This is a genomic window from Echinimonas agarilytica, from assembly GCF_023703465.1.
GTDB classification, from domain to species: domain Bacteria; phylum Pseudomonadota; class Gammaproteobacteria; order Enterobacterales; family Neiellaceae; genus Echinimonas; species Echinimonas agarilytica.
The window spans coordinates 1-230,686 of the sequence record NZ_JAMQGP010000004.1; the positions used below are offsets into that span (position 1 = coordinate 1).

199 protein-coding genes, 1 tRNA gene and 2 pseudogenes (1 of these 202 cut by a window edge) are annotated in these 230,686 nt (G+C 45.3%); 72 read left to right on the top strand and 130 right to left on the bottom strand.

Annotation, left to right across the window (positions count from 1 at the left end):
* Positions 1-246 precede the first annotated feature (246 nt).
* The 7 genes from gmhB to pspA form a co-directional block, all read right to left on the bottom strand.
* Positions 247-801: a D-glycero-beta-D-manno-heptose 1,7-bisphosphate 7-phosphatase gene (gmhB, locus tag NAF29_RS10080; RefSeq protein WP_251261441.1), complete on the bottom strand. Its 555-nt coding sequence runs from the start codon at positions 799-801 to the stop codon at positions 247-249.
* Positions 801-2,366: a transcriptional regulator TyrR gene (gene tyrR, locus NAF29_RS10085; RefSeq protein WP_251261442.1), complete on the bottom strand. Its 1,566-nt coding sequence runs from the start codon at positions 2,364-2,366 to the stop codon at positions 801-803. Before tyrR ends, gmhB begins: the two co-directional genes overlap by 1 nt.
* 217 nt (positions 2,367-2,583) lie before the next feature.
* Positions 2,584-3,717, bottom strand: a complete 1,134-nt coding sequence (locus NAF29_RS10090) for a TIGR01620 family protein (RefSeq protein WP_251261443.1) — start codon at positions 3,715-3,717, stop codon at positions 2,584-2,586.
* Positions 3,714-5,117 (bottom strand): YcjX family GTP-binding protein, encoded by a 1,404-nt coding sequence (locus tag NAF29_RS10095; protein ID WP_251261444.1) that lies wholly within the window; start codon positions 5,115-5,117, stop codon positions 3,714-3,716. The genes NAF29_RS10090 and NAF29_RS10095 overlap by 4 nt, the downstream gene beginning before the upstream one ends.
* 15 nt (positions 5,118-5,132) lie before the next feature.
* Positions 5,133-5,525: an envelope stress response membrane protein PspC gene (gene pspC / locus NAF29_RS10100; RefSeq protein WP_251261445.1), complete on the bottom strand. Its 393-nt coding sequence runs from the start codon at positions 5,523-5,525 to the stop codon at positions 5,133-5,135.
* Positions 5,522-5,764, bottom strand: coding sequence for an envelope stress response membrane protein PspB (gene pspB, locus NAF29_RS10105; protein WP_251261446.1), 243 nt, complete (start codon positions 5,762-5,764; stop codon positions 5,522-5,524). Before pspB ends, pspC begins: the two co-directional genes overlap by 4 nt.
* A 21-nt stretch (positions 5,765-5,785) precedes the next feature.
* Entirely contained in the window at positions 5,786-6,463 is a 678-nt protein-coding gene (gene pspA, locus NAF29_RS10110) for a phage shock protein PspA (RefSeq protein ID WP_251261447.1), read from the bottom strand.
* 195 nt (positions 6,464-6,658) lie between these two features.
* Between pspA and pspF the strand changes: the two genes are divergently transcribed.
* The 9 genes and pseudogenes from pspF (at position 6,659) to NAF29_RS10150 (ending at position 22,384) form a co-directional block, all read left to right on the top strand.
* Entirely contained in the window at positions 6,659-7,693 is a 1,035-nt protein-coding gene (gene pspF / locus NAF29_RS10115) for a phage shock protein operon transcriptional activator (RefSeq protein ID WP_251261448.1), read from the top strand.
* 1,232 nt (positions 7,694-8,925) lie between these two features.
* Entirely contained in the window at positions 8,926-17,508 is an 8,583-nt protein-coding gene (locus tag NAF29_RS10120) for an RHS repeat-associated core domain-containing protein (RefSeq protein WP_251261449.1), read from the top strand.
* A complete protein-coding gene (locus NAF29_RS10125) occupies positions 17,486-17,989 on the top strand; it encodes a hypothetical protein (RefSeq protein WP_251261450.1) in 504 nt (167 codons plus the stop codon). Before NAF29_RS10120 ends, NAF29_RS10125 begins: the two co-directional genes overlap by 23 nt.
* Positions 17,990-18,236: 247 nt before the next feature.
* Positions 18,237-18,371 (top strand): annotated as a pseudogene (locus tag NAF29_RS10130) (IS3 family transposase); the annotation flags it as partial.
* 281 nt (positions 18,372-18,652) lie between these two features.
* A complete protein-coding gene (locus tag NAF29_RS10135) occupies positions 18,653-19,108 on the top strand; it encodes a hypothetical protein (protein WP_251261451.1) in 456 nt (151 codons plus the stop codon).
* 289 nt (positions 19,109-19,397) lie between these two features.
* Positions 19,398-19,730 carry an AAA family ATPase gene (locus NAF29_RS18495; protein WP_432763235.1) on the top strand — a complete coding sequence of 111 codons (333 nt, stop codon included), beginning with the start codon at positions 19,398-19,400 and terminating at the stop codon, positions 19,728-19,730.
* Between the two features lie 159 nt (positions 19,731-19,889).
* Complete coding sequence (locus NAF29_RS10140) at positions 19,890-20,510, top strand: ankyrin repeat domain-containing protein (protein WP_251261452.1); 621 nt, start codon at positions 19,890-19,892, stop codon at positions 20,508-20,510.
* Positions 20,511-20,964: 454 nt separating this feature from the next.
* Complete coding sequence (locus tag NAF29_RS10145) at positions 20,965-21,933, top strand: hypothetical protein (RefSeq protein WP_251261453.1); 969 nt, start codon at positions 20,965-20,967, stop codon at positions 21,931-21,933.
* Positions 21,917-22,384: a hypothetical protein gene (locus tag NAF29_RS10150; protein WP_251261454.1), complete on the top strand. Its 468-nt coding sequence runs from the start codon at positions 21,917-21,919 to the stop codon at positions 22,382-22,384. Before NAF29_RS10145 ends, NAF29_RS10150 begins: the two co-directional genes overlap by 17 nt.
* A gap of 108 nt (positions 22,385-22,492) precedes the next feature.
* On the opposite strand, the gene NAF29_RS10155 is transcribed toward NAF29_RS10150, so the two are convergent.
* Together NAF29_RS10155 and NAF29_RS10160 are read right to left on the bottom strand one after the other, a co-directional pair.
* A complete protein-coding gene (locus tag NAF29_RS10155; protein WP_251261455.1) occupies positions 22,493-22,759 on the bottom strand; it encodes a hypothetical protein in 267 nt (88 codons plus the stop codon).
* A 53-nt stretch (positions 22,760-22,812) separates the two neighbouring features.
* The gene (locus tag NAF29_RS10160) at positions 22,813-23,130 is read right to left on the bottom strand and encodes a hypothetical protein (protein WP_251261456.1); all 318 of its coding nucleotides are present in this window, start codon (positions 23,128-23,130) and stop codon (positions 22,813-22,815) included.
* A 247-nt stretch (positions 23,131-23,377) separates the two neighbouring features.
* Between NAF29_RS10160 and NAF29_RS10170 the strand changes: the two are divergent.
* The 11 genes and pseudogenes from NAF29_RS10170 to NAF29_RS10220 all read left to right on the top strand — a co-directional run.
* A pseudogene (locus NAF29_RS10170) lies at positions 23,378-24,352 on the top strand (S8 family serine peptidase); the annotation flags it as partial.
* A 50-nt stretch (positions 24,353-24,402) separates the two neighbouring features.
* Positions 24,403-25,599 carry an RHS repeat-associated core domain-containing protein gene (locus NAF29_RS10175; protein WP_251261457.1) on the top strand — a complete coding sequence of 399 codons (1,197 nt, stop codon included), beginning with the start codon at positions 24,403-24,405 and terminating at the stop codon, positions 25,597-25,599.
* 631 nt (positions 25,600-26,230) lie between these two features.
* A complete protein-coding gene (locus NAF29_RS10180) occupies positions 26,231-27,061 on the top strand; it encodes a hypothetical protein (RefSeq protein ID WP_251261458.1) in 831 nt (276 codons plus the stop codon).
* Complete coding sequence (locus tag NAF29_RS10185; protein WP_251261450.1) at positions 27,039-27,542, top strand: hypothetical protein; 504 nt, start codon at positions 27,039-27,041, stop codon at positions 27,540-27,542. The genes NAF29_RS10180 and NAF29_RS10185 overlap by 23 nt, the downstream gene beginning before the upstream one ends.
* Positions 27,543-27,750: 208 nt before the next feature.
* Positions 27,751-29,373: an ABC transporter substrate-binding protein gene (locus NAF29_RS10190; RefSeq protein WP_251261459.1), complete on the top strand. Its 1,623-nt coding sequence runs from the start codon at positions 27,751-27,753 to the stop codon at positions 29,371-29,373.
* A 4-nt stretch (positions 29,374-29,377) separates the two neighbouring features.
* On the top strand, positions 29,378-30,403 hold the full coding sequence (locus NAF29_RS10195) for an ABC transporter permease (protein WP_251261460.1): 1,026 nt from the start codon (positions 29,378-29,380) through the stop codon (positions 30,401-30,403).
* Positions 30,396-31,289, top strand: a complete 894-nt coding sequence (locus NAF29_RS10200; RefSeq protein WP_251261461.1) for an ABC transporter permease subunit — start codon at positions 30,396-30,398, stop codon at positions 31,287-31,289. The genes NAF29_RS10195 and NAF29_RS10200 overlap by 8 nt, the downstream gene beginning before the upstream one ends.
* Positions 31,286-32,302 carry an oligopeptide/dipeptide ABC transporter ATP-binding protein gene (locus NAF29_RS10205; RefSeq protein ID WP_251261462.1) on the top strand — a complete coding sequence of 339 codons (1,017 nt, stop codon included), beginning with the start codon at positions 31,286-31,288 and terminating at the stop codon, positions 32,300-32,302. Before NAF29_RS10200 ends, NAF29_RS10205 begins: the two co-directional genes overlap by 4 nt.
* Positions 32,268-33,056, top strand: a complete 789-nt coding sequence (locus tag NAF29_RS10210; RefSeq protein WP_251261463.1) for an ATP-binding cassette domain-containing protein — start codon at positions 32,268-32,270, stop codon at positions 33,054-33,056. Before NAF29_RS10205 ends, NAF29_RS10210 begins: the two co-directional genes overlap by 35 nt.
* Positions 33,057-33,284: 228 nt before the next feature.
* Positions 33,285-35,246, top strand: coding sequence for a sensor domain-containing diguanylate cyclase (locus NAF29_RS10215; protein ID WP_251261464.1), 1,962 nt, complete (start codon positions 33,285-33,287; stop codon positions 35,244-35,246).
* Between the two features lie 182 nt (positions 35,247-35,428).
* Positions 35,429-38,170 carry a M1 family metallopeptidase gene (locus NAF29_RS10220; RefSeq protein WP_251261465.1) on the top strand — a complete coding sequence of 914 codons (2,742 nt, stop codon included), beginning with the start codon at positions 35,429-35,431 and terminating at the stop codon, positions 38,168-38,170.
* A gap of 133 nt (positions 38,171-38,303) precedes the next feature.
* On the opposite strand, the gene NAF29_RS10225 is transcribed toward NAF29_RS10220, so the two are convergent.
* Together NAF29_RS10225 and NAF29_RS10230 are read right to left on the bottom strand one after the other, a co-directional pair.
* Positions 38,304-40,151, bottom strand: coding sequence for a DEAD/DEAH box helicase (locus tag NAF29_RS10225; protein ID WP_251261466.1), 1,848 nt, complete (start codon positions 40,149-40,151; stop codon positions 38,304-38,306).
* A 558-nt stretch (positions 40,152-40,709) separates the two neighbouring features.
* Positions 40,710-41,297 (bottom strand): thymidine kinase, encoded by a 588-nt coding sequence (locus tag NAF29_RS10230; protein WP_251261467.1) that lies wholly within the window; start codon positions 41,295-41,297, stop codon positions 40,710-40,712.
* A 198-nt stretch (positions 41,298-41,495) separates the two neighbouring features.
* On the opposite strand from NAF29_RS10230, the gene acuI reads away from it, so the two are divergent.
* Positions 41,496-42,473, top strand: a complete 978-nt coding sequence (acuI, locus tag NAF29_RS10235; RefSeq protein WP_251261468.1) for an acrylyl-CoA reductase (NADPH) — start codon at positions 41,496-41,498, stop codon at positions 42,471-42,473.
* A 51-nt stretch (positions 42,474-42,524) separates the two neighbouring features.
* On the opposite strand, the gene NAF29_RS10240 is transcribed toward acuI, so the two are convergent.
* Positions 42,525-42,818 (bottom strand): ArsR/SmtB family transcription factor, encoded by a 294-nt coding sequence (locus tag NAF29_RS10240; RefSeq protein ID WP_251261469.1) that lies wholly within the window; start codon positions 42,816-42,818, stop codon positions 42,525-42,527.
* Between the two features lie 205 nt (positions 42,819-43,023).
* Here NAF29_RS10240 and NAF29_RS10245 point away from each other — a divergent pair, with 205 nt between their 5' ends.
* Positions 43,024-43,353 carry a DMT family transporter gene (locus NAF29_RS10245; RefSeq protein WP_251261470.1) on the top strand — a complete coding sequence of 110 codons (330 nt, stop codon included), beginning with the start codon at positions 43,024-43,026 and terminating at the stop codon, positions 43,351-43,353.
* Between the two features lie 20 nt (positions 43,354-43,373).
* Here the strand turns inward: NAF29_RS10245 and NAF29_RS10250 are convergent, their stop codons facing one another.
* Together NAF29_RS10250 and NAF29_RS10255 are read right to left on the bottom strand one after the other, a co-directional pair.
* Positions 43,374-45,323, bottom strand: coding sequence for an alpha/beta hydrolase family protein (locus tag NAF29_RS10250; protein ID WP_251261471.1), 1,950 nt, complete (start codon positions 45,321-45,323; stop codon positions 43,374-43,376).
* The gene (locus NAF29_RS10255; RefSeq protein ID WP_251261472.1) at positions 45,320-45,952 is read right to left on the bottom strand and encodes a hypothetical protein; all 633 of its coding nucleotides are present in this window, start codon (positions 45,950-45,952) and stop codon (positions 45,320-45,322) included. The genes NAF29_RS10250 and NAF29_RS10255 overlap by 4 nt, the downstream gene beginning before the upstream one ends.
* Positions 45,953-46,096: 144 nt before the next feature.
* On the opposite strand from NAF29_RS10255, the gene NAF29_RS10260 reads away from it, so the two are divergent.
* Complete coding sequence (locus tag NAF29_RS10260; RefSeq protein WP_251261473.1) at positions 46,097-47,860, top strand: hypothetical protein; 1,764 nt, start codon at positions 46,097-46,099, stop codon at positions 47,858-47,860.
* Between the two features lie 53 nt (positions 47,861-47,913).
* On the opposite strand, the gene NAF29_RS10265 is transcribed toward NAF29_RS10260, so the two are convergent.
* The 6 genes from NAF29_RS10265 to NAF29_RS10290 form a co-directional block, all read right to left on the bottom strand.
* On the bottom strand, positions 47,914-48,609 hold the full coding sequence (locus NAF29_RS10265; protein WP_251261474.1) for a hypothetical protein: 696 nt from the start codon (positions 48,607-48,609) through the stop codon (positions 47,914-47,916).
* Complete coding sequence (locus NAF29_RS10270; protein WP_251261475.1) at positions 48,602-49,153, bottom strand: sigma-70 family RNA polymerase sigma factor; 552 nt, start codon at positions 49,151-49,153, stop codon at positions 48,602-48,604. Before NAF29_RS10270 ends, NAF29_RS10265 begins: the two co-directional genes overlap by 8 nt.
* Positions 49,137-50,885: a vWA domain-containing protein gene (locus NAF29_RS10275; RefSeq protein ID WP_251261476.1), complete on the bottom strand. Its 1,749-nt coding sequence runs from the start codon at positions 50,883-50,885 to the stop codon at positions 49,137-49,139. Before NAF29_RS10275 ends, NAF29_RS10270 begins: the two co-directional genes overlap by 17 nt.
* Before the next feature lie 242 nt (positions 50,886-51,127).
* On the bottom strand, positions 51,128-51,703 hold the full coding sequence (locus NAF29_RS10280; RefSeq protein ID WP_251261477.1) for a YceI family protein: 576 nt from the start codon (positions 51,701-51,703) through the stop codon (positions 51,128-51,130).
* Positions 51,704-51,769: 66 nt separating this feature from the next.
* A complete protein-coding gene (locus NAF29_RS10285; RefSeq protein WP_251261478.1) occupies positions 51,770-52,315 on the bottom strand; it encodes a cytochrome b in 546 nt (181 codons plus the stop codon).
* A gap of 149 nt (positions 52,316-52,464) precedes the next feature.
* Positions 52,465-52,845, bottom strand: a complete 381-nt coding sequence (locus NAF29_RS10290) for a YbaN family protein (protein WP_251261479.1) — start codon at positions 52,843-52,845, stop codon at positions 52,465-52,467.
* Between the two features lie 124 nt (positions 52,846-52,969).
* Between NAF29_RS10290 and NAF29_RS10295 the strand changes: the two genes are divergently transcribed.
* From NAF29_RS10295 to NAF29_RS10310, 4 genes are all read left to right on the top strand, one after another.
* Positions 52,970-53,791: a lipase family protein gene (locus NAF29_RS10295; protein WP_251261480.1), complete on the top strand. Its 822-nt coding sequence runs from the start codon at positions 52,970-52,972 to the stop codon at positions 53,789-53,791.
* An 87-nt stretch (positions 53,792-53,878) separates the two neighbouring features.
* Positions 53,879-54,247 carry a VOC family protein gene (locus NAF29_RS10300; RefSeq protein ID WP_251261481.1) on the top strand — a complete coding sequence of 123 codons (369 nt, stop codon included), beginning with the start codon at positions 53,879-53,881 and terminating at the stop codon, positions 54,245-54,247.
* Positions 54,248-54,379: 132 nt separating this feature from the next.
* Complete coding sequence (locus NAF29_RS10305) at positions 54,380-55,321, top strand: acetylxylan esterase (protein ID WP_251261482.1); 942 nt, start codon at positions 54,380-54,382, stop codon at positions 55,319-55,321.
* Between the two features lie 21 nt (positions 55,322-55,342).
* Positions 55,343-56,071 carry an esterase family protein gene (locus tag NAF29_RS10310; protein WP_251261483.1) on the top strand — a complete coding sequence of 243 codons (729 nt, stop codon included), beginning with the start codon at positions 55,343-55,345 and terminating at the stop codon, positions 56,069-56,071.
* An 18-nt stretch (positions 56,072-56,089) separates the two neighbouring features.
* Here NAF29_RS10310 and NAF29_RS10315 read toward each other — a convergent pair whose 3' ends face one another.
* Positions 56,090-56,920 (bottom strand): DUF3943 domain-containing protein, encoded by an 831-nt coding sequence (locus tag NAF29_RS10315; RefSeq protein WP_251261484.1) that lies wholly within the window; start codon positions 56,918-56,920, stop codon positions 56,090-56,092.
* A 255-nt stretch (positions 56,921-57,175) separates the two neighbouring features.
* Positions 57,176-59,068, bottom strand: coding sequence for an acetate--CoA ligase (gene acs / locus NAF29_RS10320; RefSeq protein ID WP_251261485.1), 1,893 nt, complete (start codon positions 59,066-59,068; stop codon positions 57,176-57,178).
* Between the two features lie 274 nt (positions 59,069-59,342).
* On the opposite strand from acs, the gene NAF29_RS10325 reads away from it, so the two are divergent.
* The 5 genes from NAF29_RS10325 to NAF29_RS10345 all read left to right on the top strand — a co-directional run bounded on the left by NAF29_RS10325 (position 59,343) and on the right by NAF29_RS10345 (position 67,381).
* Positions 59,343-59,609 (top strand): DUF4212 domain-containing protein, encoded by a 267-nt coding sequence (locus NAF29_RS10325; RefSeq protein WP_251261486.1) that lies wholly within the window; start codon positions 59,343-59,345, stop codon positions 59,607-59,609.
* A gap of 2 nt (positions 59,610-59,611) precedes the next feature.
* Positions 59,612-61,318, top strand: a complete 1,707-nt coding sequence (locus NAF29_RS10330; RefSeq protein WP_251261487.1) for a sodium:solute symporter family protein — start codon at positions 59,612-59,614, stop codon at positions 61,316-61,318.
* Positions 61,319-61,347: 29 nt separating this feature from the next.
* Complete coding sequence (locus tag NAF29_RS10335) at positions 61,348-63,153, top strand: DUF294 nucleotidyltransferase-like domain-containing protein (RefSeq protein WP_251261488.1); 1,806 nt, start codon at positions 61,348-61,350, stop codon at positions 63,151-63,153.
* Positions 63,153-63,860 (top strand): exonuclease domain-containing protein, encoded by a 708-nt coding sequence (locus NAF29_RS10340; protein ID WP_251261489.1) that lies wholly within the window; start codon positions 63,153-63,155, stop codon positions 63,858-63,860. Before NAF29_RS10335 ends, NAF29_RS10340 begins: the two co-directional genes overlap by 1 nt.
* A 74-nt stretch (positions 63,861-63,934) precedes the next feature.
* Positions 63,935-67,381: a hybrid sensor histidine kinase/response regulator gene (locus NAF29_RS10345; RefSeq protein ID WP_251261490.1), complete on the top strand. Its 3,447-nt coding sequence runs from the start codon at positions 63,935-63,937 to the stop codon at positions 67,379-67,381.
* 18 nt (positions 67,382-67,399) lie between these two features.
* Here the strand turns inward: NAF29_RS10345 and NAF29_RS10350 are convergent, their stop codons facing one another.
* Positions 67,400-68,053: a response regulator gene (locus tag NAF29_RS10350; RefSeq protein ID WP_251261491.1), complete on the bottom strand. Its 654-nt coding sequence runs from the start codon at positions 68,051-68,053 to the stop codon at positions 67,400-67,402.
* Positions 68,054-68,193: 140 nt separating this feature from the next.
* Here NAF29_RS10350 and NAF29_RS10355 point away from each other — a divergent pair, with 140 nt between their 5' ends.
* Positions 68,194-68,802, top strand: a complete 609-nt coding sequence (locus NAF29_RS10355) for a glutathione S-transferase family protein (protein WP_251261492.1) — start codon at positions 68,194-68,196, stop codon at positions 68,800-68,802.
* Positions 68,803-68,831: 29 nt separating this feature from the next.
* Here the strand turns inward: NAF29_RS10355 and NAF29_RS10360 are convergent, their stop codons facing one another.
* Entirely contained in the window at positions 68,832-68,972 is a 141-nt protein-coding gene (locus tag NAF29_RS10360) for a hypothetical protein (RefSeq protein WP_251261493.1), read from the bottom strand.
* A gap of 333 nt (positions 68,973-69,305) precedes the next feature.
* On the opposite strand from NAF29_RS10360, the gene NAF29_RS10365 reads away from it, so the two are divergent.
* Positions 69,306-70,064, top strand: a complete 759-nt coding sequence (locus NAF29_RS10365; protein ID WP_251261494.1) for a DUF2884 family protein — start codon at positions 69,306-69,308, stop codon at positions 70,062-70,064.
* 4 nt (positions 70,065-70,068) lie between these two features.
* Here the strand turns inward: NAF29_RS10365 and NAF29_RS10370 are convergent, their stop codons facing one another.
* Both NAF29_RS10370 and pdxH read right to left on the bottom strand, forming a co-directional pair.
* Entirely contained in the window at positions 70,069-70,599 is a 531-nt protein-coding gene (locus tag NAF29_RS10370; RefSeq protein WP_251261495.1) for a SprT family zinc-dependent metalloprotease, read from the bottom strand.
* A gap of 51 nt (positions 70,600-70,650) precedes the next feature.
* Positions 70,651-71,289 (bottom strand): pyridoxamine 5'-phosphate oxidase, encoded by a 639-nt coding sequence (gene pdxH, locus NAF29_RS10375; RefSeq protein ID WP_285817718.1) that lies wholly within the window; start codon positions 71,287-71,289, stop codon positions 70,651-70,653.
* A gap of 167 nt (positions 71,290-71,456) precedes the next feature.
* On the opposite strand from pdxH, the gene NAF29_RS10380 reads away from it, so the two are divergent.
* The 7 genes from NAF29_RS10380 (at position 71,457) to NAF29_RS10410 (ending at position 79,771) form a co-directional block, all read left to right on the top strand.
* The gene (locus NAF29_RS10380; RefSeq protein WP_251261496.1) at positions 71,457-72,122 is read left to right on the top strand and encodes an ABC transporter ATP-binding protein; all 666 of its coding nucleotides are present in this window, start codon (positions 71,457-71,459) and stop codon (positions 72,120-72,122) included.
* The gene (locus NAF29_RS10385; protein ID WP_251261497.1) at positions 72,109-74,565 is read left to right on the top strand and encodes an ABC transporter permease; all 2,457 of its coding nucleotides are present in this window, start codon (positions 72,109-72,111) and stop codon (positions 74,563-74,565) included. The genes NAF29_RS10380 and NAF29_RS10385 overlap by 14 nt, the downstream gene beginning before the upstream one ends.
* Positions 74,562-75,662 (top strand): lipocalin-like domain-containing protein, encoded by a 1,101-nt coding sequence (locus tag NAF29_RS10390; protein WP_251261498.1) that lies wholly within the window; start codon positions 74,562-74,564, stop codon positions 75,660-75,662. Before NAF29_RS10385 ends, NAF29_RS10390 begins: the two co-directional genes overlap by 4 nt.
* Before the next feature lie 136 nt (positions 75,663-75,798).
* Entirely contained in the window at positions 75,799-76,794 is a 996-nt protein-coding gene (locus NAF29_RS10395; protein WP_251261499.1) for a LacI family DNA-binding transcriptional regulator, read from the top strand.
* A gap of 128 nt (positions 76,795-76,922) precedes the next feature.
* Positions 76,923-77,843 carry a glycosyltransferase family 2 protein gene (locus NAF29_RS10400; protein ID WP_251261500.1) on the top strand — a complete coding sequence of 307 codons (921 nt, stop codon included), beginning with the start codon at positions 76,923-76,925 and terminating at the stop codon, positions 77,841-77,843.
* An 11-nt stretch (positions 77,844-77,854) separates the two neighbouring features.
* Positions 77,855-78,631, top strand: coding sequence for an MBL fold metallo-hydrolase (locus tag NAF29_RS10405; RefSeq protein WP_251261501.1), 777 nt, complete (start codon positions 77,855-77,857; stop codon positions 78,629-78,631).
* A gap of 60 nt (positions 78,632-78,691) precedes the next feature.
* Positions 78,692-79,771, top strand: a complete 1,080-nt coding sequence (locus tag NAF29_RS10410) for a hypothetical protein (RefSeq protein ID WP_251261502.1) — start codon at positions 78,692-78,694, stop codon at positions 79,769-79,771.
* An 88-nt stretch (positions 79,772-79,859) separates the two neighbouring features.
* Here NAF29_RS10410 and NAF29_RS10415 read toward each other — a convergent pair whose 3' ends face one another.
* Together NAF29_RS10415 and NAF29_RS10420 are read right to left on the bottom strand one after the other, a co-directional pair.
* Positions 79,860-80,321, bottom strand: a complete 462-nt coding sequence (locus NAF29_RS10415; protein WP_251261503.1) for an LPP20 family lipoprotein — start codon at positions 80,319-80,321, stop codon at positions 79,860-79,862.
* Positions 80,318-80,941, bottom strand: coding sequence for a FlgO family outer membrane protein (locus NAF29_RS10420; protein WP_251261504.1), 624 nt, complete (start codon positions 80,939-80,941; stop codon positions 80,318-80,320). Before NAF29_RS10420 ends, NAF29_RS10415 begins: the two co-directional genes overlap by 4 nt.
* Positions 80,942-81,104: 163 nt before the next feature.
* On the opposite strand from NAF29_RS10420, the gene NAF29_RS10425 reads away from it, so the two are divergent.
* Positions 81,105-82,307, top strand: a complete 1,203-nt coding sequence (locus NAF29_RS10425) for a flagellar assembly protein T N-terminal domain-containing protein (RefSeq protein ID WP_251261505.1) — start codon at positions 81,105-81,107, stop codon at positions 82,305-82,307.
* A gap of 61 nt (positions 82,308-82,368) precedes the next feature.
* Here NAF29_RS10425 and NAF29_RS10430 read toward each other — a convergent pair whose 3' ends face one another.
* Positions 82,369-83,034 (bottom strand): hypothetical protein, encoded by a 666-nt coding sequence (locus tag NAF29_RS10430; protein ID WP_251261506.1) that lies wholly within the window; start codon positions 83,032-83,034, stop codon positions 82,369-82,371.
* Positions 83,035-83,200: 166 nt separating this feature from the next.
* Positions 83,201-84,058 (bottom strand): glutathione-dependent disulfide-bond oxidoreductase, encoded by an 858-nt coding sequence (yghU, locus tag NAF29_RS10435; protein ID WP_251261507.1) that lies wholly within the window; start codon positions 84,056-84,058, stop codon positions 83,201-83,203.
* Positions 84,059-84,301: 243 nt separating this feature from the next.
* Between yghU and NAF29_RS10440 the strand changes: the two genes are divergently transcribed.
* A tRNA-Arg gene (locus NAF29_RS10440) sits at positions 84,302-84,377 on the top strand.
* 143 nt (positions 84,378-84,520) lie between these two features.
* Here NAF29_RS10440 and NAF29_RS10445 read toward each other — a convergent pair.
* The 9 genes from NAF29_RS10445 to NAF29_RS10485 all read right to left on the bottom strand — a co-directional run bounded on the left by NAF29_RS10445 (position 84,521) and on the right by NAF29_RS10485 (position 95,407).
* Positions 84,521-85,048, bottom strand: coding sequence for an Lcl C-terminal domain-containing protein (locus tag NAF29_RS10445; protein ID WP_251261508.1), 528 nt, complete (start codon positions 85,046-85,048; stop codon positions 84,521-84,523).
* A 26-nt stretch (positions 85,049-85,074) separates the two neighbouring features.
* The gene (locus tag NAF29_RS10450; RefSeq protein WP_251261509.1) at positions 85,075-88,413 is read right to left on the bottom strand and encodes a PKD domain-containing protein; all 3,339 of its coding nucleotides are present in this window, start codon (positions 88,411-88,413) and stop codon (positions 85,075-85,077) included.
* 399 nt (positions 88,414-88,812) lie between these two features.
* Positions 88,813-89,877 (bottom strand): FAD-binding oxidoreductase, encoded by a 1,065-nt coding sequence (locus tag NAF29_RS10455; protein WP_251261510.1) that lies wholly within the window; start codon positions 89,875-89,877, stop codon positions 88,813-88,815.
* Positions 89,861-90,271, bottom strand: coding sequence for a group I truncated hemoglobin (locus NAF29_RS10460; protein ID WP_251261511.1), 411 nt, complete (start codon positions 90,269-90,271; stop codon positions 89,861-89,863). The genes NAF29_RS10455 and NAF29_RS10460 overlap by 17 nt, the downstream gene beginning before the upstream one ends.
* A gap of 25 nt (positions 90,272-90,296) precedes the next feature.
* On the bottom strand, positions 90,297-90,623 hold the full coding sequence (locus NAF29_RS10465) for a c-type cytochrome (RefSeq protein ID WP_251261512.1): 327 nt from the start codon (positions 90,621-90,623) through the stop codon (positions 90,297-90,299).
* Positions 90,624-90,688: 65 nt separating this feature from the next.
* Positions 90,689-91,264 (bottom strand): Tll0287-like domain-containing protein, encoded by a 576-nt coding sequence (locus NAF29_RS10470; RefSeq protein ID WP_251261513.1) that lies wholly within the window; start codon positions 91,262-91,264, stop codon positions 90,689-90,691.
* A 53-nt stretch (positions 91,265-91,317) separates the two neighbouring features.
* On the bottom strand, positions 91,318-92,655 hold the full coding sequence (locus tag NAF29_RS10475; protein ID WP_251261514.1) for a cytochrome c3 family protein: 1,338 nt from the start codon (positions 92,653-92,655) through the stop codon (positions 91,318-91,320).
* Positions 92,655-94,685 carry an FAD-dependent oxidoreductase gene (locus NAF29_RS10480; protein WP_251261515.1) on the bottom strand — a complete coding sequence of 677 codons (2,031 nt, stop codon included), beginning with the start codon at positions 94,683-94,685 and terminating at the stop codon, positions 92,655-92,657. Before NAF29_RS10480 ends, NAF29_RS10475 begins: the two co-directional genes overlap by 1 nt.
* A gap of 296 nt (positions 94,686-94,981) precedes the next feature.
* Entirely contained in the window at positions 94,982-95,407 is a 426-nt protein-coding gene (locus NAF29_RS10485; RefSeq protein WP_251261516.1) for an organic hydroperoxide resistance protein, read from the bottom strand.
* Between the two features lie 265 nt (positions 95,408-95,672).
* Between NAF29_RS10485 and trhO the strand changes: the two genes are divergently transcribed.
* The gene (trhO, locus tag NAF29_RS10490) at positions 95,673-96,677 is read left to right on the top strand and encodes an oxygen-dependent tRNA uridine(34) hydroxylase TrhO (RefSeq protein WP_251261517.1); all 1,005 of its coding nucleotides are present in this window, start codon (positions 95,673-95,675) and stop codon (positions 96,675-96,677) included.
* A gap of 62 nt (positions 96,678-96,739) precedes the next feature.
* Here trhO and NAF29_RS10495 read toward each other — a convergent pair whose 3' ends face one another.
* The 5 genes from NAF29_RS10495 to NAF29_RS10515 all read right to left on the bottom strand — a co-directional run bounded on the left by NAF29_RS10495 (position 96,740) and on the right by NAF29_RS10515 (position 100,219).
* A complete protein-coding gene (locus tag NAF29_RS10495; protein WP_251261518.1) occupies positions 96,740-97,084 on the bottom strand; it encodes a HopJ type III effector protein in 345 nt (114 codons plus the stop codon).
* A gap of 442 nt (positions 97,085-97,526) precedes the next feature.
* Positions 97,527-97,718, bottom strand: coding sequence for a DUF2061 domain-containing protein (locus NAF29_RS10500; RefSeq protein WP_349665573.1), 192 nt, complete (start codon positions 97,716-97,718; stop codon positions 97,527-97,529).
* A 160-nt stretch (positions 97,719-97,878) separates the two neighbouring features.
* Entirely contained in the window at positions 97,879-98,610 is a 732-nt protein-coding gene (locus tag NAF29_RS10505; protein WP_251261519.1) for an SDR family oxidoreductase, read from the bottom strand.
* A 263-nt stretch (positions 98,611-98,873) separates the two neighbouring features.
* Positions 98,874-99,071 carry a hypothetical protein gene (locus NAF29_RS10510; protein WP_251261520.1) on the bottom strand — a complete coding sequence of 66 codons (198 nt, stop codon included), beginning with the start codon at positions 99,069-99,071 and terminating at the stop codon, positions 98,874-98,876.
* A gap of 458 nt (positions 99,072-99,529) precedes the next feature.
* On the bottom strand, positions 99,530-100,219 hold the full coding sequence (locus NAF29_RS10515; protein WP_251261521.1) for a PEP-CTERM sorting domain-containing protein: 690 nt from the start codon (positions 100,217-100,219) through the stop codon (positions 99,530-99,532).
* A gap of 614 nt (positions 100,220-100,833) precedes the next feature.
* On the opposite strand from NAF29_RS10515, the gene NAF29_RS10520 reads away from it, so the two are divergent.
* The gene (locus tag NAF29_RS10520; protein ID WP_251261522.1) at positions 100,834-102,489 is read left to right on the top strand and encodes an alkaline phosphatase family protein; all 1,656 of its coding nucleotides are present in this window, start codon (positions 100,834-100,836) and stop codon (positions 102,487-102,489) included.
* 246 nt (positions 102,490-102,735) lie between these two features.
* The gene (locus NAF29_RS10525; protein WP_251261523.1) at positions 102,736-105,075 is read left to right on the top strand and encodes an esterase-like activity of phytase family protein; all 2,340 of its coding nucleotides are present in this window, start codon (positions 102,736-102,738) and stop codon (positions 105,073-105,075) included.
* Positions 105,076-105,150: 75 nt separating this feature from the next.
* Here the strand turns inward: NAF29_RS10525 and NAF29_RS10530 are convergent, their stop codons facing one another.
* On the bottom strand, positions 105,151-105,726 hold the full coding sequence (locus NAF29_RS10530) for an MliC family protein (RefSeq protein ID WP_251261524.1): 576 nt from the start codon (positions 105,724-105,726) through the stop codon (positions 105,151-105,153).
* Positions 105,727-105,828: 102 nt separating this feature from the next.
* Here NAF29_RS10530 and NAF29_RS10535 point away from each other — a divergent pair, with 102 nt between their 5' ends.
* Positions 105,829-106,332, top strand: a complete 504-nt coding sequence (locus NAF29_RS10535) for a hypothetical protein (protein ID WP_251261525.1) — start codon at positions 105,829-105,831, stop codon at positions 106,330-106,332.
* Positions 106,333-106,389: 57 nt separating this feature from the next.
* Here the strand turns inward: NAF29_RS10535 and NAF29_RS10540 are convergent, their stop codons facing one another.
* Positions 106,390-107,043, bottom strand: coding sequence for an OmpA family protein (locus tag NAF29_RS10540; protein WP_251261526.1), 654 nt, complete (start codon positions 107,041-107,043; stop codon positions 106,390-106,392).
* A 217-nt stretch (positions 107,044-107,260) separates the two neighbouring features.
* Here NAF29_RS10540 and NAF29_RS10545 point away from each other — a divergent pair, with 217 nt between their 5' ends.
* From NAF29_RS10545 to NAF29_RS10560, 4 genes are all read left to right on the top strand, one after another.
* Positions 107,261-107,542, top strand: a complete 282-nt coding sequence (locus NAF29_RS10545) for a hypothetical protein (protein ID WP_251261527.1) — start codon at positions 107,261-107,263, stop codon at positions 107,540-107,542.
* 319 nt (positions 107,543-107,861) lie between these two features.
* Positions 107,862-108,191, top strand: coding sequence for a hypothetical protein (locus tag NAF29_RS10550; protein ID WP_251261528.1), 330 nt, complete (start codon positions 107,862-107,864; stop codon positions 108,189-108,191).
* 123 nt (positions 108,192-108,314) lie between these two features.
* Positions 108,315-109,874 carry an efflux RND transporter periplasmic adaptor subunit gene (locus NAF29_RS10555; protein WP_251261529.1) on the top strand — a complete coding sequence of 520 codons (1,560 nt, stop codon included), beginning with the start codon at positions 108,315-108,317 and terminating at the stop codon, positions 109,872-109,874.
* Positions 109,871-112,990 (top strand): efflux RND transporter permease subunit, encoded by a 3,120-nt coding sequence (locus NAF29_RS10560; RefSeq protein ID WP_251261530.1) that lies wholly within the window; start codon positions 109,871-109,873, stop codon positions 112,988-112,990. Before NAF29_RS10555 ends, NAF29_RS10560 begins: the two co-directional genes overlap by 4 nt.
* Before the next feature lie 47 nt (positions 112,991-113,037).
* Here the strand turns inward: NAF29_RS10560 and NAF29_RS10565 are convergent, their stop codons facing one another.
* The 4 genes from NAF29_RS10565 to purL all read right to left on the bottom strand — a co-directional run bounded on the left by NAF29_RS10565 (position 113,038) and on the right by purL (position 118,756).
* Complete coding sequence (locus tag NAF29_RS10565; protein ID WP_251261743.1) at positions 113,038-113,394, bottom strand: bactofilin family protein; 357 nt, start codon at positions 113,392-113,394, stop codon at positions 113,038-113,040.
* Entirely contained in the window at positions 113,322-114,287 is a 966-nt protein-coding gene (locus tag NAF29_RS18410) for a M23 family metallopeptidase (protein ID WP_251261531.1), read from the bottom strand. The genes NAF29_RS10565 and NAF29_RS18410 overlap by 73 nt, the downstream gene beginning before the upstream one ends.
* A gap of 186 nt (positions 114,288-114,473) precedes the next feature.
* A complete protein-coding gene (locus NAF29_RS10575; RefSeq protein ID WP_251261532.1) occupies positions 114,474-114,728 on the bottom strand; it encodes a putative hemolysin in 255 nt (84 codons plus the stop codon).
* Positions 114,729-114,862: 134 nt separating this feature from the next.
* Positions 114,863-118,756, bottom strand: a complete 3,894-nt coding sequence (gene purL, locus NAF29_RS10580; RefSeq protein WP_251261533.1) for a phosphoribosylformylglycinamidine synthase — start codon at positions 118,754-118,756, stop codon at positions 114,863-114,865.
* A gap of 180 nt (positions 118,757-118,936) precedes the next feature.
* Here purL and mltF point away from each other — a divergent pair, with 180 nt between their 5' ends.
* Positions 118,937-120,472 (top strand): membrane-bound lytic murein transglycosylase MltF, encoded by a 1,536-nt coding sequence (gene mltF, locus NAF29_RS10585; protein ID WP_251261534.1) that lies wholly within the window; start codon positions 118,937-118,939, stop codon positions 120,470-120,472.
* A gap of 181 nt (positions 120,473-120,653) precedes the next feature.
* On the opposite strand, the gene tadA is transcribed toward mltF, so the two are convergent.
* Positions 120,654-121,163 carry a tRNA adenosine(34) deaminase TadA gene (gene tadA, locus NAF29_RS10590; protein WP_251261535.1) on the bottom strand — a complete coding sequence of 170 codons (510 nt, stop codon included), beginning with the start codon at positions 121,161-121,163 and terminating at the stop codon, positions 120,654-120,656.
* A 201-nt stretch (positions 121,164-121,364) separates the two neighbouring features.
* On the opposite strand from tadA, the gene NAF29_RS10595 reads away from it, so the two are divergent.
* Positions 121,365-121,595, top strand: a complete 231-nt coding sequence (locus NAF29_RS10595; RefSeq protein WP_251261536.1) for a hypothetical protein — start codon at positions 121,365-121,367, stop codon at positions 121,593-121,595.
* 113 nt (positions 121,596-121,708) lie between these two features.
* Here NAF29_RS10595 and rfbD read toward each other — a convergent pair whose 3' ends face one another.
* From rfbD to guaB, 17 genes are all read right to left on the bottom strand, one after another.
* Positions 121,709-122,608, bottom strand: coding sequence for a dTDP-4-dehydrorhamnose reductase (rfbD, locus tag NAF29_RS10600; RefSeq protein WP_251261537.1), 900 nt, complete (start codon positions 122,606-122,608; stop codon positions 121,709-121,711).
* Positions 122,609-122,628: 20 nt separating this feature from the next.
* Entirely contained in the window at positions 122,629-123,174 is a 546-nt protein-coding gene (gene rfbC / locus NAF29_RS10605) for a dTDP-4-dehydrorhamnose 3,5-epimerase (protein ID WP_251261538.1), read from the bottom strand.
* 142 nt (positions 123,175-123,316) lie between these two features.
* Positions 123,317-124,420 (bottom strand): dTDP-glucose 4,6-dehydratase, encoded by a 1,104-nt coding sequence (rfbB, locus tag NAF29_RS10610; protein ID WP_251261539.1) that lies wholly within the window; start codon positions 124,418-124,420, stop codon positions 123,317-123,319.
* A gap of 80 nt (positions 124,421-124,500) precedes the next feature.
* Positions 124,501-125,379, bottom strand: coding sequence for a glucose-1-phosphate thymidylyltransferase RfbA (rfbA, locus tag NAF29_RS10615; RefSeq protein WP_251261540.1), 879 nt, complete (start codon positions 125,377-125,379; stop codon positions 124,501-124,503).
* A 44-nt stretch (positions 125,380-125,423) separates the two neighbouring features.
* Positions 125,424-126,080, bottom strand: a complete 657-nt coding sequence (locus NAF29_RS10620) for an LbetaH domain-containing protein (RefSeq protein WP_251261541.1) — start codon at positions 126,078-126,080, stop codon at positions 125,424-125,426.
* A gap of 15 nt (positions 126,081-126,095) precedes the next feature.
* Positions 126,096-126,890 carry a glycosyltransferase family protein gene (locus tag NAF29_RS10625; RefSeq protein WP_251261542.1) on the bottom strand — a complete coding sequence of 265 codons (795 nt, stop codon included), beginning with the start codon at positions 126,888-126,890 and terminating at the stop codon, positions 126,096-126,098.
* 5 nt (positions 126,891-126,895) lie between these two features.
* The gene (locus NAF29_RS10630; protein ID WP_251261543.1) at positions 126,896-128,080 is read right to left on the bottom strand and encodes a glycosyltransferase; all 1,185 of its coding nucleotides are present in this window, start codon (positions 128,078-128,080) and stop codon (positions 126,896-126,898) included.
* Positions 128,077-128,949, bottom strand: a complete 873-nt coding sequence (locus NAF29_RS10635; protein ID WP_251261544.1) for a sulfotransferase — start codon at positions 128,947-128,949, stop codon at positions 128,077-128,079. The genes NAF29_RS10630 and NAF29_RS10635 overlap by 4 nt, the downstream gene beginning before the upstream one ends.
* 1,298 nt (positions 128,950-130,247) lie before the next feature.
* Positions 130,248-132,245: a glycosyltransferase family protein gene (locus NAF29_RS10640; protein WP_251261545.1), complete on the bottom strand. Its 1,998-nt coding sequence runs from the start codon at positions 132,243-132,245 to the stop codon at positions 130,248-130,250.
* Positions 132,242-134,212 carry an acyltransferase family protein gene (locus NAF29_RS10645; protein WP_251261546.1) on the bottom strand — a complete coding sequence of 657 codons (1,971 nt, stop codon included), beginning with the start codon at positions 134,210-134,212 and terminating at the stop codon, positions 132,242-132,244. Before NAF29_RS10645 ends, NAF29_RS10640 begins: the two co-directional genes overlap by 4 nt.
* Positions 134,213-134,247: 35 nt before the next feature.
* Positions 134,248-135,165, bottom strand: coding sequence for a glycosyltransferase (locus NAF29_RS10650; RefSeq protein ID WP_251261547.1), 918 nt, complete (start codon positions 135,163-135,165; stop codon positions 134,248-134,250).
* The gene (locus NAF29_RS10655; RefSeq protein WP_251261548.1) at positions 135,162-136,676 is read right to left on the bottom strand and encodes an O-antigen translocase; all 1,515 of its coding nucleotides are present in this window, start codon (positions 136,674-136,676) and stop codon (positions 135,162-135,164) included. The genes NAF29_RS10650 and NAF29_RS10655 overlap by 4 nt, the downstream gene beginning before the upstream one ends.
* A gap of 23 nt (positions 136,677-136,699) precedes the next feature.
* A complete protein-coding gene (locus NAF29_RS10660) occupies positions 136,700-137,800 on the bottom strand; it encodes a DegT/DnrJ/EryC1/StrS family aminotransferase (RefSeq protein ID WP_251261549.1) in 1,101 nt (366 codons plus the stop codon).
* Positions 137,797-139,011, bottom strand: a complete 1,215-nt coding sequence (locus tag NAF29_RS10665; protein WP_251261550.1) for a formyltransferase family protein — start codon at positions 139,009-139,011, stop codon at positions 137,797-137,799. The genes NAF29_RS10660 and NAF29_RS10665 overlap by 4 nt, the downstream gene beginning before the upstream one ends.
* A complete protein-coding gene (locus tag NAF29_RS10670) occupies positions 139,004-139,405 on the bottom strand; it encodes a sugar 3,4-ketoisomerase (protein ID WP_251261551.1) in 402 nt (133 codons plus the stop codon). Before NAF29_RS10670 ends, NAF29_RS10665 begins: the two co-directional genes overlap by 8 nt.
* A gap of 201 nt (positions 139,406-139,606) precedes the next feature.
* The gene (gene guaA, locus NAF29_RS10675; RefSeq protein ID WP_251261552.1) at positions 139,607-141,184 is read right to left on the bottom strand and encodes a glutamine-hydrolyzing GMP synthase; all 1,578 of its coding nucleotides are present in this window, start codon (positions 141,182-141,184) and stop codon (positions 139,607-139,609) included.
* 79 nt (positions 141,185-141,263) lie between these two features.
* Positions 141,264-142,727, bottom strand: coding sequence for an IMP dehydrogenase (guaB, locus tag NAF29_RS10680; RefSeq protein WP_251261553.1), 1,464 nt, complete (start codon positions 142,725-142,727; stop codon positions 141,264-141,266).
* A 276-nt stretch (positions 142,728-143,003) separates the two neighbouring features.
* Between guaB and NAF29_RS10685 the strand changes: the two genes are divergently transcribed.
* Positions 143,004-144,530 (top strand): sulfatase family protein, encoded by a 1,527-nt coding sequence (locus NAF29_RS10685; RefSeq protein ID WP_251261554.1) that lies wholly within the window; start codon positions 143,004-143,006, stop codon positions 144,528-144,530.
* A gap of 135 nt (positions 144,531-144,665) precedes the next feature.
* Positions 144,666-146,006: an exodeoxyribonuclease VII large subunit gene (gene xseA, locus NAF29_RS10690; RefSeq protein WP_251261555.1), complete on the top strand. Its 1,341-nt coding sequence runs from the start codon at positions 144,666-144,668 to the stop codon at positions 146,004-146,006.
* Between the two features lie 86 nt (positions 146,007-146,092).
* Here the strand turns inward: xseA and NAF29_RS10695 are convergent, their stop codons facing one another.
* From NAF29_RS10695 to trmJ, 21 genes are all read right to left on the bottom strand, one after another.
* On the bottom strand, positions 146,093-146,347 hold the full coding sequence (locus NAF29_RS10695; protein ID WP_251261556.1) for a zinc ribbon domain-containing protein: 255 nt from the start codon (positions 146,345-146,347) through the stop codon (positions 146,093-146,095).
* Positions 146,348-146,379: 32 nt separating this feature from the next.
* Positions 146,380-147,915: a ribosome biogenesis GTPase Der gene (der, locus tag NAF29_RS10700; RefSeq protein ID WP_251261557.1), complete on the bottom strand. Its 1,536-nt coding sequence runs from the start codon at positions 147,913-147,915 to the stop codon at positions 146,380-146,382.
* A gap of 75 nt (positions 147,916-147,990) precedes the next feature.
* Complete coding sequence (gene bamB / locus NAF29_RS10705; protein WP_251261558.1) at positions 147,991-149,187, bottom strand: outer membrane protein assembly factor BamB; 1,197 nt, start codon at positions 149,185-149,187, stop codon at positions 147,991-147,993.
* A gap of 20 nt (positions 149,188-149,207) precedes the next feature.
* Entirely contained in the window at positions 149,208-149,837 is a 630-nt protein-coding gene (locus NAF29_RS10710; RefSeq protein WP_251261559.1) for a YfgM family protein, read from the bottom strand.
* Positions 149,838-149,849: 12 nt separating this feature from the next.
* A complete protein-coding gene (hisS, locus tag NAF29_RS10715; protein WP_251261560.1) occupies positions 149,850-151,127 on the bottom strand; it encodes a histidine--tRNA ligase in 1,278 nt (425 codons plus the stop codon).
* A 105-nt stretch (positions 151,128-151,232) separates the two neighbouring features.
* Complete coding sequence (gene ispG / locus NAF29_RS10720; protein WP_285817723.1) at positions 151,233-152,348, bottom strand: flavodoxin-dependent (E)-4-hydroxy-3-methylbut-2-enyl-diphosphate synthase; 1,116 nt, start codon at positions 152,346-152,348, stop codon at positions 151,233-151,235.
* Positions 152,349-152,352: 4 nt separating this feature from the next.
* A complete protein-coding gene (locus NAF29_RS10725; protein ID WP_251261561.1) occupies positions 152,353-153,348 on the bottom strand; it encodes a RodZ domain-containing protein in 996 nt (331 codons plus the stop codon).
* The gene (gene pilW, locus NAF29_RS10730; protein ID WP_251261562.1) at positions 153,335-154,138 is read right to left on the bottom strand and encodes a type IV pilus biogenesis/stability protein PilW; all 804 of its coding nucleotides are present in this window, start codon (positions 154,136-154,138) and stop codon (positions 153,335-153,337) included. Before pilW ends, NAF29_RS10725 begins: the two co-directional genes overlap by 14 nt.
* Before the next feature lie 23 nt (positions 154,139-154,161).
* Positions 154,162-155,280, bottom strand: a complete 1,119-nt coding sequence (rlmN, locus tag NAF29_RS10735; protein WP_349665571.1) for a dual-specificity RNA methyltransferase RlmN — start codon at positions 155,278-155,280, stop codon at positions 154,162-154,164.
* A gap of 209 nt (positions 155,281-155,489) precedes the next feature.
* Complete coding sequence (locus NAF29_RS10740; RefSeq protein ID WP_251261563.1) at positions 155,490-156,263, bottom strand: PEP-CTERM sorting domain-containing protein; 774 nt, start codon at positions 156,261-156,263, stop codon at positions 155,490-155,492.
* Positions 156,264-156,548: 285 nt separating this feature from the next.
* Positions 156,549-156,980 (bottom strand): nucleoside-diphosphate kinase, encoded by a 432-nt coding sequence (gene ndk, locus NAF29_RS10745; protein ID WP_251261564.1) that lies wholly within the window; start codon positions 156,978-156,980, stop codon positions 156,549-156,551.
* Positions 156,981-157,176: 196 nt separating this feature from the next.
* Positions 157,177-157,377: a Fe-S cluster assembly protein IscX gene (iscX, locus tag NAF29_RS10750; protein ID WP_251261565.1), complete on the bottom strand. Its 201-nt coding sequence runs from the start codon at positions 157,375-157,377 to the stop codon at positions 157,177-157,179.
* A 10-nt stretch (positions 157,378-157,387) separates the two neighbouring features.
* Complete coding sequence (gene fdx, locus NAF29_RS10755) at positions 157,388-157,726, bottom strand: ISC system 2Fe-2S type ferredoxin (RefSeq protein WP_251261566.1); 339 nt, start codon at positions 157,724-157,726, stop codon at positions 157,388-157,390.
* Between the two features lies 1 nt (position 157,727).
* Complete coding sequence (gene hscA, locus NAF29_RS10760; protein ID WP_251261567.1) at positions 157,728-159,596, bottom strand: Fe-S protein assembly chaperone HscA; 1,869 nt, start codon at positions 159,594-159,596, stop codon at positions 157,728-157,730.
* Positions 159,597-159,626: 30 nt separating this feature from the next.
* Complete coding sequence (gene hscB / locus NAF29_RS10765; protein ID WP_251261568.1) at positions 159,627-160,154, bottom strand: co-chaperone HscB; 528 nt, start codon at positions 160,152-160,154, stop codon at positions 159,627-159,629.
* Positions 160,155-160,169: 15 nt separating this feature from the next.
* The gene (gene iscA, locus NAF29_RS10770; RefSeq protein ID WP_251261569.1) at positions 160,170-160,493 is read right to left on the bottom strand and encodes an iron-sulfur cluster assembly protein IscA; all 324 of its coding nucleotides are present in this window, start codon (positions 160,491-160,493) and stop codon (positions 160,170-160,172) included.
* A gap of 21 nt (positions 160,494-160,514) precedes the next feature.
* Positions 160,515-160,898: a Fe-S cluster assembly scaffold IscU gene (gene iscU, locus NAF29_RS10775; RefSeq protein ID WP_251261570.1), complete on the bottom strand. Its 384-nt coding sequence runs from the start codon at positions 160,896-160,898 to the stop codon at positions 160,515-160,517.
* 29 nt (positions 160,899-160,927) lie between these two features.
* The gene (locus NAF29_RS10780; protein ID WP_251261571.1) at positions 160,928-162,142 is read right to left on the bottom strand and encodes an IscS subfamily cysteine desulfurase; all 1,215 of its coding nucleotides are present in this window, start codon (positions 162,140-162,142) and stop codon (positions 160,928-160,930) included.
* Positions 162,143-162,185: 43 nt separating this feature from the next.
* On the bottom strand, positions 162,186-162,665 hold the full coding sequence (gene iscR, locus NAF29_RS10785; RefSeq protein ID WP_251261572.1) for a Fe-S cluster assembly transcriptional regulator IscR: 480 nt from the start codon (positions 162,663-162,665) through the stop codon (positions 162,186-162,188).
* Between the two features lie 86 nt (positions 162,666-162,751).
* Positions 162,752-163,561 carry a serine O-acetyltransferase gene (gene cysE / locus NAF29_RS10790; RefSeq protein ID WP_251261573.1) on the bottom strand — a complete coding sequence of 270 codons (810 nt, stop codon included), beginning with the start codon at positions 163,559-163,561 and terminating at the stop codon, positions 162,752-162,754.
* 14 nt (positions 163,562-163,575) lie between these two features.
* Entirely contained in the window at positions 163,576-164,337 is a 762-nt protein-coding gene (trmJ, locus tag NAF29_RS10795; protein WP_251261746.1) for a tRNA (cytosine(32)/uridine(32)-2'-O)-methyltransferase TrmJ, read from the bottom strand.
* A 151-nt stretch (positions 164,338-164,488) separates the two neighbouring features.
* Here trmJ and suhB point away from each other — a divergent pair, with 151 nt between their 5' ends.
* Entirely contained in the window at positions 164,489-165,292 is an 804-nt protein-coding gene (gene suhB / locus NAF29_RS10800; protein ID WP_251261574.1) for an inositol-1-monophosphatase, read from the top strand.
* Between the two features lie 73 nt (positions 165,293-165,365).
* On the opposite strand, the gene NAF29_RS10805 is transcribed toward suhB, so the two are convergent.
* The 8 genes from NAF29_RS10805 to NAF29_RS10840 form a co-directional block, all read right to left on the bottom strand.
* Positions 165,366-166,724, bottom strand: a complete 1,359-nt coding sequence (locus NAF29_RS10805) for a hypothetical protein (protein WP_251261575.1) — start codon at positions 166,722-166,724, stop codon at positions 165,366-165,368.
* Positions 166,725-166,749: 25 nt separating this feature from the next.
* Positions 166,750-167,208: an SET domain-containing protein gene (locus NAF29_RS10810; protein WP_251261576.1), complete on the bottom strand. Its 459-nt coding sequence runs from the start codon at positions 167,206-167,208 to the stop codon at positions 166,750-166,752.
* 174 nt (positions 167,209-167,382) lie between these two features.
* Complete coding sequence (gene secF, locus NAF29_RS10815; protein ID WP_251261747.1) at positions 167,383-168,330, bottom strand: protein translocase subunit SecF; 948 nt, start codon at positions 168,328-168,330, stop codon at positions 167,383-167,385.
* 10 nt (positions 168,331-168,340) lie between these two features.
* Complete coding sequence (gene secD / locus NAF29_RS10820) at positions 168,341-170,191, bottom strand: protein translocase subunit SecD (RefSeq protein WP_251261577.1); 1,851 nt, start codon at positions 170,189-170,191, stop codon at positions 168,341-168,343.
* A gap of 21 nt (positions 170,192-170,212) precedes the next feature.
* On the bottom strand, positions 170,213-170,548 hold the full coding sequence (gene yajC / locus NAF29_RS10825; RefSeq protein ID WP_251261578.1) for a preprotein translocase subunit YajC: 336 nt from the start codon (positions 170,546-170,548) through the stop codon (positions 170,213-170,215).
* A gap of 15 nt (positions 170,549-170,563) precedes the next feature.
* Positions 170,564-171,709, bottom strand: coding sequence for a tRNA guanosine(34) transglycosylase Tgt (gene tgt / locus NAF29_RS10830; protein ID WP_251261579.1), 1,146 nt, complete (start codon positions 171,707-171,709; stop codon positions 170,564-170,566).
* A gap of 35 nt (positions 171,710-171,744) precedes the next feature.
* A complete protein-coding gene (gene queA / locus NAF29_RS10835; protein WP_251261580.1) occupies positions 171,745-172,791 on the bottom strand; it encodes a tRNA preQ1(34) S-adenosylmethionine ribosyltransferase-isomerase QueA in 1,047 nt (348 codons plus the stop codon).
* Positions 172,792-172,869: 78 nt separating this feature from the next.
* On the bottom strand, positions 172,870-174,456 hold the full coding sequence (locus NAF29_RS10840) for a S1 family serine peptidase (RefSeq protein ID WP_251261581.1): 1,587 nt from the start codon (positions 174,454-174,456) through the stop codon (positions 172,870-172,872).
* A gap of 254 nt (positions 174,457-174,710) precedes the next feature.
* Between NAF29_RS10840 and NAF29_RS10845 the strand changes: the two genes are divergently transcribed.
* Positions 174,711-175,139 carry a CBS domain-containing protein gene (locus tag NAF29_RS10845; RefSeq protein ID WP_251261582.1) on the top strand — a complete coding sequence of 143 codons (429 nt, stop codon included), beginning with the start codon at positions 174,711-174,713 and terminating at the stop codon, positions 175,137-175,139.
* A 503-nt stretch (positions 175,140-175,642) separates the two neighbouring features.
* Positions 175,643-176,245, top strand: coding sequence for an ACP phosphodiesterase (locus tag NAF29_RS10850; RefSeq protein ID WP_251261583.1), 603 nt, complete (start codon positions 175,643-175,645; stop codon positions 176,243-176,245).
* Positions 176,246-176,316: 71 nt separating this feature from the next.
* Here NAF29_RS10850 and aceA read toward each other — a convergent pair whose 3' ends face one another.
* Positions 176,317-177,630 (bottom strand): isocitrate lyase, encoded by a 1,314-nt coding sequence (gene aceA / locus NAF29_RS10855; protein ID WP_251261584.1) that lies wholly within the window; start codon positions 177,628-177,630, stop codon positions 176,317-176,319.
* Between the two features lie 77 nt (positions 177,631-177,707).
* On the bottom strand, positions 177,708-179,306 hold the full coding sequence (gene aceB / locus NAF29_RS10860) for a malate synthase A (RefSeq protein ID WP_251261585.1): 1,599 nt from the start codon (positions 179,304-179,306) through the stop codon (positions 177,708-177,710).
* Positions 179,307-179,900: 594 nt separating this feature from the next.
* Here aceB and ppk2 point away from each other — a divergent pair.
* Entirely contained in the window at positions 179,901-180,704 is an 804-nt protein-coding gene (ppk2, locus tag NAF29_RS10865) for a polyphosphate kinase 2 (RefSeq protein WP_251261586.1), read from the top strand.
* Between the two features lie 53 nt (positions 180,705-180,757).
* Here ppk2 and phoU read toward each other — a convergent pair whose 3' ends face one another.
* From phoU to NAF29_RS10885, 4 genes are read right to left on the bottom strand one after another with little or no spacing between them, the layout of a single operon-like run.
* A complete protein-coding gene (gene phoU / locus NAF29_RS10870) occupies positions 180,758-181,471 on the bottom strand; it encodes a phosphate signaling complex protein PhoU (RefSeq protein ID WP_251261587.1) in 714 nt (237 codons plus the stop codon).
* Positions 181,472-181,504: 33 nt separating this feature from the next.
* On the bottom strand, positions 181,505-182,323 hold the full coding sequence (gene pstB / locus NAF29_RS10875) for a phosphate ABC transporter ATP-binding protein PstB (RefSeq protein WP_251261588.1): 819 nt from the start codon (positions 182,321-182,323) through the stop codon (positions 181,505-181,507).
* A gap of 28 nt (positions 182,324-182,351) precedes the next feature.
* Entirely contained in the window at positions 182,352-184,001 is a 1,650-nt protein-coding gene (pstA, locus tag NAF29_RS10880) for a phosphate ABC transporter permease PstA (protein ID WP_251261589.1), read from the bottom strand.
* Between the two features lie 24 nt (positions 184,002-184,025).
* On the bottom strand, positions 184,026-186,269 hold the full coding sequence (locus tag NAF29_RS10885; RefSeq protein ID WP_251261590.1) for an ABC transporter permease subunit: 2,244 nt from the start codon (positions 186,267-186,269) through the stop codon (positions 184,026-184,028).
* A gap of 160 nt (positions 186,270-186,429) precedes the next feature.
* On the opposite strand from NAF29_RS10885, the gene NAF29_RS10890 reads away from it, so the two are divergent.
* The 3 genes from NAF29_RS10890 (at position 186,430) to NAF29_RS10900 (ending at position 190,582) form a co-directional block, all read left to right on the top strand.
* Complete coding sequence (locus NAF29_RS10890; RefSeq protein WP_251261591.1) at positions 186,430-186,927, top strand: glycine cleavage system transcriptional repressor; 498 nt, start codon at positions 186,430-186,432, stop codon at positions 186,925-186,927.
* A gap of 75 nt (positions 186,928-187,002) precedes the next feature.
* Positions 187,003-189,096: a polyphosphate kinase 1 gene (gene ppk1 / locus NAF29_RS10895; RefSeq protein WP_251261592.1), complete on the top strand. Its 2,094-nt coding sequence runs from the start codon at positions 187,003-187,005 to the stop codon at positions 189,094-189,096.
* Positions 189,074-190,582, top strand: coding sequence for a Ppx/GppA phosphatase family protein (locus tag NAF29_RS10900; RefSeq protein WP_251261593.1), 1,509 nt, complete (start codon positions 189,074-189,076; stop codon positions 190,580-190,582). The genes ppk1 and NAF29_RS10900 overlap by 23 nt, the downstream gene beginning before the upstream one ends.
* A gap of 9 nt (positions 190,583-190,591) precedes the next feature.
* Here the strand turns inward: NAF29_RS10900 and NAF29_RS10905 are convergent, their stop codons facing one another.
* The 9 genes from NAF29_RS10905 to NAF29_RS10945 all read right to left on the bottom strand — a co-directional run bounded on the left by NAF29_RS10905 (position 190,592) and on the right by NAF29_RS10945 (position 201,089).
* Positions 190,592-191,047 (bottom strand): hypothetical protein, encoded by a 456-nt coding sequence (locus tag NAF29_RS10905; protein WP_251261594.1) that lies wholly within the window; start codon positions 191,045-191,047, stop codon positions 190,592-190,594.
* A 79-nt stretch (positions 191,048-191,126) separates the two neighbouring features.
* On the bottom strand, positions 191,127-194,117 hold the full coding sequence (locus NAF29_RS10910; protein ID WP_251261595.1) for a DUF1194 domain-containing protein: 2,991 nt from the start codon (positions 194,115-194,117) through the stop codon (positions 191,127-191,129).
* 112 nt (positions 194,118-194,229) lie between these two features.
* Entirely contained in the window at positions 194,230-194,586 is a 357-nt protein-coding gene (locus tag NAF29_RS10915; protein ID WP_251261596.1) for a hypothetical protein, read from the bottom strand.
* A 59-nt stretch (positions 194,587-194,645) separates the two neighbouring features.
* Entirely contained in the window at positions 194,646-195,254 is a 609-nt protein-coding gene (locus NAF29_RS10920) for a cohesin domain-containing protein (RefSeq protein WP_251261597.1), read from the bottom strand.
* Between the two features lie 374 nt (positions 195,255-195,628).
* On the bottom strand, positions 195,629-196,597 hold the full coding sequence (locus tag NAF29_RS10925; RefSeq protein WP_251261598.1) for a PstS family phosphate ABC transporter substrate-binding protein: 969 nt from the start codon (positions 196,595-196,597) through the stop codon (positions 195,629-195,631).
* Between the two features lie 127 nt (positions 196,598-196,724).
* On the bottom strand, positions 196,725-198,026 hold the full coding sequence (phoR, locus tag NAF29_RS10930) for a phosphate regulon sensor histidine kinase PhoR (RefSeq protein ID WP_251261599.1): 1,302 nt from the start codon (positions 198,024-198,026) through the stop codon (positions 196,725-196,727).
* A 26-nt stretch (positions 198,027-198,052) separates the two neighbouring features.
* Positions 198,053-198,742: a phosphate regulon transcriptional regulator PhoB gene (gene phoB, locus NAF29_RS10935; RefSeq protein WP_251261600.1), complete on the bottom strand. Its 690-nt coding sequence runs from the start codon at positions 198,740-198,742 to the stop codon at positions 198,053-198,055.
* A 221-nt stretch (positions 198,743-198,963) separates the two neighbouring features.
* Positions 198,964-199,938: a porin gene (locus NAF29_RS10940; RefSeq protein ID WP_251261601.1), complete on the bottom strand. Its 975-nt coding sequence runs from the start codon at positions 199,936-199,938 to the stop codon at positions 198,964-198,966.
* Positions 199,939-200,111: 173 nt separating this feature from the next.
* Positions 200,112-201,089, bottom strand: a complete 978-nt coding sequence (locus NAF29_RS10945) for a porin (RefSeq protein WP_251261602.1) — start codon at positions 201,087-201,089, stop codon at positions 200,112-200,114.
* 297 nt (positions 201,090-201,386) lie between these two features.
* Here NAF29_RS10945 and NAF29_RS18415 point away from each other — a divergent pair, with 297 nt between their 5' ends.
* Complete coding sequence (locus NAF29_RS18415; RefSeq protein WP_251261603.1) at positions 201,387-203,051, top strand: sensor histidine kinase; 1,665 nt, start codon at positions 201,387-201,389, stop codon at positions 203,049-203,051.
* Here NAF29_RS18415 and NAF29_RS10955 read toward each other — a convergent pair.
* The 3 genes from NAF29_RS10955 to NAF29_RS10965 form a co-directional block, all read right to left on the bottom strand.
* Positions 203,040-204,215: an ABC transporter permease subunit gene (locus NAF29_RS10955; RefSeq protein WP_251261604.1), complete on the bottom strand. Its 1,176-nt coding sequence runs from the start codon at positions 204,213-204,215 to the stop codon at positions 203,040-203,042. The genes NAF29_RS18415 and NAF29_RS10955 overlap by 12 nt on opposite strands.
* Positions 204,215-204,988 carry an ABC transporter ATP-binding protein gene (locus NAF29_RS10960; RefSeq protein WP_251261605.1) on the bottom strand — a complete coding sequence of 258 codons (774 nt, stop codon included), beginning with the start codon at positions 204,986-204,988 and terminating at the stop codon, positions 204,215-204,217. Before NAF29_RS10960 ends, NAF29_RS10955 begins: the two co-directional genes overlap by 1 nt.
* A gap of 200 nt (positions 204,989-205,188) precedes the next feature.
* Complete coding sequence (locus NAF29_RS10965) at positions 205,189-207,240, bottom strand: methyl-accepting chemotaxis protein (RefSeq protein WP_251261606.1); 2,052 nt, start codon at positions 207,238-207,240, stop codon at positions 205,189-205,191.
* Between the two features lie 246 nt (positions 207,241-207,486).
* Between NAF29_RS10965 and NAF29_RS10970 the strand changes: the two genes are divergently transcribed.
* The gene (locus tag NAF29_RS10970; protein WP_251261607.1) at positions 207,487-208,128 is read left to right on the top strand and encodes an MBL fold metallo-hydrolase; all 642 of its coding nucleotides are present in this window, start codon (positions 207,487-207,489) and stop codon (positions 208,126-208,128) included.
* 153 nt (positions 208,129-208,281) lie between these two features.
* Positions 208,282-209,199 (top strand): recombination-associated protein RdgC, encoded by a 918-nt coding sequence (gene rdgC, locus NAF29_RS10975; RefSeq protein ID WP_251261608.1) that lies wholly within the window; start codon positions 208,282-208,284, stop codon positions 209,197-209,199.
* A 73-nt stretch (positions 209,200-209,272) separates the two neighbouring features.
* Here rdgC and NAF29_RS10980 read toward each other — a convergent pair whose 3' ends face one another.
* Entirely contained in the window at positions 209,273-210,115 is an 843-nt protein-coding gene (locus tag NAF29_RS10980) for an HDOD domain-containing protein (RefSeq protein WP_251261609.1), read from the bottom strand.
* A 246-nt stretch (positions 210,116-210,361) separates the two neighbouring features.
* Here NAF29_RS10980 and trhP point away from each other — a divergent pair, with 246 nt between their 5' ends.
* Complete coding sequence (trhP, locus tag NAF29_RS10985; protein ID WP_251261610.1) at positions 210,362-211,738, top strand: prephenate-dependent tRNA uridine(34) hydroxylase TrhP; 1,377 nt, start codon at positions 210,362-210,364, stop codon at positions 211,736-211,738.
* A 346-nt stretch (positions 211,739-212,084) separates the two neighbouring features.
* Here the strand turns inward: trhP and NAF29_RS10990 are convergent, their stop codons facing one another.
* From NAF29_RS10990 to NAF29_RS11030, 9 genes are all read right to left on the bottom strand, one after another.
* Positions 212,085-212,789 (bottom strand): helix-turn-helix transcriptional regulator, encoded by a 705-nt coding sequence (locus NAF29_RS10990; protein ID WP_251261611.1) that lies wholly within the window; start codon positions 212,787-212,789, stop codon positions 212,085-212,087.
* 13 nt (positions 212,790-212,802) lie between these two features.
* On the bottom strand, positions 212,803-213,120 hold the full coding sequence (locus NAF29_RS10995) for a hypothetical protein (RefSeq protein ID WP_251261612.1): 318 nt from the start codon (positions 213,118-213,120) through the stop codon (positions 212,803-212,805).
* Between the two features lie 12 nt (positions 213,121-213,132).
* Positions 213,133-213,579 (bottom strand): VOC family protein, encoded by a 447-nt coding sequence (locus tag NAF29_RS11000; protein WP_251261613.1) that lies wholly within the window; start codon positions 213,577-213,579, stop codon positions 213,133-213,135.
* A 219-nt stretch (positions 213,580-213,798) separates the two neighbouring features.
* Entirely contained in the window at positions 213,799-214,239 is a 441-nt protein-coding gene (locus NAF29_RS11005) for a DUF2141 domain-containing protein (RefSeq protein WP_251261614.1), read from the bottom strand.
* 248 nt (positions 214,240-214,487) lie between these two features.
* Positions 214,488-215,129: a bifunctional 4-hydroxy-2-oxoglutarate aldolase/2-dehydro-3-deoxy-phosphogluconate aldolase gene (locus NAF29_RS11010; RefSeq protein ID WP_251261615.1), complete on the bottom strand. Its 642-nt coding sequence runs from the start codon at positions 215,127-215,129 to the stop codon at positions 214,488-214,490.
* 11 nt (positions 215,130-215,140) lie between these two features.
* Positions 215,141-216,145: a sugar kinase gene (locus tag NAF29_RS11015; RefSeq protein ID WP_251261616.1), complete on the bottom strand. Its 1,005-nt coding sequence runs from the start codon at positions 216,143-216,145 to the stop codon at positions 215,141-215,143.
* Positions 216,142-217,449, bottom strand: coding sequence for an MFS transporter (locus NAF29_RS11020; protein WP_251261617.1), 1,308 nt, complete (start codon positions 217,447-217,449; stop codon positions 216,142-216,144). The genes NAF29_RS11015 and NAF29_RS11020 overlap by 4 nt, the downstream gene beginning before the upstream one ends.
* Positions 217,450-217,462: 13 nt before the next feature.
* Positions 217,463-218,617 (bottom strand): mandelate racemase/muconate lactonizing enzyme family protein, encoded by a 1,155-nt coding sequence (locus tag NAF29_RS11025; RefSeq protein WP_251261618.1) that lies wholly within the window; start codon positions 218,615-218,617, stop codon positions 217,463-217,465.
* Positions 218,618-218,635: 18 nt separating this feature from the next.
* On the bottom strand, positions 218,636-219,298 hold the full coding sequence (locus NAF29_RS11030) for a GntR family transcriptional regulator (RefSeq protein WP_251261619.1): 663 nt from the start codon (positions 219,296-219,298) through the stop codon (positions 218,636-218,638).
* A gap of 276 nt (positions 219,299-219,574) precedes the next feature.
* Here NAF29_RS11030 and NAF29_RS11035 point away from each other — a divergent pair, with 276 nt between their 5' ends.
* Positions 219,575-220,120 carry a DUF7010 family protein gene (locus NAF29_RS11035; protein WP_251261620.1) on the top strand — a complete coding sequence of 182 codons (546 nt, stop codon included), beginning with the start codon at positions 219,575-219,577 and terminating at the stop codon, positions 220,118-220,120.
* 45 nt (positions 220,121-220,165) lie between these two features.
* On the opposite strand, the gene NAF29_RS11040 is transcribed toward NAF29_RS11035, so the two are convergent.
* Complete coding sequence (locus NAF29_RS11040) at positions 220,166-220,537, bottom strand: hypothetical protein (RefSeq protein ID WP_251261621.1); 372 nt, start codon at positions 220,535-220,537, stop codon at positions 220,166-220,168.
* A gap of 227 nt (positions 220,538-220,764) precedes the next feature.
* On the opposite strand from NAF29_RS11040, the gene NAF29_RS11045 reads away from it, so the two are divergent.
* The 5 genes from NAF29_RS11045 (at position 220,765) to NAF29_RS11065 (ending at position 226,662) form a co-directional block, all read left to right on the top strand.
* On the top strand, positions 220,765-221,070 hold the full coding sequence (locus tag NAF29_RS11045; RefSeq protein WP_251261622.1) for a lipoprotein: 306 nt from the start codon (positions 220,765-220,767) through the stop codon (positions 221,068-221,070).
* 643 nt (positions 221,071-221,713) lie between these two features.
* Positions 221,714-223,702 carry a BCCT family transporter gene (locus tag NAF29_RS11050; RefSeq protein WP_251261623.1) on the top strand — a complete coding sequence of 663 codons (1,989 nt, stop codon included), beginning with the start codon at positions 221,714-221,716 and terminating at the stop codon, positions 223,700-223,702.
* Between the two features lie 240 nt (positions 223,703-223,942).
* The gene (locus tag NAF29_RS11055) at positions 223,943-224,992 is read left to right on the top strand and encodes a purine-nucleoside phosphorylase (protein ID WP_251261624.1); all 1,050 of its coding nucleotides are present in this window, start codon (positions 223,943-223,945) and stop codon (positions 224,990-224,992) included.
* The gene (locus tag NAF29_RS11060; protein WP_251261625.1) at positions 224,989-226,089 is read left to right on the top strand and encodes a nucleoside hydrolase; all 1,101 of its coding nucleotides are present in this window, start codon (positions 224,989-224,991) and stop codon (positions 226,087-226,089) included. The genes NAF29_RS11055 and NAF29_RS11060 overlap by 4 nt, the downstream gene beginning before the upstream one ends.
* Before the next feature lie 177 nt (positions 226,090-226,266).
* The gene (locus NAF29_RS11065) at positions 226,267-226,662 is read left to right on the top strand and encodes a hypothetical protein (RefSeq protein WP_251261626.1); all 396 of its coding nucleotides are present in this window, start codon (positions 226,267-226,269) and stop codon (positions 226,660-226,662) included.
* 62 nt (positions 226,663-226,724) lie between these two features.
* On the opposite strand, the gene NAF29_RS11070 is transcribed toward NAF29_RS11065, so the two are convergent.
* The 4 genes from NAF29_RS11070 to NAF29_RS11085 all read right to left on the bottom strand — a co-directional run.
* The gene (locus tag NAF29_RS11070) at positions 226,725-227,453 is read right to left on the bottom strand and encodes a hypothetical protein (protein WP_251261627.1); all 729 of its coding nucleotides are present in this window, start codon (positions 227,451-227,453) and stop codon (positions 226,725-226,727) included.
* 245 nt (positions 227,454-227,698) lie between these two features.
* Entirely contained in the window at positions 227,699-229,075 is a 1,377-nt protein-coding gene (locus NAF29_RS11075) for an 8-oxoguanine deaminase (RefSeq protein WP_251261628.1), read from the bottom strand.
* Positions 229,072-229,776: a TetR/AcrR family transcriptional regulator gene (locus NAF29_RS11080; RefSeq protein ID WP_251261629.1), complete on the bottom strand. Its 705-nt coding sequence runs from the start codon at positions 229,774-229,776 to the stop codon at positions 229,072-229,074. The genes NAF29_RS11075 and NAF29_RS11080 overlap by 4 nt, the downstream gene beginning before the upstream one ends.
* A gap of 18 nt (positions 229,777-229,794) precedes the next feature.
* Positions 229,795-230,686, bottom strand: the 3' portion of a protein-coding gene (locus NAF29_RS11085; protein WP_251261630.1) for a BMP family ABC transporter substrate-binding protein. Its footprint extends 179 nt past the window's final position; only the last 892 of its 1,071 coding nucleotides appear in the window; the start codon falls outside the window, past its right edge; its stop codon occupies positions 229,795-229,797.

The window sequence follows — 230,686 nt, forward strand, 5'->3', positions numbered from 1 at the left end:
AGATTGTCTTGCTAAATTGTTAAAGAGCGTCGCTTCGGCGTTGCCGTTGCGGGAGGCGTATAATACGCTTCCGGTGGTTAGTGTCAAGCGATTCAATGAATCTTTTTTGCTAACCGATTTTCTTCACCGCTTCGGACTGAAGCCTTAACTTCTAGCGTTGCCGCCTTGCCCGTTGCTGTGGGGGCGCATTATAGGGAATCTTCTGACACGGTCAAGGGCTTTTTTATGACAAATGTCAGAAAGTTTTCAATCGTTCAATATGTAGCCACAAACGTCGCTAAAATCCGCTGCGACGTAGTCTGCTAATTCGGTTCCATCGGAAGTGAGCTCTTTACCGGTCGAAACGAGTACATTACGCTTAAGGCCCGCATTCATGCCCGCTTTCAAGTCTGATGTTCGATCACCCACTATATAGCTACGGTCAAGGTCGATGGCATGAGCAGATGCTGCATCGAGTAACATTTTAGGCTTTGGTTTGCGGCAATCACAATCAATGGCTAACTGCGGGTTTTGCCCACTCGGGTGGTGTGGACAGTGGTAAACCGCTGTAATATACACTTTAGCGGTCAAAAAACACTCAACCATGTAAGCATTGAGTGTTTGGAACTGTTGTTCAGTGTAATAACCACGCGCAATGCCCGATTGGTTGGTCACCACGACTAATTTAAAGCCTGCGCTCTGAAGCTTTAAACACCCTTCAAGCACCCCCGGAAGAAATTCAAAGTCGTCAATGGTATGCACATAACCGGTGTCTTGGTTAATCACGCCATCTCGATCTAAGAACACTGCAGGTGTCCGCATTAGGTAATGCTCTTCTTATTAATGCCATATTCACGGAGCTTGTTCGCAATGGCGGTATGAGAGACGCCCAATTTACGCGCAAGTTGTCGGGTACTTGGATAAGCCGGATAGAGTCGACGCAACAAATTACTTTCAAAGCGCTTGACTGACTCTTCCAAAGAGCCTTCAAATACCTCGTCGTAATAACCAAAATTACTTGAATATGAAGGTAACTGCAGATCCTCAGCTGACAATTCATTGCCCTCGAGCAACGAAATAGCACGATATAATGCATTTTCCAACTGGCGTACATTACCCGGCCACGGATATTGCATCATGTAATCTCGACACGATTTGCTTACTAATGCTGATGGACGACTGGTTTGAGCACAAAAGCGCTCAATGAAGCGCTCCGCCAAAGGCAAAATATCTGATTTACGCTCTCGCAAGGGTGGCACCACTAAACACAACACATTTAGCCGATAGTAAAGATCTTCGCGGAACTCCGATTTCTGAACCATGTCGGGCAAATCTTTTTGCGTTGCACAAATAACGCGTACGTCCACATTAATCTCTTCTTCTTCACCTACACGCCTAAATGAACCATCTTGCAGAAAACGCAGTAACTTGGCTTGTAATGAAGACGACATCTCGCCAATTTCATCGAGAAACACCGTGCCGCCATTTGCGATTTCAAGCACTCCACGTTGCGCTTCACCTGCGCCTTCAAATGCATTTTCGCCATGGCCAAACATTTCACTTTCTGCCACATTATCCGGCAAAGATGCACAATTTAGCGCGACAAACGGGCCATCCCCTCTGAAGCTAAATTCGTGACATGCTCTGGCAAGTAGTTCTTTACCAGTGCCAGTTTCACCTTGAATTAAAAGTGGAGCATCGAGCTGAGCCATTTTGCGAGACTGAGCCAACACCTGCTTCATTTGCTGACTATTGCCATAAATACGCTCGAAGCCATCACTGCTTTGTTTTTGGTAAGCGTTAACTTGCTCTCCTAAGCGATCTGTCGATTTTAGCAATAGCACTGCGCCAGCAAGAACATTGCCGGGTGACGATGACACGTCTGCGTCAACAAGAATCGGTAAGATGTCGGCTAGGTAGCTGCGCTGGCCCACGGAAACTTTGGTGGCTTGCGGCTCAATTTCTTCATCATCTAGCCATCGCTGAAATGAAAAACCATGCACAAATTGATTAATACTTTGGCCGCGTAATTTGTCTTCATCACCGCGCAATGCTAGTTGAGCGGCTTCATTGAGCCGAACTATACGCCCGCGCATATCAAGTGAAAACACAGGATCAGGAAGCGTACGTAAGATCGTGTTGAGTTCATGGCTGCCTCGCTCTGAGGGCGTGTAAGGCACAGTACGAACATCTTCCACACCGTCGATTCTGCGGATTTCAGGAAGAAGCACCTGCAATTCTGAAAACTCGAGTTCAGGAAAGTTTAAAAAGATATTACGACTTGGATCGGTTTCAATGCCGCGCAGGTTGGTTCCGTGTTTTACCATAATGGTAAGAATTTCTTTCGCAATTCCCATGCGATCTTTGCAAACGACTTCAAGCCTCATAACGACGTAATACCCTTCTGTAATCTATTATTGCCAGAACAAACGGCACTGTAAAACATTTGATACGAAGGCGTGAAAATAGCGACAAAAGGCAGGTTTGTAAAGCTCTGTTTCCAGAGCCAGTACAAAAACATAAAATGGCGAACTGGACTCAGTGTTTATTTAAGCTAATGAAGCAAAAATAAACAACATAACTATTTGAATTAAAATATTTATTTTATTTCTTAGTCAAATTAGTCTTAAACAGTTCGATAACAGTAATACGAAGTTGAGTTGCAATATCCGACATCTTGGGTTGCTGTGAGGCATCGCTGTAAATGCCTGGCCGACACAGCTGCATGCTTTTCAAGCCTAAGCGCGCACTCAACAAGCCAGCACCAAAACCTTGAGCGGCTCTGGCTGATACTTTACCCATCAGATCAGCACCGATACTTTGCATTCCTAAGTCAATTGTCATTTCAGAAACGCCCGCATAGACCAGGTTATACATGACCAAACGTAATAACCTTATGCGCGCAAGAATCCCCAATTCCATACCGTAGCAAGATGCAACTTCTTCAATCATACGAATGTTACGCCAGGCAATGAGCAACATATCAAGCGCTGCCAATGGACTCAATGCAACAAGCGCCGCAGCTTGCGACGACCACTTGGTGACAACTTCTTTGGCTTTTTTGTCGCATTCCACGAGCACTACATCTTGATATAGGCGTAAAACCTCAGCGTCAGTATGCGTGTCATCAATCATACTTTGCCAAAGCAAAGTCGCTTCTTTAACTTGTGGCTGAATTGAACCAGGCAAAATAGATTTGCAATACAATACGATATCATCACATTCCTCGCCTTCAGCGATTTTGCGTGATGTGAGTTGTTGTTTTTCAGTCCGATGCAAAATAGAAAGCTTACGGCTTTCCTGCAGAACTAAAGTCACAATACCGCCCACCACGAGCAAAAATAACAGTCCGTAGAGAGCCGATACGAGTGACTGCTCCTGCCATGCTTGATTCGCAAGTGTCAGACCTTCAATGGTGATTAACAATAACGCAATGGCAGCGGTCAACTTCAGCCACCAACGATGTTTGGCTGGCGGCCTTAATATTTCAGACACCTCTTTTTCTGATGATTCAGACCATTCATCGGTCGCCGCTGATAATTCCACTTCATCCCAGTCATCGGCATCATGCAGCTCTTGATGATGCAAAATTTGAGGTTCTTCATCATCAAAACAAAGCTCTTCCGCAACCGGTTGTTCTTCAGTAACTTCCGGCTTAACTGAATCTTTCGGTTCTAGAAAATCGGGCTCTTCGCCAAACAAAGCCTGTTGTTGATGATGGTCACCGACTTGTTTCATTTCAGTGTATCTCCGAATAAAAACTGCATCGCTTTATCCATGCCTATATGAGGAAGCGCTTCGTATTCGCTGGATCTAGGTTGAGGAGCGAATTCCAAAAATTTAAAACCATGTTGCTGAAAGTATTCAGAATTCGGCAACTTCGCAGGCACTTGCCCGGGAAAAACAGTAATAGATTTGCCGTCGATTAATCGCTGGCCTTTGATTGCTGGAGTCCTTTTCCCTTGATGATTCACATGACCAAAGCGCGTTGTGCGAATTGAAGCCAATGCCTGCGATTGCATTGTCACTTCATGTGATTCTACAAACAGTTGAGCGCCCTTTACTAATTCACCGAGCAAGTTAGTAAGATTTGAGAACTGTTCAACCGTCACATGATCCGCTTTGGTAGCGGCCACTAAAACCCGTTCAATTTTAGGCTTAATGAGCTTGCTTAACCAGCTTTGCTGGCCGTAACGAAAGCTCTCAATCACTTGCGCCAATGCTTGTTGCATCTCGCGAAAGTGTAGTTCGCCCTCATTCAGTGGCGACAAACAATCCACCAAAATCACTTGCTGATCGAAACGACTGAAATGGTCACGATAGAAGCCACCCACCACATTTTTCACATAATAGTTGTACCGAGATTCAAGCAATTGCCAAAGTCGCTTAGCTTCTGGTTCGTCGAGCAACATTTGTTGGGGCAAAGGAAAAAATGCTAACGCGGGAGTACCTTCTAAATCCCCCGGCATTAACATGCGCCCCGGTTGTAGCAAGCTTAATCCAAGATCATTTTTGTAGTGTTTCAGCAACCGAGCATAATCATGAGAAAGCTCATGAATAATTTCATCATCAAGCTCTCGACCACTGAGTTCTAATACGGCCTGACACCATTGTGTGCTACGAGCTTTGCGGGGCTCTCGTTCTAACAAGTGCCACTGTTGCTCACTCCACTGTTGAAAATCGAGCTTCATCATCGGCAAATCTAATAACCATTCGCCGGGGTAATCCACAATATCTAACAACAATCGATTGGAGTCTTTGCCAAACAAACTATCTTTGGATTTTCGATAGTTCACTTGTAAGCGAATTTCGCTGATGCTGCGTGTAGCTTCAGGCCAAGCAGGCGGCTGTTGAGATAGTTTTTTTAAGCCCGACAGGTATCGAAATGCCGCAATATTGAAGTGGGGCTGTTCAACTTGTTTCACAGATAATAATCGACGTTCACGAACCACGTCGAATAGTGGCAAATGTTCAGCATCATTGCCCTGTGTGAGTTGATTAATGAGGGAGGTAATAAATGCCGTTTTACCGCTACGGCTCAAGCCTGTAACGGCAAGTGTTAGATGCCGCTGCTGAGCTCGTTCGATAAAGGTCTGCGCTGACTGAAGAGACTGCTTAGCAGTACCTTTAATTCCCATTGATGTTGATTCCGATTACAACTTATTAATTTCACGTTTCAGGCTAAATGCACTCGACGTGACCTGACCTTCTAATCGACGAAGGCGAACTTCCAATTCGGCGAATCTGTCCTTTATGTCATACAAAGCTTGTCGGGGCAATTCCCCACTTTGCCAAACCTTTGATTTTACGGAAATATGAGGGCTAGGTTTAGGTTCCTCACTGGCAGGCTTTTTATCGAGTAAAAACCAGCCGATTATGTATATGAGTAAGGGTAAGCCAAACACACCGGTAAGAATAATAGCCGACGCTGTCACAACCCGAACCAACCACACCTCAAAACCAAAGAAATCAGCTAAACCTGCACAAACGCCTGCAAATTTGCCATTGTCGCTATCGCGGTAAAGTTTACGTTTGGTCTCACTCATGAGCGCTTCCTCCAATCAGGCGCCTCTGCATCTAAAATCGCTTCAAGCGTTTCGATGCGATCTGCCATTTGTTCAGATTGAGTCGCCAACATCCTTATTTGGCGAAACTCGTCTTCGGTCAATCCCTGAGACACTTGGCGTTTCGCGCGGTAATGCATAATCAGCCATATTGGTGCAACCAATATCAAGAAGATACAGATTGGAGCAATAATAATGCCCGCTAGAGATTCGTAGTCCATCAATCACTCCGCCTTTATCAATTATTCAGTATCTACTGACTTGGGTTTAACTCGCGCCTTAAGCGCTTCGAGCTCGCTATTAATACGCTCTTCTGATTCAAGTTCAGCAAACTCGTCTGCTAGTGTTTTAGTTTCAGTTAAGTCATATGCGTCAACTTTTGATTCTAAATCATCAATTCGACGTTCATATGATTCGAAACGGTTGAGCGTGTCAGACACTTTACTGCTGTCGAGCTGTTGTTTCACTTGTAAACGCGAGGTTGCCGTTTGCGAACGAATAATCATTGCATGCTGGCGAGCCTTGGCATCTTTGAGCTTAGTTTGAAGCTGCTCAAGTTCTTCTTTCAGTTTAGCAAGGTTATCATCAACAACTTCAAGTTCTGAGCCTAAACGATCTGAAGACTCGCTAATTTTTTGTTTTTCATTCAATGCTGCTCGAGCCAAATCTTCTCGGTCTTTTGATAGCGCCAAAGCCGCCTTCTCTTCCCAATCAGACGCGTCTTGTTGTAAACGAGTCACGCGGCGCTCAAGCTCTTTCTTATCGGCAAGCGTACGTGCAGCTGAAGAACGAACTTCTACCAGTGTATCCTCCATCTCTTGAATAATCAGACGAAGCATTTTCTCTGGATCTTCGGCTTTCTCGAGCAGGGAATTGAGATTAGAATTCACAATATCTGCGAAGCGCGAAAAAATACCCATACTATTCTCCTAACATTGGCTTTTAATAATTACTGTTTTCTTGCTTAAACACTATTCAGGAATTAGGCCAACTTTAAAAAACAACTTAAGCCAATGTAAAATATAGGAATTATTATTTTGTGTAAATAGTGTTAATTTCATCAATAGTGAAATAGACTACTATTTAGTAATTCCTACCACATAGCGTGTTCGATAATGCAACCTCAAGCAGATAACCTGATTGGTGAGTCCAATTCATTCGTAAGCGTCCTAGAGCATGTTTCTCAAATTGCTCCGCTGAATAAACCGATTCTGATTATCGGAGAACGTGGCACAGGTAAAGAGCTGATAGCCGAGCGATTGCACTTCTTATCTTCACGTTGGGACCAAGAATACGTCAAGCTCAATTGTGCAGCGCTGAATGAAAGTCTGCTTGAAAGTGAGTTGTTCGGCCATGAGGCAGGTTCGTTTACCGGTTCAGGCAAACGCCGAGCCGGACGCTTTGAAACCGCCGACAAAGGCACACTATTTCTGGATGAGCTCGCCAATACCTCAGGTTTAATCCAAGAAAAGCTATTAAGAGTGATTGAATACGGCGAATTTGAGCGTGTAGGTGGAAGTCAATCCGTTAAAGTCGATGTGCGACTGGTCGCTGCAACCAATGAAGATTTACCCACTCTGGCGGAGCGCAACGAATTTAGAGCCGACTTACTCGACAGGCTCGCGTTCGATGTGATCACCCTTCCTCCGCTCCGAGCCCGAAAAGACGACATTATGTTGCTGGCCGACTCGTTTGCCGTAAAAATGGCCCGCCAATTAGGTCATCCTGTGTTTTCTGGTTTCAGCCAACACGCCTACGAAACATTGATGGATTATGCATGGCCGGGCAATGTGCGGGAGCTGAAGAATGCGGTAGAGCGGAGTATTTACCGCCAGAATGAGCCCGACTTTCCAATCCAGCAAATCATCTTAGACCCTTTTGATTCGCCATGGCGTCCAGATCAAATCACCCGAACACAAGATCGCCAAGGCACAGCCACCGAGTCATCGCTGATCAACACAGGGCCCAGCTACCCATACAGCCTCAAACAGCACCTGCAAGATTATGAAACAGAGTTGCTGAACACGGCCTTGGAACAGCATCAGTTTAATCAAAAGAAAACGGCAGAATCTTTGTCCCTCACTTATCATCAGCTACGGGGAATAATGAAAAAATACAATCTACTAGATGGTACCTCCGCCAGTGAATAGCCCATACGAGGCTTTCGCCTTACGATGGCGGTAGCCGGCATAGCAGAGTCTTACAATGCCGAATGTATGGTTTGCAAAGCACTTCATTGAGGCATAAAACACATAAGCCCCCTTCACAGCTTTTCAACTAAGTCTCTATCTCAAATCTCGCAACACACTAAAAACACGCTGCAAATATGGATAAACATGCCATTCATTCAAATTGATTAAATATTCATCACATTTATTGTTGATGACTTTTGCAAAACAGAAAACGTTTTCATACAAATAATGTAGACACTAAAAGTTTGCAAAGGGACTCGCAAATGACTCGTAAAAAGGGATTTTTTACGTGTATTACTGTGGCTGTTTTATTTCTTAGCGCTCTGAAAGCCTTCGCAGGAACAACAGTATCACCAGTAGTATCAATTTCACCATCAACATCAACGACAGGTCATTTTACAATTTCCTGGAACCCAGGAAAAATCAACGCTCAAACTCCGACCAAAATATGGCTGTTTGAAAGGGTTGGCTCCCAAAGCTCGGAAATGTCGATTACGGGTTCCTCTGCAACTAGAACCAAAACAACTCAGGGCACATGGCACTATAAAATCAAAGCTTGCACGATTTCATATAGCTACGATCGGATTGCAGGACGGGTCATCGAATCTTTAGGTCCATGCCACTACAGTAGCGAGAAAGCCGCAACATACAACTTGCCGACTCCGACTCAACCAAACTCAGTAACACTAGGCGATAGCGAAGGTGCCTACGACACCGATGGACGCATAGATTTAAGTTGGAATACCGTCAGTTACGCCAGTAAGTATGACGTGTTGTATGGAAAAAAGGGTTCGACGAAATCTAAATTAACGCTCACAACAACAGCACGAAGCTTTACCGGCTTGAGTGACAGTACTTGGGAATTTCAAGTTCGTGCATGCAATAAATTCAATGAATGCGGCGCGTATTCAACGCTTAAAAGTAAACCTGTGATGCGCCCAGCAGGGGTTCCACCGTCATTGAAAAGCAGCGAAAGTCCTTCTTATGATGGCACTTATTCGCTGTCGTGGAATTCTTCTAGCAATCGCGTTACTCGCTACGAATGGCGAGAAAAGTTAAGTACACAATCCTCTTGGCCTTCCTTCACGAGCAACGCAACAAATCGCTCTGTGTCTCGAAGTAAATCCAACGGAATTTGGCAATACCAAGTAAGAGCTTGTAATGAGTCGGGGTGCAGTAGTGTTAGCTCCTTGGCCGTCACGGTTAATAAAAACATAGCACCAACGATTAGCCTCTCTGCATCCTCATCTGCAACGGGCGAATTCTCAATTCACTGGACAGGCGGAAAGTGGAAAGGCAACGCGCCGATTGAGGTGTCAATTCAAGAATACCTCGGAGCAGCACTAAACCGCACGCTCCCCTCATCGAAAGCACCTCATGCAATCACAGTCACCCAACAAGGCTCCTACAAATATCGAATAAAAGCATGTCACAAGGTCACGTCTTACGACCGAACCTCTGGTAAAACCTACGAAACCATTGGGGACTGCCAATATTCAAGCTACGGCTCAATCACATATGATCTCCCTGTTCCAGCTAAGGTAAGCAGCCTAACACTAGGCGATAGCGAAGGTGCCTACGACACCGATGGACGCATAGATTTAAGTTGGAATACCGTCAGTTACGCCAGTAAGTATGACGTGTTGTATGGAAAGAAAGGTTCGACGAAATCTAAATTGACGCTCACAACAACAGCACGAAGCTTTACCGGCTTGAGTGACAGTACTTGGGAATTTCAAGTTCGTGCATGCAATAAATTCAATGAATGCGGCGCGTATTCAGCAATAGCTTCCAAACAAGTGCTTCGATTTCCTTCCACTCCTCCCGCATTAACGCTAGATAAAACAAGTTCTTATAATGGATCGTTCAAGCTAACTTGGGGACAATCTTCAAATTCAGTTTCTCATTATGAATGGCGAGAAAAATTAAGCACGCAGACAAGTTGGCCATCATTTACCAGCAACAGTACAAGTCGAACTTTAACTAGAAATAAAGCTAATGGTACTTGGCAATATCAGGTTCGGGCATGTAATACGGTTGGATGTAGTACGGTGGCGTCGACTTCTATAGAGGTGGACAAGGATATCATCCCAACATTGTCAATTGCGTTAACGACTACATCAAGGGGTTCATTTAGTGCAAGCTGGACCGGTGGGAAATGGCAGTCTAGAACACCAACAACAATAGAAATTCAAGAATATGAAGGGGCAGCCCATAAGAGAAGCATTAACGCCTCAACATCACCTAAATCTATTTCACTAAACAACCAAGGTACCTTTAAATATAGAGTAAAAGCGTGCTTTAGCCGGAGTAGTGATGCGCAACCCATTGGTACTGACGATCATTGTACCTATTCAAATTTTGATTCTATTACATACGATCGGCCTGCCCCAGCAAGTGCCCCTTCGGTTTCACTCGATGGTGTTGAAGGGAATTACGATACAAATGGCAACTTGAAACTCAGCTGGACAGCAATTTCATCGGCGACTCACTACCAAATCCGGTCAGGTAAAAAGGGCACCATCAAAACAACCGTTTCCAATAATGCTTTATCCAAAACCTTCTCTGGGCTACTTGATGGTACGTGGGAGTTTGAGGTGAACGCTTGTAATGAATTCAATGAGTGCTCCAATTGGTCAGACATTCAATCTCAAATTATTCGTTTAGCACCTGGTGCAGTTAAAGACTTAACCGTTGATGTAGCCACTTCCTACGATGGAAATTTCATACTCTCATGGGAGCCTCCAGAAGATACCGTAACTGAGTATCAGATCAGAGAAAGTGACGATGGTGGTCAAACATGGCAAGAGTTCAAATCTGTCGGATCCAATCGAGTGATAAGCTACTACAAAGACCTTGATGCAACCTATGTTGTTCAGGTTAGAGCTTGCAACATAACAAGCTGCGGAGATGAGCGCACTATTTCGACGAAGGTTATTCTTGATACTTCCCCAACATTAGCAATAACACCTCAAGAAACAACAGATGGTAAATACTCAGTGAGCTGGGAGCCTGGACGGATTGGCGGAAAAGCCCCCTACTACGTGACTTTGTATGAGCAAGGCTCTCTTGGACAAAAGAAATATAGCGCTCCAAGCCAACCTCTGAATTTGGAAATGGTGGACCAGGGCATCGTAGAATATGAGCTAGAGTCTTGCGCTCAGGTTACTGAGACGAGCTTTGACCGAATCACAGGAGAGCCTTTTGAAACTTACGGTAAAGGTAAATGTTTAAAGTCTGAAGTTAAATTAGTACGTTATGTGTCAAATTTAGATGCCCCTTCGCCAGAAGTGCCCAAACATCCTATGGATGAAGTAGACCCTAATGCGCCCACATTCCACGGTTCGTTATCGGGTCAGTTCAGAGTCAATGAAGCGGGTCATGTGAACTATTCTGTACCAATTGACATTCCAACGGGTATTGCCGGAATTAAACCCGAAGTTAGTTTGTTATACAGCTCCAATAATGGATTAGGTGTGGCCGGCATAGGCTGGTCTTTAGCAGGCCAATCATCAATCAGTCGCTGTAAGACAGTTCCCGAGATTGGGCCAGATCAAGGTAGCTTCTTACCCGTTCGTCTCGATGGAACCGACGCGTTGTGTCTGGATGGTTCACGTTTAATAGAGGTCGATCGCTACGGTGACGAAGTAGAGTTTAGACCCGAATTAAGTCCCAAAGTTAAGGTCATTTCCTCTGGTGAAAACTATCAAGAATTCACAGTTTTTCGTGAGGATGGTTCAACGAGTTACTACGGAAGCTCTCAGGTGTCGACCCTATCTACTATCGATGGTATTCCAGTGAGTTGGTTGATGGATACTACAAAAGACAATATGGGGAACACAATCAACTATATCTATGAAGCTCACAAGGACGATGCTGATGTTGAAGAAGTATTACTCCATAAAATTGAGTATTCAGGAAATACGATTGAATTTATATACGAGAAATCTCCTCATATCAGCCCTATTAAGTATTCTTATGGTAAAAAGTTCCAGCGACACCATCGTCTCTCAGAGATACTCGTTATAAATCATTTAGATGAGCCATTATCAAGTTATTTTTTAGAGTTTGACACATATAGTCAGAATAGAACGAGTGATGTCATAAAATCGATCAGACATTGCAGTGGCTCTCTTAAAGAGCAATGTAAATCACCTTTAATATTCGAAACACCACTAGAGCCTGCATACTTGTTTTCTGACAACCAACGCCTTCAAACCAATGTGGATCGAATTTACAATTTTATTGGTTTAGATATAAATAATGATCATCAGCAAGAGATCATATATCTGGCCAACGCAGACAGTGATTATGTGGGTCTGTGGCTACACGATAATAGCGTCAACCATGGTATGTCAGTTGACGGCAGCTCACACTCATTTAAAGGAGTTCTTAAAGTTGACAATCAAATTTCAGAACACGCAGATATTAAAACACTCCCTTTTACAAGAGCAGATCAGTCCGGAGATGACCTTATATTCAGTTATCAAACTGATGGTCACTATCAAATCCACTATATAGATTTATCCAATGAAAAATTTGAACCCATAGATCTAAACAGCTATTTGGATTGGAATCCAAAAGACATTTATCCATTTGATGTTAATGCAGACGGTTTAGTTGACTTGATGATATCTTCCAATTCAGGAGATACATATCAACTAATCAACCAAGGGTTGCAAAAGTCCGAAATAAAACTAGGACTAAACTCATTTAGTTCTCCAGAATTATTATCAGGAAAAATGCTTATCCCTGATCAATATTCGGCTGCAGATTTCAATGGCGATGGAATAATGGACCGATTGGCCTATCAAGTTGACTGCAACTCTGATTATTCATCTAGTCTTGATCCTAGTGGAGGGGATGGCTATGGATATGTCGTTTCGGTAAACAGTAAACCTGAATTTGGGCATATTAACTTAGGAAAACTATCTTACTCTTCTTTTTCTGAAGAATTATTTGTTCTTCATCGTTATTCAGGCACGTCAGATCGAGATTTTTGTAAAGAAGATTTTAAATTAGAAGATTTCCAAAATGACTTCATGTATGCAGATGTCAATGGCGATGGGTTATCCGATATAATAAAAAACCTTCGTTCTGGAACGCCCCAAATTTGGTTTTCTACAGGAGTTGGATTTACCACACCTCAACACCATAGTTTGGAAGAGGATTATCTAATAAATTATGCTGAACAATTACTAGATGTTAATAGTGATGGAGTTTTAGATTTTGTCTACATTCACTCTAATCGAGACAACTTGTCGAATTATGATATAGATACATCAAGTCATAATTATATTGCATTCAGAAAAATGGAAGGAGACACGCTCAGCGAATATCAACTTTTAGATGATGAAAACATTATTAGTGATACAGTCCCAATGAGCCGTTTCATGGATTTAAATGGTGACGGTGCTATCGATAGAGTTGCCGCGAAAAACAACTCCTTTGTGATTGAGTACGGCACTAGCAGACCAGAAGAGCGTCAGAGGATGATCACTGCCATTGAAGATGGTTTTGGGAACAGAACAGAAATTGAGTATTCCAATCTCAACGATAGTAATTGGTCTGGTTACAAAACAGACAACCTAGGCCATAAGCTTAATTATCACCGCGAATTCCCCGTGTTTGATATCAACGGCCCTATGCCAGTTGTTTCAAAAGTTACCTCTGACGCTCCGAGTACAAATAACCCTGATAGTTCGCTGTCGGTTCGATATCAATACGAAAACTTGCGCATGCAATCGGGCGGACGAGGAGCTCTTGGTTTTGAAAAGCTCACGACCATTGATGAATCAACAGGCGTAAGAACGACAACCACCTACGCTCAAGAATTTCCGTTCATTGGCATGCCCATTTCTACCGAAAAGCACTATTTGGGAGATTTATTACAGCGATCTAACAACGAGCTAAATTCACTCGAATTAGATGAAAAAGGTGTGATTCAGTTTCCATACATCGAAATCAGCGAAGAATTTAATTATCGATTTGATCAAAACGACGGTGAATTAGGAGCATTAAACGCTTCAACTCAAGTCGTTAACTCAATGAGTTACATGTTAGCTTCATCTGGAACCGTCAGTTATCCCCTTCTGGAAGAAAGTACAAGCAACACAACCAACATGATTACAGGAGAAATCAATATAATTAAAACCCAAAATGAATACCAGTTTGAACAACCAACACGTTGGTGGATCAATAGACTCAGTCGAACAGAAGTAGTCCACGACAATGGAATTGAAATGGTTACTCGAACAACTGAATTTGAATATGACCACGCACATGGCATGTTGGATCGAGAAATAGTTGCGCCTGGAGATGAAACTCATCAGCTGACTCGTTTTTATAGCTACGATGCCCTAGGCAACAAGGTCGCAACCATATCTTGTTCTTATGATATTGAATCGTGCACCGTTGATGGCAATTTACCACCGCACAATGCCACTGCTGCAGTGTTACGTAAATCCATCGTGACCTTTGATGCAGAGGGACGCTATCCCATTTCTGTCTCAAACGGTCAATTTAACACTCAAACGATTTTGGAGCGAAATAAGTGGGGGCAGCCGACTAAAATCCGCTCAATGGATGGTCTAATCACCCAACAATATTACACTTCTTTTGGAGTTCCATTTTTCACAGAAACACCTAGCCTAGGTCAATTTACCTTAAGTTATATAGAGCTATGCAATGAGAGTTGCCCTACTGGTGCAGTAACTTATAGATCGGAACAAAAAGCAGGCGGAAGTGAAGTTGTAGCGTACTTTGATCAACTAGGTCGAAAGATCGCAGAAAGTAAACAGGGCCCTTTTGATAAGCAATGGATGTTGATTGAATACGATAGTAAAGGGCGTATTTTACGCGAATCGACTCCGCACTTTTCCGGAGATCCAGTGTATTGGACGACTTATGATTATGAGCCCACCTTTGGTGAAGCTTATCGGGTCACATCCCCTGCATCTATTGCTACAGGTGATCAACTAATTGTTGAAACGTCAAGACGAGGAGAAGACGTATTCTCGACTAGCAAATCAAATAACTCTGAACAGACCACCCGACGCAACTATAACTTAGCCGGCAAAGTACTCGAGGTTGAAGACTCAGTTGGGAGCATAACTGAATTTACCTACGATGCAGTTGGCAACCTTGTTCAAGTGGAGAATGATGACGGTGGAATTATTAAGACCGTCTTTAGTCCATATGGCATGAAGCAATCAATGAGCGATCCAGATAAAGGCGAATGGTCATATCAACATAATGCGCTGGGTGACCTAGTAACGCAAACCAGCCCCGCAAATGAGGTAACTACAATACATAGAGACAGCTTGGGGCGCACCATTAAGCGAATCGTCAACCGAAACAGTAGTTTGTTAGAACAATCGGTTTGGAACTACAGTGACGATAAGCCCCACCGGCTTGATTTCGAAACCAATGGAAGTGCCACAAAAAAATTCACTTACGATGCTCTAGGCAGACTAAACAACATCTTTTACTCAATCGATGACCAATTCTTTTCTGAAACCATGACCTACGATCAGTATGGTCGATTATTTCAAACCTTCGATGCCAGCGGAGACTTTCATGGCATCCAAAACGTTTACCAACATGGTCATCTTATCGCTCAAAAGGAAGCCCGAGATACAGATGGTATCGTCTATTTTCAGGTGCTCGATACCGATGCATGGGGCAACGTGACTAAATCTCGCCAAGGAAATGGTCTGGTCACTCACCATAGTTTTGATCCAGCCACAGGCCGTTTAACCGGCTCTCAAGTTGGCTCAGGAAATGTGTTGTCAACTCTGTATGGTTTTGATGCGCGTGGAAATTTAAAGAGCAGAGAAGAACTAGGAACAAGCTATGGGTTAAATGTTACCGAAGATGTCGTTGAGAACTTTCACTACGACTCCCTGAATAGGTTAAAAGACGTCTTTCGCAACGGCTTACCAACTCAACAAATAACATACATGGCAAATGGTAATATTTTAACTAAGTCAGACGTAGAGCAAGACGCACAATATCAATATGGTACAAAAGCAAGTTCTTGCGCTCGAGCAGCAGGTCTGCATGCGGTGACTGAGATTGGTACTCAAAACTTCTGTTACGATGTCAAAGGAAACCAAACTCACGCATACATGGATGGCAACTTAACTAGAGAAGTGACATATAGCCATTTTGACAAAGCGAAGGTAATCACTTCACATCAAGGTGAACAGACGGGCACGACTCAATTTTGGTACGATGCCAATCGAAAGCGATATAAGCGACACGACAAACTAGATGCAGGATCTAGCCGCACCACCTACTATGTGGGTAACGTAGAAGTCATCATCATAGCCGATGAAGATATGGTTGAGTATAAACGCTATTTAGGCGGTCAAGCTATTCACACTATTCGTAGCAACGGCTCTAGAGATACCGTATATCTTCACAAAGATCACCTAGGGTCTATCAGCGCGATGACCAACTCAATTGGCCAAGTAAAACAACGCATGAGTTTTGATGCTTTTGGCCAACGTAGAACTCCTTTGAGCGGGTCTCCAGTGCAGCAATATTATGACGAGCTTAGCCTAGAGAACGTATTAAATATAACCACTCGAGGCTTTACCGGCCATGAACAAGTTGATCATGCCAACATTATCCATATGAATGGTCGGATCTACGATCCAACATTGGGCAGGTTCTTGCAGGCTGATCCGTTTATTCAGGCACCGAAGAATTCGCAGAATTTTAATCGTTATTCTTATGTGTTGAATAATCCGCTGAGCTATACCGATCCGAGTGGTTTTTTCTTCGATAAGCTTTTCAAAAAAATCAACCGCGCTCTTGGCGATTTTGCTCCGTTTGTTTCTATTGCAATTGGAATTATCGCTGGACCTTGGGCTGCTCAAGCTTGGCACAATGCTGCGTTGGTCGGGTTTGCTGCTGGTGGTGTAGCTACTGGTAGTTTGAGAGGTGCACTGGTTGGTGCATTTAGTGCGGCAGCGTTTTACGGGATAGGTCAACATTTCGAAGGGATAAAAGCAGACAATGTAGCTGGTAAAGTGGCAAATACTCTCGAAAATGGCTTAACCTCGGCTCAGTTCGCTGGAAAAATTGCCGCACATGCTGCGGTTGGAGGAATAGCGTCTGATCTCAATGGAGGGAAGTTTGGCCACGGATTTTGGGCTGCAGGAGTAACTCAAGCATTGGGTTCTCATATTGATGGTGTTGATAGTGGCTCTAGCTTTAGCGTTGCAAGAGTTGTGGTAGCGGCTGTGGTAGGCGGGACTGTATCGAAGTTGACAGGTGGTAAGTTTGCAAATGGGGCTGTTACAGGGGCTTTCGCACGTGCGTTCAACGACGAACTTCACAAAGAGTTGCCTGAAGACATGTCAAGTGCGGATCGCGAAGTAATTGCAGAGGAGCTGTTTGACGATGCAGGCAATAGAGCACGGCAACTGCAAACCTGGATTAAAAGCGGGGATTGGGAGAGTGTTAAAGACGCTTACCCATCGCTAGCAAACGAAAGAGGTATTTCATTGGAAATCGGAGCAAGAAGTTACGTTGATGAATTTCGGCGTATTCAAGCACTAAATGTCGATTTAGTTGTGTCAAAAAATACATATAGACATGCTGAAAATATAGTTGCACATGGAGCATCTGCAGCAATCAATCCAAACAAATTGAGCATAATTCAATCAATAGCAACATTTTTTGCTCCCACTCCCCCGCCTGCAATGCGGCATACATTTGTATATGGAAGAGAAACAGTCGATGTTAGATTTACTAAAAGGTAGTTTGGTTTCAATCACGATGCTTGCTTGTACATCATGTAGTGCTAGCAGTACTGAATGCGCTAATGTGCTCTCTTTTTTGCAACAAAACAGTGATGTTCCTCATGAGCTAGTACGAGTCAAGCGTAAGGAGTTGCTCAGTGGATTTTACGAGAGGTTTGGCTCACCATTAGAGCTTGTAAAAAATTTTGATAGCCCTGATTTTCAGTTGGTTATAGATGATATGGAACAGCAATATTTGTATTTACTGCTGGCCGAATCTATTGACTATGGCTTTTTTAATGCAGCATTGGCGATCATGAATAAGGTTGACAATTTGTTAGAACCTCCTTTGGGAGTCAATTCGGTTTTTTTTAGCATTACCATATCAAAAAATGAAGAGGCTCTTATGCTGATTGAAAGTAACTATGGCGATAATTATAAGGAATACTTAGATAAATCTTATTGGCATATAAATAACTGTAAAGGACAGCTTGCTAAGTAGTTAGTCGATGAGCTAACTAATAAATATATTTCGTTGCTTAGTTTGTAGTGGTCAACTTAAATTGGCCACTACAAGGGTATCAATAAGGCTCTAGGGAAGTTTGCTCCGTTCGTTGCCGCTGCTCTGATGTTTATTCCGGGTGTTGGGCAATGGGCTGCGGCCAGTATGTGTGTAGTGGTACACTGAATTTGGCCACCTGATTAGAGGTGATATGCTCACCTCGTAAGCAAAACAGGTGAACCATGGCGAACCCATCATGGATCGGAAAACAATGCGCCAAGCGGTATTTGAATACATTGAAGTTGATTACAACAAAACGAGAAGGCATAGTGCGAATGGCTATCTCAGCCCAGAAGCATTTGAACTAAAGAGCATTGCTTAGTGCCGTGTCTAGTTTTAGTACTAGGGATCATAACGGTGACCTAACTCCGAATGAGTCAGAGCGACTTTACTCGCTTGAATACAAAACCGTGGCCAATTTAAGTTGACCACTACAATATGACTACAATAGTGAAATAAAGCATATTGGCCCTGAAATACCAACGGGAATAAAGAGTTGGAGGTTTACAGGGCAATCAACGGGCTTTTCACCTATTGATATACGAGGGTGTATAATCTCATGTGAGGGGTACGGAGCTGGAGTATTCGGAAATGGTGAATAGAGTGAAAGTTAGAAATCAATCAATTATATTTTTGCTTGTAGTTTTTATAACTTTCGGCTTGGTTAAAGGAGTAAACTTAGTCACGTTGGAATACATGAACTCGAATAGTGAATATAAAAAAACTCATGAATCCAAGTTCGAAAAAGGCTATTTAACAGAAAAAGAATCTGGAGAATTAAAAGGCCTTGAACAAGCCTATATCAACGACTCAAAGGCTAGAGCAGAACGACAAAATATATTTTACGGAACATTGCTTGTTGGAATGAGTATTTTTTTATTACTTAGTTTTTTTTTAAGTAAAGTTCTTCTAATAAAAGGAAGCACGTTAATAGTTACATCAACTGTTTTGGTTACAGCTTTTTTTGCAAGTAGCCTGTGGCAAAGCCTCTTTTGGGGAATGTTTTTTTATGCTGGAGTTTGGCTAGGTCAACGTGGGAAAAAACTAGATCCATCTTGAGTTGCCCGAAGGTTTGGCTTCTTTGGGAGCAAAGAAACGAAAGCCTTTGGGAACAAAATGAGTCAGAGCAGTTTAAAATTGATTTTAAACTGCCAACTTGATTAGTTATTCGAATATTTGACTTAAAGTTTTATTATTAAATTAAATGCCCCTTTTCAGGGGCGTTTTTGTGTATACGCAAACTGTAGTGGACATTTTAAATAACCAACTATAAGTATTTTTAATGGTTTCATGTATTTTAGTTGTTAGTATGTAATTAAAATAAAAGTCTCTTAAGGAAAAGAAATCTGTGTCAGTTATTCGTCAAGTTTACATTCGAAATTTTAGAGGTATAGAGTCACTTTTTTGGAACCCACATCCAGGTTTAAATTGTTTAATTGGGCCTGGTGATTCTGGTAAGTCAACCATACTTGATGCAATTGATTTGTGTTTGGGCGCTAGGCGTAATTTTTCATTTACTGATGCAGACTCTGGAGTAACAGCTATTATAATAATCGGTAATGGCTGGGCTCTGAGCAACTCTAACGCATTTGGAGCAATAACCAGTGCAGGTGCTTTTTACAAACATGTCATGGCGTGTGGAAGTAACCCAGACATAATTAGGCAGTGCTCAGGACAATGAAAATTCTAATTGTTGGACTAATTTGTTTTTTTGTATGCTGGCCTTGTACCGTTTTAGGCCAGCTTCTTGCTGTGGCTCAAGTTGGGCAGGTAATTGAGTGGAACGGCTTCCCTGTTTTAATTATGAAAGATGAGAGTGAGCACGTTTCAGAGCTCTCGGATGACAAACCCCTCAAACCTTAGCGGCTTTAAAGTGCTGGTTTTGGTTTCTCCGTATACTGGATGCAGAGTAACACCTATTGATAAAGGCTTTGTTGATCCTTGTTCTGGAGAATTTTTTAACGATTTTGGGCATACTCCTCAAACCGATAAGTTTTTACCATCACTTAACCACCGGGTTAAAGGGGCTGAGTTAGAAATTATACTCTCGGACTTAAAACTAGAACTTGTAGAAAATTGTGAACAAATTAAAGATTGGCAAGGAATAAAGGACATTGCATATCGTTCCAACGAGAACGAGTTGATATATGTTTTGTCCTGTGGAGATATAATATGGGGAATAAGTAGCGAAGTTGGCTTTACAATTACCCATCTGCTGTCGGGAATGGGGAGTTTAGATTTAATAAGTAAATCCGGCTCAAAAAATGTTGATTTAAATACTTTAAGCCACAATGGCGAAACACCACTTTCCATAGCTGTAAAAATGAAAAAAAAAGTCTCTATTGATTATCTTATTGAGCACGGAGCTGTTACGTCTGAAATATGTAATTCAGATTTTTGCTCCCCTAGCTTTGAAGAATTGATTGATCAGTTCTATCCAGAGTATGAAATAGAAGATTAATAGCTATAAAAATAATCAATCCATCCAGAAAATATAAATAGATTTGGGGCTTAGTTAACTATCTTATGTATACCTTCCTTTATCAAGAATCGCTTAGTTAACCAGTGAGAAGCATTAATAGAGATAGTAAGATAATTCTTTTTTCAGTAACTCCCGACTGGAAGATGAGAAACCAAAGAGGTTAAAAAATTGGTCGTATTGATTTGCCCTGGTTCTTCACCAGAACTGCGGAAATCCATTTCAGCAGATCTGGCTGCGGGGTTTCTATTGAGCGGAACAGCCTTGCTAAGGGAGCGGAATTTGCAACTATATATTCCGTTTTTATATGGGGGAGTCAATTTTGGCAGTCTGGCTAGAGGCTCGGAGGGTGGTATGTCTCGATGTCTTTGGCTCTGTCGAACTCTGAGTCCAAACCAAATGACTCTGACCCCTTTGATGTGTACTGAATAATCCGTTGAGCTATACCGATCCGAGTGGGTATTTTTTTGATAAATTGTTTAAGGGTATCAATAAGGCTCTAGGGAAGTTTGCTCCGTTCGTTGCCGCTGCTCTGATGTTTATTCCGGGTGTTGGGCAATGGGCTGCGGCCAGTATGTGGAACGCTGCTGCTGTTGGCTTTGTGTCAGGCGGTATTGCTACTGGAAGTCTCAAAGGCGCCTTAATAGGAGCGTTTACTGGTGCTGCTTTCCACCAAATTGGAAGCCACTTTAATAACTTGCATGGCGATAATCTAAGAGCCGCTATAGGAGGTTCTTCGGATAAGTTGTACAACTTTGGTGGCAACTTACTGACATCAGGACAGGTTGCCGGACAAATAGCCAGTCACGCCGTTGTTGGCGGTGTCATATCTACTTTGAGTGGCGGTAAGTTTGCTAACGGAGCATTCAGTGCCGCATTTGCCGCAGCACTCAGAGCTAATTGGGGAGGTAATAAATTAAGTGATGGTCAGGCTAAAGGTGAATTAACAGAACAAGAAACTGTAGCTCTTGATAAAGACTTGGTTGATTTAAATAAAAAAATTCGATCACTGAAGTCATTTGCCAATAAAGCAGATGCTCTAAAGTGGGCGCATAAAAATATTCATTCATTATCAGTTAATCATGATGTGGAAATTGGCGTCAACATATTTGATGATATAGGGAATGTGAGACTAGGAAATGCAGTTACAGACTATTATCGTCATGAAATAAGTGCTGCTACGTTGTTAACTTCATCAATTAAAGGATGGGAGAAAGGATGGGTTGCAAGTTGGCATTCTCATGCTGCTGGAGAAAGTGGTGGTTTTAGTTATCCTGATCATGAACTTTACAGTTCATGGTCACAAAGTAATCCAAATCTGACTTTCCATATGTCTAGAATCAACTTAAATGGTAGTAATCAGTTAGATACCTATATAGGGGAATACTATGTTCAACGTTTCTAATTGCTATTTATCAATATGCATGGCTATTTTAGTCTCAGGTTCGGTGAAAGCTGAATCGTTAAAAAATGTTTTAGCGCCAGTTATCGCTATTGAAGAGAAAGAGTTGCATGATAATGATAAAAAAGTAGTTATTTTAGAGGGCTATTTATTCAAAGATAGAGAGGTTTATTTATTTCCAGACTCAGACGCTTTAAACAAGTTTTCGTCTTCTAAACGCGTAACATTAAAAATTGCACTTTTATCTGAAATTTCGGAATTTCACGGGTGTTTTGTAAGTGTTCTCGGAAAGTTAAAGGTGGTAACAGGGAAGGAAGTGCGTTACATCTTAGAAAATGTAGAATCCATAAAAAGAACTGGGCTATTTTATGACATGGCTAAGAGTAGTGATTCGGCAATTCCTCCAAAATGCTATTTACGAGCAATTACGGAAGTGATGCGGAATAATAATTAAGCCAAGCCAACGAAAGCCAGCGGAAGCTGGTTTTCTTTTATCTGGCGTTTAGCGCTTCGTGCTTCGCTTCCTTTGGGTTGGTGCCAAAGCTGGCAGTCGCTGCTATATCTATACAGAGTCCAATTGATTAAAAAATGTTTCGCCATCAACAAGGTCATTTTCGTCTAGATTTTGAAAACGCTTTTTGACAAGCGCAAGCTTTTCAATCTCATCGACATCGCAATCGAGATGATCTTCGCATCGAAAGATTATTTTCTTACGAATAGCATTTGGCCTTTCTGGTGATGGCGTAATTATTTCAGTTCTAATATCGACATGCTTTTTATGACAGGCCGAGCACTCAGCATTTTGAAAATCAATTTTGCGTTTCGGCATTTTTTCTCCAGCTTAGTTGTGGTTGATTGATGAAAATCGGCTTGGTGCCAAAGCTAATGGGCTAAAAGAGGCGATGAACTGTTTAGCACCCTAATTTGCACTGGCGAAAAGCCGTGGCGAAGGAGTTCAAAATCATCCAAGTCGATGATGGCCCGTTTGCCGTTTCCCTTAAGGGCATAATAAGAGTTGCTGGCGGTTATTACTTGCTGAGCCTTAACATCCATCGACACCACTCGTGATGTTGTCACGTAGTCCCCTTCATAAAAGCGAAAGGTTTGGTCATATTGAACCGTACCGTACAAAACTTCACCGACCAACTGCTCACCATCCATAACAGCAACAATGTACCAATTTTCTACGGTGGTGTTCATAAGCCGACCCTCGCTTTTTGCTTGATGACTTATGGTAGAAAAATATGGATTAAAAACATAGCAAATGCGTGGATCTAATCTTGAGTTTTTCTTCAGCGTGTTCCGTTCCCAAAGAAAATTTGTTTGCTGAATTAATTTAAAAAAAACAACTGCGTTTTTTCAGCCGAAATCGTGCGCTGGGTTAACTGGATTAGAACGCTATCTAATCTGAACTGGTGCAGCGTTAGAACCGGAGTATGCACCAGATGTTGTTGCGGAGGGTGGAAACCGAATATTGTCGCCTGACAAAAATTATTTATCAGAAGCAGACTCAGTTTCTTTGCTCACTACCTCAGGTCGTACGTCGGGTCAAATATTCACAGCTACAAGAGACTCAAGTGCTGCAACGGCGTTGGTTTCAAATTACGCAGCTCAGTTGATGTCCAAATATCCTACATTCTGGCCTGAGACGATAAGAGGCCTATTGGTTCATTCAGCGCGATGGACTGACAAAATGTATGAGCGCTACGGACTTTTAACTAAAGATCACAAGCAAAAAACGGCAAAGGAAGTCATGCTAAGAACAGTCGGCTTTGGTGTGCCTGATGTGCAACGAGCTGAATATAGCCTTACCAACCAAGCAACTATTGTTGCTGAGAATTTTATTCAACCATTTGCAGCAGCTTCAAGTAAATCTTCCGATCCAAAGCTCGGTCGAATGCAGTTGTATCAATTACCCTGGCCAGTGGAAGCATTGAAGGAGCTCCCGCCGGATTCTAATGTAAGGTTAAACGTTACTCTTTCATATTTCATTGAGCCTAGTCCTAGTCGAAGGGGTTTTAAGCAAAGATATAGCTACCAGTCGCATGCTTTGCGGTTTGAAGTAATAAGGCCAGGTCAAACGCTCGAAAATTTTCAGGCAAAAATTAATAAGTTGATGGAATATGACAACTACGATGGTCCTGAAGGTGATAATTCAGGGTGGGAATATGGGAGTGCTTTGCGCAAACGAGGAAGCCTTCATTCTGACTTTTGGATAGGATCACCGCAAGACCTAGCAGATATGCATACTATTGCTATATGTCCTGTAGGAGGTTGGTGGAAGTATAAGACCGCGGAAGATCGTTGGCAAAACGATGTGCGTTATAGCTTAATAATATCTGTCGAAGCGCCGGATATAGAAGTAGACCTATACTCGGAAATAGAGACAATGATTGAAAATACAATAGAAATTGAGACCTAGAAAATCCCGCTCTTTTAACCATGAGAGTTCAGTAGATCCATTGTATCCATATGAACGGTCGGATCTACGATCCAACTATTGGACGCTTCTTGCAGGCTGATCCGTTTATTCAGGCACCGAAGAATAGCCAAAGCTTTAACCGCTATTCCTATGTGCTGAATAACCCTCTGAGCTATACCGATCCTACTGGGTACTTCTTTAGTGGATTGAAAAATTTCGTTAAGAAATACTGGAAACCTATCGTGGCTGCTGTTGCAGCGGTTGTGACCTATGGTGCAGCATCGGGATGGGCAGCGGGCTGGGGGCTAACTACCTCGGTGCAGATCGGTACGGTTTCCATGCATGGTATCGCTGTTTATGGCACCAGTTTGTCACTTGGGGGATATATGGCCGCTGGGGCAATATCTGGAGCTATCGCTGGAGCCATATCCTCAGGTACTTTAAAGGGAACTTTAAGAGGGGCATTTTCTGGAGCGGTGTTCGGAGGATTAGGTTATGGACAGCATGTAGGAGGTTGGAGTAACCCTACGCAATATGCTGCACATGCGATGGCAGGAGGAGTGTTGAATGATTTACAGGGCGGTAAGTTCGGTCATGGTTTCATCACTGCTGGAATAATGAAAGCCGCAGGAAAATTCAATACGCAAGGAACAATATCGCGTACGATTGTTCAAGCGATTGCAGGGGGAACTGTATCTTCAATTACTGGTGGTAAGTTTAAAAACGGCGCACTTACATCTGCAATGCAATATGTTGCTAATGAGGCATCATCCCGTTTTCAACACCCCGACTCTAAATTGGCACAAATACTCGGGGATATGTCCGATGAGCTTAAAAGTACATGGAATTCGCTAAAGAATGCTTTGTCGATAGGAACTCCAGAGGCCGCAGTGGCAGGTTCCGGAGCTGTGTCTGGACATGTGTTGATTGCTGGCGGGAGCTATGAAAAAGGAATAGCTACTGATCTATCGGGCAAAGTTTGTAGTGTCGATACTATTTGTGGCAGGCTCGGCCCTGGCTATGGTAGTAGTGTCTCTATCGTTCCCGCTTTCAGTGGCGGCTCGAATTTGGTGGAGGGTAGTTCTTGGCAATTTGGTTACTATGTGGATGGCCCCGGAGCAAAATATAGTTTCTTATCAGACTTTCAATCTATAGCTGTAGGAAAGCCCATAATTGATGTTTACGATACGTCCGTTGGCGCAGGTGGGCAGGCTTGTTATGTCACGGTATCAAATTGTAGTGAGTAGACTAAATGAAGTTTAGGTTAAGCCGGTTATTGGCTGTGATTCTATTAGTAATTGCACTTTCGGCAACTAGTATAACGGAGTCACATGCTTCGGAGCTAATCTGGGGCTGCGTAGGGCTACTGTTTGTGGTTTGGATATACATACAGTTGTTCGAGAAAAAGCAGTAGTAAAAACCAAATGAACAAACCAATGGGGCAAGAGGACTTTCATTGAGAGATCTCTCAACCCCTTTCAGCGGTTTTGGCTTAACCATTTCCGTTTCGCGGAACAGCGTTGCTGGACAGGCGGAATTTGCAATTGCATATTCCGTTTTTATATGGGGGAGTCAATTTTGGCAGTCTGGCTAGAGGCTCGGAGGGTGGTATGTCTCGATGTCTTTGGCTCTGTCGAACACTGAGTCCAAACCAAATGACTCTGACCCCTTTGATGTGTACTGAATAATCCGCTGAGCTATACCGATCCGAGTGGTTTTTTCTTCGATAAGCTTTTCAAAAAAATCAACCGCGCTCTTGGCGATTTTGCTCCGTTTGTTTCTATTGCAATTGGAATTATCGCTGGACCTTGGGCTGCTCAAGCTTGGCACAATGCTGCGTTGGTCGGGTTTGCTGCTGGTGGTGTAGCTACTGGTAGTTTGAGAGGTGCACTGGTTGGTGCATTTAGTGCGGCAGCGTTTTACGGGATAGGTCAACATTTCGAAGGGATAAAAGCAGACAATGTAGCTGGTAAAGTGGCAAATACTCTCGAAAATGGCTTAACCTCGGCTCAGTTCGCTGGAAAAATTGCCGCACATGCTGCGGTTGGAGGAATAGCGTCTGATCTCAATGGAGGGAAGTTTGGCCACGGATTTTGGGCTGCAGGAGTAACTCAAGCATTGGGTTCTCATATTGATGGTGTTGATAGTGGCTCTAGCTTTAGCGTTGCAAGAGTTGTGGTAGCGGCTGTGGTAGGCGGGACTGTATCGAAACTGACAGGAGGTAAGTTTGCAAATGGGGCTGTTACAGGGGCTTTCGCACGTGCGTTCAACGACGAACTTCACAAAGAGTTGCCTGAAGACATGTCAAGTGCGGATCGCGAAGTAATTGCAGAGGAGCTGTTTGACGATGCAGGCAATAGAGCACGGCAACTGCAAACCTGGATTAAAAGCGGGGATTGGGAGAGTGTTAAAGACGCTTACCCATCGCTAGCAAACGAAAGAGGTATTTCATTGGAAATCGGAGCAAGAAGTTACGTTGATGAATTTCGGCGTATTCAAGCACTAAATGTCGATTTAGTTGTGTCAAAAAATACATATAGACATGCTGAAAATATAGTTGCACATGGAGCATCTGCAGCAATCAATCCAAACAAATTGAGCATAATTCAATCAATAGCAACATTTTTTGCTCCCACTCCCCCGCCTGCAATGCGGCATACATTTGTATATGGAAGAGAAACAGTCGATGTTAGATTTACTAAAAGGTAGTTTGGTTTCAATCACGATGCTTGCTTGTACATCATGTAGTGCTAGCAGTACTGAATGCGCTAATGTGCTCTCTTTTTTGCAACAAAACAGTGATGTTCCTCATGAGCTAGTACGAGTCAAGCGTAAGGAGTTGCTCAGTGGATTTTACGAGAGGTTTGGCTCACCATTAGAGCTTGTAAAAAATTTTGATAGCCCTGATTTTCAGTTGGTTATAGATGATATGGAACAGCAATATTTGTATTTACTGCTGGCCGAATCTATTGACTATGGCTTTTTTAATGCAGCATTGGCGATCATGAATAAGGTTGACAATTTGTTAGAACCTCCTTTGGGAGTCAATTCGGTTTTTTTTAGCATTACCATATCAAAAAATGAAGAGGCTCTTATGCTGATTGAAAGTAACTATGGCGATAATTATAAGGAATACTTAGATAAATCTTATTGGCATATAAATAACTGTAAAGGACAGCTTGCTAAGTAGTTAGTCGATGAGCTAACTAATAAATATATTTCGTTGCTTAGTTTGTAGTGGTCAACTTAAATTGGCCACTACAAGTGGTATCAATAAGGCTCTAGGGAAGTTTGTGCAAGAGAAAACCACGTTTGTAGACAACGGCTTTGCCTTTAGCCGAATACCAAAACATACGGTATAATGAAAAAATACAACTTGTTAGATGGTGCTTCCGCTAGTGAATAGTCCATTCAAGGCTATCGCCTTACGATGTATTGGGATCGGTACAGCAATAGCTCTGTTGGGCTGCCACCCCGCCGACGATGGCCATAGTCGAGATGGGTTGCTGTATTGTTCGCAAGGCACGCCTTCGAGTTTCAACCCACAACTGAATACCTCTGCCACCGTTGTCGAAGCCACTAGCTTTCAGCTTTATGATCGCTTGGTTGATATTAGCGATGACGGGCACCAGCTTTTACCGGGCTTAGCGGAACGTTGGGACACCAATGATGAAGCAACAGTTTATACCTTTTATCTGCGCCGCAATGTTCGCTTTCATCATACGGATTACTTTTCTCCATCACGTATGTTCAATGCCGATGATGTGCTGTTCAGCTTTAACCGAATCGTTGATAAAACACACCCTTACCACTACGTAGGTGGCGGCGAGTATTCGTTTTTTACCAGCGTAGGCTTACCGTTGATGGTGAAGTCTATTTCGGCATTGGATGAGCATACCGTTCAATTTGAATTGTTTGCGCCAGACAGTACTTTCATCACCAATTTAGCCACTAATTTCTCTGTTTTACTTTCGGCTGAATACGGCGAAATGCTGTCAACACAAGGCCAACGCCACCTAATAGATAAACACCCCATAGGAACCGGCCCATATCGTTTTTATCGTTATAAAGACGAGCAGTACATAAAGTACAAACGCCACAACGATTATTGGAAAGGCCGCCCTGCACTAACCAATGTGGTGTACGACATCACACCCAACGGCACTATGCGTTTGGCAAAATTACTAACGGGTGAATGTGACGTAATGGCGCTTCCGTTGGCCAGTGACTTAAGCCTGCTGCGCTCAAAACCATCATTGGAGCTACAATATCAGAGCGGCTTCAACTTAGGATACTGGGCGTTCAACACCGAACGCGAGCCATTTAATAATCCTAGAGTACGTCGAGCCTTATCCATGGCTGTGGATCGGGCGCCCATTATGGAAGCTGTATACTATGGCACAGCGTCTCCTGCCGACAGTCTCCTCCCACCGGCCTCTTGGGCCTACCACAGTAGTATTGATCGTGCTGATTTCAATCGCACAGAGGCCCGTAAACTGTTAACAGAAGCCGGTTACCCAAATGGTTTCAGCATGGACATTTGGGTCATGCCGGTGCAACGCGCATACAACCCAAATGCGAAGAAAATGGCATTGTTGATGCAGGAAAATCTGCGTGCAATCGGTGTGAAGGTGAACATGGTGACCTATGATTGGGGAGTGTTTAGAACCAAGCTAAGCCAAGGTTTACATGACAGTGTGCTCATTGGCTGGACTGCTGACAACGCCGATCCGGATAATTTTTTCAGACCTTTACTTAGCTGCCAAGCCAAATTTGCAGGCACCAATCGCGCCATGTGGTGCGACAAATACTTCGATCGACTGATTGATAACGCGCGCCAATCCATCGACCTACAAACCCGAAAAGACCTTTATATGCAGGCTCAATTTTACTTAAACGAGCAAATGCCATTAGTGCCCATCGCACACGGCATGCGAATGCAAGCAGTTCGCAAACACATTCATGGGCTGGAAGTGGAAGCTTTTGGTGGAATCAACTTTTCTACAGTAACAGTCGAGTAAGACCATGTGGCGCTATTTCGTTCGTAAGCTCAACCTGCTGGTTATCACTGTTCTGTTGCTGACTTTGCTTTCATTTTGGCTGCTCCATCTAATACCTGGCGGGCCCATGCAAGCGTTAGATCCGCAAGGCACACTCAATCTTCTTGAGCAGCAGAAACTGCGTGATTTATATGGGCTAGACCAAGGTTTTTGGGCTCAGTACTGGCACTATCTCAACAACATCTTAGATGGCAATTGGGGCGTATCTCGGGTTGATCAAACCCCCATATCAGAAAAGATGGTGTCAACGTTCTTGGCAACACTCCAATTAACGCTGGCAGCGATGATCATTGCCATTGTGGTAGGTGTCCCCCTTGGTATTTTAAGTGCGGTTAAATATGGCTCCTTTTTAGACAGATCCATTATCGGCATCAACCTTATTGGTCAGTCAGTGCCCATTTTTTGGTGGGCAATGATGCTCATTCTGATTTTTGCCTTAGGCTTGCAATGGTTCCCTATCTCTGGACGAATTGGTCTACTGTTCGATGTGCCAGAGCATACGCATATTATTCTGTTAGATATTTTCTTATCTGATATTCCTGCTCGAGACGAAGCGCTGATGAGTGCGCTTCGGCACCTGACCTTGCCTACTATTGCCGTCGCTGTAATGCCAACGACCTTGATGGCGCAATTTACTCGCGCCAGCTTGCTAGATATTTTTGACCAAAACTACATTCAAGCCGCCCGAGCAAAAGGTTTGAGCTCGTGGCACGTGCTCGTCCGCCATGCACTGCCGAATTTTTTTAGTAGTTTTGTGCGTCAATTGGGCGCGCTTGCAAACCCTTTGCTCACCGGAACCATGATAGTCGAGGTTATTTTTTCATGGCCCGGTAGTGGTCGCTGGCTCATTCACAGTTTGCTGGCGCGCGATGTTCCTTCCATTCAGGCCTGCATGCTCATGATTTCTGTATCGGTTATTTGCATTTCCATTTTTACCGATCTGATTGCCGCTTGGAGCAACCCCAAAGAAAGGAATCAACCGCATGGATAAGAGCAACATTTACCAAGAAGACGCGGTTCCTTCAATTTTAAAACAAGTGGTGAAAAGCTATACCGACCGCGGTATCTACATGGTGGCATTTTGGTTCTTGTTTTTCATGAGTTTGATTACTTTATTCGGGCCGATCTTAGCACCATACGATCCTCACTTTCAGCAAACTGATCTGCTGCTGACGCCTCCTTCATGGGCCGATGCTGGACGAGTTGACTACTTTTTTGGAACCGATGACCTCGGTCGAGATTTACTTTCACGTGTTATGGCAGGCTCTCGCTATACCATTGGGGGCGCGTTACTTACCGTTCTGATTTCAGGCGTAATTGGTGTTGCAATTGGCGCGATTGCAGCCATGTTGCGAGGTATACGTTCAAGTATTCTGCACCACTTGCTCGATACTATTTTGGCCATTCCATCATTGCTATTGGCTATTTTGGTTATTGCTGTACTGGGCCGAGGCTGGGATACGATCTTATTAGCCGTAACGATAGGGCTTATTCCACAGTTTATCCGGGTGAGTCACCAAGCATCCTTGCAAGTGCTCGGGCAAGAGTATGTCCGAATGGCACGCTTAGACGGTTATTCAGGCGTTCAATTATTCCAGAAAATCGTATTGCCAAATATGGCTGAAGCACTCATCACTCGCTTTACTGCGGCACTGTCTAGTGCAATTTTAGACATTGCCGCACTGGGCTTTCTCAGTTTGGGCGCACAGTCACCCGCGCCCGAATGGGGTACCATGATGGCAAACGGTATCGAGCTGTTAACCCGTGCGCCTTGGGTGATAGCTCTTCCTGGAGCCGCCATTTTTCTCACAGTGTTGTCGATCAACGTCGCTGGCGAAGGCCTAAAAAATAGCTTTAAGCAATTGAGAGTCTCATGAATCTACTCGACATTCGTAACCTCACCATCGAACTCGATACACCTAAAGGTCGGATTAAAGCCGTCGACCGTTTTAGTATTGTAATGCAAGACGCTGAAATTCGAGGACTGGTTGGTGAATCGGGCTCGGGTAAATCATTGGTGGGCCGAGCCATTATGGGCTTGCTCCCCGATAAATGGCATGTTAAAGCCGATCGCTTCTTTTTTGGCGGCGAAGACTTACAGCAAATGAGCGCCGAAGAACGCCGCTTATTTATGGGCCAAGAAGGCGCAATGATCTTCCAGCAACCGTCAACTTACCTTGATCCCTCCGCCAAAATTGGCGAGCAGTTGCTTGAAGCCCTGCCCTTACAGCCGAGTTTTGGTTTCGCTTTTTGGAAGCGCCACACCGCCCGACATGAAAAGATCGCAGGCATTCTACATAAAGCAGGGATCCGCGATCACAAGCGTGTAATGAACGCATACGCTCATGAACTGTCTGAAGGCCTCTGCCAGAAAATCATGATTGCAATGGCCATTGCCAACGAACCAAGGCTGCTCATTGCTGATGAACCAACATCGACCATGGAAGCCATTACAAAGATTCAAATTTACAAACTGCTCGCAAAAATGAATCAGCTACGAAAAATATCCGTACTACATATTTCAAATGAATTAGAAACCGCTGCAAACTGGACAGATCGCGTGACGGTCATGTATTGCGGGCAAGTGGTGGAAGCAGGCCCAACTCAACAGATCATCAAACAACCTTTTCATCCGTACACCTATGCACTGGCGTCGATGATTAAGAAAGATCCCGAAATGGGTATGCTCAACGTGCTGCCCGGAACGATGCCCACACTGCAACATTTACCCACCGGCTGCCGTTTAGGGCCTCGCTGTCCGAGAGCACATAAAGCATGCATTGAAACGCCTCGCACGCGCTATGTGCGCCATCGCAATTATCGCTGCCATACACCTTTAAATCTGGAGGAGAAACATGCAAACGCCGCTGCTTCAGGTCAAACACATTAGTAAAACTTACAAGCTCAATAAAGGTTGGTTTAAACGAGAATCCGTTGAAGCGGTCAAAGGTGTTTCATTTGAATTAAACCGTGCCCATACCGTTGCCGTCGTCGGTGAAGCGGGTTCAGGAAAGTCGACCCTCGCTCATTTGTTGGCAGGTGAGCTTGAACTGACGTCTGGTGAGATTTTGTTGCACGGACAAAATCTTGCAACAACTGAACGTCAGCAACGTTGCATGGACATTCGGCTCATTCCGCAGAAGCCATCTCAGTCTCTAAATCCACGCCAACGAGTCGGTGATCAAGTCATTGCTCCGCTGACCATGTATCGAACGTTAAGCCAAGAATTGCGACAACAAAAGCTTATCTCTACTCTGCGTGATGTTGGCTTACTGACCGAACATGCAGAGTATTACCCAAATATGCTGTCGAGCAGTCAACGCTTGCGTGTTGCATTAGCTAGAGCACTCATTGTTGATCCTGAAGTATTGGTGTTTGACCAAACATTGTCCGCCATGGACGTAACCATGCGCGCTCAGTTAGTGAATTTACTAAGCTCTTTGCAGCAGTCGCGCGGTATGGCTTACATCATTATTGGTCACCAGTTGTCGATGATTCGTCATTTGGCCAGTGAAGTGCTGGTAATGCAGCATGGAGAAGTGATTGAGCGCACCACAGTTGCGACACTATTTTCAGAACCTCAAACTGACTACACGCAACGTCTCATGCACGCGTACAAGGAGCTCACTCAAGGCTCGTCTTAAAGCGAGCCGCTGTTCACATGCAATCCCACTCTACAATCGTTTCCCTCCGATCACTTTTTCTACTCTCAAAACTTATTCCAAATCAATAAAAAACAGCTTAAACCGTTCGAACGAATCTGCTTGGGAACTTTTGGTGGCTTCATAACCCTAATTACTTAACCAAATAGTCAGCAATTAAAGTTTTGACTCTAAAAATACCTGATAATTTTAAGACGTGGGACACATTAAATGTTTAAGGCAGCAAATGCTTCATTACTTGGCCGGCACCAGTCACTTCAGCCTTACATTGCGCCTTTGATCGCTATATCTTTAATCACAGTGTTTGGAATTATTGGAATGTCGGTGTGGACACAACGAAACAACATCTACAACCATGAAAAAAGTGTATTAATTGAAAACTCCCTTCAAGCCCTCCACTTAATCGGGAATACAACCCAATCAAAACTTCACAAAGTCGAACAAACCACAAGAATGCTCGCCGACAATCATGATGTGATTCGATTTGGTCTCTCAGGCCAGCAGAGCGTGAAACACATCATTGAAAATCAATGGATGCTGATTGCAAATGACTCACATATCTATGAAAAAATAAGATTTATTGATACCAATGGATACGAAAGGATAAACGTTGAATATCAACAAGAGACAGAAACATCGTATGTAAACAATGATCACCAATACCGTGGTAATAGTGAATTCATGCGTCATATTTCTCATCTACACAATAGCGATAACATGAGTTTCTTTTGCTTTAAAGAAGGGGGGGAAGTCTCAGATGATATTCACAGCCTAGCAGGCAGAGTTACGACTCCTGTTCTCGATGCTAGCAACGTGATTGGTTATATCGTTGTTAACTTCAAGATGTCGAGCTTAGTTCAAATGATGAAAGAGCAGGAACGTATTAGTGGATTTAGCATCGATTTTCTGACACAAAAAGGCGGAACATTATCAGAGTTTTCGCCCCCCTCCCCCATTGAACACCATCTTCCAATATCCAACCTTTTGCTGTCGAACTTTGATTACCGCAATGTATTCAACACCTTGCTGAGTACTCAATACAGCCGAGAGATACAAGGCAATATCGACAATTTTAGAGGGGGTGTACTGACATATCGGTGGCTTGATATAGAGCCCCAAAAAGCATTTAAACTTGCTCATCAACCTCACACGCTATTGGTCAGTCATATCCCTAAAGAAGTCATCGACTTACACGCGCGTAGCGCGTTTATTTCAAACTTAAAAACTATCGTCATTCGGGCAATGATCGGCATTGTTTTGGCGATGATCATTACTTATTTGCTTAAAAGAGTGATCGCCCGCGAAAACGCATTACGCCTGATGTTTAAAGCGGTAGAAGGCATGTCTGCTGTATTAGTAACTGACAGCTCGGGTGAAATCATTCGCGTCAACAAAGCGTTTACTGAAGTCATGGGCTACGAAGCCAATGACGTGATTGGTAAAAATCCCAAAATGTTTAGTTCAGGCACTCAAAACAAAGATTTTTACCGCCACATGTGGAAATCACTGAATCGACAACAGCGCTGGACCGGCGAAATCGTGAACCGTAAAAAGAATGGAGAGCATGTTCATATCATCCAAAATATTACGGTTCTTGAAGGGATCAGAGAAAATGGAGACAAGTTCTTTATCTCAAATTTTGTCGACGTCACTCAACAGAAAAAACTGCAAGAAAAGCTAGTGGAGCAATCTCAAACAGATGCCCTTACTGGCGCCTATAATCGCCGCCATTTCGACTATGAGCTTAAACGTTTGCAACAAATTGCTCAGCGTTATCTCGAACAATCATTTTGCCTTGCGATTATCGACTTAGATCATTTCAAATCAATCAACGATATACTCGGCCACAGTGCGGGCGACGAAGTGCTCAAAAAGTTCGTGGCGTGTGCTCACGAACAAACCCGAGATACTGACCAAGTCTTTCGAATTGGAGGCGAAGAATTTGCCTTGCTCATGCCACTCACATGCCAATTGCAAGCCGTGAGAGTGGTTGAACGTATTCGGCAGTCGATGAAACTAGACAACATCACCTTTAGCGCCGGCATTGCTGAATACTCAAAAGAAACCTTTGAACACGACTTACTCAACAGTGCAGACCAAGCCATGTACACCGCTAAAAATAACGGGCGAGACCGAATCTGTATCGCACCCAGCGAACCCATATTTACCTAGTATGATGCCCCTTCGATACAGCAGTTAAAGCGCTGTTACTTTTGAGTGACAGCCGATAGAAATATGACACAGCCAAATAAGTGACAAGTGAACGTCCTTTCACTATCGTTACTACATTGATGATGCCGCTCGGCAAATACGTACGCACGACAGACAAATGCGGTACAAGGACACTTCCGACAATGCTTAAAAAATACCTTCCCATCATTGGGCTTATTATCGTTTTTATTGCCATGGTCATTGGCTTCAAATCAAATGACGAAAACGTGATTGCTGACTCAACCGAGATCGTAGAAGTCACCCCGACAGACGAAAGCCACGAGACCCCTTTAGGCCAATTAAGCGACATTGCTCAACCCAAGCATTATCGTATCGAACTCACTCTCATTCCTGAATCTGAGGGTTTCAGTGGCGTCACCGAAATAGACCTCACTCTCAAACCCGATACCAAAGTTTTTTACATACACGGTAAAGGGTTAAATGTCACAAATGCAGTGCTACTACAGAACGACAAAGTATTCAGCGCCATTTACGAGCAAGTCCACAGCAGCGGTGTAGTTAGCATCACCTTGCCTAAAAAGGTTTCAGGCGATGCCACTTTAAAAATTACTTATGACGCTCAATACAGCAAATCATTAGATTCTATTTACAAGGTGAACGAGTCGGGTCAAAGTTATATCTTTAGCCAAATGGAAGCGATTTCCGCTCGGATGGCCATTCCATCTTTCGATGAACCTTTATTTAAAGTGCCATTTGATATCTCAGTCATCACTGAAGCCAAAAATACCGTCATCTCAACAACTCCAGAAGTCAGCTTAAACACGCTTGATGACGGTACAGTGAAACACACTTTTGCCACCACTAAACCTTTACCTATTTACCTCATTGCCTTTGCTGTAGGCGAATTTGACGTGCTGGAATGGTCGCCCATTCCAGCGAACGAACTACGCGATTTCCCGATCCCCTTACGCGGCATTGCCGCCAAAGGAAAAGGCGACCAACTGCAATTTGCGCTGGAAAATACCCGCCCTATCTTAGAAGCACTTGAAGAATATTTTGGTATTGCCTACCCATACGAGAAGCTCGACATTATCGCAGCGCCCGATTTTGCATTTGGCGCAATGGAAAATGTCGGTGCAATTGTCTATCGCGAAACGCTGTTACTGCTCGATGAAAATGCCCCACTTTGGCAACTTCGAGCATACGGTGCAGTGCATGGGCATGAGTTAGGCCACCAATGGTTTGGTAATTTAGTCACACCTAAATGGTGGGATGACATATGGCTCAATGAAGCCTTTGCCACATGGGTATCGTATAAAGCAGCTCATGTATGGCGTCCAGATTTGGAGTTTGACCGCAACATGACCAAAGCAGCACACGGTGCTATGGCTATTGATGCACGTTCATCTGCCCGCCAAATTCGCAACCCAATCACAACTAACGACGACATCATGAATGCGTTTGACGGCATCACCTACCGCAAAGGTGGTGGTGTGCTTCAAATGTTTGAAAGCTACGTGGGCGAAGACAACTTCCGCAAAGGTGTGCAACTCCACATGAAGCGCCACGCTCATAGTACCGCTGACATTCATGATTTTCTGAAATCGCTGGCTGACGGCTCAGGCCATCCTGAAATGATTCCAGCGTTCGAGAGCTTTTTATATCAATCGGGCGTGCCGTTGGTCGATATTCAACAGAGCTGCAGCAACGATGAGGGGCAACTGACACTCACACAGCAACGCTATGTCCCTCTGGGTGTGCAAGCCGCAGACGCACAGCAATGGCAAATCCCGTTTTGTTACGCCTCTGATAAAGACTCAACATGTGAATTGCTGACGGGCCCAGATGAAACCCTCACGCAAAGCACATGTCCACAGTGGATGATGCCCAACCGCAATGCGGCAGGATACTACCGTTGGAACCTAACTGATGAAGGGTGGAATAAACTTCAATCTCAAATCAACACTCTGAATGCTGCCGAACTGTTCAGCTTGGCCGACAACTTATATGCGTCATTCAAAGCCGGGAAAGTATCCGCGCAAACGTTACTAACGACTTACGAGAAGCTTGTGCTCACTCCATATTGGGACGTTGCATCACTTCCTGCTCAACATATGCGTTCGCTTCGCAGAACGGTATTGAATGATGAAGCCACTTCCGACTATAAAGCACGTATTGAAAGCTTGTATGGGCCTTTGTTTGACCAACTTGGCTTTGACGCCAGCACCGATGCAGACATGCAAAGCCCAAATAGTACTGCTTTGTTGCGAGCAGCGGTGATCAAGGCGTTAGCACTGGATGCCAAAAATCCTGAGATCCGTCAGGCACTCAAACTGAAATTAACGGCTTATTTAGGCGACTTAAGTTCAACACAAGCGTTTACTTTGAATAAAACAGCGATGAGCGCAGACATTGTAGGCACAGCCCTACTCGTTGCCGTGGAAGATGGCGATCATGCTTTTATCATGGCACTTAAAGATCGCGCTATCGAATCCACCGATGCCGTATTCAGAGGTGATGCGCTCTATGCGATTAGCAACATCCCGTCATTAGAGCTAGGCGATGCCATTATTGATGAACTGCTATTGTCAGAGCAGGTTCGATCGAACGAAGCGCAAGCATTAGTCAATTCGTTTATGGCCAATCCAGTATTGCAAGACGCCACGTGGAGCTGGCTACAAAGTAATTTAGATGATTTTTTACGCCGTTATTCATCATTTAGTATTGCTCGTGTGGTGAGCAGTACTAACACATTTTGCGATGCAAACATGCGCAATGACATGGTTGCCTTCTTCACTAAGAATGAAGCAAAAATTTCAGGCGCGCCTCGCATGGTGAAAGAAACCGAAGAAGTTATTAATCAATGTATTGCGCTGCGAGAAGCTAAATCCGACGAATTCAAGCAAGCACTAAAAGCTCAATAGCAATTGTTCATAGTAGAAGCCGCTTGCTGAAAGCGGCCTCTATTACCGCAACAACTTCACTGACGTAGGCCTTTCCTACGCATAAAAAAAGCCGCTAAAGCGGCTTTTTTTAAACATATCAACAGAGGAATGATTAATCTGCAGAACGTGGTTTACGCGGTGGACGATTGCCAGAAGGCTTGCCACTGCGGTTACCGCGATCAGAACGTCCATCACGTTGGCCTCGATGTCCTCGACCACCATCACGATCGCGATTAAAACGTGGCTTCTTGTCGCCCGATGAAGACGGTGCTGCGGAGCCATCGTCTAAACGAATGTTCAAGGCTTTACCCAAAATACGAACTTTCTTCAGGTGGCCCATTACTTCGTCTGGCATCCCCTTAGGCAGATCAACACATGAGCTGTCATCGTTGATATCAATGGCACCAATAAAGCGGCTTTCAATGCCCGCTTCATTCGCAATTGCGCCCACAATGTGCTTTGGTGAAACGCCATCATCATAGCCCACACTAATGCGGTATGTGACTTTGTCATCATCATTGTCACGACGAACACGAGGTTTACGCTCACGGCGTTGTTCACCACGATCTCCGCGCTCACCACGGTCACGACGGCCACGAGATTCATCACGCTCATTGTAAGTACGAGCTGGACGATCTTTTAAGAACAATGGCGAGTCGCCTTGAACCATCTTCACCATTGCGGCTGCAATTTCTAGAGCTGGAACATTCTTATCATTTTGGAATTGCTCAATGATCTCTTGGTATTTCGCCAATTCCGTTTCATCGATCGCCAATGCTTCAGTAATACGGTCTTTGAAACGAGATACACGAATATCATTCACTGCATCGGTCGTTGGCAATTGCATCAATTCAATTTGCTGGCGAGTTGCGCGCTCAATCGACTTCAACATGCGACGCTCACGTGGTGCAGCAAACAAGATTGCATCACCGGTACGACCTGCACGACCTGTACGACCAATACGGTGAACGTAAGCTTCAGTATCGTAAGGAATGTCGTAGTTAAGAACATGGCTGATACGCTCAACGTCCAAACCTCGAGCAGCAACATCGGTCGCAATCAAGATATCAATTTCACCTGATTTCAAACCTTCAACGGTACGAACGCGTGACTGCTGAGGCATGTCACCGTTGAGTGCGGCGGCGGCATAGCCACGAGCACGTAATTTTTCAGCCAACTCTTCTGTTGAGTTTTTAGTGCGGGCAAAAATAATCATGCCATCGAATGGTTCTGACTCGAGGATACGCGTTAATGCGTCGAGTTTGTGTAAACCACTGACCATCCAAACGCGCTGGCGAATGTTCGCTGCAGTCTGAGTTTTAACTTTGATCGTGACTTCTTTCGGGTCATTCAAGTAACGTGTTGCAATACGCTTAATTTCTTTAGGCATTGTTGCTGAGAATAAAGCGGTCTGATGCTCTTCAGGCAATTGCTCTAGAATCCACTCAACATCATCAATGAAGCCCATACGCAACATTTCGTCGGCTTCATCTAATACCAACGTTTTTAAATCAGATAAATCTAAAGTGCCACGACGCATGTGATCCATCACGCGTCCTGGTGTACCTACAACGACTTCAACACCACGCTTTAATGAGCGGATTTGAGCCGTGTAGTTTTGGCCACCATAAATAGGCAATACGTGGAAGCCTTTACGATGCGAGGCATATTTTTGAACGGCTTCGGCAACCTGAATCGCCAGTTCACGAGTTGGGGCAAGCACCAACGCTTGTGGTTTGCGAGTCCCTACTTCAAGGTTTGCAACTAAAGGGAGTGCAAACGCAGCTGTTTTACCGGTACCGGTCTGGGCTTGGCCCAATACGTCGTGTCCGTTTAACAGGTGCGGAATTGTTTCTGCCTGAATCGGAGAAGGTGTTTCGTAACCTACTTCTTTGAGTGCATTAAGAAGGTGTTCTGGTAAACCCAGATCAGTAAAGGTCACATTTTTTTGGTCGGTCATTGAGACGCCCTAATATGTATAAATCAGAAAAACACTACCAATCGCGATCAACAAACACAGCGATGCGCCGAATCCTAGACACTAATTATGATCGACTTCGCGATAAACGAAGCAATTTTAGCGTCTAGAAAAACTAGCATTTAGCCAAACGTTTTGGGCAATCAGACGTGTTAGATGCGAAACTTTGAGATGCTTATTCCTGTAACACCAAGAAATAAAAGGGTTATTTCTTTGGAGCTACTCCCCCAAGCTAAAGTCCGTGCAGTGCTCTGACTGATTACATATTTATGCAACTGGTATGAGATGGGGCAATTATCCTTCTGCCCAACGGAAACCACTCGATTTGAGCGGCTGCTGTGGAAGGCTTCACCACTGATGATCGAATTGATATCGGTTTCAGCGGCGCAGTATAACGGTAAAGTGTGATCAAAGACACCCTTAAACACATTAAGTTAATAATTATTATCAAAACTTGTGGTAAAGGCATTGCAAATTCAGTAAAACGCGGGCCCCAAAAAAAAGCCGCGTCCCGCTTTAGCATGCCTAAAAATCGTACTCCTACGATTCGTTTACCCAAACCAATTCTCGAAAGTGTTTTCGGCACATGGATTCATACTTATCATTGCCGCCCACCTGAACTTGCTCGCCAGAGCGAACCACTTGCCCTGCTTCGTCCCGTCGCACCACAAAGTTAGCTTTGCGGCCACAACTACACACTGTTTTAAGCTCAGTTAACTTATCTGCCCAAGCTAATAAATGGTGGCTACCTTCAAAAGTTTCACCTCTAAAATCAGTTCTCAGCCCATATGCCAAGACCGGTACATCGAGCTCATCCACAACTTGCATTAGCTGCTGTACTTGCAACTTGGTCAAAAACTGCGCTTCGTCTACAAATAAACAGTGAATTGGCCCCTGACTCAACAATTCAACGCAGTGATCCCACAAATTGGTCGCGGCATTGAACAAGTGCGCATCAGACGTGAGACCTATGCGAGAAGCAACCTTTCCCACGCCAAATCGATCATCCAATTCAGCGGTAAAGATCTCGGCTCTCATGCCACGTTCGCGATAGTTATATGCCGACTGGAGCAATGATGTCGACTTCCCTGCGTTCATTGTTGAATAGTAGAAATATAATTGAGCCACGTGAGATGCAACCTTTGTTTAGTGAATTTGCCCCATGAGCGGACAGTATCATCTTTGTTCCTGCTGATATTTACAAACCCTTGGGCCAATCATTTCGAATTAGTACGTGTAAATTTGACACATCTCAAAGGGCTCCGATGCGCAGCCTCCACAAAGTCAGCTAGAATTAACACCACCTTCGACAAATGAGAATATGGCATGTTTAACGCCCTTGTTATTGAGCAAAAGGATGACAATCAAGTTGTTTCTATTCAAGAACTTGATGAATCTAACCTTCCAGCAGAAGACGTTGTAGTAAACGTTGGTTACTCTTCTCTAAATTACAAAGACGGACTCGCCATCACTGGCGCAGGCAGGATCGTTCGCCAATTTCCAATGATTCCAGGTATTGATCTGTGTGGTGAAGTAAGTGAATCAAAAGACTCGCGCTATCAAGTCGGTGATAACGTTATTTTGACAGGCTGGGGTGTAGGTGAAGGTCACTGGGGTGGAATGGCTCAAAAAGCCAGTTTAAAAGCCGATTGGCTGGTGCCGCTGCCAGCTACATTGTCACCTGAAAAAGCCATGACTATTGGCACCGCAGGATTAACGGCAATGCTATGTGTTCAAGCACTTGAGAATTATGGTATTACTCCCGACAACGGAGAAATATTGGTCACCGGTGCAAGTGGTGGCGTTGGCTCCACTGCAATCGTTCTTTTAGCTGCGCTAGGCTACGAGGTTGCTGCCGTAACCGGACGACCGTCTAACGAAGATTATCTAAAATCATTGGGCGCCAAACGCATTGTCCTAAGAAGCGAATTTGAAGACAAAGCGAAGCCACTGGAAAAACAATTTTGGGCGGGTGCCGTCGATACTGTAGGCAGTAACCTTCTTGCTAAGGTGATTGCTCAAACCCATTACAATGGCGCAGTGGCGGCCTGTGGGTTAGCAGGAGGGTTTGACCTTCCTTCTACGGTCATGCCTTTTATTCTTCGAAATGTTGCATTGTTAGGCGTCGACTCTGTGATGTGCCCTTACGAAAAAAGAGTGCAAGCTTGGCAAAGACTGTCTGAATTATTACCTGGTTCATATTTTGAGCAGGCGAGTACAACTGTGGGCTTAAAGGATGTACCTGAACTTGCAGACGCCATCATCAAAGGCAAAGTCACCGGCAGAACGCTCATTAAGCTTTAAATAGAGCATCCATTCAAATGGGGCGCTATCAACCGGTAGACGCCCCCGTATTTATACTTGTTCGCCGCTTAATTGAAGTAAAAAGTGGGCCAGCTTGTGCAAACTTTCGCGCTGAACCTCGCAACAAAGCAAACGCCCCTGTTTGTTTTGAACCAGCAACCCTGCTGTCACCAACCCTGAAATATGGTGCGATAGCGTAGAGTGTGGAATTTCTAAGCGCTGTTGTAGCTCACCCACCGACACATCTGCTCGCTCTGATTTACACAGGTACGTGACGATATCTAGCCGAACAGGGTGCCCTAATTCTTTAAATGTCTTTGCCGCAGAATAGGTATTGGTCGCCATCGATTCGACTCATGCAGGTGAATGGAGAATTGCCAACTGAGAGTACAGCATTCTGCCAGCTTCTGAAACCAAGCCTCTGCTGCGGTAATAGCGCGCAATACCGTTTTTAAAAAGAGCGACTAAGCTAACAGCTACATACTTGCAATGAGCAACGCAACGCTTGCTGATGTTCAAGTGAACCACATAACCGTTGATAAGGATATTTATGAGTTATGCCCTACTTGCTAGTGCCATACTAATTGAAGTCATCGCCACTGTAATGCTTAAAGCCTCAAATGGTTGGCAGAATATTTGGCTTGGAAGCGCTTCAGTGGCTTTCTTTTCCCTGTCAGGTGTGTTGCTGGGGTTCGTACTTAAAGACATGAGCGTGGGGCTTGCCTACACCATTTGGTCCGGTGTAGGCGTTGCACTGATTTGTGGCCTATCCGCCCTTCTTTGGCATCAAAAACTCGACATTTATGCCACTTCAGGTATTGCAATGATCGTCATCGGTACCGTCTTAATCACTGCAAAATCTAAAGTACTGTTACCCTAGCCATGACGCCTATTGCGCCTCTATTTCATCATGTTTTTATCAAGAAATAAGCGCGTTTTCTCAAACACTGCGATCTGCTGATCAATCTCCTCAAGTTGATGATCCGCCCCTTCTTCAATATGCCATTCAAAGGGACGATTGTGCTTCTCCAACATCAAGCGCATTCGCCAAGCATGTTCAACATCTACCGTACTGTCTTCATCGCCATGAACGATCAGCAACGGCACTTGCAACTTGTCAGCAAGGTAAACAGGCGATCGCTGTTTCAAGTCGTAAAAATCTTTGTGGCTGTCGCCTACATGCGTTTTAAGCCAGTCATTTTGCTGTTGAGTGCGACCAGTTTGGTTAATGTGCAAATTAATATCGCTGACACCTGCAATACTTACCGCGCAATTGAATAATGTTGGATATTCAAGTGCCAACATCATTGCAGCATATCCGCCATAACTCATACCCATCACACAAACTTGACTGCTCAAGATGTCCTCGCGCTCAATCACCTTTCGCGTGACTTGCTCAATATCGGTCAGCATCAATTTACCCCACTGCAAAGTGCCAGCGTCTTGGAGTTCATCGGAGTATCCGCTTGAGCCTCTAAAATTCACCCGTAACACGGCATAGCCTTGAGCACTCAGAAACTGCGTAATGGGATCGAATGTTGCCCTATCAAACACTCCAATAGGCCCGCCATGAGGCAGCACGACCAGCGCAGACGTCTTGTTTTTAGTGGGTAAAGTAAGAAGATATGGAATATTGAGGCCTTCTACCAACAACTCAGATTCAATGACCTTGGCTTTCAATTTTTTATCTAGGTGTGGAAACCAGCTACCGATCTGACGTGTATTGTTGCCCGTTTTATTCACCACATAAAAACGTCCGGGTTGCTCATGGGACGATTGGTATTTGAGTGTTAATTCATTGGCTCCTTTGGATATCACTGAATCTATCTGGCCTAACGCACTGCGTTTTCCATTCTTTGTTGCGTTGAGGTATTCCACTCTTGGCATCCCGTTTTCCAATACCAAAATTCCAAACAGTTTCTGATCATCAGGGTTGACCAATAAATCTAGAATTTCAAATGAATCAATTTGATGAAGCAGTTCTTGCTCTCCGCTTTCAAAATCAACCCGATAAACAGAGCGTTTGCTATGTTCGGAAAAATCAAGGCAATAGAATCGAGTAGGGGAATCTGCATTAGCCACAGGTAAAATTCGAGGAGTGTCTTCATCAAATTCGTTCAGTTTCCACTGCGTAAGCTCCGTGGCAGTTCCTTCATCATCAATCGTGCTCAATGCGATGACATCTCTTTCAGTAAAATGCAGAACCGCTGACGGATACCCCTCAGTGTTGCTAAACCAACGGGTTGCAAAACCTTTGACCGAAGCTACTTCGTTGGCACGTTTAAACTGTCCACCATCTCGTTTAGTTAACTTCGATGTTTTTTTGCCCAAGACATTAAGCTGACTCGGCTGGATTTTATAAACTTTGGAAACGTGGCCGCTTTTACCATATAAAAACTGATCGGTTTGATGGGCCTGTGGTGCCACTAACTGCCCCGCAGTCTTAACCCGATACACAATTATTTCCTGGGAGGCTTTCGCAGGAACCTTCACCACCAACATGTAACGCGCCACTTTCGTGTTCAATAGGTTTTGAACGCCTTTTTTCAGCACCACAAATTGCACCGCAACGTGCTGATCATCAAGCCACGAAAAACCCTGTAGCGACGCTTCATTATCAGTCAGTTCCGCCACATCTAATAAGTCATGTTGCGCCCCCGAATGACTATCAATCATCACCAATTTATGTGCGCCATTGTAATTGCGAATGGCTGCAATCAATTTACCGTTCGGGCTCATTTGAGCCATGACCATGTCGGGTTCCGCAAAGAAATCACTGGCTTTCATGTGTGCCGAGTCAACACTGAACACCGCTAACATTGCGAACCAAAACAGGATATATGGTTTCATGATTCGGGGTTTCCTGTGCTCACTAATTCAGTATAAAAGTCATCGTTCACCACGGCTCCAGAACGCAATGGATAGACTTTAAGTTGTTCTTCAAGCTCATCCTCAATAGCCGACAAATCTGTTGCCAAACGATTTAAATATTGAATGTCGATAAAATCCCGTCCACGCTCTTTTTGAATACTCAAAAAGCCTGCATAGTTGATGCGTTGAGGGGCCACATTGAAACGCCAATTTCGCGCATATTCAGTATTGATGAAGTACGGTAAATTAAAAAATGGAGCTTTGACCGTCACAATTTGATATTCACCCGCGGCAAGCGCCACTAAATAAATCCCTTTTGCTCTATCTGTCATATCCAGTGCGATGGTTTTGCCGAGAGTTGCTGGAGGATTTTCATTTCCTGTCATAAGAGTTTTCGGTGTACGCAAACGAATCAGTTCGAGTGATGGAGCGGCTCCTGCAACGTCAATCGAAAACACTGCATACCCAGAGTTGTCAGCTAAAACAGAGGATTGTTCTGGGGCGATCAGTTCAATGGATGCCAGCTCTTTGGCCAACCCAATACAGGGCCAACACATCAGCAGCCCAAAAATCCCGAAAAAACGTAAAAAAATTTTGAAAAGTTCCAATGTAAATTCCTTTTATTCCCACAAATAACTTTGCTTCCTTGCCAACTTCAAAAAATATCAAATTTTATTAAATAAATCAGGTTACAAACGACAATATGCTTATAATGCCAAAGCGATCATTACCGTTAAAAGGAATTAACAACCATGCTAAATATAAGCATTGCCCCGCGTTATTTGTGCACTCTTATTTTGACCTGCGTCATCCTCAGTGGTTGCGCAACGACAAGTGATGTAAACCTGCTCGAAACCCTATCTCCTGCGACTGTATTGAAACAAGATGAAGGCGTGGTAATTGTTCGTGTTATGCATGCCAAACACCGACAATTAGAGTTCAATCAGGTCACTATCGTTCCTGAGAATCTAAATGCATCCGAAACGATCAAGCCGGAGCGATTACAAGCTATCGAGAACGTAGCAACCACCGGCACAGTATTCATGTCACCGGTAAAATCTGGACGGTATGCATTGAACAGCGTCAGAGCTTTTTATATTTTTGGCGAGCGTTGGTATAGCCATTTTGCTTCGACTGATGCCCAAATGGGCACGTTTGAAGTCAAGCCAGGAGAAGTCGTCGATCTCGGGACCATTATTTATTACCCGAAACCTCAAGACGATATGTACGTTGAAACATTATTCCATATTCCTGCCAATAACCCCGGCGAGATCTTAACTCGTCACGCTCCCTATTATTCCTTTGATCAATCTCAAGTGCGTGGCTGGCTTGAAGATGAGCAAGAAGAAGACCGAGAAACTTTATACGCATCAGTTGCTCAAAACCCGATTAGCTTCGCTAACACTTATCAAGCACCCGATGAAACCATCTATTTTCTAGCTAAATTTGGCGTTTTGGTGATTCGAGATGCCAATGGCGATTGGGATATTGATGCGGTGGATACGAATCAAGATCTGATCTCAGTTGCCGTCAATAGCCGAGGAGATATGGCAGTAGGAGGCCATGAAGGTACGCTTTTTTGGAAACCTGAAGGGCAAGATTGGCAAGACCGCTCACAGCCCAAGGATAGTATTGTTCGTCACTTAAAATTCACTGACGATGACACCTTATTTATGGCGACATTAAAAGACAACCGATTGACTATTAGCAGCACTCAAACCGACAATTTTGAGTGGCAGCAACGCAATAGTTTTGACTTTAATTCTGGCTGGGCAAACTACCAACCTCTGAAAGAGTCCGCTAAAAAAAGCAAACGAACATCGAAACGTACGGTTGATGAACTGTCAATTTTGACCATTGATGACAAGCATTTCATCACCGTATACGCCATGCACGATCCAGATTTTTTTGGAAATACAATCAAAAGTGAAATTTATCAATTCGATCCTGAATCTTGGGTAGTATACGAAATTGAAGATGAACCTGAATTTTCAGCTGTGGTACCTGCTGGCTTAGGGGAATTGGCCATGGAGCGCGAGGGCTTCTGGTCTCTCGGTGACTCCCAACTTTACAAATACAATAGTCAAACGCAGACGAAGACTGAAATCAACAACCACTTCTACGTGTGCAATAAAAACCAGTACACGCTGGAGCAGCAATGCCCTCTTGCGAGTAAATCATCTCCATCAAAGAAAAAACCTGTAAAACGCTCATTTACATTTGCCAGTACGCCTATCTTTCTGAACGAGACAGACGGTTACGCCGTTGTTGGAGTGCCAGAGTATGACAAAGAAAAAGGCGAACGTGTTCAGAAAATAAAGTTTGCTGAAACCAAAGATGCCGGCGCATCTTGGATGCCATCGACACACTCATTACCTGAGCCATACTGTCATAAATTAGTGGGGTATGTGAAAACACATTTGCTGCTTTCGTGCAGCGGCTCTACGGGAGATTTCTACGAATCATTTGATGCAGGAGCAAGCTGGGAGCACGTCCGCCAACAAGAAAATTTCTGAGCAGCCTACGCGTTCCATTCACATAAAAAGCGGCTTCTGCCGCTTTTTAACTATCAATTGCATTTCAACATCGTTGCGCTTGGAATCACCCGCCACTCAAGCGTCTCACTGTCATCATTGACCAAGTACCAACGTTCTGAGCGCTGTACCACTTTCCACGTTCGTCGTTGCCAGCTTAGCAGTGGTGCTGAGTCTAGCTCTGAGCGCACAAAATCTTGCGGAGCTTGGTTGGCATCAAGTGTTTCAACCTTACCCAATTCCGACATCAAACAATATTGCTGCTTGAGGGTACTTTTCTGAGCGGCAATAGCACTGCCCTGCGTATTCGGTTGGCGAGCAAGAGACTTCATTTTCGACTGAGCCACAGCATGGATTTCTTCTCGGCGAGCCAGCGCGTCGGCCTGCATTTCTGCGCGCTCAGTCTCAACAATTCGAGCCTCTGAACGCAGCTGTTCCGGCGCTGCTGGTTGATCTTCAAACGGAGTCGAAGCTAAAGGCGCATGTTCCGATTGCTGAAGTTCCAGCAGCCCCGGTTGCCAAAGCCACCAGCCCAAAACAGCCACCCCCACAACTGACGCAGCCCGAGCCCACATGGAAAAAGACGCCCAATCAGACGTTTTTTTCACACGCTCATGCGCCGTGTTGCGAATCCGTTGCTCTACCAGTTTGTTGGGTTCCAATTGATTCAATGCGTCTTGGTAGGCCGAATCAATTTGGTCATCTGTCACCGGCGTTTTTGGTTCAGTCATGATGCCGCTCCCAACAGATCCGCAACTGCTGATAACTTGCACGGATCCGACTCTTAATGGTTTCAAATGAAACGTGTAGCTGCTGACTAATTTCGTCTACTGCCAGTCCCGCTTGCTTGAGACGAAACACATCCTGCTGTTTCTTCGGTAACTTGCCAACACACATTAAGATAATTGACTCCGTCGCTTGCTGGAGTTGAATTTGTTCTGGATTGGGCGCACCCGAAGACTGTGAATTAATTTCTGAGTCATCATCATGGTGTTGCTCATGCGGAATTTGTTTACGCCAATAATCGGAAATTCGACGCCGACAAATGGTATAAATAAAACTCCGGAAACTGCCGCTGGGATGATACCCCGATGCTTGCGCAATAATCGCCTCCCAACATTCCTGAAACACTTCATTTGCAGGGGCTTCAGCAAGCTGCTGCCGGATAAAGCCAAACAGCGGCTTACGATAACGTTGATACAAAATGTCAAACGCGGCGGTATCGCCACGCTTGCCATAATCCATCATTAGTTGATCATCATTGCGAAAGCTCATAGGTACTTTTTGCCTTTGATTTCATCCGTGCTGGGCGAACTTGCTTTGCTATCGGAGGCTCTGAATGGGGCTGCCTCGCCACAGCGCTTTTCTGCTCAGCAAGGACCTGTCCTAACCGAGCCAGCTTTACAAACTCTGCACGATAACCAAATGGGTCTTGCCCTCTGCTTTGATTCGCCCAGTCAATAATCTCAGCATACCCGAGTTGCGCTAAATAATCGCTTCCACGAAGCTTTTGCCCAAATGCAGCGACCGACAACGCAAACCTGTCGTCCTGTGATACCGCATCAAATTCAACAAATTGGTCTTTGTCGATTGGCGCGATGATCTTATTTGATGCCTGACCTTGGCTGCTTTTATACCGAACTCGAACCTCTGCCAATGTTTGGTGATTGTTGTATTGAGTCGCATCATGGGCTTGAAAGACCAAAGGGTCCACTAAACCTTGTGACCCCACAGGGGTTATTTCATATAGAGCGGTGACCGTGTGACCTGCGCCAATATCACCGGCATCTTTCTGATCATTATTGAAATCTTCGCGATTCAGTTGGCGGTTTTCGTAGCCAATTAAACGATATTCAGAGACCAAGGCAGGATTAAACTCGACTTGAAATTTCACATCGTGAGCCACGGTATGCAGGCTACTGCCAATTTGATCCACTAACAGTTTTTGTGCTTCATGTAAGGTATCGATATAGCCCGCGAGACCATTCCCATGATCTGCAAGTTGCTCCATTAAATGATCATTGTAATTCCCTCTGCCAAACCCATAAGTCGAGAATTGCACACCACTTTGGCGCTTGAGTTTAATTCGATCTTTGAGCTGCTCAACATCGCGAATACCAACATTTAAATCACCATCGGACATGAGTAAAACATGGTTAATGCCATCATCGATGAAACCGTGTGCTGCTTGCTGATACGCCAGCTCAATGCCAGCTTCTCCATGGGTCGAACCGCCAGCTCGCAAATTTGAAATCGCCCGTTGAATATCCGCTTTTTGACTCACAGGGGTACTTTTTAGGGCAATTTGAGTGCCACTGGCATAAGTCACTATCGACACGCGGTCGGTACCTCTGAGTTGGTCGAGCATCAACATCAGCGACTGTTGCAGTAACGGCAACTTATCTTTTGATTGCATGGATCCCGACACATCAATCAAGAAGACTAGGTTTGCGTCCGGTCTTTGCGCGGTATCTTGTTGATAAGTACTGACACCTATTCGAATGATCTGGTTTTGTTGATTCCAAGGCGAAGTGGTCAACAAGGTATCCACTGCAATTGGATGCTGTTCCGATGATGGATTCGCGTAGTCATAGTGAAAGTAATTCACCATTTCTTCAATTCGAACCGCATCTTTGGGCGGCACAGCGCCATTATTGATAAAGCGTCGTATGTTGGCGTAACTTGCAGTATCTACATCTGAGCTAAAAGTTGATACCGGCTGCTCCGACACCAAAATCACATCATGACTCTCTAGATCTTGATAATTTTCAGTGCTCACCGCTTGCTGAGGAGATGGCGGTGGAGCCATATAGCTGATAGCCGCCAATTTTTGAGAAGCTTGTGCACTCATCACCAGAGTTTGTTGCTCTGCAGCTCGAGTCATATCCGCATGCCTCGCTTTGCGCGGCTGCGAGGCGGATTCGCCAGCGTTGTTATGGGCGGCCTGATTCTGTGAGCATGCAGTTACGGTAACCAATACGGCTAAACATAAGGCGGTCTTTTTCATGATAAATATTCCGTGTTAGAAAGATGACATAGAAGTAATCGTGACACGGACAAAAACGAGGCATTATTTTTTATAAAAATTTTTAGACACAAATTACCTATTAATTATTAGGCACTTAAAGGTGTAACTTTTGAATTCGAGCCATCCTCTGTGTCCAGATACAACAAAGCCACCCGAAGGTGGCTCTTAAAACCGTTCCAAAACATCATTGCCCCACTTGGAGTTCTTCACACAATGTTGAGTTACTTACGGATGCCTTCAACGTCTAATATCATTTCTACCGAACCAGACGCTGGACCTAGCACATCAGGGATGCCAAAGTCGGTTAATTTTAACGTTGTTGTGCCGGTAAAGCCTGCACGGTAACCACCCCACGGATCTTTTCCTTCACCTATTTTACTCACATCAATATCAATTGAACGCGTCACTCCGTGCAACGTAAGGTCGCCTGTGAGCGTGGCTTTACCATCGCCTTTGTCATTAAATTTAGTGCTCACAAATGTAGCCGATGGGTACTTGCCGGTATCGAGGAAATCAGTGCCGCGAAGATGTTTATCACGTTCTGCATGATTTGAATCCAGCGAAGTCACATCAATATTCACTTTGATCTTGGAGTCGTTAGGTTTTGCTGAGTCATAGGTAAATTCACCGTCAAAATCATTGAACCGGCCGTACAGCCAGCTATAACCAAGATGCTGAATCTTGAATTGAATAAACGCATGCGCGCCTTTTTTATCAATCACGTATTCGGCAGCATTGGCAGTCAAGCTTGTTACCAGGCTAGCAGCCATGACCATTCCAGTTAAGATTCGTTTCATCTTTATATCCTTACAAGTTATATGAGTCTTTATTGGTTTAAGTAAAAGAGTTTCTAAGCGGCACTATCAACGGAACCACATTCGCTTCAAAGTGCCATCTTTTTCTATAAAGTGATGCTTTAACGCAGCCAGTACGTGCACAACAACGAGTGCAATAAGGCTCCACGCTAAATACAAATGTATTTGCCCTGCTACATCAGCTTGATTTGGAATTGAAGTCACCGAGGCTGGCACCTCAAACCAACCAAACACGTCAATCGAGCGCCCATCCGCGGTACTAATGAGGTAGCCCGACAACATGATTGATAGCATCAAAGCATATAAAGCAAGGTGCCCCAAATAGCTCGCTTTTCGCACCGCTTCGCTGTGACGACTTAACGGTGGTGGTGTATGGGAAATCACCCGCCATATCAGCCGAACGATCGTCGCAATGAACAACAACACACCAATGCCCTTGTGCAAATCTGGCCCTTGTCGATACCAAGGGTCGTAATAGCCTAATTCAACCATATACAGCCCCAAGCCAAATAGACCAAACACGACCATGGCAGACAACCAATGCAGCGTCACGGCCATGGCGTTGTAGGTTTCGGGTGTGCGTTTCAAGTTCATCTGATTTTCATTCTCGTCATTGATGATTCAAGCATAAAACTAAATAGCTAAATAAAAAGCGCAATAATTTGCATTAACTCATCTAAAAATCAGATGAATGGCCGCTTTAAAGTGGCTTATGCATGCCTAGCTCTAATCGAATGAGGAAACTATACGCCAATCCGAGCGTAACGCTGACGCGCTCGCCAAAGGAAAACGCTAACACAAGACGCAATACCCATGAGTAAAGCGGCAACCCACCACAACGGCACCCAATATGCGCTCAGCGCAATGGTTGGCCACAACACCAGCATAGCCCTATTAAAGGTTTTAGGGCTAACCGCACGGTGCTGCTGGTAGTCACGTAACGACTGCCCAAAGACGGGATGGTGCATCAGCCAATGATGCAAGCGCGGAGAGGCCTTCGCACTTAAAGTAGCGGCTGCAAGAATAAAAGGTGTGGTTGGCAACAGCGGTAAAAAAGCCCCTAAAATACCAAGGCCAATACATATTAATGCCAACGCATGCATTAAATACTGTTTTATCGTCATTGCCATATCTCAGCATTTTGCCGCAAAACCGTCAATTGTTAACGTCGCAACTCACCCTACCATTGGCGCTCGAAAATGAGCTAAAATCAATTGTAAACAGGTATTAATACGATAAGGATAGCGTGTGAGCCTCTCAGTTTCCCCACAGATTACCACTCTGAACCAAGGCAATGCATATTGGATGGCTCGCCTGAGCGCCCTGTCATACCTCAAAGTGGCACCTCACAATCAAATGCCAGATGAGGTTGAAATTCTCACCAAACTCCAAGCCGAAGATCCTTTATTTATTTCCGTCAAAGGATGGAATAAGAATTCAGCTCAGGCGATTGTGGTAGAACATCGAGATTACATTGCCATGGTGTTTAGAGGCACAAATGAAACTTTAGACTGGCTCGATAATCTCAATGCGTTTGCCATTCCGCAATTGTTTGGCAAGTTTCATCGTGGTTTCTGGCAATCGTTAGAAGATGTATGGCAACCCATGTTAGAGCGCTACAATACCCTGTTCCACGCAGCCAAACGGCCTATTTATTTCACGGGTCACAGTTTAGGGGGCGCAATGGCAATGGCTGCCGCGGCCAAGTTCGTGCATGCCGACCGACCATTCAATAACCTTTATACCTTTGGCCAGCCCCGCACAATGACACGCTCAACCGCCCGAATTTTCAATGACGAATGCCGCTCAAGAAGCTTTCGTTTCCACAACAATAACGACATCGTCACGCGCGTCCCCACCCGCTCTATGGGCTACAGCCACGCAGGAAGCTATCTTTACATCGATCAAGACCTAAAGTTGCATCGAGATCCTAGCAACTGGTTAAAGTTTTTAGATTGGGTAGAAGGCGCTTTAGAAGCCATTCATGAGTCGGGTATTGATGCCGTAACAGACCACCATATCGACCATTACATTCACGCACTAAAACGGTGGGAATTTGTGACGTCTTAAGACTCAGAAATCACTCAAGTCGTTGCTTTAATCAATTCAACGCAAACATCTGAACACACATAATGCCAATCACTAGGGAGCATTCGTATGGAACTCGACCACATTAATATCAGCGCTCCTGCAGCGCTGCTCAAGGTCACCAAAGATTTCTATTGTGAAATACTGCAATTGAACGTCGGCCTACGTCCGAATTTATCACTCCCAGGGTATTGGCTTTATTCAGGTGATTTAGCGTTAGTTCATATGTTCGAGAGCGACCGCCACAGTGTTGCCGAACAATTAAATTGTCTTGATCATGTCGCATTTAAAATGACTAATGTTGATGCGCTGATCAAACGCTTGCAAGACCACAACGTGGAATACATTGAGAAGCGCCGAGAAACGCCCAAACAAACCCAGATATTTTTCCACGATCCAGCAGGAATTCGGCTTGAAGCCATTTTTTATGGCGAATAACTTTGCTGATTTGCATAAAAATTTAAGCAATACCCATATCAAACTATCAACAAAATACATATAACATTACACTCACTAGAAACGTCCCTTATACCCATTGGCCCATAACTTAAATGGAATCTGTTTGCTTTCATGAAAGACTTTGACCCGAGCTACGGCTATTCCAAAGAGCAATTACTGTGTGTGCCCGCCCCACAGGAGCCCGATGGATTTTTGGAGTTTTGGCAACGCCGATACGAAGCTGTTTTGGGAAAACCACTCCATGAAAAAGTTCGGAATACAGGTGAAGTGCGAGATGGCTTTCAGATTCATGAATTCAGTTTTATCTCGACCAATGACATCACCATTAAAGGTTGGCTACTGGTTCCTGACGGTCGCGAGATCAAGCGCGGCTTTATCGTCGGTCACGGCTATGGCGGATGCGACGGGCCGGATACCACCTTGCCATTCCCTGATGCCGCCATGCTATTTCTGTGTTTCAGAGGTTTAGGCCGCAGCGGTCACGACAAAATTTCATCCCAGTCGTTTTGGCATGTGCTGCATAACATTCAAGACTACCAACGGTACGTAATTGGCGGATGTGTGGAAGATTTCTGGCTATCGATTAGCTTAATGCTCAAGTTGTTTCCTGAATTGAGTGGGCATTTAGGCTTAATGGGAATTAGTTTTTCAGGAGGCCTTGCTGCCTTGGCTTTAGCCGTTGAACAGCGAATTCAGAGTGGCCATGTGAACGTGCCTACGTTCGGCAATTATCAGGTTCGATTGCAGCTTCCAACCAAAGGCAGTGGCTTTAGTGTGCAACGTTTTCATAAGCGTCATCCTGAAGTCACAAATAAGACACTGGCATTTCATGATGCTGCAATCGCAGCGAAATATATCCGTGTTCCAATGCACTTCGCTTGTGCAAAAAGCGACCCAATTGTGGCACCTCCGGGTCAGTTTGCTATTTATAATGCAACAGTTTCAAGTAAGCAACTATACTGGTTAAGCCACGGGCATGCTGAATATCCGGAGCAAGAGCAGGAACACCAGCAACTTTTGGCACAGTTAATGCAATTTTTCAAACACCTATAGCATTTGAGCACACGGAATCACATGAAGCGCGAATATCATAAATGGTGGAGCAACCGTTTACATCGTGAGATGGAACTTCTTGTGTTTGGTCACAGTGGCGACCGTATGTTGGTGTTTCCTACACGTAATGCTCGCTTTTACGAATACGAAAACATGCGCATGATCGAAGCGCTTCAACCAAAGATAGAAGCCGGTCGCTTGCAAGTGTTTTGTGTTGATAGTATTGATTGCGAATCATTGTACGCCAACTGGGCTCACCCATCCCATCGTATTGGCCGCCATCTTGCATATGAAGAATATATTCTTAACGAAGTGTTTCCATTAATGGACTGCCTTAACCCCGGAGCAAAGACAATTTCTCACGGGTGTAGCCTTGGCGCTTATCATGCGGCAAACATGGTGTTTAAGCATCCGCACTTGTTTCAAAGGCTCATTGCATTTTCTGGACGTTACGACTTAACTGAAGGCGTGGAATGGTTTGCAGACTTGTTTGGAGGCTTTTACGACGACAATATTTACTTCAACACGCCCTTGCACTTTTTACCCAACTTAGAATGTGAAAACCGGTTGCGATCACTCAGAGAAACCGATATGACCTTTGTAATTGGGGAACAAGATCCGTTTCGAGCCAACAACGAAAGGCTCAGCCAAATTCTTTGGCAAAAAAACGTACCGCACGACTTAAAGTATTGGGAAGATAGAGCTCATCGCGGATATTACTGGCGCCGGATGGCCCCAGTATTTATCTAGCCAGTGGAGTGGTTTCAATTAGATTTGCATCACAAATGTAAGTTGAACACCGAAGAACTGGTCATCTTCAACAGGTGGCATAGAAGCATCACCAAAGCGGCTGTCCTGATGGAATTGCATGTATCCGGTATGAATAATGTCGTCTTTCATTAAACGATTGATAGACTCGCCAATCGAATCCACCGGATCAAGTAAAAACAAAGACACACTGCCCCACGTTTCTGAACCTAACGCAACCCCCCCATTGGCAATAATCTCTTTTTCGGTTTGATAAGCCCACTCACCATACAATGCACCACCCAAAGGCGTGACAATCAAATCTTGAATTGACGGTATTTCAGCAAACGCTTCTAAGCCATATTCCCAGTAAAAGGTCGACATCAGAAATGCGTAATAAGTTGATTCCATTGGTGAGTAACCAGATTTACGTGAGACCTGATAGTACACGCCACCAAAGTAAGGATGACCGATGTAGTTAATATACCAATCATCTTCGTCCCAAACAGGCCCATGTGAGACGTTATCCCACCAGCGTTTCACCAACGTGTTGTCGCCGTCTTTTTCCCAGTTGGTGACACTTTCCGGCATTGCCCAAAGCACACCAGCAACACCGAACCCCAATCCAAATATCAATTTGGTTTGCGACCAGCGTCGCTCTTCGTTGGTTTCCATACCATCGAATTTTTGCGGTGGCATGGTTTGATTTGCACCTTCTAAATAAAGCCCAGACATTGAAGAAGCTGAACCAGAACACATCACAGAATGTGCAGGACAACCTTTGGAATCAGGGGTTAATGCAGAAACATTCAAACTGAGTAGACAGATTGAAAGGAAGGTCAAAAATTTCATGGCACGCCAAAACTAGTGATTTGAACCGCCAGTTTAACCGAAACTTAACGAATTTTTAAACCAAAACATCAGCCACAGCCCCTCACCTTGATGTGGCTTGTTGAGAAAGCATTATGCCGCACATTAATATTTAACAGGAGGACTGGAGGTGGGATCACCCAGTCAATATTTGGCGTTTAAGGGGGATTAGTTGGACGAGATGAGTAGGCCCTAATGAGCGTGCCTATCTCGGCACACTCATTAGGTATTCTTAAGTTACTCTTCGAGCGTGCTCAAATCACCTTCGTCTTGGCCCAATGCGCGAGCTTTCAATACACGGCGCATAATTTTGCCGCTTCGAGTTTTAGGCAAGGTATCAACAAAGGTCACGTCCTCAGGCTGTGCAATTTTGCCCAATTCTTTGCCAACATGTTCTTTTAGCTCTTGTTCCAAAGCTTTGTCGCCCACTAATCCGTCGCGAAGAATCGCGTACGTGTGAATGGCATTCCCTTTCACTTCATGCGGAAGACCAATGGCAGCGGCTTCTGAAACCGCAGAGTGGCTCACCAACGCACTTTCAATTTCAGCGGTGCCTAAACGGTAGCCGGACACTTTCAGCACTTCATCCATACGGCCGATCACCCATACATAACCGTCTTCATCGATTTTGGCTGAATCACCTGCTTTGTAGTAGTTTTTATCGCCGTAGTCACCCCAGTACAAGCTGGCGTAGCGCTCATCGTCGCCATAAATAGTTCTCGCCATGCCGGGCCAAGGGTTCTTAATAACGAGCTTGCCTTCTTCATTTACAGGCACGTCATTGCCTTCATCGTCCACGACTGCCACTTCGTTCCCAAAGAATGGTTTAGTGCACGAACCAGGTTTCAGCGGTGTGATAGGCAGAGGAGCGATCATCACCCCACCCGTTTCAGTTTGCCACCAAGTATCAATAATCGGGCATTTATTGTCGCCGATCACTTCGTAATACCATTTCCAAGCTTCTGGATTAATCGGCTCACCGACTGACCCCAATACTCGCAAGCTGGATAAATCATGGCGCTTCGGCCAACGATCACCAAAGCGCATCAACCCGCGAATCGCGGTCGGTGAGGTATAGAAAATATTCACCCCATATTTTTCCACCATTTGCCATAAACGGTTTGGATACGGGTAGTTTGGTGCTCCCTCGTACATCACAATCGTTGCGCCGTTGATCAGTGGTGCGTAAACCAAATAACTGTGGCCTGTGATCCAACCCGGATCGGCAGCACACCACCAGCGGTCTTGATCTTTCACATCAAACAACATGCGATGCGTTGTGGAGGTGTAAACGCCGTACCCAGCATGCGTATGGAGCATACCTTTAGGCTTACCCGTAGTGCCCGATGTATAGAGAATAAAGAGCGGATCTTCTGCGTCTAATACTTCGGTGTCGCACTTATTGCTCGCAATCGGAAGGGCTTGTAAATCGTGGTACCAAAAATCTCGTTCCGACTCCATTTCTACATCTAAGCCGTTGTTGCGCACTGTAATACACACTTCAATCGTAGGGCTACGCTTCATGGCCTCATTAGCAATGGATTTTAAATCAATCGGCTTACCTCGACGGAAACCACCGTCAGCGGTTACCAATACACGGCTATGGGCGTCTTCAATTCGAGCGGCCAATGCTTCATAGGAAAAGCCGCCGTAAACCACACTATGAATGGCGCCAATTTTGGCACAAGCCAACATAGCAAACACCAGCTCAGGTACCTGCGGCATGTAAATCGTAACAATCTCACCGCGCTTCACACCCATACTTTTAAGCGTATTGGCAAACTTGCTCACTTCGCGGTTTAAAGCATGGTAAGAAAATGAACGCACCTGACCCGCTTCACTTTCCCAGATAATGGCGAGCTTGTTCCGTGTAGCGCTGTCTAAGTGGCGATCAATTGCGTTGTGAACAATATTAAACTCAGCGCCGCTGAACCATTTGTAAAATGGTTTGTTGCTGTCATCTAATACTTGGTCCCACTTTTTATACCAGCTCAAGTTATCGGCTTGATCGGCCCAAAATTCTTCACGATTCTCAACCGAGTATTGATACAACTTTTCATACTCAGGAACATTAGCATTGGCTATTACATCTTCACTTGGATGGAAGATTTCATCTTGCTTGTCGACCATTCGTGCTCTCCAGTCGTTTTTATAAGTATTGGGATTTGTCGCTTGTCCGTTTAAATCGGACTATTCATTGCGTTGGGGCAAAAACTAGACGCCATTGTGACGCACTACCATAGGACTTTGGTCTAACCAGCCAGAAAATGTGACGTTGAGTAAGAGCTTGGTCTCAAAATGATTTTTCATAGACTAAAGTCGCCTATCCAAAACGTGTTTGAATTTCTAGTTTTCAAAGCACACCACACACAATGGTTACCCAACAAAAACACGGAGAGAAACCATGGCATTTGAAAACAAAAAGGCGGCGCAAGCATATTGGAGAGCGAATCTCCGCATTATGCTGGCGTTGTTATTGGTTTGGTTCACGGCCTCGTTCGGTTTAGGAATACTGCTTGCAGAACCACTCAATGAATTTCACCTAAGCGGTATTAAGCTTGGTTTCTGGTTTGCACAGCAAGGCTCTATTTATATCTTTGTTGCACTTATTTTTGTGTATGTCTGGTTGATGAACCGGCTTGACCGAAAATTTGGCGTGAGGGAGGAATAATCATGGACGTAAGAACGCTCACTTTTCTACTCGTCGGACTTTCATTTGCACTTTACATCGGTATCGCAATTTGGGCGAGAGCTGGGTCAACCAAAGAGTTTTATGTGGCAGGCGGTGGTGTTCATCCAGTTGCAAACGGCATGGCCACTGCGGCCGACTGGATGAGTGCCGCATCGTTCATCTCCATGGCAGGGTTAATCTCTTTTATGGGCTACGATGGCGGTGTGTATCTCATGGGCTGGACCGGTGGATACGTATTGCTGGCACTATGCTTAGCGCCCTACTTGCGCAAATTTGGCAAATTTACGGTGCCCGACTTTGTAGGGGATCGTTACTACTCACAAGCGGCTCGCACGGTTGCAGTATTCTGCGCCATCTTTGTTTCATTCACTTATGTTGCCGGCCAAATGCGTGGGGTAGGAGTTGTGTTTAGCCGATTCTTGGAAGTGGATATTGAATGGGGCGTGGTGATCGGCATGGCCGTGGTGTTTTTCTACGCTGTTCTGGGCGGAATGAAAGGCATTACCTACACGCAAGTGGCTCAATTCTGCGTGCTTATTTTTGCCTATTTAGTGCCCGCAATTTTCATTTCAATCATGATGACAGGCGCCGTGTTACCGCAGGTAGGGCTGGGCAGCGAGCTCGTGTCTGAACCCGGTATTCATTTGATGGACAAGCTTGATGGTCTTTCCACGGAGTTGGGTTTCTCGGCCTATACAGACGGATCTAAATCCACCATTGATGTGTTCTTTATTACCGCAGCGCTGATGGTTGGAACCGCAGGATTACCTCATGTTATTGTGCGCTTTTTTACCGTTCCTAAAGTGCGAGATGCGCGTATTTCAGCAGGTTGGGCTCTCGCATTTATCGCAATTCTATACACCACAGCTCCGGCCCTTGCAGCGTTTGCTCGCGTCAACATGATCGACACCATCAATGGCAACAACATGCAAGGCACCCAATACGAAAAAGCTCCCACTTGGATAAAAAATTGGGAAGAGACAGGTCTCATCGCTTGGGACGACAAAAACCATGATGGACGCATGTTTTATTCCGGTGATGAACGCAATGAAATGCACATCGACCGCGATATCATCGTTCTGGCGAATCCAGAAATTGCCGAGCTTCCCAACTGGGTAATTGCTCTGGTCGCTGCCGGAGGTGTCGCAGCTGCGCTATCAACGGCTGCGGGATTGCTATTGGTGATTTCCACCGCCATCTCGCATGATTTGTTGAAGCGCAATTTTATGCCTAATATTTCAGATAAGCAGGAGCTAAGAGCGGCTCGAATTGCAGCAGCGGCGGCAATTCTTGTTGCCGGATATTTCGGTATTAACCCGCCCGGATTTGTGGCTCAAGTGGTGGCTTTTGCGTTTGGTCTCGCCGCAAGCTCCTTCTTTCCGGCAATTATTCTTGGGATTTTCTCGAAGACCATGAATAAAGAAGGAGCAATTGCAGGGATGTTGTCCGGAATCACGTTCACTTCGATTTACATCATTTACTTTAAGTTCATTAATCCTGCGGCAAATATTCCTGAAAACTGGTGGTTTAGTATTTCACCTGAAGGGATTGGCACGTTGGGCATGTTATTGAATTTTGCTGTGTCGCTCAGCGTCAGTAAATTCACCCAGCCTGTGCCGCAAGACGTACAAGACATGGTGGAATCAATTCGCTTTCCAAAAGGCGCGGGCGAAGCACAAGACCACTAACCTAAACGATTAAAAAGGACGTTTTAGTTTTGGATCCAGCTCAGTACCCCGATATTTTGGCGTACCTTCAAGTGACAGCACCGTTTTCGGAGTTACCCAAAGCGGTGCAGCTTTCACTCTGTCCTCACATAAAAATACGATATGTTGGCCAATCTCAGCCCACTGATCTGCTTGAACAACCTGAAATTCACTGGCTTCGTTCAGGTTTTGTCGAACTTTATAACGTCCAAAACGAGCGGCAAGAAACCGTTGATACTGGGGGCAGCTTCGGTCAAGTGTTTAACGGTGAGCAAACGCTTCATATCAGAGTTTTGCAAGATGCTTTGGTATATTCATTGGCTGAAGATTTGTTGCACCAGCTAGCCAACGAACATCCGCCGTTGCATCACTTTATTTCCAATGCACACAACCGCTATTTGTCGCTGCCACCGCAACAGTCAAACTTACCCACACTGCAATCAAACATTGATCAGCTCATTCAGCGCGACTTAATCGCTATTAAGCCAGAGGCCAGTATTCAATTGGCGGCCAAACGCATGACCTTAGAGCGCGTGTCGGCGCTAGCGATTGTCAAAGACGGTCGACTTTTTGGCGTACTCACCGACCGCGATTTGCGAAGCCGAGTGTTGGCAGAAGGTATCGACCCCGAGCAGCCGGTTTCTCAAGTGATGACCACCCCAGTGCATACCATCGACAAACATGCGCTTGCACTCGATGCCCTGATGGAAATGTCCGAGCGCCAAATACATCACCTTCCGGTGACGCAGGATGAGGTTGTGATTGGCATGATCACAAGCACCGATCTGCTCGCTTTGGTTCACAGCAATCCTATTCATTTGGTGAGTGAAATATCTCGTCAGAATAGCCCCAAAGCTGTGGAGCAAACCTGTCAAAAGCTTGCCTCTGTAGTTGAATCCATGACTCAGCAGGGTCTGCGCGGTGATAAGGTCAGCCAGTTTATTTCAATGGTTGCAGACGCGGCATGCAGAAGGCTTTTAACGCTTGCAGAAGCAAAGTTAGGGGCTCCTCCGCAATCGTATGCTTGGCTTAGTTTTGGCTCACAGGCGCGCCGAGATATGAGCATAGCAAGTGATCAAGACAACGGCTTATTATTGGCCGAACCCATCACGCCCGAGCAGCGCAGTTACTTTACCCAGCTTGCAGATGGCGTGTGCCAAAGTTTGCATCGATGCGGCTTTGTGCAGTGTCCAGGTCAAATTATGGGCAATAACCCCAAATACCAATTATCGCGTTTACAGTGGCTCGACCAATTCGAGCGCTGGCAACGCAATGGCGACCCTGAGGCCACCCTCAATGCCAGTATATTTTTCGATTATCGCGCTGTTTACGATCCCTATGGGCTCGCCCAACAATTACAGCAACAACTGCAAGTCGGCTGTCGCAATAATCAGTTGTTTTTATCGCTACTGGCTCGCAATGCAAATCATGCGGCCACGCCGTTTGGAACTTTTGGCCGTTTCTTTGCCGAACGCATAGGCAGTGGCTCCAAAGGCATCTGTTTAAAACAGCGGGCTTATGCCCCTTTGATCGACATCATGCGAGTATACGGATTAGCCAGCGCTTCGGCCAAAGCCGACTTTAGAAGTCGTGCAGAAGCCGCATATCAGCAACAACTGTTAAGCAAGGTCGATTACAAAAACCTCATCGAATGCTGGCAGTTCTTACTATCATTAAAACTAGAGTTGGGTGCGACAACCACAGTTAAACCCTCTCAATTGAGTGAATTGCAGCGGCACCAATTAAAAGAATGTTTCGGCATGATTAATCAAGCACAAAAAGCGCTCATTTTAAAGTTTGCAGGTGGTCGCCCCTAATGATAGAGCAGCTCTGGCGTCAATGGCGGCTCAGTCGCATGATTGCGGCCATTGAACCTCATCTGTTGAACAGCACGCAGATCAATGATTATGTGGCGGGCATACAACGCATCACGCAACTTTTGAACACAAGAACCATTGGAAATGCAGACCTTCTGGCCTTAGATCTAGAGCTCACAGGATTGAACCCTGCAACACATGCCATTGTATCGTTGGGGTATGTATCAATCACGCAATTGGCGATTAACCTCCAATCGGCGCATCAACAAATTGTCAAAATAGACGGTTCCGTGGGTGATAGTGCAGTGATCCATCACCTCACCGATCATGATTTAAAGGCCGCAAAAACGCTCGAACAAGCGATGAATGAATTGATTGTTGAAATGACTGGCAAAGTACTCGTTTGCCATCACGCTCCGTTAGATATCGCATTTCTCAAACGCGCATTTATACGATGCTATGGCACACCGCTTCCGCTGCTGGTGATTGATACCCAATTTATTGAGCGCCAAACACAACAACGCACCAATCCAGCCATTCCATTGCATCGGCTACGATTACATCATTGCCGAGAGAACTATAATTTACCGCCTGTTTCTGGCCACCAAGCCCTAGCTGATGCCATTGGTTGCGCCGAACTCCTGTTGGCCCAACAAGCATCAAAAACGAATGACACGCGGCTCAGCGATATCACCCGTCTGACTTGACCTACCGACGCGACAATGCCATCGTCCAAGATGATTCAAAGATTCGATTTTTATCAGTGCTATAGGAAGACCTCATGCTAAATCAGTGGCAACTTATTGCGATTAGCCTTGGCTACATTTGCCTTTTGTTTGCCCTTGCATGGTTTGGTGACTTAAAACGCTTTCAGCTCAGCGATAAAGTGCGCCCTTGGGTCTACTCGCTCTCGCTTGGCGTCTACTGCTCATCGTGGAGCTTTTTGGGAACGACGGCTCAGTCGTCAAACTCTAGTTTTTCGCACCTTCCCATTTATTTGGGCCCGATTGCTTTGTTCTTGTTTGCCTGGCCACTGATTCAAAGAATGATGCGGGTGAGTCACAGCTTACAATTGACGTCCATTGCCGATTTAATTGCCGCTCGATTTGGCAAGTCTCAAGGCTTAGCGCTGAGCGTAACGCTGGTTGCACTCATTGGCACCATGCCCTATTTAGCCCTACAAATTAAAGCCATTGTGTACAGCATCAGGCTGATGAGCCCGAGTTCGTTCAGCGATGCTGAATTAGGCTTTCTTGTGACCGCAGTACTGGCCTCATTTACCGTTTGGTTTGGCATTCGCACTGTGGATATGACTGAGCGCCATCCCGGCATTATGCTGGCCATTGCTTTTGAGTCTGTGATTAAAGTCATCGCCTTTTTGTTGGTAGGATTAGTGATCAGCTTTGTGGTATTTTCGAGTCCTGTCGATCTATGGCAGCAAGCTCAAGCGGCTGGCGTTTCAAAGCAACAACTCGGCTGGCCTGACTTGACGACTCTGCTCGGTTCCACCGTAGTCGTGAGTGCTGCATTCTTATGTTTACCTCGGCAATTTCACGTCATGATCGTTGAAAGTCGGGGCCCAGAGGAAGCCAAAACATCACGTTGGATCTTCCCAGCCTATTTAATGGTATTTGCCCTATTTGCCGCCCCACTCGGAGTTGCTGGATTTTTACTGTTGGGTGATTCCGTTGCCGCCGATGCGTATGTACTGATGTTGCCCCAGCATCATGGTTTTGGTTGGTTATCGATACTGGCCTTTCTAGGCGCTCTATCCGCGGCAAGCTCTATGGTGATTGTGTCGAGTATTGCACTATCGACCATGGTCAGTAATGAAATCATCCTTCCTTTGATGTTCAAACGTGGATTTGAACAACGAGCCCGGACTTTTGAAGACTTTAACCTGCGAGTTTTATTCATTCGGCGAGCACTCATCGTACTGGTAATTTTACTCGGGTTTGCTGCATTTCTATTGGCTCCACCCGACACTCTCAGTAGCTTGGGAGAAATTGCATTTGCCGCGATTGCCCAGCTCACTCCCGGACTGTTAGCCGCATTTTACTGGCGCAAAGCCAACCGAATTGGCGTTGCCTTGGGGCTCCTATTGGGCAGTACCAACTGGCTCGTCTGGGTGGTTTTCCCTCACTTTGGGGTGATTGATGATCCAGATTGGTTGCATCAATTTGGTATGTCGGCACTCACCACTGGCACCTTGCTTAGCTTGCTCACCAATGTCTTCGGCCTTTGGTTTGGAAGCAGCTGGGCACGACCTTCTGTGGTCGAGCGAATTCAAGCGGGGCAATTTTTAGAAAAGCACGACTCCAATCAACAGCTTCCTCGTAAAATTAAGCAAGCCAGTGTATCAGAGCTGACGGTATTGGCCGCTCGTTTTGTTGGCGAAAGTCGCGCTGAAGCTGCGTTTAAGCATTTTGAACGCAGTATGCGCAATCACGATATCAAAGCGCACTCCATGCAGTTCCAGCAAATGCTCAACACCCACTGCGAACGGTTACTAGGCAGCGTGATGGGCGCCAGCTCCGCTAAATTACTGTTGTCTTCTGCATTGGAAGGCCGCGACATTGCCTTAGATGAAATTGCTCAATTGGTTGAACAAACCTCAACCGAACGCTTGGCGTTTAGTCAGAACTTACTGCAAGGCGCGATTGAAAACGCAGGTGAAGGTATTTCAGTGGTCGATACCGAGCTGCGCCTTGTGGCTTGGAATCAACGCTACATCGATTTATTTGAGTACCCCAAAGCACTTGTGGGTATAGGCAAACCCATTGCCGATATGATTCGTTTCAACGCCAAACGCGGTCTGTGTGGTGAAGGCAATGTCGAACAATTAGTTCGAGCACGCCTTATGCATTTAAGACGCGGAACACCGCACACATCTGAGCGAACGTTTCCGGGTGGCCGAGTGATTTTAAGTCGAGGAAACCCTATGCCCGGCGGCGGCTTCGTCATGACCTATTCAGACGTCACATCCTACCGTGAAGCGCAACAAGCGTTAGAACAAACCAATGAAGAATTGGAAATACGAGTCAATGAGCGCACCCAAGAATTACAACAAGTGAACGATGCTTTAGAGCAAGCTAACTATAACAAAAGTCATTATTTACGCACCTGCAGCCACGACCTCATGCAGCCTTTAGAAGCCGCGCGTTTATTTAGCTCTGCGTTGGGGCAAGACAGACGCCTTGATCGAGAACAACGGGCGTTGCTGGGAAATTTAAACACCTCATTGTCAACCGCCAGCGAGCTGCTCAACGATATGGGTGACGTCGCACGTATCGAATCAGGCCGAATTACAGCGGCTCCGGTAACATTGGCAGTGCAGGATGTTTTTACTGAATTAGCCAATGAATTTAGCGCGCTTGCTTCAGAATACAATGTGGAATTTCACGTACAAAAGAACAAACTCTGGATTGAAACGGATGCCCGAATGCTGCGCCGTGTGTTGCAAAACTTATTGGCGAATGCATTCCGTTATGCCAGCGGTCATAAAGTTGTTTTGGGGTGTCGTCGCCATGCTAAAACCATCGATATTCAAGTGATTGATTCAGGTCCGGGTATCGACAAAACTCAGCAAAACAGCGTGTTCCAAGCCTTTACTCGGCTCGACCAAAACAGCACCACAGGTTCTCATGGGTTGGGCTTAGGGTTAAACATTGCACAAGGTTTCTGCCGTATTTTAGGTCACGAGTTGTCGCTCAAATCCAAGCTGGGTTCAGGCTGTGCTTTTACCGTAACCGCAACCCGAGCGTTTGCCTGTAGCATGCTGCCAACCAACACCTACATGCCACAAAGGCAAGCCTTTCAGCTCGTTGCAGGGCGCACGGTGTTGTGTGTGGATAATGATTTGTCAGTACTGCACGGCATGACCGCTTTGTTGAGCAGTTGGAATGCCAATGTTATTGAGGCGCAAAGTATTCAAGAAGCTTTAGATAAGGTGAATGCATCAGATGAGCCCGTATCTATTATGCTGGTTGATCATCAACTCGATCACGGCGAAACCGGGCTAGAGCTGATGGATGCCGTTCGCGAATTGGCACAGATCGATATTCCCGGCGTTTTAATCACCGCTGACCGAAAAGAAGGACTACAAGAGTACGCTGAACACCGAGGCTACGGATTCATGAGGAAGATGGTGAAGCCTGCCCGCTTGCGTGCCATGATTCAGCGTTTTTTAGACCTGCCCGATCATAATGACATCAAAGGGCATGAATAGGCTCAACACATGTTCAGCTTACTGGGGATGAAACTGAGAAAGGTCAAGCTGGCTAATTGCAATGACGGCCTGTGTTCTATTGCGCACATTGAGCTTTTTAAAAATGGCCGTGGCATGAGCTTTGACCGTGGCTTCAGACACATTAAGATCACTGGCAATTTGCTTATTCAGCATGCCTTCAGCAAACATCATTAATATGCGATGTTGCTGCGGGGTTAAACTGGCCATTTGCGACACAATATCGTCATCAACCGCTTGACTCAAAATCGCGTCGTTGGGCACCCAAATTTGTCCTTGCAAGATAGCGATCAGGGCCTGCTGCAACACCTCTGGCGCACTCGATTTAGGCACAAATCCAGCCGCTCCTGCATGCATTGCACGGCGAATGTTGTCTTCTTCTTCATGAGCCGACACCACCACCACAGGCAAGTCAGGAAAGTGAGACCGCACATGCACCAATGTAGAAAAGCCATGCGCGCCTGGAATCTGTAAATCCAACACTAATAAGTCTGCATCTGCATGCTGTTCTAGCAACTTTTCTAAAGCCCCTACAGTGTCCGCTTCCAACCAGTCAACATCCGTTAACTCTGGGGTTGTCTTCAACGTCAGCATTAAAGCCTGACGAAACAATGGGTGATCATCGGCAATAATGATTTGGTCAGCCAAGCGCATTTGGATCCGTCCTGATAGTTCCAGTGAGTGAGCTAGTATTTCAGAAGTTTGAGGTTACACTCAAGCTGTTAAAGACGTTATTGAAGATTTAATCACCCAACATTTTAATGTTTTAGGGTCACGATCATGGAGAGAATTTGATGATTACACTTTACGGTTCGCCACGAAGTCGTTCGTTACGGGTGAGTTGGTGCTTAGAAGAGCTCGGGCTTGAGTGGGTATATAAACGGGTTGATTTGAGTAAAGGAGAGCATCGAAGTGAAGGCTACTTAGCCATGAACCCCAATGGCAAGGTCCCCATGCTCACCGATGACGACCTTGTGCTTTCTGAGTCTTTTGCAATCTGTATGTATTTAGCCGAAACCTATGGCAATGGAAAGCTGTTGCCTACATCCGTAGCCGACAAAGGCCGCCATCATCAGTGGTTATCGTTAATCACATGCGAACTCGAGCAACCTCTTTGGACCATGGGCAAACACAAGTTTGCACTGCCCGAACCACAACGGGTTGAGCCAATGTTAGAGGTTGCTGAATGGGAGTTTGAGAAAATTTGCAATGAATTAGAACCGAGAATGCCAGACACCGACAGTTTATTCGACGAGTTTACGGTAGCCGATATATTACTCACACAAACGCTCAATTGGGCGGTGAAGTTTGGCCAACCATTGCCACCAAAACTGGCCGCTTATCGCAAGCGAAATAGTCAACGGCCAGCATTGAGTTTAGCCTTGGACAAAGAACTCGCTTAACGCAAATTTCATTGGGGTTGAGAGAAGGCTTAACCCCACCCACCCAAACTTCGAACCGCCGTTCCGCCGGCAGTTCCGATGATACTACCAGCCGCAATGCAGGCAAAAAGGGTGACCATGGTGACCCAACCTTTCAGGCTACGAACTCCGTCTTCAGTACAAGTAAACATAATGCTCTCCTGTGAGAATTCAACGTGGCGTGGTGACGTGCAGGGAATGAAGGTATTTTACTGAGCCAAGCTGAACCCAATATGAACAGCCATGAAACACATGAAGAGTGGGCAATCCGTTTGATGTAAATTGCCACTGTTAAGTGAAATTCACTAACGTCTCTTATATATTCCGGCTAAGTGTGGGGCTAAGACTTTATTTGAAAAATTCAAATTAATGATATTTAACGATTTAATTTTATTGGAACACGACTTGCTTGATACTTACTAAAACACGACTCGCCAATAAGTATTCTCGGATACAATCAATTGAACTAACAACAAGGAACTCAAATGCGCCAGACTTTAATCACAGCACTCACTCTGTTCGTATCTACATCCTCTCTGGCATTTGAATGCGTGGTAAATCTCGATATGGACGTCGCCATGACTCCTCAACAAATCGAGCTTCGCAATGACGAATCAGTCCATGTCATCATTCAACCGAGCCAGCTCATCATTGATGAGCGTGAAATCGATTTGAACGCTGCCTCAACCCAGCTCCTTAGCAAATATGACCAACAATTACGCCAGCTCGTGCCCACCGCCATTGGCATTGCTGAAGACGGCCTTGAAATTGGGCTGTCGGCAGCAGATACCGTCATGCAAGGGTTTGGGAGTTCAGCGCAGCAGCAAGACGAATTTAATGCGCTGACACGCACCCTAAGAGACAACCTCACCCAACAGTTTTCTCATGATGGAAATCGCTATTACCTTGGCGCAATTTCAGAAGGCGAGCTCGGTGAAGAGCTCTCTACAAGCATTGAGAACGTGGTTGAAAAAGCGCTAATGATTGGCTTGAGTTCGACTTTTCATCAAATTGGCGATTTGTTTGACTCAGACAAAGGCGATTTTGACCAACAGATGTCAGATTTTGGCCAACGAATGGAAGCCATGGCAGACCAAATAGACCAACAAGTGTCGCCCCAAAAAGAACAACTCATTCAGCGCGCAGAATCTTTGTGCCACCAAGCACTTGAACTGAAAACGACTCAAGACTTATTAATTAAAGAAGTGCCTCAGCTCAGTTCCTATCAGCTCATTAGCCTTTAGAATATTAAGCGGCTCTGGCCAATGCCTCGCCACATTTTCGACAGCGATAGGTCGCGCCACGTTCAATTTTGTTGTGACGTCGAATAGTTAACGAATGGCGCTGGCAACCGCATTCATATGCAAATGTTTGGCCCTGCACGTCGGTCACATCTAAACGGTGTGTTCGTGCAGGTTTCACACCAAATACTTCAGCCATCATATGCTGCCACTGAGCGCCATGCGGCGGCACTCGGCCGTAATATTGATGCACCAACAAGTGGGCTAATTCATGCGGCATAATGTCGCTGACGAAACAGTCGGGTTGAGCTTCGAGTAGCACCGGATTCAGTCGCATTTCTTGAGTGTTCAAACGAGCACTGCCAGCACACGTTCCGCGTTGATTGAAATGCAATTCGGGCGTCGTAAATTCGTGTGCAAACTGACGCGAGGCGCGCTCGATGAGTTGCTGCATTTTCGCTTCAAGTGGCACACGCCAATGCGATTCGGCAAGCTCGCGGCAGCGATCAAAGTTCATAGCTTGAGGAGATTTGGCCATATCTTAACGCGTTTGTTTCACACCCTTCTCCAATGTTAATAGCCCCATGGACTAAGGCGCAAGGCGGTCGATAGTCCAATCATCGCCATCACGTTGATACAAGAAACGGTCATGCAAGCGACGGTCTCCCCCTTGCCAAAACTCGATGCTGTCCGGCACGATCCGATACCCCCCCCAAAACGTTGGCAAAGGCACCTCGCCTTCAGAAAATTTTTGCTTGAGCTCCAAATATTTAGCTTCGAGCACTTGGCGAGCAGTCAGCCGAGCGCTTTGCTTCGACGCCCACGCTGCAATCTGAGACTCTTTCGGGCGCGATAAGAAATAGCGTAACACTTCAGCATGCGACAACTTTTCAGCACGGCCAGTGATATGTACTTGTCGTTCTAACATGTGCCACGGAAACAGCGCACTAACCTGGCTATTTTGTTCTATGTGCAGCGCCTTTCGGCTGCCCAAATTGGTAAAAAACACAAAGCCGCTGGGGTCGGATTGTTTCAGCAATACAATGCGCTGAAATGGCTGCCCTTGTTGGTTTACGGTACCCAATGCCATCGCGGTGGGATCGGTCAGTTTTGCATCCACGGCTTGCTGTAACCACTGCTCGAATAACTCAAACGGGATGTCCGGTAAGTTTTCGCGGCGCAAACCACCTTGAATGTATTCTCGACGAACGTCCGACAAATCCAGCATATTGGCCTTCTCCCATTAAGCATTTGAGGGTCTCGCGGCAGATTGTCAGCTTCCCGACCTATGAATGCAAGTGCATCTCTGTATTATTGATGCAGCACCAAATCTGCGCCTCTCTCGTATTAGTTTATATAATTTACGCATCTCCTCGAATAACGGACTGGATGTTTATGCTCGAATTGTCAGAAATTAGCCATTGGTTTGATGATCAAACAGAAGCCAATGCGGTCGTGAGTCATATCTCATTATCACTTCGCGCAGGTAAAAGTTTGTCTTTGATGGGGAGTAGTGGCAGCGGCAAGAGCACGTTGTTGCAAATTGCAGCAGGCCTAGAGCCTCCTAAACAAGGCAGCGTTGTACTAGCCGGAAAGCCTATTTATCAACTCAATGATTCAGCATTAAGTCAGCTTCGCCGAAATCAGTTGGGGTTTGTCTTTCAGCAATTTAATTTAATTCCTGGGCTAAGTGTTGCCGACAACATTCTGTTTCAGGTTCGCTTAAACAAGCAGGCACATGATGCCGCTTGGTTACAACACTTATTAAACGCGCTTGAGCTGACAGAGCTACAGCATCGCCAACCTCAGCAACTCTCTGGAGGTCAGCAACAACGGGTGGCAATAGCTCGAGCATTAGCTCATCGCCCTGCCATTTTATTTGCCGACGAGCCCACTGGTAACTTAAATGATTCGCTTAGTCACGGTGTGATGCAATTGCTCAGCGACCTTGTCAGCGAAGCCAATACCAGTCTCTTGATGGTCACACATAGTCACGAAATGGCCAAATACACAGACCAAGTGCTGCACTTGCATGAAGGACATCTGCATGCCTCTGCTTAGGGCACTTCTTAGCCACTACCGTCATCATCCACTGCAAGGCGTATTTTTGCTGGTTGGCATTATCATCGCCAATGTGCTGTTGGTGGCAACTCAACTCATCAACGCGCAAGCGCAAGCCAGCTACGCCCAGGGTGAGTCATTGCTGAATCAGCAAGCTGTAGGTTATTTGGTGGCAGCTAATGGCGATGAGTCGTTTGACCAAACTGACTACATTGCATTGCGCCGCCAAGGTTTTGATCAACTGGTGCCAACACTGGAACATCGCATGGTGAGCCAAGATCACGGGCTCATCGAAATGATGGGAGTGGACTGGCTGGCCTTGGCTGGCACCTCCGAACAAGGTTCGATCGATGGCACAACCGATGTAGACTTATCTCAGCTATGGCTGCCACCTTATGGCGTTGTATTTGGTGACATGCGCATGCAGCAGCTTGGCCTGAACAATGGACAATCGCTGCTTCTGGAAAATCAACGGCAGCTTCCGCCAGCCTATGCACAGTCTCAAGACATGGGGCATCGCGGTTTAATGGAACTTATGGCGCTTCAAGCCATTAGTGGTCGAACACAGCAAATTTCGTCGGTATGGGTCATGCCGCAATCGACAGAATCGTTCAATGCACTGCTACAAGCACTTCCTGATTCCTTGCAATACACACCCGCTCCAGAGCCCCTTCAACAAGCGCAGTTAGCCGACAGTTTGCATTTGAATTTGGCCGCTATGGGGCTATTAAGCTTTGTCGTCGGAATATTCTTGGCCTTCAATGCCATTTTGTTTAGCTACACAGACCGAGGCCCGTTATTTCGCCGCCTTCGAATATGTGGCGTAAGCCGCCATCAGCTCAGAATCGCTCTCATCATTGAACTTGGAGTGTTTGTGTTATTGGGCACAGCCATTGGCTACCTGGCAGGCGCTTGGATTGCCTCTAAGTTGCTGCCGGGGCTGGGCCAAACATTGGCGCAACTCTACAATGTGTATATTCAATATCCCAACCGAATGCTTGCGGGAATGCCCTTAGCGCCCTTATTGATGACAATGATTGCAGCACTTGTTTCGGCAGCAATCCCCATGCACCAGATGCTTCAGCAACGCATTTTAAACCGCTATCAAAATGCCGATGCGCAACGCCAAACACAACTTAGAGACAAAGCGTTGCTGGCCATATCCGTGTGTTTAGCGTTAGTCGCGTGGCTGTTGGCCAATCTTGCAACCGAACTTTGGCACGCTCTGGCATGCCTTGCGTGCGTATTGCTGTCGGGTGCATTTGCCTTACCAGCAGTATTGCGAGCACTGCTTCAACTCCTGCAAAAAGGGCTGCCAAGTCACTGGCCGCTGAGCCAATGGCTGATTGCAGACTGCAAATGGTTACTGGGGCCAGCAGCGGTAGCACTAATGGCGATGACCTTAGCTTTGGTGGCCAATTCAGGGCTCAACACCATGATCACGAGTTTTAGAGCGGCAACATTCGACTGGCTCGATCAGCGCCTCGTCGCACCGGTTTATTTTAATGTTGCCGATGCCAAAACCAACATCCAGCAGTGGATAGATACCCATCATCTCAACTTGATTTTGGTTGAACGTCATTCAATGACTCACAGCCAACATACCGATCTTGAAATTGCCTCGCTGCCTCCAACGCCAGAGTATCGTCAAAGCATTGAATTGATGTTGTCTTTGCCCAATGCCAAACAACTGTTTGCTGATCAACAAGGTATTTTTATCAGTGAGCGCCACATGCGTTTAGATCATGCCGAAGTGGGCCAAACCGTCACGGTCTGCCCTGCGTTGCCACCCTTGCCAATTTTGGGTGCATACCGTGATTACGGAAACCCTAAAAGTCAGTGGTTATTGGATGAGGGACTATTTTTAAACTGTTGGCCTCAGCACCAAGCCAAAGGCACCGCCATGTACAGCACAACGTCATTGGATTGGCCATCGACCATCGCTCAGCTCAAACAGGAGTTGGCACTGGGCGATCAAGATATGATCGATCAACAACAGCTTAAACAAATGGCCATGTCGGTCTTTGATAAAACCTTTGAAGTCACACAAGCATTGAACGTGCTGACTCTTTTAGTCGCTGGCATTGGTATCTTTTGTGCCATGAGTGCCATTCATCATCATCGCATTCGGCAACAAGCATTATTGGCCTGTTTAGGCGTCAGTTTACAGCAGCGATTATGGCTGCAGCTAGGCCAGTGGACATTATTTGCCATGTTGAGCATGGCCATCGTGTGGCCCTTTGGCACCCTGCTCGCCTATGTGCTAGCTAGCGTCGTGACACCCACTGCTTTTGGCTGGAGCTTTGCAACTCAGCTGTATTGGCAGCATTACCCACAACTGGCCTTGCTGGCCGCAGCATGTTTACTGTTTGCCACTTTTATTCCCACATTAAGGCTCAGGCGCGTTGCGACTGCCACACTGCTCAAAGAGGTGGATGAATGATGCGTACATTATTCGCACTGCCACTTGCCATAAGCCTTTTAGCGGCACTACTGAGCACTGGCTGCACTGAACCGAAACCGGATGAAAACACCGGCTATCAAGTGATGCTGTCGAGCAATAGTCCGCATTATTCCTATGCGGACGGCTCTGAAACGCTTCGATTTCCAGCTGATCATGGCAATCACCCAGATTATCGGTTGGAGTGGTGGTATGTCACAGGCAATCTTTCAGATGCAAAAGGAAACTGGTATGGCGTGCAATGGACTCTGTTTCGCTACGGTTTAGATGCACCTGAACATTTAGGCGACACACGCCAAATGTTGATGGCTCATGCTGCAATTAGCTGGCAAGGCGGGCATCATCCGATGCAAAAATATTCACGCGCAGGCACTGGTCAAGCCGGTATTGTAAGCCAACCTGACGCGCCGTTTTCTGCATGGATTGATCAATGGCAACTCAGCAGCCAACACCAAACATGGCTACCTTTAGTCATGCAAGCTGGCGATGAAACGGCCAGCATGAACTTAGTATTAGAGAGTGATCAACCCTTGGTTTTGCAGGGCGATAAGGGTTTCAGCGTCAAAAACGAACAAGGATCCGGATCTTACTATTACAGTCATCCTTACTTGAATGTGGCTGGCGATCTGATGATTAAAGGCGAAATCATTAAAGTAACCGGCCAAGCTTGGTTAGACCGCGAATGGTCCAGCCAGTTTTTACTTCCTCAACAAGCCGGTTGGGACTGGCTCGCATTACATTTAGACAATGGCGAGAAAGTCATGGTCTATCATTTAAGAAGCCACGAGGGAGATCATCGGCGCTTTTTATCTTGGTTCGGTAAGAACGGAGAAACGGTGTTAAAAACAGATCAATTTGAGCTTTCACAAAGCCATTATTCATCAGTACAAGGACGACAAATTCCGCAACAATGGCACGTTAAACACACCCAAACTGGACTCGATTTACACATTAAAACGCGTCAAAAAGAGCAATGGATGGATCTTGATTCAGCCTATTGGGAAGGGCCTGTTCAGTTTACCGGCAGCCATGCAGGACAAGGCTATTTGGAAATGACAGGATATGACACATCGCAATAACACTTTTCCTAAAAAAGTATATGCTGAAGCAAGCACTTACATTATGTAACTTGCCAGCAAGACGCTGGCACTGAATAATGGCCATGCACCAATACTAATAATTACAACAAATCAATCACACAAGAGCATTCAACATATGGCAACCATTAAAGATGTTGCTAAGTTAGCCGGAGTCTCTAAAGCAACAGTCTCTCGGGTAATTAACGGCAATGAGCGAGTGTCCCAAACAGCTCGCGACAAAGTACACCAAGCAATGGAAGAGATGGACTATAAGCCCAGCGCCCTTGCCCAAGCACTTGCAACCAACAAATCTCGCACCATCGGGATGGTGGTGAGTGATTTATCGGGCCCTTTCTTTGGCCCTATCATGAAAAGTGCTGAACGCGTCATTCGCGAAGCCGGTTATCAATTAGTGGTGACCAATGGACAAGGCCAAGCCGAATTAGAACGCGAAGCCATTGAATTCATGCTCAACCGCCCCGTTGACGCCATGATTTTAACGGTCTTTGGTTTCCCTGAAGAGGAAATTGTAAAACTGCACCAAGGTGGCACCCCAGTGGTATTGCTCAATCGCCATATCGAAGGCTTTGAGGACAACTGTATTTACCTTGATAACAAGCACGGTGGCTACCTCGCTACTCGCAGAATGTTAGAGCTTGGGCATCAACGAGTGGCATTTTTGGCGGGCCACTTTACCCACAACGACAGCCTTGAACGCTTAGCTGGCTATCAAAAAGCACTGGCTGAATTTGGCATTCCATTCCGCCAAGAATTGGTGTTTGACGATGACTACAACGAAGACGGTGGTCGTCGAATGTGCCAAAAGCTCATTAATCTTGAGCGCGAGTTTACCGCCATATTTTGTGGCAATGACTTAATTGCAATTGGCGCTCGAGGCGTGTTGGAAGAACGTGATCGTTTATCGCAAACTTGCATGGTAGGTTTTGACGATGTGCTGTTTGCTCGTTACCTCAACCCATCGTTGAGCAGTGTATTTTTTCCGGTGGAAGAAATGGGAGAACGCGCAGGCCACATGGCACTTGCAATGGCGCAGTCAAAGGCTTCGCAGATTGGTCACTTACTGCAACCGAAGTTAATGGAACGTGATTCACTCTTCAAATTAAAAGATTAATTGTCATCGTCACTAAACCGTAAGGTTTAGTGACTAATCTGACTGGACGACTCTCGCTGAGAGCCCTCAGCGATGTTCTCACAATGTGTCTAATGCAAAGCACATGAACCAAAGGAACACGTCCAGCAATGACATTAGCCAGCAACCTCATTTCGATTATTACCCCCGCATACCAAGCGCAAGAATTTATTGCGCGCGCAGTGTCCAGCGTTATCTCACAAACCTACACTCAGTGGGAAATGTTGATTATTAGTGATGACCTGCAAGACTACCAAGCAATTTTGGCTCAACAAGGCATTGAAGATCCTCGACTTCGTTTTTTTAGCACAGGTCAAGTTGCAGCCGGCGTGAACACCTCACGTTCCATCGCGTTGTCACAAGCAGACGGGGAGTGGATCACAACGCTCGACGCCGATGATAGCTTCATGCCCAAACGCTTGAAAAAATTGTTACCTATTGCCCAAAAATACAACATGGCAGGTGACAACGTCAGCGTGGTGAATCATTCCAATGGCGAACTCATTCGCACGTTATTCCCCGAGCAAGCAAGTCACTCATTACTATGGCTCGATGCCGAACAATATTGCCAAACCAATATCCCCATGACGTTTTTGTTCCATCGCTCTTTAGTTACACTCCCTTGGCAATCGGATGTGGAACTGGGTGAAGATACACTCTTCAATTTGCGTTTAATGCAAGAAGTTGGCGTGCTGGTACCAATTACTTCCAAATGTCTTCATCGCTACTATGTTCACAATCGCAGTCTCTGCCACAGTCCCGACTCAGCCATTCGTGCAGAACGCGGATATACTCATTCACTCAAGCGTTTGCAATCCGATGGCATGGGGTTCAATACGCCCGATTATCAGCGCATCGTATTGAAGATGTTGTCAGAAAAACAGGCCTTCAACCGCTTTTATTTACAGCAATTGGAGCAAGGGTTCAAAGGGAGCTTTCAGGAGTTCGCTTATCAACACAGTATCGAATCGATATTGCTACGCCCTGATTTGGAGCAGGCGGAAACTCAACCTCAAATGGCTAACAGTTAGAGGGCTTGAACATGTCTAAATTAAGATTTTTAGGTGTTGGTGCGGGGCAATGCCAAACTTTAGGCTGTTCATCCGCTGTATTTGAGCATGCGCACACGCGATTATTGATTGATTGCGGCCATGGCAGTCTTCAACGATATTTGGAGCGCTACACCACTCTTCCTCAATTTATTTACATTACCCATTTGCACTACGATCATATTGCCGACTTACAAGCGCTGTTTTACCAAGCAAGGTTTAATTCAGAGCCGAATAATCGTCCTCAACTATTTATTGCTGCTGCACTTGTGCCTAAACTCGTGCACATGTTCGATCAAGAGAGTGCGGCATTGGCCGAGGGAAACTGCAATATGTGGCAGTGGATACAACTCATTCCCGTCACTCAAGGGTTTTGGCTCAATCAGCATTATTTTAAAATTTATCCCACGCGTCATCATGCTCCAAACAGTTGTTTTTCATTGCACTTGCCGGGTGTATTTTTCTACAGCGCCGATACACGTCCGGTACCAGAAATCATTCATCATGCTCTTAGCGGCAGTGAAACCATTTTTCATGACTGCCGACTCTGCGCTAACCCATCCCACACTGGCTTAGACGATCTGCCACGCGAATATGTACCTGAGGCCATTGAGCGGCTTGTTCTATACCATTATTTATCAGAACAAGAAGGCCGTGATATGCAAGCCAAGGGCTACCAAATCGCAACCCCAAATCAATTATTTGACTTATCGCCTCTGGCCATTGCAAGTACTCAGACAGTGACACCAATCAATAAAATTACATTGTAAAAACAGCTCATTAAATTATGCTGACATACAGTCATGTATTTAAAAGTTGATCAACATCCGATGCCCCATTCCCTTATCAAAGTAGCCGTTACGGCCATCAGCATACTGTTAACCGCGTGCAGCCAAATTGGCGCCAACCGTCTCGAAAGCGACAATGTAAGCTACATTGGCGCATTGTCCGATGCCCAAAAAAAGCAAATGCTGGCGAATATTATTCGAATCCGATATTTGGACATGCCGGTATTTTTAGATGTCAGCTCTGTGCTCACTCAATATAGTTTTGGCGGTTCGGCCAGTACCGGCTATTTAAGCGACAACGGCTTTACTGGAAGCTCTGTGAATGCGGGGGTCAGCGGCTCCTACTCAGAACGCCCCACCATTACTTTCTTGCCTCTGTCTGGCCATGATTTTGCCATCCGCATGATGCGCCCTATTCCGGTTGAGTTCGTGTTTGCCATTGCCCAAGGCGGCTGGCCTGTAGAGGTGTTAATGGGGGCCAGTTTACAACGCATGAACAACGTAGAAAATATGTCGTTTGGTGTGATTCCAAGTCCTGGTAGTGTTGATTTGAGCAAACAATACGATCGCGATTTGCAAGCGCATCTTAACTTTCAAAAAATGCTAAACCTGATGCTGGTGTTGAGTGATAAAGACGCGATTGAAGTTCAACGATCAGGCCCAAATGAACAGCTCTACCTTGTATTTGAGCCCAACCCAGACGACAGCATCAAGCAACAAATGAGAGATCTCAAACAGCAATTAAGTTTAGATTTAGCCACTAATAAATTTGCCATTACCGACAAAATTGCGCATCGCAGTGATAAAGAAATCACCGTCAAAACACGTGGACTACTGCCGATCATGTCAGTCATGAGCCGAGGCACCGTCATTCCAGACGCCCACCAAGACTCAGTGGTCGATACAAAAATTGATCCCAACCAACTCCCCATGACCATAAAAAGCTCAAAAGAGTATCCAGAAGACTCATTCATTGCCGTTGAATATCGAGATCATTGGTTTTACATCGAGCACGACGATATAACCTCAAAGCGGTACTTTGGCTTAATGATGTACTTGTATAACATTCAAGCCCCTGCCAAAGCGCAACAAGCACCGTTGTTGACTTTGCCCACGGGCTAATGTCATACGGCTTCAAAAATGGGATAACAAAAAAGGCTGTTTGCATCAATAAACAGCCTTTTTATTTGTCTAGATCACCACGTTAGCGCTAATAGTAATGCACATCTTTCACGCGGCGCGGCTTGTTTACCGTAATATAAAGCTGATGGACAGTTTTCATATCTAGTGTCATTTCAGTGGCATAATTGTCGCCCACTGGATAACTTCGAACAACCTGAGCCCCACGGATCACACCGTCAACTTTCGCTTTCATCGCGTCATTTCCTAACACCATGTCAGCTACGGTTGATTGGCTCGTTAAGCGCTGACCATAGACTTGTTCGGCAAGTTCTCGGTACGCTTCAAGTTTGGAGGCTTTCATCGCACGCAAAACTTTCTCGTTATGATCTTTGCCCGATTGCGCATTGACCGGCGCATAACCGACGGCACTCAACGTGGGGTAAGAATCCGGCTCAACGTACTCGTACTCAATTTCTTTGTCGTAAATTAGGCTACATCCACTCAAGGCGATTAGAGAAGCCCAAAGCATCAAGTTCACTAACTGTTTCATTGTGCATCCTCCGAGCTTTCATCAACCGACGATCGCACCAACTGGCCATGCTGCAATTTCAGTTTCTGGTGCGATGTTTTACGCGGAGGCTCCTGAGCATACGCTACGCTCGGCACGACGCCTTGCGCTGTAGCCACCACGATACGAGATTTGGCAGCAAACAACTTGGCATTGACCAGCAATCCTTCGGGCTGCTGAGAATAAGTGCCCGTTAAAATGTAATCAATTTCAAGCTTGTCTGTGAGGTCACGATAATCACGACTCAGCGCAAAATCGCCCTCGGGAGTGACTTTAATATAGCCAGGAGACTTGTATTCTATCACCCGTAAACCATTCGCTTGCAGGTGATGAACAAAACTTTCGGCCATTTGGTTACCGAGCAAATTGGTAGTTTGCAGCGTTGTTAAATCAACAAATGATGTCACCGCAATCGGAGTTTCATTGGTCACATAATGCTTGGTGATGAACAGTTGCCGCGCCATATCTTCCACAACACTCGTCATGGGTGTTGTTTGTGCAACCGCATTAAACGCAGGCTCTTTGGGCACTGGCGCCTTAGCTGCGCATCCAGCCAGAGCCGCAAACAGACAGCTAACCATAAAGATTCGAATGGTCGTCATTGTCTTGGGTTCCCCTTTTTAGTGGCAGTTATTTGCCACATGGTTCAATCTGACCAGAGGTTTGCAATAACTATGCCTGTTATAGCGCCAGAAACTCGACATAAAAAGTAGGTGTGGTTTTTGCTTACATTAAAGGCGTGTCAATTTCTGAGTAGAATTCATCATGTTTAGAGCACTCGCATCATTATTAAAGCTTTGCCTGATAGGAGTAGCCGCTGTATGCAGCTTCTCGGCTCAGGCCCAGTGGTATGAAGCCAGTGGCTCCGCGTATGTGATTGATGGCAACATAGAGCGCGCCCGTCAAGAAGCCACCGAAGACGCCATTCGCGCTGCATCCATGTTTGCAGGCGTGTCAGTCGCAAGCCTACAATCAGTCAATAACGGTGTACTCACAGAAGACAATTACTCATTTGAAAGTAACAGCGAAATTGCTCAGGTTCATATCGTGTCCGAAATTCATAGCGGTGATCAAATCACCATTCACGTTCGAGCCGATATTTTTGCAGAGCCCGTCTGTGCCAGCAGCGGCCTAAATCACACTTTGGCTATTGCTAGATTTCCAATCGCGCATCGTCAACAAGCACAGCATGGCAGTATTTTTGAACTTGGAGGGGCCACCAGTAAAGTGCTGCACGGCATGTTCCAAGAGAATAGCCAAAGCGTTCAAAGTCATTTATGGCTCGATGAAGTAGTGGCCTACCAGCCCGGCAAACTCGAACCCATGCCCGAAGTCGATGAGTTAGCACGGACGCTTGCTCGTCGCACCAACAGTCAATATGTATTAATAGGCCACGTACGTGACATTAGCGTCACGCAAGAAGAGTCGGTGAATATTACGTTTTGGACCTATAAAGCCAAACCAAGAACCCTCGCACTAGAGCTTGATTTAATTGATGGCATCAGTGGTGAGCGCGTTGAGCGGCTCCGCTACATCGATTCTGTGGAATGGGATTTTCCGCCCGAGCAAAAGGTTGATCCTTATTCAGCCGATTTCTGGACCAGTTCCTACGGTAAAGCCTGGTTACGCATGCTTCAAGACGTGCAAACAGACATTGAAAACGCATTGGCGTGCCAGCCGAGTATCGCCAACATTGTGCATCGCCAAAAACAAGGTGTGATCGTGAATATGGGCAGTCAAGACGGTATTCTACAAGGGCAAACGGCTAGTGTTAGTCGGCTCGGTACCTTTTTAGATACTTTTGGACGCGTGAAAAATACGCTACAAACATCCGACATCATCCTTCAAGTTCATGCGGTAGAAGCGCGCCAAGCCTTCTTAAAACCTAAGCGTCAATCCGATCTAGCCAATATTCAAAATAACGACGTTGTCATGTTCAAAACCACCCGTAAAAGTGACTTTGACTGATTAAGTAAGACATAAAAAAAGCGCCGACAAGGCGCTTTTTTTATGACATGACACGCAATACTTATGCACGTTTTTGCTTCGCCAAGAAATATAAAATTGCCACAATAAACAAATACGGCACGGCCAGCTCCATCGCTTCTTCAGCCATACTGGCGATTTTGTCTGTTTCTTTTGAAAGCTCAGCAATGCCCCACCCCGAAAGCTTGCGCGCTAAGCCGTCTAGCGACTTGGATACAACTAAGAACCCACCGGCAAAGCCAATACTCCACACCAGTGGCGACCACTGAAAACGAAACACTTCCGCGATAAATTTACGACCATGACGACGCACAATCGTGATGATAGCCGACAGCACCACCAATAAAATAATGGCTGCAATGACCTTACCCCACCAACTGACATCTGGGTGAGCAAAAAACTTGCTTTTCAACACGCCAAAATTGGTAAAGCGCTTGTCAAAATCTAGTTCACGCGCTGCAAAGCTCAGAAACATCACCGCAAAATACCAATATTTTGTAAGGTACTCTTTACCGCCTTTAAAAAACATGACAGCAACGGCAATCAAATAACCCAGAGCCGATAACGATTCAACCGGCCCCCCTTCTTTCATAAAAGAGTCACGTGTTTCTGGAGTCACAGAGATAGATAAAATAAAGACGAAAAGCGCCAGCACAACTAAACCAATAATGGTTAGATAGTAAGGGCGATTAAAATTATGAGTCGACATTTTTTTAACAACCGATCAGTATAAAAGACAAAGATGACAAATATATAGCGAGCAGAGCTTAGTGATTTGAGCGAGAATTGTCCACTTAGATTGCGGCATCACTGCCGCTGGAAAAACGCTCAACCACTCTCTTCAATCCAATTAAACAAGTCACAAACAGGTTTTATTAAGGAGCCTTACTCAACACCTTATCAAGATCTTCAGCGCTGTGACGCTCTTCAATTTGCTCCCATTCTTCACCCCATGAGCGATTGACAATTCGGCCTCGAATCACAGCTTCACGTTGCGCAATAGTGTTCGCCCAACGAACCAAATGGGTATAACTGGCTACATCTAAAAACTCAGCAGCATCATATAAGTTGCCCAACACCAAATTACCATACCAAGGCCAAGTGGCCATATCCGCAATACTGTATGTATCACCTGCGATATAAGCATGTTTTGCCAGTTGCTTGTCCAGCACATCCAACTGGCGTTTGGTTTCCATGCTGAAACGATTGATCGGATATTCGAGTTTTTCCGGAGCATAGGCATAAAAGTGACCAAAACCTCCACCAAGGTAGGGAGCAGAGCCTTGTAGCCAAAATAACCACGTCATCACCTCAGTTCGGCTACGCACATCTGTAGGTAAGAAATGACCAAATTTATCAGCCAGATAGAGCAAAATAGAAGCCGACTCAAAGATATTGATCGGCTCATCAGCTGATCGATCAACCATGGCTGGAATTTTAGAGTTAGGGTTTACGTCAACAAAGCCAGATGAAAACTGATCGCCATCGCCAATCTTAATCATATACGCATCATACTCAGCACCCGACTCGCCCAATGCCAATAGCTCTTCGAGCATAATCGTTACTTTTTGACCATTCGGTGTGCCCATTGAGTACAACTGCAAAGGATTCTGACCCACAGGTAAAGATTGCTCATGGCGAGCTCCAGAATCTGGACGATTGATACTAGCCCATTGGCCGCCGCTTTCACTGTCCATGGTCCAAACTTGAGGCGGTATATATTCGTTAGTCATAGTCATTCCGAAATAAGGGAGTAGATGATATATGAGACATTATTATGGGTTTAAATTTCACGACTGGGGATTTTTGCATCAAATTTCAGTGAAATATTAAAAGAAACTGCCAAAGCTATGCCAGCAACGCATTTAAACAGCCCCTAGCTAAGCGCAACTCAATGTCATGATATGACTCATAGTTTCACGTGTTTCTCACTACACGCCTTTAAAGATTTGAGATACAATCGCCACCTATCGAAAGTCCCCATAGTTCAACTGGATAGAACAGTTGCCTCCTAAGCGATCGATCCAGGTTCGAGTCCTGGTGGGGACGCCAAGCAAGTATTCAAGAAATAAAAAAGGTCAGAGCCCTTTTAAATAAAAGTTGAGCTCCACCGTCACCGTGCAGCTAAGACTATTCATTCTGCAACGTGATTGTTGAAGGTTTTTGTTCAAACGCCGTTACCAAGTGTACTGCTCTCAGTTACCACCTCGCACTAGCTTTACTTCATGCGCTGATTCTTTATCCATTAAATCAATGCGACTGTATCCTGAATCAAGATTAATCAGCCATGCTTGATTGGCATAAACCACATGGGGAGTTGATGACCAGTAATTATGAAATAATAAAAAGCCATCGTCGGGAAATATAGTTACATTAATTGCAGGCCGCCAACAGCTTAATTCTACAATAGTTTGTAGTTCTTTGATGTTAGGTAAGCGCCAATCTGTATAAGCTCCTAAAGTATGATCCATTCCACTTCTTGTCGCTTGACGCCAGTTTTTAGTGCTGGCAGTTCCAGAGCAGATCTGTAGGCCATTATCCCAGGCTTGGCCTAAAGCACAGCGATCCCACATCAAACCTGTTTGTAAGTCTGTAACGGTTCCTTCCGTGACTATTTGAAAACGGTCATTTGGAGTTGTTTCCTTTGCATTTGGGTTACAAGTCGCAGCTTGTAATATAGGTATGTATAGGTAAACGATAGCCAGAACTATAATAGGTTTCATGTTGATCATAGGCTCCTCATTCGTCATTAGGGAAAATCTGCTACGAGTCGAATCGGGTAAGCCGATGCCTTAAAATCTACAGGCCCGAGTGTATTGGACAGATCAAATGTCAACGTCCATGCCCAATCATTGTGGAAGCTCGCGGGTGTAGCAGTCCAATGCCAAGTGCCTTGTGTATTTGGAAAGTAATTAACGTCTATTGCAGGGTTTGATTGGCTAAGATCTTGAATGCCCAATAATTCGATGTATGCTGGCATTCGCCATGTTGTGAGTCCACACAGTTGTTCGGCGTTGATTGCTGCCTGGTACTCTTGCGTATTGCAATGAGTTAGATCTGCGCAGACGCCTCCAGTTTCAGAACCTACACCGCCACCATTGGTATCTGCATCAGTGTTATACCAAGTATATGAGTGAGTACTATCTTGAAGGCCTCCATCATTGGTTTTCACCTCCCACACTAGCTGAGTAACTGCATCATAAACACAGTCCCAAGATGTAGCGTTGGCATCCAAAGGCGAGCCGTTGGCATCTAATTTAACAAAGCTAAAACCGCGAGCTCCGTCAGTCGAGTCTGAAAAATTAATATCTCGCCCAAAGTGACCATCTTGATCTTCTGGTATTGGATCACTTTCTACATCGGTACTGTCAGCACAATCAAGGTTATTTTGATGATTACCTGAACGTGCAGCGCCATAGGCATAATCACCGCATAAAGCAAAGCCCGTATCGTTCATTGGAGCAAACGCAGAATCATCGGGAGATAAGATGAAATTGACGCTTGCACTGTCAGATTTTCCGCCCTCATCAGTCACAGAAACTTGGAATTGCACTGCAATCGATGTAGTCACTGTAGGCGCAATAAAGCTAGGCTGAGCCGAGCTGTCATCTGTTAATGTAATCGCTGTACCTGTGCTATCTGTTTGAACCCAATCAAAACTGAGACTGATAGATTCGTCATCTATCGATTCGGTTGCATCAAGCTGGGCACTACGACCACTTTTTACTTGCAGTGGCGCTTTTGCGCTAGCAATTGGGGCATTGTTATTGACGATTGTTACGGTAATTTGTGCTTGAGCTGTTCCGCCTTCATTATCAGTCACATCAACAGTAAAAACTATATCCTCGGGTGAAGTCACGTCTGGCGCTGTGAAACTGGCTGAGGCTGTCGTTGCGCCGCTCAGCAACACGGTTGTGCCCGCCGTTTGCGTCCATTGATAAGCTGCAATACTGCCATCGTCATCCGAGGCACTGGCATTTAACGTCACCGATGTTGCTTCATCCACGGTTTGATGGTTGCCCGCAGACACGGTGGGCAACGCATTCACCGGCTCAACAAGCACCGAGACGGGCGCACTCGTCGTGGCATTCTCATTGTCAGTCACCGTCACCTCAAAGCGAAGCGTTTCGGCGCTGGTCAAAGTCGGCGCTGTGAAACTGGCTGAGGCTGTCGTTGCGCCGCTCAGCAACACGGTTGTGCCCGCCGTTTGCGTCCATTGATAAGCTGCAATACTGCCATCATCATCCGAGGCACTGGCATTTAACGTCACCGATGTTGCTTCATCCACGGTTTGATGGTTGCCCGCAGACACGGTGGGCAACGCGTTCACCGGCTCAACAAGCACCGAGACGGGCGCACTCGTCGTGGCATTCTCATTGTCAGTCACCATCACCTCAAAGCGAAGCGTTTCGGCGCTGGTCAAAGTCGGCGCTGTGAAACTGGCTGAGGCTGTCGTTGCGCCGCTCAGCAACACGGTTGTGCCCGCCGTTTGCGTCCATTGATAAGCTGCAATACTGCCATCGTCATCCGAGGCACTGGCATTTAACGTCACCGATGTTGCTTCATCCACGGTTTGATGGTTGCCCGCAGACACGGTGGGAGAAACGTTAGGAGGCTTGATAGCGATGGGCAATACTGTGAGAGAAATATTTGCATTGGCCGTTAGACCTACATCATCTTCAACTTGAACCTCAAAGAAGAGTCTTTCTTCCTGTATAAGCTCAGGCGAAATAAAGGTTAATTCATCATTTTGGGTGATGTCAAAAGATACAACTGGCCCCTGGGTTTGCTGCCATGATAAGCGCAAGTCTGACTGCTCAGGATCCAGAGCTAATGCGGTCAAAACAACCGTGCTACCTGCCTCAGCTTGTTTAGGCCCAGATAAGCTAACACTCGGACTTTGGTTTGAATTCTGAAACCAACTAGAAATGTTGTTTTGAGATGAATGATTATTGGGCTGCTCAACATATGTCAGAACTTGCTCAATCCAAACATCAAGTAGACTGCCATTATCACCAAAAAAGGAACGCAATGCTGCCACATCAATATCTGGACGAACCTGAATAAATGGATCTGGCTCTAACGGGCCAAGCACTGCTTCCAAGTTTTCTCGATATTGGCTCAGCTCGGTTATGTTTAAAATACCTTTGTCATTTGCATATTGTGCAATTAGCGTTGTGACAGGGGTTAAGTTACAAGAAGAACGTTGTTCAAACCGGCAAATGGCCTTCAATTGCCCTTCAAAGTTTTGGTTGTTCAACACTCCACCATTCGCAATGACTTCTATATCTTTTTGATCATTGCGAAGTAAAACTTCAAACCTGCCAGCGTCATCAGATAGCCCTAAAGAAAATAACTCCTCATTGTTCCAATTTTTGTAGAAGAGTGATGCCGAAGCGATTGGCTCATCAATAACCCTTCCCGAAAGCACTGGAAAGCCATTGACTTGAACGTTTTGATGAATCATTGAGCCATGTGAGTCGATTGCTTCAACAACAAAATTGAAGCGTGTCTCAACATCAAGCTTTGGAATTTGAACAGTGATCGAATCAGGCGTTTTTTCTAACACCTCCAACTTTTGTGCGCCATTTTCAAGTTCCTGTCGCCAAGTTATCTCAACATGTTCGCCATCGGGATCGTAAGCTTCTGCGCTCAGAGTGAGTTGTCGGTATTCACCCGTTTCTATTTGCTGTTTGGTTGACAATACTGGTACGGAATTTTCATTAATAATAAGGACTTCGACATTCGCCTGAGTTTTTTTTCCTAGCGAGTTTCTTACCTCCACACTAAACAAAGACATTCGATCTTCAGAGACGAGTGGAGCGATTGCGACAATAGATTGTTGATTGGAATCTTGTATCGCAAACTCTGGGCCGGTTAGCTGTTCCCAGTGAAACTCGAGATAAGAACTTGAAGCGGGTTTAACTGTCAGCTCGACAGGTTGCCCCTCAACTACTTGCAAGAAAGGCTCAACAGAAATTTCTGGAGAGGAGTCAGACGGGTCACACCCGACTAAAAACAAGAGCAGGCCAAGGCCAGAATTGACTCGAAAATTGATGTAAAAGAAACTTTGATTAAGACAGCTCATTAGATCACCAACTACTACATTCGCTTTGATGTCGAAGGATTATGGCAATCCGTTTGCTTCGGTTACTTCTCAATTAAGTATGTACAACAAATGAGTTTTTGCAAATTAAGTAGCGGCCCAGCAGCTTTAATATGGCTTAGCACGGTTTTCGAGCTGAATAGACAAAACAACCCAACATATTGATATAAAAATGATTACCCTCAACTTATCTATCTCAACCCTGCGCCTACCGCGATCGTCTAATTGTGCATTACTTCAAAACAATGGATAAAGGGGGGCGACAACGCCAAGAGCAATGCTCACGCCAATTCCCGAACGCTTCACCGATGTCACGTGGCAATAGACCACATTGAGAAACGGACAGAGGATTCGTCTTTAAATCTTGCTCTGCCCTAATTTTTAATGGCCGGAGGGAAGAAATGTATCGGCTGAGATTTCGGACATGGCAGCTCCCGCGAGAAAACATTGCTTTTTCATTTTGCGAACGAAGCTATCTGCACCACAGAGGAATACGCGGTAGCCTTTGCAGTCCGGCAATAGATTTTTGCTGTACTGGTAGATGTCACCTTCGTTGAGCTGGTAACGGTCGATCTCACTAAAAGCCGAATCTGCGTGCGTTGTATTCAGCCATTCGTATGCGCCTTGTTGTACCACATAATGCACATGCAGCTGCGGGTATTGGGTGACAAGCGCTTTCAATTCATCCATTAAATACAACTGTTTGGCATCTTTCGCGCCAACGAACAAATGAATGGGCGCAAGATGCTCATGATTCATAAGAGCATCTCTAACGATGCCATAAAGCGGCGCAAGACCTGTGCCCATGCCCGCGAGCAATAGCGGCTGTTCAGGCGAGTCGGCTGTGTAAAAACAAGCTCCGATTGGCCCTTCTACAGATAACGGCACACCGATCTGCATTTCATCATAAGCCCATTGGCTAAACTTTCCGCCTTCAATTCGCTTAATGTGAAGCTCAATAAAGTCATCAATTTGAGGCGTGCTCGCCAATGAGTAGCTGCGGCTTACCGCGCCATTTTTGAACACATTAACGAATTGTCCGCTTTTATAGGGCAATTGAGCATTGAGCCGAACACGGACAACTTGCTCATTCATCTTGGATATTTCAACCACTTCCGCCACTGTTTGCGGCAGCGCCTGAGCCGCACTCTCGATGGTCATAGATTCAGATGGAATGCAGCTGCAACTCAAAAATTGATTGAGTTCTTTTTGCGCTGCATTAAGCCCAACCTGTGCGGCAGATGGAATTGAGCCTTCGCTGCACGTCATCAAACATGACTGGCAAGCTCCGGCGCGGCACCCATGTCGCACTGAATGCCCAGCATCAAGCAAGGCATCCAGTACCAATTGATTTTCCTCCAGAGGTATGGATTGACCATCAAAGGAAAGTATTTTGGCTTTGGGCGGCTTGGGTTTGCGCTTAAACAGTTTACTTATTGAGAACATCGTCTTTAACGCTTACTGCAATCGTCACCACACTATCAATATCTTCTTGGCCCACACCCAGCTCTTGCAAAGTTCCAACAAGACTTTCTGCTACTGCAGTAAAGTGTTCTTCCGTGAGATTCATGTGCTTGTGAGCTTCGCGCATGTCTTTGCCTGAATAGTTATTCGGGCCACCAAAAGCCATGGTTAAAAATGCTTTTTGTTTCACGTGCTGTGCTTGCATGTCAATCGTATCGAAGAAGTGACTAATGCGGTCATCGGCTAACACTTTGCGATAGAAAATATCAACAGCAGCGTCAATCGCAGCAGCGCCACCAAGCTTATCGAATACGGTCATCGCTTTTTCTTCTACGGTGGCCGCTTGCGGTTCTTTTTTCTTAAATAATCCAAACATAACTTGCTCCTAATGAATTCTATTTTTACTGGACCTGCGACACCATGTATTCCACAGCCGCGGTTATTTCTTCTTTAGTGAGAGCGTCATTGCCGCCTTTCGCGGGCATCAGGCCATAGCCGTTACTGGCATGTTCAACCAATACTGGAATACCCTGCCCCAGCCGGGGCCCCCACATCTTTTTATTGCCAATAATGGGAGCGCCATTAATGCCTTGTGCATGACACACTTTGCATGTCCCTTTGACGATTAACTCGCCTTGCGACGGCTCTGGCGGCTCTTCTGAACACGCACAAAGCCACAGTGTAAATGCGCTCACAATGATCGATTTAGTCAATAGTCTAAGCTTCATAATGAACCTCAACTGACCGCTGAGCCTTGATGCTCAGCGGCTTTGTTACAGGGGGAGTGCATTCGTTACATCGGAACGCGGATCACAACACCCCCCATCACTTCACCCACTTTAAAATCGGTGCGAGGTGAGTCTTTGTGTTCGTTGTGGCAGATTGTGCATGCATCTGATACCGCAACATCGGGGTAAACAGCCGTGAAATACGTCACGTCACCGAGTTGCTCGGTACCGTAGAAGTTTTCGCCAGGATTCGCTGCAATGTACTCAAGTCCTTCTTTTTCCACTGGGCTCTTCGGTGCATTTTGACTGTTGATTGGCCAGATAGATTGTAGAGAGTAAGTGAAGTCATCTGTCATTTCAGAGACGGCTTCGGCACCAGCACGGAACATTTGTGCAGGCAATAATGCGCCATTGTCGTACTCTTTCCAGTGCTCATCAGGCTTAATAGCACCGGCACCAGCTGGACCTAAGCGCTTGATAATAAGCTTGGTGTAGTTGGTACGGTCAGCTTTCATGACTGCAAACAACGAATCGGTATAGATCTTAGGTTCGATACCTGCGGCTTTTTCTTCTCCACAGCCAACCAGCGTTGCCGCTGCAGCTGCTGCCAATGCGGATACTGCAATTACTTTTTTCATCATCTCTCTGCCCTTTGAAGTTACATTTTTTTGAGTTTTATCCATTGGAGCAACTGCTATTTTTTTTGTCGTTTCAGTGCCCAATCGATGGATTCAATGTGCCGGCCAGGCTTACCAGAAAAGTTATTTCTGATTAAATTTGGATCCGCGAGTGCATCAATGGAAAACTCCAACGAGTGACATTGCATGCACACCGGACGAATCATTTTTTCATTTGGTCTTAAGTAGTAATTTTGATTATGTTCAACATGAGTAATCACTTCGCCGCGTTGCTTTTTAGATACTCGAGGCAAGTGACATGTGGCGCACGTGACCGCCTGCTCTACTGGCAGTTCAGCCTGCGCGCTTTGAAGCCACAATTCGCCATGAGGAGACTGCTTAAATGCGGTTGAATGGTCGTCTTGGTGGCACGTTAAACAAGCATCAACCGATGCAAATTGGGTGTCATATTCATGGGGTTTATGGCAACTGTTGCAACCTTGCTCAACATGCGCATTTAGCGGATCGAAGGTTAAGTCAGATGACGATTGACTCGCCGACATTGGCGAAAGCTCTGCCGCCACTTTATTCGACAAGCGCATACCGTGCTTGCCTGAACTCCAGCCATCAAATTCTTGTTCGTGGCAAGACGCACATGATTCAATGCCAGGTTTTTCAATCCATTCAGACTCCTCATTCCCAGCATGGCAACCGGTGCAACTAATGCCCGCATTGGCGTGTGCGGTGCCTTGCCAATGTTCAACCACATCTGGGTGCTCGGCCATTTTCACCGCTTCTTGCTGAGGTTTAATCGCAACATCTCGGTTGGCTTTCAAAGAGGCATGGTTTCGTAATGCAACCTGAGGTAAATCAGTCAACCACGATTTATTGGCATTGTCGGTCAGGAAGCTTTCAAACAAGGCGCGGTTATCATGGAAGTTATGACAACCGGCACTGGCGCAGCTATCAAACGCTAAGTCTTTATGGCTTTCACGTTCATCACCCACTTCTTTATGGCAATGCCAACAATAATCATCAGGCAGTGTTACGCCCATCTCGCGTGTTTGTTCGGCTTGGTGTTCGGTGTGACAGCTGACGCAATAGCGCGCATCGATAATTTCGAGGCGATAAGCTTCACGCGGATCGATAAATTTCTTTTTCGGATGAGAGTCGTGCGCATCTTCAAGCTCTTCGGCATGGCAATTTACGCACGCATCTTGAAGTACTTCTTCACCACCAAAGGCATCGGTATGGCAACTGTCGCAAGCAAGTTCAATTTGAAAGTGACCGTGGCTTGCTTGCCCAATGAGCAAGTCAGATTTATCTTCACTCGCTAAAAGCACGTAGCCGTAATACCCGCCTATCGCAACGGTGAGCAAAATCCACAAAGGCCAAATTAATTTCTTAAACGTCATCAGAAGTAATACACCGTTAAAATATGAATGCTCAACAAAATTGGCAGAGGCCACGCCACCAGCGTATGGATCCACGACCAAAACTTACGCATTGAAATAGCTTTTGCGGGTGAAAACTTATGACTATTCGCGACCACGATTCCGGCAAGCGCTCCGCAACCTAAAACAGCGAGAAAATCCACCATTAACCAACGATTTAAATTGTCTCCAAGATGAAACCCCGTGTGCACCAACAACATGCCTGCGCACGTTGCTCCTAAGACGCCATGCAACAAACGCCAATAGCTAAACTGCCCCATTTGGGTCCACCCCATGCGCTTGCGAAGCGACATCAGTAGCCCAATGACTGACAAACCAAGCAATGTAAATCCAGTGACTTGCTTCCAAAATTTGTCGTTCCAAATGTCTTCAAACCAAGGTTGCTGCTGAACTGAATCTGAAACGGATAAGCCCGGAATGAATAGCATCAAACTGGCAAACATAACGGCCAAGACACTCATCAATGCCATGGGCAACCAGCCCTTTTCTTTTTGAGGCTCTGCATGGCTGCCTGTGAGTTGGGCTAATAAAGGTTTGCACGAACCACATACGGTGCCCGCATTGGTCGTCAGTTGAAGGCTTTCCACCGATGTTGCACCTTGCTCCACAGCCGCCACTAATTCGCCCTGACTGATATTGTTGCACTGGCATACAATTGCGCTTTGAGGCCATGCTTGAACATTATCGGTATCGCTTTCAGACCAAAGTTTGCCGCCTAAGCGGAACCACATTAATTGCATGAATGAAAACGAACGCTGCTGCTTAAATGCCTCTTGAATACGTCGAGCTTCGGGCCATTCGCCCAATCCCACAGCTCCAATTAAGCGGCCTTTGTAAATCACTAATTTGCGATAAATACCATTTGATTTATTGTGATAAGTGACAACACTCTGATAGGGCCGCGATGGCAAATCTGCGACTTCTCCCATGCTGCAAACTTGCTCGCCTACCACTTTCAATCGGCTCACTTCCAAAGAGCCTTGATAACGGGCTTGTCCGCCAGTGATCACATCAGCAGCAATTGCAGCCTGTTCAAACCCGGGGCTGACGAGACCATAGGTGAAGCCGTTATGTTCACAACACTCACCAATGGCATAGATGTCTTTGCGTGAGGTTTGCAGCTGATCGTCCACAACAATGGCGCGTGCCACTCGAATATTGGCTTGCAGCCCTAAATCAACATTGGGAGAGATTCCTGTGCACAATAAAACCGTGTCACACTCGAGAGTGTCGCCATTTCTCATGACAACACCGGTCACTCGATTGTCGCGGCCTTCAATAACACGCACGCCAGACTCGGTGACCACCTCAATGCCGAGCGCTTCGACTTTATCTCGGAGTAGTTTTGCCGATGGCTCATCGAGCTGTCGATTCATCAGACGAGAGGCTTGCTGAATAAGAGTGACTTTAGTATTGAATTTGAGCATTCCTCGGGCTGCTTCAAGCCCAAGTAAGCCACCGCCCACCACAACCACATGGCGCGCTCTTGAGATTCGTGCCGAGAGTGACTCGGTATCTTTTAAATTTCGAAAGGTGTAAACGCCCTGCTGCTTAACGCCAGGAATGTTCGGTACATGCGGCCTAGAGCCGGTTGCAATCACAAGCTGGTCGTACTCATACCCCTGACCTAAATTATCAGTGATTCGTTTTTCACTGGGCGCAACGTGGGTAATTGTGGCGGTGAGAATACGAAATTTCTTGTACGTTTCTTCATCTGGCAGAGCTGTTTGAATATCATGATATGTCGCATCGCCTGCTAAAAGAGCAGAGAGCAACACTCGGTTGTAAGGCGCGTAAGGCTCATTTCCGAATAAAGTGACCTGCGCGTTAGGTTCTCTTTTCAATAATTCATGTGCAAAACGCACACCTGCGGGGCCACTTCCAATCACCAAAACGCGTCGACTTTTAGCCGCTTCAATCGGGTCATAGATCCCAACTGAATTTGCTGAATCGTCATTGCACACGTTTGAAGGTAAAACGACCTCTGACATGAACCTACTCGCTGACTACTTGATCACAATGAGTGAGTAAATGCAGCGATTATGCCAATTCTGGTAAAAATCGCCGTAAGCAAGAAGGCATAAGGCTTACGCCCTAAATAGCAGATTCTTAGGTTGCGCCCTATAAATGCATAAAAAATACAACAATTGGGCATTTGACCTATTTTTGGGCAAAGAGATCTTTAATATTTTGTTAAATGCTTTATTAAATACCAAGTTAACACTTCTCTGTAGCGCATAAAAAAACCCCAACAAATTGGGGCTTTCAATAACGATGGATTAAATGCCTATGACTGAAGTACTAATTCGACATTCACATTGCCACGTGTTGCATTTGAATAAGGGCACACCTCGTGAGCTTTAGCAATCAGGGCTTGGGCTTCTGCGTTGTCCATTCCTGGCAGTGAAATGTTCAGCACGACATCAATCCCAAATCCAACTTTTTCAGTGAGTGCACCAATGCCCACCACACCGGTAATGTTTAACCCTGTCGGCAGTACGATATTTTCTTGGCCTGCCACAAATTGCATTGCACCAATAAAGCAAGCTGAATAACCCGCAGCAAACATTTGCTCGGGATTCGTGCCTTCTCCGCCTGCGCCACCTAGCTCTTTTGGCGTTGATAGCTTTACGTTGAGTTTATTGTCTGAAGACGTTGCCGTGCCTTCACGGCCGCCAGTTGCAGTAGCCTGACCTGTGTAAATGATTTCCATACTTAATTTCCTTTTGGGTTAAACGTCTCAAGATAAACGTCACTCGTGACAAGAGCGAAAAACAATATCGCACCGCTGGTCATTGCACAAACCCTAATCACTGCACTCTCCCTAAGCCTAAAGGAGGTACCTGAGTGTCTCGAATGTCGATTTGGGTCATCGTCACGTACGAAAAATAGGAATGATTTTGATTTCAACTTCGCTATAATCGTCGGCCAATTTTTGCTCCGGATTTACGATTCGGGCGGCAACAAGAGTAGTCAATATGTCTAAGATAGTCGTATGCGCCATGTATAAATTTGTGCGCTTGGAAAATTTCGAAGAGTTACGTCAGCCATTGCAGCAGGTGATGGAAGACAATGGTGTTCGCGGTACTTTGTTAATTGCACTGGAAGGGGTCAATGGCACTGTAGCTGGCACGCGAGAAGGCATTGATGCCCTACTCGCTTGGTTTGAGCTCGATGGCCGACTTGCCGGGATTTCTTTCAAAGAAAGCTTTGATGATGAAATGCCATTCTATCGCACCAAAGTGAAGCTCAAAAAAGAGATTGTCACCATGGGTGTGGAAGGCATTGACCCCCGCAAAGTTGTGGGCACCTACGTCAAACCCAAAGACTGGAATGAATTGATTTCAGATCCCGATGTGGTTGTGGTTGATACGCGTAATGATTACGAAGTTCAAATTGGCACTTTTGAGGGAGCCATCAACCCAAATACGGAAACGTTCCGAGAATTCCCAAAATACGTTGCCGATAACCTCGATCCTAAAAAGCACAAAAAAGTCGCTATGTTCTGTACTGGCGGCATCCGCTGCGAAAAATCAACAGCCTATATGAAAGAGCAAGGCTTTGATGAGGTGTATCACCTCGAAGGCGGTATTTTAAAGTATTTAGAAGAAGTGCCAGAAGAACACACCAAGTGGCAGGGTGAATGCTTTGTGTTTGATAATCGCGTTGCTGTTGATCATCAATTAAAGAAAGGAAACTACGACCAATGCCACGCCTGTCGTTTGCCGATTACCGAGCAAGAAAAACTTTCTGAAAAATATATTAAAGGCGTATCGTGCCCTCATTGCTACGACAAGATGAGCGATGAACAGCGTAGCCGTTTCTTGGAACGAGAGCGTCAAGTTCAACTCGCTAAACAGCGCGGTGAAGACCATATCGGCAAAGATGCAACCGAACTTTTGAAGCAGAAGCAAACTGAGAAAAAACAACGCAAAGAGGCCGCCCGTCAAGCTTCTCTCAGACAAAACAAATCGAAGTCTTAAAGCCTATTCACACAAAAAAGGCAATGCTGCATGCATTGCCTTTTCATCTAAATGATTCAAAGCTATCGAGCGCTTAATGCCTCTCCCAAAAATTCAATCCCTTCCCAACCTTGAGCGATAAAATTCCGAATGTTTTGATGATCTGTACCGTCAGGTGTATCGCGGACCGATCGGTAATGTTCGCCAAACAGTGCCAGCGTTTGATCCGCAGTCAGTTGAAACATCTCAGCAAATGCAAATAGCTTGCATGAACCGGAGTTTTCACCCGCTTTGTTATCGGCATTACCATTTTTGAACGCTGTTGGCGTAAACGTATAGTTGCCGTCAATCACAGCCAAGGTCGTGGCAAAATCAATGGAATCTGGAGACTCAGATGTAGAGTGAATAAGAGCATCGATTGAAATCATAGTATTCCCCTAAAGAACGACGTTAGATAATGCCGCTTAACACAGCAAAGTCAAAACTCTTTAATCACGAGTGTTAACTCGATCTTGATCCGTTTATTGATTGATATTGGACAGTTAATAGCATGTAAAAAAAGCGTTGATTACAAGCAATGAGGGGATGAAAAAGTGTTGGTGTAGGAACAACAAATTTTTTGTAATCAACGCACCACTGTTTGGTGTGAGTCAAACTGCCAAAAATGTCGAAGGACGCTGCTCATTGGTACAGCGCCTTCTGAAGAACCATTCCCGATCATCTCAATCGTTCTAGCTCTTAAGACGAATACTAACCGAGAGTTGGCGATATAAAACTGAATTTACCTAGATTTACGTTTGTGTATAAACAGCTACAACTAACCTTGCATATGCTCACAAATTTAACGTAATCGATCACACAACCTGTCAATTAAGGCAGAACCATACTGGGCTCTTTTCTTGGAATTCCTTCCCAAATTCGCTCATGAATCACATATGCCACAGTGTTGACCGCAGGCTCGACCAAAGCGATGAGACCACCAATTAATAGACTCCCAGTGAGTAACCAAGCAATGGTAAATGCGACACTGAAGTGAGTGATCGCAAAAGTTAGGGTTTTAATGCCAGTTCTCATATTATGTCTCCTTAAAGACTCTTAACTCACGACTTAATGATAACAATTCTCATTATCATGTAAAGTATTTTTATTAAGAAACTTATAAAAAGTAAACTGACGCTTCGATCACCTAACCGACAAAGCCCACCGGAACGTGCATTAAGGGCTAAACCACTTGCTTAGTAGGCGCTAAAACAATTTCACGTAGACACACATGCTGCGGCTGCTGATACACAAACAACATCGTGTTAGCAATGTCTTCGGGTACCAGTATGCCACCGATTTCTTGGGCCCAATTGTCTTGGCCGTCGGCAAATTCACGCTTTTCAGTTAATGACAGCAAGTTGGTCTCAATCGCGCCCGGCGCAATCGTTGTCACACGCACGTTGCTCAATGCTAATTCCTGCCGAAGCCCTTCACTAATGCCATGCACTGCATGCTTAGTACCGCAGTAAACGGTTTGGTTTTCAATTAATTTGATGCCACCTAAAGAGCCCATATTTATAATGGTGCCCTTGCCTTTTTCCTTCATTTTAGTCACGACCGACGCAACACCGTTCATCAAGCCAAGAACATTTACGTTGAACATTCGTTGCCATTGAATTGCATCTTGCTCGTCGACCTTATCCATATACATAATGCCTGCGTTGTTAATTAAGCAATCAACTGTACCAAACTGTGCTTCAGCATCATCAACAGCTTGTTTGAATGCAGCTAGATCAGTGATATCCAAAGCGCGACACATGGCATTCGGCAAATCCAATTCGCTTACCACGTCAATGTTTAAGTCCACCAGCAATAGCGAGTATCCTTGCGCTGAAAAGGTTCGAGTCACTTGCAAACCAACACCCGAATTTGCTCCGGTGATGACTACTAGTGGCTTATCATGTGAAGCCATGAGAGTTTCCTTAAGCCCTAGCTAACAAACGGGGCATGCTAAATTACTTCGACAAAATTAAACTGTTACCGATAACAATACCATGAAACAAAACAAACAGAAGAAGCAAGTGAAGAAAATTTGGAATGGGCTAAATCATACTTCATGGTTTTAGTGTGAAAGCTGTGAGGCAAGATACAAAGAGGATAATAGAGAGAACGAAGTCAAAGCCCCTAGGTTTTAATTAGAGGCTAAGTGCTAGTGGGAACAAGACTCGCGAGAGCTCATGCAGCTTTGCGGTTAAAGCGACGCCGTAATTTGTTTTGCAGCTCTGTGTACGTGCCCAAGCTCATGTTCTTTTCACGCTCGCTCACTGAACGCTTCATGTCGTATTGAAAGTTGTGTTTGATGCGAGGTACTTTAGGCGGTTCGAGAAAAACTTTAATTTGAGTTTTAAGCCATTGAGATATCTTTTTCAACATGATGAATACCCTCTTACAACATTGGTTAATGTGCTCTAAAAAGCGCGTTTTGGCTGTCTCTTAAGACGGTATTAGTTTACCTAAATTTAACTGAACCAGAGCTGAACGAGAATGGGTAAGAATCACTTTTCGAGCCGAAAAATAGAACCAACAAGGTCATGATTTTATTTGTAAAAATAACATCACACGAAAACGCGAATAGACATGCACTTTCAGCGCATAAATGTTGCCTTTATGTGCTCCCCTTCATGCAAAGAGTCAGGGGCAACAGACTGATTTAGAGCGCTATTAATGCCACCCAAATTCCCCCTGATTGAATACATAGTTTAACAACTGCATGATTAGGCATTCATGTCTATCAATACGCCCACAAAGCTCGCTCAATGAGCTTTGAGCATCATCAACATTCAGGCACAAAAAAGCCGCCCTAAAGGCGGCTTTTTAAAATTTTGGTAAGCTTATGCTTTGCGACGGCGCGCCATAGCAGCACAACCCAACAAGCCTAAACCGAACAATGCAACTGCGGCAGGTTCAGGAATAGTCGCTCCGTGGAAGTCACCTGAACCCGTTGCAATCAAGTTGCCTTGGCTGTCATACAAAGGTGAACCGAATGAGCCGTTGAATGCAATGTCAGATCCGTCAATGCCTACGTTAGTATCAAAGTTATCTGCTGCAATACCGCCAACTACGTCCAAGTATCCCGTGCCTGTTAAGCTGGTGATGCTGCCACTGAAACCATTGACGTTACCAATAAATGAGTAGTCACCAAAACCTTGGTCTACGTCATGACCTTCAAGCGCTAACCATAAGTCCTTATCAGTAGAACCGGCTTGTTGAACATAAATATCAATTGTTCCGCCAGTGTAGATGTATGTATCAGAGAAGATGCCATCAATTGGTGGAGCTGCAAGGGTGTATCCGCCCATGACAAACGTCAGTTCACAGCTAGCACAGGTAAATGGCCCAGTAGCCGTGTTCAAAGAACCCGTTACAGTAAATTCGCCTGTTACAGGGTTCAATTTTTGTTCAATGGCACCTGTCACGGTAGTGAAAGGACCCGGCGTGTATTCAACACCACCAATCATGTCTGCTTGCGCGGTCAAACTTGTTGCGACCAAAGCCAAAGCTGCTATGCATTTCTTAAACATCTAACTATTACTCCATGGCTCGTTTGATGAACCAAATATATGTTAACTACTAAGTCGGTGATTTCCGTTTAATTTTTACAACAACGGATTCGTCTGACCCAGCTAATGCAAACCACAGGCCAAAAACCCTAATCGCTTGATTATAAACAATAAAATAAAAATCAGAGCCTGCATTTAGAATTTTAGAAGCTGAAAACTCAAAAGCTGTAAAATATAGCCACAATGAACTGTTCGCAAATTAATCACCTAGAGTATTTGCTCACACTCTAAGACGACTGTTTAGTTAACCTTAAGAATTGAATAAATCGCCACACCTCCTATGAATACTAGCTTTGCAGAGAAGTTTATTTTTTTACACTGTATAAACTGATTCATTACCAACCACTGTAAAGAATAATGACATGCCATTTTTTTGACATGTGTCAAACTTTACTACCGGTCATGATGAGTCCAATTGCTGGCTCATTTTTACAGGCAGCTCCGAGTGAAAATGAAACTTCATTTGACCTTCAAGCCTTCTATAGCGACACTCTCGTAACACGTTGTTTACTCTTACAACATAACTTCATCGAGACTCATTCATAGTGAATGCCTAAACCGAGAGCTAACGAGTAATGAATAACTTTTCAACGACCCTCATTGCATGCAGTCTGACCCTATTCTTAGGCGCTTGTAGCGCAACAGCCCCTGCATCATTAGATGCATCTCCGCAGGGACAACTCGCAAATCAATGGTTCGCCGATGGCGAAGCTTCCATTGCACTAGGCACGCAAAAAACCATCAACAACAAAAAGGGAGCCGCTAAAAACGTCATTCTCTTTGTTGGTGACGGCATGGGCATTTCAACCATTACTGCAGCGCGAATTTTAGCCGGCCAACAACAAGGTCAAACCGGTGAAGAGTATCAATTAAGTTTTGAGCAACTGCCGTTTTCAGGTTTGGTGAAAACCTACAACACCAACCAACAAACCCCAGATTCAGCGGGCACCATGACGGCCATGATGTCGGGTGTTAAAACCAAAGCTGGATTCATCGGCGTGAGCCAAGCTTCGCGCAGAGCCGACTGCCAAGACTACCTCAACAATGGCGAAGCACTCTTCAGCGCGTTAGAGCTAGCCGAGCTAGCTGGAAAATCAACGGGGATTGTAAGCACTGCAAGACTCACTCATGCAACGCCTGCAGCAACATACGCAAAGTCTGTAGAGCGCGACTGGGAAAGCGATGGAGATTTGAAGAACGGCGAAGCACAGCTTGGTTGTAAAGATATTGCCAGCCAGCTCATTGATTTTAAACCCAACTTAGAACAACGCATTAACGACGGCAACCCCCTTCCTATCGTTTCAGGTATTGATGTGGCCTTTGGTGGAGGACGCCGAGCATTTTTTGGTGACGACCCAGCGTCGATAGCCGGTTTTTCTGAAAAAGCGGGTGAAGGTCGCCGGAAAGACGGCCGTAACTTAATTGAAGAATGGCAACAACAAGGCGGCCAATACGTGATGGATCAAGCCGGTTTCGATGCCCTCTCAATCAACAACGATGCGCCTGTCTTAGGCTTATTTAATGCATCGCATATGCGTTATTCAGCCAATCGACTTGAAGACAAGTCAGGCGAGCCCACGTTAACTGAAATGACCGACACTGCGATTGATTTATTACAACGCAATAATGAGGGGTTTTTCCTCATGGTTGAGGCCGGGCGGATTGACCACGGGCATCACGCAGGCAACGCCTACAATGCCCTGACCGATGCCGTTGAACTATCATCTGCGGTTCAAAAAGCGCTGGAAAAAACCAACCCCGAAGAAACCTTAATTATTGTCACCGCTGACCACAGTCATGTATTTACTATGGCGGGCTATCCCACTCGCGGTAACCCAATTCTTGGAAAAGTAGTCGGTAACGACGATCACGGAGAACCTAAGTCAGAGCCCACGAAGGCCGATGATGGAATGCCCTACACCACGCTTGGTTATGCAACAGGCCGTGGGCATGCGTCGCTGGAAAATAACACCAACGCCGATGTGCGCTATGGCAAGCCCATCGATGCCGGACGCCATGACATTTCAGACATCGACACCACACACAGTGGCTACCACCAAGAAGCGCTGGTTCCACTTGGCTCAGAAACCCACGGCGGCGAAGATGTGGCTGTATACGCTTCTGGCCCTGGATCGCACCTTGTGAGCGGAACAATTGAACAAAATGTGATCTTTCACGTTATGAACCACGCTGCTGACCTTACCGGAAAAGCATCGAAAAACATTCAATAATCCAATGACAGCAGGCGCTCAATCATTCAGTTGAGCGCCTCATCACATACACCAACAAAACTCCGCTCACTATCTCCTAAATACTTCTTTCCAAACTTCATTTTAGCCATTCGAAAACTAAACCACTCCTTCAACCTGTCATCTTTAAGTCAAAAAACTGAAATCTAAATGTTTATAAAATGTAACAAGAAGTGTTTACAAAGTAGGCCTCATATTAAGAATTAATGATCTTCAAGGGACTTACAGATGACTTTCCAAAAGAATGCGTTGGCTATGACTATCGCAATGTCGCTCACTATCGGCCTCACCGCTTGTAACAGCGATAATGACAACGATAGTTCAAATGCAGAAGCACAAAACTTCAATCGCATTGCAACCTTTCCTGTCTGCCTTCAACTCGACGACAACTGTCATGTTGATGACGAAACTGCGGCAGAAATCGTTGCAGCAAGCGTCGACGGCAATACGCTCATTTATTCAAATAGCCCGAACGAATCATTAGGTTTTGTCGACATTTCTGATCCTTCATCACCAATGCCGATCGCCGAATTAGCGCTCGGTGGTGAGCCAACATCTGTTACTGTTCTCAACGACTACGCTCTTGTAGCCATCAACACTTCTGAAGACTATGTTAACGTCAGCGGTGCATTAATTGTGGTTGATATTGCCACTCGTAGCGAAGTGGCCCGCATGGACCTAGGCGGCCAGCCTGACTCAATTGCAGCAAGCCCAAGCGGTGATTATGTTGCGGTTGTGATTGAAAACGAACGTGACGAAGATTTTGAACCTACCGACGGCGCACCTGTTCAATTGCCAGCAGGCGGGTTCATTATCATTGATACAGCATTGTCAGACCCAGCAGACTGGACTCGTCGCAATGTTGATATGACAGGCCTAGCCACTTTATTCCCTTCTGATCCAGAGCCTGAATATGTCGACATCAATGACGACGATATGGCCGTGATCACTTTGCAAGAAAACAATCATATTGTGGTGGTAGATTTAGCTTCTGGCGAAGTGATGAACCACTTCTCTGCCGGCACAGTAGACCTTGTGAACATCGATACTGAAGAAGAAGATGCAGCACTGATTTCTCTGACATCTTCAGCGTCTGATGTGCCACGTGAGCCCGACGGCGTCACTTGGATTTCTAATGACCATTTTGTCACAGCCGATGAAGGCGATTTATATGGCGGTAGCCGTGGCTTCACCATCTTCGATAAAGATGGCACGGTTGTGTACTCTTCAGGGAACACGCTCGATCACTTAGCGGTTAAGCTCGGCCATTACCCCGATGCGCGTTCAGGCAATAAAGGGAACGAACCTGAGAATGCTGAATATGCCATGTTCGGTGATGACGAGTATTTGTTTGTAAACTCTGAGCGCTCAAGCTTGATTTTCGTGTACGACGTTGAAAACCCTGAAATGCCAGAGCTCAAGCAAATTTTGCCGACAGCGGCAGGCCCAGAGGGCGTTTTGGCCATTCCTTCACGTGATCTTTTGATTGCAGCAAGTGAAGTAGACGAGCGCGGTGATAAATTACGTTCTGCTTTGAATATTTATCAACTCAGCGAACAAGCCGCGTCATACCCTACTCTTCAGTCTGCTGATGTAGACGGTTTGCCCATCGCATGGAGTGCATTGTCTGGACTTGCGGCACACCCAACTGATGCCAACATTCTCTACACAGTGAATGACAGCTACTATCAGCAAAACCGCATTTTCACTATTGATGTGTCGCAAACACCGGCAACAATTACCGCATCAATGAAAATTACCGATAGCGACAACGTCCTAGCCAGCATCGCGGCCACTGCCGTTGATGCCGCTTTGGATGACGATGACGCTGCACGCATTGAAACATTCGATTCAGCAGATTTAGCAGCACTCATCAATTCAGACAAAACCATTAACATTGACCCTGAAGGCATCGCAGTTGCCTCTGATGGCGGTTTCTGGGTTGCGTCTGAAGGTGCAGGCACAATCGGTGATGAAGATCGCCCATTGAACAGCTTAAACTTCATCTTCAAAGTAAGCCCAACCGGAGCAATCCAAGACGTCGTGACATTAGGTGCAGAGCTTAACGCGATGCAGGTTCGATTTGGACTCGAAGGCATTACCGAGCACAACGGCAAATTGTACGCCGCTGTTCAACGCGCTTGGGGCGACAACGATCACCCTGTTATTTTCATTTATGACATCGAAAGCAAAGAGTCGAGCCACGTATTCTATCCACTGGATGATGCGGAATCTCAAAATGGCGGCTGGGTTGGACTGAGCGACATCACAGCGATGGGCGACGATCAATTCTTGGTATTGGAACGTGACAACCAAGGCGGTCCAGACGCTGCTATCAAGCGTATTTACTCCATTGACCTAAGTGATGTAGAAGCGGGTGACACCATTAACAAAACACTTGAAGTTGATTTAATGGACACGCTTGCTGCGACAGGTGCAATGACCTTTGAGAAAATTGAAGGTTTGGCTGTGACCGCAAGCGGCGAGATGTATATCTTGAATGACAACGATGGCGTGAAAGATAACAGTGGTGAGACTCAGTTGTTGAAAGTGAGCACTGCAAACTAAGCCACTTTTACAGTGCGCCTCTGAGCGCACTGTTACTCTTTTAAAAACGCTGCTCAATAGCAGCGTTTTTTATTCTCAACGACTTACCACACAATCAACCGGCGGTTGATCAAAATGAGTAATAACCGCAGCATCACCCTTGCCTCTGAAGTCTATGTTTTGTCCCGTGTAATGCATTCCACTGGCCACCGGTTGTGAGTAAAGCCACAACTCCATATCATCTTGACTCAGAACCAACGACGCAGGTTCAGTGCCATAAAAAGCCACATTGACCATCTGTTGTTGCTCGCCACAACGATACCTAACCTCTTGAAGAGGCGAGATAAGCTGATATTGAAGCTGCAACTCAGTCATACGAAGCGCATACTGCTGTGCAATGCATTCATTCATAGACTCTGATTTCCAACAATCATTTCGGCCTTTAATAAAACCGCGCTGCATCGCCTTTAAATGTGCTTCATCGGTGGTTTTATCGACCGCTTGTTGATACACCAGCGCCAATTGCTGGTCTAGTTCAGATAAGGTCTCGCTCGCACAAATGGCATGTTCAACCTGTCCTTGTGCCTGCTCACAATCAAACGCAGGTTGCGCTATTGCCCATGTTGAAACACTCAAAGCGAGGAGTGGTAACTTTGTTCTAAAATTTTGCATAAGTATTTACAGCTTTCGTTCGTACGATTTGCAAGTCATTTGAATCAAGAATAGCATTCAAATTTACTCACACGCCATGCGCTAATTCAAAAGGAAGGTGAAATGAAATACGGCTTGATTGCTGCTGGAATGATATGGCTTAGTGGCTGCGTTACACATCATGAAACGCATACCTTGCTGACCACAGAGAGTTCATCTGAATTGTCTTTAACCACAGGGACTTCTGCCTACTTTGAAACATTGCTAGAAACAGGCAAACAAGCACTGCTTCAAGGCGACTTTGCAATGGCCGAGCGTTCGCTGTCTCAAGCAGACGCGATGAAATTACATGAACAACCCAATTATCAAGCCAAGCCTGCCCTTGCTGAAGCCCTGTGCCAACAAGGCAAGTTCAACAAGGGTCTGAGCGTATTAGCTGAATTTGATTGCATGGCTAAAGTTGAATTGGGCCATTTGCAATGCCCTATTGAGATCCCACAATCGCTTACTCCTTGCCTCAGCTTGGCATGCTTTGGAGCGGGCTCGTCACTCTCGCCAGAAGGAACTCGAGCCCTGCAAACGATGGTCAACGACATACCTCGAATAAAAGCGCTGTGCCAGCCCTAATACTTGTTCGAGCAGGAGCCGCCAACGGCTCCATATTCAAGCACACGTGCTCAATCCTTAGGGCTCTAGATAACGAATTTCAACTCGACGGTTTGCACTTTGTCCCACGCGTGAATCATTCGCAGCCACCGGTTGCTCCATGCCATAACCTTTAGCAACAACAAGACTCGCACTTACGCCTCTTGAAATTAAATACGCTCGAACCGCGTCTGCACGACGCTGCGACAAGCTCATATTGAACTCCGGTGTTCCTGTATTCGATGTATGTCCAGCCACTTCTACGCTTCGCTGTTCTTGCAATAGTTTGCTGGCCATCGCATCGAGAATGACCGAAGACTCCAGTGTAAGTTGGTCCGAACCGTCGGCAAAGTTAACGCCCGGCAACGCGGTGATATGGCTGTAGCTATCTTTGACCGCTTGCGACAGTGCAAGGCAGTGTTCGTCATATTCTTGGCGATACTGAACTGCAGCATGAGCGGCCTTCATGCCGTGTTCGTATTCCCCAAACGACACATCGGATGGTTTTTTCGCAAGCACGGCTTTGGCCTTGCGCAAATTTTGTTCAACGCCATCTAAAAGCTCAATGCAACGGCCTTCGCTGCCCATTTCCGCTTTCGTGACCAAGGCCTCCATTTCTGTTAAATCGGCCTTAAAAGCACACCCTGAGATCGCAAAAATTACCAAAGGTACTAATCCAAGTTTCTCGTTCATTCGTTCGTGTCCTATGATTGCTGTTGAACTCATTTCAAGGATAGACACACGTTGACTGTTTTGTATTCTAAATGTTGCTTTGTCGCCGCACATATCGCGTCGTTCTCCGCCAAAACAATGATCCCATCAGCAGTTCATCACAACGTCACTTTAGTGTCATCTCGCTGTCACACGCCCTCTTCATAGTGTCGCCGTCGATTAAGGAAGTTGTTGTTCTATGAAAATTGTAATCTCTGTAGCAGACTTGCCATTCATTCGTTTTATTAAGCGAAATCAACTATTTACCGCTTGCTTGCGCCGCATCACTGAGCATCCAGATTTGGCCCGTCTCGAACACGGCGGCATGGCTGAATTAAAAGTTGAATGCGATGTGAGTGAAACTGAGTATCAACGTGTCTCTGCCATGACCGAATGGTGGGAAAAAGCTGAATACCAAGGTATTTCAACTCGATTACTCAATCGAATGTTTGCTTTGCGCACGCCTACTCCAGCGGTGTAAATATCACTTAGGCTCACGTCGGTGGGCCTTTCATATGTGCTTATTTCGTAGGCTATCCACCGCCTTTTCACAAAAGTATTTGACCTACCCCCTACCCAAGGGTCTACCATAGACGGGTACGACTGAGTCAGACCATGCTTTGCCCAAGCATGATGTAGAACGGTCTAAATTCAACTTAAAAGATGAACCTACAATTCATATGTCACTGGTCCGGTTACAAAAATACAGAATAAGCACAGCCGTGTTGCTGCTGGTGTGGTTTGTATTTTGTATCAGTGTACTTTGTTCCAACATTATTCCGTCATCCCATAGCTCTCGCATGAATCATGCAGAGCCGACGAGTGAAGTCACCTCCCACCAGCACCATCATGCGGAGCACTCAGACCATCAGTCCCAAGCGCAAAGTGATGACGCAACCAAACAACACGCATGTTGTGGCCCTAATGATAGCGGCCATGACATGTCAAAAATACTCAGCAGCCAATTTCAACTTGCAAGCCTATTCGCAGCATTAGCATTCAGCGCCATCATGATGGTATTGCCAGTCATTAAGCGTCTATTCTGCGCCATGTGGTTTTACTGCGATACCGAGCCGCCAAAATCGGGTTACCCGCCGCTGTTTATGACAACACAGCGCCTACTTCATTAATCACCCCATCCAATAAAGGCTGCATGTTGCAACATGCCGGTCACGCACCACTATCGATTGCTCGTTGAGCACAGAGCACGTTTTCATCGTATTTAGTGAATATTATTATATTGGATTTTTATCATGACACGAACAGCATTGGTCATTGTTTCAATTACCATTGGCGCAGCTATTGGGGCTAGCGGCTTTGCCCTCTTCAATGCATCGCCCCTCTATTCAGGAACGGCCGCCTCCTCAGAGCCCGCTATCCAAACTCCTTTGTACTGGGTCGCCCCAATGGATCCAGCCTATCGCCGAGATGAACCCGGAAAGTCCCCCATGGGGATGGATCTCATCCCCGTTTATGAAGACGCATCGAGCACAGACGACAGCCCTGGCACTATTACCGTGTCTCCAGAAGTCATCAACAACATGGGAGTTAGAACAGCGCAAGTCGCCTTTAAGTCACTTAAGACCCAAATTGATACCGTGGGCTATGTAGGGTTCAATGAAGACGCATTGGTGCACGTTCACCCCCGCGTTGAAGGCTGGCTTGAAACTCTCAATATTAAAGTGGAAGGCGAGCGCGTCCAAAAAGGCGATCCGCTGTTCTCTCTGTATTCGCCAGAGCTAGTCAATGCACAAAATGAACTGCTGCAAACACTTGAACAAGACGATAAAAAACTAGTGCAGTCTGCCATTGAGCGTCTGCGCGCGCTGCAAGTGCCTGAGCCGCAAATTCAAGCCCTCATAAAAACCCGAGAAGTGCAGCAAACCATTACCATTTTGGCGCCTAAAAGTGGTGTTGTGGAAATGCTTGAAGTGTCCGAAGGCTTCTTTGTTCAGCCGGGCAACACCATTATTTCCATTGGCCCATTTGACCAAGTTTGGGTCACTGCCGAGGTATTCGAGCGCCAAGCATCACGCGTTAAAAAGGGCGATGAAGTCAGCATGACGCTGGAGCACCTCCCGGGCCAAACGTGGAAAGGTCATGTGGATTATATTTATCCGGTGTTAGATGCGGTCAATCGAACAATGCGTGTTCGTATGCGATTTGATAATCACCAAGAACAGCTCAAGCCCAATATGTTTGCTCAGATCCGCATTCATGCCAACACATCCGAAAAAGCGCTGATAGTGCCACGCCAAGCGGTCATTAGAAGTGGCTCTGACGATCGGGTTGTACTGGCGTTAGGTCACGGAAAATTCAAATCGATAGCCGTTGTATTGGGGCGAAGCTCTCACGATGAAATTGAGGTTTTAAAGGGGCTAAACGCGGGTGATGAGATTGTGGTTTCCGCTCAGTTTTTGCTCGATTCAGAATCAAGCATTACCTCAGACTTTGTAAGAATGTCAGATCCGGGCACCTCAGAGCCTACACAGGTTTGGACCGAAGGAACCATCACCCACACCAATCCTCACAAACGCAGCATAACCGTGGAACATAAAGCCATTGAGAAGTGGCAGTGGCCTCCCATGGAGATGGATTTCCTCGTAGATAAAGATGTTGATTTTGAAGATCTCACAACGGGCACCGTCATGCACTTTGAAATAACCCGGCATCAGGGAGAGGTTGTCATTTCAACAACCCACATCATGTCGAAACCCGCTGAAGTCCAAGCCCCCAAAGCTCAAGAGCATGAAAACCATCACGGCATGGATCATAGCCAACATCAAATGATGAACCACGGAGAAGACCAATGATTGCGGCAGTCATTCGGTGGTCGATTCACAATCGCTTCTTAGTATTACTCATTACAGCTATGTTAGTGGGCGGCGGGCTATGGTCGGTCAAGCAAACGCCTATTGATGCCTTACCAGACCTATCAGACGTTCAGGTCATCATCAAAACTTCCTACCCAGGGCAAGCGCCGCAAGTGGTTGAACAGCAAGTTACTTACCCGCTTACCACGGCCATGTTGTCGGTTCCGGGAGCCCAAACGGTTCGCGGTTTTTCGTTCTTTGGCGATTCATATGTGTACGTCATTTTCAAAGACAATACCGACTTATACTGGGCTCGAAGTCGCGTGTTGGAATACTTAAGCCAAGTAAGCCCCAACTTGCCCGCTTCGGCTAAGCCTCAACTAGGGCCTGACGCAACCGGTGTTGGCTGGGTTTATATCTATTCGTTAGTCGACAAAACTGGCACGCATGACTTAGCCCAGCTGCGCTCGATTCAAGATTGGTTTCTGGCATATGAACTTCAAGCCGTTGAAGGCGTTTCGGAAGTTGCTACCGTCGGTGGCATGGTGAAGCAATATCAAGTGCAAGTGGACCCACACAAACTGCGCGCCTTTGGTATTCCGTTACATCTGATTCAAACCGCCATAGAACGAGGCAATCAAGAGGTTGGCGCGTCTGTGATTGAAATGGCCGAAGCGGAATACATGATTCGCGCAACGGGCTACATCAATAGTGTTGACGACCTTAAGCTCATTCCACTGGGTGTGAACAACAAGGGGACGCCGCTGCTATTGCAGGACGTGGCTGAAATTACGCTAGGGCCACAAATGCGACGCGGCTTGGCCGATCTCAATGGTGAAGGTGAAGTTGTAGGTGGCATTATTGTGATGCGATTCGGCGAGAACGCACAACAAACCATTGACCGCGTGAAACAACGTTTAGACACACTCAAATCCAGCTTGCCCGAAGGTGTGGAAGTTGTGCCCGTATACGACCGCTCAAACCTCATTGAAAGCGCCGTTGACAACCTTTGGCACAAACTGATTGAAGAGTTTGTTGTGGTAGCACTGGTGTGCCTCGCTTTTTTATTCCATGTGCGCTCCTCTCTGGTGGCCATTATTACCATTCCAATCGGTATTCTTGCTGCCTTCATTGTCATGCACCTTCAAGGAGTGAATGCCAACATCATGTCATTAGGCGGCATTGCAATTGCCATTGGCGCAATGGTGGACGGTGCCATCGTGATGGTTGAAAACATGCACAAACACTTGGAAAAATCAGGTGGAGCCAACAGTGATCGTTGGAAAATAGTGCAACAGGCGGCCACTGAAGTTGGGCCTTCATTGTTTTTTTCGCTGCTAATCATCACAGTGAGCTTTTTACCTGTGTTCACTCTCGAAGCGCAAGAAGGCCGTATGTTCTCGCCATTAGCGCTTACCAAAACGTACGCCATGGCCGCTTCGGCAGCGCTCGCCATTACCTTGGTGCCGGTACTCATGGGCTACTTCATTCGTGGACGCATCATAAGCGAACACAAAAACCCGATTAATCGACTGCTCATGGCACTGTATAGGCCCCTACTAAATCTTGTGCTTCAATTTCCAAAATCCACCATCATCGCAGCACTATTTGTTACCGCAGTTGGCTTTTGGCCTGTTCATAAAATTGGTACAGAATTCATTCCTCCTCTAGATGAAGGCGACTTGATGTACATGCCTACCACCTATGCGGGCGTTTCCATTGGCAAAGCTCGAGAGATCATGCAGCAAACCGATAAGTTGATTCGAACGGTGCCTGAGGTTGTCACCGTATTTGGTAAAGTTGGGCGAGCAGAAACCGCAACCGATCCTGCGCCACTGACCATGATTGAAACCTTTATTCAGTTAAAACCTAAATCACAATGGCGGGAAGGCGTGACGACTGAGTCGCTCAAGCAAGAATTTGATCAGTTGGTGAAATTCCCCGGCTTAACCAACGCTTGGGTCATGCCCATCATGACCCGCATTGATATGTTAGCGACTGGCATCAAAACACCGGTCGGTATCAAAGTGGCTGGGCCTGACTTATCTGAAATACAAGCCATTGGACAGCAGCTCGAACTGATCCTCAAAGATATTCCCGGAACCACATCAGCGTACTCAGAACGGGTCGCTTCGGGGCGTTATATTAATATCGATATCAATCGCGCTAAGGCTGCTCGATACGGTCTCAACATTGCCGATGTGCAACAAGTCCTCAGCACCGCTGTAGGGGGCGTAAATCTGACCCAAACCGTAGAAGGGCTTGAGCGTTATCCGGTCAATATGCGCTACCCTCAAGATTATCGAGACTCGCCTGAACAACTAAAAGTGCTGCCTTTGTTCACGCCAAGCGGGCAAAGTATTGCGCTTGGCGATGTTGCAGAAATCTCCATTGATGAAGGACCTGCAACCATCAAAAGTGAAAATGCGCGGCTTAATGGCTGGACTTTTATTGATATCAACAACATGGATGTAGGGCGTTATGTTGAACATGCACAACGCATGGTTTCAGATCAAATAACTCTGCCACCCGGTTATTCCATCACTTGGTCTGGGCAATACGAATATATGCTGCGAGCTCAAGAAAAGCTCAGCTATATCATTCCTCTCACATTGGCCATTATCGTCATTTTGCTTTATCTCACTCATCGCCGAATCAGTGATGTTGTGATCATCATGGGCACGTTACCATTGGCCTTGATTGGCGGAATTTGGCTCATTTATCTATTCAATTTCAATTTTTCGGTGGCGGTGGGCGTAGGCTTTATTGCACTTGCAGGCGTGGCGGTTGAAACCAGTGTGCTGATGTTGCTGTATTTGCGCAATGCCCATAAAGAGTGGCTCGAACAATGCAGAAAAACCACGCAGCAACCCAGCTTAGACGGGCTCCGCAATGCAATTGTTCAAGGTGCGGTATTGAGATTACGCCCCAAAGTCATGACCGCAGCGACCATTATCATTGGCCTGTTGCCCATCATGTATGGCAGCGGTACCGGCTCAGAAATCATGCAGCGAATCGCCGCACCCATGGTTGGGGGCATGATCAGCTCAATATTGCTGACCTTATTACTCATCCCAGCGGTGTATTACCTTCACTGCAAGCGTTCGATCACATAGGTGGGTTGCATATAACATGGTTCCACAGGAAGTGGGCCATGATTGGATTAACTGGCCACTTCTTCTGGTGCTGGATGTAATTCGGTGACATCAAATGGGCTTTCTGCGCCTAAATCTGAGCAATTCCCGTTAAAATGGCCGCCCTTGGCGATGATCATTTCTCGAGCATAAACATTGCCTGCCGCCGTGCCACTTTTAGTAATTTCAAAACTACCGCTATGGCAGTCACCATCAAATTCACCGCTCACAATCATTCGGCCAGCTTTCACTTCACCGCTGGCTTTGCCCTTTTTACCTATGGTAATCGTACCAAGGCAACTCACTTGGCCTTTTACTTCGCCTTCGACATGAAGGTTACAGCTGAGTTCAAGGGTGCCATCGACACAAGTCCCTGCTGCGATAATTGTGGCGCCGGCTGTTGGCTTAGCAGACGAATTTCCTGCTGAAAAGACTCCCATGGGATGGTCCTTACTGTTGCTGTAATTTGATCAAAATTAGTTAAATTGAGTTTCATGAAGGGCTTTGGGTCGAGCACCTGATCTAAAAAAGCAACCTCGTAGTGCAAGTGCGACGCGGTACTGTCACCACTGTTCCCACAATAGCCAATCAACTCGCCTTTGCGAACATACTGGCCAAACTTCACCAATACCTCGTCTAAATGCGCATACCGCGTGTTGAAGCCCATTTGGTGCCGAATAGACACCATGTTGCCATAGCCACGGTCGTAGTTTGAACGCGCCTGCTCAATATAGCCATCGGCAGTTGCATAAATAGGTGTGCCTTTGTCGGCACGCAGGTCGACCCCTTTGTGGTGGTGACGACGCTTGGATATAGGATGAGTGCGGTACCCGTACTTGGAGCTCATACGGCGATACTGCATTGGTTCGCCGTTGGGTATTTTGCTCAAAAGCATTTGTTTTTCAGACAAAGTCGATGTGAGGTTAAGCAGTCGCTCATCGTAACCGGCTGGATACTCACCTTGCTCAGTGCCAGCGAGCACTTCGAGCTGATCGAGGCGGTTGTCTAGCGCGCGCAATTGTTGCTCACGCACATCTAATGTTGAGAATAAGTTTTGTTGGGCGTGTTGCAGTTGAGACACCGAAATCTGAGATGCGTTTTGAGAATCTTCGGCAACCGATAATTTTTGCTGCGTTTCAACCAGCATGAATCTCGCCCATGCTAGGCTGGCAAATACAGCTGCAATTGCCAATAGCCCCAACCACACAATACTGCGATGGAAGCTGTAGTGTCGGCTAGATTTGTAGCTTGAAACGGTTAATGAGAGTCTATTTTTCACGTCGATTTTGCTGTTGCAGTCACACCACAACGCTTCACAGTCCATGTTAACAATGCAGTAACATGCCTGTTTTACTAACAAAATTCAACGACATAAATGTAATTTATGGCTTATAAAAATCACCGAACTAGCCTGTAAGCTAGACCATACCTAGACTTAACGATAGAGCGATGGCACAGCTTTAATTTAAGTTTCTGGGTGATGCGCCCGAAATAAGTCCCATGCGTCCACCGGTTTTCCGTCGGCAAGTTTACACATTGCGACGTCGCCATCTTCACTTTTCTCGGTGACATTTTCGCCCCCTAAGCTGGCGCAATACTCTGATGCTGGATTAGCCATTCCTACTGCGGTTTTAGACGCATTTGATTCAGACGTTGATTGACCACAGCCAACTATTGCGACCACCGCAATAGCCACTGATAACATGAGTTTTTTATTCATATGGCAAACACATTTGTAGCGAACGTAGCACTAAAGAATGGTCTGCAATTAATATTTTTCAAATAATTATTGAATTAAAAAGCAAAAACGGAGCACTAGGCTCCGCTTTAAATCGTATTGATGTATTGGCTGATTTAGCCCACAAAAACGCGAGCGTTTCTAAACATGCGCATCCAAGGGCTGTCTTCAGACCAATCATCCGGTGCCCATGAGTGGCTCACAGCACGGAATACACGCTCTGGGTGCGGCATCATGATCGTCACGCGTCCATCGAGTGTCGTCAGCCCAGTCATGCCGTCTGGCGAACCGTTCGGGTTCAGCGGATATTGCTCAGTAGCGTCACCTGAGTGATCTACATATTGCATTGCTACAGTACCGGAAGCACGAAGCGCATTTAGCGCATCATCACTGCTAAACTCAGTGCGACCTTCGCCATGAGACACCGCAATTGGCATACGCGAACCTTCCATGCCCGCCAATAAAATCGATGGGCTCTGAGCAATTTTCACGGTACTGAAACGCGCTTCAAAACGCTCAGAATAGTTAGTCACAAAGCGGGGCCAGTGGTCGGCACCAGGAATCAACTCTTTCAAGTTTGAAATCATCTGGCAACCATTACACACACCCAACGTGAACGTGTCATTGCGATGGAAGAATGCGGTAAAAGCTTCACGCGCTTGAGCATTGAACAAAATAGATTTTGCCCAACCTTCACCCGCACCTAACACATCACCATACGAGAACCCGCCACAAGCAACGAGGCCTTTAAATTCAGCAAAATCAACTTCGCCAGCCAATACATCGCTCATATGCACGTCAATTGCCATGAAACCTGCACGGTTAAATGCAGCCGCCATTTCCACATGAGAGTTAACACCTTGCTCACGCAAGATAGCCACTTTAGGCGCATTACCTTTGGCAATATAAGGGGCCGCAACGTCTTCATTTAAGTCGTAGGTTAAATCAACTTGAATGCCCGGATCAGCGGCGTTGCCTTTGGCTTCAAATTCTTGTTTTGCGCACTCAGGATTGTCGCGCAACGCCTGCATAGCTTGCGTTGTTTCAGCCCACGCTAAACGGAAGTGCGTGCGAGTATTGCTGAGTATAGACTCGCCATTGCGAGAAAACTCAAGGGTATCGGTCTTATTCAAGGTACCAATCACGTATGCATCATCAGCAAAGCCATTGGCCGCTAAAATATCGAGCACCGCTTGACGTTCTGAGCGCTGCACCTGAACCACGGCGCCAAGTTCTTCATTGAACAGTAGCGAAAGGTCATCGCCTTCGAACGCAGAAAGATCAATATCGACACCGGTATGGCCCGCAAATGCCATTTCAGCAACGGTGGTAAATAAACCACCGTCAGAACGGTCATGGTAAGCCAGTAGCTTCTGCTCGCTCACTAATGCTTGAATGGCATTGAAGAACTGCAACAACGATTGGTTGTCATCTAAGTCAGGAGCCACGTCGCCCAGCTGCTTGTAAACTTGCGCTAAACAAGACGCGCCCATGCGCTGCTTGCCACGGCCCAAGTCAATTAAAATAAGGTCGGTGTCGCCCTTGTCAGTGCGAAGCTGTGGCGTGAGAGATTTACGCACATCGCTCACACGGCCAAATGCAGTGATCACCAAAGACAAAGGAGACGTCACGGCCTTGGTTTCACCATTGTCTTCCCATTGGGTTTTCATCGACATAGAGTCTTTACCCACAGGAATGGTCAAGCCGATTTCAGCACAAAGCTCTTCGCCCACCGCTTTCACAGCTTCGTACAAACCGGCGTCTTCGCCTGGGTGGCCCGCTGCAGACATCCAGTTTGCAGACAGTTTAATGCGCTTAATATCGCCAATTTCGTTCGCAGCAATATTGGTAATGGCTTCAGCGACGGCCAAACGAGAAGACGCTGCAAAATCTAACAAAGCCACGGGAGTGCGCTCACCCAACGACATTGCTTCACCTGCGTAGGTATCAAAGCTTGCCGTGGTCACTGAACAGTTGGCCACAGGCACCTGCCAAGGACCCACCATTTGGTCTTGAGCAACCATACCGGTGACTGAGCGGTCACCAATGGTCACTAGGAATGTTTTTTCTGCAATCGTCGGTAAGCGCAATAAGCGTTCCGCCGCATCGGCAGGCGTCACACCTTCAAGTTGCAACGCATCACCTGTGACTTTTTGAGTGCTCACATCGCGGTGCATTTTAGGCGTTTTACCCAGCAACACATCCAATGGCAGGTCAATTGGATCGTTGTCAAAGTGACTGTCGTGCAACTTAAGAGACTGTTCTGCGGTGGCATCACCAATCACTGCAAACGGAGCGCGCTCGCGTTTACAAATGGCTTCAAACACATCAATTTGATCAGGGTTAATGGCTAATACATAGCGCTCTTGAGACTCGTTGCACCAAATCTCAAGCGGTGTCATACCCGGCTCGTCATTCGGTACGTTACGCAAATGGAATGAACCACCGCAACCACCGTCATGAACCAGCTCTGGGAATGCGTTCGATAATCCACCCGCGCCCACATCATGAATGAACGCAATCGGGTTTTTATCGCCGAGCTGCCAGCAGCGGTCGATGGCTTCTTGGCAACGGCGCTCCATTTCTGGGTTGTCACGCTGAACCGACGCAAAATCTAAATTTTCGCTTGATTGGCCAGACGCCATTGACGATGCTGCGCCACCACCCAAACCAATATTCATGGCTGGGCCGCCTAATACAACCAGTTTAGAACCCGCTTCAAATGGCGTTTTAATCACGTGCTCATCACGGATATTGCCAAGGCCACCGGCCAACATAATTGGCTTGTGGTATCCACGTACTTCTACGCCGTTGTGGCTTTTTACTTCTTCTTCATAAGTTCGGAAGTAACCCAATAATGCCGGGCGACCAAATTCGTTGTTAAATGCTGCCCCACCGAGCGGGCCATCCATCATGATATCGAAGGCATTCACAATACGACTTGGCTTACCAAAGTCAGTTTCCCAAGGTTGCTCGAACCCAGGAATACGCAAGTTAGAAACGGAAAAGCCCACCAAACCGGCTTTAGGTTTTGCACCTTTACCTGTTGCGCCTTCATCACGAATCTCACCACCAGAGCCTGTTGCCGCGCCGGGCCAAGGAGAAATGGCAGTGGGATGGTTATGCGTTTCAACCTTCATCAAGATTTGAATATCTTCTTGATGGTATGTGTATTCACGCGTTTCAGGGTCAGCAAAAAATCGCCCTGCTGGCGTGCCGGTCATAACAGCGGCGTTGTCTGAATACGCTGACAACACGTAATCCGGAGTTTGTTCGTATGTATTCTTAATCATTTTGAACAATGACTTGGGCTGCTCGATGCCATCAATTGTCCAATCTGCATTAAAGATTTTATGACGACAGTGCTCTGAGTTCGCTTGTGCAAACATGTAGAGCTCGATGTCGTTAGGGTTACGATTCAAACGAGTGAAGTTCTCAACCAAATAATCGATTTCATCATCAGCAAGTGCCAGACCTAAATCGACGTTGGCTTTATCCAACGCATCACGCCCGCCGCTTAACACATCGACCGATGAGTGAGGCTTTGGTGTGTGGTGTTGGAACAATTCATTGGCTTGCTCCATGTCACCAAACACAGATTCCATCATACGGTCATGCAATAATGATTTGAGGACAGTGAGCTGGTCGGCAGTTAACTCGCTTGCATTACTGACATAATAAGCCGTACCACGTTCGATACGCACAATGGCTGAAAGGCCACAATTATGAGCAATATCGGTTGCTTTCGTCGACCACGGAGAGATGGTACCAGGACGTGGCGTGACTAACAGAAGCTGGCCCTCTGGTTCATGCTCTGAAATTGTTGGACCATAGGTCAGAATGCTTGCTAAATTTGCTTGTTGCTCTTCGCTTAATTGGCCATTAAGCTCAACAAAATGCGTATATTCTGCGTAGATGTCAGTGACAGGCAGATTGTTTTTAGCACAAGCTGCAAGTAGTTTCTGAACACGAAAGTCAGATAAGGCTGGTGCGCCGCGTAGAATTTCCATAGAAGGTATTAGGCCCAATCGCTAGTGGTACGTCGGAATTCGAGGTGCGCATTATAAGCAAATCTGACGCTGAATGCAGCTATCGGTTGCAGGTTTCAGAAAGACTCTTTTGTGATGTCTTTGAATGACCACAAATTTTTTTGCAGCTTACTGAAAATTAACAAAATTTCATGGGAAGGTATGCAGTTTAAACAGTTTTTATTTGGGTTGTTGGCACTGAGCTTCACTGCTCTTATCAGCTGTAATCCTGTTCCGCAGGATAGCCAAAGCCAACTTGAAAAGGTCCAACAGCGCGGTACCTTGCGGGTTGGAACACTTTTTGGTGCCACCACATACAGCGAAAATGAAAACGGTCAATTTGGCATCGAATACGATCTATCCAAACGATTTGCTGATTACCTAGGGGTGGATTTAGTGATGGTGCCCGTCCATCACATTCGCCAACTGCGGCGCAAACTGGAACTCGACGAAGTCGATGTTGCCGCTGCCGCCCTGACGATTACAGCCGAACGCAAAAAGTCACTGCGCTTTGCGCCTATTTATTACAAAGTGTCGCAGAAGTTAGTGTTTAAAAAAGGCACGGCATGGCCACGTAGTTTTAACCAGTTAAATGGTGATTTAGTGGTAGTGGCCGACAGCTCTCACGCCGATCGGTTGCGAGAAGTACAACATGAATATCCAGATATTGTCTGGCACGAAAGCGACACTGACAATAGTGAATCCTTACTTCTTAAGGTTTTGTCGGGCGACATTGATTACACCGTAGTTGATTCAACCCTGCTCGACTCCATGCGCCGTTTTTATCCCGAGCTTTCAATCGCATTTTCTTTAACCAAAGAAGATGACATTGCCTGGGCGTTTTCTCATTCTGACGACGACAGCCTTTACGCCATGGCGATCGAATATTTCAGTGTGTTGCGCAATGGCAATGCCATGGCCAATATCGAACACAAGTATTTTAGCCACATCGACAACTTTGACTATGTGGATACCCGTGCTTTTATTCGCTCCACCAAACGCACGTTGCCAAAGTACCGAAAATACTTTGAAAAATACGGCGATGTGATCGACTGGCATTTATTAGCCGCCATTAGCTACCAAGAATCGCATTGGAAACCCACGGCCAAGTCTTACACGGGTGTGCGCGGCATGATGATGCTCACCAAAGCCACCGCTTCTGCAATGAATGTGGATGATCGGATTAACCCCGAACAAAGCATTTCGGGTGGCGCACGTTATCTTGAAAAAATGCTGTCGCGCATTCCAGATAAAGTGCCACAAAACGAGCGAATATGGTTTGCGCTGGCCGCTTACAATGTGGGCTATGGCCACTTGGCCGATGCCATGGACATTACAGAAATACGCGGCGGTAACCGTTATTCATGGCTTGATGTTCAAGAGAGCTTGCCGCTACTGCGCAAACGGCAATGGTATAAACAAACCAAATTCGGATACGCTAGAGGCGAAGAGCCGGTGCGCTATGTGAGTAACATTCGCAGGTATTACGAAACACTGTTATGGTTAGAGCGTGAAGCAAAGCGTCAGCAGCAGCTTTCAGAGCAAAATGCACGTTTTTCGAATATCTCTGAATTAATGCAAAACAATGTTGAACCGGAAGAAAAAACTGAGGTCAACATAAGTGAAGCGCCACAGAATGATAGCGCTTTAGAAACCGCTCCAGAACAAAATGGAGTATTAAAGCCCAATGAAGGGTGAACCGTCATAATAGTGTCATGAAGACCACGTTTAATGGCAGAGTAGAAACCATGAGGACAACGACAATGCGTCGATCTCGACCACGCAGCCAAAACCTGCGACGTTACTTGCAAGTGAAGCGTGCTAAACGCAGTATCTTTGCAAGACAACGTAAACAACACGCGATGTTCATGAGCGACGCTTAAGACTCGCTCACTGAACCTTCGCTTTTAGCAGCAAGTTTCAAAGCCTTACTTGCCTGCCTTTTCTTTCTAAAAAACAGTCTAAGTTGCTCCGCGCATTCTTGCTCGGAGACCCCACTTAGCACTTCCATTTGATGATTCAGCTGTTCCGCTTGGACCAGCTGAAAAACTGTGCCCGCAGCCCCGGTTCTTGGATCGGGTGCACCAAACACCAACCGCCCTACTCTTGCATGCACCATCGCCCCCGCACACATTGGGCAGGGCTCAAGGGTAACGTACATGGTGGTATCCACTAACCGATAATTTTCGAGGGCCTGCCCGGCATTACGAATCGCCATGATCTCGGCATGCGCCGTTGGGTCGTGGTTACAAATACTTTGATTGAAACCTTCAGCAATGAGATCGCCTTCAGCACTGACCAGAACAGCCCCCACAGGCACTTCTCCAAGCGCCTCGGCTTTTTCAGCCAACGCTCGCGCATATTGCATCCACTCTACATCAGACTTCATCAGTGCCACCTCGATCATTCAGCGGTGAATTTCACCACAGTTTAGGCAAAAACACTAAGTGACTTTTACCTCCCATCATTAACATATTGAAATACTTAATTAATAAATTATGGCTCGGCCTTTGCTATCTTTAACTACAAACAATATTCGTTGCACCAGCGGCAAGACAATTACAAATCGTCACATCGACAAGGAACCACTATGTCAGTCAATACCATCTTATTTTTAGGAATGATCTTCGCATTCGTACTCGCACAACAGTACCTAGAGACTCGACACAAGAAAGAATCCAGCAAGCACAAGAAAGACAACGACAAACTGAGAGAAGAGCTCGACAACGCCATCACGCGCATCGAGACCTTAGAAAGAATCGTAACCGACGACGGCTACGACCTGAAAAAAGAAATTGAAGGACTGAAGAGAAGAGCTTGAGTGGTGTGTTGTTAACCCTGAGATTGATTCACCAATAAACTGGACCTTCAATCGCGCAATTTGATTAGGCGCGAATAAATGGCTGCAGCCATTTTTAATTAACGCAAACGTGATCAGGCCAAGTTGTCTTTAAGTTCATCCATCATCGCCGATAACTGCTTACGCCAATGCACAGTATGCAAATCAGCAGCTTTTTCTGCCGATGATTTATCGATCACCGAAAACGCAGGGCGCTTTGCAGGAGTAGGATAAGCGGAAGTGGGAATAGGACGAACTGGAATCGATTGTTTTAGCATCCCTTTTTCAATACCTAACTCTTGAATCGCAATCGCAAAGTCGTACCAAGAGGCAACGCCTGCATCAGTCCAATGAAATATATGAGATTCCAAATCCGAAAACTCCGAAGAGGTAGCGGTTTTGCGAGCGATATTCCATAGCCACTGCGCTAAACCTCTAGCCCATGTGGGAGAGCCTAGTTGATCATAAATAACGCCTAACTCTGGCTTTTCAGCCATTAACCGGAGCATAGTCTTTACGAAATTATTGCCATTGGCAGAGTAAACCCAAGCGGTACGAACAATGACACTTGTTTCAGGGAGGATCTGTTGAACAGCAATATCACCGGCTAACTTAGAGGCGCCATAAACATTAATCGGGTTTGGGGCTGCATCGGTCTGATAAGGCACACAAGATGAGCCATCAAACACAAAATCGGTTGAAACATGAAGCAAAAAAGCTGAAGCTTGTTTACAAGCCTCTGCCAGGTAGCGAGCTCCAGCTTCATTCACCGCATAAGCCGTATTTGTATCAGCTTCTGCCTTGTCGACAGCAGTATAGGCAGCGGCATTAATCACCACATCGGGCTTAAACTCGTTAACAGCGGAAACTACGGCCGTTTGATTGGTAATGTCTAAGGTTTCAATACCCAATGAAAGCAATTCAACGCCTTTCGGCTTTGTCTGTTCTAGCTCCCAAGCCAATTGTCCGCCTTTACCTGTAATTAAAACCTTCATAAATGTCCCTTTGTCGCACACTAAAACCCAGGAGCCTCGGAGAAGCTAACCCCATTCTCATCCTTACCCGACAAAAGTGGCGTTTTACCATCAACTAATGGCCACTCAACACCTAACTCCGGATCATCCCATTTAACTGAGACTTCAGAGCTTGGAGCATAGTAATCGGTACATTTATATACGAATTCAGCTGATTCCGACATCACGTAAAAACCATGAGCAAACCCCTCTGGCACCCACAATTGGCGTTTATTATGAGCCGAAAGTTCTACTCCCACCCATTGACCGAAGGTTGGAGAATCTTTACGCATATCCACAGCAACATCGAACACTGCTCCAAAAACCACGCGCACTAACTTCCCTTGGGGTTGTTCTAGTTGGTAGTGAAGGCCACGCAAAATACCCTGAGCTGATTTGGAATGGTTGTCTTGTACAAAAGGCTTGGCACCGGTGCGCTGAGCAAAATCATCGGCACGAAAGGTTTCCATAAAAAAGCCGCGTTCATCACCGAACACGGCAGGCTCCAGAATCAACACATCTGGAATATTAGTTTCAATAAATTTCATAAATCCAATCTTGTATTTATCTTACCGCTCAGATTGTGAACTGCAAAAAGTCCGTAGTGCCATTATTGAAGAATGACTCTTACTTAGTGTCGATTAGTCATCTCATATCTTTTACTAGTCTATCCTATCCGCTGTTAAACTCTTAATTATACTGTTTCTCAACCCAGTCTCGGTAAGAACCATCCATAACGGCCTGCCACCAAGCTTCATTATCCAGATACCAGCGCACTGTTTTACGAATACCGGTTTCAAAAGATTCAACAGGAGAATAACCAAGCTCGGCAGTGGTTTTTGCTGCATCAATTGCATAGCGCCTGTCGTGACCGGGTCTGTCTTTTACATAGGTAATTAACTTTTCAGTTTGCCCTGCTATTGCCTTTTTCGCTTCTGGGTACTTAGCTGCCAACGCTGAATCAACGGTAAACTCCTGCTCCAAAAGTTCGCAAATCAGCTTCACAATATCGATGTTGGCCCATTCGTTATGGCCACCAATGTTATAATTTTCACCCACCTTCCCTGCATTCAACACCAACTCAATACCACGAGCATGATCTTCCACATAGAGCCAGTCGCGAATTTGCTGGCCGTCTCCATAAATAGGTAACTGCTTATCATGCAGGATGTTTGTAATAACGAGTGGGATCAACTTTTCAGGGAAATGGTATGGACCGTAATTATTAGAGCAGTTAGAAGTAGTGACATTCAAACCATAGGTATGATGATAGGCACGTACTAAATGATCTGAAGCCGCTTTAGAAGCCGAGTAAGGAGAGTTAGGCGCATAAGCGGTCTCTTCAGTAAAAGCGGGCTCATCGGCTGTTAGAGTGCCATACACTTCATCAGTTGAAACATGATGGAACTTGTGCCCTTCTTTCACCGTTTCACCATCTAACCAGACCGTTTTAGCTGCTTTTAATAATGCATAAGTGCCAAGTATATTGGTTTCAATAAAAGCATCAGGCCCGGTAATAGAACGATCAACATGAGATTCCGCAGCAAAGTGCACCAAAGTATCAATATCGTGTTCAACCAGCAGCTGCTCCACAGCCTTTGTATTACAAATATCACCTTGCACAAATACAAGGTTTGCATTGTTCAAAACAGGTTCAAGGTTCGCTTTATTCCCTGCATAGGTTAGCGCATCTAATACCACCACTTTATCGTTAGGGTATTGCTCTAACCAATAATGCACAAAATTAGCGCCAATGAACCCGGCACCACCTGTTACCAACAAACTCTTACTCATAACGAATCCAACAATTTAATCAATAGAGCCATGGGGCTTTATCTAATAGGGTTCTACAGTTTTAACGGGCTAACTCTTTATTAAAAGACACGCCGCTCAAGTAATGAGAGCAGATACTCGCCATAGCCACTCTTGCGCAAAGGTTCGGCAATCTCTCTCAGCTTGACCTCGCTGATCCAACCGTTACGAAAGGCAACCTCTTCAGGGCAGTTCACTTTTAACCCCTGACGCTTATCAACCGTGGCAATAAACTGAGCCGCCGCTAACAAATCGTCATGGGTTCCGGTATCTAACCATGCGGTCCCCCGCCCCATCACTTCAACATTTAACTCATCAAGCTCAAGGTAACGCTCAATCAAGTCAGTTATTTCAAGTTCGCCACGAGCGGACGGCTTCACCTCTTTAGCAAACTGCACAACGCGTTTATCAAAAAAGTAGATACCAGGCACGGCATAGTTAGACTTAGGAACAGAGGGCTTTTCTTCAATAGAAACTGCCTTACCAGACGCATCAAATTCAACAACTCCATACGCCTTAGGGTTAGCAACATGATAACCAAAAACCGTTCCACCTTCGGGCTGAGCAGCCGCTCGTTTTAAAGAAGCGGGCAAATCATGTCCGTAGAATAAGTTGTCACCCAGCACCAGAGCAGCAGCAGAGCCATCTAAAAACTCTTCGGCCAGAATAAAAGCCTGCGCAAGCCCGTCGGGTGAAGGTTGAACACAATAAGATAAAGAGACACCAAACTGCTGCCCATCTCCAAGCAGTTCTTCAAACCTATGAATTTCAGTAGGCGTTGAAATAACAAGAATCTCGCGTATCCCAGCTTGCATTAGTGTGGCAAGAGGGTAGTAGATCATTGGCTTATCATAAACCGGCATCAGCTGTTTACTAACAACCTTAGTTAGCGGGTAGAGACGTGTTCCGCTCCCTCCAGCTAGTATAATTCCTTTTGTCATTTATTCCTCAGAAACATGTAATACATAAACAATTCCCACCAATACTAAACTTGCCACTCAACATCGCGACGAACGATGTTTGCGGGATTACCTACAACTAAACAATTGGTCTCTTGAAACTTCTTACTAACGACCGAGCTTGAGCCAACAATGGTCATGTACGGCAGTTCGGTCCCCTTTAACAACACAGTATTACAGCCAATCCAACAATTATCTCCGATAGTGATAGGCTTTGGACAATTAGTTTGCCTAGAATCACCTACTGTATAAATTTTATGGAAGTCCGTATCCATGATCAATACGTCCCAGGATATTAATACGTTACTTCCGATTGAGACCGACTTTGACGAAACAATTGAACTTTCAGCAGTAATGTTCAAGTTATCACCAACAATTAGCTTTCCATCTATTGATAACTTTGAGCCATGACCGAATTTAGCAGAACCTAAAAATACAACATCACCTGTAACATTCCATATGGTTCTAGACACCTTTTTGTCGAAGATACTACAGTCACCAAACCCCAACGTTATTCGCTTTGTGAAGTCAGAGGGCAATGAAACTGAACCCTTCACGGTTTTCAACCAAACACGGTGAGATAAAATCACTGGGAATTTTATAGCTGTAGCAAAAGAAAAATAGTAGAAATTAAAAAATAACGACTTTGGAAGTCCTAATAAAACGTAATAGATTTTCTTCATACTAACACCCTGTATTCACGATTTTTTTCGGCGAAAACGCTTAACCGATAGAAATGTTATTGCACTTGTTAAATGCCACCAAAAATGTCGAGAAAGTATTTTTTTATTTGCATGAGCAGCCAAGTGCAGAGCTTTATAACCAGGAAAGAATGTAACGGGGATATTGAAATCCCTCCGAGCTCTGTAGCAAATATCAACGTCTTCACAGTACATAAAGTAGCGCGTATCGAACCCTCTCAGAAGCTCATAAATTTCGACGCTAAATAGCAAAAATGAGCCAGCGGCCCAATCAACATGGGTTACGTCATCTATTTTATCTTTATCGTAAATAGTTCTATTTCTAAAACCTAAAAATGAACTCATAAAATCAAACAACGAGGGGAATCTTCGAATGGAATTATCATAATGTGTAAAACTTTGATCTCGAAATAGGTTCACAGTTGATATTCCAGAGCCCCGTGTTACCACATCACTTATAAATAATCGAAGCTCACTACTGTCAACCTTAACATCTGGATTGAGAATCAAGAACAAATCTTGATTACGCATACCAAGAGTACGAGCGTGGGCGAAAGCTAGATTATTGTTGTGGCCGAAGCCAAGAGGCTTGTGATTATACAGGTAATCAACGTTATTATCTTTGGACCAATCACACAGCCGTTTTTCCCGTATGTTGTCTATTACAATAACCACAAACTGAGGTTTCGACAAATGCTCTAAGCAGCACATCTCTTCAATAATTTTTCCATGTCCATGAGATACAACTGCAACATATACCACTTCCGAAAAGGTATTTTTTTTAACTGACATAGAATTCAACGCTCAAGTTCTGTGTATATAGCATAGACTTCGTTAGATACCTCATGCCAATCGAACTTATCTAGTTTAATTTGGGTTTTTTTATAGTTAGCAGTCATCATCGAGTCTACCAGTTCTGATAGTGGCTCCAGATTATCAAAGTCATCGTCAAGTAACACGCCCAAGTTAGGCTCAGAACTAAACAGCTTCGCGAAATCGCTGACCCCTTTATTAGTGATTACTTTAATTCCTGAGGCTACATACTCTCCAAATTTAACAGGGCAGCTTACTGACGTTAAAAGGCCGGGTTCTCTCAAACAAAATCCGATGTGACATTTTTGATAAACTGCGGGCATATCTTCAAATGCGACCTGTTCAATAGAATAGGAAGAAATTGGCAACCCAACCTTTCGAGCAATAGCATCAAACTTGTCAGTGTCCTTGGTACAAATATAAAGGTGAATATTAGATGAATATTTAAGATACAAGTACTTAAACAATTCCAGCGTTTGATGAGGTAAATGCCATCCCAAGCAGGAGCCACTGTATATGAAATTCACACAGCGATCATCAACGGCCTTTCCTTCGGGATTATATAAATTTAAATTTGTAGGGTTGCTTATATTAAACACATCAGATACATTCTTACCAAACTCACTAACCACATAATTAGTAAAATTATCGGAGACAGTGAAAACTTTGGATGCTTTATCAACCAACATTCTTTCTGCTTTTTTAAGAAGCCAAAACTTAAACGAGCTAGTATGAATTTTTCCGACGCTTACTGTTTCTTCTGGCAATATACCACGCATGTCAAATATATATGGCTTACGACGAAAAAAGCTTAAAACAAGTGCGATACAGGCCGCCCCATAACTCCTAGCATGGATCACATCATAATCCTTTCTTTTCAGCAACTTAAACATTGTAGGCACTATATCGAGCACGAAAGTGAAAACCGACTGGCTGTCGCGAAGCCCCTTTTTGAACTCGAGAGTATCTGTAAAATGGCCAATTTTATTTTCCGTGGAAATCCGATTCTTAATGTAAATACTACTGTCTTGCTCCCCCTCTTTCAGAGTAGAAGTAAGAATATACTTCACACCAAACCGATCATGTAGAGTTTTAAGATTCTCGACTACTTGCGCCTGCAATATGCCTGTCGAAAATACATTTTCGTAAGTGAGGTATAAAACTTTCATAGACCGCCCATTGGATAATTAAATTTTTTCAAATCAGATTTCAACATGTTAGATAAGCGGATATTGCTAGCTGCATAAGAATCGTGAATTCTCTTGAGTTGATTGTCAGTATATTCAACATGTGCTGGCTGTCCAATTTTTCTAATAAAATTCTTTAAAAAGAGAAGCAAGCTTCCCGGAAGAAGTGAGTTAATATTGACGAACCGGCCTAAAGAGCTTTCGTAGATTTTCTTAACAAACAAATAGAGGGTTGATTTGGGGTGATTCGTATGTTTACCCGACACCAAAGAAAGTACCTCGTCTTTGTCCAAACCAATAGTTTCCGAAATCTCTGCGTAGAATACATTAGGATCGAACTTCAACAATTCGAAAGGAATGACTTTCACTGACTGGACTCCAAAAACCTCCTGATACTTATACACTATCTCATCATAATTAAGAGCACCTGACTTATACAATATCGAATCACTGAAGTTAGCAATAAATTCGGAAAACGACACACTAGAATGCTCAAAACCAGCATTAAACCAAGACTTAACAAAATCTAGCTGATTGCGGATTACAATTATTATTTTAGCATCAGGATAAAGCTTGCCTAGATCAGTAGCGACAGAAAACAGGCTAGTCGCCACTTTTGGGTGCGTGTAGTCTTCATTTGAAATTAAAAGAGTATCCTTCTCTTGTGATAACAAATTAGTATTTAAAACACCTTCGTCATTTTCAAATATAAAATCATTTAAAGCATCGAATTGCGTAGATTCAACTTCCTTACCCCAATATTCTATTCCTTGCAGCCGACTAAACAGATACCGCTGAAGAGTTGTAGTTCCAGTTTTCGGAAATCCAACATGCACAATAACATTTCTCATTTACAAACCCAATCTTTTAAAGTTACAACTCTTCTCACAACAAAACTTAGAAACAAGTAAAGACGCCAGCGTCGAATATATTATAAACGTCGGAGTGGGATCGCTGACAAATAAATAACCAAAAAGAAAAAACACTAAACTAAGTAAGCAGTTTTTCTGAGAAAACGAACGTTGAGATGACAATATATTCCTAATTGCATTGACAAAAACAAACACAGTGAACATTAAGCCAAAAACCCCAAAAACCAAACCAATTTGAATTATAATATTCTTAGGAGAATATATAGAATTAAAAGCATTAGGTAAACCCAGCATATAATCCAACTCCGAGTTACTCCCCCAGAATATGGCCAAGGCGGATTCAATGTATTCTTTATAATATAGCGGGTAGGATTTGCCGAAGCCAAGAGGATACGAAAGAATCATTTCAAGGCCCGCCACACCTAAAACCAAGCGACTTAGTGCACTGGAACCTGACTCATAGTTGGCAAACGTCATAGAGAAAGCATAATTGAAATAGTTAGAGTTAATAACCAGAAATAAGCATGGGAGAAGTACAAGGCCGATTTTGAAGAAAGAGCCCAACCTTTTCAAGGTACTCTTGTTTGATGCAAGCACTAAAAAAAGTGAACTAAGAACAAATGATAGGGGAATTAGGAATATAGATGATTTAGATTTCACTTCAAATAGAAGATATGCAAATACACAGCACATAAAAAATGACGAATAGGAGCCAAGTTTACTTCTAGACACAAAAATTGAAATGACGCAAAAGTAGAACAGAATCGCAATTCGAAAAGAGGATACAGACGGTTCCTTGTCCAATAAAGGCAAGCGCCCAAAAAACTCTTTAGATTCTACGACGTTATAAAACCCAGAATAAGGCAAAATGGATGAAACAGTCAACAGCCCTATTAATAATGTAATCGAGTGGCAACTCAAAACCAAGCTCAAAAAAACATTGACATTTAGATTTCTGAATATGAATGTTAAAGAAACAAATAAAATTAAGTATGAAAAAAAATAGTAGAGAACTATTAAAATGGTTGAAACAGAAAACGTATTACCAAAAGAAATGGTAGAGCAAAGAAAACCTACGACAGTCAAAATAGCTCCGTAAGCAAATAGAGTTATTATGCTGGCGATTTTTTTCCCTATTCGCATATCTAAAACATTGGAATGATACATCACGAACAAAGTAAATATCACTAGGCACAGTATATGCGTATACCTGCCTGGCACAGCCAAATTAGTAAACTGGATGCTAAATAAAATCAGCGCATACAAGTAGGTAACTTTTAACATTGTAAAATCAAACTTTCCAATGTTAAATGTCGAGAAGTGCGATATCCATTTCTGAAATCATGAAGAATGTAAGCCTCCCCCTCAAGGGTAATAACTCGTTTACTAAACATATAACCCAAGTGTTCAGTAGCCGAAGTCTTGTATTTACCATACCCATCGAGATTATAGATGCCAATCAAAAAGTCCATATCGGCAATGGATTGAAAAAATGCCTTAAAGGGAATATGCGACGTGTTATAGTTAACAAAATCATCTAGACCTACCGCGTGAATTTTCGAACGGAACTGTTCCCACTCTTTTCCACTACACTTCCCTATCAAATTAATCTCCACCTTATCAGAAATTAACTTATCTTTATCGAGATTTAAAATAAATTCGTAGTTTCGCTTTTTTTGTGAAAATGCGCCCAAAACCCCAAATTTAACACTATTACTTTTAGGTGAACGGCTTCGAGATACTATATTTTCTTTCTGGGCCAGAAATTTAGTATTGACAGACCTAGAACTAAGCCAACCTCTCATACGTTCACTTAAAACGAATATATTACCTGCTTTGCACAAGAATAGTCTTCCGAGAAGAATTCGGTATAAATACTTTTTAAATTTAACTGGCTTACCTATATCCGAAAAAGCATCTGCATTGTGCATCGTAAATGAAATTTCACGGCCCATCATTAGAGCAGTTAAAGCAAAAATGGCTGCTTTAGGAGTTTCAAGTGTATTGAAGTAAAATATATTATCTCTCGCAAATATAACCTGATACAAGCAAACCAAATACGATAGCTTTGACACACTAACATTTTCTCTAAAAGGAAAGTCTGACTGTATATTTTTTTCTGTTGTGTAGACCACTGTATCTTTATCACTGACAAAGTCAGAGTATTGATTAATTATTTCCAAGTGGTAATTGTTAACCTCAATAACAACCACTCTATTGGAGTTAATTGAAAAAGATGTCGAGTCTAATGTTTTACCGAAGTTACCTAACAAACCGTCTTTTAACGCCTTAATCAGAATAAAAAATCTTAACAACTTTTGAGAATCATACAGTACTATACCGCCGAGCAAAGACATTAATTTAACAACCCTTTTGCTCAAGCCGGCAAAAAATTTATCTGGGAAGTGTTTTTTAAGAATCAGAAGGTAATTTCGCGTATCATAATAATACCGAATAATGAAGCGATCCAATTCATTCCTAGTACTTTTCCGACCCAAGAAGGATTTAACTGTATTGTTATTGCTGGCACCCCCTTTTTTGTGCCGAACGACCACTGATGAGAGGCAAGCCAGCTTGTATCCTTTTTTGATCGCAACCAAACACCAATCAACTTCTTCCCCCCACATAAAGAATCGCTCATCCATTAGCCCGATATTTTCAATTACTCTAGAATGCAATAGCATTGAAGCCCCGTAGATATACCCTTCCACACTTTGTATATCTGAGGTTGCGGGGGCTGTATTGTGAGCCCCAAAGCTACTCCACGAAAGACGGTCGGTGCCACCCATAGATTGAATTGCATGAGGCTCGGCCAAGTCGACAACCTTAGTTCCGAGCAATGTAGTACTCCAATTAATTTGAGATTCAAAAATACGCCTTACACAGCCTTTCTCTATAACGGTGTCGTTGTTCAAAATCCATACAATGTGGTCTTCACCACTATTCGATATTTTCCTAAGGGCTATATTATTAGCAGCAGAAAATCCAAGATTTTCCTTTGCCTTAACTAGACTAAATAATTTCAGCCTTGATGGATTATTCTCAAAATTATTTTGCTTGGAAAAATAAACTGAATCAGGTATGCCTTGAGCATTAAACTCAGTTACCCCCCATTTTTTGATTGCTTCATAGGGAACCCAGTCAGGACTATTATCAACTACGATGACTTTTACATCATCGCTAAAACCAGAATCACCATATATACTTTTGACACAATTAATTGTGTCTTTGTAGTTTTTATAATTTATAACCACTACGACTATAGATTCTTTCATTCCTGCGACCATATTTTATCAAAAGTTGGCGAGATTATTTCTGCACCCAGTGAGTTTAAATGGTTATCGTCCAAGTAAATAGGGACACCATCTAATTCAGTAATGAAACCCTTGTCCGAAACCAAATATCTTAGAGGGTCTAGGATGTTAATGTCACAAGATTGCTGAACACCTTGGATAACAGACCAAGTAAATGAATTTCTTTGCTGATAATTAGTTTCACTTAAATACAAATCAGGTTTATTTCCGAACATACTTTTTCTAAGAACGTAATTATGAGCGTCTACCCCTATCTCTGGTATTGCTTTAACCCAGAAAACTGGCCTACGCTTTGAAAGCTCACACAAGTCGAGAGTTAAATTGCGACGAAAAGCATCCTTATAGCTGTCATTAAATTCCTTAAATCCGTTTATAAATGCATAAGGACGTTCAACTTCTGAGGCTTCATTAAACCCCAGTGGGTATAGATTTATACGAGAAATTATCACAACCGGTACATTATCATAAGCTCTAGACAACAGGTTATAAACACTATCCGTAAATTCTTGGCAGCGACTTCTATTTTTTGCTCGGCTTTCAAATTCTCTGAAGGGAATACAGCCATACGCGCTCGCATTCATGATATGCTCTGCGTCCTTTCCTTTCATTTTACTAAGCGAAATTGCAACGCTTGGTAATATCGATTCAACGTGACTATCGCCTATCAATATAACTTCTACATCAGAAACTTCGAGTGTAATTGATGTACAAGTTTCTACATAACTGTCATACCTTACATCACAGGTATTGGCTATTGCATTCTTCAACGAACTTGGGTAATCATTATAAGACTTATCCTGATATTCAAATATAGAGAGTCCAATTTCAGAGAGTCGTTGTGGTAACCCTTTCGCCGTGTACACAAAAAATGAAAAAGCTAAACAACCCAGAAATAAAGCTGGTAAAGCCCAGAACCTAACATCGCTGACTTTGGCGTGCCTCATTTCATTGAATGGGGTTTCTACTAACCTGAAGCTAATCCAGCCCAGAATAACTGACAAAAGTATGCCTGGATAGATGAACCAATCACCAAGTTCAAAATGTTTATTGAGTACTACTACGGGCCAGTGCCACAAATATATTGAATAGGACCAGGTGCCTAATAACTGCATGCACCTTGCGTTAATCAAGCTTGTATTTAAAGGGGATGAAACTAAAATCAACAAAGTTCCACATACAGGAAAGATCGTACCAAATCCGGGCCATGCATTCTCATTGGAAAATGCAAACATTGAGCTTATGACAATTGCCATACCCACTATCGCATAATTCCTACTAAGAGCCACATGCCATCCCCTTAAGTACAACCAGGCCACCCCTCCAGCCATTAGTTCCCAAGCCCTTGTCGGGAGATAGAAGTAGGACAAATCTGGCCATCTATCGCCCGAATATATAGAAAAAGACATCAACACGAACGTTGCACACGCGAACATAACCTTGAAGTACTGCTTAGAACTCCATTTATCCAAGAACATCAGCACTAGGGGGTAAATAATATAAAACTGCCATTCAACCGACAACGACCAGGTGTGCAATAGCCAGTTCTCACCTGAATTTGTTGCGAAATACCCCGCTTGTTTGGCAAAAAACACATTCGAAATAAAAGTTAGGCTCGTGATAGAATTGTGAGCTAAATTGATAAGCTCTGCAGGAGTGAAAAAAAACCATCCTAACAATAACGTACCCATGCACGTGAAGCACAAAGCAGGAACTAAACGAAAAAATCTTGCTTTATAAAACCCAATGACGCTAAATTTTAAACTATCCCTCTGCTCGATTATTATTCCTGTCATTAAATAGCCAGATATAACAAAAAAAACATCTACTCCAACAAAGCCACTAGGTACCCAATCATTATTAAAATGATAGAATACGACTGACATCACTGATAGAGCACGCAGAAAATTGATGTCTTTACGAAATTTCAATATAATTCAACCCTTTAAAATGTTATCGAAAAACATCATCTATAAAATAATTTAAGCTTCTTAAAAGCCGAATACAAAAACTGCTCCAAGTATCTTAGTATATTATAAAGGCTCTTCTTTTCAGATATATCAAGGCACTTACTATAAAATATTCGTCTTTTTTGAAATACTGTTAAATTATTAGATTCTAGCAATCTTTTATATAGCTTGACAAAATCTGACTTTAACATAGGGTTGAGGCTACTGCCCACAGGAGCGCTCACACCTGAATCACTATATTTTATTGAAACAAAGTCACAGAATTTTATATTTATGTTATTTTCCAGTGCTTTAAGAAAAAACGGATAATCCTCCAGCAACCTGTAATTTTCATCGAAACCTCCGAGCTCATCGTATATTTTCTTCGTAAAGCAAACACTAGCCCCCGATATAATATTCCCTTTAGTAGCAATATATTTGTATAGATTAAGTTCATTTTTTTCTTTAAAAAGGGGTTTAAAATTATCTGAAGGCTCTATTCGCATTTCTTTTGTCAATGACTTATCGCAAACGGAGCGCTTTGTAGTAATTATTTGGCTAGCACCAGTTTCAAACTCTCTTGTCACTTTAGATAAAACAGAGTTGTCATAAAAAGCATCATCAGCACTTAATATTACTATAATATCCGATTCTGTACGATTTATTGCTCTATTGAACGATGCAACAGTCCCTATATTACTTTCATTGATATTAATAGCCGTTCTTACGCGACTTCCCTGACTCCATTTCTCTACTGTGGACTGTACGAATTTATAATTAAAATCATGCGTCCCATCATCTGTAATGGAGAATTCAACTTCTCCGACCGTCTCTAGATTTTGTTTAAACACAGACGCAATGCAGTTCTCTAACAAATCCCAATTATTATATGTAAGAGTTACAATAGCTAAAGATGGCTTTTTCGACTCACTCATAACCTATTCCCAAAGACTCCAAAAGCAATCTCTTTAAGCTGATGATATTTCGTTAATAGAAGTTTAATTTTCGAAGAGTTCACATTTAGAGTTCCCAACTTCTCTAGCGAATAACATATAAATATCAATGAAACCGCAGATCCGACAAGCAAAGAAAGCAGTGAAGAATAAAAACCTGTAAAAATTATTAAAATCGAGGCTAACAGTAGCCAAATAGATAGAACTTTATTCTCTCGACTAAAACCAAACCCCCACAAACCTATTACAATTCTATAAATCAAAAGAAAGTAAATAAAATAACTCACTGCAAAAGCGTAGCCTGTACTATTAACCCCCCAGAACTCGAAACCTAAATATACCAATGACACATAGAGAACATTCCATATTACTTCTGTCGCCAAGAACAGTACACTCTTAGCCTTAGCCAAGATTACAAAAGCTAAAGCCCAGCTGATTAACTTGAATACATCTCCTAGTATTTGCCACCTTAGAATCTCTGATGCAGAACGAAATTCAGATGAGTACAAAAGTTCAATAATGTATTCAGAAAAAGTTAACATTATAATGAAAACCGGTGCGGCAAACATTATAGCTATTTGAGTTTGATCATTTATTAATGAAGTAACTTTGTTTTTATTCTGGATTACTTCTGTCAACCTCGGAAAGTAATCAGTTCCCATAGACGCAAGAATAAAACCAACGTAAGTTATAGATATTGCCCAAGATGCTTGAAATATTCCGACAGATTCTGCTCCGTAGTTTTCCATTATCAGGTATCTCACCAAAAACTGGTTCCCGGTAGTTATCACTCCCGAAAGCATAAATACTACACCTAATGACAGCATTAACTTGAAGCGACTGAAAAAATCAGTAAAAGATGCTCTATTGTCACTATTAAAGCTTAATTTTGGTGTATATTTATACGCAATTAGGCATGTAATAATCGGTACAAAAATCACAAATATGGGAATGCTTTGTTTACCATAAAGCCAGATAGTTAGACAGCCCAACACCGCGGAAATAATCGAAGAGTACACTTTGACTTTAGCCAACTGCGGTATTAGCCTAAGGCCTTGCAGCTGGGCCGTTTGAGATGCTCCAATTAATGCAAAAAAGACTCCTATGCTAATTAATTTAACATCAAATGAACTAACGCTACCGTTAAACACATAGCCTGCAATCTGATGAGAAAATATAAGACCTATAGATAACCCTAACAAGCCTAATACAAGATGCACAGAAAACAGCGTAAACCTGACTGTATAAAATAACTTTCCGTCATTCAAATCAGCTGCCAGTTGCCTTGCCCCAGACGTACGTAAGCCAAGCCCCAACGCTGTAGACCATGCCACCATGATCGATGTCAATAATCCCGCAACGCCGACACCTACAGGCCCAAATAATAGTGCTAAAAATTTTATCTTCAGCAAACCAGCTACTATTGACAGAAAAGATGCTCCACCTATCAAAGATGTCGCTCGAAGTATTTCCTTCTGGTTAGCATTACTCACAAACTAAGTCTCCAAGTACTCACTCAATAGAAGCTATTACATGCATCGATTACCTTGGAAACCTCAACATCAGTTAAAATAGGACTAATAGGCAAGCTCAATACTGTTGAATGGAGACTTTCTGCAACAGGTAACTGTTTTTGCTGAAATTCGGGATATGCAGGTTGTTGATGAGGTGGGACTGGATAATGAATTAAAGTTTCAATGCCACTATCGGCTAAATGCTGTTGAAATCTATCACGCTCGTTTACATTGACAACAAATAAATGCCAAACGTGTGATTTTTCATCAAAAACTTGGGGTAAGTTTACAAGCTGATTATTTATTTCTTTTAAATAACGAAAGGCCACTTGCCGCCTTTCACTAATTTCCTGATCTAAAAATTTCAGCTTCACCCTCAACATTGCGGCCTGAATTTCATCTAATCTACTGTTAGCTCCTTTATAAACATTGACATATTTTTCCTTAGAACCATAATTTCTTAAAATTCGCACTGTTTCCATTAAGTTTACATCATTTGTCGTAACAGCTCCCCCATCTCCAAGCGCACCTAAGTTTTTACCTGGATAGAAACTAAAGCCCGCCGCATCACCTAGCCCCCCAACTTTTATCCCAAAATACTCAGCGCCATGGGCCTGAGCACAGTCCTCTATGAGCTTTAGACCAAATTTTTCACTCAATGATGCTATTTCTTTAATCTCTGTAACTTGACCATACAAGTGAACTACTAAAATCCCTCTAGTCTTGTCACTAATAGCTTTCTCAATATTTTCTGCGCTAATATTAAATGTGGCAGGATTTGGTTCCACAAGAACAGGTTTCAGGCCACTCCTAGAAATTGCCAAGATAGATGCTATGTACGTATTAGATGGCACTATGATTTCATCACCATACTTAAAGATTCCCATCTCTATATATGCTTGAAATATTAGGACTAAAGCATCTAAACCATTCGCAACACCCGCGCAAAATTTCGTATCACAATAATTTGAAAATTCTTTTTCAAAGCTTTCGACCTCTCTTCCCAAAATGTACCATCCGGAATCAATAACCCTAGAACATGCACTCTTAAGTTCAGCTTGATATCTTGTGTTAACTGCAGTCAAATCGAGAAATTTGATCATTTATCTTTACTCTTAGTTAAAAAGACTCTTGCCAAAATATCATTTGAACCATCCATATAGTCATGGATAGTTTTACCGGAGTAATCCGCAATATCGGCTTTAGCTCCTTCAGAAATCAAATAAACCATTAGATCGAAATCACCTTGTTCGACACAATAATTTTTTGCGTACATTAATACAGTCGTGCCATTCACATTTTGGTCATTTACATTTGCACCAATATCGACGAGATATGACACAGTTTCTAACTGGCCATTATAAGCCGCAACTATTATTGCCCCCCATCCTTTTTCATTTTTTTCGAACAGTAAAGAAGGGTTCAACTCAAGTATCCTTATCACTGAAGGAAGGTTACCTGACGCAGCCTCCTTGAGCAGTAAGTCTAGCTCATCGACTATCAACATTACGTCATAGTCCACAGTAGACACTTTGAGAAAACTTTCAGCCTCCTCCAAAACTACTCCTGGCCGGCATTCACTTTTAGAGTTCAGGATCTTACAAAACGATATACTCTTTCCTTTAAATTTTAACAGTTGATAACACCTAAAAGAAAAAGCCCTAACATTATTATAAACTTGCCACGCTGTCCTATTTAAATCTAATGATAATTTACTATAGTCAATGCTCGACTTTGAAAAATACGTGCTACCTTCATAATTTTGACGTTCTGCTACATAACTATTATTTATCAAACTTTCTAAATTATTTTTTACTAGTTCGACCCCTACATCTACGTAATTCAGATATAATAAACGGGCGTTCATGATGTTATTTATACATATCTTTCTTTGATCTATTATATCTCCGGTATCAATCCCCGAATCAATACTATGCAGAGAGACTCCACTATAAGACTGACCATGCAAAAGAGGCAGAGCAGACGTATACATTCCTTTATACATAGGAAGATAAGAGAAATGAATATTAAACAATCCTACACAGGAGAATTTTTCAGGAGCAATAATTTTGTCAAATTCCAAGGAAAGAAATATAGAATTTGAAAGCAAAAAACTCTCATCGAGAGTTATCATTTCCACCTTATTATCTTTACAAAATTTTTTTAAGGAACGCTGCCAGCTATGTTTACCATCATCCGATTGAGCTGGTATTACTTTGATATTTAATTTGGCGTATTCAACCAACAAATACTCAATAACTTGAACTGGCAGTTCATTTTTTCCAGCAATAATTATAGTGCTGACCTTACTCATCTGAAATTAACCCCAAGAACTTGTCATAATCCCTAATATAATCATTCTCATCATAATACGCATCGGCCAATACAAGTAGAACGCAATCCTCCGAAAAGTCAGTCATTTCCCTCCAAATAAAAGAATCAATCATAAGCCCTTGAGCAGGGTTATCAAGTAGCACATCAACTTTCTCTTTACCATCATCTAGTAAAAACCTGCAAGATCCTTTCACTGCAATTGCAAGTTGCTTCAATTCCTTGTGAGCATGAAACCCTCTAGTTACAGATTCCTTTGTATTAAAAACATAATACACTCGTTTTATTTGAAAAGGGATATTCAAAGACTGTTCTAATGATACCAGCGCGCCCCTTTCGTCACCATGACTTTGAAGCTGAATTAGATTAACATTCATCTCTTACGACCAATTTAGTTCTACAAATTGACAAAAAATTAGTAGCCTATTTTAAATGAGCACTAGAAATAGCTCTCGCTAAAAATTTGTGACTACTATACACCTCGTTTAAATCTCATATAGCGGCTGAGATTCAACTATTTTATTAGCAACAAACTACTTTTCCGAAAAACATATTATTTCAATAATAAAAAATTGCAATTACTCCCACTCAATCGTGGCGGGTGGTTTGCCTGAAATATCATAAACTACGCGTGAGATTCCGTCGATTTCGTTGATGATTCGGTTCGATACTTTCCCTAGGAAATCGTAAGGTAAGTGCGCCCAAATGGCAGTCATGAAGTCGATGGTTTCAACCGCACGTAAAGATACCACCCAGTCATATTTGCGTCCGTCGCCCATCACGCCCACTGAGCGTACGGGTAGGAATACAGTGAACGCTTGACTGACCTTGTGGTAAAGCTCTGCGGCATGGAGCTCTTCAATGAAGATCGCATCGGCGCGGCGCAGTAAGTCACAGTATTCCTTTTTCACTTCACCTAACACACGCACGCCTAAGCCTGGCCCTGGGAATGGATGGCGGTAGAGCATGTTGTATGGCAGGCCTAATTCTAGGCCAATCTTGCGTACTTCGTCTTTGAACAACTCACGCAGCGGCTCGACTAAGCCCATTTCCATATCATCGGGCAAGCCACCTACATTGTGGTGAGATTTAATGACATGCGCTTTACCTGTTTTAGATGCAGCGGATTCAATCACATCTGGATAGATAGTGCCTTGCGCCAGCCATTTCACGTCTTTTACTTTTTTGGCCTCTTCATCAAACACATCGATAAAGACATGACCAATAATCTTACGCTTGGCTTCGGGGTCGGCTTCGCCCGCTAAGGCGTCTAAGAAACGATCTTCGGCTTTCACATGAACAATGTTCAGGCCAAAATGGTCTCCAAACATTTCCATGACTTGCTCACCTTCGTTGAGGCGTAATAGGCCGTTATCAACGAATACGCACGTTAAACGGTCGCCAATGGCGCGGTGTAAGAGCATGGCTACAACAGAGCTATCGACTCCACCGGACAACCCCAGAATGACGTTGTTGTCGCCCACTTGCTCGCGGATTTTTACAATTGCATTTTCAATGATAGACGCTGATGTCCATAACTTGTCACATTGGCAAATATTCAACACAAAGTGCTCTAAAATCCGCATGCCTTGACGTGTATGTGTCACTTCTGGATGAAATTGCACACCGTAGAAATTGCGCGCTTCATCGGCCATGGCCGCAAAGGGGCAAGACGGCGTTTGAGCAACCGTGGTAAAACCTTCTGGAATCGATGCAACTTTGTCGCCGTGACTCATCCAAACGTCAAGTAAGGCATTGCCGTTATCATTTACTTGATCTTCAATGGCATCGAGCAATGCGCTTTTAGCCACTAATTCAACCTGTGCGTAACCGAATTCTCGATGCTCAGAGCCTTGCACTGAACCACCGAGTTGATGCGCCATGGTTTGCATGCCGTAACAAATACCAAACACGGGAACACCGGCGTTAAATACATATTCAGGCGCACGTGGCGAACCATTCTCGGTAACGCTTTCTGGACCACCGGAAAGAATAATGCCCTGCGGATTAAATTCGCGAATGTCTTCTTCGGTGACATCCCACGCCCAAAGTTCACAATAAACGCCTAATTCACGAATACGTCGTGCGATTAATTGGGTGTACTGGGAGCCAAAATCTAAAATTAGGATTTTATGGTCGTGGATGTCTCTGCTCATAGTGCGAAAATTCTCTTAGTATTTTAAAAACAAAAACGAGGACGAACCCGTCGTCCCCGTGACTTGTTAATGCGTTGGATTAACCTAAACGGTAATTCGGTGCTTCTTTGGTAATGGTCACATCGTGAACATGTGATTCGCCCATGCCTGCACTCGAAATTTTCACAAATTCCGCTTTGGTTCGAAGCGCGTCAATGGTGCCACAACCGGTCAAGCCCATGCATGAGCGTAAGCCGCCCATTTGCTGATGAATAATACCTGTTAGTGTGCCTTTGTAAGGAATACGCCCTTCAATGCCTTCTGGAACTAATTTGTCAGCCGCGTTATCGGTCTGGAAGTAGCGGTCAGATGAACCTTTAGACATTGCGCCTAATGAACCCATGCCACGATAGCTTTTGAACGCTCGGCCTTGATAGAGCTCAATTTCACCGGGTGCTTCATCCGTACCAGCAAACATAGAGCCCACCATCACACAGGCAGCGCCCGCAGCAATAGCTTTAGCAATATCACCGGAGAAACGAATACCACCGTCGGCAATCACTGGAATACCGCGCCCTTCCAATGCTGCAACAGCATCAGATACCGCGGTAATTTGGGGTACACCCACACCTGTGACGATACGAGTGGTACAAATTGAGCCTGGGCCGATGCCCACTTTTACGGCGTCACAGCCTGCGTCGGCTAGCGCAATTGCGCCTTTACCTGTTGCAACGTTACCGCCAATAATTTGAACATGCGGGAATGCATCTTTGGTGGCGCGAATACGGTCTAATACGCCTTGCGAATGGCCGTGGCTTGAGTCTACCAGCAACACATCAACACCCGCTTCAACCAATGCAGCAACACGTTCTTCGTTGCCCTCACCGGCACCAACGGCGGCTCCTACAAGTAAGCGCCCTGATTCATCTTTACATGCGTTTGGCTTACGTTCGGCTTTTTTAAAGTCTTTTACGGTGATCATGCCGCGCAACTTAAAGTCTTCGCTGACTACCAAAATTTTCTCGATGCGGTGTTCGTGCATGAGATGCTGCACGTCTTCACGCTTGGTGCTTTCTAGCACGGTCACGAGCTTTTCTTTGGGTGTCATGATGTCTTGAACGGTTTTGTTTAAATCGCGCTCAAAACGAACATCACGGCTAGTTACAATACCCACAAGGTCATTGCCAGCGTTGACAACAGGAAAGCCTGAAAAGCCATGTTCTTGTTGCAAAGCAATAAGCTCACCCAGTGGCAAATGAGGGCCAACGGTGACAGGAGAATCAACCATACCACTTTCGTATTTTTTAACTTTACGAACTTGGTCTGCCTGCGTTTCAATAGGCATGTTTTTGTGAATAAATCCGATTCCGCCTTCCTGGGCTAATGCGATCGCTAAACGCGCTTCGGTTACCGTATCCATGGCAGCAGAAAGCATTGGAATATTTAATTCAATGGTCTTAGTAAGACGGGTACGAAGGCACGCTGTATTAGGCAGCACTTCGGAGTGGGCTGGGACTAGCAGGACGTCGTCAAACGTCAATGCATCTTTAGCAATTCTTAGCATGGCGCAACTCTTAAACCTAAACAAATGACGGTAAATTGGTTGCGGCCGTATTCTACCGACAAGCCCCGTCTTAAACAAATAAAATTTGACTCATATCACTTCAAATTTCACGAATCTGCGTTAACGCCTGTCAACCTTGCGTCACACATAGTCCAAGATAGTCGATGTCTCCTAAAATATGGCCATTTCTGTCATAAGCTTCATTTTAAACTCAAGACTGATTCTCAGTGTAGCTGCCGAGTGCGGCTCGCCCGACAATTCGTGGAGTTTTTTAACATGCGACAACGAGCAATAATGACCGCGCTAGCCATGACGGCTAGTCTTGCTTTCACTCAGGGCTGTAGTTCCATCGCAGGCAGCGCGAACACCAGTGAGCAAGTGTCAAAGTCCAAACCCAACGTGCTTTGGATTTACATGGAAGATATCGATCCGGTTTTTTCTCCATACAATGACAAATTTAATTCTGCCGATGACACACCAACCATCCAAATGTTAGCCGACCAAGGTGTTACATTTAGTTCAGCCTTTAGCCCAGCCCCTGTGTGTTCTCCTGCACGTTCTGCGGTGATCACAGGCACTATGCCCACCACATTGGGCGTTCATAACCACCACTCATCGCGCACCATTGAAGATGCTATTTTTCTGCCTGATCACGTCAAAACAATCCCTGAGTTAATGCAAACAGCCGGTTACGCCACGTTCAATCACGGTAAGGACGACTACAACTTTATCTACAATCGCGATGAACTGTACGAAGACGACTTGATGATTGATTTTTGGTATACCTTTGCCGGCCAAGGCGACTGGTTGAGCATTGCCAAACAAGACAAGCCATTCTTTGGCCAAATCCAAACCACGGGTGGAAAGTGGTCCATCGATAGCCTTTATCCAAAAATTAAAAATCAAGTTAAAACCATCGACCGAGACAGCATCGATATTCCGCCCTATTACCCTGATATTCCCTCAATTCGTGAAAAAATGGCGCGCCAATATGATGCAGCGCGCTACACAGATCATGAAGTGAAGGAAATTTTGGCGCAGCTCAAAGACAATGGGCTACTGAACAATACCTATGTATTTTTCTTCTCCGACCATGGTTTCAATACCGAACGCCACAAACAATTTGTATATGACGGCGGCATTCATGTGCCATTGATCGTGGCGTATTTTGGCGAAGACGGCGAACTGACTCAAGGTTCTACCCGTGACGATTTAGTGAACCTTATTGACTTGGGCCCTACCACATTGGCATTGGCCGGTTTACCAACGCCAAACTATATGGAAGGGAAAGACGTGTTCGCCAATGATTTCAGCCGCGACCAAGTCATTGCCACGCGTGACCGTTGTGATTTTACCATCGACCGCATTCGTGCCGTTCGTACCGAGCAGTTCAAGTACATTAAAAACTACTTCCCTGAACGTTCGATGATGCAAGATTCCTATCGCGATCGTCGCCAAACATTTAAAGACATTAAACGTCTTTATGCCGAAGGCAAACTCAACTCAGCACAGTCTGTTTTGCCCGCTCCAACCAAGGCACCTGAAGAGTTGTATGATGTGGTGAAAGACCCTTATGAGATCAACAACCTCGCGTCTGATCCTGCTTATGCGGCCACCCTCGCCGATATGCAAACACGTTTATCTACGTGGCAAGCGCAAACAGGAGATAAAGGCTCTGAACCACAAAACCCTGAGTCGTTACGTTTTATGATCGACCGCTGGGGTGAGCGCTGTGTGAACCCTGAATATGATTTCGTGCGCAAGCATCGTCGTCATAACCAACCTCAAAAATCGCTCAAATAGACCGCAGCAAATCACCATAGGGACCTTCGGGTCCCTTTTTTATGCCCTGCTTTGTGAGAAGTGATGGAAACAGTTGGAATTTTTGTAGGTTGAGGCACAATAAAGCTGTTTATTGCAATTCATTGAAGCTGCCTCATGATCAATTCAGACTCAATCTATAGTGTTTCCCAGCTCAACCGCCGTGTGAACTCAATTCTCAGTCACGATCTAGGCGCGGTTTGGATTGAAGCAGAAATAGGCCAACTCACCAAAGCCGCTTCAGGGCACTGGTACCTCACCTTAAAAGATCCAAGCGCCCAAGTTCGCTGCGCCATGTTTAAAGGCCGCAACCGTATGATGTCTTGGAGCCCTAAGGTAGGCGATGCAGTATTGGTTAAAGCTCAGGTTGGCTTGTATGAACCTCGCGGCGAGTACCAGCTGGTGATCGACGCCATGCAGCCCGCAGGTCTGGGTAAACTGCAACAAGCATTCGAGCAACTTAAACGTGAGTTGGCAGCACGCGGTTGGTTTGCTCATGACACCAAACAACCTTTGCCTGAACGGATTGAAACCGTTGGATTAGTGACTTCATCCACTGGCGCTGCAATTCATGACATCATCAGTGTGATGGAACGACGCGATCCGAATGTCTCTCTGGTCATTTACCCAACGCCTGTGCAAGGCGATGCCGCTAGTGAGCAAATCGCCACTCAAATACGCATGGCGAATCAGCGTCGCGAAGTGGACGTCATTATCGTGGGGCGCGGTGGTGGCTCGCTGGAAGATCTTTGGTGTTTTAATACAGAAATAGTTGCGCAGAGTATTATGAACAGCGAAATTCCTGTGATTAGTGCTGTTGGCCATGAGGTGGATGTGAGTATTTCTGATTGGGTTGCTGACGTGCGTGCGCCCACGCCATCTGCCGCCGCAGAGCTGGTCACACAGGAAGCATCGCAGCGCTTGCAACGACTCGCTCATATCACCCAAAAGATGACACATTGCTGGCAACATCAACGTCAATCGCAATGGCTTAAGTTAGAGCGATTACAGCAGCAATTAATGCAGCACCATCCATCAAGACGCTTACAACAGCAAATGCAGTTGGCCGATGAAATGACACACCGTTTGCATGGTTCGCTGAACCAGTATTTGTCGCGCTCGCAGCGCCATTTTCATCAATTGCAACAACGACTCTCGCAACAAAGTCCGGCCTTGAGAGTCGCTCATGAGCAAGCGAGCGCACATGAACTCAGCGCCCGATTAGTGAGCGGCATGCAACAACTGTTGGCTGACAAACAAAATCAGCACGGTTTAGGCGTTGCTAAGCTGGATATTGTCAGTCCGTTAGCCACATTAAGCCGCGGCTACAGTATTACGCGCACACCAAAAGATGACGTCATTCGTTCTGTGGCGCATATTGAGCAAGGGCAACCCTTGGTAACACTGGTTGAGGATGGGGAAGTGCATTCAACGGTCACGTCCGTCAAAGCTAAATAATAGTGTTGGTCTGCGTTTATTCAAACGCCCAATAAAAAGCCATATCCTAGGATATGGCTTTGATGAGCTCTAATCGTTAACTAACATCAGTGAGTTGCACCCGCAATTTGGTGGCCCAATTCTAGATAACGATACTTCACTACTGACTTTGATTTTAATTCATTGCAATGATTACAAAAGTAATCCACTGCTCCGCATGCTTTTAAAAGGCTAAGCGGATCACCGCAAGTATTACACACGGCTTGTGCTTCGTAGCTTGAACTGCATTCTTCACAACGATGCTCTTGTGCATCACTTACTAGATAGCCCTGACACTTAGGGCACTTTGGTCGTAGAGTCATAGTTCACCTCGAGTAGTGGCTTATTATTAAAATTATTTTCTACTCTTGATATAACTCATTAAACGTTTACGTTTCCTGACTTGGCTCAATGTTAGGCTGTTTTTCCGATCTTTAAATGGGTTATCACCCTCTTTAAAATCTAAGCGTATTGGGCTACCCATAATCTTTAAAGAACGACGGAAATAATTCGTCAAATAGCGTTTGTAAGAGCCCGGCAACGAATTGACCATAGTTCCGTGCACCACCAATAATGGTGGGTTGTAACCGCCCGCATGCGCGTAGCGCAGTTTACTTCGGCGTCCGCGTACCATAGGTGGGTTATGATCTTCAGTTGCGCCTCGCAAAATACGCGTGAGTTTAGATGTGGATACGCGCGTTGTTGCCGACACATATGCTTCTTTCACCGACTCGAACAAATGACCTACGCCCGAACCATGCAAAGCTGAAATAAAGTGAACACGCGCAAAGTCAACAAAGCCAAGGCGTCGGTCGAGCTCATCTTTAATGCGCTGACGCTCATCATTCGACAAGCCATCCCATTTGTTGACCACAACCACTAAAGAGCGGCCGGCATTGAGTACAAAGCCCAACAAGCTTAGATCTTGGTCACTGACCCCCAAGTGAGCATCAAGCACCAACAACACAACGTTGGAATCTTCGATGGCCTGCAACGTTTTAATTACTGAGAATTTCTCAATCGACTCATTCACTTTACTACGGCGGCGAATACCAGCGGTATCAATCAAAATATAATCTTGGTCGTCACGTTCCATCGGGATATACACCGAGTCTCGCGTTGTGCCAGGCATGTCGTACACCACCACCCGATCTTCACCCAAAATACGGTTAGTGAGCGTTGACTTTCCTACGTTGGGGCGGCCAACAATGGCGAGTTTAATTGGCACATCATCAAACGGCACTTTGTCGTCGTCATCCAATTCACCGGCTTCAATCGCTTCGAGCGTTTGTTCGTCGAATTCATCAATGTCATCAAACTCGCTCACATCACCAAAATCATGAGATTCATCGGCGAGGCTATCCGCCAGCTGATCTAAATCTGGCTCACTGTCGAGCGTTTCCGCTAAGCTTTCGATGGTCTGTTCAAGCAATTGGTTAATGCCGCGCCCTTGGGCTGCGGCAACACCGTGCATATTCTTCATGCCAAGCTTGTAAAAGTCAGCCATAACTTGCTGCTCGTCTACGCCATCAACCTTATTCACCAACAGTACAGTTTGCTTTTCTTGGCGACGTAAGCTTCCTGCAATCTCTTGATCTGTTGCCGTTAGGCCGTCACGAGCGTCAACCATGAAGAACACCAAATCAGCTTCCACAACGGCTTGCATCGACTGTTCAACCATCAGCGCATCAATGCCTTCTTCGTCGCCATAGATACCGGCAGTATCAATGACGATGAATTCAGATTCGCCAAAACGTGCGTGACCATATTGGCGGTCACGAGTGAGCCCCGGAAAATCTGCAACTAAGGCATCACGCGTGCGAGTGAGGCGGTTAAATAACGTTGATTTACCAACATTTGGACGCCCAACTAGCGCAATAACAGGAACCATTAAAATCTTACTCCAACGAAAACCCCGACCTTAGGCCGGGGCTTTACAAAAACTTGAGACATTCATTATTCAGCTTTAGGGCGTTTCAATTGCGTAAACATCTCCATCACGCGATTGCACATAAATAACGCCTTCGTCTACCACAGCTTCAGAATACAAACCGTCTGAGTCTACTTCCATACGTGACACGAACTCGCCCGTACTATCATCTAACCAATGCAGATAACCTTCCATATCACCCACTACAACATACCCTTTAACAACAGAGGGGGTTGTGATCTGGCGATTTTCAAGGTTTAAGTTAACCCAGGATTCTGAACCGTCGTTGCGATTAATTGAGTACACATAGCTGCTACTGTTACTCAAATAAATGTCGAAACCGTCAATGGCCATACCTTGATACGACGAGTATGGACGTTTCCATTTTTCGCGGCCCGTACGCAGTTCAACAGACACTAAGTCACCATTATAGGCTACTGCGTAAGCTGCATCACCTGAGATGATCACATCGGCGTCTACATCCACCATGCGTTCCAAGTCATTGGTACCGCTCGGCTGAGTCACCTGCTCTTCCCAAATTTGGAATCCACGGTCTAAGAACAGTGCATTGAGCTTGCCATCCGGAGTGCCCATGAATACACCACCTTGGGAGATGGCAGGAGTTCCAGAGCCGCGCAGCGTCAATGGCTGCACCGCGTTTTCAAAAACCCATTTCTCTTCACCAGTTTCAGCGTCGAGCCCGTAAACTTTGCCCGAAAGCGTGTTTACCACAACCATGCCGTCTGACACGGCAGGTGGCGCGAGAACTTCGCCTCCCACCACAGCCTTCCAGCGCTGTTCGCCGGTATCAGCGTTTAAGCTATAAACGAATCCGCGCTCTGTGCCAATAAACAGCTGTTGATAAGCTACCGTGATTGCGCCTGAGACCATTGCAGAATGGCGTCCGCCAAACCAACGTTCGTCATCGGGTTCACCCAAATGAGTTTCCCAAACGGCTTTCCCGTTGTCTTTCTTCAGCGCTTTAACAACACCATCACGGCTTGCTGCAAAGACTTTGTCGTAAGCAACCGCAGGACGTAAACGAGAGGCATGATCGCCAACCCCGCTTCCTACTGACGTTGACCAAAGCTCTTTGGCTTCAAATTGTTTTTCAAATTCAACCAATTCAGCAACGATGATTTGTTCTTCATCATCATCTTCAAACAATGAGCAGCCGGCCAATGCCAAACTTCCCAAACCTGCAATCAATAGCGGACGAAACCAAGCTTTCACGCTGATACTCCTTAGCAGCTTTATTCGGTGACAGGCAGAATCACTGCTTCAGTCGGTTCTGCTAAATCATCCAAACGAATTTGAATGTCAGCCGCATTGCTCAACGACGGACTCATTAAGGCTTCTTGATAAGCCGTGCGTGCCGCAGCCGTATCGCCTTTAAGCACTAGCGCATCGCCTAGCAAGGCTTTCACTTCGCCCGAGACTGTTTCAGGCCACTGGCTTTGTAAATCGGTAATGGCAGCGTCAAGCTGACCGCGCTCGATGTTCACACGCGCCAAGCGAATGCGTGCAACCGTTTTAATGGATTCAGAGACCGTTGCGCTTTTCACAACGGCATCCAACATGCCTGCGGCCTTGTCGTATTCACCCGCTTCGATCTCAGTCTTCGCCAGTTTTAATTCTGCAATCACAGCATATGAGCTGTCTTTGTATTCGCTGACAAACGTTTCAAGCTGAGCGGTGTCGCCCGCTTGAGCAAATGCAGCGGCGGCTTCTGCTGCATCTTGTACTTGCGTGTCTTGGTAATAGCGAAATCCGTAGATACCGCCTAAGCCAATCACGACACCCGCCAGAATTTGGCCGCCGTAGGTACGCCAGAAGCTCTTAATCGCTTCTACTTGTTGTTCTTCGGTTTGGTAAAGTTCCACAACCTGCTCCAATTATTCCATGATCGCAGCTAAACGTTCAGCAAGGTCAGTTACTTGAACTGTTTCTTGCTGCGCATCGCTACGTAAATGTTTCAAACTAACTTCACCGTTGGCAAGTTCCTGTTCGCCTACGATTAAAGCAATACTCGCTCCGAATTTATCGGCGCGCTTAAATTGTTTCTTGAAATTACCGCCCCCTAAATGATGCATCACTCGAAGAGTTGGCATCTGAGCGCGTAAATTCTCTGCGATCTGCAGACTGGCAGACAAGCAGCTGTCGTTGCCGGCCATGCAGTATACATCTACTGCAGCAGGGAGGTGATCAAGCTTTCCGAGAGTGTCTAACAGAAGAATTAATCGTTCAATCCCCATGGCAAAGCCAACTGCGGGTGTCGACTTACCGCCCAGTTGTTCAACCAAGCCATCATATCGACCACCAGCACAAACGGTACCTTGAGCACCCAGTGCATCGGTGACCCATTCAAACACGGTTTTATTGTAATAATCCAGCCCTCGCACCAGACGATTGTTCAATTCGTAACGAATGCCCAAATCATCTAACAATTCACACAGCCTTTGCATGTGTTGCTTGCTGTCTTCGTCGAGGTAGTCTTCAAGCTGAGGCGCATCAACTAGCACGGCTTGCGTGGTTGGGCTTTTGCTATCGAGCACGCGCAACGGATTAGAATGCAAACGTCGTTTGCTGTCTTCATCCAATTCAGCTTCGTGCTGCAATAAAAATTCGACGAGCTTGTCTTTGTACTCTGCACGAGCTTCATTTGAACCCAATGAATTCAATTGCAAAGTGACTTGGTCAGACATACCAAAGTGCTGCCATAACCGCGCAGTCATTAAAATCACTTCGGCATCGGCGTCAGCACCTGACAAGCCATACACTTCGACACCAAACTGATGGAATTGACGATAGCGGCCTTTTTGCGGGCGTTCATGGCGAAACATAGGACCGATATACCAAAGGCGTTGCTCTTGGTTATAAAGTAATCCACCTTGGTTGCCTGCCCGCACGACACAGGCGGTGCCTTCTGGGCGAAGAGTGAGGTTGTCACCATTGCGGTCAGCAAAGGTATACATTTCTTTTTCAACGATGTCGGTCACTTCGCCAATTGAGCGTTTAAACAGCTCAGTGCTTTCGAGGATAGGCGTTCTGATTTCAGAATATCCATATCCAGCCACAACTTGTCGAAGGTTATTTTCTACAAATTGCCATGCCGGAGACTGATCAGGAAGACAGTCGTTCATACCACGGACGGCTTGAATTTGTTTAGCCACAGTTTTGCATTACCTGAGAAAAATGAATTTAAGAGCCGGCATTATAAGGAAGGATGACGACAACACAAAGAGGATTACCCGAAAGCAATCCTCTTGTAACGGTGATTATTTGACGTCTGTGACATCAATACGTTGTTCTTCGTCGATTCGGTTTAATTTTGCACGAATACGCGATTCCAACTGATCGACAAGGTGGTCATTGTCAAAACGTTCTTTTTGGCGTTCACCATCTTCATAAAAGCCACTGCGCTTGTGACCACCGGCAAGACCGATGTCAGACACCATCGCTTCGCCTGGGCCGTTCACAACACAACCAATGACCGATACATCCATTGGCGTCACAACATCTTCAAGACGTTGTTCTAATTCGTTGACGGTGCCGATGACATCAAACTCTTGGCGAGAACACGACGGACACGCAATAAAGTTAATGCCTCGCGAGCGAATACGAAGTGATTTTAAAATATCAAAACCAACTTTAACTTCTTCCACAGGTGGCGCAGCAAGCGACACTCGCAATGTATCGCCAATGCCTTCGGACAGTAACATGCCCAGTCCAATTGCAGATTTCACAGAACCCGCGCGAGCACCACCGGCTTCGGTGATCCCTAAATGCAACGGTTGATCAATTCGTTTGGCCAGTAAGCGATAAGCGCCCACCGCTAAAAATACATCAGAGGCTTTTACACTGACTTTGAATTGGTCGTAATTAAGCTTGTCGAGGTAATCGACATGACGCATGGCCGATTCAACCAAGGCTTCAGCCGTTGGTTCACCATACTTTTCTTGAATATCTTTTTCTAACGAGCCGCCATTTACACCAATTCGAATGGGGATATTGCGTTCGCGAGCAGCATCAACAACAGATCGCACGCGGTCTTCGCGGCCAATGTTGCCGGGGTTAATCCGCAAACAATCCACTCCGTACTCAGCTACTTTAAGAGCAATTCGGTAGTCGAAGTGAATGTCAGCCACCAAAGGAACGTCCACTTGCTGTTTAATCAGCTTAAACGCTTCGGCTGCATCCATTGTGGGTACAGATACGCGAACAATATCAGCGCCTGCATTTTGAATGTCGCGAATTTGCGCCACGGTGGCATCAACATCGGTGGTCAATGTATTGGTCATGGATTGCACTGCAATTGGAGCTCCGTCCCCAATGGGCACGTTTCCAACCATTATTCGAGTCGAGGCGCGGCGCTTAATTGGATTCTCAATCATGATTCTACTCTGTTTCAGGAATCGTAAGACGCAATGGTCGACCAGCGTCTTCTACAACAAACGAATATGGTTTGCCTTGATATTCTACCGTGACTGCGTCTGGAGCGCCAAAAATTGCATTAAATGGTGGCACACCAGCAAATTCTATATCGCGAGCGGGAGTCTTTACGCCTTCGGCGACAACACGCCCGTTGGCATCTTCGACTTTAATCCAGCAATCTTTGGCAAATGCTAAACGAATAATAACATTGCCCTGTTGCGTATCGTTAGGTTGACTATTAGCTTGAGCTGTCTGATTTTCTGCCGGCGCTGAAAGCTCACCGACTTCACTCTCATTGGCTTCAATGATTTCTGCTTCAGCTTGTGCCGGTGGCGCAAATTGTTCTGCTTGAGAACTTTCAGCCTCAGACTCATCCGTGACCGGTTCAAGTTCAGCAGCAGGCATCTGCTCTAACGCTGTTTGGCTAACAGGTTCAATTTCAGGCTCAGGCTGTGCCAAAGTCGAATTCTTAGGCTGAGATGGCTGATTCAACGCTTCAGATACTTCTGTGGCTTGAGGCATGGTTTGCAGGCGCAGCGCTTGATCTTGATTTTTTTGCCACCACCAAAGCACCACAAACCCGATTAAGACTAAGACGATGAGGTAGGTCAACCACATCACTCGGCTGTCAGAGCGTTCATTGCTTGTACGGCGACTAAAGCTTTGCATATTGGACGATGCGCTCTTGGCATCGCCGTACTCTTCGAAGGCCGTCATGATCTCGGATTCAGGCAACCCCACATCACGGGCATAAGCACGTAAATAGCCGCGCACAAAAGTCGCTGACGGCAGGCTTTGATAATCATCAGCATCTATGGCTTCAATCACAGCGGGACGCAGATTTAAACGTTCTGCAATTTCCGTTGCTGTTTTACCAGCCGCTTCTCGAGCGGCGGCTAATCGTGTACCTGGGCCTGATTTCACTTCAGGTTCAGCCTGTACAGTTTCATCCTTCATCATGCTTTACCTTGTGTGCTGCCGATTCATGTTCGGCAAGCAACGCTTCATAAGCGTTTGGATATCGAGATTTGAGCAGAAGCTCATAACGTTTTTGTTCATCAATGTCATGCTTAGCCACCGCCAGTTTGTATCCAACCACGGCACTATCAACATCAATCGAGTTATTCTTTAAATACTGCTTAAAGTAAAAATCAGCCGATTCTAATTCTTTAAGTTGCAGGTTGGCGTCTGCCATTCCCATTAACGAACGTGGCCGAGCCGCGTTATAGCTCAAGGCTTTTGAAAAGTACTTTTTTGCCTGCGCCACATCAGTATTGCTCAGCAAACATAAGCCTGCATTTTCATAGGCATCTGCCACTCGAATGTAGCTAGGCTCTTTCACGGCGGCTAAAAACATGCCGACCGCCTCATCAATTCGATTATTCTGACACAAGAACACACCATAGTTATTCATGGTGGAGCCGTCATGAGGGCCGTATTGAAGTGCGTCTTTATAGGCGGCTTCTGCGAGTTCAGGTTCACTCACGCGCTGGTAATAGTAAGCAAGTGCATAATGCACTTCACCTAAATAAGGCGCATATTCGCGGGCACGTTCCAAATTATATTTGGCCTGCGCCGTATTGCCATTTTGCAAGTAGCGCAATCCCAACGCCACGCGATTGCGCGCAGCATCATCGGGTTGAGTTTGATTTTCAACCACAGGTTTGTTGCTGCCTGCAACGCGCGTTTCTGTCACACATGCTGTAAGCAGCGACAAACTGAGCAGAAGAATAGAAAGAGTGAGCTTCAAAATAGCGTCTAATATACGGTTAATTAAACCATTTTGACCGAAATGTCGTCGCCTTGCATCCGTTTTTTTAGAGTTCGCTTGGTACGGTCGACAACATCGCCTGCAAGCTGTCCACAGGCCGCATCAATATCGTCACCCCGCGTTTTGCGAACAATCACGGTAAGCCCATAGTCCATCAGTACTTTTGAGAACCGATCGATACGTGAGTTACTCGAGCGCCCATACGGTGCGCCGGGGAATGGGTTCCACGGAATCAAGTTAATCTTGCACGGCGTATTCTTCATCACCTGGGCTAGCTCATGAGCTTGATCTGTGCTGTCGTTGACATGGTCGAGCATCACGTATTCAACCGTGACCTTGCCCTGATTTGCATTGGACTGACTGACATAATTGCGAACTGACGCGAGGAACGTTTCGATGTTGTACTTTTTATTAACAGGCACAATTTCATCTCTGAGAGCGTCGTTTGGCGCGTGCAATGAAATTGCTAACGCAACATCGATTTCACCCGCCAGCTTATCTAATGCTGGAACAACGCCGGATGTACTTAAGGTCACACGACGCTTAGATAAGCCGTAACCAAAGTCTTCCATCATCAGTTCCATTGCTGGCACTACATTTTTGACGTTCAATAATGGCTCGCCCATGCCCATCATGACCACATTGGTGATAGGACGCTCACCGGCGATGGCTGCCGGGCCAATGACTTTTGCCGCGCGCCACACTTGGCCGATAATCTCAGACACCGATAAATTGCGGTTAAAGCCCTGCTGAGCCGTTGAGCAAAAGGTACACTCTAGCGCACAGCCTACTTGCGACGACACGCACAAGGTCGCGCGCCCTTCCTCTGGAATATACACAGTTTCAACTTCTTGGCCACCACTCACCGTCAAAGACCATTTGATGGTGCCATCAGAACTGCGCTGCTCAGTTGCAATTTCAGGCGCTTTAATCTCACAACGCGCCGCGAGTTTCTCTCTGAGCGCCTTGTTGATGTTCGTCATCAGCGAAAAGTCATCATAGCCATAATGGTAAATCCACTTCATGACTTGGTCAGCGCGAAATGGTTTCTCACCGATTTCTGCAAAAAATTCTCGCATCGCATTGCGATCAAGATTTAATAAATTGATTTTCTCTGACACGTTGATGACCTCTATACGCTACACCGCCCCGAAAATCGGGGGCGCAGGATTGTACAAATTATAACACTGCATTGCCAGTTAATTGCGGATTAGCAGACAGTTTGAGGAGGGATTGGCACTTAAATCGACGTTTGAACGCCTGAAACAACAAAGCCCACCGATTATCGATGGGCTTTATAAATAAACAGTCATTTTTTCTTTGTTTTTGATTAAGCTCTTTTGCGACGCCAAATTAGACCCGCAAGCACTAAACCGAATAATACACTGGTACTTGGCTCGGGTACTTCGGTAAAACGAACATTATCGATACCGGCTGAACCACCGAATTGAATTTGCACGCGGTAAACATTGCCATACTGAGTCAAATCAATTGGACTAATACGGTTGACAGAATTGTCACCATATTGAGCATTATTAATGCCGTCATTGACGAAAGATCCAAATCCAATTTTGGCAACTTCGACACCGTTTTCATCGTAAAATGCTGCAAGGTAACCGCTGTCTTGTCCATATTCTTGAGGACCTTCGACGTCGAGCAAATCAAACCCGAAATCACTAATGGCCGTATCAAATTCAAAATCAATCGAACCGGCAGGGCGATCACCTTCATCATCAGGCTTAGTACATACACCCGTATCACAGCCTTCGTTATTTTCTTGAACAATTAAGACGCGTCCAAGGTAGAGAGAATCGACGTCATCGATGTTCGAATTGCCCCAGTTTGGGCCTTCGAGGTCTGGATCGTAACTGTTGTTTTTACCTTCCGAAGGGTTAATACCAGGAACAGTATCGTAAACAACCGCATAATCTCTGACTAATGGATTAATGTTGTTGGCTGTGATTGTCACACCACGGTATTGCTCATGAATCACGGTGCCATGGCTGTAATCGTTAAAATCTATCAACCCCGCAATAGAAGGAGCAGACATGAAAAGTAGCGCAACGCTGGCGGCTTTAACGAGATTAGAAAACTTCAACAACATAAATAATTCCATCAATTTAATACTTTTCAAGCATACATAACAAAGCAAAAACCAAGCCAAAATTAAAATTTATTTATTTTCAAACACTTAAAATGAATTCAAATCAAAACCAATCATGTCATGTAAATTTTTCTGACAAATACTCATACAAACTCGCAATCATTCAATGTTTAAATTTGAATCCATTAACGTCATGTTTTAATTAAAATTAATAACTCAGCGCTACGCAACTCATAAAAAAGCCGTGCAATGCACGGCTTTATAGAAATGACCAAAGTATTGTTTTTATCGAGTTCGAGCGCAAATTTCATCGTCAGAGAAGAAATATGCAATTTCACGCGCAGCAGATTCAACCGCATCTGAACCGTGAACAGCATTTTCGCTCACTTCAGTTGCATAATCCGCACGTAATGTACCGCGAGCAGCATCAGCTGGATTTGTAGCGCCCATAATTTCACGGTTTGCTAACACTGCATTTTCGCCTTCAAGTGCTTGAACCATCACTGGGCCAGACGTCATGAAAGCGACCAAATCGGCAAAGAACGGACGCTCTTTGTGCTCTGCGTAAAAACCTTCCGCTTGCTCTTGAGACATGTGAATCATTTTAGAAGCAATGATAGTCAAGCCAGCAGACTCAAAACGATTGTAAATTGCGCCAATAAGGTTCTTGGCAACAGCATCGGGTTTGATGATTGAAAAAGTGCGTTGAATAGCCATGCGACAGCTCTCCCTAGTCTTATAAATTATAGTTGTACGCGTGAATGCGTATCGAATCAGGCGCGAATTATACCCATCTTCAGCGAAAAATCGACATACCGCGGCAAACTATCTTGTCGCATTTTCGTTACAATACCGATACAAATAAAAAAGCCATTGATAGACATAAAAAAACGACCCTAAGGTCGTTCAATGTTTAATCCGCTTCGTCAATCCAGTTTTGCTGGATGGCTTCGAGAATTCGTTCGCCGCATCGGTCGGTATCATCGTCAAATTCATCTAACTCAACAACCCACTGCATCAGGTCGGTAAAACGAACCGATGTAGGGTCAACATCCGGATGAGCATCAATCAACGCCAATGCGATTTCAAGTGAGTCCGTCCATTTTAATGACATCTGTACGTCCTTAGTGTTGTTCTGAAACCATGTTCAATGTGTACTTAGGGATCTCGACCACTAAATCTTCATCGGCCACAACAGCTTGACAGCCCAAACGTGAATCAGGTTCAAGCCCCCATGCTTTATCCAGCATGTCGTCTTCTAGTTCATCACTTTCTTCTAATGAATCGAAACCTTCGCGCACAACAACATGGCACGTTGTACATGCACATGACTTTTCACACGCATGCTCAATGTCGATTCGGTTACGAAGAGCTACATCAAGAATAGTGTCTCCCTCTTTAGCTTCAAGTACGGCTCCGTCTGGGCACAATTCTTCGTGCGGAAGAAATACAACCTTTGGCATGTTAAACCTCATCTACCTTATGTCCGGCTAACGCTTGTCGAATCGACTGATCCATACGTCGTGCGGCAAAATCTTCTGATAAGTGATTCACAGCGTCAATCGCTTTTTCAATCAACTTGGGTGAATCCCCTTGAGCTGCAAACGCAAGTTCTGACATTGCTCCTTGCAGTCGTTCTAATTCATCGGCGCTGAGTAACTGCTCACCATCTGCAACAATTGCAGCTTCGAGCGCTTCAATGACTCGCGCAGATTCTACACGTTGCTCGGCTAGCATGCGCGCAGCAATATCGTCTTGGGCATGTGTGATGGAAGATGAAATCATATGCGTGATTTCAGACTCACTCAATCCGTACGAGGGTTTCACATCAATTGATGCGCTAACACCTGTTGATTTTTCCATGGCCGACACACTCAGCAAGCCGTCGGCATCCACTTGGAAAGTCACGCGAATGTGAGCAGCTCCTGCTGCAAGTGCAGGCATGTCGGTAAGATTAAAGCGGGCCAGTGAACGACAGTCGTCCACTAATTCACGTTCGCCTTGGAGCACGTGGATCATCATGGCCGTTTGGCCATCTTTAAACGTGGTAAATTCTTGTGCTTTGGCAACAGGAATAGTGCTGTTGCGCGGGATTACTTTCTCAACCAACCCACCCATTGTTTCTAACCCGAGAGACAATGGAATGACATCAAGCAACAACATTTCGTCGCCCGATTTATTGCCCACCAACACATCTGCCTGAATGGCCGCGCCCAGCGCGACTACTTTGTCAGGATCGATTGAGGTCAGTGGTTTTTTACCAAAAAAAGCTTCTACATCATCACGTACTTTCGGCACGCGAGTTGAGCCGCCCACCATAACCACTTGCATGATGTCATCAATTGAGATGTCAGCATCACGCAGAGCACGTTTACTCGCGCGAATGGTTTTGCGCACTAAGCCATCAATTAATTCATTAAATTGTGCTCGACTCACTTCAATCGCAATGGTTTTACCGGCAATTGAAAACTCAACAACAGTCGTTGCCGAATCGCTTAAACGTTCTTTGGCATATTTTGCAACGTTGGTTAGCTGGCGCAATTCAGAGCCAGTTAATGTTGATTCTGCTATTCCGGCAGTATTGAGCAATGCTAAAGCCAATAACTGATCGAAGTCATCACCACCGAGGGCTGAATCACCTCCGGTTGCAAGCACCTCAAACACGCCTTTTTGCAAGCGCAGGATAGACACATCAAATGTGCCCCCGCCTAAATCGAATACTGCGATCGTGCCTTCGTCTCCGGAGTCGAGTCCGTATGCAACGGCAGCTGCAGTCGGTTCATTGAGTAAGCGCAAGACATTCAAGCCTGCTAACTCTGCGGCATCTTTGGTAGCTTGGCGTTGGGCGTCATCAAAATACGCAGGAACCGTGATCACGGCTCCCATCAGATCACCGCTCAGCGATGTTTCAGCGCAGTTTTTTAAGGTCGATAATATCTGTGAAGACACTTCAATTGCATTGACCCGCCCTTGTGGCGTATCAAATGCAACCAAGCCATTTTCAGTCGCTTCAAATTTGTATGGGAATGTTTGCTGGCGCGCCTGAACGTCTGCCAAAGAACGGCCCATAAAGCGTTTTACCGACACGATAGTATCGGCCGGATAGGATTCTGCCAGCGCTTCGGCTGCGCGGCCCACCACAATATTGTCTTTTTGATAGCTGACAACGGATGGAACGATAGACTCACCCTGCGCGTTGACCAGCGTCTCTGGCATACCGCTACGAACGGTTGCAACTAGCGAGTGAGTTGTTCCAAGATCAATGCCTACAGCAAGCTTGGATTCGTGAGGTGCTGCGCTCTGTCCGGGCTCAGCAATCTGCAACAATGCCATGTTGGATAACCTGATTATGGGGTTAGTCTGTCAGTCGTCTAGGGCTTCTTCAGCCTGAGCAATTTCATTGCTGAGCTTCACCATAAAGGCGAGCTTACGAACTTGATTAGTCCAATGCTCTGGCGAACGTTGATGTTCCCCCGCATCGAACGCGACAGCGATTTGGTTCATTTGTATTTTTCGAGCGGCAGTTATGGTATCAGAAAAATCTTCTAGACCATCTAGGTCTTTCGCATGGCGTAAATCTTCGAGCGTCTCTCGCCATTCCATTTGCTGCATCAAAAACTCGGTATCGCGCATGGTCGTTTGCTCACCGCGCAATTCAACACCAATTAACTGCAACATGTACTGAGCTCGGGGCAACTCGGCCTTAAGCGTTTGGAATGCATCGTTAATTTGCGCTGATTTTTGAACTGCGATACGTTGAGCTTGCTCACCTTCACCTGCAAATCGGTCGGGGTGAGCATTTTTTTGAAGTTCACGATAGGTATGATTCAGAGCTGCCATGTCGATCGTAAAAGCGACTGGCAACCCGAATAGTTCAAAATGATTTTGCATGGGCGTGTGATTTGCTTATACGGTGAAGCTTTCGCCACACCCGCATTCGTCCTTCACGTTGGGATTTCTGAATTGAAAACCTTCGTTCAGGCCTTCTTTTACAAAATCGAGCTCAGTGCCGTCTAAATACACAGCACTTTTACCATCGATAATAACTTTCAAATCATGGCTCTCAAACACTTGATCGCCATCTTGCAGTTCATCAACAAATTCGAGCACATACGCTAAGCCACTACAGCCAGTGGTACGAACACCAAGGCGCAAGCCGATGCCCTTACCACGGTTTACCATGAACGTACGAACCCGTTCAGCGGCCGCGTCTGTCATTGTTACTGCCATGCTGATACCTCGCGTCGGCGATTAAGCCGGGTTCTTACTTTTGTAATCGTCAATTGCTGCTTTAATTGCATCTTCGGCCAGAATCGAACAGTGAATCTTCACTGGTGGCAATGCTAATTCTTCAGCAATCGCTGTATTTTTAATAGAAGCAGCTTCGTCTAAAGTTTTCCCTTTAACCCACTCTGTCACCAAAGAGGATGAAGCAATCGCGCTGCCGCAACCATAAGTTTTAAATTTAGCATCTTCAATCACGCCATCGCTGTCGATTTTGAGTTGAAGCTTCATTACGTCACCACACGCTGGTGCACCCACCATGCCGGTTGCCACTTGTGGATCTGCTTTGTCAAATGAACCCACGTTACGTGGATTTTCATAATGGTCGATGACTTTTTCGCTGTACGCCATGTCTAACTCCTGAATTTAATCTATCTGACTTAGTGGTGGACCCACTCGACTTTTTCGAGGTCTACACCGTCATTGAACATTTCCCACAGGGGAGACATTTCACGTAGTTTTCCGATGGCTGATTGAATCAACTCCACCGCATAATCTACTTCTTCTTCTGTTGTAAAACGTCCGATACTGAAGCGAATTGAGCTGTGTGCTAATTCATCATTCAGACCGAGAGCTCGCAGCACGTAAGACGGTTCTAAGCTTGCAGATGTACACGCTGAACCCGACGACACTGCTAAATCTTTCAATGCCATAATGAGTGATTCGCCTTCAACGAATGCGAAACTGACATTAAGGTTATGTGGAACACGCTGCTCTAGATCACCATTGATGTAAACTTCGTCCATCGATTGAATGCCAGCCCACAAACGATCACGCAATGCTGCGATGCGAACGTTTTCTTGTTCCATTTCTTCTTTGGCGATGCGGAAGGCTTCACCCATGCCCACAATTTGGTGAGTTGGGAGAGTCCCTGAGCGCATGCCGCGTTCATGCCCACCACCGTGCATTTGAGCTTCTAAACGAACGCGAGGTTTACGTCGAACGAATAGTGCGCCCATGCCTTTAGGGCCATAACATTTGTGTGCAGAAAAACTCATCATATCGACTTTCTGCTCTGCTACATCAATGGGCACTTTACCGGCACTTTGCGCGGCGTCGACGTGGAACATGATTTTGCGTTCACGACATAATTCGCCAATGGCGGTGATGTCTTGAATGACGCCAATTTCATTGTTCACATGCATGATGCTAACAACTACAGTGTCTTCACGCATCGCATCTTGTAATTTAACAAGGTCAATTAAACCGTTGGCTTCTGGGTCGAGGTAAGTCACTTCATACCCTTCACGCTCTAGCTGACGAAAAGCATCCAAAACCGCTTTGTGCTCAGTTTTGCATGTAATGAGGTGCTTACCTTTCTTTTGATAGAAGTGAGCGGCACCTTTAATCGCCAAGTTATTCGATTCTGTCGCACCCGATGTGAATACAATTTCACGTGGGTCTGCGTTCACTAAGTCTGCAATTTGGTTTCGGGCGATATCTACCGCTTCTTCTGCCTGCCAGCCAAACTTGTGCGAGCGCGACGCAGGGTTGCCAAAAATGCCATCAGTCGTGAGACAGTTCATCATTTTTTCAGCAACGCGCGGGTCAACCGGTGTTGTTGCTGAATAATCCAAATAAATCGGAAGCTTCATTTAATACTCCGTACAAACATTCGTCTAAGCTGGCAAATCAGTCTCAACCCAACATCTGAAGGGGAATGCTGATTTTACTATTTTTTAATTTTTCGTCCTGACGTCCTGCGACATCACGAATATCTGCTTCCTGCATCAATTCTCCGAGCGAAATACCGCCTAAAAAGGCTTCAATTCGCTCGCTCAAACCTAACCACAAGTTGTGAGTTAAACACCGCGTGCCACTTTGGCAGTCGCCTTTACCTTGGCAACGCATCGCGTCGATAGATTCATCCACCGCGCTAATCACCATTCCAACAGAAATGTCTTGTGGTGCTTTGCCAAGGCGGTAACCACCACCGGGACCACGAACACTGCTCACTAAACCGCCTTTACGGAGTCTTGAAAACAATTGTTCTAAGTACGACAGGGAAATTTCCTGACGCTCAGAAATATCAGCTAACGGCACTGGGCCTTGCTCTGAATGCAAAGCCACATCAAGCATTGCCGTCACTGCGTAGCGACCTTTCGATGTTAAGCGCATAGTCTTTTTCCTGCCTGTAGAATGCGCAAATGATCACATTCCTGACTAATTTAGTCAAGTAAATACCTAAGTATTTTACTCAGGTATTAAATGCTTGGATCAAACGCTTCTTGTGTCTTTTTTCGCTGCTCTGCTGCCAGAGCCTCGGCATCGGAAAAATTAGACACGTCAAGTTCAGGCATTTCCTTGCACACATCTCCGCCCATTTCATTGATGGCACCGCACATATCACTGACCCTGGCATCCATTAAATGGATATGATCGACGAGCTGCCCAATGGCCTGCGCCACTGGGTCGGGATTGTCGGGCGATACGGCATAGGAATTAAATCCGTACTTCTTCGCGAGTGCGTCGCGGTGCGTGCGCTGCTCATCATTGGTTTCTTGAGCTTTTACAATACGCCCAGGAATCCCCACAACAGTTGCACCTTCGGGCACTTCTTTTACCACCACCGCATTTGAACCAATGCGTGCATTGGTGCGGACCGTAAACGGCCCAAGCACTTTAGCACCCGCGCCTATCACCACGCCATTTTCTAATGTGGGGTGACGTTTACCGGAGTCCCAGCTTGTTCCACCAAGGGTAACCCCATGATAGAGCGTTACATCATCGCCAATCTCAGCCGTTTCACCAATCACGATGCCCATACCATGGTCGATAAAGAAACGACGACCAATCACTGCGCCGGGATGGATTTCAATACCTGTCATCCAGCGTGAAAAGGCTGATACGATTCTGCCCAGCCATTTTAGGTCTCGTTTCCAAAAGGCATGAGCTAATCGATGACACCACAACGCATGCAAACCTGGGTAACAGGTTAAAACTTCCCATGTGTTTCGAGCGGCGGGGTCGCGTCCAAATACACACTTAATGTCTTCTCTCATGCGTTTAAACATTATGTTTATGCTCCCTACTTTTGAGGTTCGTCATCCGGCGCAGCATCTTGCTTTGCACCTTGTTCCTGCGATGAGCGCTGTACAGAGGTCAATATACCTCGAAGAATATTCAATTCTGTGGTTTCGGGCCTTGCGCGATTAAACAATCGGCGAAGTTTAGTCATCACCACACCTGGGTGTTGCGGGATAATGAACCCTGTTTCCCTAAGTGTCGTTTCAAGGTGCTGATAAAACAATTCTAATTGATCGCTTAGTGGGTATTCCGTTTCAGCTTCAGGATGCTTTTCGAGATTTAGCCATGCCACTCGAGTTTCATAACATAAGGTTTGCACCGCTGCGGCTAAATTCAATGAGCTGTATTCAGGATTGGCCGGTATACAAACGTGGAAGTGGCACATTTGTAGCTCTTCGTTGCTCAAACCATGCGCTTCTCGCCCGAACACCAAGGCCACTGGATACTTGGGTGCTTCTTGCATGATCTTTTCACCACACTCACGTGGCTCTAGCATTGGCCAGCTGTGCGTGCGACTGCGGGCACTGGTTCCCACCACTAGGCCGCAATCAGATATGGCTTGTTCCAAGGTATCGCAAATTACTACATTCTTGAGTACGTCGGCGGCACCTGCGGCCAACGCGATCGACTTACCGTCAATCTCTACTTGCGGGTCAACAAGGTATAAGTGCTTCAACCCCATCGTTTTCATCGCACGAGCGGCGGAACCAATGTTCCCTGAATGGGTTGTACCAACAAGAATAATTCGAACTTGATCTAACATGTATAGAAGCGACATTTGAAATTTTGGGCGAAGAAGTTTAACACGCCTGCTTTGGCTTTTATAGACAAGAACACTGGATTATCTAAGGAATCCTGCTATACTCCGCCCCCGAAAAAACCTGTTCTTTTTACAATTTGAGTGGTAGCGGCAAATGCATCCAATGCTGAATATCGCCGTGCGTGCAGCACGAGCGGCAGGATCTGTGATCCTTAAAGGTTACGAACAATTAGACCGAATTGAAACTGAGATTAAAGGCACGAATGACTTCGTGACCAATATCGACAGGGACGCGGAACAAGCCATTATCCAAACCATCAAGAAAGCTTACCCTGACCACAACGTGGTTGCAGAGGAAAGTGGCATTACTGATGGTGCCGATAAAGATTTCCAATGGATCATCGACCCACTCGACGGCACGACAAACTTTGTTCGTGGCGTACCTCACTTCGCCGTATCAATTGCCTTAAAATTCAAAGGTAAACTAGACCAAGCTGTTGTTTATGACCCTATTCGTGATGAGCTTTTCACTGCAAGTCGCGGTGCTGGTGCTCAGTTAAACGGATATCGCATTCGCGTATCAAAAGCACAAGACTTAAAAGGTACTTTACTTGGCACTGGATTCCCATTCAAAGCCAAACATCACTTTCCAGCATATCAAGCTATGTTTGCCGAATTATTTGAAGATGCAGCCGATATTCGTCGTGCAGGCTCTGCCGCGTTAGACATGGCCTATGTTGCAGCAGGTCGACTGGACGGTTTTTGGGAAATTGGTTTAAAGCCTTGGGATACAGCAGCAGGTGAATTACTTGTTCGTGAAGCTGGCGGTATTATCTGTGACTTTGCAGGCGGCCATAACCACTCGGTCAGCGGCAACACGGTTGCAGCGAGCCCCCGCGTCACACAACGCATTCTTAAAGCGATCAAACCTCACCTCGGTGAAGGTCTGGCGCGATAAGAGCGCAATTGCTTTCACAAAAAAGCAGGCCTAGAGCCTGCTTTTTTTTCACCTAATAAACCTTGCTTATGCGCTAATCTCGTTTGATATAAGCAAAGACGACCAAAGCAATAAGGCTGACAAATAGTGCCATGGGCAGCCACGTATTGATATGAAGTACGATTTCAGTCCCTGAGTTTTGCTGCATCCCCGTTTTAGCCACAAACTGTTGAAGTTTCGACAACCCCAAATAGTCACTCCAAATGCTCACTAAGCCCAATATTTGAATGCACGAAATCACGAACAGAATATGGTTTTGACGCTGACTCGCCCGCTCCGCTTTGCGAATATATGCGCGCTCTAGGTAGTCTTTGAAAAAAGACACGTATGACTGAGCATTATTCAGACTACTTTCGATATTCCATTTGCTTTCAATCTTGCTATAAACATCGTCATTGTCTGATTCAATCGCCAGTTTAAAATTCTCATTGTGCATCTTGAGCAATTCAATCTTATTGATGTATTCATCAATGACATGTCGTTTACTGTCGATCCGTGCGCGGCTATTTAATGCCATTACATGGTTGTTCAATAAGTCCATGATTTCGCTGTAATAGCGCACATAAAACCACACAAACTGAATATGGAACTGGATGGGCGCAAAGCGTAAATAGTGACGATTGTCGTTAGAGATAATAGTGTGAAAGCGACCATGGAATGCATAGACCACATCTGCAGTATCACGAACGGTGGTTCGATTGCCGATAATACGTTCAGCCCCGGCATTACAGGTTAAAAACAGCTCTTTAACGATTTCATTACTGGCATCAGCGTCTACGAAAACAGTGATGTTGCCCGTATTGTTGGTAATTTTAGCAACTTTTAGTTCACGCCCCTTACGTTCAGCTTGCGCCAAGTCTTCCACAACATTTAACGCTTGCTCTGCAACCCTCTGCCCCCACTGACTTAACACTGAATCATCGTCTTCTTTGACTATCAAGCGTCGAATCGTATTGTACAAATCGTCGTGTTTCACTTGCTCACAGTCTGCTCGGAGCAACGCCTCCAATTCGGAATAAGGCACATCGAAACTCAGTTCATACACAATCACAAAATTGAAAAAGCGCGGGTCAAACATCAGGTCATATACGGTTTTCTCAGGTTGCAAATAACCGGATATATCAATTTGCCCACCAACGAAGAATCGTTGCTCTGACAAATCGTCCACTAGCAGTTTTGCCGATACACGCCCCATATCGGAGGCATAGAGACTCCTGAAGTTCACAAATTTACTGTGATGTTGGCGAAATCGCCTTAGCCATTCAACACGAAAGGAATTGCCGTCACACATGTCGTACATGCGCTTCGTATGGGCTTTACGCGTGATTAGATGCTCATACTGCTCGACGCTCACCTCAATAGGCTGAACGCACATGACTCTAAATTGGGGCATAAACTACAACCAATATCGTGGATAATTAAAGAAACTGTTTTGCTGGATTCGTTAAGTAATCGTCAGACAATTGCTCTTTACGATAATCAATCGTCAACTCCTCACCAACAGCAATATCACGCAATGCAACAACACGAATGGGGTCATAGCGAAGTTCGGTATTCGGCGTTCGAGAATGATTGATATAGCTATATTTGGTACGGAAATTTCTCGCCAACAGCGTTTGCGGATCCAAGTAATTGCATTCCATGAACATGTACTTGCGATACTCTCCGATCACGGGGCCAATTTGAGCTTCAATGGCTTGATAGTGTTCAATCGAAATGACTTGTCCATCAAGCTCACACAATACCGTCTGAGCTGAAATAACTGCAGTGGCATGCAAACCAAAACCATGCAATGAACTAGGAGTAATTTCAGTGTTGGCAATGGTGTCTAACGTCGCGGCTTTAACGAAGTCCAAGTCTTGAGTTTTATCCTTCATTGAGAGTTCTCTGGGGTGTCACGAATCACTGATGTATACCATACCTGATACGCAGCTCAAACGTCTTCCATCAAACTCCCGCTAAACAGTGCTCAAATATCCGCTATCGTCGTCAGATTGGGCGCATAAAAAAAGCAGCCGAAGCTGCTTTTTGACGGTGTTATCAAGAATGCTCTAGAGCATTGTCTCTTGATCAGCACCTTCTTTTTCAATAACTTCAGGAATCAGAGATTCTCGAGTTAAGCCCAGCTTCAATGCCGCAGTCGTCGCAATATAGATGGACGAGTAACTTCCCACTAACACCCCTACAATCAGAGAATCAGAGAAAGTTGCGAGCATTTCACCACCGGCAAAGTTCAGTGCAAACAGAACAACCAAAGTCGTAAATGACGTAATGATGGTTCTGCTCAACGTTTGCGTGAGTGATGAGTTGGTGATTTGAAGTTCCGTGTGTTTACGGATCTTTCTGAAGTTCTCTCGGATTCGATCGAATACCACAATGGTGTCATTCAACGAATAACCAATGACCGATAACACACCAGCAACTGTGGTTAAGTTGAATTCAACTTGAGACAACGCATAAAAACCAAAAATCAATGAAACATCGTGGAACAGGGCCACAACAGCGCCTGCTGCTAATCGCCATTCAAAGCGCAACGCAACATATATCAAAATACTGATGAGTGCGATCACCATTGCAAGCAGAGCCGATTCCATCAACTCTTTACCCACCACCGGACCTACAAACTCGGTGCGTTTAATGATCACTTGATCATCAAGCTTCGCTTTCAACGCAGAGCTAATTTGATCGTTAAGCTTTTCAGCTGATGCGCCATCAAATGGCGGCAATCGTACGAGCATGTCGCGGCTAGAGCCATAGTTTTGAACCGTCGCAGACTCGAAACCTTCCGCCGAGACCACGTCCCGGATTTCACTGGCATCAATGGTGCGAGAAAACTCAAGTTCAACCAGCGTTCCCCCGGTGAAATCGAGGCCCATGTTCAGGCCACGAGTCCCGACTAATACAAAGGACGCAATGACCAATACGACTGATATCCAGCCCATTGGCCCGCGAAAACGCATGAAGTCGATATCTTTGTCTGTTTTTAAGATTTGAAACATCATGAGTCCCTTAAATTGGTAGTTTGTCGAGGCGACGATTGCCCCAAACAGAGTTAACAATCACACGCGTACCAATCACAGCGGTAAACATGGATGTTGCCAAACCAATTGCCAAGGTTAAGGCGAAGCCTTTCACTGGCCCGCTTCCGAATGAGAACAGAATGACAGCGGTAATAAAGGTGGTGATGTTTGCATCCGCAATGGATGACAATGCGTTACCGTAGCCTAAATTAATCGATTGCTGAACCGAGCGTTTCGCTCTTAGCTCTTCTCGAATCCTCTCAAAGATAAGAACGTTGGCATCAACCGCAGTACCAATAGTCAGAACGATACCTGCAATTCCGGGAAGCGACAAGGTGGCCCCAGGGATCATCGACATCACACCCACAATCAGCACAAGGTTCATCACCAAGGCAAGGTTTGCAACAATACCAAAACCACGGTAGTAGAACAGCATGAAGGCAATGGTTGCGAACAAGCCGTACATAATAGACGCCATACCGCGCTCGATGTTTTCAGCACCCATGCTTGGCCCAACCGTTCGCTCTTCAACGATCTGAATCGGCGCAATCAAAGCACCCGCACGCAATACCAATGCAAGGTTATGTGCTTCTGCTTGAGAACCAATGCCGGTAATACGGAAGCTACGCCCCAAACGCGCTTGAATAGTGGCAACGTTCACCACTTCTTCATGCTTGGCAAGAATGGTTTTGCCGTCTGCATCTTTCTTATCTGTTGGCTTGTATTCAATAAATACAGTTGCCATTGGCTCGCCGATCGCATCCTTGGTCGATGCGGCCATTTTGTTGCCGCCTTTACCATCCAGTGAAATATTCACCTGAGGACGAGAGTATTCGTCGAAGCCCGATTGTGCACCAACAATATGGTCACCGGTTAAGATTACTCGGTTTTTCAACAATACCGGACGACCATCGCGGTCATAGAATAATCGGCTACCCGGCACTGCTCGACCCGCTTCTGCGGCTCGAACATCGCCTCGCGTGTCTTGCATACGGAATTCAAGCGTTGCGGTTGCGCCAAGAATCTCTTTCGCTCGTGCTGTGTCTTGCACACCCGGTAGCTCGACAACGATGCGGTCTGCACCTTGGCGTTGAACTAATGGTTCTGCAACCCCTAATTCATTGACACGATTTCGGATAATGGTGATGTTTTGCTGAACAGCATAGTCACGCGCTTCTTTGAGCTTCGCTTCGCTCATTGTCACGACTGTGTCGGTATCGTTGCTGGCATCAGTAAACACTAATCCAGGATAGCGACGTTGCAACTTACGCGTACCTTCATCGCGGCCATCTTCATCGCGAAAACGAATCTCTACACCTTCGCCTGCACGCTGGCGGATAGCGCTATAACGCACACCATCCTCACGTAAGTCACTGCGAAAATCCTGAACCATTTGTTCTTCGGTTTTAGCAATCGCAGCTTTCATGTCCACTTCCATCAAGAAGTGCACACCACCGCGTAAGTCCAAACCGAGCTTCATGGGTCCAGCACCTACACTGGCGAGCCAGTCGGGTGTTGCTGGAGCAAGATTTAATGCCACAACATAACGATCACCAAGCGCTTCGGAAATGAGTTCGCGTACCGGCAGTTGCTGGTCCACATTCAATAAACGAAGTTCGATTTGATTGTCTTGTAGCGACAGAGCTTTGTAATCAATACTCTGAGCGTCCAAGGTACGTTTAACCTTGTCCAGCGTACCTGCTTCTACGGTCGCACCGCGAGCTGCAGAGATTTGTACGGCTGGATCTTCACCATATAAGTTTGGTGACGCATACAACGCACAAACGGCGACCACGAAGATCACCATCAGCGTTTTCCAAATTGGGTTTTTATTCAGCACAATCGGCTCCTGCCGAGTTGGTTATAGAGACTTCATCGTCCCTTTAGGCAACAACGCAGAAATAGCACCTTTCTGAACTGTAACTTCGAGGTTTTCAGCTAAAGCAACAATCACAAAATCTTTCTCGTCTGTGACTTTAACAATTTTACCTACCAGTCCACCGTTGGTGAGAACTTCTTCACCTTTCTTCAACGAGCTGACCAACGTTTTATGATCTTTCACTCGTTTTGCTTGAGGGCGATAAACCATGAAATAGAAAATCACGGCGAACATAGCGAGCATGAAAATCAATTCCATACCACCACCTTGAGCAGCTGCTCCGTCTTGTGCCCATGCATTGGCGATAAAAAGACTCATGAATACTTCCTTACTTTAGTTACTTGTTGAATTAGGTTCAGCTTCCAGCGACGGTACTTCACGTCCCCGGCGAGCATAAAAGTCTGCGACAAAGTCGTCTAATTTACCCTGCTCAATGGCATCACGTAAACCTTGCATCACACGCTGATAAAATCTCAGGTTATGAATGGTGTTCAAGCGTGAGCCTAAGATCTCATTGCACTTGTCCAAATGATGTAGGTACGAAGTGCTGTAATTCTTACAGGTATAGCAATCACATTCTGGGTCTAAAGGCCCCAAATTATCTTTGTGTTTGGCATTGCGGATTTTTACCACACCATCAGACACAAACAAATGGCCATTTCGGGCATTTCGGGTCGGCATCACGCAATCAAACATATCAACGCCACGTCGAACACCTTCTACCAAGTCTTCTGGCTTTCCTACTCCCATCAGATATCGGGGCTTGTCCTCAGGAATCAAGGGGGTGGTGTGATTCAATATGCGAATCATGTCTTCTTTGGGTTCCCCCACAGACAATCCACCAATAGCATAACCATCAAATCCAATGTCGGTCAGCCCTGCAAGCGACACTTCACGCAAGGGTTCGTGCATACCGCCTTGAATAATACCAAATAGTGCATTGGGGTTTTCGAGCTTGTCGAACTGATCTCGGCTACGCTTGGCCCAACGCAATGACATTTCCATCGACGTTTTAGCTTCATCGAATGTTGCGGGGTATGGCGTACACTCGTCAAAAATCATCACAATGTCTGAACCCAGAGACGTTTGAACGTCCATCGACCCTTCTGGAGTTAAGAAAATCTTGTCACCGTTGACGGGCGAACGAAAGGCAACGCCCTCTTCTGTGATCTTACGAATATCGCCCAAGCTAAATACTTGGAACCCACCTGAGTCGGTTAAGATTGGGCCTTGCCAATTCATAAAGTCATGCAAGTCACCATGCTTCTCTATGATATCGACGCCCGGACGAAGCCAGAGGTGAAAGGTGTTACCCAGCAAAATTTGAGCCCCGGTCTCGGTGACTTCCTCTGGCGTCATACCTTTTACAGTGCCGTACGTGCCAACCGGCATGAACGCTGGCGTTTCTACAACACCTCGGTCAAACGTTAGCCGGCCTCGGCGCGCTTTGCCGTCGGTGTTTATTAGTTCGTATTTCATAAAACCTCGCTAATCGGAAATACAGTCCAATGCGGTTATTGAGTTTGACGGGTAATGAACATGGCATCCCCGTAACTAAAAAATCGATATTGTTCTGCAACAGCCTGTTGATAGGCCTGCATGGTGTGATCATAGCCTGCAAAAGCGCTGACTAACATGATCAAAGTCGACTGAGGCAAGTGAAAGTTCGTCACCATTGCATCAATCAATTGAAATGTATAACCCGGATAAATAAAGATGCTGGTGTCTTGGCAGAACGGCTGAAGGGCTCCGCCCTCAGTCATGCTGGCCTGCGCCGCTGATTCAAGTGAACGCACAGAGGTTGTACCGACCGCAATCACTCGGCCGCCATTGGCTTTGGTTTGCGTGATTAATTCAACGGTCGATTCAGGCACATCGGCCCATTCGGAATGCATCACATGCTCTTCTATGCTTTCTACTCGGACGGGTTGAAATGTACCAGCGCCCACATGTAAAGTCACAAAACCAACGTTTGCGCCCTTGGCTTTAATTGCCTCGATCAGTTCATCGGTAAAATGCAAACCTGCGGTTGGGGCAGCTACCGCACCGGGCTTGTCGTTATAAACCGTTTGGTAGCGTTCGCGGTCGCTTTCTTCGTCCGGACGGTCAATGTAAGGCGGCAGCGGCATGTGACCAATCTCATGGAGTACATCGAGCCATGTCAGATGATCCGCCAATTGCAGTTCAAATAATGCATCTTGGCGACCCACCACTTGCGCTGAAACCTTATCTTCTAGAATAATTTCCGAACCAGGCTTGGGTGATTTACTACTTCTAACATGGGCTAACGCAAGCTGCGGAGAGACAATACGCTCCACCAGCACTTCGAGCTTGCCGCCAGAAGCCTTACGCCCAAACGCGCGTGCGGGGATCACACGCGTGTCATTGAAAATCAATAAGTCGCCGGGAGCAATTAAGCCCACCAAATCGGTGAATTTTTTGTGTTGAAGTTGGCCACTGTTGCCATCGAGCGTGAGCAATCGACTTGCAGAACGATCAGGTTGTGGATACCGAGCGATCAATTCGTCTGGTAACTCAAATGAAAAGTCGGCAACCTTCATCAATAACTCCGATTCAGCGATATATTAAGGCCGGCTAGTCTAGAGCCGGCCTGCGCTCGAATCAAGTCAGGAGAGTAATTAGTGGGCGCGACGGCACCAGCCTAATCCGTAAAGCATCAGCAATAGTCCAAAACTAAACGCTCCGCCGCCACCGGAAGACGAACTGGATGACGGCTCTGGCGTGGGTTCGATAGGCTCATCAGATTCAAAAATAATGCTTGAAATAGTTGCTGTGCCGGCATCGTCACCCACTTGATACGTGACCTGAAGCACTTCGTCTTTGGCCAGTGTTGTGCTGACTCGTTCACCAGAGCTGCTTAACCCAAGTGATTGGCTACTTTCTGCATTCAAAGCCCCCACAGTCAACAATTGCTGCGAGTCTCCACTTAGGTTCACAACAAAAGATAATGTTCCGGCTTGAACAGCCTGAAATAGTAATTCGGTTTGGTTATCAACAGATCCGGTTAAGTTCGCCTGCAACGTGCCATTGCTTTGCTTAAAACCAAAGCGGCCATAGGTAAACACATCAATACCATCAGGTACTATTTCATCATCAAAGTTTTTCAACTCAGCGATATGAGCGGTCAGTCGAACGGCTATATCGCCTGTGGATGTTGAGACCATCAACACTCCATCGTCTAAATTGCTATCGGTAGCTAATAAGTGAACACTCACACTGCACTCATCACCTTGAGCTAAGATGGCGCTACTGCAATCATTGTTCGAAATGCTGTAGCCGTCACCTTGGAGTGACACATCAGATATGGTGCTGACCGAGCTGCCATTATTTAAAATGATGATAGGTTGGCTAGACTCGGCACCTTCAGGCAACACACCAAAGAATTGAGGCGACAATGCAGTGACACCGGCAATGGAGCTGTTAATCCAAGTGCGAAAGCTTGCGATACGGCTGAATACTGAAGCAAAATCAGCTTGGCAATTGACGCCCCAACTTACAATCCCATGCGCAACGCCTTGGTCATCGAAAATTGGGCCGCCACTGTCACCAAAACAAGTACCAGTGCCAGTGCCTCCCGCGCAAATCATGGTGTCAGTAACCGAAAGCCCCACGCTTCTAAAGTCGCTCATACAGGTTCGAGGTGACACGTAATCAATAGTTGCACCTTGCAACTGAGATTCGGCGGTGCCGTTATCATCAATCTCACCCCATCCCACAATGGTCATCAGCGCTCCCGATTGCAGCTGATCAGTCAGAGCATTATCGCTGAGCTGAGCAAAATCGGTATTTGACGCACTAGCCTGCAAGCGAATCAATGCCACGTCGCTGTCTTGTGTGTCGGCATTGTAATCGGGGTGGATCATAAATTGACTAATACGAAGTACATTGGAGCGGCTTACTTGGTCTAGATCGTCTATTCCAATGATAATGCCCAACTCATCAGCGCGAAAACCTTCCCCATAAACACAATGGGCCGCCGTTAAGATCCACTGCGGGGCAATATGTAAACCTCCGCAGAGGTGTTGAGGTTGATTTATAAAGCGTCCGTTTCTTCCTATATAAGAGAGTGATGCCATCCACGGTGTCGTTGCGCCATCAAACGCCCCTCCGCCAATGATCTCTTGCGCAGATGCAGCTGCTTTGCAAGTCGTGAATACGGCTGTTATCAAAACAATCGTAATACTGAGGGACTTTAAAATATTCATATAACACTCATGGATCTAGTTTTGAGTACTTCGTCATAGGTAGAACGAATAATCGGGGTTTTTATTGCAACAAATCAAATTTGTTACAAATGCTCAGGCTTAATCTGAATACATGATAACGGACACATGTGACAGATGGTGAGAGGTTTCCCGCAACCCTGAGACCTCGCAACAAGACCTGAAATTTATCTCAACATGTTTCTTTTAATACGATCGATACACGATTCGTTCAACTTAAGACTGGGAGAAGGCCTATGGCAACTCAAATACAAGAGATCATGAACACCACGCTGTTCACACTCAAAGCCAATTCAAGCCTCGCAGAAGCCAAGCATTTAATGGCTGAACATCCGATTCGCCACATTCCTATCGTGAGCGACGCTCACCATTTGCTAGGGCTGGTCAGCCATCGTGACGTACTTGCCACCGGCGGCATGCACAATACGGAGCACGATTTGATCACTTTAGATCAAATTATGGTGACTAATCCATATACGATCAGTCCAAAAACAGGGATCAAACAAGGTGCACGTTTACTCAAACGTCAGCGATATGGTTGCCTTCCTGTGATTGAACACAACAAATTAGTGGGATTGGTGACAGCGAGTGATTTTGTTGAAGTCGCAATTAATTTGATCGAAATGATTGAAGATGTGGAACCTGTAGAGCTCGATGACGAGTAATTATGTAATTTAATTACACAATTTCACTTGATAGACGCAATTAACCCGACACAAATCACACTTAACGAGTGTTAGAACAGACTAAATCGTAATTTAATATCAAATTACCGTTGACATGTGATACAGGTCACACTATTATTCACTCCATCGAAACATCTTATGGAGCGAAAGCACATGCAACCTTTAGTTAAAATTTTCAGTAAAGTGCTCGCCAGCGACCAAATATCGGCAGCTGGAGAGTCTACCACCTCTTTAGCACCTGCTACGAAACGCTATCACTTTTCGTACAGCCAGAAGTAATCTTAAAACCGTGAAACGGCAGTTCACGGTTTTGAGTTCCCCCCTAGTGATTTTGTGAATCACAAATGTTATTGAAGCTTTTTCTTTTTACCAACGCTTAATGCGTTGGTTTTTTTTGTCTAAAATTCGTCCCTCATAAAATACCTTCAATATTCATAATGAACATGGGTCTTGTATACTGAGTGTAATCAATACGGGGTGTTATGAATTTTCTAGCGCATTTTCACATTGCCGATCAAACACGCACCAGTTTTACCGGAGCGCTGTTGGGCGACTTCGTGCGTGGTTCCGAGTTTTCAAGCATCGATGCGTCCATCGTTGAAGGCATTCGTATTCATCGAAAAGTTGACCAACTTAGCGCCAATTTGCCGAATCTTGTCAGCATTAGAGTCGATTACCAACAAGGGCAGCGACGGTACTTAGGCATCGTTACCGATATGCTGATGGACCATATTATTGCCGCTCGATGGCCTCAATTCGACCCACGTTCACTCAATGAATTCAGCCAAATGGCTTACAAAAATTTATTAACTGGGTTTGAACAATGGCCAAAATATGGCCAAGTGAGGGCCCGAATGATTCAATATGACTGGCTGTGCCAATACCAAAGTGAAGAGCGAATACTCAAGGCGCTTGAGCAAATTAGCCAACGCCTAAAACGACCGGTAAACCTCAGAGCTATTGGTGAGTCAGTATTGCGACATCACTCCAATGAACTTCATCGGGCTTGCTTCGATGACTATCGCGTGCTCATTCAAACCTTAGTGCATGGTCATTCTCTTCAGGCACAAAAAAGGGCAACATAAAGTTGCCCAAAAGTGCACGAGGCTGAACTACCGAAGCGGCAAATGCCGCCCCGAACAGAACACGGTTCTAATTATGAAAATTGAGCTTCTTCTGTAGAGCCTGTTAGGGCTGTAACAGACGATTTTCCGCCTTGAATAATATTAGTCATTTTGTCGAAATAGCCCGTTCCCACTTCTTGCTGATGCGCGACAAAGGTATATCCCTTCGAAGCTGCGGCAAATTCGCGTTCTTGCACCATCTCAACATAGTGTTTCATGCCTTCACCTTGAGCATACGCATGAGCCAGTTCAAACATGTTGAACCACATATTATGAATACCTGCCAAAGTAATGAACTGATATTTGTAACCCATATCCGCTAACGCTTGCTGGAATTTGGCAATGGTTGCGTCATCCAAGTTCTTACGCCAGTTAAATGAGGGAGAACAGTTATAAGCCAACAGTTGATCGGGATACTTGGCCTTAATTGCGTCAGCAAATTTCTTTGCTTCTTCTAAACATGGCGTGGCGGTTTCACACCAAATCAGATCCGCATAAGGGGCGTAAGCTAAACCACGAGAAATAGCTTGATCAATCCCCGCGTTCACACGGTAGAACCCTTCAGCAGTGCGCTCACCTGTGATGAAAGGAGAATCGTATGGGTCACAATCAGACGTCAATAAATCAGCGGCATTTGCATCCGTCCGTGCAATGACTAAGGTCGAAGTGCCCGCTACATCGGCCGCTAAACGAGCAGAAATAAGCTTTTGTACCGCTTCTTGCGTCGGAACCAATACTTTACCGCCCATGTGCCCACACTTTTTCACCGAAGCCAGTTGGTCTTCAAAGTGAACACCCGCAGCTCCCGCTTCAATCATGCCACGCATCAATTCATAGGCATTCAATACGCCACCAAAGCCGGCTTCGGCATCGGCAACAATAGGTAAGAAGTAATCAGTGCCATTGTCGTCATCGGGGCTCACACCATTTGACCATTGAATTTGATCCGCTCGACTGAACGAATTGTTGATACGATCAACCACAGCAGGTACCGAGTTTGCTGGATATAACGACTGATCAGGATACATCGTTGACGACAAGTTATTATCGGCTGCTACCTGCCAGCCCGACAAATAAATCGCTTCAATGCCAGCTTTTGCTTGCTGAACCGCCTGTCCGCCTGTCAGAGCACCTAAACAGTTCACATACCCTTTTTTTGAAGAACCATTGACCAGCGACCAAAGCTTGTCGGCACCGCGCTGAGCTAAATCATTTCTCGGCACGAATGAGCCTTGCATATTGACCACGTCCTCGGCGCTGTAGGTGCGTGTAACGCCTTCCCAGCGCGGGTTAGTGTTCCAATCTTGTTCAATTGCGGCTATTTGTTGTTCACGGGTCAGAGACATAAAATCCTCACTTATTATTGGAGTTGTTATTAGCACCTCTGCGGGCACTTATTCGTGGGTATAGAGGTTTCAATGCTTTAATCGAGCAATTGATAACCGGGCAAAGTCAAAAATTCTTCTAGTTCATCTTGAGATGTAATTCGTTCGAGTAGGTCCGCAGCGGCGGCAAACCTACCGTTGCAAAACCGTTGCTCTCCAATTTCAGAACGAACCACCAATAATTCTTCGGCCAACATGTCTTGAAACAGTTCGAAAGTCACCAAACGTCCGTTGGACAAGGTTTTTCCGTGACGAATCCACTGCCATATTGAAGTGCGAGATATTTCTGCGGTGGCGGCATCTTCCATCAAACCGTAAATTGGCACACAACCATTGCCGCAAAGCCATGCTTCGATGTACTGCAATGCCACGCGAATATTGCTTCTCATGCCTTCTTCAGTGCGCTCGCCTGAACACGGTGCGAGCAACATATCTGCAGTTACAACTTCATGATCATGTCGCTTCACGTTCAGTTGATGGGTGTTGTTATGTTCAAATGCGTCCGTGAATATCTGCATCGCCGTATCAGCAAGCCCTGGATGTGCGACCCACGTGCCATCGTGTCCATTGGATGCCTCAAGTTGCTTGTCAGCCCTGACTTTACCAAGCACCCATTCGTTTCTGAGTGGGTCTCGACTTGGAATAAAAGCTGACATACCTCCCATAGCCATGGCACCGCGCTTGTGACAGGTTTGCACCAGCAAACGTGAGTACGCACTGAGAAATGGTTGATCCATGGTCACGCCTTGGCGGTCGGGCAGTACTCGATCAGGATGATTTTGTAACGTTTTGATGTAACTAAAGATATAATCCCATCGCCCACAATTGAGGGCCACGATGTGATCTTTGAGTTCAAATAAAATTTCGTCCATTTCAAACACAGCCGGCAACGTTTCGATCAATACCGTGGCTTTAATGGTGCCCACCGGTAAACCGTAGCGGCGCTCCGTGTATTTAAAAACATCATTCCATAACCGCGCTTCTTGATAGCTTTGAAGCTTCGGCAAGTAAAAATATGGCCCCGAACCATTGGAAATTAGCGTTTTAAAGTTGTGAATAAAATACAAGGCGAAATCAAAAAAACTGCCGCTAATCTCTCGACCATTCAACCGCACATGCTTTTCAGGCAAATGCAACCCGCGTACTCGGCAAATCAGTAACGCTGGGGCTGGGTTTAGTGAATAATGCTTTTGACCATCAGGACTGGTGTATTCAATCGTACCGAGATTGGCGTCTCGTAAATTGATTTGACCATCGAGTAACTGATCCCAAGTGGGTGACAACGCGTCCTCAAAGTCAGCCATGAATACTTTGACGTTGGCATTCAAAGCATTAATGACCATCTTGCGATCTGTCGGGCCCGTTATTTCAACTCGACGATCAAGTAAATCCGTTGGAATGCCTTTGATCGTCCAATCGCTTTGTCTTACATGCAGAGTCTCGGGCAAAAAATCAGGTCGTTCACCTGCATTCATTCGAGACTGGCGCTCAGCGCGGTCCTCTAAGAGCTGCAATCGGCTTGTACCAAATAACTGTTCTAAGTCTGCAACAAATAACATCGCTTCATTGCTCAGAATTTCTTGCTGGGCTTGAGTCACTTCAGCTCGAATGTCTAGTGCGTGGCGATGTATGTTCATAAAAACCTCAATTTCATTTGTTTCTAAATAACTACAATTACATTTAACAAATAGCACGACCAGAACATTTAACCATTGTGCTTTAGTCGTAGTTTGCTTGTTCGGAACATTGTTCTAAAAACACAAAAAACCCTTTATATAAACACTGCATTGTCATTAACAATGTTTCAAATGGTTGTTTTGAGCAATTACTCTATCTGCTTTCGGTTATAATTCGGCACCATTAAACTTGCAATACAAATTATAAAAAGAATTTTAATTACGTAATTTAATTACATTTATTCAAATTAATTTCGAATGACTTCAAACATAAACACCAATCCAACTGACTGTTCATACGTTTAAAAGAGGGGTGAAAAGATTGAAAGTGCGGGGATAAGCGGTCACACGCAGTACACCGCTGAACGAGTTTTAAACAAATTTAGCGACAAAACGGACTAATCTTAAAAACGAGAAGAATCGTGAAAGGGTAAAAAGCACCCACTAGTTTCGACTCTAAAACTATATAGATGCTAAATAAGTTGCCCAAATGCCGATTTTTTTACATGCTAATAACACGGTTATGGATCACGTTTACGAGATGAAAGAGGGATTATGTCAATCGACCACAAGCAAGACACCAAACCCAAACTCAAAAAGAAAGAATATGAAAATGAGTTAGAGAAACTTCAGGTAGAGCTGATCCACCTCCAAGAGTGGGTCAAAAACGAAGGGCTAAAGGTCGCTGTAATTTTTGAAGGTCGCGATGCCTCGGGCAAAGGCGGCACCATCAAACGGATTACCGAAAAGCTCAATCCTCGTGTCTGTAAAGTGGTTGCATTGGGGGTTCCAACCGAGCGAGAAAAATCTCAATGGTACTTCCAACGTTACGTACCCCACTTACCCGCCGCTGGTGAAATCGTTTTGTTTGACCGTTCTTGGTATAACCGTGCAGGCGTTGAGCGTGTGATGGGGTTTTGCTCAGATGATGAATACGAAGAGTTTATGCGCTCTTGCCCTGAGTTTGAACGCATGCTTATTCGGTCTGGCATTATACTGGTGAAGTATTGGTTTTCTGTAAGCGATGAAGAGCAAGAAAAACGCTTTAAAGAGCGGATCACCAACCCAATGAAGCGTTGGAAATTCTCGCCAATGGATCTTCAATCACGCGAACGCTGGGCCGAATATTCGCAAGCCAAAGACACCATGTTCAAGTACACAGATACCAAACAGTCTCCTTGGTATGTGGTCGAATCCGATGATAAGCGGCGCTTGCGCCTCAACTGTATTAGCCACTTTATTCAACAGGTACCCTATCAACCTATCGCGCAAGAGTCGATCTCACTGCCCGAGATCGATAAAACAGGGTATGTTCGCTCCCCCAGAACCGAACAAACCTTTGTGCCTGACAAGTATTAATAGGCAAAAAAAAGCCCTGCGTTTGCAGGGCTTTATCGCAGACTATCGTTATTTTAGTCTTGCTTGAGTAGGCGCTTAATCTCTTCAGGTGAAGTATGACGCACATCGGTGCCCTTCACAAAGTAGATAATATATTCCGCAATATTCTTACAATGATCACCCACTCGACCAAGCGAGCGGCTGGCAAGTTGTACTTCCAACATGAATGGAATTGAGCGGGAGTCACCCATCATGTAGGTCAGCAGCTGGCGCACTAAACCTTCGTGCAGAGAATCTACTTTCTTACTGCGGCTATGAACTCGATAGGCTGCATCAGCATCCATACGTGCGAACGCGTCTAGCACATCTCGCAACATGCGAATGATTTGTTCACCTAAGGCTTCTAGATTCACTTGAACAACATCAGGTAAGCTACGGTCAGCATGCAATACGGTTTGAGCTGCGTGCTCAGCCATATCACCAATACGTTCTAAATCGGTAATGGTTTTAATGATGGCCATCATCAAACGCAAGTCACCTGCCGTAGGTTGGCGCTTTGCGATGATACGCACACACTCTTGGTCGATATTAACTTCGAGCTCGTTAACTTTACGGTCATTTTCAATGACTTCACGGGCGAGGTCTTTATCCCCTGTGTTGCTGGCTAACAGTGCATTTTCTAGTTGTTGCTCAACTAATCCACCCATGGCCAGTACTTGGCTACGGACGTTTTCTAGTTCAACGTTAAATTGACCAGAAATATGTTTATTTAGATTACCTGTTTCCACGTAATACTCCTTAATTCAGCTCTAGTGCAACAATTAACCGTAACGACCCGTAATGTAGTCTTCGGTCTTTTTCTTCGTAGGCGTTGTGAACAATGTGTTGGTATCTGAATACTCAACCATCTCACCCATGTACATAAATGCCGTTTGATCTGACACTCGCGCTGCCTGTTGCATATTGTGCGTTACAATCACAACCGTATACTGCGACTTAAGATCATTGATAAGTTCTTCAATGGTCAAGGTTGAAATTGGATCCAATGCCGAAGTTGGCTCATCCAACAACAATACTTTAGGCTCAATCGCAATGGCACGCGCAATCACGAGACGCTGTTGCTGACCACCCGATAAACCAAATGCGTTGTCATTTAGACGATCTTTAACTTCTTCCCATAAAGCTGCGCCGCGTAGCGAGCGTTCTACAGCTTCATCTAGTTGACGGCGATCTTTAATCCCTTGTAAACGTAGTCCGTAAACCACATTTTCGTAGATACTTTTAGGAAATGGATTGGGACGTTGGAACACCATTCCAATTTCACGACGTAAAGCAGCAACATCCACCTTGCGGTCATAGATATTTTGGCCGTTGAGTAAAATCTCACCATCGATATTACAAATATCAACCAAGTCATTCATGCGGTTCACACAACGTAACAGCGTTGATTTACCGCAACCCGACGGGCCAATAAAGGCTGTCACCTGGTTTTTAGGAATCTTCATGCTGACGTTATAAAGCGCCTGCTTGTTACCGTAATAAAGGTTCAGGTTTTTTATTTCCAATGCAGTTTCTGCATCAGATAAGTTATGTAAGTCTCTCTGCTCGGCTACTGAGCCTGTTGGAGTCACAGTGATCACTAGGAATTTCCTCTAATCAAATACGCTGTTAGTGCTCAAGCGAGCGGAATTTTTCACGTAGGTGGTTACGAATGCCGATGGCCGTGATGTTCAAACCGACAATCACCGTTACCAACAAGAATGATGTTGCATAAACCAACGGACGCGCGGCTTCAACGTTAGGACTTTGGAAGCCAACATCATAAATGTGGAAGCCTAAATGCATAAATTTACGGTCTAAGTGAACAAATGGGAAGTTCCCGTCCACTGGGAGTGTGGGTGCCATTTTCACAACGCCAACCAACATCAGTGGTGCCACTTCACCCGCAGCTCGTGCTACGGCCAGAATCAAACCGGTCATAATTGCCGGCGATGCCATCGGCAAAATAATACGCCACAAAGTTTCTGCTTTCGTTGCGCCTAGCGCCAAGCTACCTTGTCGCACCGACGAAGGAATGCGTGACAAGCCTTCTTCGGTTGAAACAATCACAACTGGCAAGGTTAAGATTGCCAGCGTCAACGCTGACCAAATCATGCCCGGCGTACCAAACGTTGGTGATGGCAATGCTTCGGCATAGAACAGCTCATCAATGCTGCCACCAAGAACATACACAAAGAAACCTAAACCAAATACACCGTAAACAATAGACGGTACACCGGCGAGGTTAATCACCGCTGTACGAATAATTTTAGTCAGTGCATTTTTGCCCGCATACTCATGCAAGTAAATTGCCGCAACCACACCAAATGGCGTCACAATGACGGCCATCAACATGACCATAAATACGGTGCCGAAAATTGCTGGGAACACCCCACCTTCGGTATTGGCTTCACGAGGCTCATTGGTGATGAACTTACCTACTTGTACAAACCAATGTCCAAGTTTTGAGAAGAAGCCCATGTCATTTGGATAGTTCGCATCCAACACATACTTCATATTCAAGGTAACTAGCTCACCGCGCATATCGCGCACCACTATGGCGTCGCGCTCCATTTCTGCACGCAGAGCAAATAGTTCTTTTTCATAACCTAAATATTCGTCGCGGTAGCTATCGCGCTGAGCTTGATAGTCGGCAATACGGGCGTCATCCAGCTTGCCCTTGAGTTCGTCACCACGTTCTTTCAAACGAATGCGCTCTAGCTCATGGTTAATACCACCGATGTCGCCGTACTGAACATCTCTCATTTGAGCGGCTAGCTCTTTATTGCGATCGATGCTTTGCTGAAGCGCCTCTCGCAGATCAACTGTCACAGGTTGACCGTCTTGCAGCACCTGGGCAATTTCACCGTAGAAGTTACCGCCCTTCACTCGTTCAATCACAGCAAGGTTTTGCGGCTGTACTTGAGATTCAATGTCGGTTTCTAAGATCCAACGGAAGTCCAACTCAACAAACTCACGGTTACCGGTTTTGACCAAGTAACGCGTGACCATGTCGCCAGCTTCACCGGACATCACTCGACCCGATTCTCGCAACTGTGAAACCGGCACCAATTCGCGGTCATGAATCTCGCCCACAACAGTGGCGACCTGACCGTTCATATCTTTCACTTCAAACTCATGAATGGTTGATGGCCAGAAAAACACCAAACCACGCCATGCAATCAACAACAGTAATCCAAGTACAGCGACCAAGCTGAGGCTCACAGCCCCTGCCGTCATCCAAACCCAAGGATTACCTGATTTAAACCAGCTATTCATTTTATTATACCTTTAGGGATTCGATTACATGTTGCTGTATTTGTCACGCAAACGCTGGCGCACAAATTCAGAAATGGTGTTGAATACAAATGTCAGAATAAACAATACAAATGCTGACAAGAACAGAACTCGATAGTGCGAACTACCTACTTCAGACTCAGGCATTTCCACCGCGATATTGGCTGACAAAGTTCTCATCCCTTGGAAAATACTCCAATCGATCAATGGCGTATTACCCGTAGCCATCAATACAATCATGGTTTCTCCCACCGCTCGGCCAAGGCCCATCATCACGGCTGAGAAAATACCAGGGCTGGCAGTTAGAATCACAACGCGTGTAAGCGTCTGCCAAGGTGTGGCCCCCAGTGCCAACGAGCCATTTGAAAGGTGACGTGGCACACTGAATACCGCATCTTCTGCAATTGAGAAGATGGTTGGAATCACAGCAAATCCCATTGCAATGCCGACAACCAAAGAGTTTCGTTGGTCATAACTAATGCCCAACTCATTGGTAAGGAACACACGCGCATTACCGCCCATCAACGATTCTTCCAGCATTGGACTCATTTCAAAGCTCAACCAACCCAAGAAAATCACCACTGGGATTAATACGATGGCGTCCCAACCTTCTGGAATTTGTTGCTTGATTGAGCGTGGTAGCTTGTGCACAGCAAAAGCCGTGAGCAAGAACCCTGTTGGCACAACGAGCAACAGCATCATCACACCCGGCAGGTTGTCTTCCACCAATGGAGCAAGCCAGAGCCCCGCCAAGAATCCAAGGATTACCGTTGGCAGTGCTTCCATAATTTCGACGGTGGGCTTCACGTAAGTGCGCATTTCCGGCGCCATGAAGTATGCCGTATAAATTGCCCCCGCTAATGCGATAGGCACCGCAAATAACATGGCGTAAAACGCAGCCTTGATAGTACCAAATGCAATGGGCACCAACGATGTTTTCGACTCAAAGTCATCACTTGCGGAAGTAGACTGCCAAATGTATTGAGGCTCTTGGTACCCTTCGTACCACACCTTTTGCCACAATGCGCTCCATGTCACTTCAGGGTGCGGATTGTAAATGTCTAAGAAGTAAATTTTGCCTTCTTCTTCCATTAGTGCAGCATCAGCGCGCGGTGAAAACACAACGCGGTCAATAGTTTCATCGGCCAACTTTTCGCTAGTTAAGCGCGTATTACCGGTCGCATGGTAAATAGATAATTCACCACTGTCGGTTCCGGCCATAAAGCCACGACGGAAAAACTCCGGAGCCATAACCGTGACATCTGAACCAGCATCAAATTCGCGAATACGCTGAAATTCACGACCGTTGTCCGTTGCCACCTGAAACCATTGACTAATCACACCGCCTTTTTCTGCAACCAGAATAGAAGAGGCACCTGATAAGAGCGTCATGTATGTCAGCTCCGACTGACCGAAGTCCAACGCCTGAATACGTTCAATTCCCGCGCTTGGGTTACTCACGTCATACACGTCAATAACACTGTCGCTACGAACCATGAGAATGCGTTGGTCAGGTGTGAGCACTAATTGGTCGACATTGCCCGTAGCACCTTCAATGGTATAGAACTCAGGAGACCAAACCACTTCTTCACTTAAGAAGTCTTCTTCACCCACGAGTTGAGTCAATACCAAACGATTGTCTTCAGTTAATCCCACGACGGTTGCCAGAGTACTTTCACGCTCGAATACAATTTCTTTCAGCGCTTTGCCTTGCGGGTCAATGGTGATCAAATCAGATCCAAATGGATATCCGACATAAGGCGTCAGCTGACGCTTATCATTAGGGAATGAGACAGAAAAGTCTGGGCGAATTACCAACCCTTCTCCTGAATCATTCGTCAGCAAATAAGCATGTTTTGACGGTGTAGTCGCGGCTAAGTTGATCGTACCGGTGGTATCCATGACCGTTTCTTCAAGCACAACAGAGCCAGCAGCTGGGCCGCCTTCAAGCTCTCGTGCGGCAAAGAACACAACCGAACCGGTGTCTGTGACGCGAAAACCAATCTCATTTTGCTCTTCAATTCCAAGGGTGAGCGTTTTGCCCTGCCCAGGAATCGTAAAAGAATCATGGCTTTCAAGGCTCACCGGACGAAACACCGGAAAAACCACGTAAAGTAAATAAAAGAAAATTAGCAGTAGTGCGACAAGAACCATAATTCCGCCAGCTGTAACGCTGTATCGGGCTAGGTTATCTTTCATTAAACGCACGCGACTGCCCGCTAAAGACTGTGCAGCGGAGTCGGCCATCATGAACCTCAAGATTTATAAAGCTGGGGGGATTATATTTCTATTTGATGACAGTTTTGTTACAGCCAATAAAACGGTCAAAAGCTAAGTAAATATTTCTATTTATTCAGTGATTTGCATTAAACTATATTTGCGCCGCGCATTCTACACTCTGGAGATCATCATGAAAAGTATCGTTATCACCCTGATTGGAACAGACCGTTCAGGGATCGTAGACGAAGTGTCTCAGTGCTTGATGGCACATCACGGCAATTGGCAAGCTTCAAGCATGAGCCTCATGGCCGGACAATTCGCAGGAATTGTAGAAGCTCGCATTCCTGAAGAGCAACTATCAGCCGTTCGTCAATCGCTAGGCCAACTCGAAGGCCTCACAGTACAAGTGGTTGATGGACACGCGATTGAAGCGACAGAAGCACTGTCGATCGATTTTCAAGTCACAGCCAACGATCGCCCCGGTATTATCCAACAAGTCTCGAGCTGTTTAGCCGCGAACAAGGTGAACGTGCTCGAACTCGACACTCGCTGTGAAAGCGCAGCACACTTTGGCGGAGACTTGTTCATTGCAGAAGTGCATGCACAATTGCCAGCGGGACTCACAGAAGATGACTTAAAAACGGCACTGGAAGCACTGTCTGACGATTTGATTATTGATACTGAGTAAATCAGTCATTGTAAGCAAAGCGTAAGAATTTGTGCGTATGATGGTTCGCCTCTTGATCATAGGATGGAAGTATTAATGAAGTCTCAGCGGCCAAAGCTACATGTGGAAAAGGAATTAAGTTGGTTATCGTTTAACGAGCGAGTGTTACAAGAAGCCGCTGATAAATCAGTCCCGATTGTGGAACGCGTTCGCTTCTTGGGTATTTTTTCCAATAACCTCGATGAGTTTTTTCGAGTTCGGGTTGCTAACGTTAGACGTAGAATTCTGATTGAGAAAGAAAAGTCAAAACGAGAAAAGACCAAAGAATTACTTTCAGCGATTCAAAACAAAGTGTTGAAGCTGCAAAAAGATTTTGACGACATTTATATGGAAATCATTATCGGCTTGGCCCGCCACAACATATTCCTGATTAATGACACTCAACTTTCAGAATCACATGGCCGCTGGTTACGCAAGTACTTTCGAGACAATATCCTGCCGCATATTGCTCCAATTATTGTCACTAACAGCATCGATTTAGCCCAAGTCCTTAAAGACGATTTGACCTACCTCGTCATTGCGCTGAAATCTCAAGATAAGGTGGAATACGCACTCATCGAGGTGCCATCCGATCGCGTCTCTCGCTTTGTGAATTTGCCGCATGAAAAAGGCCGTAAGAAGAAAAGCATGATCTTGCTCGACAATATCATTCGATATTGTTTGGACGATATTTTCCAAGGCTTTTTCGAATATGATTCAGCGACTGCCTACTCAATGAAAATGACGCGAGATGCCGATTTTGATTTAAGCGAAGACGTTGATTTATCCATTCTTGAACAAATGTCTGACGGTCTAAAACAACGCCTTACCGGCAAGCCAGTAAGGTTCGTACATGACCGAGAAATGCCAGATTCTATGATTGAGTTTATCAAGTATAAGCTTGGTATTGTGTCATACGACTCTGTGATCCCAGGTGGTCGCTACCATAACTTTAAAGATTTCATTGGTTTTCCAAACGTTGGGCGTGCTTACTTGGAAAACAAAAAACTTCGAGCGTTAGATTGCGCCGATTTTGATCGTCATACACACAGTTTTGAAGCCATTTCAGCCAAAGATATTTTACTCTATTACCCTTACCATAAATTCCGTTATTTCACCGACTTCCTACGCCAAGCCGCCTTCGATCCGGCCGTGAAGACTATCAAAATCAGTATTTATCGAGTGGCCACTAAAAGTCAGGTTATTAAATCACTGATCGATGCAGCAGAAAACGGTAAACAAGTCACCGTCATTGTTGAGCTACGAGCACGGTTTGACGAGGAAGCAAACATTGATTGGGCTCGAGAGCTGACGGAATCAGGAGTCAAAGTGGACTTTGGTGTTCCCAGCCTTAAATGCCACACCAAATTGTGCCAGGTGGCGCGACTTGAAGGAAATGAACTGGCATATTACAGTCATGTTGGAACCGGTAATTTCCATGAAAAAACCGCTCGAATTTATACCGACTTTTCGTTATTCACCAAAAACCCCGAAATCAACGAGGAAGTCATTAACGCCTTCGATTTCATTCAAAACGCTTACAAACGTTACCGTTTTAAGCATTTGATCATTAGCCCTAATGATACGCGCCGCCGTATTTACAAGCTCATCGATCAAGAAATCGAGTTTGCCAATCAGAACAAAAAATCAGAAATATTCATTAAAGTAAATAACTTAGTCGACACGGGGCTGGTGAACAAACTCTACGCTGCGAGCAATGCTGGAGTGAAGATCCGTATGATTATTCGCGGCATGTGTTCTTTGGTGCCGGGCGTGCCAGGGCATAGCCAAAATATTCAAGCCATCAGTATTGTCGACCGCTTTCTTGAACACCCGCGCGTATTTGCATTTCATGCCGGAGGGCGACGCGATGTGTTTATTTCGTCGGCAGATTGGATGACTCGAAACATCGATCACCGGGTCGAAGTCGGCTGCCCAATTTATGATGAAACCCACAAAAAAACAATTCTGGGCATCATGGAATTACAATGGAGTGACCGCGCTAAGGCCAGAGTTATCGACAAAGAGCAAACAAATCCTTATAACCCTAGAGGGAATAGGAAAAAAATTCGCTCGCAAATCGTCATTCATGACTATTTGAAAAGTATTGAAGAGAAGTCTAAAAATCGTGGAAAACAATCCGACTCATGAGCAATCTCCTCTCAAAGAGGAAGTGATTGCAGCGCTCGACTTAGGTTCCAATAGCTTTCACATGGTGATTGCTCGCATTGTTGAAGGCAACCTACAAATCCTGTCGCGCCACAAAGAAAAAGTCCGTTTAGCGGCGGGCTTAGAAGATGACCTCAGACTGAATCAAGAAGCCTTTGAACGCGGGCTCGCCTCACTTGCTCGGTTTAACGAGCGCTTACAACCTTTTGAGGGGACCAGCGTTCGCATTGTTGCCACCCATACTCTTCGGCGCGCAATCAATGCAAAAGATTTTCTAGAACAAGCCGAAAAAGTGCTATCACACTCAGTGGAAGTCATTTCGGGCTACGAAGAAGCTCGTCTCATATTTCAGGCAGTGGCACACAATGAGGTCACCAAACACAATACGTTGGTGATTGATATTGGTGGCGGAAGCACCGAGCTTGCTATTGGCAGCCAGTTTGTTGAGCACGCTCTGGCAAGCCGTTCAATGGGGTGTGTGAGCTTCACCCAAAAATATTTTGCCAAAGGCATTACCAAACAAGCTTTCAAAAAAGCCGTGATTGCTGCGAAGCAAGAGTTAGAGCCCATCACCAAAGGCTTTAAAAAAGTAGGCTGGAAACAAGTTCGGGCTACATCCGGCACCGCTTCAGCACTCGCTGAATGCGCCAAAGAGTTTGGTTATGACGCTATCTCAAAAGGCAGCCTGCAAGACTTACAAAAACGTCTGATCGAGAATGATGGGCGGCTCGAGTTAGCCGGCATCTCGCCCGATCGAATGCAGGTCATTGCCGGCGGTCTTGCTGTGATGCTTGCCATCGTGAATACCTTTGAGATCGCCGCCATTGACTATTCCCCAGCCGCCCTGCGCGAAGGGGTTTTGTATGAAATGCATGGTGGGCTAGAGCACGACAATGTTCGTGTTCGTTCGCGCGATAGCCTTCAAAAACGCTATAACGTCGACTTACATCAAGCCAAATCTGTCAACGATGCGGCCAACTGGCTCTGGCACCAACTGGCTGATGATTGGCAATTATCAGCAGCTTCGCTCAAGCTTTTAGGTTTCGCTGCACAACTTCATGAAGTCGGGTTCGATATCAACTCGTCGGCAATTCAACGTCATTCTGCTTATATTATTGAACACACAAATATGGCCGGTTTTAACCGGGATGAGCAATTGGTACTGGCTAATTTGGTTCGCTTTCATCGTAAACGATTACAACTGAACAACATTTTGCCCATTGAGAAGTTAATGAAAGACAAGACATTGATCCGTCTTATTCGAATTCTTAGGGTCGCTGTGTTGTTAAATATTGGTCGCCATGGTTATGAATTGCCCATAAGTGCAAAAGCGGAAGGCAAAGTTATGACACTCGTATTCGATGCCGACACCTTGGAACAACAACAGTTATTAGCCGCCGACCTGGAGCGCGAAAGTAGCTTGATTAGTGCAGCTGGTTTTGAGCTAAAAATTGTGGCCGAAACCTAATATGACGCGTTAATGGTGTCGTTGTGAGTAGGATTGCACAACGGCACTTAAGCCCCCTTCCCCCCACATCAATTCAAATGATGTATCGTGCATTAATGCACGAGATTCAGCGCATCCAAGCAGAGAAACCTCGTTCAAAAGTGGTTGCTGGCCTAAATTTGCTACGCAAATGACATAGCGCCCTGGATCTAAAGCGATGTCAAATACCCCCTGATTCACAATGGCTATCCCTTGATATTTAGATTGCTCAGCACTGTCATTTAGATGAGCTTCAGCCATAAATACAACATAGCCAGTGTCATATGGAAGGTTTGGTATTTGCGGTGTATCACTCAAGTAATGCACTGTTCCACTCGCACGAATACCGCCAAGGTGAGCATGATTGATGAGCGCGATACTTGCAAAAGTCATATTCATGCAAACCATGCAGCTTAGCCATATGGCAAACACCCCAGTCCGTTTCATGCTCTCTCTCTTTTGATATTGATAACAAAAGGGGCCGATGGCCCCTTATTCATTTCAGTCATTCAATCAAAGATTGAACTTATTCAAGTGCGCAACCAGGGCGAGTACACTCCAATACAGCCAAGCGCATATCGATGATGTTGATGTTGCCATCATCATTCATGTCACATTTGCTACCACATGCACTACCTGTTGTTGCCTTATTGCGATCCGAACTAATGAGAATCAAATCGTTGCGGTCAACATCACCATCGTTGTCGGCATCACCTTTGATTTGAGCTTGGACGAGACTCACGTCAATCATCACAGAGTCCGTCGTTTGGAGTCCACCTTGATCTGTACAAGTCATGGTAATTGTATGCTGGCCTTCGCTTAAACGACGAATGCCCAGCTCGGTGCCAGTGCCCAACTCCGTCACTATGTTAGCGCCATTGCCGATATTACCGTTGATGCTGCTCGACCACTGAACCGTTGCAACTTCGCCGTCTTCTGCATCATAGGTATATGCGTCCAACAATATGGGTTGAACTCCTACAAAAGCAGCATTGTTCATAGGCTGATTAATGGTACATTCCGGCGCACTGTTAGGCGTTACAAAGGGGCCGTCCGATTCATCGCTAGCAACATGGAACCCATCTGATGCTTGAACACGAATAAGGCCTTGGTCAGTTTTGCCTAGGTCATTCAAATCAACGTCGAGCATGGTGTCTGTATAATCAGATACCAAGGTTTCCCAGGTAACGCCATTGTCATCACTAAATTGAACTGTGTAGGACAATGAATCGCCGTCGAGATCCGATGCTGACCAAACTAAAGTCACCATTGGAGGATTCAAGATTTCACCACCATTTGGAAACACGACTTCGACATCAGGCTTGTTAGCCGAAGCTGGCAACATGCCGATCTCATTACCCGAAGCTTGATTAATGACCGAGTACTGGGCAGTGCGATCATTGAACAATACCGGAATCATCATTAAGCCCTTCTCTTCACTGGGCCCATTTTGTGGTGATCCTGCAACCGCATCAGAGTGCATCATCGATGGCGAAAACGATATACGTTCAAGCTCATTACCAAGGTCATCAGATGCAACCAGCCAATATTCATCGCCCGGCATGGTCGGGGGAATAACCGTGTCGTCTACGCTAAACGAAGCAGGCGCTTTGAACTCAATAGAGTCGCCACCCACATTGATAATACCGCGTAGCAAACGCCAATCCTTCAACAACGACAGATCAGCAGGCGGAACATAAGGTACAAAATTCAGTACATCAAATGTGCTGTTGATGTAATTGCTGATATTGCCGTAGTTAAACTTAGACGGCCAGCGATAGCCTGGGCAGTAGCTCATCATTGCGAAGGTTTTGCTCGGGTCTACCACTAAGTTGCGTTGGCTATCCCAACCAAAAATTAGTTTGTCATCGCCTAAGTTCATCGGACCAATGGTGGAACGTTGCGTCCCTGAAACGGTATGAACATACGGAAAATCAGGTGCATGGCTGTCGCCAAATGATCCACAAGGACCTTTCTTATAACCCATTAGAGTCCCTACTTGAGAGGCACTCACTGCATGATGAATTCCCATCGTATGAGCAATCTCATGCCCATGACGATTTCTCCCGTAGCTATTGCCATCTACCATAACACCTGCAGAGACAGAGCCCGGAATCGCGTTTGCTTGACCACCGGTCGCGCCAGCTCCCGACAGCAAGGTGCCACCTTGATTCACTGCACCGTAATACAAGCGCTCACAACCAATAGGAAACCCTTTCCAACAAAAATCGAGAAAACGCATAGACTCTAAACTGGCCAATACATCAGCCACTTGAGGCTTACCATTGCCCATGTCTAATGTTGTGTGTGTACGGTCAATACTCGACACAGGGAAGGTTGCAAGTAGTCGTTGCTGTAATTCGTTCAAGTCGGAATTTGATGTTTCGACCGTGCTTCCACCATCGGTATATTTGATTTTAACCAGCTTCACTTCTAGCTCAGATGCCGGTGAAAAATTGGCGATGGTGCTACAATCATTCGGCGCAGGTGCAGCAACATCCTCACAGGTTAATGTGCCGCCGACACCTTCGAGTTCTAGTTCAACATTGCCAGTTAACCAACTATCAGGCAGTTGGAAATTAAGGCTGTCACTCAATACGTCCCGGCGATCGAGCGCGTTAGGTTTAGCTGTAATCGCTCCTCCTGCGTTCACCGCAGTCAGCGGAGAGCCCGCCAATGGAATACCATTACGAGACCCCTTTAAGCGAGCCGTGGCTTTTACCGGATCGTTGCCGTCGGTTGGTTCGATATAGGTTCGAACCAGTGTTTTTTTACCTTCAATTAGTCCCACTGAGTTTTCTAAATCTTGGATCACCTGCGTCACTTCTAGCCCCACAATGGTTAGAGGTTCGCCCAAACACAATGAACCGACGAAACTAGCAAATTCAGTAAAATTTTGAATGACAAATACACCGCCGCCGCCAAATACATGGGGACCGAAATCTGCCTGAGCATCTGCCGCATCAAAATATGGTAAATCCTCAATCGCGATAACGCTGAAGCGGTCTAGCTCAAATGGTGCAGATTTAGCAGCCGCTAAAGTGCTAGCCACAGTGGGTCCGGTGTTTCGGCTCCCATCCGTTGACAAGCAGTACGACTGAAAGTCATCTCTTATGGCTCCGCGAGTCAGTAAGTGTGCTGTACTTGTCTCAATTCCTCGACCAGGGCCGGTGCCAGAACGATACTGACGCATTGCATTTACAGCGTTAATCGCAGTTTGCGCAGCTTGCTCCGAATCGATGGCTTGCAATGCAAATTCAACACGAGCCGAAACGGAAAACTGCACTACGGCAACTTTGACGCTGCCATCGCGAGGAACAACCAGTGGATCTTGAAGTGCAGCTACAATGCCGCTGCGCTGTATATTCCAATCTGACGAACTAATACTGCCGGAGCCATCCACAACAAAGACTAAGTCTGTTGCGGCTTTGGCCGAAAAAGCCAATGAAACACTTAATACGATAAACGATGCCCATACTGTAATGAGCTTATGAATCACTTTGTTTGTCCATAACATGAGTCAATTCTCCTGTGGAGTATTGTAAAATTGCCAAACGAACACGCTACCGCTGCACCTCCAATGGCGCGGCATGATCTAAGGCATGTGTGAATAAACTGCTGAGCGACGACTAGTCCGTTCGTTCGCTCATGGCTGTGCCTGAATGATCGATATAGGAGGCTTGCCAAACAAGAACTGGCGGTTCTTGTCCTTCGGCCCATTGCACAGAGAAAGGTTGGGAGCCTGTTTGCCCGGGTGACAAATCACCAAAATACAGCTGGTCAAGCGGTTCATCAGTGGGGCTGAGCGTGACATCAGATATGGCTTGAGTACTGATGTTTTCAGCATGAAGAATAAAGCTCACTTCGCCTTCTCTTTTATCGGTCACTTCATAGGTAATAGAGACGGAGCTTGCAATACTGGAGGTTGATAAGACAGCACATCCTACCGCTGCCAATGCAGATAAAGTAGATTTAACAATATTCATGAGAGCATTTCCTTGCGCGTATGAATTCTTAAAGAGTCGCTTTTGACTTCCTAAAGCGCTTATGACTTGATTGATTTACGACAGGCCAGTAGGCCTAAACACATCAGCAGCATAACGCTGGGTTCTGGAATACTAGAACTACTTGGGTTCGTGGCTTTGATGATACTAACGTTTGCGCCCGTTGCTCCTGTCACACTCAAAGCTCCGCCTCCAGCCAAACTGAGCAATGTGGGTGGCACAACGTCAAAGACTGCATCTCCTGTGGCAATAGCCTCAAAGTCTGCTTCAAACAATTCAAAACTTGCAGGTTGCAGAGCACTCAAGTCGGCAAATGACTCAAATGATACTTCGAACGCATTCAATACACTGAGATTTGGCGAGTGTGACGACAAGCTTCCAAAGAGTCCCGCATCGAGCCCGTTGCCAAACCGAATATCTGAGAATTGAAGCAGTGAATTGTCAAACCCTAAATTAATGTCAAAGGCACCTAGCGAAGGAGCGCCGGGTGAATTTAAACCCTCGATCTGAACACTAATTGAAACAACATCCCCAACATTGATATCGGTGTCAGATGGTGTGGCTGAAAGTAATAAAGCATGGCTTTGAGGCATACCAACAAATACCAACACGCATATTGCAGCACAATACGTACGTAATTTTTTAAACATGTTTTAGTCCTTTAAATAGTCAGCTCGCAGATTAACTTCAACAACATCCTGTCGCTGACATGAGCATCACTAGCATGACTTCACTAGCCGTTCACTGACCTCCTAAATACTGCGCCTCCACTCCATTTAGTCACATCTCATTTGTTTCATTTGAAAACCAACAACCACGATATACGATGAGATAACGCCAGCTGGTCAAAAAAGCAGCAATCTATGGACCAAGCTTTGTAAAGTTTTGAGAGTGGGCATGTTTAACAAAGGGTTTACATAACAATTTTATGGTTTCTATTGGTTAATGTAAAAAAAACTGACACTTTAAACACAAAAAAACCGGCCAGAGGCCGGTTCTTCGTCGTTAACTTAAGGGGTAAGGCTTAGTTCAAACCCAATTTTTTCAAGTCAGCAGACGTTACTTTTGCTGGTACAGGGATGTAACCGTCTTTCTCAACAATCTTTTGACCTTGTGAAGACAACATGTATTTCACGAATTCAGCTTCAAGTGGAGACAAGTCACGGTTAGGGTGTTTGTTCACGTAAACGTACAAGTAACGAGACAAAGGATAAGCTCCTGTTAACGCGTTAGCCATTGTTGCTTCAACGTAAGTTTTGCCATCCTTTGACAAAGGAACAGCTTTCACACCCGATGTGAGATAGCCAATACCTGAATAACCAATTGCGTTTAAAGAAGCAGAGATAGACTGAACAACAGAAGCAGAACCAGGCTGCTCATTTACAGAAGATTTAAAGTCGCCTTTACACAATGCCTTGCTCTTGAAATAACCGTATGTACCCGAGACCGAGTTGCGTCCATACAACTGCAAATCACGGCTAGTCCAGTCACCAGGAAGGCCTAATTGACCCCAGTTGTTTGTATCTTGAGCTTCACCACACTTACGCGTGCTTGAGAAAATCGCATCAACTTGCTTAATTGTTAAACCTTCGATTGGGTTGTCTTTGTTTACAAAAACAGCCAAGGCATCGATAGCAACCCGAATAGGAGTTGGCTTGTAGCCATATTTTTTCTCGAATGCTTCAACTTCACCCGACTTCATTTTACGGCTCATAGGACCGAAGTTAGAAGTGCCTTCTGTTAAGGCTGGCGGAGCTGTAGAAGAACCAGCGGCAGCGACTTGCACTGTCACGCTTGGGTAGAATTCATTGCTGAACTCTTGAGTCCAGAACGCCATCATGTTGGCTAAAGTATCTGAACCTGTAGAAGAAATTTTACCTGAAATGCCACTAACAGCTTCGTATTTTGGCAAATCTTTATCGACTGCAAATACATTTGCTGTGAATACAGCTGCGGTTACGCCCAGCGCTGCAGCAACTTGTTTCAATTTCATGGTGACTCCGTCAAAAAAATAAGTATTACAAAGTTAAATAAATCGACGACAGTATTGCTGCGTTAAATGACAGTTAGATTAACTAAATATTACAGTTTTATGACTATATAATGGACCGTGCTAGAAGTTACTTTTTAACGACCAGTTCAGCTGGAATAACGAAGCTGAATGTTGATCCAACCGTTAAGCTCGATTGGATCTTGAGCTTCGAGCTGTGATGGCTCAATGCATGTTTCACAATCGCAAGCCCTAAACCTGAGCCTCCAGTTTTTCGAGAACGAGCCCGATCAACACGATAGAAGCGCTCGGTTAAGCGCTGAATATGCTCAGCCCCAATTCCGTCCCCGTTATCACTGACCAAGAAGCAAGCATTACCGTTTTGTGAATACCAGCGAATGTCAATTTCGCCTTCAGGTTGAGTGTAATGCACAGCATTAAAAATCAAATTCGAAAATGCGGAACGCATTTCCATCAAATCACCTTTTATGTTGAGGCCAGACTCAACTTCAAGTGTAATTTGCATAGCTTTTTCTGCGCCTAAAGCTTTCGCTTCCTCAGAAATGATATTCAGTAATGAAGGGACATCAATCTCATGGTCTAAGTCAGAACGCTCGGCTGCCTCAATACGCGATAGCGTAATCAGTTGTGATACTAATGAATCCATTCTGCGAGTTTGTTCGAGCATCATGCCATGCGCTTTCTGCCACATTTCGGGCGGCAAAGCTTGAGGGTCTTCAAGCATTTCAATGTACCCCTGCACCACTGTCAATGGCGTACGGAGTTCATGACTCACGTTGGCAATAAAGTCACGACGCATTTGTTCCATGCGGTTCCATTGTGTGACATCGCGCACCATCAATAAAATTTGCTCGTTGTCGTATTGCATCATCCGAAATTCAACCATACGCATGGCTTCACCCGGCGCTGGAAGCACCATGACTTCTGAACGTTCAGCATTGCTGACATAGCGAACAAAGTCGGGGTGACGAATAAGGTTATCAATGCGTTGGCCGGCATCTTCAGGCCAACGAAGACCTAACAAACGTTGAGCTAACTGATTTGACCAAACGATAGTGCGATCGGCGCTAATCACAACAGCGCCATCAGGCAATGCCTCGGCGCCTTGTCGGAATCGCTTTAGGAGTTTTGCGAGATCTTTTCGGCGACGACGATTACGTTGCTGCAGTCGATATAAACCGTCATAAATAACTCCCCAAGAGCCTGCACCATCGGGGGGCGAGAAACGCTTGTCGCGCCAGAGGTAACTCGATAAGCGGCGCATGTGCTGATAATGCCAAAACAACAGCCCCGCAGCACCGACACCTATCATTTCAAGTGGAGCGTTAAATAACCAGCCAATCAACCCTAACAACAATAATACTGCGAATAGCGCAACAAACGTGGGCCAACCTATCGAACGCTCTCTCATGCACAACCTAACTAACTTGGATTAAATCAGACGCGAGCAGAAAAACGATACCCTGCACCACGAACTGTCTGAATCATTTTGTCGTGACCATCTTGCTCAATCGCTTTACGTAAACGGCGAATATGAACATCAACGGTGCGGTCTTCAACATAAATGTTGGTTCCCCATACTTGATCCAGTAACTGTTCACGGCTGTAAACACGCTCCGGATGAGTCATGAAGAAGTGCAGCAGTTTAAACTCTGTGGGGCCCATGTCTAGTGCATCTTGTCCACAAGTGACTCGATGACTCACTGGATCCAATCGTAATCCATGGACTTCGACCTGATCATCCAAGCCAGTTGGGTTCACGCGACGAATCACAGCTTTAATACGAGCCATAAGTTCACGCGGTGAAAAAGGCTTTGTAATATAGTCATCTGCACCGGCTTCTAAGCCACGTATTTTATCTTCTTCTTCACCACGAGCGGTCAGCATGATGACAGGGATTTGGCGGGTAAACTCGTCTTTTTTCATTTTCTTGGCGAGTTGAACACCGCTACCACCAGGTAGCATCCAATCGAGCAAGACTAAATCAGGATAAGGTTCAACCATGAGTTGCATCGCCTCATCATAATCTTCGGCTTCAATTGGTTGATAACCATTTTGATCCAATACGAACACCAACATCTCTCTAATCGGTGCTTCATCTTCCACTACAAGAATTCGTCTAGCCATAATCCGTCACTCTACCTTATCTGTATATGGGACAAGGGTTTGCATTGTATCCCCAAAATTCGAGGCTCATTATCCGAGTCAAACGTGTCACTTTTATGACATTTGTTACAGATATTAGCAAACAAAATGACGACATCACGAAACTAGCATGGCATTTCAATGAAGCATACGTGACACATTTAAGACAAAGGCTTTTCTAAATAGCATGTAAGACATTGATTTTAAAACAAATGAATTAAACCAACTCCGTGATAGTTTTCATCATATTCTTTTCGGTCAAGATCAAACGCCGAGCTAAAAATATAAGCCGATGTTGCTTTATTAAAATGATAATCAGCCCCAACTGAGAGCACATCACCTTCTGATTGTTTATTGCCAAGCGCCATATCAGCGTTTTGATATTGCGTTTTGAGGACCCATTGGTTCATTTTGTATGCGGCATTAAGCAAGTATCCGTTACCATCTTTGTCGTCTGAATCAGACGCTTTATCAGATTCAGAACGTTGCACCATGGCGCCAAGCTGAATGTTCTCGTACTGCCCATAAACCGTGGCTCGATAACTGGTGATCCCTAACATTTCACTGTTGTAGGCCGCAGAAGCAAACCATTCACCATTCTTCCATTTGCTACCACCGTAAGACACCGCTAACGAATAGGCGGTTTTACTCGCACCGTCATCTGCAGCATTACCTTGCTTGGCGTTACCTTCTAATACGTAAGTCGCACTGAGTTGCGCATCTCCCCACTTTGGCGACTTGTAGTGCACACTCTCATCTACGCGATCGTCACTGGCAAAGAACCCCGCTAAGTCACCGTTAATGTCACCAAACCGGTCGACCTTTCCTTGAGAAGATTTGAAAGCGCTGTCTTTTCGTCCTAAAAGAACTTCTCCAATAGGCCCTTGCAGCCCCAAATATTGATTTCGACCTTTGAGTGCATCATCACTGTCATCATCAATATTTACCTGCCATTCCAGCAAATACACAGCGGTCCAATCTGCATTAATGGCTTGCTTACCTTTGATTCCAAAACGTGAGTAGTGACTTTCAAGCTCTGTGGTGCTGTCGTCATTTTCATCATTGATTTGCACCGCCAGATTCAGCTTGCCATACACAGTCAATTGTTCACTATCAATTGCCAGAGTCGGAGTAGCTAGTAAAACAAACGGAAGTGCGAACAGGGAGGAATACTTCATAAGAGAATCTCGGTATTAAATTGATATAATTTGTAACGGTGAGTTTAACAAGATGAAAATTCGAACGCTTGACCCTTGTCAATGGGACTTATCATTCAAGATGAAGCAAATGCCAAAACGCAAAAAGGAGCCTTTCGGCTCCTTTTAACAATTTAAATTGGATGGTGTTGGGTTTAGAACTTGTGTTCAATACCTAAACCAAAGTAGTTTTGGTCGTCTTCTGCTACTTCGTCACGCGTTGTGTAGAATGCATAAACTTTAGTTGGCTTAGCCAGCTTGTAGTCAACACCTACGCTGATTGCGCTTGGATCTTCATCACCCGCTTCAACCGTTTGGTATTGCGCTTTGAATGTCCATGCATCCATTTTGTAAGCCACACTTCCCATGTAACCGAGATTGCTATCGCCGCCGTCGGACAACTCTTCACTTTGAACAATCGCGCCTAATACGAAGTCACCCACCTTGCCTTGCACGGTACCACGAATAATGTCGTACAAACCGCTTGCGTTTACTTTGCTTTTGCCAAATACGTCTTTGTCGTATGCAACCGCTGCGTAAATTGGTGATTTTTTGAGGCCTGAGTCACCGTAAGAAACCGCAGTAGAGAAACCGTTTTTCTCTTCACCGCTGTTATCGTTCTGACCTTTAGCACCTTCAAGTGCCCAAGTGGCGCCAAACTGGAAACCGTTATATTTAGGAGACTTGTAGGTCACCGTTTGATTAATACGATTCTCACCAGCAAATAAAGTTTTGATATCGCCATCTAAATCGTTAAATAAGTCTACTTTGCCTTGTGACTGCTTCAACAACGAGTCATTACGACCCATCAATACTTGACCAAAGTCACCTTCTAAGCCAACCCACTGATTCCGTGAACTGAACGTGTCGTCCGAGCTCTCGTCATCAATGTTCACTTGGAATTCCATGGTGTAGATAACTTTTAAAGATTCATTCAGTTCGAGGCCGCCTTTCACGCCAATGCGTGATGCGTTCGATTTCAATTCGCTGGTGCTACCGTCGCCATCATCTGAAGACTGAGCAGAAAGGTTTACTTTCCCGTAAAGAGTTACCGGGTCTACCGCCAATGCAGGAATAGAAAAACACGCAGCAGCAGCCAAAGCCAAAGCCAAAGAAGACTTAACTAAATTCATCGCACAATACTCACTCTAAAATCGTCAAAAAATAAAAATTTGGAAGCAGAAGTTCAAAGCAAACCTCAAAACTTGGCGTGAATACTGTCAGAACTTTGTGACATTTTTATTTCAACAGTGAATAGAATCACAAATTGTAATGATATTGTGCGGCCGCTTAGCGAACTAAACTACCCTTAACTGGTTGTTTTAAATTGTTTTAGCCTTTATATGAATCGTCGCAACAGCCTTGTCAGTGTTTTGCTTACACGGATCATCGGAATTTTTCTGATAGTCAGCGTCGTATTGAGCGTTTCTGTGGCCATTTTTCAGTACTATCAAAACCGAGCGGATGTGCTTGGCCGCATCATGAGAGCCCAATCTTTTGCCTCGCCTATTATTGAAGAGCTTGCCCAAAATGGTAACGTGGAAATGCTCGAAGACCTGCTTATAAGGTTATCTCAAGCCGATGACATTAGTTACATGGCAATTGTGTTAGATTCTCAGCAAGTGATTGCCTCTGCGCATATTTCAAACACTAACCTACCACCGCTCCCAAATCGAATTGACGGTCCCTATTACATCAAAAATAATCACGGTCATTTCGGTTTTGTATTTCCTCTTCAGCAGTTTAAGGGGTATGAATCATCTCAAGTTAAATGGGTTATATTTTCCGATAACAACGTGCTGTTGGCTCAAACTCAAATTACTTGGCTCGTCATTTTTTTGTCTTCCTTGGTCACCGCATTGTCGGTTGCCGTTATTAGTAAAAGCGTATTAAACAATTCATTAAAGAAACCGTTGCTCGACCTCAATCGCCAGCTCAATTTGATTGACTTTAATACCCCTGAGCACCGACAACTAAAATGGCACCCTCACTTTCGGCAAGAATTGAAAGCTTGGGTTGATAACGTCAATGTATTGCTCAACCGGCTTTCGGTAGAGCAACAGGACTTGTCGATTGCTAAGTCGAAGATGGCAAAGTTAAATAAAGAGTTAAACCGAAGTAATCACCAACTTCTTGATGAAGTAAATCGAAAAACAGCCCATTTACAAAAAGCCTTAACAGAGCTCGAAGAGCAAAAAATAGAACTTGAAGCAAATCACGATGCGTTGCTGAGCGAAATAGGTCAACGAGAAGAAACAGAAAATATCTTAAAGTTGCAGCGTTGTGCGTTGCAGAAAACCGTGGCAGATTTAGAAGCAACCCAAAATCAATTAGTCGAGTCTGCTAAATTTGCCTCTTTGGGCGAGTTGGTTGCCGGTGTTGCTCATGAAATCAATACACCTGTAGGTGTGACCGTCACGGCATTGAGCTTTCTCACAGAACGGTTAGATACCTTAAACACTGAATTTAGAGATGGCACATTAACTCAGGGCGGCATGGAGCAAATATTGACCGATTGCAGCCAATCATGTGATCTCATGACCTCGAACCTACACCGCGCAGCCAAATTAATATCGAGCTTCAAACAAGTAGCCGTTGATCAAAGCAGTGAATCGGTTCGACAAGTTCAGTTGTCCAGTTACATCAAAGACGTGGTCACCTCATTACAACCCGAGCTTAAACGAGGTCAACATACGGTCAATATCTCATGTGCGGGTGACTTATATCTGACAACTCGCACCGGAGCACTATCTCAGGTCATTACCAATTTGGTAATGAATAGCGTGATCCACGGTTTTGAGGAGAAGGCCAAGGGCGTGATTGAAATATCAATTCAACAAGAACAAGGGCAAATAGAAATCACCTACAGTGATAATGGAAAAGGCATGAATGACGATAGTTTAAAGCGGCTATTCGACCCTTTTTTCACTACTCGTCGTGGCAAAGGCGGCAGCGGGCTAGGTGCTCACTTGGTCTATAACCTAGTGACTCACTCCATGAAAGGGGCCATCATTGCCAACAGCCAAGAAGGGATGGGGTTAACCTACACCATTCAGTTACCCCAGCTTAGCGTGGATCAAAAATCAGCGGAATAGTACAGATTCTCGCCGGCACCAGCGCACTGTCATCGAAATAAGTGCCCATGCTACGATCGCGGCGTTGAGCAAGATAACGATGAGATACCCCCAATCCAGAGTACCTTTTGCCAGTTCTTTGATAGCCAGCACAACATTCGATAGCGGCACCAAGGCCCAAAACCAATCGAGTTCAATACCAGGAATGGATGCCACCAGCAAAGGCAGGAACACCACGGTGAATGTAAGCCCCATGTAATTTTGTGCTTCTTTGAAACTACGCGCATAAAACGAAATGGCGGTCATCATTGCACCAAAAATAAAAGACACAGGCACAATCAGCAACAACATCATGAACAAGTCAGTCACACGAAATGACGCAATGGCTTTTTGGATAAACTCAACATCAAGCACATACACAGCCACAGAAGCCCAAGATCCTAAACTCAGCAATGTAAGCGCTCCGGCCACAAAAGCACTAGTAGACACTACCATGACTTTGGCTGTGACCATTTTTTCAGTACTCATAGGAGCCATTAATAGCGTTTCAAGTGTGCCGCGTTCCTTCTCTCCGGCACCCACGTCTATGGCTGGATACATCGCCCCAACCAGCGCGATATAAAGCATCATGTATGGCAGCATACCACCAATGCCTGCGCCAACCGTTTCGCGTTCATCAGCGATGGAGATGTCATTTAAGGCAATGGGTTTTAGCCATTCTTGTCGTTGCGCTTCACTTAAGCCTTGTAGCTCTAACTGTTGATTGTGCCACTGCGACACTAATTCTCGTTGCACCCGCTTTACAATGTTTTGTGCTCTAGAAAAAGCTTTAGCGGCATTATGGTGCAACGTCCATGAGGCGTGAGGTAATTCACCGGATATTTCTAATACAAAATCAACGCGCTGCGCCTCAAGTGCTTGTCGAGCAGTCATTCCCGGCGGTAAGGAGACAGCAGCAATATCTGTCTGACGATTAAATGCAGCCACAATGTCGTAAGTACTTTTGTCGCCCACTAATGCGTAATTTAATGTTTTCTGATGTTCTTTCACGGCAACGGCGGCAGCGACTCCCCCAGCAAGCGCCATAATCATTGGCATAAACACAATGGGCGTGAGCACCATCGTCATCATCACGCGGCGATCACGGGTCAATTCTAATAATTCTTTAAGATATAAATACCACATTACAACGCCCCTCCCGATTGCAAGCAGTCGCGTAATGCAGCGTTCAAAGACGTCGCCTGGTAGTCTGTTTTAAAGCGCTCTACATCACCGAAATATAGGCGTTTCCCCTTGTCGATAACCAAGATACGGTCACACAGCAATTCCACTTCATCCATATGATGGGTCGCAAAAAGAATTGTTTTTCCATCACTTTTTAAGGCCTCAACACATTGCAGCACGCGCTCTGTCGCAACAATATCCAGACCTGTTGTAGGTTCATCAAACACCACTAACTTGGGATCATGGACTAATGCGCGGGCAATCGCTGCTCGTTGACGCATCCCTGTTGAAAGCTCACTGACTTTACGGTCTAAAAATTCGGTTAAATCAAGTTGCTGAGCCAGACTATCAATGCGTTGGGCAATATTTTGAGCATTAAGACCATACATTCGGCCAAAGAATTGAAGATTTTCGATAACGCTTAGGCGGTCGTATAAACCTTTACTACCACTCAAAAAACCAAGTTGGCGACGATAGGCTAAAGGGTCGGCTCCGATACTTTGATTGTTATACTCAATCGAGCCATCAGACTCAGACAAGATGCCAGTAAGTAACCGCAGAGTCGTAGTTTTACCGGCGCCATTTGCCCCAAGCAAACCAATGACTTCACCCGTTTCTGCTTCAAAACTAAGAGACTCAAGCGCCCAAAATTGCTTACCGCGCCTGCGCGCATCTTGATGTTTGGCTTTGCCAGACACTTTAAAAAATTTTTGCAGTCCTTGCACTTTCAGCATGGCGTGAATCCAGTTTATTGCGTTATGTGGGCTTAAGTTTATCTTGATTGCTCACAATTGCAGTAGCTAAAAATTCAAGCGGCAATAGTTATGTTTATTTGGGTAGGCAATGAAGCGCGACTCTCAATTTAAAGCCAAGATAATGGCTGCACCTTTCGGAATGGTGCAGCCGTTATTAGCGATTAAATACTTGCGCTGAGTTACTTGAGTTGAAACTCTGAAATGTGCTCATGGAGCATCGTCGCGGTTTGTTGCAAACCTTGAGTAGAAAGCGAAGTTTCTTCGGTTTTACCTTGAATGCCTCTGCTATCGTCCGATAGCGACGTCACTCGTTCATTAATCTCCTCCGCCACGGAAGTTTGTTCTTCTGTCGCTGTCGCAATTTGAATCGACTGAGACATGATTTGATCGAGCTCCCCTTTCATCACTTCAAGAGCCGCGGAGCTCGATTCAACAATAGCCACCGCACGGGTGTTTTCTTCTTGTAGTGAGCTCATGTTCGAGGTCACTGATTTAGATTCTGTTTGTAACTTTTCAATTTGCGAGCGAATCGTTTCGGTCGACTCTTGAGTTCGATATGCCAAGCTCCGAACTTCATCAGCAACCACCGCAAATCCTCGTCCTTGCTCGCCTGCTCGTGCGGCTTCAATCGCAGCATTCAGTGCCAATAGGTTCGTTTGTTCTGCAATGCCTTGAATCATGCTCGCCACATCAGTAATCGCTTCGGTTTCTTTCACCAAGCGCATCATCACTTCATGCGTATTGCCTAGCTCAACGGTCAGGCTATCCATAATTTTTCGGCTTGCTTGAGCATTATCAAAACTAGTGACCGAAGATTGGTGTGCACGCTCAACTGCATCTGAAGAGTGCGATGCCATAGTAGCCACTTCAGTAATCGTGCTAGACATTTCATTGACAGCAACCGAGATGCTTTCGGTGGCTTTGAATTGGTGCTCTGAAAGTGTTGCGGATTCATCCATAAGCAGCGCCATTGACTCACTGGTGGAGTGAATCGTGGTCGCTTCATTCTGCACACTTAGTAAAGCCCTGCGCAAATCTGCCAGCAACTCAGCAAACACTTGACTGAGTTCACTCAATTCATCTTTACCTGATGTATCCAGTGCCACTGTCATGTCTTTCTCTTTAGATACCTGTCGGAACACATTCACCAAACCCGATAAAGGTTGAGTAATGCTTTTAGCAATGGTGGTTGACAAAAAAATCACCACAATTAAAAGCGTTATACCTAACACCGTTGCACCCACAGCTACTTTTTCAGCCTGTTCAACCAACTCGTTTTTAGTGGTAATGAGTTCCTGTACAACAAGCCGAATAGCATTATCAAAGCCATCAAATTGAGTTTGACTCAAAGACTCTAAATCAACATTCGAGTCAATTTGTAACGGCTTATTCTGAGTTTGATAAATATTGGAGCGAGACTTGAGTGCAACATCTCCCCATTGTTTCTGGTTGGCACTTCCCATCATTTCGTTCAGAATGCGAGCTGCTTCAGGTGTGGCAAAGCTAAAGAAACGGCCATAAGCGCTGTTGTATTTTTGATAGCTGCTCATGATCTCGCCAAAAATATAGACGTCCAGCGCATTGTCTTTGGCCAAGATCAACATGCTGTTGTGAAATGTCGCTTCCACATTCATATCAATCAGATTGGTGTAGGCAATTGCGATACGAGCAATTTGTTCTTGCTGCGCTGCAATGACCGCAATTTGATTCATCGAGCTGGCCACTTTGCTAATCATTTCATTGAAAAAGTACATGGTATGAATCTCACCACCGACTTTGTCTTTAAAGGCCTTGCTGATATGCAACTTCTGGTCTGCGGCTTGTCGAACGTATTGCATGCGCTCAATCAACGGCACGTAATACTCAATCTCGTTCATCAACGCTGGATAGCCCGTTAGAGTCTCGTGGTTGTCATTGAGAAATTGTAGGAATGCTCGCTGGTGCTGCTCTGTTTGACGGCGCTTAGCCAACATCTGCTGCTTGGCAGCACCGACATTGCCGTCGCGCAAATCAAGGTAAATGCGCGTGTAAAATGACTCTTGTAATGACGAAGTGATGAATGGATACGCCACATCTGCGTAATCCAGAGCCGTATTAAGTTGGTTGAGCTTGTTGATTTGTTGCCTTGAATCCATCACAGATTTCAACGACAACCCGGCAATTGCCAGCAATGGCAACAAAATCAAGAGGATAATTCTTGTTTGAATTTTTAACGATCTGAAATGACGCATATGACGACTCGATATAGCTTTGGCTTATAGATACTACGGCTTCTATGAAACCATTGTTACGTTAAAAAAACCACGATATTGAACAATATTTACTGTTAACAAAGGTCAAAAAGTTAATTTCGTGGTCAAGTTAACAGCGCTAGGATTTACAATGGATCGTGGGTTCACAGTATCCAAAGAAGATGTTCAGCCAATACACTATTAAATTTGATAACATTGCGCTGATTCGATACAGGAACTTCCGTCATGCAATACCACATCATTCCAGTCACGCCTTTTATGCAAAATTGTTCCATTATATGGTGCCCTGAAACCCTCAAGGCCGCAGTGGTTGATCCCGGAGGCGACATGGCACGTCTCAATTCGTTTATTGCGGAAAAGGGGCTAACACTGACCAAGGTATTGCTAACCCACGCACATATCGACCATGCTGGGGCAACCGCTGACATGGCACAGCAATATTCAATCCCTATTGAAGGTCCACATCTAGAAGATCAATTTTGGATCGACGGTTTAGACCAACAAAGTCGAATGTTTGGATTTCCTAAGGTTGAAACTTTCACTCCTACCCGGTGGCTGGCTCAAGACGACCGAGTCACGGTGGGTCAGCAGGAGTTAGAAGTGCGTTTTTGTCCCGGCCATACGCCCGGCCATGTGGTATTCGTGAACCACTCCAGTAAATGGTCAATCGTGGGTGATGTCATTTTCCAAAATTCCATTGGTCGGACTGACTTTCCGAAAGGCGATCACGCCACACTTATTGATTCCATCCAACAACAGATTATGTCTCTACCCGACGACTATGCGATTCTCCCTGGCCACGGCCCCAAAACAACCGTAGGGCAGGAACGCCGAAGTAACCCTCACTTAGTTCAAGACGGTTGGTAAACACTTACATCAATGTTCTTTAATTTGTGCCTGTGAATGCCAATAACAGGCACAAAATCAATGCGCTATCTTGTCTTTCACAATCTCACCTTGTTCCGAACATAGCTTTGTGGCTCAATAGCCGTTCTTTTTAGCAAGCCAGTAGGAATTGAAATGTGGTTTAAAAACCTGATCTTTTATCGCTTCTCCAAACCTTTCGATATGTCGCAAGACAAGTTTGAACAGGCGCTTCAGGAGTTTGCATTCAAACCTTGTGGCTCACAGGACGTTAGCCAATATGGCTGGACTACCCCGCTAGGGCATCAAACCGATGGTTTAGTGCATGCGGGTTCAGGTTGCTACTGGATCACAGCCAAGAAAGAAGAAAAAATGCTACCGGCTCCGGTCATTAAAGAAATGGTCGAAGAAAAAGCCGAGAAAATTTCAGAAGCCGAACAGCGCAAAGTGAGCAACAAAGAAAAGCAACAACTCAAAGAAGAAGTGGTAATGACGCTGTTACCGCGAGCCTTTAGCCGCTTTTCATCGACTTCGGCTTACATTGACACCAAAGAAGGTTTGTTGGTGGTTGATGCCGCAAGCTTTAACAAAGCCGAAGACTTAATGGCATTACTCCGCAAAACATTAGGTTCTTTACCCGTTCTGCCCGTCGAAGTGATGGAAGCCCCAGGAGCAATCATGAACAAATGGTTGCTGGAAAACTTTAGACCCGCTCAGTTTACGATTACCGAAGAAGCCGAATTAGCCGAGCTTGGAGAAGACGGCGCTGTGGCTAAATTTAAACGCCAACCACTCGATAGCGATGAAGTGCTTGCACACATTGAAGCTGGCAAACAGGTGGTGAAATTGTCGATGATGTTTGATGATCGCATTGAATTTCTACTACACGACGACCTCACAGTAAAACGTATTAAGTTTACTGAGCTGGTCACAGACGAAAACGAAGACGTGGGAACCGAAGATCCTATTGCTCGTTTAGACGCTGACTTCACGCTAATGTGTGCCGAATTGGCCGCGTTTATAAAAGCGTTGCTCAATGCTTTTGGCGGAGAACTGCTGCCAGAACAACGATAACCACAATTGATGTAAAAAAGGCCCAGTGCATTGCATCGGGCCTTTTTTATAGGCGGAATTTCAGTGACTCACTTTACTCGTAAAGCAAACGCTCTTGCGCAAGTTTATTGGTAAACTCATGGCTCATAAATACGTCTACTGAGTTAATCGCGCCTTTATCCACGTAGTACTCAAGCTCTTCTTTCACATCAATATTGAACTGCGTTTTTTGGTAATACAAATAGCCCAAACGCACAAAATCTAAGTAGTCCACCTGCTCACTCTGAAACGCACCGTTACGCCATTGCCACACCACCTTGGCAAAGTCTTCACCTAAGTTCCAGTGGCGCACAATGTGTACACCCACAGTACAACTGACTTTTTCTATGACGTTATTCAAAAACTTAGTTGAGATTTGATCAGGCGCTTGAATCTCTGCTTCGGTCAAAATTGGCAATGCGCCAATTTCATGCAACAAGGCAGCCAGAGCCAAACGATCGCGAGAAACAGGGCTGCTCTTATGAGTCAGCAAGTATTCTTCAGACACCGCGATAGATGCGCAAGCCACAGCAACACTTTGCTGCCAAACACGCCTCAAGCACGACTTCACAATAGGGTTTGAAGAAATAAATAGCTGCTCAAGCGCCATTGCAATCGCAACATTCTTAATGGCTCGAAGGCCAATACGAAAAACCGCTGCCGATACAGTGTCTATTGTTGCCGAACGACTGTTATAAGCTGTATTCGCTACACGAATAATGCGTGCTGACAATGCCGCATCCGTACCTACGACACGCGCAATATCATGCAAAGTACTCGCAGGGTCATCGGCTACATCTCTAATTTTAATCGCCACTTCCGGTAAGGTAGGGAGAATAAGAGCGTCTTGACGAATTTTTTCAGTCAAAATACTCAGTAGTGCGCTTTCCGTAGACATAAAGTCCTTATATGAAGTTGGTCGTCAGAGAAACATAATCAAACTATAGTTTAATCCGAATTGGATTGAGCGTCAGCAAACCATTTCAAATCAAAGTACTGGTCAAATCACCTGCTATATTTGCAGTCGTGCGAGCTTATCCATATTATCTCGCCTCTCAACTCAAAAGGCCATTCAAAAAACATGGTCTTTTGAGTTGTATTTCACAACGATATATCTATTTTATTTCATCCATAGTGAGGATTTATGTTGAGTCCCGAGTTGCTATCTCCCGCCGGCACATTAAAAAATATGCGGTACGCTTTTGCTTACGGTGCAGATGCCGTTTATGCAGGCCAACCTCGCTATAGTCTTCGTGTCAGAAATAATGAATTCAATCATGCCAATTTAAAGTTAGGGATTGATGAAGCACATGCGCTTGGCAAACAATTCTATGTAGTCAACAACATCTCACCACACAACACAAAACTCAAAACCTTTGTCAAAGATTTGAAGCCAGTCGTAGAAATGAACCCCGATGCACTGATCATGGCCGACCCCGGTTTAATTATGCTGGCGCGTGAACACTTTCCAGATATGCCAATACACCTATCTGTGCAAGCTAACGCAGTCAATTGGGCCACCGTTAAATTCTGGCAACAAATGGGCGTAACTCGGACTATTTTGTCGCGCGAACTATCGCTCGATGAAATTGAAGAAATTCGAATGAGAGTGCCTGAGATGGAACTTGAAGTCTTTGTTCATGGAGCCCTGTGCATGGCCTATTCAGGCCGATGTTTGTTGTCGGGGTACATCAATAAACGCGATCCCAACCAAGGAACCTGCACCAACGCATGCCGCTGGAAATATGATGCGCACGAAGCGCAAGAAAATGAAACAGGAGATGTGGTTGCAGTCGACCCCAGCGTCGACCTCCAAATCACTCAAAGCATGCAAGAAGTTCCAGCCACCTTGGGCCAAGGCGCACCCACCGACAAGATGTACTTGTTGCAAGAAGGTAACCGCCCTGGCGAGTACATGCCTGCGTTTGAAGACGAGCATGGCACTTACATCATGAACTCTCGTGATTTGAGAGCGGTTGAGCATGTTGAAAGACTCACCAAAATGGGCGTTCACTCACTCAAGATTGAAGGCCGGACCAAATCATTTTATTACTGTGCCCGCACTGCGCAAGTGTACCGCCGAGCCATTGATGATGCAGTGGCCGGCAAGCCATTTGACCCCACACTACTCGGGTCTTTAGAGCATCTAGCTCACCGTGGATACACCGAAGGCTTCTTACGCCGACATACTCATGACTCCTATCAAAACTACGACTTCGGATACTCCGTGAGTACCAGCCAACAGTTTGTGGGCGAAGTCAAACAGCGCATGAGCAATGGGTTGGTTGAAGTTGATGTGAAAAACCGCTTCGACAAAGGTCATCATATTGAGCTGATGACGCCGAAAGGAAACATGAGTTTCATTCTTGAACACATGGAAAACAATAAGGGTGAAATGATGGAAGTCGCGCCCGGAAATGGTTACATCGTGTATTTGGCAATTCCTGAAGAAGTCGACGTGGAACATGGCCTCATCATGCGCAATTTAAATGACCAAGAAAACACACGAAAGCCTTTTTAGCCTGTTTGGGAAAATGTTGGAAAAACTAAGAAAAAGACGTTTAACCACATCATATTAAATAAAGAGTGGTTTCTCTATCAATGCCATAGAAGAGAAAACGGTTGTTGCGTTTTCTCTTCTACATTTGTAAAAGCAGTCGCTTCATGGCTGACACGCGTTCTTCGCCTTTATTGTTAAAGCGATATATTAAGGGGTTAACAATGCTCTTTTAAATAGGAACGTTTAAGGTTTCAAAAAGCGCGCCATGACTCAGCTAATCAAAGACAAAAAATACTTCTAGAACAATTAAAACAACACGTTAGAATTTACTAACAGCGAACAACCGGCCTCTAAAACATAAACATCATTACCAAAAATCAGTCGATGCAGACTCATCCCACTGTCGTAAATAATGCTGAAAATTACGCTCTTCAGTCACCTCAAATGGAACATCTGTGAGCTGAGCCAATTCAATCCGGTCGAGCCTAAACATACGGTAATCATTGCGCAGCTCACACCAAGCAACGAGAGTCCACGTTGCCCCCCAAAACAGCAGCCCCAGGGGCGCAACGTTCCGAGTACTTCGTCTTTCTTTGGCATCGATGTAAGTCATCGATAAACAGCACTTTTGTTCAATCGCTTGGCGAATCAATTCACTATATTGTGCGCGTTTGGAATGACCAAAATCAGGCACGACAAATTTGGTGGTCTTTTGCTCATGTGCAAGAGCTGAGCGCTCGGGTAAAACCGCTTTAATTTTATCCAATGCAGTCTGCGCAGAATGTGCTAAAGCATCATCACTCAGTGCCTTGACCAATCTCATGCCCAGCATTAATGACTCTAACTCTTGCTCACTAAACATGAGTGGCGGAACCGATGACTTAGAAGCAAGCATGTAACCCACGCCTGCCTCACCATCCACATCAATGCCAGATGCAATGAGCGACTTAATATCTCGATAAATAGTGCGCTCGGACACTTCCAAACGTTCAGCAAGTTGTGTTGCTGTAATGGCAGTACGCTTCGCACGCAACAAAGTTAACAGTTGTAATAGCCGTTCCGATTTAATCAAGTCGCTGCATCCTTTATGCGCTGCCCGAGCCTCCAATTTCTGAACACGCTAAAATATGGCGCATATTTACACTTTCTGCATCTATCATCGGCATCATTTGAGCCATGAAATGTTGAGACATCACATCTTCAGCCGCAGTCTTTGCCGCGTCTAGCGAGGCCCAATGCACAATGTCGAGAAAGCCATGGTCATTGTCCTTCACTAATGTCCGGTAATGAAACCCAGGTTGCGCTGCCACCCATTCATTCAACGCGGGTTGTAGTGCGTAAAATTCCGCTTCATTTGCGGTTGACGTCAGTTTAAAGCTCACTAGTTCAATGGTCGATTTCATCTCTAAATCCTTTTATGTGTTTGATTCTGATGGCGCCTTAGATGCATCCCAATACATAGCTTCAATTTTATGGCCATCTAGATCCCGTACAAAACAACCGTAATAGGCATCTGAATACATAGGTCTTGGGCCCGGAGCGCCGTCATCAGTTGCTCCGGCTTTCATGGCAGCAGCATAAAATGCATCGACCACAGTAGGCGTTTGCGCTAAAAACGCAAAATGCACGCCGTTTGCTGTTTCTGCTGATTTTAAATTGTGGGGAAGTTGCACCCAAAATTCAGGAAATTCCTTCCCATATGCGACCGCGACGCCTTCAATGTCGATCACTCGGCGCGCACCTATGGTCAACAGAACTTGGTCGTAAAATGCCAGTGCTTCGGGCAAGCGGTTAGAGCCCACCGAAACATGAGACATAATCGAGGGGCTAACAAGCGGCTCGGCGTGTGTTGATTCAGACATGATTTGTTCCTTGTTCTATAAATAAAGGTCAAATTAATAACCTAGAATCAAGACTAGTCGCTTGGACTGACAGAAGCTGTCAGTAGCATGAACGGGCAAATAGGAACAACCACGAAAAATACTGGAATAAACACCCGTTCGATGCGGCTGCCTCTGCAACCGCAATGAATTAATCATGATAAGGTGCTCATCCAGCGAACATGTAATATGATTATGGCATTAAAGTTTGATGCGCAGTTCGGTGTCACCTTTGACTGTCACTTTGGCATCCTCAAAGCTGGCTGGGCCAAACGCTCCGGCTTCATTGCTAAAACCATAGGGCTCAGATGGAATCCCCAGCATGTTAGTATCAAGCTGTCCGTTGTCATTCTCATCATGAAACATTTTCACCGCATATTCGCCATCGGCTAAATCATGCAAGGTTATACGAAGCGTATGACTGGCAGGCGCCATTTGCGCCAGAAATACCGCATTCTTTTCAGCATCGTAGCTTGCTTGGCTGTTGTAAATGGAAATATAGGATGTGCCTTGTATTTGCTCATAGCCTTCAATAACAAGTGCAATATCTGCTGCTGTTGCAGATGCGCCCACCAAGACGCCACATGCAGCAATGCTTTGACCAAGTTTATTCAAGTGCTTCGATAAGTTAAGTACGTTCATGAGTGCTCTCCATTTCAGTGTATTGACGTTAAGTGACACATCAATGCTACATTCACAGAACAACGTTAGCAGGTGCTAAAGGTCATGAGATAGGAGTGTTAAATACGTGACTTTTGTCACTTCTCGTTAGAGGCTAGGCAGTGAAAACCGTGAAAGGAACGTAATCGTACAATGAATACAGATGTAAAAAGTGAAGCCGTCTCATGTACAGAGAGGGGGAAACGCTTGAGACGGCTTCAAAAAAATTATCAATATCGTTCTTTGGTGTGTAGCTGTTCTACCACTGCCTTCAAGCGTTGAACTAACGCTTGCTTTTGTTCTTCCGAGCGCACCGGTTGCGCTAAACTGCCACCAATACCCACGCCTTTGCCTCCCGCGTCAAACCAGCTTTTGAAGTTATCGTCACTCACACCTCCTACAGGCATAAAGATCACGTCATTCAATGGCCCTTTCGCCAAAGATTCCAAGTACTCTGTCCCCAAACTGCCCGCCGGAAACAACTTCACGATATCGGCACCGGCTTCAACGGCTGTGACTATTTCTGTTGGAGAAAACGCGCCCATCAACACCGGCACTTCATGCTGATGCGCCACTGAAACAATTTCTTCAGAGGTATTAGGCGTGACCAAAAATTCTGCACCCGCTTCAATCGCTTCATGAGCCAACGAAGCGTTGGTCACTGTTCCCGCACCAATGAGCAAATGCGGATAGGCTTTCTTTAACCGGCGAATCGCATCACAATATTTTGGCGTGTTACTGGTAATTTCCAGCACTCTAACACCTGCCAAATCAAAACATTCGACAATCGCGTCAATGTCATCTGGGTTTTTAACCCGGATGATCATGACTAATTTTTCTTCCAAAATTCGGCCTAAACGATGCTGTCGCATAACGACTCCTATTATCGAATGATATGTCCAGATTGATGACCGCTCGCTGCCGCCTCAACCTCTCTTTCGTTCAACCAGTTTTGGTCACCAAAAAACGTGTGCCCAAGGGCAAAAGCTGCATTGGCGAAATCTACGGTTCTATCCGCATTCCAGCCTTTCAAAATGCCGTGCAAAATACCTGCGGCAAAGCAGTCGCCTGTCCCTAAGCGATCTAAGATATCGACCTCAATCGGCAACGATGTAGACACTTTCCCGTCCACTAAAAAAGTACCCATTACTGTATTTTTACTTGCGCTATGGTGGATACGTCCGGTAATCGCAGCATCGACGTTGAATGTTTCATGAAGAAAAAGCCCTACGTTCACCGCTTCGTCGAGAGGATCATTCAGATCAAATGAATGCTCGTATACATCAGCCAAACCACCAGCATTCGCAAAGACCAAATCCGCCAAATGCATAATCGCAGAAAAGTATTCCCGCGCTTTGGACGCGTCTTGCCAAAGGCTACGACGGAAGTTCAAGTCAAAGGCGACTTTGACGCCCATCTCACGCGCAGCTCTTGCAGCCTTTATGCTTTCAAGTGCGCATTGCTCTGACAATGCAGGCGTGATACCGCCCAGAAACAACCACTCTTGGCCGGCTAAAATAGACTGCCAATCAAATTCATTGTCTGTAATTTCAGAGATGGAAGAATATGCTCGGTCATAGATGACACGTGAAGGCCGTATTGAAGCACCAAGCTCAATAAAGTAAATACCCATGCGTTCGCCACCGCGTAGAATATGCGAGGTGCCAATGCCATATTTTTGCAGACTCGCCATTGCGGCATCACCCAAAGCATGGGCAGGAAATTTAGTGACATATTCCGTGCGATGACCAAAACGACACAAACTGCTAGCAACGTTTGACTCTGCGCCTGCAAAATCAACCGACAACGGACCTGCAACAATCAGCTGCTCTTGTGGTTTTGACGGCGTGAGCCGCAACATAACCTCACCAAAAAACACCGTACTCATTGCGCTTTCTCCTGCTCAGACAGCTCAATCGGCTCGATTTTTCCAACCAAAAATAAGTAGGAACACAACCCCATCAAGGCCAAGCAACAAATCATGACTAATGCAGGTCTAAAATCACCATCTTTTGCTAAGTAACCTATCGCTAAAGGCACGGTTACCGCAGACAATCCACCAATGAAGTTAAAGCAACCTCCCACTAATCCCACCATATGGCGCGGTGCAATCAGTGAAACAAACACCCATGCGATTGACGCAAGACCGTTGCCAAAGAAAGTTAAAGACAAAAAGAAGGTAACCATGACTGTGCTATCAACATAATTGGCACCAATCACAGAGGTGGATAACAGCATTCCAACCACAATAGGGGCTTTGCGAGAGAACTCTTTGGAATAGCCTTTTTTCACTAATGCATCTGAAATAAAGCCCGATAGCAGCACGCCACAAAATGCAGCTAAAAATGGAATAGAAGCCACAAAACCCGAGTTCAGATCGCCTAGTCCTCGGTAATCAGCAAGATAGGTTGGGAACCATGTTAAGAAGAAAATAAGTGTTCCACCTAGGCAGAACTGACCAATGTAAATCCCCCAAAGCTTACGGTGCGAAAACGCTATTTTAAGATTGTTCCAACTCACCGCAGATTGCGCGACCACAGGCTCACTGTTGCTGTGACTGCTGCGCTCTGACACATTGCTGTTTTCAGATTCGGACTCAGGGCTTGGGTCACGATAAAGAAAATACCAAATTGCAGCCCACACAATGCCGATAAGTCCCGACACGATGAACAAGCCGCGCCAACCAAAAAACTCTTGGATCACCGCCAAAAATGGCATTAAGAACGCCAGCCCGATAAATTGTCCTGACGTATACACAGCAATAGCGCTTGCGCGTTCATGCTCGGCAAACCAATGCGTCACAATTTTATTGTTCGCAGGATATGAAGGCGCTTCAAACACTCCAATAGCCATGCGACAACCGATCATGGCAGCCAATGAACTCACCATGCCTTGCACTAAGGTTGCCAACGACCAGCACACCAATATTGTTGGGTATAATATTCTCATGCGAACCGCATCAACCAACATACCGCCGGGGATCTGCATGATCGAATAGGTCCATGCAAAGGCCGAAAATATAAGCCCCATCTGAATCGTTGTAAGTTCTAAGTCTTCCGAAATGGCGTTGGCGGCAACAGAAATATTGGTTCTGTCCATGTAGTTAATGACGACGCTGACGAAAATCAGAGCCAGCGCGCCAAACTTACCGCGTTTGGCTTGACTCGATTGCTGTGAGGTTGTCCTTGACATTTGAAACTCCTATTTACCAGTTGGTGAACGAACCGTCGTTTTTATGCAAACGCGGTGTTTCCCAGAATTTGAACGTAAGGTCTTGCAGCTCATCTTCGTTCACATCAATTCCCAAGCCATTTCCTTCAGGCAACTCCAACACGTTGTTCACCAGCTGAGGGCGCGCGCTGAAAATGCGATCATAATCGCTCATATCGCCATCATAAGGAGGCCATTCCAACCAAGCTAAATTAGGAATTGCTGCACAATAGTGAATGGATGCAGCAGTACAAATTGGACTCAATGGATTGTGCGGCATCATGTCGATATATTGCGTTTCGCACATAGCTGCAATTTTCATAGACTCGGTTAAGCCGCCTGCATTACAAATATCCACTCGCCCAAAGTCGGTAAGCCCAGCATCAACGTAAGGCGCGAAATCCCACTTACTTGCAAACTCTTCTCCAATCGCCAGCGGCACGTTGACACGCTGCCTTAAACCTTCATAGACCTTGGGCGACTCGGCTCGAATAGGCTCTTCAATAAAGTCGAGCGTGCCTGGGGGCATTCGCTCACATAAAGAAATTGTTTCTGGCACACTCAAACGGTGGTGGTAATCCACCCCGAGGACAATTTCAGGGCCCAAGGCTTCTCGAGCTTTCGTGAGCCAGTGAGCCGCCTCTGCAATGGATGCTCTTGGGTCAAACAAAGACGATTCTCCGGCAGTACCGTGTACACCCGTTGTTGCTCGCATGACAGTCCACCCTTGCTCTTTGAATGACACCAATTCATCGACCATCTCCTGACCGTACGGCAGAATAGAAGTCACAAATACAGGGACATGATTGCGTTGTTTGCCGCCAAGCAACTGATGAACCGGAACTCTCAACGCCTTTGCGCAAACGTCATGGAGGGCAATATCAATGGCTGATATAGCCGCAGACAATACTCTTCCGCCTTCAAAGTACTGGCTTCGATACATGTCTTGCCACAATGCACCAATATTAAAAGCTGACTTACCGATTAAAAATTGTTTGTAATGTTCAATCGCGCCCATGACTGCTTTTTCACGACCCGACAACCCCGACTCGCCCCAGCCATATAGACCTTCGTCGGTTTCTACTTTGACCAAGCAGACGTTTCGAAAGCCAAGCCAAAATGCATAGGCTTTGATGTTAGTAATTTTCATTTGCGAAACCTTCTAGTATCAGCGGGCTAGGTTTTTAGACCAATAGTCGCCGCCGTTTAAGATGTGTTGTACGAGCAGTTCTTTTGCACGCTCGCTTTCGTTTGACTTGAGCAAGTCGAGCAATTGCTGATGTTCATTTAACGCTTGCTCGTAACGGCGATGATGGATAGGGATGTTGCAGTGCATAGCCTGCAGTACAATTTTCTTGCTTTTCCATAACTGCACCGCAGATTCGTTGTAATGTCCTTTGTACATTTCCCAATGAAATTTGGTATCGAGTTCGCGAAACTCTGCAGGGTTCTCGTGAGAAATAGCCTTCATTTGCTCCATGATGGCTTCTAGGCATGCAATGTTTTTGGCGGTGTAAGAGTCGGTAAACCAATTTAGAAAATACGGTTCTAATAGCTGCAAAATTTCGAACACATCTCTCATAGTGCTGTATTCAAATTGTGCGACTCGAGCACCGCTATTCTTCTGGAACGTCACAAAACCTTCCCCCTCAAGTTGCTTAAGCGCCTCTCGAATAGGGTTCACACTGGTGTCATAGCGTTTCGCTAATGACGTTGTTACAAGGCGATCGCCACTGACCCAAATGCCATGAGCTATGTCAGACAAAATCTGATCGTATATGGTCTGATTAGCGCTCCAGCTTTTATCCTGACTCTCGGTTAGAGGATTCATCCCAAACCACCACATTGCACACAATTAAGATTAAGATTGCACACAATAGTCAATTGTTAAACATTAACGAATGGTTAATTTATATTTAAATGCAAAAATTAGGACTAGATCTCGAAAGCTCAAGAATGATCACAGTTACGAGCGAGAAAACATCTGAGAAGAAATAAAACTAGCGGGGCTGTCAAACTGACGTCTAACCTTGTGATACACGCGAAATAGCGGGTTATGTGAAACCGTTAAAACCAATCAGAACAAATTTTAGGAGTAAAAAGCGACATGGACTCAGTCACCCAAGCACAGCATGATATGAGAGATGCTTATTATGATGGGATCCCTGGCATCGTTACTTCAGGCACAACATGGTTGATTGCGGGCCTGGTCGCAATATTCAAGAGCCCGATGGCTGGAATGTTAACCTTGATATTTGCAGGCATGCTGATCTTTCCGATTTCAGTCATGTTGTGCAAGGCGCTTGGCCGACGCGGACAGCACAATAAGCAAAACCCGCTCGCGCCTTTGGCAATAGAAGGCACTATCTGGATGCTACTGTCAATTCCAATCGCAGTTGCAGCATCGCTCTATCAGGTCGAACTGTTTTTCCCCGCCATGTTATGCGTTATTGCAGGCCGCTACCTCACCTTTAACACCCTATATGGCAATCGCATGTATTATTTTTTCAGCATATTTTTGGCGGGTTGTGGAATGTCACTCGCAGTCATGGCATCGCCCGTTTATTTAGGTGCATTACTAGGTGGCGCAGTCGAGATAGCATTTGCCACTGCCATCTACGTTCAAGTGCAACGAGATGATGCGATTGCATAACACGTGGTATTTTTAGAATGACTCACTTTAACCGTGAATTTAGTGCTAGTGCTTACCACCTCCCAAAACGTTCAAAATATAAGCAAGTATAAGACGATGAAAGTACTGACGAGGGCTAATGTTGACGCCAAAGTTTTTGTACTTTTCATTGACTGAATTGAAGTGACCTGAAATTTTACGTGTTTTCTTCAGCTTCACGTTTTTGGTGCGTGAAAGTTTCAGTGAATCGGTAAATATTTGAGTTTCTTCATCCAGCGCTTTGTTGACGATATAGAGTATTAATTTTCGATCATCCATCGTCGACAAAATAGGATCTGTACAACGAAACTGCTCAATCAATACTTTCAATTCATCACTCATCGCCACGCTATAATATTCGGTCTGTATTCTGACCTGCTCAACAACATTATTTTGCATACTAATTTTACGACCCTCTCAATTCGAAAAAGTTTAACAGGATTAACAAATCAATCAAGCGTGTTAAATCAAAAAAACATGAAGAGCTCTGGAAACGAAAAGACCACAACAACCAACTGCTGTTCGATCCACTCTATTAGTTAGAGTATTTACTTTTCTCCTCTTGAAGAATTGTTTATTTCAGTGTGAACTAACCCCGCGCTAAAAACCCTAAGGGACACATAAAAATGAAAAAATTAATATTAGCAGCAACAGCAGGTTTAGTTTTATCAGGTTGTCAAATGACGCCTGAATCTGACTCAAACATTGCTGATGCAGACTTCGCAAACATGTCGTGCGAACAGATCAAACAAACCTTTAATGACTATAAAGATCAAATGGATAACGTAGATACAGGCGCAAGCTTATTATCTACTGTTGGTGTAGATGCAGGCACATCTGAAGCCAAACAACTCATGCGTGAAGGCTACACTCAAGCGAAGAAAGTTGCAGACCCTGTAATGAAAGCTAAGAGCTGTAAATTCTCAGTTTAATCGCTGAAAATTGAACAACATTCAAGCCCTATTGAATTAGGGCTTTTATTAATCCCCACCCCAAAAAATGACTGACTAGTCGAAAGTTAAATAAATTGATACTTACCATTAGTTAATTTATTTAGAAACATAATAAAAACCACCTCATTAACCACCCATTAACAATAATGAAACATTTAACGTAAATTAAATATTGATTACGATAAAAATATAACCAACAAAATGATTTAAATAATGTTTTTAAAATTATTTAAATCAACATTAACTTTATTCACCGTTAAAAAATCTTTACAGATTCAACCAGCACAGCCTTGGGAAACACGATTTAACAACACAGTTCCTACACCGATTGCTCACTACAATGGAAGCAACGAGCGGTTCCAAAAAAACGCCTCTGCATGACAGCACTGCCATCACTCCATTTCAATTTGATGACAGCATTTTCAATTAATTCATACCACTAGGTTGTTGTATCAACAGTTTTATTGGACGCCTCTGCTACACTTACATGCACCAAACTTATTATTCATTGCGTGCGCTTGGTTTTGAGCCCGTTCCACTGACGAAGATCGATTTATCGTACTTAAGTGGCTAACGCTCAATGCTCTACTGTTCATCGAAACGCTGAAACTATGGTTGATTCATGTCACTAGCTACCAAAATAAATCCTCCCGTATTCTATTCATCACTCATTATTTCACTTTCTATTGCGCTGACAGCCGCCCTCATGCCTGAGCGAAGTGGTGAAATGTTTAATGAAGTCCAATCTTGGCTTGTTACCAATGTCAGCTGGATTTATGTGTTATCGGTGGCCATATTTCTGATTTTTGTTGTGCTTATCATGTTCAGTCGGCTTGGTGATATTAAGCTAGGCCCAGACCATTCTGAGCCCGATTACACCAACACCTCTTGGTTTGCCATGTTGTTTTCCGCAGGGATGGGAATTGGGTTGATGTTTTTTGGTGTGGCTGAACCTGTCATGCACTATTTGTCACCGCCCGTTGATGACCCTGCTTCCATCGAGGCCGCTAAAGAAGCCATGCGCATTACCATGTTCCATTGGGGTCTTCACGCTTGGGGAATTTATGCCGTGGTCGCCTTGTCTTTAGCATACTTTTCATACCGCCATAAGCTGCCCTTGTTGCCCCGCTCTTCGCTATATCCGCTTATTGGCGACAAAATATATGGTCCCATTGGTCATGCGACTGACACCTTTGCGGTGGTCGGCACTATTTTTGGGGTGGCAACATCACTCGGTTTTGGCGTTCAGCAATTGAATGCAGGCCTCAACCACTTGTTCGATTTACCACAAACAGAGTGGATTCAATTAGCATTGATTGTGGTGGTGATCGCACTGGCGACCGTATCCGTGGTGCTGGGTTTAGACGGCGGGATTAAACGTCTATCAAATCTGAATATGTTTTTGGCATTATTACTCCTTGTAGCGGTGCTTCTATTTGGCCCTACCGAGCTGTTGCTTCAGTCTTACGTCCAAAACACTGGCACATACATGAGTGAATTGGTGAACAGTACATTCAACCTTTACGCCTACGACCGCAAAGACGATTGGATTGGCGGTTGGACCATGCTCTACTGGGGTTGGTGGGTGTCGTGGTCGCCCTTTGTGGGAATTTTCATTGCCCGAGTATCGCGTGGTCGCACTATTCGAGAATTCATCATTGGCGTGTTGTTTATTCCGTCTGGATTTACATTCCTCTGGATGACTGTCTTTGGCAATACGGCCATTCACATGATCGCGGGCGACACACTTAGCACCCTTGCAACGGCAGTGAATGAAGATGTGGCCACCGCTATTTTCATCTTTTTTGAGCAGTTACCGCTGTCGTCACTGATGTCCTTTATTGCTGTTTTGTTGATCACTACGTTTTTCATTACATCCGCTGACTCCGGCGCTTTGGTGATCGACACTTTGACCGCCGGCGGCGAGATTGACACGCCAGTGTGGCAGCGCATTTTCTGGACTTCGATGATTGGTTTTATTGCCGCGGCCTTGTTATTTGCAGGCGGCTTGTCGGCACTTCAAACGCTCACCATTGCTTCAGCCTTTCCATTTATGTTTGTGCTGCTGTGTTTTTGTTACGCACTATTTAAAGCATTACGCCACGATTTTATGCTGCAAACGAGTGTTCAAAACCACAATACGTCAGTTCAGTTTTCAAAGGCCAATATCTCCTGGAAAGAGCGTTTAGACTCGTTATTGGTTCACCCAATGAAACCTGAGGCCAATGATTTTATCGACGGCGTGGTGCGCCCCGCCCTGGCACAATTAGCCGAACAATTCTCCGCCAATGGCTTGAATGCTAAATTACTCGAAGACGAGGAACGTATTCGACTGACCATCTACAAAGAAGATGCTGAGAACTTCGCCTATGGCGTCCGGTTACGCCACTTTGCGTTGCCCAGTTATGCCGATGAAACACATAACGACTATTACCGTGCAGAAGTATTTTTACTGCAAGGTGGACAACAATACGACGTCTTTGGCTACACTGAAGAGCAAATTATCGCGGATGTCATTAGTCAATATGAGCGCCATTTACACTTCTTGTATTTAGCAAGTTCAGAAGTGCTAGAGCACGAATACGAAGTGTCTCAAAAACCCGAAAGTTAATGAAAAAGCCCACTGCGTGACTCGACTAAGTGGGCTTTATATCAGCCTCATCCAATGAATGTATTGTCCCCTTACCGTTCAATACGTCTGCCACTTAATCAGCCGCAATCCCCCTCAAGAATTCAACAATTGAAGTGCACACGCTGATAGAAACCCACCAACTCATAACCAACTGGCCAACATTTTGCATTCTACATGCTGTCGAATCGTCGATTTATAAAAACATATGTGGAGAGCAACATGACCCATAACTATTTGTCAGCTGCAGTGCTTGTTAGCGCATGCTTACTTGGTAGTGCCAATGCAGCAGATAAGATTCAAGTGAAAGCCGTTGTCGTGTCGATGTTTGAAAGCGGAGAATTAACCGGCGATCGCGCGGGTGAATATCAACTTTGGATTGAACGCGGCAACATTGATAAACCTCTCGATTTCCCGTTAGGACAGCATCCATTGCACATCAATGATGCAGGTGTATTAGCCATGTGCACAGGTGGCGGTGTCCCTAATGCCACGGCCTCAATCATGGCATTGGGAATGGACGATAGGTTTGATTTATCCAAAGCATATTGGCTCATTGCAGGGATTGGTGGGGGCGATCCGGAAGATGTATCACTGGGCACTGGCGTTTGGGCCAAACATGTTGTTGATGGTGACTTGTTATATGAAATAGATGGCCGCGAAATCCCAAAGGACTGGGACTATGGACTGATTCCATTGGGCGCGTATGAGCCCAATCAAGAGGCAACAGGCTGGACTGTGGACACGATTCATTTTGCGCTCAATGAACCGCTGGTCGACTGGGCCTACAACCTCACCAAAGATTATTCAGTCAAAGACACGCCCGCCATGAAAGAGTTTAGAGCCATGTACAACGGCTACCCCAATGCTCAGAAAAAACCGTTCGTTACCATTGGCGACACCATTGGGTCCAGCACATATTGGCACGGAGAGTTGTTGAATGATTGGGCCAATGACTGGATGAGACTTCATGCAGGTAAAGAATCCGCCTTCATGACCACCAACATGGAAGACAATGGCAGTTTAACCGCACTGCATCGCTTGGCGCGCACCGGTTTGATTGATCCAGACCGCATATTGGTGCTTCGCACCGTCAGCAACTACAGCATGCCTCCCAAAGGAAAGACTGCGGCATGGTCTACCACTGCCGACTATCCAGATGATGGATTGCCCGCTATTACTGCAGCATTTGAGATGGGGTCGATAGTTCTCGATGAAATCGTGACTCACTGGGATACACATCAAAAGACGATTCCAGGAGCGAACAAATGAGGCGACTCATTCCTTGGTTGTTGCTCGTCATGAGCGCGCCCACGCTTTGTGCGCCGGTTATTTTCGATAATGATATGGCAATCGATGACTGGGCAGCTTTGCTGTATTTGTTGCACCACCCCAACGCTGATATCAAAGCGATTACCGTTGCCAGTAGCGGTGAAAGCCGCTGCCAACCAGGTCTCTCCAATACCGCTTCATTGCTAGATTTAGTGCCTAATACAGCTTCGGACATTGCTTTTTCATGTGGTGATTCAGAGCCACTCGACGGCTACGCGGTGTTTCCAGAGCCTTGGCGAGTAGATTCCGACACACTTTCCGGTGTTCCTCTAAAACCAAGTTCTCGAACGCCATCGGCCATGCATGCAGCGGACTTAATCCACCACACCCTAATGCAGCAAACCGAGTCCACTGTACTTATCGCCACGGGACCGCTGACCAATATCGCTCAATGGATAGAGCGATATCCCGCCGACATTCACAAAGTTGAACGGTTGGTGATTATGGGAGGAAACCTTGATGTCAAAGGCAATATTATTGTGCCTGGCTTTACCGACGGGCACCCCAATACACAAGCTGAGTGGAATATATTTGTGGATCCCATGTCGGCTGATCTGGTGTTTGCCTCAGATTTAAACATTGAATTAGTCGGGCTCGACGTCACCAACTCTGTCCGTGTGACGTCTAAAGTCGCCGCCGATTTTAAGCGTCAAGTGAGTACTCCTGCGGCGCAATTTTGGGATGATGTGCTGGATAAAAACGACTGGTTTATTGAATCGGGAGAGTATTATTTTTGGGATACCTTAGCGGCATTAATTGCCATGTATCCAGAGCTTTGCCAAGGTGACTTCAAGCAACTCAAGGTTCGCTATGAACTCACTCAAGAGCCCTACTTAAATACATCTGACTTAACCATGAGCGGCACCCGATGGGATGGGAAACCTCGCCAACACCTCAACGCACAAAGCGCGGGCGTATTGGTTCCAGTGAAAACTGGATCCATGATCAAAGTATGTCGTACCACCGATGCAAACTATGTGTTTGAAAACTTCCGACAAACACTCAATGGTCAAACGCCTAAGTCACTAAGTCACTAAGTCACTAAGATTTGTGCACTCCCCAAAGGGCTGCTGCCTAAGCGGCAGCTCTTCTCACTTACATCCCGCCAGTTAACAACTACAATCAATCCATTCAAAGATAACATCGAACACGGCTCTACGACTGCCAAACTTGACTTTAGAACCTCAAATAAAACCGATAAAGGCATCGCGAATATGGAGTATTTAAACGGCTTATTAGCAACTTTCATTGCCCTTGGTCTGTCCGCATGCGGCACAACCGACAGCACCCTAGAAAGTGAGGGAAAAACGGCTGCATATATACAAGGATTTCATGACGGACGGCATAGTGGCCTCAAAGAAGAAGGGAATGATTTTGAACATTATATCCGCGACGAGCAGCGGTTTAGCGCTGACTCAGATTACAAGTTAGGATGGTTAGCCGGAGAATCCGAAGGAAAGTCTTTGCAAGATCAGGCCGCTACCATCGGCAATGCAATGGCAGGGGCGTATTCGCCCTCCAGTTCTAATACGACTTCCGATGCTGATAAAGTCGCACGCGACGTTCTCAAAAAAACAGACACATCAGGTTTGGGAAGTCTTGAAGAATAAACCCGCTCAGCCGTGGCGGGTTTATGCAAATTGCACTGAGCGGATTACTCAACTCGATATTTTTATACAGACGAAACCATCCCAGCACTTTGTAACATCTCGGATAATTGCCCGATAAACACACCGACTCCCTGTTGAGCCGCGGACTCTATAACCGTTTCCTCTAACTGGGCGGGATACTCAGGTAATGTTACGGCCTCTAATACTTGGCGCTGATAAGGTGTAAATGCCGCAGCATCCATGGCCATACCTGTTACTGAGCTATAAATTCGGGCATCAAGATTCGTCAGCACATCCATGCTGCATTGCCCAAAATTGCAGTAGCTGAACACTCCTAAGCCTTCAACATAGTCAGGTGAATTCCTAAAGGCAGGAGACTGCTTCGGGTACACCGTAATAATGTAATCTAATTGGTTTTCCTTAGCCAATTGCTCCAATTGTTGTGCAACCCCATCTTCAAATGCTATATCAGCAGACAAGTAAGTGAACAGATCTGAACGTTTGCTAACGAGCTTCGGTGGAGCAGATAAAGCCACGGTTTCATGCCCTGTCGTCGTCAGCAATTGAGCGACTTTGTCACTCACTAACCGTTGATAATTCGTACCTGTTGGCTTCGATTGGGAAAAGTTCTGAAATGCCGTGGTTCCTGTGTGGACATGCGTTGGAGCCTCATCAATCAAGACCAAAACTCCAAATTTTGCATTGTCATTAACGCCCGTAATAGGTGACGTGTGCATTGAGCTACAAGCTGACATGATGACAGCAAGTGCAGTGATCCATATGATTTTCATCCATCACCTCCAGTGATCTTAACCATCTATGAGTTACTTCGTGGGATGCCTCACGCACTTTACAGGTGCGCCCGCACAATTCCTGACTCAAAAGACAACTTTAAATAGTGCGAATGCTTCCGTATTTATCGTCAGACGCCGTGATGCCCCCCCCACACCCAATAGGCTGCAACCGTCGTACCAATGTGGCGATGTTGCATGTATTTAGAAAGTGACAATTCAGCTGAGCGGATCTTTTAAGCCTGTTATTGATGCGCACTTGCTAAACGCAAAGCGGCTTGTTGATGGTGGCGTAACAGTTGCACTAAATCGACATCAACTAAATCGCCATGTTTGACCTTCCATTGGCCTGCAACCATCACGTGATCTGCTTGAGACGCACCGCATAAAAGTAGCGCTGCGACTGCATCGCCATGCCCAGAAAAACGAGGTTCATCTACTTTGAATAAAGCCAAGTCAGCCGCTTTTCCCGCGCGTAAGTCACCAATATCAGGCCGTCGCAATAAACGAGCTCCGCCATGCGTAGCCATATAAAGCGCATCATGATGGGTAAAATTAGAAGCACCATAACGAAGTTTTCCTAACAACATGGCCTGACGCGCTTCTTGGATCAGGTTTGAACCGTCGTTTGATGCTGAACCGTCAACGCCTAGCCCTAACTTTGCGCCAGAATGGACGAGATCTTTTGTGGGGCAAATACCCGAAGCCAACACCATGTTCGATGACGGACAATGACAAATGCCAATCTTGGACTCGCCCAATCGGGCCACTTCTTCATTCGAAAAATGAATTCCATGAGCCAACCATACGTTCTCGTGCAACCAACCCACGTCATCTAAGTAATCTAATGGCCGCATGCCAAATTGCTGTAAGCAAAATTTATTTTCGTCTTCTGTTTCAGCTAAATGGGTATGCATCAATACATCATGTTGCTTGGCCAGTTTGGCAGTTTGCCGCATGAGTTCCGGCGTAACCGAAAATGGCGAGCATGGTGCGAGGGCTATTTGGCATAGACTCCCTTCATTGGGATTGTGATAACGCCGAATTAACCGTTCACTTTCTTGCAAGATAGTGGCATCAGCCTGCACCACCCCATCGGGAGGTAAACCGCCTGCCGACTGTCCTAAACTCATGGAGCCTCGCGTCAACACCACTCTCGCGCCTATTTGCTGAGCTGCATCAACTTGTATGTCAGTTGCATTTTCAAGTGTTTGGCTAAAGACATAATGATGGTCAACAGCTGTCGTACAGCCCGACATCAATAGTTCGACCAAGGCTAATTGTGTCGATTGATAAATAGCATCTTCATCTAAATTCGCCCAAATTGGATAAAGCGTTTTCAACCACGGAAACAAATCCTTGTTGAGTGCCGCAGGTACAGCCCGAGTTAAAGTTTGATAAAAGTGATGATGGCAATTAATCAACCCAGGCATGAGTACATGAGCCGATGCATCGATACTTTGATGACAACGCTCAAAAGGCTCTGAACCAGCGGGAACTAATTCAACAATGTTCTGGCCCTGAACCACAATGCCGTTAGTGGCATCAAGATCATTGCCGGTCCAGCACGACAGTGGATTACGAATCCAAATCCGGGGGTGTTCCGCTTCAATAGTACTCATTGCTGCCCCCCACTGACTTGACGAGGCGGCTCTAAGCCGCAACCACGTAAAATGACGCCACTTAAAAAGTCGGCAATCTCATCAATCATCTCTTGCTCATACTCGCCACAGTTCATGATAGTGAGCACTTGCACATCAAAGTCAGCATAATGTTGGGTGGACGACCAAATGAGAAAAATCAAATGTACAGGGTCAACCTTGCTCATTTTTCCCTGTTCAATCCATGCATTTATCACTCGCGTTTTATCCCTCACCCACTGACGCATATCCGTTCGCAAATATTCTTTGAGATGCGGTGCGCCTTGAATAATTTCCATAGCAAATAGCTTGGATGCCCTTGGATGAGAGTAAGACATTTCTACTTTTTTTCGGATAAACAAATCCAATACTTCAGCCGGATCGTCGTCTTCGCTCATTGAATTTAGAAAGTCATTCCACAATCGAACGAGATCATCGAGCACAGCAACATACAAATTGGATTTGCTCTTAAAGTAATAATGTATGTTTGCTTTAGGCACCCCTCCGCGATTGGCTATCGCCTGAATACTGGTTCCTTTGTAGCCGTGCTGTACGAATTCCTCAGCGGCTGCAGCCACGATATTGCTGAGGTTACGGTCTCTGATTTTTCCCGCTTTGTACGTTCCCGTTGGCGTTTCTGACGGGTCAAAATCATTGTCTGCTTGTAATCGAGTTGGAGACATACATTCACCCATCCTTGTTTATTGAGGGATTTGCCCTTCGACTCCCTTTACATACCAACCAAATTTCAATAGCTCTGAATCAGTCAAAGAAGCGCCTTTTGCAACCTTCACTTCGCCTTTTTGGTTCATCACTGGCCCCTGAAATACAGAACGCTCACCCGCAATAATTTGCGCCTTGTGTTGTTCTACTTTTGCCACCACATCCGCCGGTACACGGGGGTGAATAGGTGAGATTCCATTGGCACCTTGTTTCAAACCATCCCAAACTGATGTTGGCTTCCAAGAGCCATCCAATACCGCCTTAATTTTGGTGCGGTAAATTGAATCCCAATGCTGCATTGCAGAGGTTAGATGGGAGTTGGGGCCATACGCACTCATATCGGAATTGAACCCTGTGGCATATTTACCGTTCGCTTCCGCTGCCTGAATTACAGCTGGCGAGTCAGTATGCATGGCTAAAACATCTGCACCTTGGAGCATTAAGCTCTCAGCCGCTTCACGTTCGCGTGCTGGATCATGCCATGTGTTCACCCAAATCACTTTCATCGTAATATCCGGATTCATCTGCTGAGCACCTAACATGTAGGCATTTATCCCGCGCACAACTTCAGGAATTGGAAATGCTCCCACATACCCCAGTACATTAGTTTGAGACATTGCACCGGCCACCATTCCGGCCAAATACCGAGCCTCATAATCTCGCGTCATATAGTTGCCCACATTCTTAGCTTTTTTATAGCCGGTCGCATGTTCAAAGGTAACTTTAGGAAAGCGCTTGGCTGCTTTTAAGGTTGGATTCATGTAACCAAACGAGGTGGTAAAAATTAAATCGTAGCCGGACTGTGCCATTTTTCGGATCACCCGTTCGGCATCCGCCCCTTCTGCAACGGATTCAACAAACGACGTGTCA

Excerpts from the sequence above, each read along its gene's own strand:
- NAF29_RS10530 (WP_251261524.1), bottom strand. The coding sequence starts at position 105,726 with ATGCAAAATTTTAGAACAAAGTTACCACTCCTCGCTTTGAGTGTTTCA.
- NAF29_RS10300 (WP_251261481.1), top strand. The coding sequence starts at position 53,879 with ATGGAACTCGACCACATTAATATCAGCGCTCCTGCAGCGCTGCTCAAG.
- NAF29_RS10270 (WP_251261475.1), bottom strand. The coding sequence starts at position 49,153 with ATGAGCTTTCGCAATGATGATCAACTAATGATGGATTATGGCAAGCGT.
- NAF29_RS10595 (WP_251261536.1), top strand. The coding sequence starts at position 121,365 with ATGTCAGTCAATACCATCTTATTTTTAGGAATGATCTTCGCATTCGTA.
- NAF29_RS10475 (WP_251261514.1), bottom strand. The coding sequence starts at position 92,655 with ATGACGTTTAAGAAATTAATTTGGCCTTTGTGGATTTTGCTCACCGTT.
- NAF29_RS10225 (WP_251261466.1), bottom strand. The coding sequence starts at position 40,151 with ATGACCGACCAAAAAAATGTGACCTTTACTGATCTGGGTTTACCAGAA.
- mltF (WP_251261534.1), top strand. The coding sequence starts at position 118,937 with ATGCAGTTTAAACAGTTTTTATTTGGGTTGTTGGCACTGAGCTTCACT.
- NAF29_RS10515 (WP_251261521.1), bottom strand. The coding sequence starts at position 100,219 with ATGTTTAAGAAATGCATAGCAGCTTTGGCTTTGGTCGCAACAAGTTTG.
- NAF29_RS10940 (WP_251261601.1), bottom strand. The coding sequence starts at position 199,938 with ATGAAGTATTCCTCCCTGTTCGCACTTCCGTTTGTTTTACTAGCTACT.
- hscB (WP_251261568.1), bottom strand. The coding sequence starts at position 160,154 with ATGCAAAATCATTTTGAACTATTCGGGTTGCCAGTCGCTTTTACGATC.
- NAF29_RS10480 (WP_251261515.1), bottom strand. The coding sequence starts at position 94,685 with ATGTCAGAGGTCGTTTTACCTTCAAACGTGTGCAATGACGATTCAGCA.
- iscX (WP_251261565.1), bottom strand. The coding sequence starts at position 157,377 with ATGTCATTAAAATGGACGGACTCACTTGAAATCGCATTGGCGTTGATT.
- NAF29_RS10510 (WP_251261520.1), bottom strand. The coding sequence starts at position 99,071 with ATGTTGAAAAAGATATCTCAATGGCTTAAAACTCAAATTAAAGTTTTT.
- pspC (WP_251261445.1), bottom strand. The coding sequence starts at position 5,525 with ATGAGTGAGACCAAACGTAAACTTTACCGCGATAGCGACAATGGCAAA.
- rdgC (WP_251261608.1), top strand. The coding sequence starts at position 208,282 with ATGTGGTTTAAAAACCTGATCTTTTATCGCTTCTCCAAACCTTTCGAT.
- NAF29_RS10290 (WP_251261479.1), bottom strand. The coding sequence starts at position 52,845 with ATGACGATAAAACAGTATTTAATGCATGCGTTGGCATTAATATGTATT.
- NAF29_RS11070 (WP_251261627.1), bottom strand. The coding sequence starts at position 227,453 with ATGAAAATCATATGGATCACTGCACTTGCTGTCATCATGTCAGCTTGT.
- NAF29_RS10485 (WP_251261516.1), bottom strand. The coding sequence starts at position 95,407 with ATGGAAATCATTTACACAGGTCAGGCTACTGCAACTGGCGGCCGTGAA.
- NAF29_RS10805 (WP_251261575.1), bottom strand. The coding sequence starts at position 166,724 with ATGCCCCAATTTAGAGTCATGTGCGTTCAGCCTATTGAGGTGAGCGTC.
- NAF29_RS10520 (WP_251261522.1), top strand. The coding sequence starts at position 100,834 with ATGAATAACTTTTCAACGACCCTCATTGCATGCAGTCTGACCCTATTC.
- ndk (WP_251261564.1), bottom strand. The coding sequence starts at position 156,980 with ATGGCTATTCAACGCACTTTTTCAATCATCAAACCCGATGCTGTTGCC.
- rfbA (WP_251261540.1), bottom strand. The coding sequence starts at position 125,379 with ATGACAAAAGGAATTATACTAGCTGGAGGGAGCGGAACACGTCTCTAC.
- NAF29_RS10960 (WP_251261605.1), bottom strand. The coding sequence starts at position 204,988 with ATGCTGAAAGTGCAAGGACTGCAAAAATTTTTTAAAGTGTCTGGCAAA.
- NAF29_RS11080 (WP_251261629.1), bottom strand. The coding sequence starts at position 229,776 with ATGTCTCCAACTCGATTACAAGCAGACAATGATTTTGACCCGTCAGAA.
- NAF29_RS10245 (WP_251261470.1), top strand. The coding sequence starts at position 43,024 with ATGAGTTATGCCCTACTTGCTAGTGCCATACTAATTGAAGTCATCGCC.
- NAF29_RS11050 (WP_251261623.1), top strand. The coding sequence starts at position 221,714 with ATGTCACTAGCTACCAAAATAAATCCTCCCGTATTCTATTCATCACTC.
- NAF29_RS10310 (WP_251261483.1), top strand. The coding sequence starts at position 55,343 with ATGAAGCGCGAATATCATAAATGGTGGAGCAACCGTTTACATCGTGAG.
- ispG (WP_285817723.1), bottom strand. The coding sequence starts at position 152,348 with ATGATTGAGAATCCAATTAAGCGCCGCGCCTCGACTCGAATAATGGTT.
- NAF29_RS10360 (WP_251261493.1), bottom strand. The coding sequence starts at position 68,972 with ATGTTTACTTGTACTGAAGACGGAGTTCGTAGCCTGAAAGGTTGGGTC.
- NAF29_RS10725 (WP_251261561.1), bottom strand. The coding sequence starts at position 153,348 with ATGATGAAGGATGAAACTGTACAGGCTGAACCTGAAGTGAAATCAGGC.
- ppk2 (WP_251261586.1), top strand. The coding sequence starts at position 179,901 with ATGTCAATCGACCACAAGCAAGACACCAAACCCAAACTCAAAAAGAAA.
- NAF29_RS10740 (WP_251261563.1), bottom strand. The coding sequence starts at position 156,263 with ATGTTGTTGAAGTTTTCTAATCTCGTTAAAGCCGCCAGCGTTGCGCTA.
- NAF29_RS10330 (WP_251261487.1), top strand. The coding sequence starts at position 59,612 with ATGGACGTAAGAACGCTCACTTTTCTACTCGTCGGACTTTCATTTGCA.
- trhP (WP_251261610.1), top strand. The coding sequence starts at position 210,362 with ATGTTGAGTCCCGAGTTGCTATCTCCCGCCGGCACATTAAAAAATATG.
- trmJ (WP_251261746.1), bottom strand. The coding sequence starts at position 164,337 with ATGTTAGATCAAGTTCGAATTATTCTTGTTGGTACAACCCATTCAGGG.
- NAF29_RS10670 (WP_251261551.1), bottom strand. The coding sequence starts at position 139,405 with ATGAATGTTAATCTAATTCAGCTTCAAAGTCATGGTGACGAAAGGGGC.
- NAF29_RS11000 (WP_251261613.1), bottom strand. The coding sequence starts at position 213,579 with ATGTCTGAATCAACACACGCCGAGCCGCTTGTTAGCCCCTCGATTATG.
- pspA (WP_251261447.1), bottom strand. The coding sequence starts at position 6,463 with ATGGGTATTTTTTCGCGCTTCGCAGATATTGTGAATTCTAATCTCAAT.
- suhB (WP_251261574.1), top strand. The coding sequence starts at position 164,489 with ATGCATCCAATGCTGAATATCGCCGTGCGTGCAGCACGAGCGGCAGGA.
- NAF29_RS11015 (WP_251261616.1), bottom strand. The coding sequence starts at position 216,145 with ATGAGTACGGTGTTTTTTGGTGAGGTTATGTTGCGGCTCACGCCGTCA.
- ppk1 (WP_251261592.1), top strand. The coding sequence starts at position 187,003 with ATGAAGTCTCAGCGGCCAAAGCTACATGTGGAAAAGGAATTAAGTTGG.
- phoB (WP_251261600.1), bottom strand. The coding sequence starts at position 198,742 with ATGGCTAGACGAATTCTTGTAGTGGAAGATGAAGCACCGATTAGAGAG.
- NAF29_RS10535 (WP_251261525.1), top strand. The coding sequence starts at position 105,829 with ATGAAATACGGCTTGATTGCTGCTGGAATGATATGGCTTAGTGGCTGC.
- NAF29_RS10635 (WP_251261544.1), bottom strand. The coding sequence starts at position 128,949 with ATGAGAAATGTTATTGTGCATGTTGGATTTCCGAAAACTGGAACTACA.
- NAF29_RS10695 (WP_251261556.1), bottom strand. The coding sequence starts at position 146,347 with ATGACTCTACGACCAAAGTGCCCTAAGTGTCAGGGCTATCTAGTAAGT.
- NAF29_RS10395 (WP_251261499.1), top strand. The coding sequence starts at position 75,799 with ATGGCAACCATTAAAGATGTTGCTAAGTTAGCCGGAGTCTCTAAAGCA.
- NAF29_RS10345 (WP_251261490.1), top strand. The coding sequence starts at position 63,935 with ATGCTAAATCAGTGGCAACTTATTGCGATTAGCCTTGGCTACATTTGC.
- NAF29_RS10915 (WP_251261596.1), bottom strand. The coding sequence starts at position 194,586 with ATGAATATTGTTAAATCTACTTTATCTGCATTGGCAGCGGTAGGATGT.
- pdxH (WP_285817718.1), bottom strand. The coding sequence starts at position 71,289 with ATGCTGGATTTGTCGGACGTTCGTCGAGAATACATTCAAGGTGGTTTG.
- NAF29_RS10890 (WP_251261591.1), top strand. The coding sequence starts at position 186,430 with ATGAAAAGTATCGTTATCACCCTGATTGGAACAGACCGTTCAGGGATC.
- gmhB (WP_251261441.1), bottom strand. The coding sequence starts at position 801 with ATGCGGACACCTGCAGTGTTCTTAGATCGAGATGGCGTGATTAACCAA.
- NAF29_RS10355 (WP_251261492.1), top strand. The coding sequence starts at position 68,194 with ATGATTACACTTTACGGTTCGCCACGAAGTCGTTCGTTACGGGTGAGT.
- NAF29_RS10540 (WP_251261526.1), bottom strand. The coding sequence starts at position 107,043 with ATGAACGAGAAACTTGGATTAGTACCTTTGGTAATTTTTGCGATCTCA.
- NAF29_RS10210 (WP_251261463.1), top strand. The coding sequence starts at position 32,268 with ATGCAAACGCCGCTGCTTCAGGTCAAACACATTAGTAAAACTTACAAG.
- NAF29_RS10415 (WP_251261503.1), bottom strand. The coding sequence starts at position 80,321 with ATGAAACAGTTAGTGAACTTGATGCTTTGGGCTTCTCTAATCGCCTTG.
- acs (WP_251261485.1), bottom strand. The coding sequence starts at position 59,068 with ATGGTCGACAAGCAAGATGAAATCTTCCATCCAAGTGAAGATGTAATA.
- NAF29_RS11075 (WP_251261628.1), bottom strand. The coding sequence starts at position 229,075 with ATGAGTACTATTGAAGCGGAACACCCCCGGATTTGGATTCGTAATCCA.
- purL (WP_251261533.1), bottom strand. The coding sequence starts at position 118,756 with ATGGAAATTCTACGCGGCGCACCAGCCTTATCTGACTTTCGTGTTCAG.
- NAF29_RS10370 (WP_251261495.1), bottom strand. The coding sequence starts at position 70,599 with ATGGCCAAATCTCCTCAAGCTATGAACTTTGATCGCTGCCGCGAGCTT.
- NAF29_RS10140 (WP_251261452.1), top strand. The coding sequence starts at position 19,890 with ATGACAAACCCCTCAAACCTTAGCGGCTTTAAAGTGCTGGTTTTGGTT.
- NAF29_RS10280 (WP_251261477.1), bottom strand. The coding sequence starts at position 51,703 with ATGAAACGAATCTTAACTGGAATGGTCATGGCTGCTAGCCTGGTAACA.
- NAF29_RS10240 (WP_251261469.1), bottom strand. The coding sequence starts at position 42,818 with ATGGCGACCAATACCTATTCTGCGGCAAAGACATTTAAAGAATTAGGG.
- NAF29_RS11030 (WP_251261619.1), bottom strand. The coding sequence starts at position 219,298 with ATGAATCCTCTAACCGAGAGTCAGGATAAAAGCTGGAGCGCTAATCAG.
- pspB (WP_251261446.1), bottom strand. The coding sequence starts at position 5,764 with ATGGACTACGAATCTCTAGCGGGCATTATTATTGCTCCAATCTGTATC.
- NAF29_RS10555 (WP_251261529.1), top strand. The coding sequence starts at position 108,315 with ATGACACGAACAGCATTGGTCATTGTTTCAATTACCATTGGCGCAGCT.
- tyrR (WP_251261442.1), bottom strand. The coding sequence starts at position 2,366 with ATGAGGCTTGAAGTCGTTTGCAAAGATCGCATGGGAATTGCGAAAGAA.
- NAF29_RS10410 (WP_251261502.1), top strand. The coding sequence starts at position 78,692 with ATGCCCCATTCCCTTATCAAAGTAGCCGTTACGGCCATCAGCATACTG.
- NAF29_RS10315 (WP_251261484.1), bottom strand. The coding sequence starts at position 56,920 with ATGAAATTTTTGACCTTCCTTTCAATCTGTCTACTCAGTTTGAATGTT.
- NAF29_RS10465 (WP_251261512.1), bottom strand. The coding sequence starts at position 90,623 with ATGAAGCTTAGACTATTGACTAAATCGATCATTGTGAGCGCATTTACA.
- iscU (WP_251261570.1), bottom strand. The coding sequence starts at position 160,898 with ATGGCGTACAGCGAAAAAGTCATCGACCATTATGAAAATCCACGTAAC.
- NAF29_RS10095 (WP_251261444.1), bottom strand. The coding sequence starts at position 5,117 with ATGGGAATTAAAGGTACTGCTAAGCAGTCTCTTCAGTCAGCGCAGACC.
- NAF29_RS10265 (WP_251261474.1), bottom strand. The coding sequence starts at position 48,609 with ATGACTGAACCAAAAACGCCGGTGACAGATGACCAAATTGATTCGGCC.
- NAF29_RS10195 (WP_251261460.1), top strand. The coding sequence starts at position 29,378 with ATGTGGCGCTATTTCGTTCGTAAGCTCAACCTGCTGGTTATCACTGTT.
- pspF (WP_251261448.1), top strand. The coding sequence starts at position 6,659 with ATGCAACCTCAAGCAGATAACCTGATTGGTGAGTCCAATTCATTCGTA.
- NAF29_RS10455 (WP_251261510.1), bottom strand. The coding sequence starts at position 89,877 with ATGTTCTCAATAAGTAAACTGTTTAAGCGCAAACCCAAGCCGCCCAAA.
- yghU (WP_251261507.1), bottom strand. The coding sequence starts at position 84,058 with ATGACTAACGAATATATACCGCCTCAAGTTTGGACCATGGACAGTGAA.
- NAF29_RS11035 (WP_251261620.1), top strand. The coding sequence starts at position 219,575 with ATGGACTCAGTCACCCAAGCACAGCATGATATGAGAGATGCTTATTAT.
- NAF29_RS10640 (WP_251261545.1), bottom strand. The coding sequence starts at position 132,245 with ATGAAAGAATCTATAGTCGTAGTGGTTATAAATTATAAAAACTACAAA.
- NAF29_RS10400 (WP_251261500.1), top strand. The coding sequence starts at position 76,923 with ATGACATTAGCCAGCAACCTCATTTCGATTATTACCCCCGCATACCAA.
- NAF29_RS10905 (WP_251261594.1), bottom strand. The coding sequence starts at position 191,047 with ATGAAACGGACTGGGGTGTTTGCCATATGGCTAAGCTGCATGGTTTGC.
- rfbB (WP_251261539.1), bottom strand. The coding sequence starts at position 124,420 with ATGAGTAAGAGTTTGTTGGTAACAGGTGGTGCCGGGTTCATTGGCGCT.
- NAF29_RS10620 (WP_251261541.1), bottom strand. The coding sequence starts at position 126,080 with ATGAAGAAAATCTATTACGTTTTATTAGGACTTCCAAAGTCGTTATTT.
- rfbC (WP_251261538.1), bottom strand. The coding sequence starts at position 123,174 with ATGAAATTTATTGAAACTAATATTCCAGATGTGTTGATTCTGGAGCCT.
- NAF29_RS10560 (WP_251261530.1), top strand. The coding sequence starts at position 109,871 with ATGATTGCGGCAGTCATTCGGTGGTCGATTCACAATCGCTTCTTAGTA.
- NAF29_RS10425 (WP_251261505.1), top strand. The coding sequence starts at position 81,105 with ATGTTTAGAGCACTCGCATCATTATTAAAGCTTTGCCTGATAGGAGTA.
- NAF29_RS10220 (WP_251261465.1), top strand. The coding sequence starts at position 35,429 with ATGCTTAAAAAATACCTTCCCATCATTGGGCTTATTATCGTTTTTATT.
- NAF29_RS10920 (WP_251261597.1), bottom strand. The coding sequence starts at position 195,254 with ATGTTTAAAAAATTACGTACGTATTGTGCTGCAATATGCGTGTTGGTA.
- NAF29_RS11020 (WP_251261617.1), bottom strand. The coding sequence starts at position 217,449 with ATGTCAAGGACAACCTCACAGCAATCGAGTCAAGCCAAACGCGGTAAG.
- NAF29_RS11055 (WP_251261624.1), top strand. The coding sequence starts at position 223,943 with ATGACCCATAACTATTTGTCAGCTGCAGTGCTTGTTAGCGCATGCTTA.
- tgt (WP_251261579.1), bottom strand. The coding sequence starts at position 171,709 with ATGAAATACGAACTAATAAACACCGACGGCAAAGCGCGCCGAGGCCGG.
- NAF29_RS10810 (WP_251261576.1), bottom strand. The coding sequence starts at position 167,208 with ATGAAGGATAAAACTCAAGACTTGGACTTCGTTAAAGCCGCGACGTTA.
- rfbD (WP_251261537.1), bottom strand. The coding sequence starts at position 122,608 with ATGAAGGTTTTAATTACAGGTAAAGGCGGACAATTGGCTTGGGAGCTA.
- pstA (WP_251261589.1), bottom strand. The coding sequence starts at position 184,001 with ATGAATAGCTGGTTTAAATCAGGTAATCCTTGGGTTTGGATGACGGCA.
- NAF29_RS10380 (WP_251261496.1), top strand. The coding sequence starts at position 71,457 with ATGCTCGAATTGTCAGAAATTAGCCATTGGTTTGATGATCAAACAGAA.
- NAF29_RS10125 (WP_251261450.1), top strand. The coding sequence starts at position 17,486 with ATGTTAGATTTACTAAAAGGTAGTTTGGTTTCAATCACGATGCTTGCT.
- NAF29_RS10850 (WP_251261583.1), top strand. The coding sequence starts at position 175,643 with ATGAATTTTCTAGCGCATTTTCACATTGCCGATCAAACACGCACCAGT.
- iscA (WP_251261569.1), bottom strand. The coding sequence starts at position 160,493 with ATGGCAGTAACAATGACAGACGCGGCCGCTGAACGGGTTCGTACGTTC.
- NAF29_RS10275 (WP_251261476.1), bottom strand. The coding sequence starts at position 50,885 with ATGAAAAAGACCGCCTTATGTTTAGCCGTATTGGTTACCGTAACTGCA.
- aceA (WP_251261584.1), bottom strand. The coding sequence starts at position 177,630 with ATGTCTCTGACCCGTGAACAACAAATAGCCGCAATTGAACAAGATTGG.
- NAF29_RS10545 (WP_251261527.1), top strand. The coding sequence starts at position 107,261 with ATGAAAATTGTAATCTCTGTAGCAGACTTGCCATTCATTCGTTTTATT.
- xseA (WP_251261555.1), top strand. The coding sequence starts at position 144,666 with ATGATCAATTCAGACTCAATCTATAGTGTTTCCCAGCTCAACCGCCGT.
- NAF29_RS10665 (WP_251261550.1), bottom strand. The coding sequence starts at position 139,011 with ATGAGTAAGGTCAGCACTATAATTATTGCTGGAAAAAATGAACTGCCA.
- NAF29_RS10970 (WP_251261607.1), top strand. The coding sequence starts at position 207,487 with ATGCAATACCACATCATTCCAGTCACGCCTTTTATGCAAAATTGTTCC.
- NAF29_RS10470 (WP_251261513.1), bottom strand. The coding sequence starts at position 91,264 with ATGATGAAAAAAGTAATTGCAGTATCCGCATTGGCAGCAGCTGCAGCG.
- NAF29_RS10430 (WP_251261506.1), bottom strand. The coding sequence starts at position 83,034 with ATGTCGACTCATAATTTTAATCGCCCTTACTATCTAACCATTATTGGT.
- NAF29_RS10285 (WP_251261478.1), bottom strand. The coding sequence starts at position 52,315 with ATGAACTTGAAACGCACACCCGAAACCTACAACGCCATGGCCGTGACG.
- NAF29_RS10980 (WP_251261609.1), bottom strand. The coding sequence starts at position 210,115 with ATGTCTACGGAAAGCGCACTACTGAGTATTTTGACTGAAAAAATTCGT.
- NAF29_RS10205 (WP_251261462.1), top strand. The coding sequence starts at position 31,286 with ATGAATCTACTCGACATTCGTAACCTCACCATCGAACTCGATACACCT.
- NAF29_RS10185 (WP_251261450.1), top strand. The coding sequence starts at position 27,039 with ATGTTAGATTTACTAAAAGGTAGTTTGGTTTCAATCACGATGCTTGCT.
- NAF29_RS11010 (WP_251261615.1), bottom strand. The coding sequence starts at position 215,129 with ATGCGACAGCATCGTTTAGGCCGAATTTTGGAAGAAAAATTAGTCATG.
- iscR (WP_251261572.1), bottom strand. The coding sequence starts at position 162,665 with ATGCGCTTAACATCGAAAGGTCGCTACGCAGTGACGGCAATGCTTGAT.
- phoR (WP_251261599.1), bottom strand. The coding sequence starts at position 198,026 with ATGAGAGAGCGTTCGATAGGTTGGCCCACGTTTGTTGCGCTATTCGCA.
- NAF29_RS10630 (WP_251261543.1), bottom strand. The coding sequence starts at position 128,080 with ATGAAAGTTTTATACCTCACTTACGAAAATGTATTTTCGACAGGCATA.
- NAF29_RS10550 (WP_251261528.1), top strand. The coding sequence starts at position 107,862 with ATGAATCATGCAGAGCCGACGAGTGAAGTCACCTCCCACCAGCACCAT.
- guaA (WP_251261552.1), bottom strand. The coding sequence starts at position 141,184 with ATGAGCAGAGACATCCACGACCATAAAATCCTAATTTTAGATTTTGGC.
- NAF29_RS10390 (WP_251261498.1), top strand. The coding sequence starts at position 74,562 with ATGATGCGTACATTATTCGCACTGCCACTTGCCATAAGCCTTTTAGCG.
- NAF29_RS11060 (WP_251261625.1), top strand. The coding sequence starts at position 224,989 with ATGAGGCGACTCATTCCTTGGTTGTTGCTCGTCATGAGCGCGCCCACG.
- NAF29_RS10325 (WP_251261486.1), top strand. The coding sequence starts at position 59,343 with ATGGCATTTGAAAACAAAAAGGCGGCGCAAGCATATTGGAGAGCGAAT.
- NAF29_RS10625 (WP_251261542.1), bottom strand. The coding sequence starts at position 126,890 with ATGTCAGTTAAAAAAAATACCTTTTCGGAAGTGGTATATGTTGCAGTT.
- queA (WP_251261580.1), bottom strand. The coding sequence starts at position 172,791 with ATGAAGGTTGCCGACTTTTCATTTGAGTTACCAGACGAATTGATCGCT.
- NAF29_RS11025 (WP_251261618.1), bottom strand. The coding sequence starts at position 218,617 with ATGAAAATTACTAACATCAAAGCCTATGCATTTTGGCTTGGCTTTCGA.
- trhO (WP_251261517.1), top strand. The coding sequence starts at position 95,673 with ATGTCTAAGATAGTCGTATGCGCCATGTATAAATTTGTGCGCTTGGAA.
- hscA (WP_251261567.1), bottom strand. The coding sequence starts at position 159,596 with ATGGCATTGTTGCAGATTGCTGAGCCCGGACAGAGCGCAGCACCTCAC.
- aceB (WP_251261585.1), bottom strand. The coding sequence starts at position 179,306 with ATGAACATACATCGCCACGCACTAGACATTCGAGCTGAAGTGACTCAA.
- NAF29_RS10090 (WP_251261443.1), bottom strand. The coding sequence starts at position 3,717 with ATGAAACAAGTCGGTGACCATCATCAACAACAGGCTTTGTTTGGCGAA.
- NAF29_RS10840 (WP_251261581.1), bottom strand. The coding sequence starts at position 174,456 with ATGAATATTTTAAAGTCCCTCAGTATTACGATTGTTTTGATAACAGCC.
- NAF29_RS10495 (WP_251261518.1), bottom strand. The coding sequence starts at position 97,084 with ATGATTTCAATCGATGCTCTTATTCACTCTACATCTGAGTCTCCAGAT.
- NAF29_RS10305 (WP_251261482.1), top strand. The coding sequence starts at position 54,380 with ATGAAAGACTTTGACCCGAGCTACGGCTATTCCAAAGAGCAATTACTG.
- NAF29_RS10350 (WP_251261491.1), bottom strand. The coding sequence starts at position 68,053 with ATGCGCTTGGCTGACCAAATCATTATTGCCGATGATCACCCATTGTTT.
- NAF29_RS10845 (WP_251261582.1), top strand. The coding sequence starts at position 174,711 with ATGGCAACTCAAATACAAGAGATCATGAACACCACGCTGTTCACACTC.
- NAF29_RS10365 (WP_251261494.1), top strand. The coding sequence starts at position 69,306 with ATGCGCCAGACTTTAATCACAGCACTCACTCTGTTCGTATCTACATCC.
- NAF29_RS10575 (WP_251261532.1), bottom strand. The coding sequence starts at position 114,728 with ATGAATAAAAAACTCATGTTATCAGTGGCTATTGCGGTGGTCGCAATA.
- NAF29_RS10160 (WP_251261456.1), bottom strand. The coding sequence starts at position 23,130 with ATGAACACCACCGTAGAAAATTGGTACATTGTTGCTGTTATGGATGGT.
- NAF29_RS10150 (WP_251261454.1), top strand. The coding sequence starts at position 21,917 with ATGTTCAACGTTTCTAATTGCTATTTATCAATATGCATGGCTATTTTA.
- der (WP_251261557.1), bottom strand. The coding sequence starts at position 147,915 with ATGGTTCCTGTTATTGCGCTAGTTGGGCGTCCAAATGTTGGTAAATCA.
- NAF29_RS10385 (WP_251261497.1), top strand. The coding sequence starts at position 72,109 with ATGCCTCTGCTTAGGGCACTTCTTAGCCACTACCGTCATCATCCACTG.
- NAF29_RS10175 (WP_251261457.1), top strand. The coding sequence starts at position 24,403 with ATGAACGGTCGGATCTACGATCCAACTATTGGACGCTTCTTGCAGGCT.
- guaB (WP_251261553.1), bottom strand. The coding sequence starts at position 142,727 with ATGCTAAGAATTGCTAAAGATGCATTGACGTTTGACGACGTCCTGCTA.
- NAF29_RS10925 (WP_251261598.1), bottom strand. The coding sequence starts at position 196,597 with ATGAAATTGAAACAAGTTGCTGCAGCGCTGGGCGTAACCGCAGCTGTA.
- NAF29_RS10260 (WP_251261473.1), top strand. The coding sequence starts at position 46,097 with ATGCTAAATATAAGCATTGCCCCGCGTTATTTGTGCACTCTTATTTTG.
- NAF29_RS10945 (WP_251261602.1), bottom strand. The coding sequence starts at position 201,089 with ATGAATTTAGTTAAGTCTTCTTTGGCTTTGGCTTTGGCTGCTGCTGCG.
- NAF29_RS11045 (WP_251261622.1), top strand. The coding sequence starts at position 220,765 with ATGAAAAAATTAATATTAGCAGCAACAGCAGGTTTAGTTTTATCAGGT.
- NAF29_RS10650 (WP_251261547.1), bottom strand. The coding sequence starts at position 135,165 with ATGAGTGAGTCGAAAAAGCCATCTTTAGCTATTGTAACTCTTACATAT.
- NAF29_RS10955 (WP_251261604.1), bottom strand. The coding sequence starts at position 204,215 with ATGTGGTATTTATATCTTAAAGAATTATTAGAATTGACCCGTGATCGC.
- cysE (WP_251261573.1), bottom strand. The coding sequence starts at position 163,561 with ATGTTTAAACGCATGAGAGAAGACATTAAGTGTGTATTTGGACGCGAC.
- secF (WP_251261747.1), bottom strand. The coding sequence starts at position 168,330 with ATGTTTCAAATCTTAAAAACAGACAAAGATATCGACTTCATGCGTTTT.
- NAF29_RS10420 (WP_251261504.1), bottom strand. The coding sequence starts at position 80,941 with ATGACGACCATTCGAATCTTTATGGTTAGCTGTCTGTTTGCGGCTCTG.
- NAF29_RS10505 (WP_251261519.1), bottom strand. The coding sequence starts at position 98,610 with ATGGCTTCACATGATAAGCCACTAGTAGTCATCACCGGAGCAAATTCG.
- NAF29_RS10910 (WP_251261595.1), bottom strand. The coding sequence starts at position 194,117 with ATGTTATGGACAAACAAAGTGATTCATAAGCTCATTACAGTATGGGCA.
- tadA (WP_251261535.1), bottom strand. The coding sequence starts at position 121,163 with ATGAAGTCTGATGTAGAGTGGATGCAATATGCGCGAGCGTTGGCTGAA.
- NAF29_RS10965 (WP_251261606.1), bottom strand. The coding sequence starts at position 207,240 with ATGCGTCATTTCAGATCGTTAAAAATTCAAACAAGAATTATCCTCTTG.
- NAF29_RS11065 (WP_251261626.1), top strand. The coding sequence starts at position 226,267 with ATGGAGTATTTAAACGGCTTATTAGCAACTTTCATTGCCCTTGGTCTG.
- NAF29_RS10200 (WP_251261461.1), top strand. The coding sequence starts at position 30,396 with ATGGATAAGAGCAACATTTACCAAGAAGACGCGGTTCCTTCAATTTTA.
- fdx (WP_251261566.1), bottom strand. The coding sequence starts at position 157,726 with ATGCCAAAGGTTGTATTTCTTCCGCACGAAGAATTGTGCCCAGACGGA.
- NAF29_RS10450 (WP_251261509.1), bottom strand. The coding sequence starts at position 88,413 with ATGAGCTGTCTTAATCAAAGTTTCTTTTACATCAATTTTCGAGTCAAT.
- NAF29_RS10780 (WP_251261571.1), bottom strand. The coding sequence starts at position 162,142 with ATGAAGCTTCCGATTTATTTGGATTATTCAGCAACAACACCGGTTGAC.
- NAF29_RS10405 (WP_251261501.1), top strand. The coding sequence starts at position 77,855 with ATGTCTAAATTAAGATTTTTAGGTGTTGGTGCGGGGCAATGCCAAACT.
- NAF29_RS10460 (WP_251261511.1), bottom strand. The coding sequence starts at position 90,271 with ATGTTTGGATTATTTAAGAAAAAAGAACCGCAAGCGGCCACCGTAGAA.
- NAF29_RS10155 (WP_251261455.1), bottom strand. The coding sequence starts at position 22,759 with ATGCCGAAACGCAAAATTGATTTTCAAAATGCTGAGTGCTCGGCCTGT.
- yajC (WP_251261578.1), bottom strand. The coding sequence starts at position 170,548 with ATGAGTCTTTTTATCGCCAATGCATGGGCACAAGACGGAGCAGCTGCT.
- NAF29_RS10995 (WP_251261612.1), bottom strand. The coding sequence starts at position 213,120 with ATGAAATCGACCATTGAACTAGTGAGCTTTAAACTGACGTCAACCGCA.
- NAF29_RS10660 (WP_251261549.1), bottom strand. The coding sequence starts at position 137,800 with ATGATCAAATTTCTCGATTTGACTGCAGTTAACACAAGATATCAAGCT.
- NAF29_RS10445 (WP_251261508.1), bottom strand. The coding sequence starts at position 85,048 with ATGAAACCTATTATAGTTCTGGCTATCGTTTACCTATACATACCTATA.
- NAF29_RS11040 (WP_251261621.1), bottom strand. The coding sequence starts at position 220,537 with ATGCAAAATAATGTTGTTGAGCAGGTCAGAATACAGACCGAATATTAT.
- NAF29_RS10525 (WP_251261523.1), top strand. The coding sequence starts at position 102,736 with ATGACTTTCCAAAAGAATGCGTTGGCTATGACTATCGCAATGTCGCTC.
- NAF29_RS10685 (WP_251261554.1), top strand. The coding sequence starts at position 143,004 with ATGCGACAACGAGCAATAATGACCGCGCTAGCCATGACGGCTAGTCTT.
- NAF29_RS11005 (WP_251261614.1), bottom strand. The coding sequence starts at position 214,239 with ATGAACGTACTTAACTTATCGAAGCACTTGAATAAACTTGGTCAAAGC.
- NAF29_RS10340 (WP_251261489.1), top strand. The coding sequence starts at position 63,153 with ATGATAGAGCAGCTCTGGCGTCAATGGCGGCTCAGTCGCATGATTGCG.
- NAF29_RS10215 (WP_251261464.1), top strand. The coding sequence starts at position 33,285 with ATGTTTAAGGCAGCAAATGCTTCATTACTTGGCCGGCACCAGTCACTT.
- acuI (WP_251261468.1), top strand. The coding sequence starts at position 41,496 with ATGTTTAACGCCCTTGTTATTGAGCAAAAGGATGACAATCAAGTTGTT.
- NAF29_RS10885 (WP_251261590.1), bottom strand. The coding sequence starts at position 186,269 with ATGATGGCCGACTCCGCTGCACAGTCTTTAGCGGGCAGTCGCGTGCGT.
- NAF29_RS10250 (WP_251261471.1), bottom strand. The coding sequence starts at position 45,323 with ATGAAACCATATATCCTGTTTTGGTTCGCAATGTTAGCGGTGTTCAGT.